The organism is Dysgonomonadaceae bacterium zrk40 (genome assembly GCA_016916535.1).
GTDB lineage: Bacteria > Bacteroidota > Bacteroidia > Bacteroidales > Dysgonomonadaceae > Proteiniphilum.
Map to the genome: position 1 here is coordinate 1,267,829 of CP070276.1, position 230,686 is coordinate 1,498,514.

At 51.8% G+C, this 230,686-nt stretch carries 191 protein-coding genes and 1 tRNA gene (1 of these 192 only partly in view); 91 read left to right on the plus strand and 101 right to left on the minus strand.

Annotated elements, in window-relative coordinates; all coding sequences use genetic code 11:
• Nucleotides 1-205: 205 nt before the first annotated feature.
• Nucleotides 206-2,284 (minus strand): polyphosphate kinase 1, encoded by a 2,079-nt coding sequence (gene ppk1, locus JS578_05385; GenBank protein QRX64665.1) that lies wholly within the window; start codon nucleotides 2,282-2,284, stop codon nucleotides 206-208.
• Between the two features lie 169 nt (nucleotides 2,285-2,453).
• On the opposite strand from ppk1, the gene JS578_05390 reads away from it, so the two are divergent.
• Both JS578_05390 and JS578_05395 read left to right on the plus strand, forming a co-directional pair.
• Nucleotides 2,454-3,386: a DUF368 domain-containing protein gene (locus JS578_05390; GenBank protein ID QRX64666.1), complete on the plus strand. Its 933-nt coding sequence runs from the start codon at nucleotides 2,454-2,456 to the stop codon at nucleotides 3,384-3,386.
• Entirely contained in the window at nucleotides 3,383-3,880 is a 498-nt protein-coding gene (locus JS578_05395; GenBank protein ID QRX64667.1) for a metallophosphoesterase family protein, read from the plus strand. Before JS578_05390 ends, JS578_05395 begins: the two co-directional genes overlap by 4 nt.
• Here the strand turns inward: JS578_05395 and JS578_05400 are convergent.
• Nucleotides 3,877-4,512, minus strand: a complete 636-nt coding sequence (locus tag JS578_05400; GenBank protein QRX64668.1) for a LysE family translocator — start codon at nucleotides 4,510-4,512, stop codon at nucleotides 3,877-3,879. The two genes, JS578_05395 and JS578_05400, sit on opposite strands and share 4 nt — an antisense overlap.
• A 186-nt stretch (nucleotides 4,513-4,698) precedes the next feature.
• Here JS578_05400 and purL point away from each other — a divergent pair, with 186 nt between their 5' ends.
• From purL to cysK, 8 genes are all read left to right on the plus strand, one after another.
• Entirely contained in the window at nucleotides 4,699-8,391 is a 3,693-nt protein-coding gene (gene purL, locus JS578_05405; protein ID QRX64669.1) for a phosphoribosylformylglycinamidine synthase, read from the plus strand.
• A gap of 18 nt (nucleotides 8,392-8,409) precedes the next feature.
• On the plus strand, nucleotides 8,410-8,817 hold the full coding sequence (locus JS578_05410; protein QRX64670.1) for an acyl-CoA thioesterase: 408 nt from the start codon (nucleotides 8,410-8,412) through the stop codon (nucleotides 8,815-8,817).
• Nucleotides 8,818-8,833: 16 nt separating this feature from the next.
• Nucleotides 8,834-9,940, plus strand: a complete 1,107-nt coding sequence (gene dprA / locus JS578_05415; protein ID QRX64671.1) for a DNA-processing protein DprA — start codon at nucleotides 8,834-8,836, stop codon at nucleotides 9,938-9,940.
• 78 nt (nucleotides 9,941-10,018) lie between these two features.
• A complete protein-coding gene (bcp, locus tag JS578_05420) occupies nucleotides 10,019-10,477 on the plus strand; it encodes a thioredoxin-dependent thiol peroxidase (protein ID QRX64672.1) in 459 nt (152 codons plus the stop codon).
• A 110-nt stretch (nucleotides 10,478-10,587) separates the two neighbouring features.
• Nucleotides 10,588-11,601, plus strand: coding sequence for a recombinase RecA (recA, locus tag JS578_05425; GenBank protein QRX64673.1), 1,014 nt, complete (start codon nucleotides 10,588-10,590; stop codon nucleotides 11,599-11,601).
• Between the two features lie 115 nt (nucleotides 11,602-11,716).
• On the plus strand, nucleotides 11,717-13,705 hold the full coding sequence (locus JS578_05430) for a DUF4954 family protein (protein QRX64674.1): 1,989 nt from the start codon (nucleotides 11,717-11,719) through the stop codon (nucleotides 13,703-13,705).
• 25 nt (nucleotides 13,706-13,730) lie between these two features.
• A complete protein-coding gene (locus JS578_05435) occupies nucleotides 13,731-14,552 on the plus strand; it encodes a serine acetyltransferase (GenBank protein QRX64675.1) in 822 nt (273 codons plus the stop codon).
• Between the two features lie 49 nt (nucleotides 14,553-14,601).
• On the plus strand, nucleotides 14,602-15,510 hold the full coding sequence (gene cysK, locus JS578_05440; GenBank protein QRX64676.1) for a cysteine synthase A: 909 nt from the start codon (nucleotides 14,602-14,604) through the stop codon (nucleotides 15,508-15,510).
• Nucleotides 15,511-15,540: 30 nt separating this feature from the next.
• On the opposite strand, the gene mfd is transcribed toward cysK, so the two are convergent.
• Nucleotides 15,541-18,885, minus strand: a complete 3,345-nt coding sequence (gene mfd, locus JS578_05445; GenBank protein QRX64677.1) for a transcription-repair coupling factor — start codon at nucleotides 18,883-18,885, stop codon at nucleotides 15,541-15,543.
• A gap of 70 nt (nucleotides 18,886-18,955) precedes the next feature.
• Between mfd and JS578_05450 the strand changes: the two genes are divergently transcribed.
• Both JS578_05450 and glgP read left to right on the plus strand, forming a co-directional pair.
• Nucleotides 18,956-20,650, plus strand: coding sequence for a glycogen/starch synthase (locus JS578_05450; protein ID QRX64678.1), 1,695 nt, complete (start codon nucleotides 18,956-18,958; stop codon nucleotides 20,648-20,650).
• 122 nt (nucleotides 20,651-20,772) lie between these two features.
• The gene (gene glgP, locus JS578_05455; GenBank protein QRX64679.1) at nucleotides 20,773-23,337 is read left to right on the plus strand and encodes an alpha-glucan family phosphorylase; all 2,565 of its coding nucleotides are present in this window, start codon (nucleotides 20,773-20,775) and stop codon (nucleotides 23,335-23,337) included.
• 136 nt (nucleotides 23,338-23,473) lie between these two features.
• Here glgP and JS578_05460 read toward each other — a convergent pair whose 3' ends face one another.
• From JS578_05460 to JS578_05495, 8 genes are all read right to left on the minus strand, one after another.
• Nucleotides 23,474-23,947 carry a helix-turn-helix transcriptional regulator gene (locus JS578_05460; GenBank protein ID QRX64680.1) on the minus strand — a complete coding sequence of 158 codons (474 nt, stop codon included), beginning with the start codon at nucleotides 23,945-23,947 and terminating at the stop codon, nucleotides 23,474-23,476.
• Between the two features lies 1 nt (nucleotide 23,948).
• Nucleotides 23,949-24,365: a hypothetical protein gene (locus tag JS578_05465; GenBank protein ID QRX64681.1), complete on the minus strand. Its 417-nt coding sequence runs from the start codon at nucleotides 24,363-24,365 to the stop codon at nucleotides 23,949-23,951.
• 206 nt (nucleotides 24,366-24,571) lie between these two features.
• Entirely contained in the window at nucleotides 24,572-26,242 is a 1,671-nt protein-coding gene (locus JS578_05470) for a hypothetical protein (protein ID QRX64682.1), read from the minus strand.
• 1,062 nt (nucleotides 26,243-27,304) lie between these two features.
• Nucleotides 27,305-28,123, minus strand: coding sequence for a hypothetical protein (locus tag JS578_05475; protein ID QRX64683.1), 819 nt, complete (start codon nucleotides 28,121-28,123; stop codon nucleotides 27,305-27,307).
• A 20-nt stretch (nucleotides 28,124-28,143) separates the two neighbouring features.
• Nucleotides 28,144-29,694: a RagB/SusD family nutrient uptake outer membrane protein gene (locus JS578_05480; GenBank protein ID QRX64684.1), complete on the minus strand. Its 1,551-nt coding sequence runs from the start codon at nucleotides 29,692-29,694 to the stop codon at nucleotides 28,144-28,146.
• Nucleotides 29,695-29,706: 12 nt separating this feature from the next.
• A complete protein-coding gene (locus tag JS578_05485; protein ID QRX64685.1) occupies nucleotides 29,707-32,844 on the minus strand; it encodes a TonB-dependent receptor in 3,138 nt (1,045 codons plus the stop codon).
• 1,002 nt (nucleotides 32,845-33,846) lie between these two features.
• On the minus strand, nucleotides 33,847-34,806 hold the full coding sequence (locus tag JS578_05490; protein QRX64930.1) for an FKBP-type peptidyl-prolyl cis-trans isomerase: 960 nt from the start codon (nucleotides 34,804-34,806) through the stop codon (nucleotides 33,847-33,849).
• Nucleotides 34,807-34,921: 115 nt separating this feature from the next.
• A complete protein-coding gene (locus tag JS578_05495; GenBank protein QRX64686.1) occupies nucleotides 34,922-35,506 on the minus strand; it encodes an FKBP-type peptidyl-prolyl cis-trans isomerase in 585 nt (194 codons plus the stop codon).
• A gap of 116 nt (nucleotides 35,507-35,622) precedes the next feature.
• On the opposite strand from JS578_05495, the gene JS578_05500 reads away from it, so the two are divergent.
• The 5 genes from JS578_05500 (at nucleotide 35,623) to JS578_05520 (ending at nucleotide 42,651) form a co-directional block, all read left to right on the plus strand.
• Nucleotides 35,623-36,312 carry an NAD-dependent deacylase gene (locus JS578_05500; protein QRX64687.1) on the plus strand — a complete coding sequence of 230 codons (690 nt, stop codon included), beginning with the start codon at nucleotides 35,623-35,625 and terminating at the stop codon, nucleotides 36,310-36,312.
• A 94-nt stretch (nucleotides 36,313-36,406) separates the two neighbouring features.
• Nucleotides 36,407-38,995 carry a DNA mismatch repair protein MutS gene (gene mutS / locus JS578_05505; protein QRX64931.1) on the plus strand — a complete coding sequence of 863 codons (2,589 nt, stop codon included), beginning with the start codon at nucleotides 36,407-36,409 and terminating at the stop codon, nucleotides 38,993-38,995.
• A gap of 69 nt (nucleotides 38,996-39,064) precedes the next feature.
• Nucleotides 39,065-39,640: a thymidine kinase gene (locus JS578_05510; GenBank protein ID QRX64688.1), complete on the plus strand. Its 576-nt coding sequence runs from the start codon at nucleotides 39,065-39,067 to the stop codon at nucleotides 39,638-39,640.
• 128 nt (nucleotides 39,641-39,768) lie between these two features.
• Nucleotides 39,769-40,239, plus strand: a complete 471-nt coding sequence (locus tag JS578_05515) for a hypothetical protein (protein QRX64689.1) — start codon at nucleotides 39,769-39,771, stop codon at nucleotides 40,237-40,239.
• Between the two features lie 90 nt (nucleotides 40,240-40,329).
• On the plus strand, nucleotides 40,330-42,651 hold the full coding sequence (locus JS578_05520) for a UvrD-helicase domain-containing protein (GenBank protein QRX64690.1): 2,322 nt from the start codon (nucleotides 40,330-40,332) through the stop codon (nucleotides 42,649-42,651).
• 66 nt (nucleotides 42,652-42,717) lie between these two features.
• Here JS578_05520 and odhB read toward each other — a convergent pair whose 3' ends face one another.
• Together odhB and JS578_05530 are read right to left on the minus strand one after the other, a co-directional pair.
• Nucleotides 42,718-44,010 (minus strand): 2-oxoglutarate dehydrogenase complex dihydrolipoyllysine-residue succinyltransferase, encoded by a 1,293-nt coding sequence (odhB, locus tag JS578_05525; protein ID QRX64691.1) that lies wholly within the window; start codon nucleotides 44,008-44,010, stop codon nucleotides 42,718-42,720.
• 52 nt (nucleotides 44,011-44,062) lie between these two features.
• Nucleotides 44,063-46,795: a 2-oxoglutarate dehydrogenase E1 component gene (locus JS578_05530; GenBank protein ID QRX64692.1), complete on the minus strand. Its 2,733-nt coding sequence runs from the start codon at nucleotides 46,793-46,795 to the stop codon at nucleotides 44,063-44,065.
• A gap of 144 nt (nucleotides 46,796-46,939) precedes the next feature.
• On the opposite strand from JS578_05530, the gene JS578_05535 reads away from it, so the two are divergent.
• On the plus strand, nucleotides 46,940-48,604 hold the full coding sequence (locus JS578_05535; GenBank protein ID QRX64693.1) for a diphosphate--fructose-6-phosphate 1-phosphotransferase: 1,665 nt from the start codon (nucleotides 46,940-46,942) through the stop codon (nucleotides 48,602-48,604).
• An 83-nt stretch (nucleotides 48,605-48,687) separates the two neighbouring features.
• Here JS578_05535 and JS578_05540 read toward each other — a convergent pair whose 3' ends face one another.
• The 10 genes from JS578_05540 to JS578_05585 form a co-directional block, all read right to left on the minus strand.
• Nucleotides 48,688-50,817: a SurA N-terminal domain-containing protein gene (locus JS578_05540; protein QRX64694.1), complete on the minus strand. Its 2,130-nt coding sequence runs from the start codon at nucleotides 50,815-50,817 to the stop codon at nucleotides 48,688-48,690.
• Between the two features lie 171 nt (nucleotides 50,818-50,988).
• The gene (locus JS578_05545; GenBank protein QRX64695.1) at nucleotides 50,989-51,900 is read right to left on the minus strand and encodes an IS982 family transposase; all 912 of its coding nucleotides are present in this window, start codon (nucleotides 51,898-51,900) and stop codon (nucleotides 50,989-50,991) included.
• A 103-nt stretch (nucleotides 51,901-52,003) separates the two neighbouring features.
• Nucleotides 52,004-53,260, minus strand: a complete 1,257-nt coding sequence (locus tag JS578_05550; protein ID QRX64696.1) for an HlyC/CorC family transporter — start codon at nucleotides 53,258-53,260, stop codon at nucleotides 52,004-52,006.
• A complete protein-coding gene (gene lptC / locus JS578_05555) occupies nucleotides 53,257-53,928 on the minus strand; it encodes an LPS export ABC transporter periplasmic protein LptC (GenBank protein QRX64697.1) in 672 nt (223 codons plus the stop codon). The genes JS578_05550 and lptC overlap by 4 nt, the downstream gene beginning before the upstream one ends.
• A 26-nt stretch (nucleotides 53,929-53,954) precedes the next feature.
• Nucleotides 53,955-55,319: a hypothetical protein gene (locus JS578_05560; protein ID QRX64698.1), complete on the minus strand. Its 1,365-nt coding sequence runs from the start codon at nucleotides 55,317-55,319 to the stop codon at nucleotides 53,955-53,957.
• Nucleotides 55,320-55,433: 114 nt separating this feature from the next.
• Nucleotides 55,434-56,774 (minus strand): hypothetical protein, encoded by a 1,341-nt coding sequence (locus JS578_05565; GenBank protein ID QRX64699.1) that lies wholly within the window; start codon nucleotides 56,772-56,774, stop codon nucleotides 55,434-55,436.
• Between the two features lie 144 nt (nucleotides 56,775-56,918).
• Complete coding sequence (locus JS578_05570; protein QRX64700.1) at nucleotides 56,919-57,503, minus strand: nitroreductase family protein; 585 nt, start codon at nucleotides 57,501-57,503, stop codon at nucleotides 56,919-56,921.
• 2 nt (nucleotides 57,504-57,505) lie between these two features.
• Nucleotides 57,506-58,111 carry a riboflavin synthase gene (locus JS578_05575; protein QRX64701.1) on the minus strand — a complete coding sequence of 202 codons (606 nt, stop codon included), beginning with the start codon at nucleotides 58,109-58,111 and terminating at the stop codon, nucleotides 57,506-57,508.
• A gap of 45 nt (nucleotides 58,112-58,156) precedes the next feature.
• The gene (locus JS578_05580; protein QRX64702.1) at nucleotides 58,157-60,190 is read right to left on the minus strand and encodes a M13 family metallopeptidase; all 2,034 of its coding nucleotides are present in this window, start codon (nucleotides 60,188-60,190) and stop codon (nucleotides 58,157-58,159) included.
• A gap of 55 nt (nucleotides 60,191-60,245) precedes the next feature.
• On the minus strand, nucleotides 60,246-61,136 hold the full coding sequence (locus tag JS578_05585) for a 4-hydroxy-tetrahydrodipicolinate synthase (GenBank protein ID QRX64703.1): 891 nt from the start codon (nucleotides 61,134-61,136) through the stop codon (nucleotides 60,246-60,248).
• A 191-nt stretch (nucleotides 61,137-61,327) separates the two neighbouring features.
• Between JS578_05585 and hydG the strand changes: the two genes are divergently transcribed.
• From hydG to hydE, 3 genes are all read left to right on the plus strand, one after another.
• The gene (gene hydG, locus JS578_05590; GenBank protein ID QRX64704.1) at nucleotides 61,328-62,749 is read left to right on the plus strand and encodes a [FeFe] hydrogenase H-cluster radical SAM maturase HydG; all 1,422 of its coding nucleotides are present in this window, start codon (nucleotides 61,328-61,330) and stop codon (nucleotides 62,747-62,749) included.
• 260 nt (nucleotides 62,750-63,009) lie between these two features.
• Nucleotides 63,010-64,290 (plus strand): [FeFe] hydrogenase H-cluster maturation GTPase HydF, encoded by a 1,281-nt coding sequence (hydF, locus tag JS578_05595; GenBank protein QRX64705.1) that lies wholly within the window; start codon nucleotides 63,010-63,012, stop codon nucleotides 64,288-64,290.
• A complete protein-coding gene (hydE, locus tag JS578_05600) occupies nucleotides 64,283-65,365 on the plus strand; it encodes a [FeFe] hydrogenase H-cluster radical SAM maturase HydE (GenBank protein ID QRX64932.1) in 1,083 nt (360 codons plus the stop codon). The genes hydF and hydE overlap by 8 nt, the downstream gene beginning before the upstream one ends.
• A 36-nt stretch (nucleotides 65,366-65,401) precedes the next feature.
• Here the strand turns inward: hydE and nuoE are convergent, their stop codons facing one another.
• The 10 genes from nuoE to JS578_05650 form a co-directional block, all read right to left on the minus strand.
• Entirely contained in the window at nucleotides 65,402-65,953 is a 552-nt protein-coding gene (gene nuoE, locus JS578_05605) for an NADH-quinone oxidoreductase subunit NuoE (GenBank protein ID QRX64706.1), read from the minus strand.
• 12 nt (nucleotides 65,954-65,965) lie between these two features.
• Nucleotides 65,966-67,738, minus strand: coding sequence for an iron hydrogenase small subunit (locus tag JS578_05610; GenBank protein ID QRX64707.1), 1,773 nt, complete (start codon nucleotides 67,736-67,738; stop codon nucleotides 65,966-65,968).
• A gap of 74 nt (nucleotides 67,739-67,812) precedes the next feature.
• Nucleotides 67,813-69,645 carry a 4Fe-4S binding protein gene (locus JS578_05615; protein QRX64708.1) on the minus strand — a complete coding sequence of 611 codons (1,833 nt, stop codon included), beginning with the start codon at nucleotides 69,643-69,645 and terminating at the stop codon, nucleotides 67,813-67,815.
• A 20-nt stretch (nucleotides 69,646-69,665) separates the two neighbouring features.
• Nucleotides 69,666-70,070, minus strand: a complete 405-nt coding sequence (locus tag JS578_05620) for a (2Fe-2S) ferredoxin domain-containing protein (GenBank protein QRX64933.1) — start codon at nucleotides 70,068-70,070, stop codon at nucleotides 69,666-69,668.
• A gap of 68 nt (nucleotides 70,071-70,138) precedes the next feature.
• Nucleotides 70,139-70,702 (minus strand): ATP-binding protein, encoded by a 564-nt coding sequence (locus JS578_05625; GenBank protein ID QRX64709.1) that lies wholly within the window; start codon nucleotides 70,700-70,702, stop codon nucleotides 70,139-70,141.
• Complete coding sequence (locus JS578_05630) at nucleotides 70,696-71,460, minus strand: PHP domain-containing protein (protein ID QRX64710.1); 765 nt, start codon at nucleotides 71,458-71,460, stop codon at nucleotides 70,696-70,698. The genes JS578_05625 and JS578_05630 overlap by 7 nt, the downstream gene beginning before the upstream one ends.
• A gap of 6 nt (nucleotides 71,461-71,466) precedes the next feature.
• Nucleotides 71,467-71,811: a serine kinase gene (locus JS578_05635; GenBank protein ID QRX64711.1), complete on the minus strand. Its 345-nt coding sequence runs from the start codon at nucleotides 71,809-71,811 to the stop codon at nucleotides 71,467-71,469.
• Nucleotides 71,795-73,171, minus strand: coding sequence for a 4Fe-4S binding protein (locus JS578_05640; protein QRX64712.1), 1,377 nt, complete (start codon nucleotides 73,169-73,171; stop codon nucleotides 71,795-71,797). Before JS578_05640 ends, JS578_05635 begins: the two co-directional genes overlap by 17 nt.
• 36 nt (nucleotides 73,172-73,207) lie before the next feature.
• The gene (locus JS578_05645; GenBank protein QRX64713.1) at nucleotides 73,208-73,618 is read right to left on the minus strand and encodes an ATP-binding protein; all 411 of its coding nucleotides are present in this window, start codon (nucleotides 73,616-73,618) and stop codon (nucleotides 73,208-73,210) included.
• Nucleotides 73,615-73,959 carry a transcriptional regulator gene (locus JS578_05650; GenBank protein QRX64714.1) on the minus strand — a complete coding sequence of 115 codons (345 nt, stop codon included), beginning with the start codon at nucleotides 73,957-73,959 and terminating at the stop codon, nucleotides 73,615-73,617. The genes JS578_05645 and JS578_05650 overlap by 4 nt, the downstream gene beginning before the upstream one ends.
• 527 nt (nucleotides 73,960-74,486) lie before the next feature.
• Here JS578_05650 and lysS point away from each other — a divergent pair.
• From lysS to JS578_05730, 16 genes are all read left to right on the plus strand, one after another.
• Nucleotides 74,487-76,220 carry a lysine--tRNA ligase gene (lysS, locus tag JS578_05655; protein ID QRX64715.1) on the plus strand — a complete coding sequence of 578 codons (1,734 nt, stop codon included), beginning with the start codon at nucleotides 74,487-74,489 and terminating at the stop codon, nucleotides 76,218-76,220.
• Nucleotides 76,221-76,247: 27 nt separating this feature from the next.
• Entirely contained in the window at nucleotides 76,248-77,243 is a 996-nt protein-coding gene (locus JS578_05660) for an NAD(P)H-dependent glycerol-3-phosphate dehydrogenase (protein ID QRX64716.1), read from the plus strand.
• A 58-nt stretch (nucleotides 77,244-77,301) separates the two neighbouring features.
• Complete coding sequence (locus JS578_05665) at nucleotides 77,302-78,651, plus strand: glucose-6-phosphate isomerase (GenBank protein ID QRX64717.1); 1,350 nt, start codon at nucleotides 77,302-77,304, stop codon at nucleotides 78,649-78,651.
• 68 nt (nucleotides 78,652-78,719) lie between these two features.
• Complete coding sequence (locus JS578_05670; GenBank protein ID QRX64718.1) at nucleotides 78,720-79,460, plus strand: HAD hydrolase-like protein; 741 nt, start codon at nucleotides 78,720-78,722, stop codon at nucleotides 79,458-79,460.
• 77 nt (nucleotides 79,461-79,537) lie between these two features.
• A complete protein-coding gene (locus tag JS578_05675) occupies nucleotides 79,538-81,475 on the plus strand; it encodes an NAD(+) synthase (protein ID QRX64719.1) in 1,938 nt (645 codons plus the stop codon).
• Nucleotides 81,476-81,517: 42 nt separating this feature from the next.
• Nucleotides 81,518-82,939: a phosphotransferase gene (locus JS578_05680; GenBank protein ID QRX64720.1), complete on the plus strand. Its 1,422-nt coding sequence runs from the start codon at nucleotides 81,518-81,520 to the stop codon at nucleotides 82,937-82,939.
• Nucleotides 82,936-83,673 carry a nucleotidyltransferase family protein gene (locus JS578_05685; GenBank protein QRX64721.1) on the plus strand — a complete coding sequence of 246 codons (738 nt, stop codon included), beginning with the start codon at nucleotides 82,936-82,938 and terminating at the stop codon, nucleotides 83,671-83,673. The genes JS578_05680 and JS578_05685 overlap by 4 nt, the downstream gene beginning before the upstream one ends.
• A gap of 205 nt (nucleotides 83,674-83,878) precedes the next feature.
• Nucleotides 83,879-85,051: an AGE family epimerase/isomerase gene (locus tag JS578_05690; protein ID QRX64722.1), complete on the plus strand. Its 1,173-nt coding sequence runs from the start codon at nucleotides 83,879-83,881 to the stop codon at nucleotides 85,049-85,051.
• A gap of 147 nt (nucleotides 85,052-85,198) precedes the next feature.
• The gene (locus JS578_05695) at nucleotides 85,199-88,453 is read left to right on the plus strand and encodes a TonB-dependent receptor (GenBank protein QRX64934.1); all 3,255 of its coding nucleotides are present in this window, start codon (nucleotides 85,199-85,201) and stop codon (nucleotides 88,451-88,453) included.
• Between the two features lie 24 nt (nucleotides 88,454-88,477).
• The gene (locus JS578_05700; GenBank protein ID QRX64723.1) at nucleotides 88,478-90,085 is read left to right on the plus strand and encodes a RagB/SusD family nutrient uptake outer membrane protein; all 1,608 of its coding nucleotides are present in this window, start codon (nucleotides 88,478-88,480) and stop codon (nucleotides 90,083-90,085) included.
• A gap of 86 nt (nucleotides 90,086-90,171) precedes the next feature.
• On the plus strand, nucleotides 90,172-90,858 hold the full coding sequence (locus JS578_05705) for a sialate O-acetylesterase (protein ID QRX64724.1): 687 nt from the start codon (nucleotides 90,172-90,174) through the stop codon (nucleotides 90,856-90,858).
• Between the two features lie 6 nt (nucleotides 90,859-90,864).
• Complete coding sequence (locus JS578_05710) at nucleotides 90,865-92,937, plus strand: sialate O-acetylesterase (GenBank protein QRX64935.1); 2,073 nt, start codon at nucleotides 90,865-90,867, stop codon at nucleotides 92,935-92,937.
• A 58-nt stretch (nucleotides 92,938-92,995) separates the two neighbouring features.
• Nucleotides 92,996-94,675 carry an exo-alpha-sialidase gene (locus tag JS578_05715; GenBank protein QRX64725.1) on the plus strand — a complete coding sequence of 560 codons (1,680 nt, stop codon included), beginning with the start codon at nucleotides 92,996-92,998 and terminating at the stop codon, nucleotides 94,673-94,675.
• A gap of 22 nt (nucleotides 94,676-94,697) precedes the next feature.
• Entirely contained in the window at nucleotides 94,698-96,650 is a 1,953-nt protein-coding gene (locus tag JS578_05720; protein QRX64726.1) for a family 20 glycosylhydrolase, read from the plus strand.
• 31 nt (nucleotides 96,651-96,681) lie between these two features.
• The gene (locus JS578_05725; GenBank protein ID QRX64727.1) at nucleotides 96,682-99,300 is read left to right on the plus strand and encodes a sodium/solute symporter; all 2,619 of its coding nucleotides are present in this window, start codon (nucleotides 96,682-96,684) and stop codon (nucleotides 99,298-99,300) included.
• A gap of 76 nt (nucleotides 99,301-99,376) precedes the next feature.
• Nucleotides 99,377-100,300, plus strand: coding sequence for a dihydrodipicolinate synthase family protein (locus JS578_05730; protein QRX64728.1), 924 nt, complete (start codon nucleotides 99,377-99,379; stop codon nucleotides 100,298-100,300).
• 129 nt (nucleotides 100,301-100,429) lie between these two features.
• Here JS578_05730 and dnaJ read toward each other — a convergent pair whose 3' ends face one another.
• From dnaJ to JS578_05765, 7 genes are all read right to left on the minus strand, one after another.
• Nucleotides 100,430-101,587, minus strand: coding sequence for a molecular chaperone DnaJ (dnaJ, locus tag JS578_05735; GenBank protein ID QRX64729.1), 1,158 nt, complete (start codon nucleotides 101,585-101,587; stop codon nucleotides 100,430-100,432).
• A gap of 1 nt (nucleotide 101,588) precedes the next feature.
• Nucleotides 101,589-102,176, minus strand: coding sequence for a nucleotide exchange factor GrpE (locus JS578_05740; GenBank protein ID QRX64730.1), 588 nt, complete (start codon nucleotides 102,174-102,176; stop codon nucleotides 101,589-101,591).
• A gap of 81 nt (nucleotides 102,177-102,257) precedes the next feature.
• A complete protein-coding gene (locus JS578_05745; GenBank protein ID QRX64731.1) occupies nucleotides 102,258-102,794 on the minus strand; it encodes an HD domain-containing protein in 537 nt (178 codons plus the stop codon).
• A 52-nt stretch (nucleotides 102,795-102,846) separates the two neighbouring features.
• Nucleotides 102,847-103,788: a hydrogen peroxide-inducible genes activator gene (locus JS578_05750; GenBank protein QRX64732.1), complete on the minus strand. Its 942-nt coding sequence runs from the start codon at nucleotides 103,786-103,788 to the stop codon at nucleotides 102,847-102,849.
• 1 nt (nucleotide 103,789) lies between these two features.
• Entirely contained in the window at nucleotides 103,790-104,767 is a 978-nt protein-coding gene (locus JS578_05755) for a dihydroorotate dehydrogenase-like protein (protein ID QRX64733.1), read from the minus strand.
• A 109-nt stretch (nucleotides 104,768-104,876) separates the two neighbouring features.
• On the minus strand, nucleotides 104,877-105,539 hold the full coding sequence (locus JS578_05760) for a YggS family pyridoxal phosphate-dependent enzyme (protein ID QRX64734.1): 663 nt from the start codon (nucleotides 105,537-105,539) through the stop codon (nucleotides 104,877-104,879).
• Nucleotides 105,536-105,988 (minus strand): DUF4494 domain-containing protein, encoded by a 453-nt coding sequence (locus tag JS578_05765; protein ID QRX64735.1) that lies wholly within the window; start codon nucleotides 105,986-105,988, stop codon nucleotides 105,536-105,538. The genes JS578_05760 and JS578_05765 overlap by 4 nt, the downstream gene beginning before the upstream one ends.
• A 189-nt stretch (nucleotides 105,989-106,177) precedes the next feature.
• On the opposite strand from JS578_05765, the gene JS578_05770 reads away from it, so the two are divergent.
• Nucleotides 106,178-106,855 carry a DUF554 domain-containing protein gene (locus JS578_05770; GenBank protein QRX64736.1) on the plus strand — a complete coding sequence of 226 codons (678 nt, stop codon included), beginning with the start codon at nucleotides 106,178-106,180 and terminating at the stop codon, nucleotides 106,853-106,855.
• Nucleotides 106,852-108,273 (plus strand): amino acid permease, encoded by a 1,422-nt coding sequence (locus JS578_05775; protein ID QRX64737.1) that lies wholly within the window; start codon nucleotides 106,852-106,854, stop codon nucleotides 108,271-108,273. Before JS578_05770 ends, JS578_05775 begins: the two co-directional genes overlap by 4 nt.
• A 9-nt stretch (nucleotides 108,274-108,282) precedes the next feature.
• On the opposite strand, the gene JS578_05780 is transcribed toward JS578_05775, so the two are convergent.
• Together JS578_05780 and JS578_05785 are read right to left on the minus strand one after the other, a co-directional pair.
• A complete protein-coding gene (locus tag JS578_05780) occupies nucleotides 108,283-110,652 on the minus strand; it encodes a TonB-dependent receptor (GenBank protein QRX64738.1) in 2,370 nt (789 codons plus the stop codon).
• 150 nt (nucleotides 110,653-110,802) lie between these two features.
• Nucleotides 110,803-110,976 (minus strand): DMT family protein, encoded by a 174-nt coding sequence (locus tag JS578_05785; protein QRX64739.1) that lies wholly within the window; start codon nucleotides 110,974-110,976, stop codon nucleotides 110,803-110,805.
• 128 nt (nucleotides 110,977-111,104) lie between these two features.
• Between JS578_05785 and JS578_05790 the strand changes: the two genes are divergently transcribed.
• From JS578_05790 to JS578_05800, 3 genes are read left to right on the plus strand one after another with little or no spacing between them, the layout of a single operon-like run.
• Nucleotides 111,105-111,671 (plus strand): isochorismatase family protein, encoded by a 567-nt coding sequence (locus JS578_05790; protein QRX64740.1) that lies wholly within the window; start codon nucleotides 111,105-111,107, stop codon nucleotides 111,669-111,671.
• A 15-nt stretch (nucleotides 111,672-111,686) separates the two neighbouring features.
• Complete coding sequence (locus tag JS578_05795) at nucleotides 111,687-112,475, plus strand: aminotransferase class I and II (protein ID QRX64741.1); 789 nt, start codon at nucleotides 111,687-111,689, stop codon at nucleotides 112,473-112,475.
• Nucleotides 112,462-112,845, plus strand: coding sequence for a DUF3037 domain-containing protein (locus JS578_05800; protein QRX64742.1), 384 nt, complete (start codon nucleotides 112,462-112,464; stop codon nucleotides 112,843-112,845). Before JS578_05795 ends, JS578_05800 begins: the two co-directional genes overlap by 14 nt.
• Nucleotides 112,846-112,859: 14 nt before the next feature.
• Here the strand turns inward: JS578_05800 and JS578_05805 are convergent, their stop codons facing one another.
• From JS578_05805 to JS578_05815, 3 genes are read right to left on the minus strand one after another with little or no spacing between them, the layout of a single operon-like run.
• On the minus strand, nucleotides 112,860-113,900 hold the full coding sequence (locus tag JS578_05805) for a dipeptide epimerase (protein ID QRX64743.1): 1,041 nt from the start codon (nucleotides 113,898-113,900) through the stop codon (nucleotides 112,860-112,862).
• A gap of 50 nt (nucleotides 113,901-113,950) precedes the next feature.
• Complete coding sequence (locus JS578_05810; GenBank protein ID QRX64744.1) at nucleotides 113,951-114,859, minus strand: C40 family peptidase; 909 nt, start codon at nucleotides 114,857-114,859, stop codon at nucleotides 113,951-113,953.
• Nucleotides 114,837-114,983 (minus strand): hypothetical protein, encoded by a 147-nt coding sequence (locus JS578_05815; protein ID QRX64745.1) that lies wholly within the window; start codon nucleotides 114,981-114,983, stop codon nucleotides 114,837-114,839. The genes JS578_05810 and JS578_05815 overlap by 23 nt, the downstream gene beginning before the upstream one ends.
• A gap of 330 nt (nucleotides 114,984-115,313) precedes the next feature.
• Here JS578_05815 and JS578_05820 point away from each other — a divergent pair, with 330 nt between their 5' ends.
• Nucleotides 115,314-115,958, plus strand: a complete 645-nt coding sequence (locus JS578_05820) for a protein-L-isoaspartate(D-aspartate) O-methyltransferase (protein ID QRX64936.1) — start codon at nucleotides 115,314-115,316, stop codon at nucleotides 115,956-115,958.
• A gap of 47 nt (nucleotides 115,959-116,005) precedes the next feature.
• On the opposite strand, the gene guaB is transcribed toward JS578_05820, so the two are convergent.
• Nucleotides 116,006-117,484: an IMP dehydrogenase gene (gene guaB, locus JS578_05825; GenBank protein ID QRX64746.1), complete on the minus strand. Its 1,479-nt coding sequence runs from the start codon at nucleotides 117,482-117,484 to the stop codon at nucleotides 116,006-116,008.
• Nucleotides 117,485-117,711: 227 nt separating this feature from the next.
• Between guaB and JS578_05830 the strand changes: the two genes are divergently transcribed.
• Complete coding sequence (locus JS578_05830; GenBank protein QRX64747.1) at nucleotides 117,712-118,344, plus strand: peroxiredoxin; 633 nt, start codon at nucleotides 117,712-117,714, stop codon at nucleotides 118,342-118,344.
• 73 nt (nucleotides 118,345-118,417) lie between these two features.
• On the opposite strand, the gene JS578_05835 is transcribed toward JS578_05830, so the two are convergent.
• Entirely contained in the window at nucleotides 118,418-118,951 is a 534-nt protein-coding gene (locus tag JS578_05835) for a cupin domain-containing protein (GenBank protein QRX64748.1), read from the minus strand.
• 213 nt (nucleotides 118,952-119,164) lie between these two features.
• Between JS578_05835 and JS578_05840 the strand changes: the two genes are divergently transcribed.
• From JS578_05840 to JS578_05855, 4 genes are read left to right on the plus strand one after another with little or no spacing between them, the layout of a single operon-like run.
• Nucleotides 119,165-121,324, plus strand: coding sequence for a TonB-dependent receptor (locus JS578_05840; protein ID QRX64749.1), 2,160 nt, complete (start codon nucleotides 119,165-119,167; stop codon nucleotides 121,322-121,324).
• Between the two features lie 42 nt (nucleotides 121,325-121,366).
• Nucleotides 121,367-122,014: a hypothetical protein gene (locus JS578_05845; GenBank protein QRX64750.1), complete on the plus strand. Its 648-nt coding sequence runs from the start codon at nucleotides 121,367-121,369 to the stop codon at nucleotides 122,012-122,014.
• 13 nt (nucleotides 122,015-122,027) lie between these two features.
• Nucleotides 122,028-122,624 carry a hypothetical protein gene (locus tag JS578_05850; protein ID QRX64751.1) on the plus strand — a complete coding sequence of 199 codons (597 nt, stop codon included), beginning with the start codon at nucleotides 122,028-122,030 and terminating at the stop codon, nucleotides 122,622-122,624.
• Nucleotides 122,617-122,904, plus strand: coding sequence for a transcriptional regulator (locus tag JS578_05855; protein ID QRX64752.1), 288 nt, complete (start codon nucleotides 122,617-122,619; stop codon nucleotides 122,902-122,904). Before JS578_05850 ends, JS578_05855 begins: the two co-directional genes overlap by 8 nt.
• A gap of 37 nt (nucleotides 122,905-122,941) precedes the next feature.
• Here the strand turns inward: JS578_05855 and JS578_05860 are convergent, their stop codons facing one another.
• The 8 genes from JS578_05860 to JS578_05895 all read right to left on the minus strand — a co-directional run bounded on the left by JS578_05860 (nucleotide 122,942) and on the right by JS578_05895 (nucleotide 127,622).
• Complete coding sequence (locus tag JS578_05860; GenBank protein ID QRX64753.1) at nucleotides 122,942-123,124, minus strand: hypothetical protein; 183 nt, start codon at nucleotides 123,122-123,124, stop codon at nucleotides 122,942-122,944.
• A 179-nt stretch (nucleotides 123,125-123,303) separates the two neighbouring features.
• A complete protein-coding gene (locus tag JS578_05865) occupies nucleotides 123,304-124,401 on the minus strand; it encodes an alanine racemase (protein QRX64754.1) in 1,098 nt (365 codons plus the stop codon).
• Nucleotides 124,401-124,847: a GNAT family N-acetyltransferase gene (locus JS578_05870; GenBank protein ID QRX64755.1), complete on the minus strand. Its 447-nt coding sequence runs from the start codon at nucleotides 124,845-124,847 to the stop codon at nucleotides 124,401-124,403. Before JS578_05870 ends, JS578_05865 begins: the two co-directional genes overlap by 1 nt.
• Nucleotides 124,848-124,983: 136 nt before the next feature.
• Nucleotides 124,984-125,442, minus strand: a complete 459-nt coding sequence (locus JS578_05875; protein ID QRX64756.1) for a MarR family transcriptional regulator — start codon at nucleotides 125,440-125,442, stop codon at nucleotides 124,984-124,986.
• Between the two features lie 40 nt (nucleotides 125,443-125,482).
• Nucleotides 125,483-125,971 carry a glutathione peroxidase gene (locus tag JS578_05880; protein ID QRX64757.1) on the minus strand — a complete coding sequence of 163 codons (489 nt, stop codon included), beginning with the start codon at nucleotides 125,969-125,971 and terminating at the stop codon, nucleotides 125,483-125,485.
• Nucleotides 125,972-126,072: 101 nt separating this feature from the next.
• Complete coding sequence (locus JS578_05885; protein QRX64758.1) at nucleotides 126,073-126,498, minus strand: VOC family protein; 426 nt, start codon at nucleotides 126,496-126,498, stop codon at nucleotides 126,073-126,075.
• 169 nt (nucleotides 126,499-126,667) lie between these two features.
• Entirely contained in the window at nucleotides 126,668-127,096 is a 429-nt protein-coding gene (locus tag JS578_05890) for a DUF1801 domain-containing protein (GenBank protein QRX64759.1), read from the minus strand.
• A gap of 13 nt (nucleotides 127,097-127,109) precedes the next feature.
• On the minus strand, nucleotides 127,110-127,622 hold the full coding sequence (locus JS578_05895; protein QRX64760.1) for a hypothetical protein: 513 nt from the start codon (nucleotides 127,620-127,622) through the stop codon (nucleotides 127,110-127,112).
• Between the two features lie 154 nt (nucleotides 127,623-127,776).
• On the opposite strand from JS578_05895, the gene JS578_05900 reads away from it, so the two are divergent.
• On the plus strand, nucleotides 127,777-128,079 hold the full coding sequence (locus JS578_05900) for a hypothetical protein (protein ID QRX64761.1): 303 nt from the start codon (nucleotides 127,777-127,779) through the stop codon (nucleotides 128,077-128,079).
• A complete protein-coding gene (locus tag JS578_05905; protein QRX64762.1) occupies nucleotides 128,079-129,209 on the plus strand; it encodes an NAD(P)/FAD-dependent oxidoreductase in 1,131 nt (376 codons plus the stop codon). The genes JS578_05900 and JS578_05905 overlap by 1 nt, the downstream gene beginning before the upstream one ends.
• 37 nt (nucleotides 129,210-129,246) lie before the next feature.
• Here JS578_05905 and JS578_05910 read toward each other — a convergent pair whose 3' ends face one another.
• From JS578_05910 to JS578_05940, 7 genes are all read right to left on the minus strand, one after another.
• Nucleotides 129,247-130,011, minus strand: coding sequence for an outer membrane lipoprotein-sorting protein (locus JS578_05910; GenBank protein ID QRX64763.1), 765 nt, complete (start codon nucleotides 130,009-130,011; stop codon nucleotides 129,247-129,249).
• A gap of 26 nt (nucleotides 130,012-130,037) precedes the next feature.
• Entirely contained in the window at nucleotides 130,038-131,300 is a 1,263-nt protein-coding gene (locus tag JS578_05915; protein QRX64937.1) for an FtsX-like permease family protein, read from the minus strand.
• 8 nt (nucleotides 131,301-131,308) lie between these two features.
• A complete protein-coding gene (locus tag JS578_05920; GenBank protein QRX64764.1) occupies nucleotides 131,309-132,484 on the minus strand; it encodes an ABC transporter permease in 1,176 nt (391 codons plus the stop codon).
• A gap of 7 nt (nucleotides 132,485-132,491) precedes the next feature.
• The gene (locus tag JS578_05925; protein ID QRX64765.1) at nucleotides 132,492-133,205 is read right to left on the minus strand and encodes an ABC transporter ATP-binding protein; all 714 of its coding nucleotides are present in this window, start codon (nucleotides 133,203-133,205) and stop codon (nucleotides 132,492-132,494) included.
• Nucleotides 133,206-133,230: 25 nt separating this feature from the next.
• Nucleotides 133,231-134,373, minus strand: a complete 1,143-nt coding sequence (locus JS578_05930; GenBank protein QRX64766.1) for a hypothetical protein — start codon at nucleotides 134,371-134,373, stop codon at nucleotides 133,231-133,233.
• A 4-nt stretch (nucleotides 134,374-134,377) separates the two neighbouring features.
• Nucleotides 134,378-134,947: a TetR/AcrR family transcriptional regulator gene (locus JS578_05935; GenBank protein ID QRX64767.1), complete on the minus strand. Its 570-nt coding sequence runs from the start codon at nucleotides 134,945-134,947 to the stop codon at nucleotides 134,378-134,380.
• 525 nt (nucleotides 134,948-135,472) lie between these two features.
• Entirely contained in the window at nucleotides 135,473-136,870 is a 1,398-nt protein-coding gene (locus tag JS578_05940) for an arylsulfatase (GenBank protein ID QRX64768.1), read from the minus strand.
• A 256-nt stretch (nucleotides 136,871-137,126) separates the two neighbouring features.
• On the opposite strand from JS578_05940, the gene JS578_05945 reads away from it, so the two are divergent.
• The 5 genes from JS578_05945 (at nucleotide 137,127) to JS578_05965 (ending at nucleotide 139,700) form a co-directional block, all read left to right on the plus strand.
• The gene (locus tag JS578_05945) at nucleotides 137,127-137,624 is read left to right on the plus strand and encodes a VOC family protein (protein QRX64769.1); all 498 of its coding nucleotides are present in this window, start codon (nucleotides 137,127-137,129) and stop codon (nucleotides 137,622-137,624) included.
• A gap of 30 nt (nucleotides 137,625-137,654) precedes the next feature.
• A complete protein-coding gene (locus JS578_05950; protein ID QRX64770.1) occupies nucleotides 137,655-138,119 on the plus strand; it encodes a hypothetical protein in 465 nt (154 codons plus the stop codon).
• Nucleotides 138,120-138,349: 230 nt separating this feature from the next.
• Nucleotides 138,350-138,691: a DUF4878 domain-containing protein gene (locus JS578_05955; protein QRX64771.1), complete on the plus strand. Its 342-nt coding sequence runs from the start codon at nucleotides 138,350-138,352 to the stop codon at nucleotides 138,689-138,691.
• Nucleotides 138,681-139,298, plus strand: a complete 618-nt coding sequence (locus tag JS578_05960; protein ID QRX64772.1) for a hypothetical protein — start codon at nucleotides 138,681-138,683, stop codon at nucleotides 139,296-139,298. The genes JS578_05955 and JS578_05960 overlap by 11 nt, the downstream gene beginning before the upstream one ends.
• Nucleotides 139,299-139,349: 51 nt before the next feature.
• Nucleotides 139,350-139,700: a hypothetical protein gene (locus JS578_05965; protein ID QRX64773.1), complete on the plus strand. Its 351-nt coding sequence runs from the start codon at nucleotides 139,350-139,352 to the stop codon at nucleotides 139,698-139,700.
• A gap of 498 nt (nucleotides 139,701-140,198) precedes the next feature.
• Here JS578_05965 and JS578_05970 read toward each other — a convergent pair whose 3' ends face one another.
• Nucleotides 140,199-142,175 (minus strand): DUF2075 domain-containing protein, encoded by a 1,977-nt coding sequence (locus tag JS578_05970; protein QRX64774.1) that lies wholly within the window; start codon nucleotides 142,173-142,175, stop codon nucleotides 140,199-140,201.
• A gap of 902 nt (nucleotides 142,176-143,077) precedes the next feature.
• On the opposite strand from JS578_05970, the gene JS578_05975 reads away from it, so the two are divergent.
• The 4 genes from JS578_05975 to JS578_05990 all read left to right on the plus strand — a co-directional run bounded on the left by JS578_05975 (nucleotide 143,078) and on the right by JS578_05990 (nucleotide 151,804).
• Nucleotides 143,078-147,124: a PAS domain S-box protein gene (locus tag JS578_05975; GenBank protein QRX64775.1), complete on the plus strand. Its 4,047-nt coding sequence runs from the start codon at nucleotides 143,078-143,080 to the stop codon at nucleotides 147,122-147,124.
• Between the two features lie 152 nt (nucleotides 147,125-147,276).
• Complete coding sequence (locus JS578_05980) at nucleotides 147,277-148,482, plus strand: hybrid sensor histidine kinase/response regulator (GenBank protein ID QRX64776.1); 1,206 nt, start codon at nucleotides 147,277-147,279, stop codon at nucleotides 148,480-148,482.
• 77 nt (nucleotides 148,483-148,559) lie between these two features.
• Nucleotides 148,560-150,575, plus strand: coding sequence for an ATP-dependent helicase (locus JS578_05985; GenBank protein ID QRX64777.1), 2,016 nt, complete (start codon nucleotides 148,560-148,562; stop codon nucleotides 150,573-150,575).
• 47 nt (nucleotides 150,576-150,622) lie between these two features.
• On the plus strand, nucleotides 150,623-151,804 hold the full coding sequence (locus JS578_05990; GenBank protein ID QRX64778.1) for an MFS transporter: 1,182 nt from the start codon (nucleotides 150,623-150,625) through the stop codon (nucleotides 151,802-151,804).
• Nucleotides 151,805-151,932: 128 nt separating this feature from the next.
• Here JS578_05990 and JS578_05995 read toward each other — a convergent pair whose 3' ends face one another.
• Nucleotides 151,933-152,466, minus strand: a complete 534-nt coding sequence (locus tag JS578_05995; protein QRX64938.1) for a lipocalin family protein — start codon at nucleotides 152,464-152,466, stop codon at nucleotides 151,933-151,935.
• A 134-nt stretch (nucleotides 152,467-152,600) separates the two neighbouring features.
• Between JS578_05995 and JS578_06000 the strand changes: the two genes are divergently transcribed.
• Nucleotides 152,601-154,322, plus strand: coding sequence for a glycoside hydrolase family 43 protein (locus JS578_06000; GenBank protein QRX64779.1), 1,722 nt, complete (start codon nucleotides 152,601-152,603; stop codon nucleotides 154,320-154,322).
• Here JS578_06000 and JS578_06005 read toward each other — a convergent pair whose 3' ends face one another.
• The 3 genes from JS578_06005 to JS578_06015 all read right to left on the minus strand — a co-directional run bounded on the left by JS578_06005 (nucleotide 154,323) and on the right by JS578_06015 (nucleotide 158,089).
• The gene (locus tag JS578_06005) at nucleotides 154,323-155,342 is read right to left on the minus strand and encodes a dihydroorotate dehydrogenase-like protein (GenBank protein ID QRX64780.1); all 1,020 of its coding nucleotides are present in this window, start codon (nucleotides 155,340-155,342) and stop codon (nucleotides 154,323-154,325) included. It lies immediately after the preceding gene.
• Between the two features lie 111 nt (nucleotides 155,343-155,453).
• A complete protein-coding gene (locus JS578_06010; protein ID QRX64781.1) occupies nucleotides 155,454-156,803 on the minus strand; it encodes a DUF389 domain-containing protein in 1,350 nt (449 codons plus the stop codon).
• 95 nt (nucleotides 156,804-156,898) lie between these two features.
• On the minus strand, nucleotides 156,899-158,089 hold the full coding sequence (locus JS578_06015) for a pyridoxal phosphate-dependent aminotransferase family protein (protein ID QRX64782.1): 1,191 nt from the start codon (nucleotides 158,087-158,089) through the stop codon (nucleotides 156,899-156,901).
• A gap of 214 nt (nucleotides 158,090-158,303) precedes the next feature.
• On the opposite strand from JS578_06015, the gene JS578_06020 reads away from it, so the two are divergent.
• From JS578_06020 to JS578_06030, 3 genes are read left to right on the plus strand one after another with little or no spacing between them, the layout of a single operon-like run.
• Nucleotides 158,304-158,819 carry a ferritin gene (locus tag JS578_06020; GenBank protein ID QRX64783.1) on the plus strand — a complete coding sequence of 172 codons (516 nt, stop codon included), beginning with the start codon at nucleotides 158,304-158,306 and terminating at the stop codon, nucleotides 158,817-158,819.
• Between the two features lie 2 nt (nucleotides 158,820-158,821).
• Entirely contained in the window at nucleotides 158,822-159,106 is a 285-nt protein-coding gene (locus JS578_06025; GenBank protein QRX64784.1) for a hypothetical protein, read from the plus strand.
• Nucleotides 159,107-159,123: 17 nt separating this feature from the next.
• Nucleotides 159,124-160,032, plus strand: a complete 909-nt coding sequence (locus JS578_06030; protein QRX64785.1) for a TraB/GumN family protein — start codon at nucleotides 159,124-159,126, stop codon at nucleotides 160,030-160,032.
• Here the strand turns inward: JS578_06030 and rlmD are convergent.
• The 4 genes from rlmD to fumC form a co-directional block, all read right to left on the minus strand.
• Complete coding sequence (gene rlmD, locus JS578_06035; GenBank protein QRX64786.1) at nucleotides 160,029-161,441, minus strand: 23S rRNA (uracil(1939)-C(5))-methyltransferase RlmD; 1,413 nt, start codon at nucleotides 161,439-161,441, stop codon at nucleotides 160,029-160,031. The genes JS578_06030 and rlmD overlap by 4 nt on opposite strands.
• Before the next feature lie 86 nt (nucleotides 161,442-161,527).
• Complete coding sequence (locus tag JS578_06040; protein ID QRX64787.1) at nucleotides 161,528-164,077, minus strand: DUF4982 domain-containing protein; 2,550 nt, start codon at nucleotides 164,075-164,077, stop codon at nucleotides 161,528-161,530.
• Nucleotides 164,078-164,118: 41 nt separating this feature from the next.
• Nucleotides 164,119-165,759, minus strand: a complete 1,641-nt coding sequence (locus JS578_06045) for a fumarate hydratase (GenBank protein ID QRX64788.1) — start codon at nucleotides 165,757-165,759, stop codon at nucleotides 164,119-164,121.
• A 178-nt stretch (nucleotides 165,760-165,937) separates the two neighbouring features.
• Complete coding sequence (gene fumC / locus JS578_06050; GenBank protein QRX64789.1) at nucleotides 165,938-167,335, minus strand: class II fumarate hydratase; 1,398 nt, start codon at nucleotides 167,333-167,335, stop codon at nucleotides 165,938-165,940.
• Between the two features lie 154 nt (nucleotides 167,336-167,489).
• Between fumC and feoB the strand changes: the two genes are divergently transcribed.
• The 3 genes from feoB to JS578_06065 all read left to right on the plus strand — a co-directional run bounded on the left by feoB (nucleotide 167,490) and on the right by JS578_06065 (nucleotide 170,793).
• Nucleotides 167,490-169,979 carry a ferrous iron transport protein B gene (gene feoB, locus JS578_06055; GenBank protein ID QRX64790.1) on the plus strand — a complete coding sequence of 830 codons (2,490 nt, stop codon included), beginning with the start codon at nucleotides 167,490-167,492 and terminating at the stop codon, nucleotides 169,977-169,979.
• 51 nt (nucleotides 169,980-170,030) lie between these two features.
• A complete protein-coding gene (locus JS578_06060) occupies nucleotides 170,031-170,192 on the plus strand; it encodes a hypothetical protein (protein QRX64791.1) in 162 nt (53 codons plus the stop codon).
• A gap of 88 nt (nucleotides 170,193-170,280) precedes the next feature.
• Nucleotides 170,281-170,793 carry a hypothetical protein gene (locus JS578_06065; GenBank protein ID QRX64792.1) on the plus strand — a complete coding sequence of 171 codons (513 nt, stop codon included), beginning with the start codon at nucleotides 170,281-170,283 and terminating at the stop codon, nucleotides 170,791-170,793.
• A gap of 410 nt (nucleotides 170,794-171,203) precedes the next feature.
• On the opposite strand, the gene JS578_06070 is transcribed toward JS578_06065, so the two are convergent.
• From JS578_06070 to JS578_06095, 6 genes are all read right to left on the minus strand, one after another.
• Entirely contained in the window at nucleotides 171,204-173,090 is a 1,887-nt protein-coding gene (locus tag JS578_06070) for an AMP-binding protein (GenBank protein ID QRX64793.1), read from the minus strand.
• A gap of 22 nt (nucleotides 173,091-173,112) precedes the next feature.
• A complete protein-coding gene (locus tag JS578_06075) occupies nucleotides 173,113-174,228 on the minus strand; it encodes an efflux RND transporter periplasmic adaptor subunit (GenBank protein ID QRX64794.1) in 1,116 nt (371 codons plus the stop codon).
• Nucleotides 174,225-178,580 (minus strand): CusA/CzcA family heavy metal efflux RND transporter, encoded by a 4,356-nt coding sequence (locus JS578_06080; GenBank protein ID QRX64795.1) that lies wholly within the window; start codon nucleotides 178,578-178,580, stop codon nucleotides 174,225-174,227. The genes JS578_06075 and JS578_06080 overlap by 4 nt, the downstream gene beginning before the upstream one ends.
• Nucleotides 178,581-178,666: 86 nt before the next feature.
• A complete protein-coding gene (locus JS578_06085; GenBank protein QRX64939.1) occupies nucleotides 178,667-180,541 on the minus strand; it encodes a gamma-glutamyltransferase in 1,875 nt (624 codons plus the stop codon).
• Nucleotides 180,542-181,273: 732 nt separating this feature from the next.
• Complete coding sequence (locus JS578_06090; GenBank protein QRX64796.1) at nucleotides 181,274-182,482, minus strand: esterase; 1,209 nt, start codon at nucleotides 182,480-182,482, stop codon at nucleotides 181,274-181,276.
• 28 nt (nucleotides 182,483-182,510) lie between these two features.
• Nucleotides 182,511-183,389, minus strand: coding sequence for an esterase family protein (locus JS578_06095; protein ID QRX64797.1), 879 nt, complete (start codon nucleotides 183,387-183,389; stop codon nucleotides 182,511-182,513).
• A gap of 207 nt (nucleotides 183,390-183,596) precedes the next feature.
• Between JS578_06095 and JS578_06100 the strand changes: the two genes are divergently transcribed.
• On the plus strand, nucleotides 183,597-184,508 hold the full coding sequence (locus JS578_06100; GenBank protein QRX64798.1) for an IS982 family transposase: 912 nt from the start codon (nucleotides 183,597-183,599) through the stop codon (nucleotides 184,506-184,508).
• 148 nt (nucleotides 184,509-184,656) lie between these two features.
• On the opposite strand, the gene JS578_06105 is transcribed toward JS578_06100, so the two are convergent.
• Nucleotides 184,657-184,738: transfer RNA gene (locus JS578_06105), tRNA-Leu, on the minus strand.
• A gap of 42 nt (nucleotides 184,739-184,780) precedes the next feature.
• Nucleotides 184,781-185,356, minus strand: a complete 576-nt coding sequence (gene purN, locus JS578_06110; GenBank protein QRX64799.1) for a phosphoribosylglycinamide formyltransferase — start codon at nucleotides 185,354-185,356, stop codon at nucleotides 184,781-184,783.
• Between the two features lie 152 nt (nucleotides 185,357-185,508).
• Between purN and JS578_06115 the strand changes: the two genes are divergently transcribed.
• Genes JS578_06115 through rnc form a run of 3 tightly spaced genes read left to right on the plus strand, consistent with a single transcriptional unit; the run spans nucleotide 185,509 to nucleotide 187,824 of the window.
• Nucleotides 185,509-185,745: an acyl carrier protein gene (locus JS578_06115; protein QRX64800.1), complete on the plus strand. Its 237-nt coding sequence runs from the start codon at nucleotides 185,509-185,511 to the stop codon at nucleotides 185,743-185,745.
• An 11-nt stretch (nucleotides 185,746-185,756) separates the two neighbouring features.
• Nucleotides 185,757-187,019, plus strand: a complete 1,263-nt coding sequence (gene fabF, locus JS578_06120) for a beta-ketoacyl-ACP synthase II (protein ID QRX64801.1) — start codon at nucleotides 185,757-185,759, stop codon at nucleotides 187,017-187,019.
• A 1-nt stretch (nucleotide 187,020) separates the two neighbouring features.
• A complete protein-coding gene (gene rnc, locus JS578_06125; GenBank protein ID QRX64802.1) occupies nucleotides 187,021-187,824 on the plus strand; it encodes a ribonuclease III in 804 nt (267 codons plus the stop codon).
• 54 nt (nucleotides 187,825-187,878) lie between these two features.
• On the opposite strand, the gene JS578_06130 is transcribed toward rnc, so the two are convergent.
• The 3 genes from JS578_06130 to surE form a co-directional block, all read right to left on the minus strand.
• Nucleotides 187,879-188,895 (minus strand): 6-phosphofructokinase, encoded by a 1,017-nt coding sequence (locus JS578_06130; GenBank protein QRX64803.1) that lies wholly within the window; start codon nucleotides 188,893-188,895, stop codon nucleotides 187,879-187,881.
• A gap of 115 nt (nucleotides 188,896-189,010) precedes the next feature.
• The gene (lpxB, locus tag JS578_06135) at nucleotides 189,011-190,147 is read right to left on the minus strand and encodes a lipid-A-disaccharide synthase (GenBank protein QRX64804.1); all 1,137 of its coding nucleotides are present in this window, start codon (nucleotides 190,145-190,147) and stop codon (nucleotides 189,011-189,013) included.
• A gap of 15 nt (nucleotides 190,148-190,162) precedes the next feature.
• Nucleotides 190,163-190,927 (minus strand): 5'/3'-nucleotidase SurE, encoded by a 765-nt coding sequence (gene surE / locus JS578_06140; protein QRX64805.1) that lies wholly within the window; start codon nucleotides 190,925-190,927, stop codon nucleotides 190,163-190,165.
• Between the two features lie 157 nt (nucleotides 190,928-191,084).
• Here surE and JS578_06145 point away from each other — a divergent pair, with 157 nt between their 5' ends.
• Nucleotides 191,085-192,713 carry an alkaline phosphatase gene (locus JS578_06145; GenBank protein ID QRX64806.1) on the plus strand — a complete coding sequence of 543 codons (1,629 nt, stop codon included), beginning with the start codon at nucleotides 191,085-191,087 and terminating at the stop codon, nucleotides 192,711-192,713.
• Between the two features lie 79 nt (nucleotides 192,714-192,792).
• Here the strand turns inward: JS578_06145 and JS578_06150 are convergent, their stop codons facing one another.
• The 3 genes from JS578_06150 to purD all read right to left on the minus strand — a co-directional run bounded on the left by JS578_06150 (nucleotide 192,793) and on the right by purD (nucleotide 195,729).
• On the minus strand, nucleotides 192,793-193,302 hold the full coding sequence (locus tag JS578_06150) for a DUF4251 domain-containing protein (GenBank protein ID QRX64807.1): 510 nt from the start codon (nucleotides 193,300-193,302) through the stop codon (nucleotides 192,793-192,795).
• Between the two features lie 109 nt (nucleotides 193,303-193,411).
• Complete coding sequence (locus JS578_06155) at nucleotides 193,412-194,431, minus strand: hypothetical protein (protein QRX64808.1); 1,020 nt, start codon at nucleotides 194,429-194,431, stop codon at nucleotides 193,412-193,414.
• Between the two features lie 26 nt (nucleotides 194,432-194,457).
• The gene (gene purD / locus JS578_06160; protein ID QRX64809.1) at nucleotides 194,458-195,729 is read right to left on the minus strand and encodes a phosphoribosylamine--glycine ligase; all 1,272 of its coding nucleotides are present in this window, start codon (nucleotides 195,727-195,729) and stop codon (nucleotides 194,458-194,460) included.
• Between the two features lie 91 nt (nucleotides 195,730-195,820).
• On the opposite strand from purD, the gene JS578_06165 reads away from it, so the two are divergent.
• From JS578_06165 to JS578_06195, 7 genes are all read left to right on the plus strand, one after another.
• Nucleotides 195,821-196,852, plus strand: a complete 1,032-nt coding sequence (locus tag JS578_06165) for a nitronate monooxygenase (protein ID QRX64810.1) — start codon at nucleotides 195,821-195,823, stop codon at nucleotides 196,850-196,852.
• A gap of 46 nt (nucleotides 196,853-196,898) precedes the next feature.
• On the plus strand, nucleotides 196,899-199,073 hold the full coding sequence (locus tag JS578_06170) for a S9 family peptidase (protein QRX64811.1): 2,175 nt from the start codon (nucleotides 196,899-196,901) through the stop codon (nucleotides 199,071-199,073).
• Between the two features lie 36 nt (nucleotides 199,074-199,109).
• Nucleotides 199,110-199,934, plus strand: coding sequence for an MBL fold metallo-hydrolase (locus JS578_06175; protein ID QRX64812.1), 825 nt, complete (start codon nucleotides 199,110-199,112; stop codon nucleotides 199,932-199,934).
• A 3-nt stretch (nucleotides 199,935-199,937) separates the two neighbouring features.
• On the plus strand, nucleotides 199,938-200,831 hold the full coding sequence (locus JS578_06180) for a glycosyltransferase (protein ID QRX64813.1): 894 nt from the start codon (nucleotides 199,938-199,940) through the stop codon (nucleotides 200,829-200,831).
• A gap of 6 nt (nucleotides 200,832-200,837) precedes the next feature.
• Nucleotides 200,838-202,067 carry a glycosyltransferase family 4 protein gene (locus JS578_06185; protein QRX64814.1) on the plus strand — a complete coding sequence of 410 codons (1,230 nt, stop codon included), beginning with the start codon at nucleotides 200,838-200,840 and terminating at the stop codon, nucleotides 202,065-202,067.
• Nucleotides 202,060-202,788: a glycosyltransferase gene (locus JS578_06190; GenBank protein QRX64815.1), complete on the plus strand. Its 729-nt coding sequence runs from the start codon at nucleotides 202,060-202,062 to the stop codon at nucleotides 202,786-202,788. The genes JS578_06185 and JS578_06190 overlap by 8 nt, the downstream gene beginning before the upstream one ends.
• 95 nt (nucleotides 202,789-202,883) lie before the next feature.
• The gene (locus JS578_06195) at nucleotides 202,884-203,420 is read left to right on the plus strand and encodes an RNA methyltransferase (GenBank protein QRX64816.1); all 537 of its coding nucleotides are present in this window, start codon (nucleotides 202,884-202,886) and stop codon (nucleotides 203,418-203,420) included.
• A 57-nt stretch (nucleotides 203,421-203,477) separates the two neighbouring features.
• Here JS578_06195 and JS578_06200 read toward each other — a convergent pair whose 3' ends face one another.
• The 5 genes from JS578_06200 to JS578_06220 form a co-directional block, all read right to left on the minus strand.
• Nucleotides 203,478-204,221, minus strand: coding sequence for a UDP-2,3-diacylglucosamine diphosphatase (locus JS578_06200; GenBank protein ID QRX64817.1), 744 nt, complete (start codon nucleotides 204,219-204,221; stop codon nucleotides 203,478-203,480).
• A gap of 25 nt (nucleotides 204,222-204,246) precedes the next feature.
• On the minus strand, nucleotides 204,247-204,564 hold the full coding sequence (locus JS578_06205; GenBank protein ID QRX64818.1) for a DUF59 domain-containing protein: 318 nt from the start codon (nucleotides 204,562-204,564) through the stop codon (nucleotides 204,247-204,249).
• A 52-nt stretch (nucleotides 204,565-204,616) separates the two neighbouring features.
• Nucleotides 204,617-205,306, minus strand: a complete 690-nt coding sequence (gene radC / locus JS578_06210) for a DNA repair protein RadC (GenBank protein QRX64819.1) — start codon at nucleotides 205,304-205,306, stop codon at nucleotides 204,617-204,619.
• A gap of 95 nt (nucleotides 205,307-205,401) precedes the next feature.
• Complete coding sequence (locus JS578_06215; protein QRX64820.1) at nucleotides 205,402-206,847, minus strand: sodium:solute symporter family protein; 1,446 nt, start codon at nucleotides 206,845-206,847, stop codon at nucleotides 205,402-205,404.
• Between the two features lie 225 nt (nucleotides 206,848-207,072).
• Nucleotides 207,073-208,284, minus strand: coding sequence for a transposase (locus JS578_06220; GenBank protein QRX64821.1), 1,212 nt, complete (start codon nucleotides 208,282-208,284; stop codon nucleotides 207,073-207,075).
• Between the two features lie 252 nt (nucleotides 208,285-208,536).
• Between JS578_06220 and JS578_06225 the strand changes: the two genes are divergently transcribed.
• The 4 genes from JS578_06225 (at nucleotide 208,537) to JS578_06240 (ending at nucleotide 210,825) form a co-directional block, all read left to right on the plus strand.
• Nucleotides 208,537-208,989: a PA2169 family four-helix-bundle protein gene (locus JS578_06225; GenBank protein ID QRX64822.1), complete on the plus strand. Its 453-nt coding sequence runs from the start codon at nucleotides 208,537-208,539 to the stop codon at nucleotides 208,987-208,989.
• Nucleotides 208,990-209,009: 20 nt separating this feature from the next.
• Nucleotides 209,010-209,552 carry a ferritin-like domain-containing protein gene (locus JS578_06230; GenBank protein QRX64823.1) on the plus strand — a complete coding sequence of 181 codons (543 nt, stop codon included), beginning with the start codon at nucleotides 209,010-209,012 and terminating at the stop codon, nucleotides 209,550-209,552.
• Between the two features lie 87 nt (nucleotides 209,553-209,639).
• Nucleotides 209,640-210,497, plus strand: a complete 858-nt coding sequence (locus JS578_06235) for a glucose 1-dehydrogenase (GenBank protein ID QRX64824.1) — start codon at nucleotides 209,640-209,642, stop codon at nucleotides 210,495-210,497.
• 130 nt (nucleotides 210,498-210,627) lie between these two features.
• Nucleotides 210,628-210,825, plus strand: a complete 198-nt coding sequence (locus JS578_06240; protein QRX64825.1) for a CsbD family protein — start codon at nucleotides 210,628-210,630, stop codon at nucleotides 210,823-210,825.
• Nucleotides 210,826-210,947: 122 nt separating this feature from the next.
• On the opposite strand, the gene efp is transcribed toward JS578_06240, so the two are convergent.
• The 3 genes from efp to JS578_06255 form a co-directional block, all read right to left on the minus strand.
• Nucleotides 210,948-211,514 (minus strand): elongation factor P, encoded by a 567-nt coding sequence (gene efp, locus JS578_06245; protein QRX64826.1) that lies wholly within the window; start codon nucleotides 211,512-211,514, stop codon nucleotides 210,948-210,950.
• 117 nt (nucleotides 211,515-211,631) lie between these two features.
• Nucleotides 211,632-212,948, minus strand: a complete 1,317-nt coding sequence (locus tag JS578_06250; protein ID QRX64827.1) for an NCS2 family permease — start codon at nucleotides 212,946-212,948, stop codon at nucleotides 211,632-211,634.
• A 19-nt stretch (nucleotides 212,949-212,967) separates the two neighbouring features.
• Nucleotides 212,968-213,693 carry a DUF5020 family protein gene (locus JS578_06255; protein ID QRX64828.1) on the minus strand — a complete coding sequence of 242 codons (726 nt, stop codon included), beginning with the start codon at nucleotides 213,691-213,693 and terminating at the stop codon, nucleotides 212,968-212,970.
• 165 nt (nucleotides 213,694-213,858) lie between these two features.
• Between JS578_06255 and JS578_06260 the strand changes: the two genes are divergently transcribed.
• From JS578_06260 to JS578_06285, 6 genes are all read left to right on the plus strand, one after another.
• On the plus strand, nucleotides 213,859-215,337 hold the full coding sequence (locus JS578_06260) for a cysteine--tRNA ligase (GenBank protein QRX64829.1): 1,479 nt from the start codon (nucleotides 213,859-213,861) through the stop codon (nucleotides 215,335-215,337).
• A gap of 18 nt (nucleotides 215,338-215,355) precedes the next feature.
• Entirely contained in the window at nucleotides 215,356-216,117 is a 762-nt protein-coding gene (locus JS578_06265) for a YaaA family protein (GenBank protein ID QRX64830.1), read from the plus strand.
• Nucleotides 216,118-216,128: 11 nt separating this feature from the next.
• On the plus strand, nucleotides 216,129-217,463 hold the full coding sequence (locus JS578_06270; protein QRX64831.1) for a sodium-dependent transporter: 1,335 nt from the start codon (nucleotides 216,129-216,131) through the stop codon (nucleotides 217,461-217,463).
• A 137-nt stretch (nucleotides 217,464-217,600) separates the two neighbouring features.
• Nucleotides 217,601-218,830, plus strand: coding sequence for a 3-phosphoshikimate 1-carboxyvinyltransferase (locus JS578_06275; protein ID QRX64832.1), 1,230 nt, complete (start codon nucleotides 217,601-217,603; stop codon nucleotides 218,828-218,830).
• A gap of 8 nt (nucleotides 218,831-218,838) precedes the next feature.
• Entirely contained in the window at nucleotides 218,839-219,276 is a 438-nt protein-coding gene (locus JS578_06280) for a phospholipase (protein QRX64833.1), read from the plus strand.
• Between the two features lie 13 nt (nucleotides 219,277-219,289).
• Nucleotides 219,290-220,099 (plus strand): metal ABC transporter permease, encoded by an 810-nt coding sequence (locus JS578_06285; GenBank protein ID QRX64940.1) that lies wholly within the window; start codon nucleotides 219,290-219,292, stop codon nucleotides 220,097-220,099.
• 123 nt (nucleotides 220,100-220,222) lie between these two features.
• On the opposite strand, the gene trxA is transcribed toward JS578_06285, so the two are convergent.
• The gene (gene trxA, locus JS578_06290) at nucleotides 220,223-220,645 is read right to left on the minus strand and encodes a thioredoxin (protein ID QRX64834.1); all 423 of its coding nucleotides are present in this window, start codon (nucleotides 220,643-220,645) and stop codon (nucleotides 220,223-220,225) included.
• A gap of 288 nt (nucleotides 220,646-220,933) precedes the next feature.
• Between trxA and JS578_06295 the strand changes: the two genes are divergently transcribed.
• The 3 genes from JS578_06295 to JS578_06305 all read left to right on the plus strand — a co-directional run bounded on the left by JS578_06295 (nucleotide 220,934) and on the right by JS578_06305 (nucleotide 224,713).
• On the plus strand, nucleotides 220,934-222,997 hold the full coding sequence (locus tag JS578_06295; GenBank protein ID QRX64835.1) for a hypothetical protein: 2,064 nt from the start codon (nucleotides 220,934-220,936) through the stop codon (nucleotides 222,995-222,997).
• Nucleotides 222,994-223,578 carry a non-canonical purine NTP diphosphatase gene (locus JS578_06300; GenBank protein QRX64836.1) on the plus strand — a complete coding sequence of 195 codons (585 nt, stop codon included), beginning with the start codon at nucleotides 222,994-222,996 and terminating at the stop codon, nucleotides 223,576-223,578. The genes JS578_06295 and JS578_06300 overlap by 4 nt, the downstream gene beginning before the upstream one ends.
• Before the next feature lie 73 nt (nucleotides 223,579-223,651).
• Nucleotides 223,652-224,713, plus strand: coding sequence for an oxidoreductase (locus JS578_06305; GenBank protein QRX64837.1), 1,062 nt, complete (start codon nucleotides 223,652-223,654; stop codon nucleotides 224,711-224,713).
• Between the two features lie 7 nt (nucleotides 224,714-224,720).
• Here the strand turns inward: JS578_06305 and JS578_06310 are convergent, their stop codons facing one another.
• The 7 genes from JS578_06310 to JS578_06340 form a co-directional block, all read right to left on the minus strand.
• Complete coding sequence (locus JS578_06310; protein ID QRX64838.1) at nucleotides 224,721-225,605, minus strand: DMT family transporter; 885 nt, start codon at nucleotides 225,603-225,605, stop codon at nucleotides 224,721-224,723.
• 74 nt (nucleotides 225,606-225,679) lie between these two features.
• Nucleotides 225,680-226,450: a tryptophan synthase subunit alpha gene (locus JS578_06315; protein ID QRX64839.1), complete on the minus strand. Its 771-nt coding sequence runs from the start codon at nucleotides 226,448-226,450 to the stop codon at nucleotides 225,680-225,682.
• Nucleotides 226,437-227,060, minus strand: coding sequence for a phosphoribosylanthranilate isomerase (locus tag JS578_06320; protein ID QRX64840.1), 624 nt, complete (start codon nucleotides 227,058-227,060; stop codon nucleotides 226,437-226,439). Before JS578_06320 ends, JS578_06315 begins: the two co-directional genes overlap by 14 nt.
• 92 nt (nucleotides 227,061-227,152) lie before the next feature.
• Complete coding sequence (gene trpC / locus JS578_06325; GenBank protein QRX64841.1) at nucleotides 227,153-227,950, minus strand: indole-3-glycerol phosphate synthase TrpC; 798 nt, start codon at nucleotides 227,948-227,950, stop codon at nucleotides 227,153-227,155.
• A 58-nt stretch (nucleotides 227,951-228,008) separates the two neighbouring features.
• Nucleotides 228,009-229,007 (minus strand): anthranilate phosphoribosyltransferase, encoded by a 999-nt coding sequence (gene trpD / locus JS578_06330; GenBank protein ID QRX64842.1) that lies wholly within the window; start codon nucleotides 229,005-229,007, stop codon nucleotides 228,009-228,011.
• A gap of 2 nt (nucleotides 229,008-229,009) precedes the next feature.
• The gene (locus JS578_06335) at nucleotides 229,010-229,606 is read right to left on the minus strand and encodes an aminodeoxychorismate/anthranilate synthase component II (GenBank protein QRX64843.1); all 597 of its coding nucleotides are present in this window, start codon (nucleotides 229,604-229,606) and stop codon (nucleotides 229,010-229,012) included.
• A 10-nt stretch (nucleotides 229,607-229,616) separates the two neighbouring features.
• On the minus strand, nucleotides 229,617-230,686 hold the 3' portion of the coding sequence (locus tag JS578_06340; protein QRX64844.1) for an anthranilate synthase component I family protein. It continues 337 nt past the right edge of the window; 1,070 of the gene's 1,407 nt are visible here — the last part of the coding sequence; its start codon lies off the right edge, out of view; its stop codon occupies nucleotides 229,617-229,619.

The window sequence follows — 230,686 nt, forward strand, 5'->3', positions numbered from 1 at the left end:
AATCGAAGGTGATAGATAGTGTTCAACTGGGTCGTATATGGCTCTAATATGGCACTAATATCGTTCGTATCTCGTTCTAATCTCGTTCTAATATGGTTCTAATATGGTTCTAATAGATTAGAACGAGATTAGAGCCAGTTACGAGTGATATAAAAAGAATATAAAGTTCAGATTAAGAGCTGGCTTATTGGAAACATTGTATCTACTATCCGGTAGATCTCTTCAGATACTCATAAATCGCATGCTGCGCGCGTACAGGAGGGGCATCGGGTGAAGCCAACTCACTTTTAAAGACATTGTTCAGTTGTTCATCTACCCAAACGGCGCTCTGGTTGTCCTCCAGCTGGATCTTCAAAATATCGATGATCTGGCGCTTTAGCGGCTCGGCATAGACCGGGAAGGCCACCTCTATTCGGCGGTGCAGGTTGCGAGTCATCCAATCGGCTGAAGTGAGGTAGATTGTCTCCTTGCCTCCGTTCAGGAAGTACCAGACACGCGCATGCTCCAGGTAGGCATCAACGATGCGTGTCACCCTGATATTTTTGCTGTAGGGCTGGTTGGGTACCAGGCAGCAGATGCCACGGATGATCAGATCAATCTTCACGCCCGCCTCGCTTGCACGATAGAGCGCATTGATCATCCCCTTGTCCTCCAGGCTGTTCATCTTCAGGATGATATATCCTTCGCCACCCTGTTTCACCTGCGTGATCTCCTGCTCAATCATCCCGTGAATGGCGGGCAGCATGTTGAACTGAGTCACCAGCAGATGTTTGAAGTCGTGCATGTATGGTTTCCCCTCCAACACGCGGAACACCTCGTCGATGTCGCGGATGATCTCCTTGTTGGAGGTGAGCAACCCCTTGTCGGAATAGATGCGGGCGGTTTTTTCGTTGAAGTTGCCGGTACCCAGGTAGGCATACCCCTTTATCGGATCATCCGGGTCGTTGCTTCTCTTGCGCACGTAGGCCAGCTTGGCATGCACCTTCAGTCCCGGCAGGCTGTAGATGATCTTCACCCCCGCCTGTTGCATCAGTTCGGAGGAGAAGTAGTTGTTCTCCTCATCGAAGCGGGCTTTCAGCTCCACGAAGACGGTCACCTTCTTGCCATTCTTGGCAGCACTGATCAGGCTGTTGATCACGGCAGAGTTCTCCGCCACACGATATTGGGTCACCTTGATCTCGAGCACCTTCGGATCGAACGCAGCCTGCATGAGGAAGCGCAACAGATAGTCGAACGACTGGTAGGGGAAGTGGAGCAGCAGATCCTGGCGACGCAGCACCCGCAGGATTGAGTTGTTGGCCTCCAACTCCGGAACCCGCAGGGGATGCGGCAAAGGTTGACGGAGGCTATCACCAACCGGGTTGGGCAGCTTCATGAGGTCTGCCAGGTTGAGGTATCGTCCCGAGGGGAGCAACTCCTCCTCCTCAATCTCGTAGGCCTCGCAGAGGTGCTTCAGGAAGTAGTCCGGCATATCCTTGTCGTACTGAAAACGGGTCACGGCACCTATCTTCCGTTTGCGCACCTTGCGCAGGATCCGCTCGGCAATATCTTTCTGATCTTCGTTTTCGAGAGAGAAATCGGCATCGCGAGAAATCTTGATGCTATAGCAATCTACGATCTGATAGCCGGGGAAGACGCTCGACATGTTCGCCTTGATCAGGTCGTCAATAAAGATGATGTAGTGGTTCCCGCCAAATGAGGGGAGCTCCACGAACCGCGGCACCTTGGTGAAGGGAATCTTCATGATGGCGTAGGTGTAGGAAGGGCGGTTGGAACCCTTCTTCTTTTTTTTGAGCAGACTCACCACCTGATAAATGCGACCATCCTGAATGAAAGAGTGGATGTCATCCTTCAGGATAATCATCGGCTGCAGGTAGGGGAACACTTCCTCGTTGAAGTACTTCTCCACGAAAGCCCGGTGGAAAGGCTCCACAGCATCGGTCTGGTAGAGGATGATGCCGTTGCGCCGGAGCTCAGGGAGAATCATCTCGTTGAAGATGGCGTAATACTCCTTCTCATGAGCCGTCACCTCGCGGTTGATCTCTATGATGGTCTGAAGCGCTTCCTCCACCGACTCATCACGCTTGATGCTCTCAAGAAGGGAGCTGTGATAGCCCGACACGCGGATTTTGTAGAACTCCTCCAGGTTTGACGAGTAGATGGAGAGGAACTTGATCCTCTCGTAGATGGGCAGCCGCTCATCCTTCGCCTCCAGGAGTACCCGGTAATTGAAAGAGAGCCAGCTGATATCGCGTTTGAAATAGGCGTAATTGTTATATTCCATTGTGTCTGTCTGTGCTGGTAAGATTAAACCTCAAAAATAGGAAGTTTGTTCGAATAAAACATCTTTTGCCTGAAAATTACCAATTCATCGCCATTTTTGCCGAAATGGTTCAAACAAAAGAACAAAAGTTGTAAGTTTGTGCATTCTTAGAAAAAAAACAGTCGGTAGAATGAAAAAAAACATACGTGATTACCTGCTCCTGACACTGAAAGGGATGGCAATGGGAGCAGCCGATGTGGTTCCGGGTGTCTCGGGCGGGACGATTGCCCTGATCACCGGGATCTATGAGGAACTCATCTTTTCCATCAAGTCGATCAACCTGACAGCCTTGAAACTTCTCTTCTCAGGGAAACCTGCCGCCTTCTGGAAAGCCATCAACGGTAATTTCCTGCTGAGCGTTTTGCTGGGTATCGCCATCAGCATCTTTTCACTGGCCAAAGGGCTGACCTTTTTGCTGCATCACTATCCCATCCTGGTATGGTCCTTCTTTTTTGGTCTCATCGTTGCATCTGCCATTTATGTGGCACGAACCATCAAAACCTGGAATGCCGGTGCAGTGATTGCGGGCATTGCAGGGATTGTGATCGCCTATTTTATCACGGTGATCTCACCCACTGAGGCCAACACCAGCTGGATCTACATCTTCTTTTCGGGTGTGATAGCGATCTGTGCCATGATCCTGCCCGGTATATCCGGCAGTTTCATCCTGGTGTTGCTCGGCATGTACCAGTTCATCCTGGGTGCCGTAGGAGATCTGAATATTCCGGTGTTACTCGTTTTTGTTGCCGGTGCGGCTATCGGGATCATCGGCTTTTCCAACATCCTCTCCTGGCTGCTGAAGAAATTTCACACCCTCACCATCGCACTGCTGTCCGGATTCATGGTCGGCTCCCTCAACAAGATCTGGCCCTGGAAGGAGGTCACCGAATCGTTTATCGACCGACATGGAGAAGTGAGACCGCTGGCTGAGAGGAATATTTTGCCCGGCACATATGAAAACCTCACGGGAAATGAATCCTTGCTATGGGGAGCCATCTTTTTCCTGGTCGTTGGTTTTGTGTTGATTTTTGTAATTGAAGGCGCAACGAAACGGAAGGGATGAAGAAAATCGGGTTGCTCTCCGACACCCACGGCTACTGGGACGACAAGTTCGAGACCTATTTCGAAACGTGCGACGAGATCTGGCACGCGGGTGACATCGGTTCGCTGGAGCTGGCCAGCCGCTTTGAAGAGATGAAGCCTTTCCGTGCCGTCTACGGCAACATCGATGACTACAAGACCCGCATCGCCTACCCACAGACGTTGCGCTTCACCCTGGAGAAGGTGGAGGTGCTGATGACCCATATCGGCGGCTACCCGGGACGCTACGATCCCTCCATCCGTGCCCAGCTCCAGACCCATCCCCCCAAGCTCTTTATCGCCGGCCATTCACACATCCTGAAGGTACTCTACGACAAGAACCTGGATTGCCTCCACATGAACCCTGGTGCAGCTGGCAAGTATGGCTTCCACCGGGTGCGAACGCTGCTCCGCTTCCTGTTGGATGAGGGGGATATCCGCGACCTGGAGGTGATTGAAATAGGCAAACAGGGTTAAAAAAGCCCCGGAAAGAGGGTCATCAGGATGCCCCCCACACCGATCACCATGAAGAGGCTGCCCACCGTGCGGTTGAGCAGGACCAGCCCTCTCCGGTTGAATCGCTTACGCAGACGGGCTATAAAGAGCGTAAGAAAGAACCACCAGCTGAAAGCGGCCAGTACAAATGCACTGATCCCGGCAACGAGTGACATGGTCCCCCCGGCGACAGGATTGAAGGAAAAGCGGGTGTAGAGCCCCATAAAGACCAGGATAATGGCTGCGTTGGAGAAAGTAAGCAGGAAGGAGGAGATGAAATCCCGGAGCAGGCGATTCTCACCGGAGGCAATTGCCGGGTTCCATCCTTTCAGGGGATTGCTGCGAAAGACAAACCAGCCGAAGAAAATCAGCACCAGTCCACCAAAAGGCTGAAGCCAGGGCTCGTAACGCTCCAGAAAGCGGGAGACAAATCCCATGGCTGTCATTGTGAGCAGTGCATAGGTGATGTCCGACAGCATGGCCCCCATACCGGTTAGGAATCCGTGACGACGTCCCCTGGCGAGTGTCCGCTGGATGGTCAACATGTTGATCGGTCCCATGGGTGATGAGACCATGAACCCAATGAGAAAACCCTTGGCAATGGTTTCAAGCATCTTGCATTACAATTCTGTAGGAGTAGGAATGTTCAGCTGTAAAGATACGGTGGTTAATGTTCAGTACAAAACCGGAGCGCCACTTTTCACCCTCCAATTACTCCTCTTTTCACCAAAGTTGTTTAACTTTGTCTTTCCGTTCAGCCCTGTGGAATCCTCCCGCTGAACCCAACAAAAACAAGAGACATGATTTCATTTTTCAGAACCCCCTCCCAGAGTGTGATTGCCGTGGAATCGGCTGAGGTCTTAACCCCTGAAACAGTAGAAAAGCTCTGCTGGCTCTTCGGCGAGGCTGAGATGCTCACAGCTGCATCGCTCGACACCCCCTTTATCGGTCCACGCCGTGAGATGATCACCCCCTGGAGCACCTGCGCCGTGGAAATCACGCAGAACATGGGCATTGGAGGAATCAGTCGCATGGAGGAGTATACCCCCCTGGCAGCAAGCAGCGCGTTCGACTTCGACCCGATGCTGCAACGCAAGTATGAGCAGCTGGACCAGACACTCTTCACCATCGGCCGCCAGCCTGAGGCGATCATCTACATCGATGACATCGCCGCCTACAACAGTGCCGAAGGGCTTGCACTGAGCGACGATGAGATCGCCTACCTGAACGAGGTGAGCTCGAAAATGGGACGGAAGCTGACCGACAGCGAGGTGTTCGGCTTCTCACAGGTCAACTCGGAGCACTGCCGCCACAAGATCTTCAACGGCCGTTTTATCATCGACGGCGAGGAAAAAGAGCTCTCGCTCTTCCAGCTGATCAAGAAGACATCGAACATCAACCCCAACAGCCTGATATCAGCCTACAAAGACAACGTAGCCTTCATTCGGGGACCCCAGATCGAACAGTTTGCCCCCGCCAGCGGCGACAAGCCCGACTTCTTCGAGACACGGGAAGTAGAGAGCGTGCTCTCGCTAAAAGCTGAAACACATAACTTCCCCACCACCGTGGAACCCTTCAACGGCGCCTCCACCGGCACCGGTGGGGAGATACGCGACCGCCTCGCCGGCGGCAAGGGTTCACTGCCCGTCGCGGGAACCGCTGTCTACATGACCTCCTACCCCCGTCTGGAGGAGGGTCGTCCCTGGGAGCAGGTGATGCCTCCCCGTCCCTGGCTCTACCAGACACCGGAGCAGATCCTGATCAAGGCCTCGAACGGAGCCTCCGACTTTGGAAACAAGTTCGGTCAACCACTCATCTGCGGCTCCCTGCTCACCTTCGAGCATGCCGAGAGCCAAAAGAAGTTCGGCTATGACAAGGTGATCATGCTCGCCGGAGGTGTGGGCTACGCCAACAGCCGCGACGCCCAAAAGGGCGATCCGAAGAGTGGTGAGAAGGTGGTGGTACTGGGAGGCGACAACTACCGCATCGGCATGGGTGGTGGTGCGGTCTCCTCGGTTAACACAGGCGAGTACTCCTCCGGCATCGAGCTCAACGCGGTACAGCGTGCCAACCCTGAGATGCAAAAACGGGTGGCCAACGTGATCCGCACACTCTCTGAATCGGAGGAGAACCCCATCGTCTCCATCCATGACCATGGCGCGGGGGGACACCTCAACTGCCTCTCCGAGTTGGTGGAACAGACCGGCGGTGTGATTGAGATCGACAAGCTTCCCGTGGGCGACAAAACCCTCTCTGCCAAGGAGATCATCGGCAATGAGAGCCAGGAACGGATGGGTCTCCTGGTGGAACAGCAGGAAATTGATCGGATCGAACGGATCGCTGCCCGTGAGCGTGCTCCGATGTATGTGGTGGGCGAGACCACCAATGACATGCGCTTCACCTTCCGCAAGCAGGGGGAAGCCAATCCCATCGACATGGAGCTGGCCGATTTCTTCGGCAAGCCACCGGTCACCGTGATGGAGGACAGCACCCTGGAGGAGACCTACGAGGCTCCCGAATACAACAAAGCGGAGCTTGGCACCTACATCGAGAACGTGCTGAAACTGGAGACCGTGGCCTGTAAGGACTGGCTCACCAACAAGGTGGACCGCTCCGTGACCGGCAAGATAGCCCGTCAGCAGTGCCAGGGAGAGATACAACTGCCACTGAGCGACTGTGGCGCCATCGCCCTCGACTACCGTGGATACGCCGGCATGGCCACCTCCATCGGACATGCGCCCCAGGCAGCGATGATTGATCCGGCTGCCGGCTCGGTACTGGCCATCTCCGAAGCACTCACCAACATGGTGTTCGCGCCCCTCAGCGAAGGCCTCCAGAGCATCTCACTGAGCGCCAACTGGATGTGGCCCTGCCGCAACCCAGGTGAAGATGCACGCCTCTACAAGGCGGTGGAAGCCTGCTCCGACTTCGCCTCAGAGCTGGGCATCAACATCCCCACCGGTAAGGACTCCCTCTCTATGACACAAAAGTATGGCGACGAAAAGGTCTACTCCCCCGGCACGGTAATCATCTCCGCAGCCGCCGAGGTGAAGAACATCCGTCGCATCGCCAGCCCGGTGCTGGCCTACATCAAAGGCACCTACCTCTACTACATCGACTTCTCGTTCGACACCTTCAAACTTGGCGGTTCCGCCTTCGCCCAAACCATGGGCAGGGTAGGCGACGAGGTGCCGACAGTGAACGACAGCGAATATTTCAAAAATGCCTTCGCCGCCGTGCAGGAACTCATCAGCCGTGGTCTCATCCTGGCGGGACATGACATCTCCGCCGGTGGACTGGTCGCCACGTTACTGGAGATGTGCTTTGCCAATCCGCAGGGGGGCGTTGAGGCACACCTCGACAAGATCCGCCATGCCGACCTGATCAAGATCCTCTTCTCCGAGAACCCGGGGGTGGTGATTCAGGTGAAGCATCACCGCCTGGTGGAGAAGATCCTGGAAGATTACGGCGTGGGATTTGCCATTGTGGCACGCCCCACCGAAGAACGCAAGCTGGTGATCGCAAAGGATGATTACCGGCAAGAGTTCGACATAGACCATCTGCGCGATGTCTGGTACAGGAGCTCCTACCTCCTCGACCGCAAGCAAAGCGGCGAGAAATGTGCCGCCGACCGCTTCGCCAACTACAAGCAACAACCGCTGCAATTCAGCTTCAACCCCTCCTTCACCGGGAAGATGGCCGACCTGGGTCTTGCTCCCAACCGGAAGGAGCGCAGCGGCCTCACCGCAGCGATCATCCGCGACAAGGGAACCAACGGCGAACGGGAGATGGCCTACGCCCTATACCTGGCAGGCTTCGACGTGAAGGATGTGCACATGACCGACCTCACCTCGGGACGGGAGACACTCGAAGAAGTTCAATTCGCCGTTTTCTGCGGCGGCTTCTCCAACTCCGACGTACTGGGCTCTGCCAAGGGGTGGGCTGGCGGCTTCCGTTACAACGAGCAGGCCAAAGCAGCGCTCACCCAATTCTACGCACGTGAGGATACACTCAGCCTGGGCATCTGCAACGGCTGCCAGCTGATGATGGAACTGGGGCTGCTCTACCCCGAGATGGGCGAAAACCATCCAAAGATGGCGCACAACCTGTCGCACAAGTTTGAGTCCGCTTTCGTGAGCGTGGAGATCCCACAGAACGAATCAGTTCTGTTCCGCTCGCTTGCAGGCACCAAGATGGGCATCTGGGTGGCTCACGGCGAAGGGCGCTTCGTGCTGCCCGGCGAAGAGTCGGCCTACAACATTGCCGCAAAGTACCTCTACAACGAGTATCCCGGCAACCCCAACGGATCCGATCATGCCACTGCCGCCGTCTGTTCAAGCGACGGCCGTCACCTGGCGATGATGCCCCACCTGGAACGCACCATCTTCCCCTGGCAGAATGCCTTCTACCCCTTCGCCTACCGCAAGCATGAAGTAACCCCTTGGATGGAAGCATTCGTCAACGCAAGAGAGTGGCTGAAAAATAGGAAGTAAGATCTTAAATGAGTGAATGTGGCACAACCGATATTTGAGCAGACGCTAAAGGTGCGTGATTATGAGTGCGATACGCAGGGACATGTGAACAATGCCAACTATCAGCACTATTTTGAGGTAACGAGACATGAGTTTCTGGAAAAGGTGGGGCTCAACTTTCATGAGCTGCACCTGCAGGGGATCGATGCAGTAGTCTCCCGTGTGGAGATACGCTACAAGGTACCCCTCATCGGGATGGATCTCTTCCGCTGCACCGTCACCCGGCTGGAGCGGATTGGTGTGAAGTACATCTTCCACCAGGAGATCATCCGCGCAAAGGATGGAGTGATCTGCGCCAAGGCGAAGATTGAGGTGGTCAACCTGGTGAACGGCAAGCTGTCGCAGCCGGAGGTGTTCGACCAGGCTTTCAGGGATTACATCAGATAAGGTTTTTCAACGTATCATGGACAACAAAACCCTCTATCAGATCGCGCTCACGCTGATGAAAGGTGTGGGGGTGATGCATGCCCGCAACCTGATGGAGATCGTGGGCGATGAGGAGGCGATCTTCCGGGAGAGCAGGCAGCGTCTCAAGGCCATCCCCCGACTCCCGGAGAAGGTGATCGATGAAATCCGCAACCCGGAAGTACTCCGGCGGGCAGAAAAGGAGCTTACCTTTGTCACGAAAAACAACCTGCAAACCCTCTTTTTTACGGATCCCTCCTACCCGCAGCGGCTTACCCAATGCATCGATGCGCCGGTACTGCTCTACAGCAGGGGAGAGTGTGACCTGAACCGCAGCAAGGTGGTCAGCGTGGTGGGTACCCGCAATGCCACCCGCCAGGGAATCGAGTTCTGTGAAACATTCATCCGAGAGCTGTCGGAAAGCAATCCCGACATTCTGGTAGTAAGCGGACTGGCCTACGGCATTGATATCTGTGCCCACCGTTCGGCATTGAAACAAGGCCTCTCAACCGTGGCGGTACTGGCTCACGGCCTCGACCGCATCTACCCCTCGCTGCATCGTCAGACTGCAGTAGAGATGCTGAAAGCAGGAGCACTGCTCACCGAGTTCCCCAGCGAGACCAACCCCGACAAGCACAACTTCGTGAAGCGCAACCGCATCGTTGCCGGCATGGCAGACGCGGTAGTGGTAATTGAATCAGGAGTGAAGGGAGGATCGCTCACCACTGCCGACATTGCTAACTCCTACTTCCGTGAGGTGTTTGCCCTGCCGGGGCGCGTGAAAGACCCTATGTCGGCAGGCTGCAACCGCCTCATCGCGGACAACCAGGCGGTGTTGTTGCACAGCAGCCAACAGTTCCTCGCCCACATGGGATGGGAGAAACAGCCGGAGGTGAAAAAAGCGACACAGAAAGAGTTGTTCGCGGAGCTGACCGCGGAGGAAGAGCAGATATGCCAACTTTTGAGCCGACAAGAGTCGATGCAAGTCAACAACCTCTCCGTCGAGATGAACATTCCCGTCACAGAACTGTTCCTTACCCTGCTGGAACTGGAAGTAAAAAAAGTGGTAAAAGCGCTGCCGGGCGGGGTTTATCGTTTGGCGTAAAAAAGCACCGTTCATCCTTTCGTTTCATCTGAACTTTTTTTTATATCTTTGAGAACGAAACTCATTTAATAAAAATCAATGGCATTACACATTGGACACAGGATACCGGAAGAACTTGGAACCGACCAGCATGGAGATCCGGTGAAAGCAAGTCATCATGCCGGCAGGAAGCTGGCCATCTACTTCTACCCGAAAGACAACACCCCCGGGTGTACTGCCCAGGCTTGTAGTCTGCGCGACGGGTACAGTGACCTGCAACAGGCGGGTTACGAGGTTTTGGGGGTCAGCGTAGACAGCGAAGCATCCCATCAGAAGTTTATCAACAAGCATACATTGCCCTTCCCGCTGATTGCCGATACCGAAAAAGAGTTGGTGCAACTGTTCGGCGTGTGGCAAGAGAAGACCATGATGGGCAAAAGATATATGGGAACGGTGCGAACCACTTTCCTGACAGATGAGCAGGGTGTGATCACCCATGTGCTGGCAGGACGTGAAGTGGATACGAAGAACCATGCTGTACAGATCCTGGGCAGCTGATAGCAATTCAAATCGGGTTTTTACTCCCCACGACATCCTCTTTGCCAAGCTGGTTTCAAAAGTGATTGCCGCCGGGGTATCATGCTAAAAAGAAACAAACCAACAACATTATGGAACAGGAAAAAGAGAACAAGAACAGTGAGAAGCTGAAAGCACTGCGGGCAGCGATGGACAAGATAGAGAAGACATACGGCAAGGGATCCATCATGATGATGGGCGATGAGAAGGTTGAGGAGGTGCCGGTCATCTCCTCCGGTTCCATCGGGCTGAACGTCGCTTTGGGCGTGGGGGGATACCCACGTGGCAGGGTGATAGAGATCTACGGACCGGAATCTTCGGGTAAGACCACCCTGGCCATTCATGCCATCGCCGAGGCGCAGAAGGCGGGAGGGGTAGCAGCCTTCATCGATGCGGAGCATGCCTTCGACCGTTTTTATGCCGAGAAGCTGGGAGTAGACACCGACGAGTTGCTCATCTCCCAGCCTAGCAGTGGCGAGGAGGCACTCGAGATCGCAGAGCAACTGATACGCTCTTCTGCGGTCGATATCATCGTGATCGACTCGGTAGCGGCGCTCACACCGAAAAAGGAGATCGAGGGAGACATGGGCGACTCCAATGTAGGCCTACAGGCACGCCTGATGTCGCAGGCACTGCGCAAGCTCACCTCAGCCATCAGCAAGACCAATACCACCTGCATCTTCATTAACCAGCTGCGCGAGAAGATCGGCGTGATGTTCGGCAATCCCGAGACCACCACCGGTGGTAACGCATTGAAGTTCTATGCCTCGGTGCGACTCGACATCCGGGGAAACGGATCCCCCATCAAGGATGGTGAGGAACAGATCGGTCGCCCCACCCGTGTCAGGGTGGTGAAGAACAAGGTGGCACCTCCCTTCCGTAAAGCTGAGTTTGACATCATGTACGGTGAGGGCATCTCCCGTACCGGTGAGATCATCGACCTGGGATCGGAGCTCAACATCATCAAGAAGAGTGGCTCCTGGTATAGCTACAACGACACCAAGCTGGGACAGGGACGCGATGCCGCCAAGCTGGCCGTCAGAGACAATCCCGAGTTGGCCGAGGAACTGGAACGTTTGGTCTTTGAAGCATTGAAAAGTAAGTAAGCATACGAACCGAAGCGAGATCCCCAAAGGGGAGTCTCGCTTTTTTCTGGAGCCAATCGGCCAACAGACAAATCATTCATCCAATCTATTCATTATCTCAATACAGAATCAAACCATGCAACCATATCGATCATTGACCGAAGCAGAGATCCGGGCACTGCGGCAGAACGGGTGTAGCAGCACCGACTGGGATTCCGTCAGGGTGAAGGAAGGATTTCTTCCCGACCATATCAGACACACTCAGTTCTCCGGGAATATTGAGCTTGGACTTTTTGACAAGGAGTTTCCGCTAGCCGGGGGATTGAAGAAACATGCCGGCATCAGCCATGCGGTGCTTCACAATTGCACTGTGGGAGACAATGTAGTGATCGAAAACGTACAGAACTACATTGCCAACTACACCATCAGCGACGATTGCTTCATTCAGAATGTAGATGTGATCATGGTAGATGGCTTCACCAATTTCGGTAACGGAGTGGAAGTCTGCGTGTTGAATGAAACTGGCGGTCGGGAGGTGCACATCAACGACAAGCTGTCTGCACATTTTGCTTATATCTACTCACTCTACCGTCACCGACCGGTGCTGATTGAGCGAATGAAAGCAATCATTGACCACTACTGCGACAAACATGCTTCCGACAGGGGCTCCATCGGTATCGGTTGCAAGATTGTCAATGTGGGCTATATCAAGAACGTGCGTATTGGTGCACACACCATGATCACAGGTGCAATGAAGTTGAAGAACGGCAGCATCAACAGCAACGAACATGATCCGGTATACATTGGGCGTAATGTGATCGCTGAAGACTTTATCATCTCCTCCGGCACCACTGTCGACGGGGGGTCTTTCATTACCCGATGCTTCATTGGCCAGGCCTGTCATATCGATCATGGTTATTCCGCTTCAGACTCTCTTTTCTTCAGCAATTGCCAGGGAGAAAACGGAGAGGCTTGTGCACTTTTTGCCGGTCCCTACACGGTGACACACCACAAGTCAACACTACTGATCGCCGGGATGTTCTCATTCATGAATGCCGGCTCAGGATCGAACCAGAGCAACCACATGTACAAGCTGGGGCCCATCCACCAGGGGATCGTGGAGAGAGGAGCCAAGACCACCAGCAACTCCTACGTGTTGTGGCCAGCCAAGGTAGGAGCATTCTCACTCATCCTGGGACGTCATTATCAACATGCTGACACCTCCAACCTGCCCTTCTCCTATCTTGTGGAAAAGGATAACAGCACCTACATCGCTCCGGCTGTCAATCTGCGGAGCGTGGGCACTATCCGCGATGCCAAGAAATGGCCCGAAAGGGACAAACGGAAGGACCCCGACAAGCTGGACTGCATCAACTTCAACCTGCTCAGTCCTTATACCATTCAAAAGGTTTTTGCCGGAATGGAAATCCTCCGCAACCTACAGGCCACCGCCGGAGAAACCTCCGAGATCTACACTTATCAGAGTTGTATCATCACCAACAGGGCACTTAAACGAGGATTGGAGCTTTACGAGATCATCATCCACAAGTTCCTCGGCAACTCCATCATCAAACGTTTGGAAGGAACGAAATTCAACAGCAATGAAGAGATACGGGAACGACTCACTCCCGGCAACACACCGGGTCTGGGAGAATGGGTGGATCTCTCCGGGCTGATCGCCCCCAAGACAGAGATTGACACACTGTTGAACCGTATTGAGTCGGGTGAGATCACAAGACTACAGGAGATTAACGAGGTGTTTGCAACGTTGCACGCTACTTACTATGTGAACGAATGGACCTGGGCATGGGACAAGATTCTATCATTCTACCACCTCACCCACGAAACCATCACCGCAGCAGATGTAATCCGCATCGTCAAGAAATGGGAGGAGAGCGTTGTCAGTCTCGATGAGATGATCTACAGCGATGCACGCAAGGAATTCTCACTCTCCTTCAAGACCGGCTTCGGTGCCGACGGCAACATACAGGAGAAAGCACTCGACTTTGAGTATGTACGTGGTGTTTTCGATAAAAATCCTTTTGTCATTGCCACACTCAAGCACATTGAAGTGAAAAAGGCACTGGGTGCAGAACTGATTGAACGGATCAGCCATATAGGATAGGGAAATTTTAAACAAGAAGTGACAAATGACCGACAAAACACTTGAACTGATCACAAAATTCAGTCCAAAGCTCATCAACATACCTGTCAACAAGTGCGAACTGGAAGAGGTGATCGACACACTGATCAACCTGATGTTCCCCATCTGTAACTGCCCCGAAGATTTGCATGTGCAGGAGGGGCTTAAAACAGCGGCAGATAAATTGCATGCCAACATCACCACGCTCCACAACCGACAGTCAGCCGATGAAAAGACAGAAGCCTTTTTCGCGCTCTACCCCGCTTTACAGGAACGGCTCTACAAAGATGCCGCCTGTTATTTGCAATATGACCCTGCGGCGAAGAGCCTGGAGGAGGTGGTGATCACCTACCCCGGCTTCTATGCGCTCTGTGCGCACCGCATCGCACATGCACTCTATCAATTGGGACTTCCACTCATCTCCCGCCTCTTCTCCGAACATGCCCATGCCAAGGTGGGCATTGACATCCACCCTGCTGCCCGTATCGGGAAGAATTTCTTCATGGATCACGGCACCGGCATCGTGATTGGTGAGACTGCGGAGATCGGCGACAACGTGAAGATTTACCAGGGAGTGACGCTGGGAGCCCTCTACGTGGAGAAGAAGCTCTCCGACGTTAAACGGCACCCCACCGTGGAGGATAACGTGGTTATCTACGCCAACGCCACCATACTCGGGGGAGAAACGGTGATCGGTCACGACTCGGTGATCGGAGGCGGAGCCTGGCTCACCCAGAGCGTAATCCCCTACTCTTTGGTCTACAACTCGGTAGATGTAAAAATCCGCACTGTGAAAGATTTCGATGAACCCCACAACTTCGTCATTTGACCCTTCAACAGATCAACATATCATTTAATCAACGAATCATCACACCAACATGAAGTACAGCAATATTCTGAAGGCCGTGGGCAATACGCCACATGTTCAACTGAAACACCTTTTCCCCAATCAGGAGGTATGGATCAAGCTTGAGAAGCAGAACCCTGCCGGCAGCATCAAGGACCGCATCGCCTTGGCGATGGTGGAGGATGCAGAGCGCAGAGGCATCATCCACCCGGGTGACACCATCATCGAACCTACCTCCGGCAATACCGGTGTCGGTCTCGCCTTTGTAGGAGCCACAAAAGGTTACCGGGTAATCATCGTGATGCCTGAGTCGATGTCGGTAGAGCGGCGCCGCCTGGTAGCGCTCTATGGTGCGGAGCTGGTGCTCACACCCCGCGAGAAGGGGATGAAGGGAGCCATCGCCAGGGCTGAAGAGCTGCAGCAAGAGATACCCGGCTCCTGGATTCCCCAACAGTTTACCAACGAAGCCAATCCGCGTATTCATGCAGAGACTACCGCACAGGAGATCCTGGCAGACTTTCCGGAGGGTTTGGATTACCTGATCACCGGCATGGGTACCGGTGGACATATCACCGGTGTGGGCAGGGAGCTGAAGAGAGCATTTCCTTCGCTGCAGGTGATTGGCGTGGAGCCTGCTGATTCACCCATCATCACCGAGGGGCGGTCGGGACCGCATGCCCTGCAAGGTATTGGAGCTGGGTTCATTCCCGACACTCTCGACATCACAATACTCGACAGCGTGATCAAGATAGAGAAAGAGGAAGCATACAGATTTGCGCAGCTGTTGGCACGTGAAGAAGGCATTCTTGGGGGTATCTCCACCGGCGCCTCACTGGCAGCAGTGGCACGTAAAATAACCGAACTGAAAGAGCTAAAACGAATTCTCACCTTTAACTATGACACGGGTGAGCGTTATCTCTCCATAGAAAAACTATTCTGAGAATCGATCCTTGGCAGTAAATCCAAGGGTTCAAGCAGTGCGGGTGAGCATCTCCTCCAGAATTGAGACAGCTGTCTCTACACTGTTCACGTTGCGGATCACCACGGAACGCTTTTTCCCTTTCTCCCGCAACTGGCATTGACGGGCGTACTGTTGCACGTAGAGCAGCAGCTTGTCGAAAGCGGCCGAACGGTAATAAGGTGAGTCGGGATCATTGATCAGGTTGAGGGTCATCTGGTTGTTCTTGAGGACCACCTTCTCCATGCCGAGCGACTTGGCCAGACGACGCAGCCGTACGATGCGAATCAGCTCTCTGCCCTGTGAAGGTATCTTACCGAAGCGGTCCTCCAGTCGCGAGGTGAAATCGAGGATCTCAGTTTCTGTTTCGATATTGTCCAGCTCGCGATAGATTGCGACCCGTTCCGCATCGTTGGGAATGTACATCACCGGGAACATCAGCTCCAGGTCACTCTCCACCAATACATCCTCCACGAACTCCTGCTCTTCTGCCTTAGCCTCCTGTTCGTCGCGGTAAAGGTCTGCAAACTCCTCTTTGCGCAGCTCCTGTACAGCCTCGGTGAGAATCTTACGGTAGGTCTCATACCCCAGGTCGGCGATGAAGCCACTCTGCTCGGCACCCAGCAGGTTACCCGCACCCCGGATATCGAGGTCCTGCATGGCGATGTGGATACCGCTGCCCAGTTCGGAGAAGTTCTCGATGGCCTGCAGGCGGCGACGCGAGTCGGCGCTCAGTGTGTAGAGCGGTGGAGCCAGCAGGTAGCAGAAAGCCTTGCGGTTGCTGCGTCCCACCCTGCCGCGCAGCTGATGGAGGTCGCTCAACCCGAAGTTCTGCGCATCGATTACGATGATGGTGTTGACGTTGGGCATGTCGATGCCCGACTCGATGATTGTGGTGGCGATCAGCAGATCCTGTTCGTGGTCCATGAAATCGGCGATCACCCCCTCCAGCTTCTTGGGGTCCATCTGACCGTGTCCCACGGCAATCCGCACATCCGGGATCTCCCGCTTGATGAGTGCCTCCAGCTCATAGATATTCTGGATGCGGTTGTTCACGATAAAAACCTGTCCGTTGCGACTCATCTCAAAGTTGATGGCATCGCGGATGATCTCAATGTCAAAGGTGTGCACCTCCGTCTGTACCGGATAGCGGTTGGGAGGAGGGGTACCGATGGTAGAGAGGTCGCGTGATCCCATCAGTGAGAACTGGAGGGTACGGGGGATGGGGGTGGCAGTCATGGTGAGCGTGTCGACATTCACCTTGAGCTGTTTCAGCTTCTCCTTCACCGAGACGCCGAACTTCTGCTCTTCGTCGATGATGAGCAGTCCCAGGTCCTTGAACTGCACATCCTTGCCCACGAGCCGGTGTGTCCCGATCAGGATGTCTATCTTACCCTCCTTCAGGTTGGCCAGGATCTCCTTCTGTTCCTTGCTGCTGCGTGCACGGCTCAGGTAATCCACCTTCACCGGGAAGCTGGCGAGGCGGTCGTGAAAGGTGTGGTAGTGCTGGGTGGCCAACACGGTGGTGGGCACCAGCACGGCTGTCTGCTTGCCGTCTGTTGCCGCCTTGAAGGCAGCGCGCACGGCGATCTCGGTCTTGCCGAAGCCCACGTCGCCGCAGATCAGCCGATCCATGGGTTGCTCGCTCTGCATATCCGCCTTCACGTCGCGTGTTGCTTTTATCTGGTCGGGGGTATCCTCATACATGAAAGAGGCCTCCAGCTCGGTCTGCAGGTAGGAGTCGCGTGAGTAGGCGTAACCCTTCTCCTCCTGACGACGGGCATAGAGCTTGATCAGGTCGCGGGCGATATCCTTGATCTTCTTCTTGGTCCGTTCCTTCACCTTCTCCCAGGCGCCTGAACCCAGCTTGTTGAGCTGTGGCGACTCCCCCTCCTTACCCTTATACTTGGAGACCTTGTGCAGCGCGTGAATGGAGACGAACACAGCATCGTTGTTGAGATAGGTGAGCTTGATCACCTCCTGCACCTTTTCTCCTATGCGCAAGCGCACCAGACCCGCGAAGCGGCCGATGCCGTGATCCATGTGCACCACGTAATCGCCCTGTTGCAACTGGTTGATCTCCTTCAGTGTGAGGGCGATCTTGCCGGTTCGTGCCTTATCCGATTTGAGGCTGTACTTGTGGAAACGGTCGAAAATCTGGTGGTCGGTGAAACAGCATATCTTCAGGTTCTCACAGGAGAAACCCTCATGCAGGGTCCTGTTGACCGGCACAAAGGGAATGGCAACATTGCGGTCCTCGAAGATATGATAGAGCCTTTTCTGCTGTTTCTCGCTGTCGCTCAGGATATAGAGTGTATACCCCTCATCGGTAAACTGATGGAGCGACTCGCTCAGCAAGTCGAAATTCTTGTGATAAAGGGGCTGCAGAGAGGTCTGAAAACGCAGCGTAGCGTCGGGTGTCTCCTGCATTCTCATATCAAAGCGTAGTTGACAGAAGGGTGCAATATGTCCAATGAACTCCTCGCGGGTAAGCATGTCAGCCTTTACAAAGGCCACATCCTTCGGGTCTATGTAAAGCTCATCCTGGTTGAGCGACTCCACACGGCTGGCTATCCAGCGCATATCCTCCACGCCAATTACTGTCTGTGCCGGCAGCGAATCAAAAAGGGAGGCATGTAAACCACCGTTACGGCTGAACTCTGGCACGATGCGCACCTCACTGAGCTTCTCTTTGGAGAGCTGAGTTTCCAAGTCGAAGCTGCGGATGGTTTCCACCTCATCTCCGAAGAAATCGATTCGGTAGGGAAGCTCGCCGGAAAAGGAGAATACATCGAGGATGCTTCCCCTCACGGCATACTGTCCCGGCTCATATACGTAATCGACGTACTGAAAGCCATAGTAGCTGTCGAGCACCTCGCTGACGAAGGAGGCGTCAACCCGCTCTCCCGCCGATAGTTTCAGTGTCTTCTCCGCCAGCTGATCACGTGAAACAGTCTTCTCTGCAAGTGCATCGGGATAGCTCACGATGATCAGCGATCCGGGGTCACCCTGCAAACGGCTAAGTGTTTCAGTGCGCAGTACCTCGTTGGCGGCATCGAGCTGCCCGTAGCGGGCCGCCCGCTTGTATGCGGAAGGGAAAAAGAGCACTTCGCTGGAACCGATCAGTTGTGTCAGGTCGTGATAGAAGTAACCGGCGGTCTCGGCATCGTTGAGAATGTAAAGATAGGTCCGGGGAGCTTTGCGGAAGAGCGAAACGGCAAAAAGCGCACGCGACGACCCCTGCAAACCTGTTACCGACAACAAGTGCACCTTGTCGAGCAATGAGCCTGCCGCAGCCATGTTGGGATGGAGATCCATCCGCTGCTGAAGTTGCGTAATGTCTATTGTTTCAACCATTCAGACGAAAGTGCAAAGGTAATTCTTTTTTTTATTACCTTTGTCCTCATTCCAACAAGAAATAGATTTTATGCAGATAGATGCCCGTCATACACCCGACTACATCTTCGAAACCAGCTGGGAGGTATGCAACAAGGTAGGTGGTATTTACACCGTACTCTCTACCCGAGCCAACTCCCTACAGAAACTTTACAAAGACCGCATATTCTTCATCGGGCCCGATCTATGGGAAGATAAGGAAAATCCATGGTTCCGTGAAGATCGGAGTCTCTATGCAGAGTGGTGCGACTTTGCAAAGAGCAACCATAACCTGGAGATTCGTGCCGGGAGATGGGATGTGCCGGGAGAGCCAATAGTCTTCCTGGTGAAGTTCGACGCATTCTTCGCGAAGCAGAACGATATCTACACCTCCATGTGGAAAGACTATGGAGTGGATTCACTGCATGCATACGGCGATTACCACGAGTCGGTGATGTTTGCCGTTGCCACCGGACTGTTGATCGAGAGCTTTTACCGGTATCACAAGCTGGAAGCGGACAACGTGGTTGCCCACTTCAACGAGTGGATGCTGGGGGCAGGTGCCCTTTACATCCGCAAGCATGTCCCCAAGATAGCCACCCTCTTCACCACCCACGCCACCTCCATCGGTCGCTCCATTGCCGGCAACAACCTGCCGCTCTACGATCACCTCAAGGAGTACAACGGCGACCAGATGGCCCGTCAGCTTAACATGACAGCCAAGCACTCCATCGAAAAGAAAGCAGCCCAGCATGTAGACTGCTTCACCACCGTAAGCGACATCACCGCCCGGGAGTGTGCACAGTTGCTGCAGCGACAGCCTGATGTGGTCACCCCCAACGGGTTCGAAAAGGATTTCATCCCGAAGGGTAAAGAGTACCGGGAGGCACGAGAACGTGCTCGCGGCATACTGCTGCAAGTAGCAGAGAAGATGCTGGGCCACACTGTCGATCCCGATGCACTGCTGATAGGAACCAGTGGCCGTTATGAGTACAGGAACAAGGGTTTGGATATCTACGTGGAAGCGATGAACCGTCTCCGCAAAATGCCCGGTGTGACGAAGGATGTGATTGCCTTCATCATGGTGCCCGGATGGATCAAAGGGCCGCGTGCCGACTTGCAGGCAGCACTGCGGGGTGAGAAGCATGCGAAGGGCTCATCAGGCAAGAGAGAGTGTCCCTTCGTGACACATGAACTGATGGAACCGGAGCATGACAACATCCTGAACCAGGTGCACCATGCCGGATTCTGCAACTCGGCAGATGAACGGGTGAAGATCATCTTCGTGCCCTCCTACCTCAACGGTGACGACGGCATCTTCAACCTGCCCTATTATGACCTGTTGATTGGACTTGATCTTTCAATCTTCCCATCCTACTACGAGCCATGGGGCTACACACCCCACGAAAGCGTGGCTTTCTCAATCCCCACCATCACCACCTCGCTGGCCGGATTTGGGGTATGGGCACAGAAACAAGGCGACAAAAAAGGAATGGACGACGGCATCGAGGTGATCCACCGCGATGACAGCAACCATGGTGAGGTAGCCGAGGAGATCGCGCTGCTGGTGCTCGACTTCTCACAGAAAAGCACCGAACAGGTGAAGCTTTTGAAGAAATGCGCTGCGTCACTGTCAGACAAAGCCGATTGGGCACACTTCGTCTCCTATTATCAGGAAGCTTACCGCAAAGCATTGCATAACTCCTTTGTCAGATTATCCCAGCCCTGCAAACTTAAAGCAGAATAAAGTGTTATATTTGTTGCATGTAAGTCTGATGCCGCTATTCCGTTAGGCGGCATTATATATTATTGTACACAGCTATAGCTTATTCATATATTACGCATAAAAAAAAATTAAATAGAACCAATATGATCATTCAATCGAGTTATTCCAATGCTCCTGTCTGGAGAGATATACATGTGCATGCAGAGCTTCCTGCCGAACTGCGTCCACTCGAAGAGATCGCACACAACCTTTGGTGGGTCTGGAACGAAGAGGCCAAGGCTATTTTTGAAACCATGGATCCTCAGGAGTGGGAAAAGAGTGGCAAAAATCCTGTGGTGCTACTACAGAACCTGCAGTCAGACACCTCTGAGCGCATCATCCAAGACAGTGTCATGATGTCACGCATCGAAGCGTTGTACAGCAAGTATCGCGATTACATGGCGGTTCCCCACAACAGCGATCGCCCCAGTGTGGCATATTTCAGCATGGAGTATGGCCTGTCTCACGTGCTGAAGATTTACTCCGGTGGTCTTGGCATCCTCGCCGGCGACTACCTGAAGGAGGCGAGCGACAGCAACGTGGACATGACTGCCGTAGGTTTTCTCTACCGCTACGGATATTTCACGCAGACCCTTTCGATGGAAGGGCAGCAGATTGCGAACTACGAGGCACAGCACTTTGGCAACCTTCCCGTCACCCAGGTGATGAATGAAGATGGTACGCCGACGATTCTGGAGGTGCCTTTTCACGACCGGATCATCTACTCGCACATATGGAAAGTGGCAGTGGGCCGCATCAATCTCTACCTGATGGATACCGACCTGGAGCTCAACAGCGAGTACGACCGTTCCATTACACACCAGCTCTATGGCGGCGACTGGGAGAACCGCATGAAGCAGGAATTCCTGCTGGGCATCGGAGGCATCCATCTGCTCAACAAGCTTGGCATCAAAAAAGAGGTTTACCACATGAATGAGGGGCACGCCGCCCTGATCAATGTGCAGCGATTACTCGATTATATCAGGCAAGAAGGACTCACTTTCCATGAAGCACTGGAGGTGGTACGTGCCTCTTCGCTCTACACCGTGCACACACCGGTACCTGCCGGACACGACTATTTCGATGAACCCCTTATTGGCAAGTACATGACACCCATCGTACAGCAGCTGGGGATCTCCTGGCAACATTTCATGGACATGGGACGTGCCAACCCGGGCTCACATGAGAAGTTCTCGATGAGTGTCTTCGCCCTCAACACGGCGCAGGAAACAAACGGCGTGAGTCAACTGCATGGCACCGTCTCGCAGAAGATGTTTCAGCCCGTATGGAAAGGTTACTTCCCCGAGGAGCTGCATGTAGGATACGTTACCAATGGTGTGCACCTGCCCAGCTGGGCCACCTCGACGGTGAAGGCCCTCTACGAGAAGCATTTTGGCGAATCGTTCTTCGCAGACCAGTCGAATCCCGAAATCTGGAGAAAGATCTGGGATGTGAACGATGAAGAGCTCTGGGACCTGCGCATGCACCTGAAAAAGAAGCTGGTCGACTATATCCAGGTGGAGTTTAAGGAGGGATGGTTGAAGAACCAGGCCGACCCGTCGCGCATCATGAACATGCTGGAGGAGGTGAATCCCAACGCACTGTTGATTGGCTTCTCCCGTCGTTTTGCCACTTACAAGCGCGCACACCTGCTCTTCACCGACCTTGAACGGTTGGCACGCATCGTGAACAACCCGAAGCATCCGGTACAATTCATCTTTGCCGGCAAGGCACACCCTGCCGACGGCGGCGGACAAGGACTGATCAAGCAGATCGTAGAGATCTCCCGCCGTCCCGAGTTCCTAGGCAAGATCATCTTCCTGGAGAACTATGACATGCGTTTGGCCAAGCGTTTGGTATCGGGTGTGGACATCTGGCTCAACACCCCCACCCGTGCACAGGAAGCCTCCGGCACCTCAGGTGAGAAGGCTGAGATGAACGGGGTACTGAACTTATCGGTGCTCGACGGATGGTGGTACGAAGGTTACCGCGAAGGTGCGGGCTGGGCAATCACCGACAAGCGCACCTACGACAATCAGTCGTTCCAGGATGAACTGGATGCCTCTACCCTCTACTCAATGCTGGAGAATGAGATTATACCACTCTACTATGCACACAACAGCCAAGGCTATTCGCCCGAGTGGATACAGTTCATCAAGAAGTCGATGGCAGAGATCGCGCCCCATTACACCACCAAGCGAATGATGGACGATTACTTCGAACGATTCTACAGCAAGCTTGCCCAACGGTCGCAGCTGCTTCATGCCGACAACTATGCCAAGGCGAAAGAGATCGTCCGCTGGAAAGAAGAGACTGCAGCCAAGTGGGATACCCTTCAGGTGGTGAAGCTGGATTTTAACCCCAACCAACAGATGGCAAAATCCAAAAACAAAAACGAAATATTCGGGAAACTGGTGATCGACCGCAAAGAGCTCACCTGTGACCTCGGCGTTGAGTGCGTAGTGGTTGATCATGATCCCACGAGCAACGAACAGCTGTTTGTTGAATCGTGTGCATTTGAACTGGTAAAGCAGGAAGGCAGCCTGCTTTACTTTGAGACACACTGCGGACTGAAAGATCCGGGGGCACACCAGTACGGACTCAGGGTCTATCCCAAGCACCCAGACCTGCCGCACCGCATGGATTTCGCCTACATGCGCTGGATCTGATGATCCTAGATAAGTTATACGCAAAAAAAAAGCGTCTCCATAACGGAAGCGCTTTTTTTATTCACCGGCATGTCAGGCAAGATTGTCCGGATATAAAATAAAGATTGTGTCCAAAATCAATGAATCAGGTTGAGAGTTAAATCGCGTTGGACAATCTGCATTTTTGCGGTGAAATTCCGTATCGTTTGCTGAAAATCGTCACAAGGTGAGAGACACTTTTGAACTCATACATCCGTGCAATCTCGGTGATGGTGAAATCGGAGGTAAGCACCATTGAGTGAATCTCCTCCATCTTCCTCTCCAGCAACCACTGGTAAGGTGTCTGTTTAAAAGATTTCTTGAAGTGGCGGGTAAAGGTACGGAGGCATTGATATCCACACAATGATGCCAGCTCATTTATCGTCCTCACTGAATTGTAGTTGGCGAGTACCTTGTCTTCAAAGCTCTTTATCTTCGATGTACGTGGGATCAGCTTTATCAGCACGATCTCATTTTCGGGAGAGGCGGTGAAGCTGCTTTTGAGACCATCGGAGAAGGTGAAGGTACAGGCCTGTACATCGGTCAGCAGATATTTCCGCTCATCAACAGGGTTATCAGTTTTCCTTTTCATCTTACTTTACTTTCATAAATTTACCTGAATAGATGGTCGCATCATCCTGTATCACACGGATGGTATATTTGCCATTTTTAAGGCCTGAGAGGTTAAGTACCTCAAAACCCATGTCAAACACCTGGAAGAAGCTCTGTCTTGAGCCGCCTTCACCTATCACCTCTATCCAAGCTCCGCCGCGGAAGTTCTGTACAGCTACTGACACCACGTCATCCATCACATAGGCATCTACGGTGGAAGGAGCAGACATCAATGTGGAACTGGTCATCATTGTAGCCGAATTGGTCGGCACGGCGCGGGTGGTGCCTCCTTGTCGGCTCAACTCAATCTTATCCTCTACCGGATCCTGAGCCTGAGCCTGGATGAAAATTCCCTGGCAGAGTAAAAAAACAAACGACGCAAAGATTAATTTTTTCATACCTCAACTATTTTTTTAATGTGTGTAAATACGAATTTTAAATGTTGTGCATTCAGAGCAATGTGATCAAAAATAACATTACAAATAGATGACACAAAAATAACTCCTGAAAGAGCAAAATACAATAGCCATTGTGAAATTTAACGGCAAAAAGGATGCTATTATGCTTATTTACTGCTTCTTAACAAACAGCAATTTAACGGTGGTTATTCATCAAAAAGAGCAGTTTCGAGTCCTTTTTCCGATATTTTTTTCTTCAGTTGCGATTTTCTGACACGAATGCTGTCAATGGAAGTATTGAGGAAAGTGGCCAACTGCCGGTTGTCGGCATCACAGGCAAGCAGCATCAACATCAGTTTCTCGTTCACGCTGAATGATTGTTCCTCATTGATCAATCCTGTGTAGGCTGTAAAAGTAGGATCGTCGGGGACCAGTGTTTTGGTGATGTCACGAAGGTCGGCATCGGTGTTTTTCAAAATCAGGTGCATCTCATTGTGCACCTTTTTGTTGACCGACACATACCGTTCTGCCAGTTTTTCAAATTCATTCTGCAGGAAAGTGAGTCGATCGGAGATGTTTCCATAGAGCTGTATCAGCCAGCGACGCTTACCGGCCTCCTCTTTCAGGATATCGGCCTGCAACTGTTGTTGTTTCACCCGGTGTTCGGTCTCCAGTAGCCTTAGTTGGGTGTTGCGTCTCATCCAGATAGCATATACGGCAATAAAAAGTAGCAACAGAATGGCAATCAGCGAGAAGATTATGATCTTTGAGATTTGCTCACGGGTTCGCAACACTTCGTTTTCAGCTTCTGCAAGGTCATAGCGCTTCTCCATCTCGGCTACCTGAACATCCAGTCGTTCACTAAGTGACAAATTGTGAAGCTCTATCGATTTTTTGAGGTATTGGTTGGAGAGATTAAAGTCACCCATTTTTTCGGCTATCTGCGCCACATTCTGGTAATAGAGGTAGTTTTGGCGATAGGTACTGTCTCCAATCATTTCGATGGCTATCTGACCATAATAGAGTGCACTATCCAACTGTTCAAGCCCAACAAAACGGTCTGAAATGACAAAGTAGAGTCTTGATAAATCAATTACTTCTTTTTGTTTCTTAACAAGTTCTAATTGCATTTTTTCCCTCTCCAGCGCCATCTCCGGTTGGCCGGTAATATCGTAATAAATAGATTGAGCATTGAGCACAAAGTAGTCTTTTCCTGGCAACAAACCATAAAATGCAGAAAGTGAATCAAGATATGCTGCACCTTTGCTGAATTGTCGTTGTTGCATCTCATTCCAATAGAGTGCCAGGTAGGCATCAAAAAGGTGAGTTGAATCACCTTCAGCCCTTGCGCACTGTAGGGTTGTCTGAAAATAATTAGTTGCTGAGGGATAATTGCGACTGTTGTAATGAATATTCCCCAGGAAATAGTGGATCATATAGCCAAGAGAGGGATCGGGAACAAGTTGCATCTCAAGGAGTTTATCCGCCTCACGGAGTGGCTCGTACACCGTGCTGTCCTTCACTCCCATGCGGGTACGCACAATGCCTTGGTAGGCCAATGCCCGGATGAAGTTAGTGTTTTCAGGCTCAGACTTGCGGTAATAGTCTGTCACCGAATTGATCAGGGAATCACTGGTAAAGTTGACATAGGTCTTGTCGTCGGAGATCACCTTCAGCAGGTCATAATAAGCCTTTCCGCTGCGAGACAAATCTTCTCTATCAAGTGATTTCAGGCTGTCAGATACACGCTGCGGATAGTGGTCGATCATGCTATCCCAGCCATTCAACCTGGTCAACATCTCCTCATCGCCCCCTTTGTTGCAGGAATTTGCGAAAAGAAGGAGGAGAAAAAAGAGAAATGTCGATATGATACGCATTGTGCGAAATTCAAAAAATAAGGACAAAGATAGTCTATTTTATATATAAAAATATGTTTAGCCTATCTTAAAAAGTTCGCAAAAGCAACGCATCAATTAGCAGAAAACAACTTCATACTAAATTCGCACCAAAGATATTAATACGTAATAAATAAATGACGGGATAGTAAAGATGGTAAAAAGATAGAAAAAGTTTAGAATAAACAAAAAAACAGGAGTAGACACACCCCGTGAGCGCTATGGCAACTTTCATACCGGGATATTGGCATTTCTTCATGACCAGTAGATTGAGAAGAAAGTAGTGTCTTGATGGTGAGCGATGAACTCACTATCCTGGATAAAAACCTTTTAGTTATTTATCCTGTGGTTCAGCTCTGGCTGTTTTTAATCAACTTAAAACGGTGCATGCTTATAAAAGTAGGTATCAAAGATAAAATGGAGTTGCAGAAGACTTACGCGAGGTCCTTCACTCCAGGTAAAAGCATTACACACGGGAGGATGCCGAGGAAAACACAATCCTGTAAATGATCTATACCACAAACTAGGTTGAACGGCTAAACAAGATAACCGCCGGGTGCTGAAGACGCGTGTTGCCACGCCCTACTAAGACTCTGTTTCGCTGCTCATAGGAAATGTGACGATGGTCAAACATGAATATAACAAGGTGTTACCCGATATAGACAAGGATGAATCGTTATTCCAGAGGGAGCTTTATATGTTTTCTCTATTTCTTGACAAAGGCCTTTAATTCCTCTAAGTTGGAGAGGGAAAAGAAAGTTACAGGCTACGCCGGTAATCATTGTTCAAGTATTGGAATTAAAAAATTGAGTATAAGGAGTAGGTGAAAAAGAAAAAAATAGCTTTGAATCAAGGCTGACAAAGAACCTAGACTTGAGAAACACTAAATGTAACAAAACCTCTATTAAACATACAAATGATGCGATGATCCACCGCTACGCTAGCTAAACGTAAAAAATAGAATCAATTAACTGTCGATAAAAAAACGGGATGACTTGAGAGCCATCCCGTTTATGATTTAGTGAATAAATCAAACTAACTTTTTTACGGAAGGTATATGATTTCTGTTCCCCCACCAAAGGATCCTGCCGCAACAGTGTAAGCACCCACATTCAGTACAACAGCATTATACTCGGGCAGATATTCACCCGTAACTGTCCCCATAGTCACAGGGCCGTATCCACCTGAACCAAAGTCATATATGATCTGGTTGGGCATAAGAATTGTATTATCCGCTTTAATCATAAATGCGAAATTGTTAAACCCAAATGGGGAAATCAATTTGTAGACATTTACACCACTTGCTTTATGAATCACCGGAGTAAGAAAATCGTCTTCCGTTTCACCACCCCACCAGCCAGACCTCGAATCAAGCACGGCTGTACCAATAGACGTAAACTCGAGCGCATTGGCAGCCAAAACATTGATTGAGTTCTTCCCAGCCTGAGATACAGCATCATCTGCAACAGTTAGTTTAAATGGATAAGCTAGGCCTACATTCACATCCATACCATCGGCTGAAATTGAAAGTGTACTCGGGTCAATAGATGCAAGATTTGAATAGGTTATCTCTACATATGTTTTACCAGAGCCATTAGAAAATTGCGCTTGTGCAGCGTTGAAAACATTTGTATAACCTGCACCGGTTGCAGTCAAATCAACTGATACAGAATAATCACCCTCTATGGAAGTTCTGCCAATAGGCACCTTGATTGGCCCCTCACCCATCACCTGGTTGGTTGAACTACCAAGAAAACCAACCTTATTAGGTTCTCCCGAATACAATGCTCCTTCGGGCTTCTCACAAGCAGCGAAAAGTAAAACACCAAGGAGTATGAATAAAAGATTTCTATATTTTTTCATATTTTCTTAATTGTTGAATTTTACATCGGATTTTGATCTGTTGTTGCATCCAAAGCAGGATTACTATCAAATTCTTTCTGCGGTATTGTCAGAATAAACTCTTTGTTATCGGGTTGAAGAGTATTGATGTTAGGAAGCTTCTGGCTATGATTACTGCCTGTAGCATTCCTATCAAATCCGGTCTTCATTCTCAAAATATCAAAAATTCGCTCAGTTTCCCCCCATAACTCAATACGACGCTGTAATACAATCATATCGAGGAGTGTTGTAACATTACCAATGGAGCCCATTGTCAATTCGTTTGACATCACCAGTCCGTCAAGAGACATCTCATAACCTGCTGGATCTCTTAGCTCCATCAATTCAACCAATGCATCTTTGGCCTGCGTGTATTGTTCGGCACGACAAAGTGCTTCAGCCTTCACCAATTGCATCTCTTCGGCACGCATAAAGATATAATCACCTAGATCAGTACTTAATTCAGAATACCTGAATTTAACCTGATTGTAGGGTTTTGTAACATTCGTACCACCATCTGTAGGCCCATTCCACCATTTCTTTCGTGTATCTGTTGTAGGAATCTTATCGTACAACCAGTTATAAATACATTTTCTGGATGAACGGGCATAACGATCGGCAGAGGCATCCATATGGGCAAAGAAAGAGGCATAAATACCAGATTGATCTGCAATAATCTCACCACCCCACATCACACCTTCCATTCCTACATTGTTAAATCCTGAATGAAGAGCCGATCCGCTAGCCAATGAAAGATTGGGTTTTGAAAGAGCTTCATCAGCATAACCTGCAGCCTCTGTCCACTTGTTTTGAACCATCATCACATTAGCCATGATCGCATTGGCAACATAATAGTCAACATGAGATTTGTGCTCCTGCCTGCTTTTATCACCTGAGAAAAGAGTAATCGCATTTTCAAGGTCAGCATTGATTTGCTGATAAACCTCTTCCACAGTTCCCCTACCTTTCCCTTCTGTTACAGCTGTAGTGGGCTCGGTGTACAATGGTACTCCCGGAGCCTGTTCATGTCCTTTATAAGTCTGCTGAAAGGACTGAATAAGGATAAAGTAAGCATAAGCCCTCATCGTATAAGCCTGTGCGATGATGTTGTCAATAACAACTTGTTCACCTGTGAGCAACTCTTGCGAACCTAGTACATAGTTCGCATTACTGATAATCTGATAATAAAAGTTCCAGGTTGCATAAGGTCTCCAGGTACTGGATGTATAACGACTTCGTACATCATAACGATAATCGAAGTAAAACCATCCGTTACCCATTGCATCCTGCAACAAATCCTCTCCCATAAGTGAAGTGTATAGCTTGGTAGATAGAATACCAAAATTCTGATGGGTGTTACCGGTGGTCCAGTCACCAGAAGTATACAGCATTCGGTAAATCCCGTTCATAGCTACCTGCGCTCCTTCGGTAGTCTTAAACAGCTCCGCACCTGATGTTCTGTCTGTGGGAGATGTTTCCAATTTATCATCACTGCACGAAAAGAAGATTATCGTGGATGAGATGAATAAAAGTGATAAAAATATTTTTTTCATATTCTGTCTGTATTAAAATTTGATATTGAGACCACCTGAAATAACTCTGTTCGGAGTATACGCGAAGTCAGTTGATCCGCTGAAGTTGTACTGAGGATTCAGGCCCTGGCGTGCAGAGAAGATTGCAAGATTATCACCCTGTCCGAAGATCCTGATAGACTCAATACCAGTATTTTTCAACTTGAAAGTATAGCCTACTGCGATATTCTTAAATGCGAAATAAGAAGCGTCTACCAAAGCACGGTCGTTAAGTGTATGGGTCATGCCTTTCTGAGTACGCGGGATATCTGTAATATCTCCCGGTTGTTTCCATGCCCTCAGCACTTCTTTTGTCCAGTTATTACCAATATAGAGCGGATTCGTGTAATTATATCCAACATAATCGTAGATTTTTCCACCTAATGAATAGGTCGCCATCATTGAAAAGTCAAATCCTTTGTAAATAAGAGACGTAGAGAGTGAACCATAAAGATCCGGAATACGGCTACCAAGAAGTACACGGCTGGAAGCCGCTTTTGATTTATCACTCGATACATAATGCTTGCTACGGTCTTGCTCATCTTCTTTGTTATCAAAGACCCAATAGAGCTGGTCTCCGGTAGCAGGATCAACACCGGCACTACGTGCCATAAAGAATGTGTTAAGCTGTTCACCAACACGGATGATGGTGCTTCCACCAATTATTTCATCCTGTTCATCAGTCAGGTGAATCACTTCGTTGTTCACCTTTGATCCCATTGCTGTAACATTCCACACGAGATCTTTTGTCTTGATAAAATCATATCCTACTGAAAGATCAAAACCCCAGTTCTTCATATCACCCACATTGTCGTTATAGCCAGTGAAACCGGAAGAGAATGGCAATGGCCTGTTAAGCAACATGTCGGCTGTTTTTCTGGTATACCAGTCAAAGCCAAGCGATAACCTGGAGTCAAACATGAGCGCATCGAAACCAGTATTAAAACTGGCATTCTTCTCCCATGACACCATCATATTTTCAACAGAAGAGGCCTTTGCTCCGTTTGAGTTGGCATTATTCCATGTCAAATCATAAAATGCCTGCCATGCGTAAAGTCCTACACGGTTGTTACCTTGTGTTCCATAACTTGCTTTTACTGTCAGGTTATCAATCCAGTCAACATCATCCATAAAAGGCTCTTCGGAAACACGCCATGATGCACCCAATGACCAGAAATCACCCCATCGGTAATCCTTATGAAATCGTGAAGATCCATCACGACGATAACTGGCCGAAAGATAATATTTATCCATATAGTTGTAGTTCAACCTGGAGAAATAAGAGTCGAGCGTTTCGTTATTCTCATAAGATGTTGCATCTGCGATTGATGAACCAGGAGCCAGTTCATATATTTCAGGGAATGGGAATCCTGTCTTACTGGCGCTCAGATGATTGAACTTGTAACTGTAAAACTCGTGTCCGAACATCAGGTCAAAGCTGTGCAGATCAAATGTACGGTCCCAGTTCAATACCTGATTGAATGTATAAGAGAAAGTTTTATTGGCTTCTTTACCAAGACGACCCGATCCGGCTGCGTTACCAAAAAGCGGATTGTAGTAAAAGGTATAACTACCGTTTACATAATCAGCCCCTAAATTCATCGTGAAGGTTAGCCCTTGGAAAGCGCCGTACTTTTCATCGTTTGTATTGAATTCAACCAATCCCCTAGCACTCACATTCTCGCTACTATTGTAATATCTGTCATCATAAAGAGTAGCAATTGAGTTAAAATTCTGCTGAGCTCCTGAAGCTCTGTTCAAACCATAATCAAAAAGAGGGTTTCCAAGATCGTTTTTCAGAATTTCACCATTGACGTCTCTCTCCCATATCGGGTAAATTGGTGCCATCTGTTCGGCAGAGTACCACACGTTGGAAGTAGCAGATCCATCAATATCGAGCATATTGGAGGTTGTTTTTGCAACATTGGCTGATAGTGAAGTTCTAAACCAGTCTGTTGCCTGAAGGTCGGTAGATACACGACCGGCAAAACGATCGAAAGAAGTGGTTTTCAGCAAACCCTCCTCATTCAGGTAGTTAAATGAAGCCAAAGTCTTCATCTTTGCATTACCACCTGAAACATCAAACTGATACTCCTGGCGCATAGGAGAAGGTGCAATTACCTCATCCATCCAGTTGTCGGACCACCTTAGCTGAGCAGAAGGATTAATCTTACCGGTAGTTAGATCAAATAACTCAGAAACAGGTACATTATAAGGGTTATACTGTTCATTAACACCGAAAATCGGGTCAACTGTACCTTTCATTCTATTAACTGCATTGATTGCAGCTTGTTGTTCATTTGCACCCAAGCCAAAAATTTCATCATTTTTGTATGATTGAAAAGCAGTTTCCAGATATTCCTGTGTGTTCATCACATCGTACCTTTTAATTGCTCTCGATGCAACACCAATCGTGGTTTTGAAGTTTACATTCACCTTTCCGTCAGTATTCTGTCCAGATTTGGTGGTAATCATTACCACACCGTTCGCAGCACGAGAACCGTAAAGTGATGAAGCTGAAGCATCTTTTAAAACGGTAAGACTCTCAATATCGTTTGGATTGATTGAATTAAGAGAACCATCATAAGGGATTCCGTCAACAACGTAGAGGGGTGACTGGGACGCGTTGATGGATCCGAAACCGCGAATCACGATTCCTGAACTTGAGCCCGGTTGGCCACTGCCTAATGTTGTCTGCACACCCGGTACGGTTCCATCCAGTGCTTTGGATACGTTGGCGATTGAGCGGTTGGTTATCTGGTCTGTATCCACGGTGGCTGCTGAGCCGGTGAATGTAGATTTTCTGGCTGTACCATATGCAACCACCATCACCTCATCCAACAATTTTGTATCAGCCTCAAGCACAACTCTCATGTTTGGACTCGCTGTTACTACTTGTGTGAGCATCCCTACATAAGAGATCTCCAGTCTGGCATTGGCAGGTACTGATAGGGTGAAATTTCCGTCAAAATCGGTAACTGTACCCTGCGTTGTACCCTGAATCTGAATCGTAGCACCGATCACAGCCTCACCTGCTTCATCCACCACGGTACCACGTACCTGAGTCTGAGCAGATATAATCCCTATTCCCAAAAAGAACAGGGATAAAAACATCATTAGTTTTCTTTTCATAAACTCTACTTTTAAATTAATCACATTATTCATTTTTTCATTAACTAATCAAAGCCTCTAGTATGACTATAAGGGAATTGTGGTTTAAATCAATTGAAAAATGACTGTTAAGGTTGTTTCAGTAATTTTTCTTTTAATAGCTTTATTCCAATATTAACATACTTATAGAATACCATCTATTACGCAAATATATGGCAATTATTTTAATTGCATAATTTTTTACACATTTTTTTTAATAAAATGTCATTATACACTGTATCTACATCATTTTTTCATATTTCTTGCTAAAGGAAAATAATATCCCAAGCTAAAAGCACCCTTCATTTTTAACAAATAATAAACCCTAGAACAATCTACCTTCTAAAAAAAACAAAGATAAATTATAAATACACATGATGCAACTTAAAGTGCCTCAAACTGCGATTTTTTAACATGACAAAAGCGGTTTTCTTTGAAAAATGATAAAATTAAGGCATGTTATGCAACTAAAAGTAACCCAGTTAATCATGGGGTCAATAGCCCATAACTTTCTCCTATGAGAAATAAAAGGGATTGGGAAAGGTTAAAAAAAAAGAGGTTGCCTCATATTATTACATGAGACGTGCTTTTATCTGTTTATACGTTGCAGTTTGAGTAGCCCTGTTTCAGGAAGAAACAGCCTACCTTCTTCGCTACAGGTTCTAATCTCGTTCTAATCTCGTTCTAATCTCGTTCTAATATGGTTCTAATATGGTTCTAATATGGTTCTAATCTATTAGAACCATATTAGAGTCAGTTACGACTGAATTGAAACGCAGTAAAAAGCCAACTAAGGCGAATCTTAGTGTGTGGGATGACAAATAGCCACCTCATTTGTGTATTGAGACAGCATCATAAGCTTAGAATACAAGGAGAGCTTCCAAAAATAGACGATAAACAATATCAGGATGAGGCACTTTGCACAAAAAAAAGACTGCCTCTAAGTTGAGACAGTCTCTTTCATATAATTTGATTCAATTCTCTTTATTTCTCGATACCGAGCAACTCCACGTCGAAGATCAGGTTGGAGAAGGGCTTGATGGTGCCACGGTCGGCAGAACCATAAGCGAGGTCATAAGGAATATAGAGTCTCCATTTCGATCCTACCGGCATCAGCTTGAGGGCTTCCGTCCAGCCTGGAATCACCTGGTTCACACCGAAGGTGGCAGGTTCGCCGCGATCAACACTGCTGTCGAACACCGTTCCATTAATAAGGGTACCGTGATAATGCACTTTCACACGGTCGGTTTCTGTAGGCATCGGTCCATTGCCGGCACGGATTATCTCATATTGCAAACCGCTGGGAAGTGTTGTCACACCTTCTTTAGCGCCATTCTCATCCATAAAGGCATCACCGGCAGCAATACTATCAGCATATTGTGTCTTGAGATCCTCTTCCTGACGCTTCTGCTGTTCAGCCTGTGCCTTCTCGGCAGCTGTCTGCACCATGCCGTTGGCATCCATCTTGCTGATGGCCAGCTCCTGGTTCTTCAGCGCGGAGATGATACCAGCTAACACCTGATCCTTATTGACGCTCTTGGTGGAGTCACTGCCAAAAAGCATGTCGTTGAACTGCGGCAACATCTGCTGCGAGAACTGTACACCGATACTCAAACCATTACCGTATGCAGAATTTTCTTCCAGACCCATCGCTTCGGTAAGCCCCTTGATAAACTGATTCAAACGTGGAGCGTTGATCTTGTTGATTGAATCAACCTTCGCGTTCATTTCCTTCTGCAACACCTCTTTCTGGGTGGAATCGGCCGATGCGATCCGCATCTGATAATCGTACTCAATACCTGAGGCGCTTTGCAGAACACCTGACTGCTCAAGGAACTGCACCAATCCCTGATCGGTCATGCTTACTCCGTATGCGTAAGATACGCTGTCAACTGAGTTCTTCAGTGAAGTCTTAGGGGTAGAGGCACCGCCACAGGAGACCATCATCAAAGCCATTACGGCTACGGCACTAAAAGTGCCAAAAATTGTTTTCTTCATTTCTGTTTACTTATTTATTCGTTAAAATTCTTTTGATTCTAATTCTTTACTGCGTTTGAGCCTATTCAATCCCGAGCAACTCAACGTCGAAGATCAGCGTTGAATTGGGTTCGATGGAGTTGCCTGCACCCTGCTCGCCATATGCCAGGTAAGAGGGGATGAAAAGACGCCACTTGGAACCGACGGACATCAGCTGCAAGGCTTCTACCCATCCTTTGATCACCTGGTTCACACCAAACAGGGCCGGTTCTCCGCGCTGTACTGAGCTGTCGAAGACGGTACCGTCGAGCAGCGTACCGTGATAGTGGCATTTCACCTTGTCGGTGGCGGCAGGCTTGGCACCGTTGCCTTCTGTCAGTACTTCATACTGCAGACCGCTGGGCAGCGTCACCACCTTTTCATTTTTTCCGTTTTCAGCCAGAAAGGCCTTTCCCTCTTCCAGGTTATGGGTCAGCATCTCATCCTGACGTTTGCTGAAAAACGCCTGAATCACCTGGTTGGCTTCCTGTGGCGACAGCGATGGGGCTGTGTTGTTGAATACACTGTTGAAAGCATCGGTAAAAGAGGCTACATCGATATTGCGCAACCCGGAATTCATCAGATTTGAGGCCATACTCATCCCGAGGGCATAACTTAATTTATCCATTCACTTTTTTCTTTTATGACATTTGGGCACAAAAGTACGATTTTATGTTGAATTATATCCCCAATCCCGCAATAAAAAACTATTTTTGCTGAATAAGAAGTGAGGAGAACCAATTGATGAAAAAGAAATTAGTGGTGCTGACAGGCGCCGGTATGAGTGCCGAAAGCGGCATCGCCACTTTCCGCGATTCAGGTGGATTGTGGGATCGCTACCCGGTGGAGCAGGTAGCCACACCCGAAGGTTTTGCCGCCGACTCGGAGCTGGTACTCGGTTTTTACAACATGCGCCGCCGTGAGCTGCTGCGTGTAAGCCCCAACGAAGGACACAAGGTGCTGGCTTCGATGGAGAAAGATTTCGAAGTGCACATCATCACCCAGAACATAGACAACCTGCACGAACAGGCCGGCAGCAGCAGGGTGCTCCACCTGCATGGCGAGCTGATGAAAGCCCGCTCTACGGGTGAAGAGACGCTTGTTTACGACCTCGACCCGAAGGATAGCGACATCCTCCCGGGCGACCTTTGTGAAAAAGGATTCCAGCTGCGGCCCCACATCGTCTGGTTCGGTGAGGCGGTTCCCATGATGGCGGAAGCGGAGCGAATCACCCGCCAGGCCGACATCTTCGTCATCATCGGTACCTCCATGAACGTTTATCCCGCTGCGGGACTGCTCGACGATGTGCGCAGGAGTGTGCCGGTTTACCTGATCGACCCCAAAGATGTAGCCACCCGCCGCTACGACATCCACCACATCCGCATGGGGGCTTCTGAAGGGGTGAAGGAGCTGCAGCGTCTGTTGACATATTGATGAATTCGCTTTGAAACTCGGCGTTTTTTTGTAATTTCGCTTCTTTAAAACAACAAAGGTAAAGCCCGTGGCAAAGAAGATAGCAGAGACACCGATGATGAAGCAGTATGTCGAGATCAAGAAGAAACATCCCGATGCCATCCTGCTGTTCCGCGTGGGCGACTTTTACGAGACCTTCTCCGACGACGCCATCATCGCCGCCGAGATCCTGGGTATCACCCTCACACGCCGTGCCAACGGCGCCGCTCAGTTCGTGGAGCTGGCCGGATTCCCCCACCACGCGCTCGACACCTACCTCCCCAAGCTGGTGCGTGCCGGGAAGAGGGTGGCGATTTGCGACCAGCTGGAAGATCCCAAACTGACCAAGAAGCTGGTGAAGAGGGGTATCACCGAACTGGTGACTCCGGGCGTCTCCATCAACGACACCATTCTGAACCACCGGGAGAACAACTTCCTCGGTTCCCTGCACATGGGTAAAAACAACCGCTACGGCATCGCCTTCCTCGATATCTCCACCGGCGAGTTCCTCACAACAGAGGGGGAAAGAGCCGAGATTGACAAGCTGCTTGCCGGCTTCTCACCAAAAGAGCTTTTGGTGGAGCGGGGCAACAGGAGAAAGGTGGAGGAGACCTTCGGCAACGCTTGGCTTCTCTCGGAGCAGGAGGACTGGATATTCACCGAGGAGGCTGCACGCGACCGCCTGCTCAACCACTTCGGAACCAAGAGTCTGAAGGGATTCGGCGTGGAACACCTTCCCCTTGGCATCATTGCATCAGGGGCGATTCTCCACTACATGGACCTCACGCAACACACCCAGATAGGACATATCAACGCACTGGGGCGGATTGAGGAGGAGCGCTACATGCGGCTCGACCGCTTCACAGTGCGCAGCCTCGAACTGGTAACCCCGATGAACGAGGGGGGTAAGACGCTGCTGAGCGTGTTGGACAAAACCCTCTCCCCCATGGGATCGCGCCTGCTGCGGCGATGGCTGCTGTTCCCACTGAAAGAGGAGAAGGAGATCAACGAGCGGCTCAACGTGGTGGAGAACTTCTTCCGGCAGCCGGAGCTGAAAGCGCTGCTCACAGAACAGATTGCGCTGATAGGCGACCTGGAGCGAATCATCTCCAAGGCGGCAGTGGGTCGCATCACTCCCCGTGAGGTGGTGCAACTCAAGGTGGCGCTCACTGCCCTGGAGCCGATCCGCGAGGCGTTCCTCACCTCTGGCAACAAGAGCCTGGAGGAGATGGGGAGGAAAATGGATCCCTGCACGACCTTGAGCGAGCGCATTGAAAAAGAGATCACCGCCGATCCCCCGGCACTGATGCACAAGGGTGGGTTCATCGGCAAAGGGGTTGACACTGAACTGGATGAACTGCGACAGATTGCCTACAGCGGCAAGGACTACCTGATGCAACTGCAGCAACGTGAAAGCGAGCGCACCGGGATTCCCTCGCTGAAAGTGGCCTTCAACAATGTCTTTGGCTACTACATCGAGGTACGCAACACCCACAGGGAGAAGGTGCCGGAGGGTTGGATCAGGAAACAGACGCTGGTGAGCGCCGAACGTTACATCACCGAAGAGTTGAAAGTGTATGAGGAAAAAATCCTGGGTGCGGAGGAAAAGATCATCGCCCTGGAGAACCGTATCTATGCCGCCCTGGTAGAAGATATCCTCAACTATATCCCGGCCATACAGGTCGACGCCGCCCTCATCGCACGGATCGACTGCCTCCTGGCATTCGCTACTGCTGCCGGTCAGTACCGTTACATCCGCCCGATGATCAACCGCTCCGATACCATCGAGATCCACAACGGTCGCCACCCGGTGATCGAGCGGGAGCTGCCCCCCGATGAACCCTATATCGCCAACGACCTCTTCCTCGACAACGACACGCAGCAGATCATCATCATCACCGGCCCCAACATGTCGGGTAAGTCGGCACTGCTGCGTCAGACTGCCCTCATCACCCTGATGGCGCAGATCGGATCCTTCGTGCCCGCGGAATCGGCCACTATCGGGCTGGTGGACAAGATCTTCACCCGTGTGGGAGCCTCCGACAACATCGCCCTGGGCGAGTCCACCTTCATGGTGGAGATGAACGAGGCGGCCAGCATCCTCAACAACCTCTCCGAGAGGAGCCTCATCCTCTTTGACGAACTGGGACGCGGCACCAGCACCTACGACGGCATCTCCATTGCCTGGGCCATCGTGGAATATATCCACGAGCACCCGCGGGCACGGGCCAAGACACTCTTCGCTACCCACTACCACGAGCTCAACGAGATGGAGAAGTCGTTCAAGCGGATCAAGAACTACAACGTGGCGGTGAAGGAGATCGACAACAGGGTGATCTTCCTCCGCAAGCTGATGCCCGGTGGCAGCGAGCATAGCTTCGGGATCCACGTGGCCCGCATGGCCGGGATGCCGCAGAGCATCACCCGCCGCGCCGACGCCATCCTGGGTGAGATGGAGTCGAACGGCAGGAAAGAGGGAATCAGCAAACCGATCAACGACTTCATCGGCAAGCGCGAAGGGTACCAGCTCAGCTTCTTCCAGCTCGACGACCCCATCCTGTGTCAGGTGCGCGATGAGATCCTCAACCTCGACGTCAACAACCTGACACCCATCGAAGCACTCAACAAACTAAACGAGATCAAGAAAATTGTAAAAGGTAAATAAAAGAGCTCCCGCATGCTGCTGAACGACGAAAGAGATGCAGCATAACAGGGAGCATCCTACCCCACAGGCATGTACAACGAAACAAACCACAACGAGACAATGCGCGCCGGCCGCATAGAGGTGATCTGCGGATCCATGTTTTCCGGCAAGACCGAGGAACTACTGCGCCGCTTGCGTCGCGCACGCATCGCCCGCCAGAAGGTGGAGATCTTCAAACCTGCACTCGACACCCGCTACTCGCAGGAAGAGGTTGTGTCGCACGACCGCAATGCCATCCTCTCCACCCCCGTGGAGCACTCCAGCAACATCCTGCTCCTCTCCTCCGGCGTGGAGGTGGTGGGCATCGACGAGGCACAGTTCTTCGACGAGGGACTGATCGACGTCTGCCAGCAACTGGCCGACCAGGGGGTGCGGGTGATCATCGCCGGCCTCGACATGGATTTCCGGCGAGTCCCCTTCGGCCCGATCCCGGGGCTCTGTGCCATTGCCGACGACGTGATCAAGGTACACGCCATCTGCGTGCGCTGCGGCAGCCTGGCGAGCTACTCCCACCGGCTGGTGAAGAACGACCGTCAGATCATGCTGGGCGAGACCGAAGAGTACCAGCCCCTATGCAGGGAATGCTACCGAAAGGCAACCACATGAGCGAAGCACAAACATACAGTTTTTTAATTCGATGTTAAACAAATAGTTTGGAGGATTGTTATTCCTTGAAGAGATTCATTTCAGGAACTGAAAGAGAATTGACAATTATTCATTAAAAACTACGACTTATGAAACTGAAAAAAATCTTTTTTGCAGTGCTTCTTATCACTGCTTTTACCACTACACTCCATGCACAAGGCTACAACTCCGCATTTGGTGTGCGCCTGGGTTATGACAATGGTCTTACCCTGAAGAAATTCTTCGCGCCGGCCAGTGCTGCCGAATTCATCCTTTCCGCCTCTCCCCGCCACTTCCAGCTCACAGGCCTTTACGAATACCAGCAGCCAGTGGCAGGTGCACCCAACCTGGACTGGTATCTCGGTATCGGTGCCCACCTGGGTGGTATCCACAAGGACAGGGACAATTATGATGGAGCCCTCCTGCTGGGTGCAGATGTGATTGCCGGTCTGGAATATATCTTTCCCAGCGCCCCCTTCACGGCCTCACTCGACTGGAAACCGTCGGTAAACTTCACCAACGACTACAACGATTACTGGTATAGCGGCTTCGCACTCAGCTTCCGTTACACCTTCAGATAATTGCTGCACAGTACATAATTACAGGACCGCTCTCAATCGAGAGCGGTTTTTTTTGCCATAGTCATCATAAAAAGTGGTATTTTTGTACCCATGCAATTGAAGAGAGAAGAAAACAAAAAAGCGTCATTCCTCGACAACCTGAACGAGGCACAGCGAGCCGCCGTAGAGTTTTGCGACGGACCCTCGCTGGTAATCGCCGGTGCAGGCTCGGGAAAAACACGCGTACTCACCTATAAGATCGCCTGGCTATTGGAGCAGGGTCTCCCACCCTATTACCTCCTGGCACTTACCTTCACCAACAAAGCAGCCAGAGAGATGAAGAGCCGTATTGCCGAGCTGGTGGGAGAGAAACAGGCGCGCCGACTCTGGATGGGAACCTTCCATTCAATTTTCTCCCGCATTCTGCGCAACGATGCAGAAGCGATCGGTTTTCAGTCCAATTTCACCATCTTCGATGCCTCCGACTCCAAGAACCTGGTCAAGCTGATTATCCGGGAGATGGAGCTTGATGACAAACAATACAAGCCTGGAGGCGTACACAACCAGATCTCCAGGGCGAAGAACAGCCTGATCACCCCCGCTATGTATGCCGCCAACAGTGAATTACTCGACTACGACCGACAGGCACGCCGTCCGGCCATCAGTGAGATTTACAGCCGCTACCAGCAACGACTACGGTCAGGCAATAGCATGGATTTCGACGACCTCCTGCTCTACACAAACATCCTCTTCCGCGACCATGCCGAAATACTGGAGCGCTACCGCAACCAATTTCAGTTCATCCTGGTGGATGAGTACCAAGATACCAATTTCGCACAGCATCTCATCGTGAAACAACTGGCAGACAAACACCACCGCGTCTGCGTGGTGGGTGACGATGCCCAGAGCATCTACTCCTTTCGTGGTGCGAACATCGACAATATCCTGAAATTCAAATCCGGATATCCAGAGACCAAGGTGTTCAAGCTGGAACAGAACTACCGCTCCACGCAGAACATCGTGAATGCCGCCAACAGCCTCATCAAGAAGAACAGCGAGCAAATCTTCAAGGAGGTTTTCTCTACCAACGATGTGGGAGAGAAGATTGAGGTGAAGAGTGCGTTCTCCGATTTCGAAGAGGGACTCATCGTCGCCAACAAGATCAGCCGGATGAGGCTCGAGAAGCATGTCGCCTGGAGCGACTTCGCCATCCTCTACCGCACCAATGCACAATCGCGCATCTTTGAGGAGTCGCTGCGCAAGAACAACATCCCCTACCGCATTTATGGTGGACTCTCTTTCTACCAGCGAAAAGAGATCAAGGATGTAATAAGCTACTTCCGGCTGATTGTGAATCCGAACGACGAGGAGGCATTCCGCCGCATCATCAACTACCCCTCCCGCGGGATTGGCGACGTGACGGTCAGCAAGATCTCCTACGCGGCAAGGCAACAACAGGTCAGTCTCTGGCAGGTAGTGGCCTCACCCTCTGTGTACTCACTGGATGTACATAGCGGTACGGCAAAAAAGATTGAAAAATTCCATGCGCTTATCAGTGGATTCATCGAACAGAACGAGAGCCTCAACGCATTTGAACTGGCACAAGAGGTGATCCGCAAGAGCGGCATCGCTGCCGAAGCCTACGAGGACATGACCCCCGAGGGGATGAGCCGCACACAGAACATACAGGAGCTGCTCAACGCCATGAGCGAGTTTGTGTCGACACGACAGGAGCAGGGAGAAGAGCAGAACAGGCTGGTGGACTTCCTCTCGGAGGTCTCGCTGCTCACCGACCAGGATACCGACCGGGAGGCGGAAAACGAGAAGGTGACCCTCATGACGGTTCACTCTGCGAAGGGACTCGAGTTCAGCCATGTCTTCGTGGTGGGGATGGAGGAGGAGCTCTTTCCCTCTGCGATGGCACGCTCAGAGATGCGGGGGCTGGAGGAGGAACGACGTCTCTTCTACGTGGCACTTACAAGAGCGAGGGAGTCCTGCACCATCACCTATGCCAAAAGCCGCTTTCGGAACGGACAGACCAACCCGGCACGGGAGAGTCGTTTCCTGAAGGATATCGACCCTTCCTATCTTGACATGGACAAGCAGACCACCTCCGGCATGGCCCGCACGGCGGAAGCAGACGATTTCTGGGGATCGATGCGGGAACAACGGATGGAAAAAGAACGGGGCTTCACCCCACCGAAAAGAGCTATTCCCCTGCAGCAGACAAACTCATCCATCCCTCTCTCGAAAGAGGCAAAAGAGCTGCAGGAAGGGGATCTCATAGAGCATGAGAGATTTGGACGAGGAGTGGTCACGACCATCGAAATGGGAGGCAGTGACCGGCGTGCTTTCGTCGATTTTGAATCGGCCGGCAAGAAACAGCTGCTGCTCAAGTTCGCTCGCTTCACCATCGTAGGCCGGTCAGAGTAAGTGTTTAACTTTCGTATAAAAAAGAGAACAGCTAAATACAAGAGCTGAGAAGTCTCGCACTGCGAATCAAAGATCCAGAAGGGCTTTCTCCCCGCTGCTGCCGGTGAACAGCAACTCCAGCGGATTCTCCAGCAACTGCTTTACCCGCACTAGGAAACCGACTGAATCTTTGCCGTCAATCACCCTGTGGTCGTACGACAACGCCACATACATCATCGGCCGGATCACCACCTCACCCTCAACGGCTACCGGTCGTTCAAGGATGTTGTGCATTCCCAGGATGGCCGACTGTGGCGGATTGATGATTGGTGTAGACATCATTGAGCCGAAGACACCACCATTGGTCACGGTGAAGGTACCACCGGTCATCTCAGGGATGGAAAGCTTGCCGTTGCGAGCCTTCTCAGCTACCTCAGCGATGGCTTTCTCTATCTCTGCCAGGGTGAGGCTCTCCACGTTACGGATCACCGGCACCATCAGTCCCTTGGGTGCACTCACCGCCACCGAGATATCAGCATAATCGTAGGTCACCAGGTTTTCACCATCCATCATGGCATTCACATTGGGATACTCACGCAAGGCAACCGCACAGGCTTTCAGGAAAAAGGACATCATCCCCAGCTTGATACCATGCTTCTCTACAAACTGGTTTTGATAACGCTTGCGCAGATCCATGATTGGTTTCATATCCACCTCGTTAAAGGTGGTGAGCATGGCAGTCTCATTCTTCACTGATACCAGCCGCTCACTCAGCTTGCGGCGCAATGAGCTCATCCGTTCGCTGCGGCTCTCCCTGTTCACAGGTTGACGCAATCCGACGGGACTGTGAAGATTACCGGCCGACATCGCAGCCTCCACATCTTCACCTCTGAGACGACGGAGTCCCTGAATCACATCCTCCACAGAGAGACCGTTCTCCTCCATCATCTTTGCAGCCAAGGGCGTCACCTTTACCTCCTCGTAAGCGGTACTCTCTGACGTGGTTGTCGGCCCCTTCTCTGCGGGTACAACCTCTTTCTCCGGCTCGGGTGTTGCAACTTTCTCTGCCTTTTCTCCCGATGGTGCGTCAACAGATGCCTCTGTCTCCGGGGCCTCTGCTGTTGCTGTCTCCTCCGGAGCTACAGATGTATCGATCACGCAGGCAACTACACCCACCTCCAGCATCTCTCCCTCAGGAGCTTTGAAAGTGATTTTTCCACTTTCGTCAGCAACCAGCATCAGGGTTGCCTTTTCTGATTCCAGTTCGGCAATCTCGCTGTTCTTCCTAACAACAGACCCGTCGGTCACCAACCAGCGCGTCAGTTCTACATGAGTGATTGATTCTCCGGGACTTGGTATTTTAATCTCTACTTGTGCCATTATTCTTTAATTGAGATAGATTGAATGAAGTTGATTCTGAGATGGGGCTGCCTCAGTGAGTTGTGGTATCAATTGCCTGTTGGATGATCGCAGCCTGATTAATCTTGTGCAGCGCCGTCAGACCTTCGGCAGTAACACCGCTGGCGGGCCTTCCTATAAGCCTTAGACGACAGTCGCCCAGCTGCTGCTTCACGAAGGTGGCAGCACCCATGTTAAGCGGCTCCTCTTGTACCCATACCCATTCAACATCTGAGGGATAGCCGGCTGTGATTTCAAGCAGCTGTTTCTCAGGGAAAGGATAGAGTTGTTCGATCCGGATGATTGCCACATCATCCTTTTCCGCTTCACGCCGTGCAGACTCCAGTTCGTAATAAATTTTCCCGCTGCAGAGAAGGATTCTCCTCACTTTCGAGCGATCATCGGTAAGATGATCCCCGATTGCCTCACGGAAGCTTCCCTCGGTGAATTCATCCAGCGAAGAGACACACTCCGGATGACGCAGCAGACTCTTTGGCGTGAAGAGGATCAGCGGTACCCTGATATCGCGATGGAGCTGCCGCCTCAACACATGGAAGAGGTTGGCAGGTGTGGTGCAGTTCACCACCTGCAGGTTGAGGTTGGCACAAAGAGTCAGAAACCGCTCCATGCGACCGCTCGAGTGCTCGGCGCCCTGCCCCTCGTAACCATGAGGCAGCAGCATCACCAGTCCCGACTTGATGCCCCACTTCTCCTGGGCGGCAGCGATGTACTGGTCCACGATCACTTGTCCCACGTTGTAAAAGTCACCAAACTGAGCTTCCCAGATGGTAAGCCCATCAGGATGAGCCAGCGCGTAGCCATATTCAAATCCCAGGATCCCGTACTCGTTCAGGGGCGAATTGTAAACACGTACGGCAGCCTGCTCCCCCCCCAGGTTTTTGAGAGGGAAATATTTTTCTTTGCCGTCTTCGGTGATGATCTCGGCATGACGGTGCGAGAAGGTGCCCCTTTCAGAGTCCTGGCCGCTCAGCCTCACCGTATGCTTCTCCCATGCCAAAGAGGCATAAGCCATCAGTTCACCCATGGCCCAGTCGTACCTATCTTCGCTGATCATGGCAGCACGCTGGGCAAACAGACGCACGGTCTTGTTGAAAAATTTCTTATCTGCCGGCAGGGTGGTAATCCGCTCTGCCAGTTGCAGGAAGAGTTCCTTCGGGATCTTCGTGTCAGTGGAACGCTCGAAATCAGTTGCCTCCGGTAAACGAATTCCCTCGTATTTGCCAGCGAAGAATGGTTGCAGGTTAAGTCGGCTGGTAGAAAGTGATGCTTCATAATCATCCTCAAGCCTCTGGTGAAAAGCTGCCACACGCTCATCGAACGCCTGCCGGGTAATCACCCCTTCTTCGATCAGTTTCTCAGCATAGATATCGCGCGGGTTCTTATGCTTCGCAATGATGTCATACAACTCTGGTTGTGTGAAACGGGGTTCATCACCCTCATTGTGACCATACTTGCGGTAAGAGAGCAGGTCGATGAAGACATCGATGTTGAACATCTGACGGAACTCCAGCGCCAGCTTCGCCACGTAGACCATCGCCTCAATGTCATCGCCGTTCACATGGAACACCGGCGACTGTGTCACCTTGGCCACGTCGGTACAGTAGGTGCTAGAGCGCCCCAGCAGGTAACTGGTGGTGAACCCCACCTGGTTGTTGATCACGATGTGAATTGTGCCGCCTGTCTTGTAACCCTGCAGCTTCGAGAACTGAATGGTTTCATAGACCACTCCCTGACCGGCTATGGCGGCATCACCATGCACCAGGATGGGCAGTACTGAATCATCGGTGAAGTCATGTTCATTCTCAAGCTTGGCACGTGCGATACCCTGTACCACAGGCCCAACCGTCTCCAGGTGAGACGGATTGGGGGCTAGGCTGATGGAGATGGTACGCCCCTCGTAGTCAATGGTATTGTTGTACCCAAGGTGGTACTTCACATCACCATACTTGATCTCCTCCTCGTAGTTCTGGGCATTGAACTCGCGAAACACCTGCGAGTAAGGTTTCTTCATGATGTTGGTCAGCACGTTGAGGCGTCCCCGGTGTGCCATCCCCAACACCATCTCGTTCACGTCGTAAGGACCCGCATGGGCAATCATCGCTGCCAGAGCGGGGATGATTGACTCGGAACCCTCAAGCGAGAAACGCTTCTGACCGACAAATTTCTTGTGCAGGTAATCCTCGAAACCAGAGGCTTCGATCAGTCGGTCGAGGATCTGCAGCTTCGCCTCCTTTGTAAAGGTCTCTCTGTTCCGGCTGCTCTCCATCCTTACCTGCAACCACTGCACGATTTCCGGCTTGGTCATGTAACGATATTCTACACCTATCGATTTGCAGTAAGTGGCTTCCAGATGTTCAATGATGCTGCGCAGGGTTGTCCTCCCCAGACCGACCTCTTTTCCCGCCTCAAATAAGGTGTCAAGATCGCTCTCCGAGAGATCAAAATTTTCAATGTCGAGCGTGGGGGAGTAACTGCGGCGGGTGCGCACGGGATTTGTTTTGGTGAAGAGATGACCACGCCGCCTGTAACCGTTAATCAACCGCATCACAGCGATCTCCTTGGGTGAGTGTCCGTTCAACTCTTTCGACGCAACAGGTTTTGTGGGGAAATTGGCAACAGCCAAATCAAATCCCTGAAAGAAAAAGCGAAAACTTTCATCTACCGCCTCGGGTGATTCCTTATATTTCTGATACAAAGCCTCAAGGGCTTCAATGTCCATGTTACCTAGTTCGTTTTTGGCATTCATCGGTCAATACTGCTGTGAGAATAATGATATAAATGGTAAAGATGGCGAAATTGTTCGTTTAAACCAACAAAAATTGCTATTTTTGATGCTTCAAATTATTCTCCACAAAAAAGATAGGATATCAACATCATAAAATTCATTCCAATGACAAAAAGCGCTTTACAAATTGCGAGGGCCGCTTATGAGCCCAAGATGCCCGAAGGATTGAAGGGTAACGTGAATATTCAGGAGGGAGCAGCCACACAATCGGTGCGGGACCAGGAGGAGATAGCCAAGCTGTTTCCAAACACTTATGGGAAGCCGATTGTCACCTTCTCGGGGAGTGCCGGCAAACAAGGCACCGTCACACCATACAACGTGGGAGTAATACTCTCCGGCGGACAGGCGCCCGGCGGACACAACGTGATTGCCGGCATCTTCGACGGTATCAAAAGATTGCATCAGGAGAGTAAACTCTACGGGTTCATCCTGGGACCGGGCGGACTGGTAGACCACAAATACAAAGAGTTGAGCGCAGAAATCATCGACGAGTACCGTAACACCGGAGGTTTCGACATCATTGGCTCCGGACGCACCAAGCTGGAAACCAAGGAACAGTTCGACAAGGGGCTGGAGATCCTGAAGGAGCTGGACATCAAAGCACTGGTGATCATCGGTGGTGATGACTCCAATACCAACGCCTGCGTGCTGGCCGAATACTACGCATCCATAAACTCCGGTGTACAGGTCATCGGATGCCCCAAGACAATAGACGGTGACCTCAAGAATGAGCAGATAGAGACCTCCTTCGGTTTTGACACCGCCTGTAAAGTCTACTCGGAGCTGATTGGCAACATCCAGCGCGACTGCAACTCGGCACGCAAGTACTGGCATTTTATCAAGGTGATGGGACGCTCAGCCTCCCACATCGCACTCGAATGTGCGCTGCAAACACATCCCAACATCTGCATCGTCTCAGAGGAGGTAGAAGCAAAGGGATGGTCGCTCGACCAGATTATTGACGACATCGCAACGGTGATCGCCAAACGTGCAGAAAGTGGACTGAACTTCGGAACGGTGATCATCCCCGAGGGACTGATCGAGTTCATCCCCGCCATGAAGAAGCTGATCAGTGAATTGAACGACTTCCTGGCGCACAACCAGGAGGAGTTCGACCTGGTACGTCGCTCCGGTAAACGCGATTACATCATCAGCAAATTGTCACACGAAAACGCTGAAATCTATGCCAGTCTGCCCGAAACGGTGGCTCGCCAGCTCACCCTCGACCGTGACCCACACGGCAACGTGCAGGTGTCGCTTATCGAGACGGAGAAGCTCCTGGCAGAGATGGTAAAGAACAGGCTGAGTGAGTGGAAGAAAGAGGGCAAATACAAAGGTAAGTTTGCCACCATCACCCACTTCTTCGGCTACGAAGGTCGCTGTGCCGCCCCCTCCAACTATGATGCGGACTATTGTTACTCTCTTGGATACACCGCTTCGATGCTGGTTGCTGCCGGTAAGACAGGTTACATGTCATCGGTACGCAACACAACCGCCGCCGCTGCTGAGTGGATTGCCGGCGGGATACCCATCACCATGATGATGAATATGGAAAGACGTCACGGCGAAATGAAACCGGTCATACAGAAAGCTCTGGTAGAGCTCGAGGGTGAACCGTTCAACTACTTCGTAAGCCAGCGCGACAAGTGGGCCATTGAGACTGACTACGTATATCCCGGTCCGATACAATACTTTGGACCCACCGAGGTATGTGACCAACCCAGCAAAACCCTGCAGCTGGAACAAAAGGGATGTATCGTGGTGCAGTAACATCACTACACCTGCGATACAGACGAAAAAAGGGCTGGCCAGATGGCCAGCCCTTTTACTGTTTGATTGTCTGAAAGAAGAGATCAAAAGAAACGGAACCGGTTGTCTTCAACACCCAATTTCTCTTTCAGTATCTCCACCGACTGCATTTGCAGACGATAAGCCTTCTCGTTCATCATGCTGTTCTTTTCTGCATCGGCATCGTAGCTCTCAGTACCCTGAGTGCGATTGGTTACTTGTGTCACATAGACACCCATGTTCCCCTTGATAGGACCCTGCACGCTGTTGAGCGGTGCAAAGGCAGAGAGGGCATTCATCACAGGTTCATATCCCAGCCCTGTGATGTTCTGTGTATTGAAGTTGACAAACCGAACTGTGTCGGTACGACTGTTCATCGCTTCGGCATAAGCATCAATTGTGGTGAGATTTTGAGCTTTCAAGTCAGCAATCATCTTCTCTGCCTTCTTCTCATTCAGCAATTGCGATCTGATGCCTGATGCAACCTCTGAGAGAGGTGCTGTCCCTGCAGGGATCACCTGATCCACGCGAGCTATCACGCGCTGATTGGTCAAGTCGAACTTCTTCACGCTACCGGGCTTCTTCTCTCTGGCAGCCCAGGTGATCACCTGTCGTGAACCGGGTATCTGCGCCAATGTGAATTCATTCGCCGAAACTGTGATATTGGGCATCACCATGTATCCCTTTTCGGAGGCCAGTTCGTTGAATTTGCTTCCCACCTCGGGTGTGGAAACAAACTGATTCAGTTCATTGTCAATGTTATTGGAAGTCTTCTCACTGGCAATCACCGGCATGTCGATGATAGCTACCTTGTACTTGTTCACCGGACGGGTTCTCTCCTCTATCTGAATAATAACCTGTTGACCCGGCAGCGACAACTTCACCAACTCACCTACTGGGCTGTTGAATACTGTTTCCACCATCTCGGAACCAAACGATGCCAGATCGATCTCCCTGGCCCATCCCACATCACCACCGTTAGAACTGGGATTGAGACTGTTGGCTACATCGGCAAACGACTGCCCTTCACGTATCACATTGTAAAGACTATCCGTAAAACGGGTTACAATTGAGTCCTGACCAACCATGGAACCGCTGGGAATTGACATCATCCTGAAATGTACCGAATCAGGGGCGATCTTTTTGTCAATCAGCTTCACAATCTGGTATGAGTCGCCTTCACGCTCGGGACCATACAGCTCGTTGATGGCTGCCGAACGTACGAACTCAATCTGATCGGGTGTCAACATTTGCTCACTCATGAATACATCACGATAAGGTACCTGAGAATAGTCGGCAACCACGGTAGCCGGATTCTGGCTGTTCTGTAACTCGGTGAATGCCACACGCGACTCAGCCTCTACCTCTGCATAATCCTCATCACTGGGTAAAATCTGCTTCGAGAAGTAAGAAAGTTTCACAAGAGGAGCTTCCAGACGATAATCATCTTTGTGCTTGTCATAATAGGCCTTTATCTCCTTTTCTGTTACCGTCACAACCGTATCGGGAATGGTGAAATAGTTCTGGACCACATATGCCATATCGGCATTCTGTTGTGTCAGCTCAAAATTGCTTTTCGCTTCTGCATCGTTGGTGATCACGGCGCTGGAAAGCAGTGAGGTATATTTCTCTTCCAGACGCTGTGTCCTGACCATCTCTTCAATAAAGAGCCAGAGAGATTTGTATTGATTCACGATCGACTGCTCTTCCGGATTGGGACTCGGCATGTTGATGGTGTTGAGGAAATCGACCAGTGCGGTACGGCTAAACATCCCTGTTTGCGGATCGACGAAAAAGGGAAGTTGCTGCAGAACGGGTGAAATAAACTCACCATGTACCAAGTCGTTGATCTCCTCCTTGCTTACACTCAATCCCAGTTTGTCTGTCTGATTCTCCAGCAGCCGCTGACGCACCATTTGTTGGTAAACCGCTTCACGAATCTGTGCGGAGGTGTTCTCGTCAAGTGAACTCTGACCGCTCACCATCTTCTGGAACTCCTCAAACTCAGTAATCTTGTCGGCATAGTCCTTGGTGGATATCACTTCGCCGTTTACCACAAACGCTTTATCCTGTGCCTTCCCGAAAAGAGTGGTACCGGAAGTGAGCAAGTCTCCTAAAACAAAAGCAAGCAATGCCACCCCAATAACGATGACCAACAACGTGCCTTTATCCCTAATCTTTTGTAAAGTAGCCATTTAACTAATCTTTAGTGCTGTTTAAAAGGTAAAATGTAATTTGATTCAAATAAGGGTGCGAAGTTAGTAAAAATAAAGTAGATATACCGGTTTTTTCATGGAAAAGTATGCAATGGTGAGGTGAAATAAACGCATTCAGTCACACTATTAACGTGAGTTCGGGATAACATATTATCCCCAAATGGTTAATTGACTTGACTTTTCCACTTCAAATTTGATTGAAGGCTTTTTGGGAAAGAAACAATATGCCACCAATGCAGCAATTATGTTCATGATGAAATTATGTGTGGAACGATGCCTTGAATGTTCTATCTGGCAGATATTCTTCAGTTCATCATTGATGGACTCAATTACAGATCTTTTGCGTAAGAGAATCTTGTCGCGGAATGACATCAGGGAATTTTTCATATTTGAGCGTATACCGGTCACTAAATGAACACCCTGGTCAAACAGCATCTCGAAGAGCTTTGTGCTGATGTAACCCTTGTCTGCATATAGTTTACCGAAAAGATCTTTGGTAAGAACATTGATTACGTCAGGGTTTCTATCGTCGACATTGCCTTTTGTGAGAGAGAAATTCAGCAATTCACCCTTTTCGTTACAGACCAGATGAAGCTTGAATCCAAAAAACCAGCCCATCGTACTTTTCCCTCTTTGTGCCAGATCCCTGAATACTTTATTCGAGTGTATACGCTTGTTATGACATACTTTAATGGGAGTGCTATCCACATATGTAATGCCTGTGCATTCACCAAATCCAAAGAGTTTGAGCAAGAGCATGAAAGGTACAATCACCCTGGGTTGCAACTCGACAAAACGGTTGTAGGAAACGGCATTTGGAAAATAGCTCTTCATGTGTTTGCAAATATAAAACAGGTAATAATTCTTGAAATTATGGAAGGTTCCGCAGTGGAAACAGACCATCACGGCAATAATCTCGCTCTGGGACATTTGCGTTTTCCTGTTTCTCCTTTTAGTTGTACCCCCGGCTTGAAGTTGATGATTCTGAATTTCATTCTCATATTCTGCACAAAAATCGTCGGCAATACAAAATATTTCAATAACTTTGTCTGTTGTGATCATAGGGCTGATGTTTGTTATTTGTTTGATTATCAGCTATAAATATACAAATAATCTCCCTATATCACAACTTTTTTTATGCTTTTCTTATCCCGAACTCACGTTATTAACTCATCTGCAAACGCACCACTTCAATTTTGCGAGCTGTAACTTTCAGTATCTTAAAGGTATATTTACCAATGATCACCGTCTCATAGGTCTTGGGAAATCGTTGTGTGTGGTGGAGCAGGTAACCGGCAACGGTTGAATAGTCGTCCGACTCTGGAAGTCCGAGGTGGTACAATTCGTTCAGCTGGTCTATTTCCATGCGTCCGGAGAGCACATAAGCATCCTCTCCCTCCTTCTTGATGAAGTTCGACTTCACATCATACTCATCTTCAATATCACCAAAAATTTCTTCAACCAGGTCCTCCATGGTCACGATACCGGAGGTGCCTCCAAATTCATCGACCACCACGGCAATGCTCTTGCGTTGCTGCATCAGATCACTCATCAACTGTCTGGCCGACATGCTCTCCGGCACAAACGAGATAGATGCCACACAACCTGTCCAATCGGCTGGTTGGCTGAAGATCTCCCAGATATGAATGTACCCCAGTATGTTGTCAATGTCCTCTTTGTAGACCAGTATCCGTGAGAGACCTGTTTCAATAAATTTCTCTTTTAGTGTTTCCACTTCTGTGTCAACACTCACTGCTACAATTTCAGCTCGTGGGACCATGCAATCCTTGATTTTCAGGCCGGAGAAGTCGAGGGCATTCCGGAAGATCTTCACCTCTGAATCCAAATCCTCTTCGTTTGTCAGCTCGTTGATGCTCTTCTTCACGAAAGCGTTCAACTCTTGTTGTTCATATTCTTCTGTCTTTGGATCAACAATAGGAACACCAAACAGCTTCAGTATGAATTTAGAAAAAAAAATGAAAAAGCGGGTCAGCGGATAGAAAAGTACATAAAAGAGGAAAGCGGGCAAAACAAGCAACCTCATCCAGAAGTTCGCACTGTGTTGAAACAACAGCCGCGGCAGCAACTGATAAATGATTGGTATGATCAGCAGTAGTGAAAGGATAAAGATCAGCAGCTGAGAAAGGGGGATAGCAGCTCCGGCTGTCTGTAGCTGCAGCAATATCAGCGAAAAGGCAACCAGAAACACAAGTGCCATGGTTTTACCCACGGCCAGAGTGGCTAAAAATTGTCTCGGATGACCGAATAAAGTGTTATACAGATAATTCATATAACCCGCCTTCTTGCTTCGGATGGCGAATTTAAACTTATCGCAGGAAAGGAATGCAGCCTCAGTACCCGAGAAAAAAAGGGCGAATATCAAACTGACGATCAACCAGCTGATGGATTGAGATAGTGTCATGGTTGCTGTTCTTTGATGACCTGCTCCGGCTGCTGTTTCTTTTGAAGAGCCAATGTTGTATCGGCATTCTGTTGCAATGAGTCTTCTACCGGATTCTCGGTAAAGGGGAGCTTCCCATCATGTGGGCGAAATATGCGGTAGTCTGTCATAGACTGATTTGACTCAAAGCCATATCCCTTAATCTCAGTCACACCTCGTTTAATCACAATATAACTTTCGGAGTAAACCTTTTCGTTCTTCTGATCCCAGAACAGCTCCTCACTGTCGAAGACCTCACCCCTCATGTTTTCCACATGCACATTTTTCTTCAACTGCCAGAGATCCTTCTTGCTGAAATACCAGGCAGTGTCAGCCATAACTGTTGCCTCGATACTAAAGTCTGGTGTAAACCGCTCAAGATATATCCCTTGTGGGAAAAACCAGTAAGGTTCGGTGGCCTTGTCAAACACACGCCACTCATCAGCAACCAACTTATAACGTGTTATTCCCGAATCGGAAATCAACGTGGTAACTGAATCGGTGACCATGGTAGGCACCTGTTCAGGATCGTAGCTGAAGGGCACTAGATTCTCGTCTTTCTCTTTGCAGGAAACAAAAAAAAGCGACATAACAACCATTGCTACAATGGTTGTTATGCGCCATATAAATATATTGTGTTGTTTCTTCAACACCTATTCAATTTGAATTCTGTTTCTTAACGTAAACGCACCGTGGTGGATTCTCCAATCCAGCCGGGAATGTGTACTGTTTCACCCGCTTTAATGCCCATCATAAAGGCGGTCTCAGTATCCATATAAGCTGCTGAGTAGCGATTGATCAAGCTGTTGGCTTTACCGGCCACACTAGGATCTACTGAACGTGCTTTTTGCAGTTTATCAACCGCAGCACAATAGACCAGCCCTGCCTTCTCAGGCTCAGAGAAGATGCTGTTGGCCGAGCTGGCGTAGAGCTGGGCTATCAGGACATAGGCCTCTCCGTTATTGGCATTGTACTCCAATGCATCGTAAGCAGCCGAACGGGCACGGGCAAAGTTACGCTGGTTGGAAAAGATGCCGGCAAGTTGCATCATGTAGTTCGATGACTTGCTCTTGTCAGTTTCCAGCTGAGCGGCCTCGCTGTAATACTTCACCGCTGTGTCATAATCCTTGTCACGCAAGCTCTTGTTGGCCAGACCCAGTGCAGCACTGGCAGAAGGCTCCAGAATGTGCAGATACTCCGATGCAGTGAAGTAAAGATCTGAATCGGTACATCCTACCGATGCAAGGGCATCGAGCACCTCGTTCAGGAACTCCTTGTTCTGCTTGTTGGGCTCCACCTTGTCGGCATAATATTCGTTGAGCGTCTTGCAGTCGCCGGCACCGCTGGCAACAAATCCTTTCACGATTCCCTCTTTCACCATTCCCAGGTAATCGGCGTTGGCCTGGTCACTACTCGACTTGTAATTGGCGATGGCCTGATCCACATATCCTACTACATTAAAATAGTCGCTGATATATTGATCCTTGTTTGAGTTGTCAACGAGGTACTGGGTCAGTGAGGCAACCATGAAGTAGGAGTAGGCATCCAGCGGATACATCTCACCCTTCATTTCATTTACCGCTTCACCCAACCAGTCGTAAACCACCTTTTGATCGGTCTTGTCACCCTTCAACTCCATATAGTCATAGGTCTTGTATGCAAGGATGGTACCCTTGGCATCATCTGAGCCAAAATACTTCAACCGTGTGTCATAGATCTCCATCACCTTGTCAAGGTATTCCTGTTTCTTCGCTTCGTCGGTTGCGGAAGCATGAAGTGCCTTGAAAATGCGAGGTCCATAAATATAGATGTTTTTGCTCGAAGCGGGACAATTAACATAAGCCTCTGTCCAAGGTCCCAGTGCACTTTCGTAAGCTTCAGCCTTTGCTGCGGTTTGCATAAGACTTAGGTTCTCCCGGCAGCTGATACTATCCTCCCCATGTCCGTAAGGAGAGTTGACCGGATCATAGTCTGCTTTCTGGGCGCTGGCTCCTGCCACCAGCAGGAATGCCATGAAACCTGATACTAAAATTTTTTTCATATTCTCTGTTTGTTTAAAGTTGTTTCTACTTCCAATGGTTGAGATTTGGACGAAATGTTAAAAGGAAAGTTTAATCTGTCCCCTCACATCTACACAAATTGAGATAACGATTCATCAGTTAAATTGCCGTTTAAAGAACCAAAACTCGTTAATGTTCATGTTCAGTGAAATCTTAAACATATCCTGACTGATCATGTAGTTCGCATCCGGCTGCTGCCTTGAATAGCCGAAGCCGATGTTGAGCATGGAGACATGACCGCTCATGTAATCACGAAAAGGCAAACCGAGACCCAGACTCACCCCATATTCACGGTAACTGCCCATACCCACGCTCAATCCACTCTCCGGATTTACAACAGAGAAGTTGCTGTATGCATTTGAATATGAAAGCCCTCCCCTGAAACGAATGCGCTGAAAAAAGTTCTGGCTCACCGGATCAATCACATATTCCATACCGGTGTTGATGCGAATCACGTTGTTATACCGATTGTCTGCAGTGAGGCCATCCAGCAAGTCAGGATACTCAACTCCCTTCCACTTCTGGTAAGTGCCATCCAGACCAAGCAGCAGACGGCCGGTGGTGTAGGTAAATCCCAGCCCGAAGGTCTCCGGCAGTTGAAACGATGCTCCCTGTATGGTATCGTTGAGTTTCTCCTGTGCAGGAGTTAGCCACGGATTCTCATAAGGATCGTCGCTGAAGAGTAAAACAGAGTGATTCACATCTGCTTTTGGCCGGATAGAAGGGGTGTAAACAGCTCCTACTGTTATGGATCGGTTCTTTTCAAGTTCATAACGATATTGCCACCCGAAATCATACTTCAAATCACGAAGGGTATAAGAGTGCTTATCCTCAGTGACCAGGGCGGCGGTAGAGATCGGCATCACCACACTGCTGCGGGAGAAACTGCCAAAGAGGTAAGAGATGTTGACTCCGGCAGAGAAGTTCTTCACCGGCTCCCACGCAACCCCGGCATAGACCTGGGTCAAACCGCCCGTACCACGATAAGTTTCTAAATATTGCAGGTCGGAGAGTGATCGTACTCCTCCAAAGTTGTAACCTGTTTTGGAATAGGGCAACAGACCAATACTTCCTCCCACATTGCGGAGGAGCGGGAACTGCATGGCCACGTAATCGAGGTTCCCATTGTAAAAGTCTCGCTTGTTGATGCCGTCGTTCATGTGAGCCAGGTGACCTGAAACACCCATGTCGAAGATGAAGGTGAGTGAGTCCAGCTCCGAGTAGGAAGCCGGGTTGCCGGGGTTGACCTGCTGGCTGCGGCGCAACCCGTAACTGATCCCTCCCATCGCTTCTGAGGCGCCAAGTGAAGGGTTGGAAAGCAACCCGTACCCATACCTGCTGTAGGGTGAATTGGAGCCCACTTGTTGTGCAAATATTACAACGGATATTGATAGAAAAGCGATCAGCGAAAAGATCCTTTTTTTCCTGCTATTCATTTGTTTTCGGTAGTTGAACCAGCTCGAGGCAGCTTGTTTAAAAAACTGTTTTAGAGTGCAAAGATGACATATTTTTGCGATGCCACCAACAAAACCTCTGGCTCTTGTTGTTAAAAAGATTAAAGTTTAATGTTTATAAACGATTCATTCCGCCTCATTTGGAGTGGTTGTCTCCTCGTTAATGATCCTGTAACCGTTGAATGTAACCACCTCTTTGAGTCGCTTTCGTTTCTTGGGACGCAACGGTTGCAGGCTGTAGCCGATAACGATATCGAGCCATACCCTTTTGTTGCGGGGGATGGAAAGCAACTCGCGCATCTTCGGTTCATTGAACCATCCCAGGATACAGGATCCCAATCCTTCTGCGTGCGCTGCCAGGGTGATGTGGGCCGCCAGGATTCCCAGATCCATCTGGGCGTAATCCTTCTGCTTCACCCATCCGCCGATGCCTGAAGTGAGGTTCACCCGCTCCTCCACCAGCAGGATATGCACCGGCGCCTGTTTGGTGAAGTGGTTCATTCCCAGCGCACGGGCAGAGGTGGCATCAGCCACTTTATTCTTCAGTTCAGGGTCTTCCACCACAATCATGTGCCAGGGCTGTGCATTGCAGGCAGAGGGTGCCAGTCGTGCGGCCTCGAGGATACGTTCAATTTTCTCTTTTTCCACCGGCCGTTCCTGATCAAAAGAGCGGTCACTCTGCCGGGTGGAGACAAATTCCTGAAAATCCATTATTATCCGTTCAATGCCACGATGCGACTGATATACTTACCGATGATGTCGAACTCCAGGTTGACCACCGATCCATCTTTGACCTGGTGAAAGTTGGTATACTCGTAGGTATAGGGGATGATGGCCACCTTGAAGCTGTTCTCAGTAGGCTCCACCACCGTAAGGCTCACCCCGTTCACGGTGACGGAACCCTTGTCAACGGTCAGGTAACCTTTTTTCGCCATCTCCCTGTCGAATAAATATTCAAAGGTGAAGTACCAGCTGCCATCAGCCTCCGTTACCGAGCGACAGACAGCGGTCTGATCCACATGCCCCTGCACGATGTGCCCATCGAGACGACCGTTCATCAGCATGCTGCGCTCCAGGTTTACCTTGCTGCCCACCTCGAGCAATCCGAGGTTGGAACGCTCCAGCGTCTCACGGATGGCGGTCACGGTGTATGTGTCCCCCTCAATAGAGACCACCGTAAGGCATACTCCGTTGTGAGAGATGCTCTGGTCTACTTTCAGCTCATTGGTGAAGGAGCATTGCAGTGTGAGGTGCAGGTTCCCTTTCTCCCGGTTCAATGCGACCACCGTGGCCGCTTCTTCTACAATTCCTGAAAACATATCTGTTGATGTGATGATTCGTTGTTGTGATGATGTCGTGATATTTTACCAGATGGATGCACGCTTCTCTTCCGGCAGCCATAGCGGGTCGGACGAGGTGACGTTGAATGCGTCGTACCATGCATCCACATGCGGCACTGCTCCGTCTACACGCCACCTGCCCAGTGAATGGGGATCGATCTTCGTCAGGCGCAGAATCTCGGCATCACGCACGTTGCCCGCCCAGAGAGCTGCATAGCTCAGGAAGAAACGCTGAGCCGGTGTGTAACCGTCGATGGCCTCGCCTGCGGCAGCCTGAGCTGTCTTCATGAATGCATGATAGGAAACTTGCAATCCACCCTGGTCGGCAATGTTTTCGCCCAGCGTGAAGGTGCCGTTGGCACGTACGGTGTCCAACACCGTGATCGCATCGAAGTGATCTACCAACACTCTGGCACGCTCATCAAAACGGGCGGCATCATCGGCTGACCACCACTCTGCAAGGTTGCCTTCCTTGTCGAACTTGCGTCCCTGGTCATCAAAGCCGTGGGTCATCTCGTGACCGATCACCACGCCGATACCGCCGTAGTTAATTGCATCATCGCCATCCATGTAGAAGAAGGGAGGTTGCAGGATGCCTGCGGGGAAGCAGATCTCGTTGGAGGAGGGGTTGTAGTAGGCGTTCACCGTCTGGGGCGACATGAACCACTTGCTCTTGTCTACCGGCTGCCCCAGCTCACTGATCATCTCAGCGTATTCAAATTCGGAGGCACGGACCATGTTCTGCCAGTAGGAGCCGTCGCCTACTTCCAATGTAGTATAGTCTTTCCACTTGTCGGGATAACCAATCTTCACCGTGAAGGTAGCCAGCTTCTCATGGGCCTTGGCTTTTGTCTCGTCGCTCATCCACTCCAGCTGGCTGATGCGTTCACCCAAAGCAATTGAGAGATTGTCCACCAGGGTGAGCATCCTCTCTTTTGCCTGCGGCGGGAAGTATTGCTCCACGTAAAGTTGTCCCACCGCTTCACCGAGGGCTCCGTTCACCGCATCGATGGTCCTGCGCCAGCGGGGACGCAGCTCCTTGCTGCCGCTGAGCGTCTTGCCATAGAACTCAAAGTTGGCCTCCACGAAGGCATCGCTGAGATAACCGGCAGCTGAGTTGATCACCTTCCAGCTGAGGTAGTCCTGCAGTGACTCCAGCGGCTCCTGTTCAATAATCGTGATGGCTGCCTTCACCGGTTCGGGATGTGATACGTTGAGACTATCCAAACCGGGAGCACCCACCTCGGTGAAGTAGAGATCCCATTGAAAGGGAGCGACCGCAGCCGGCAACTCTTCAACCTTCATCTTGTGGTAGTTAAGCTCAGGGATACGGCGCATCTCACGGGTGATGTGTGCCTTTGCAAGTGCTGTCTCTATCCGCATCACGTTTGCGGCGGCCTGTACGGCTTTGGCCTCATCATAACCGGCATTGCGAAACTGTGTTTCCATCAGGCTGACGTATGCTTCCCGCAGCGATTTTGAATGATCATCCTCCAGCAGGTAGTAGTCGCGATCACCCATACCAATGCCCGACTGATAGAGGTGGACGATGTTCATCGAGCTGTTCTTGTCGTCCGGTCCCACGGCAAAACCAAAGAAAGGGTTACCGGCAAAGCGGGCCACCTGGGCGGTAAGGCGTATCACATCCTCTTTATCCTTTGCGGCAGCAATAGCCGCCAGTTGTGGGAGGATGGGTTCAGCACCCTGCTCATTAAGCCGGATACTGTCTGTTCCCATTCGATAAAGATCCCCCACTTTTTGAGCGTTCGACCCTGCGGGATGTTCCTCGCTGCCAAGGGCTTCTATCAGCGACTGGATCTGTTGCTGGTTCTCCTCACGCAGCTTGTCGAACGAGCCATAGCGGGCATACTCATCGGGAATGGGGTTGGCTTGCTGCCATCCGCCCGTGGCATATTGATAGAAACTTTCTCCGGGAGATGCTGTGGTATCCATAAATGATAGATCCAGCCCCTCCGGTTGTTGCGCGCTTTTTTGCTGTGTACAGCTGATCATTGTCATTGCAGAAACGATTGTGAGTAGGTAAAATATCGGTTTCATAATAGTCCGGTATAAAGTTTGGTTACAAAGTTACGAAAAAAAAGGCAACGGGAAATCACACTTTCAACCGCTTCAGCTCCTCGCCGATCAGTCGTTCTGTATGCTCGCTCACCGGCACCAGCGGCAATCGCACCACGTTCTGGACCATTCCCCGCTGATGAAGCAAGCTCTTCACGCCGCTGGGGTTCCCATCTACGAACATAAGGTGAAACAAGTTGTTGAAATCATCCTCCATCTGTTTGCGGGCGTTCAGGGCGTCACCGTTGAGGGCATGTTTTACCAGCCATGCCATCTTATCGGGAAAGGCATTGCCAAAGACAGAGATGACACCCACACCACCCATTGAGATCACGTCGGTTGTGACCGCATCATCACCCGAGATCACCTGAAACCCTTCCGGTGCCTCGTCGATGATTGCTTTTATCTGATTCAGATCCCCCGAGGCCTCTTTGGTGGCAACAATATTCTTGCAATCACGCGCCAGGCGCAGTGTTGTATCGGCGCACATGTTAACGCCCGTACGTCCCGGCACATTGTAGAGTATGATCGGCAGGGGGGATGCCTGCGACAAAGTGTAAAAATGACGGTAGAGACCCTCCTGAGTCGGTTTATTGTAATAGGGTGTTACGGAAAGGAATGCACTGATGCCGGAGATGTCACAGCTCCGCATCTCTTCTGCCACCTCCGCGGTGTTGTTGCCCCCGACCCCTTTCACCACCGGGATACGGCCGTTCACCTTCTCCACGATGAAACGGGCTACCTCTCTCTTCTCCTGTTTAGAGAGAGTGGGAGTCTCGGCAGTGGTCCCCAGCGCCACGATATAATTGGTGCCGTTTGAGACCTGGTATTCAATTATGTTGGAGAGTGCCCCCCAATCAATGGATCCATCATCGTTGAAAGGAGTGATCAGGGCCACTCCCAAACCCCTGAAATTGACTTTTGTCATGAAATAATTCTTTTTTCCGGCAAAATAACCCCTCAAAGAGGCTTTTTTTGAATAAAATGATTTTTCAATGCAAAGGTACACAATTTTCAAAAAGCACCACAGTGAACGGCTTAAAAAATAGATTGATTGCCATCCCAGGAGAGAGAAAATTATTCCCTACCTTTGTTACAGAATCACGAAAAAAAAGCATTGTGAAATTCAGACCTGAATCATACCGCATACCGGATGAACCGATGAAACCTTTCATCGACCCGGAAGAGATATGGGAGCTGCTCAACCGTCCGGCTTCCAGCGACAGGGAAGTGGAGCAGGTGATAGCCCGCTCACTCGACAAACATCGCCTCACCCTTGCAGAAGTGGCTACCCTTCTGAATGCTGAAACACAACAGCAGACAGAGCTCATCAAAGAGGGTGCCCGTGAGCTGAAACGCAAAATCTACGGCAACCGCGTGGTGCTCTTTGCACCTCTCTACGTAGGCAACAAATGCTCAAACGATTGTACCTATTGCGGCTTTCGCGCTTCCAACAAGGCGCAGGTGCGAAAGACACTGACCGGCAAGGAACTGGTGAAAGAGATCGAGGCCCTCGAAGATAACGGTCAGAAGAGACTGATCCTGGTTTACGGTGAGCACGCCGAGTATGATCCGGACTATATCGCGGAGACTGTTCGTACCGCCTACCGGGTGAAGAAGGGAAACGGCGAGATACGGCGGGTGAACATCAATGCCGCACCCCTCACCATCGAAGGGTTCCGCACCGTGAAGGAGGCGGGCATCGGCACCTACCAGATCTTCCAGGAGACCTACCACCCGGAGGCTTACAAACTATACCACCTGCGGGGAAAGAAAGCGGACTACGAGAACCGCCTCACCTCACTCGATAGGGCCCAGGAGGCGGGATTGGATGATGTGGGTATTGGGGCACTCTTCGGTCTCTACGACTGGCGTTTTGAGGTGATGGCGCTGGTGCGTCACACCAATCATCTGGAGGCCTGCTACAACGTGGGACCCCATACCATCTCCTTCCCGCGCATCAAGGATGCCTCCATGCTGCACCTGGGCGACCGCTACTTCGTGTCGGATGCAGATTTCTCGCGACTGGTGGCCATCCTCCGACTGGCAGTACCCTATACCGGCATGATCCTCACCGCACGTGAACCCGCAGCACTGCGCGACGAGCTCCTGCAGTTTGGCGTTTCACAGATTGACGGTGGCACCCGCATCGAGCTGGGGAGTTATACCGAGAAGGAACAGCCCCACGACCTCAACAAGGGGCAGTTCATGATTCACGACGACCGCTCCCTGAATGAAATCATCGAGGAACTGCTGGCGCAGGATATGCTGCCCTCCTTCTGTACCGCCTGTTACCGCCTGGGACGCACCGGTGAACATTTCATGGAGTTCTCGGTACCGGGCTTCATCAAACGGTTCTGTACCCCCAACGCGATGCTCACGCTGGCCGAGTACCTGGTAGATTATGCCACCGAAAAAACTGCCCGGAAGGGATGGGAGGTGATTGAACAAAACATGCATCAACTGAATGAAAAGGTGGCAGGTGAAGTACGCGAAAGAATTGAAAAGATCAAACAGGGGGAGAGGGATTTGTATTTTTAGCATCATGTTGCAAGCAGTAAGCAATAGAAGTCGCTATACATAACACCAATTTTCATCCTATTTGACTCGTAACTGACTCTTTTCTGGTTCGAATCTATTAGAACCATATTAGAACGAGATTAGAACCATATTAGAACGAGATTAGAACGAGATTAGAACGAGATTAGAACGTGAACCGAAGAAGACCCTGTCGAGATGAACCTCGAACATCATATTTCTCAAGCTGTTCAATTCAAACACGTAAAGATATAACCGCAAGAATGATTGTAAACACGCTCCATATAGGTATCTTCGGCCGGAGGAACACCGGCAAAAGCACCCTGATCAACTGGCTCACCGGACAGGAAGTATCACTCGTTTCACCGATGCCCGGCACCACCACCGATCCGGTGAAGAAATCGCTTGAGATACCGGGCATCGGCGCGGTGGTGCTGATTGACACCGCCGGTATTGATGATCTTGGGGAGCTCGGGGCACAACGCATCCGCCGGTCACGGGAAGTGATCAGCAGGGTGGACTGTGCCCTCCTGCTGATTGCGGGGAACCAGTTCGGTGAGTATGAGGTGCAGCTGATCGGTCAGTTCAATGAGTTGAATCTCCCCTATCTGATCCTGCACAACAAGAATGACATCAACAAGATCGCCACCATCACGGAAACAGTGATCCGGCATCACTCATCGGCGGAGATCATCGACCTGCATACCGGCGATGAGTCTCACAGGAGGGAGGTTGTGGAAGCGATGAAGCGCATCATCCCTGAAACGACACCAGGGAATAACTCGTTGATGGGCGACCTGGTGAAGCCCGGGGAGGTGGTGCTGATGATCACCCCCATTGACAGCGAGGCACCGGAAGGACGTCTCATCCTGCCTCAAAACCAGGCGATTCGTGATGCCCTGGACCATGACTGCATCACCGTGGTGTTGAAGGAAACCGAGCTGCCAGCCTTCATGGACAAAGGCATCAAGCCTGCCCTTGCAATCACCGACAGCCAGGTCTTCGGTGAGGTTGCACAGCGGTTACCGGAGGAGGTCCCGCTCACCAGCTTCAGTATCCTTTTTGCCCGACAGAAAGGTGATTTCGAGTCCTTTCTGAGGGGGACACCGCACATCTCCAAGCTACAGGAGGGAGATCATGTACTTTTACTGGAAAGTTGCACCCACCAAAGTAGCTGCGACGACATCGGCAGGGTGAAAATCCCGCGACTGATGCAGGCATTCACCGGGCTCTCGCTGCACTTCACCGTGGTCTCAGGCCTCTCACCTCTACCCTCCGACATAAGGAGATATGCGCTGGTGATTCAGTGCGGGGGATGCATGGTGACCCGCAGGCAGCTGATCAACCGACTACGTCCGTTCATCGATGCCGGGATCCCGGTGACCAACTATGGCATGACACTGGCTTATATGAATGGGATCTTCGAACGGGCAACAGCGATGTTGAGAAACAGAAAGGAAAAGAGCAAAATAAAGCCACAGAAGGAGCAACAGAGATCGATCTTCAATGACTGCAACGACATCAATGAATGGAGGGATGAGTGAAGTGAGGGGGCATGGTGAGCTGTCGTTCGAACAGATTGTATCTTTCCTCAAAGCAGAGGGTGAGCAAGAAAAGGAGCTGTTCCTTCACGCAGCAGCAGTGAAACAGATAAACGTGGGCATCAATGTCTACCTGCGGGGATTGATCGAACTCTCCAACATCTGTGAAAAAGATTGCTACTACTGCGGCATCCGCTGCTCCAATAGGGAGGTACACCGCTATACCCTTACCCATGAAGAGGCAATCAATTCCATCCGCTTCGCACATGAAAAGGGATTCGGCTCAGTAGCCATCCAGTCGGGTGAGATTGCCTCACCCGCTTTCACGGAAAAGATCGACCGGATTGTTCGCGACGCACAAAAAGTTACCGGTGGCGAGATCGGCATCACCCTCTCCTGTGGTGAACAAACTGAAGAGACCTACCGCCGATGGTTTGAGAGCGGTGCCGAGCGCTACCTGCTCCGCATCGAGACATCGAGCGAAAAACTATACCGGCAGCTGCACCCGGATGATGGGAAACACAGCTACACCGATCGCATCCGGGCACTGGAGGCGCTCAAAAAAACAGGCTACCAGACCGGGACAGGCGTCATGATCGGGCTCCCCTTCCAGACAGTGGAGGATCTTGCGGACGACCTGCTCTTTATGCAACAGATGGATATCGACATGTGCGGCATGGGGCCCTACATAGAGCATGCAGCGACCCCTCTCTGGGAGGAACGCCACCGGTTACCACCTCTCGGCAAACGCCTACGACTCTCGCTGCGGATGATCGCCCTGCTGCGCATCCTGATGCCCGACATCAACATCGCCGCCACCACGGCCCTGCAGGCCATTGACAAGGGAGGACGGGAAGAGGCGATAAGTGTCGGTGCCAACGTGCTGATGCCCAACATCACACCGGCACGCTACCGGGATGATTACTTCCTCTATGAAAACAAGCCCCTCTCCGCCAGGAACGACGAAGAGGAGCTTGATTATCTGGATGAAAGGCTACAGGCCATCGGCCACCGGATTGGTTACCACCACAAAGGCAACTCCCCCCGTTACGGAAAGAGAGCGAACGCTTTGCAATAGCACGCCGAAGGCGATTAAATTGTCTGCTTCTACCCTTTACTTGTTGTACTCAGCCAGGATTGCCTTCACCCCGTCGGGTGAGACACGGCCATATACCTTCTCCCCTACCAACACCACCGGAGCCAGTCCGCAGGCCCCCACGCAGCGCAGGCAGTTGATTGAAAAGCGCCCGTCGGGCGTGGTCTCACCCACCTTAATGTTGAGTTCCTTCTTGAACTCCTCCAGCACTTTCTCCGCACCCCGCACGTAACAGGCGGTGCCGGTGCAGACCGAGATGGGGTGCTCCCCCCTGGGGATCATCGTGAAGTAGGAGTAGAAGGTGACCACACCATAGATGTGTGCCACCGAAACATGGAGGTTGTGGGCAATCACATCCTGTACCTCCGCAGGCAGGTAACCGAACAGGTGCTGCGTCTCGTGCAGCACGTTGATCAGCTCCTGGGGATCATTGTCGAACGAGTTGCAGATCTCATTGATCTGTTCAACCTTCTCTTTCGGGAGGTTGACAACCACCTCCACACCATCGCTTCCGTTTAACTTCTCCATGTAGGCCAGCACCTCGGGAGCTAAATTTATTTTCTGGTTCATACGATTTCTTTTTTAACTCTGCATATTGATGGTCACCTCGTTGGTCTTCGGGAAATACTCCGTGTGCAGCAGGCTATGCGCCTTGTGGTTGCCCGGTTCACCCAGGAACTCCCGATAGAGTCGAATGATGGATGGGTTCTCGTGCGACTTGCGGATGGTCTTGCACTCATCCTCGCTGTAGATGGCTGCCGCGCGGCGTGCCAGTATCTCACTCTTGCCATGGTGGTAAGGCTGTCCCCCACCGCCGATACAGCCACCGGGGCAGGCCATGATCTCAATGGCATGGTATTGTGAATGACCCTCGCGTACCTCATCGAGCAGTTTGCGGGCGTTGCCCAGTCCGTGGGCAATGCCGATATGCAGGGGCAAGCCGTCGAAATCGACCGTGGCGGAACGAATCCCTTCCATGCCGCGCAGCACTTCAAACTCCACCTTCTTGAGCGTCTTGCCGGTGTGCAGCTCATATGCGGTGCGGCAGGCAGCTTCGATCACCCCTCCCGTGTTGCCGAAGATGACACCGGCTCCGGAGGATTCACCCAGCGGATCGTCGAAATCATCTTCCGGCAGGTTCAGGAAGTCGATATTGGCCTGCTTGATGAAGGCGGCCAGCTCACGCGTGGAGATAGAGTAGTCCACATCGGGGTTGCCATCCACGCTAAACTCATCGCGCTGACACTCATACTTCTTCGCCAGACAGGGCATGATGGAGACCACAACCAGATCCTTGCGGTTCACCCCTATCCTGTCGGCAAACCAACTCTTGGCAATGGCGCCGAACATCTGCTGCGGCGACTTGGCGGTGGAGGGAACATCGAGCAGGTCAGGGAAGTTGTGCTCAAAGAAATTGACCCATCCGGGGCAGCAGGAGGTGAGAATCGGCAGCCGCACATTGGGGTCGCCCGCCAGATGGCCGCGAAGTCGCTGTAGCAGCTCCGTGCCCTCCTCCATAATGGTGAGGTCGGCACTGAAATCGGTGTCGAACACATGGTCGAAACCCAGCTCGCGCAACGCCGAGACCATTTTGCCGGTGACGAGAGTGCCCGGCTCCAGGCCGAAGAGCTCACCCAGGGCGGCACGCACCGCCGGAGCGGTCTGCACCACTACCGTCTTTTTCGGGTCACTCAGGGCACGGATGATGTCGTTGGTGTGGTCCACCTCGGTGAGCGCACCAGTGGGACACACTGATACACACTGGCCGCAGTAGGTGCAGGGAGAGTCCTCCAGGTTCATCTCAAAGGCGGGAGCTACTACCGACATGAAGCCCCGATTCACCGCCGAGAGGGCTCCCACCGTCTGGACCTCGTTGCACATCATCTCACAGCGTCGGCACATGATGCACTTATCCACATCGCGGATGATGGAGGGGGAGGTGTCTTTGCGGTAGTGCGATTGTTCCCCGCCGTAGGGCACGGTGCGGATGCCAAACTGACGGGCCAGATCCTGCAGTTCGCAGTCACCCGACTTGGCGCAGACCAGGCAGTCGAACGGATGATCGGAGATAATCAGTTTCAACACAGTGGTCCGTGCGTTGAGTACCCGTATGTTATGCGTGTTGATAACCATTCCCTCCTGTGCCTCGGTCATGCAGGAGGGCGCCAGGTTGCGGCGTCCCTCGACCTCCACCACGCAGATGCGGCATCCGCCCGGCTTGTTCTCGATGCCCATGTCGCACAGTTCGAAATGGCAGAGTGTTGGAATCTCCACGCCCACCTTTCGGGCTGCTTTCAGGATGGTCGTTCCCGGTTCCACCTCAACCGTTTTCTTATCTATTGTCAATCGTATCATATGTTTTCCTTTTGTTGCTTTTAGCTGTCAGCTATCGGTTTGCTGTTCTTTATTTTTAATTTGACTGATCCCTCCTATGCGTCTGCCATCACCGGTGCTTCCCTGGGATAATCGTTCACCAGGCTGATGGCGTCAAACTGGCACTTCTCCATACAGGCACCGCACTTGATGCATTTATCCTGATGAATATAGTGAGTCTGTTTCTTTGCACCGGTAATAGCGTTGACGGGACAAACCCGCACACAGGCCATGCAGCCGACACAGTCTTCATCATCAATGACGTAATAGAGCAGGTTCTGACATTTGCCTGAGCGGCATTTCTTGTCGTGCACATGCTCCATGTATTCATGCATGAAATTGTCGAGCGTGGAGAGCACCGGATTGGGTGAAGTCTGCCCCAGTCCGCAAAGGGAGGTATCCTTGATGACCTGGCTCAGGTTGCGCAGCTTTTCGATATCCTCCTGTTTCCCTTTACCCTGGGTGATCTTGTCCAGCGTTTCATAGAGACGTTTGTTGCCGATGCGGCAGGGGGCACAGCGCCCGCAGGACTCCTCTACGATGAAGTCGAGGTAGAACTTGGCCACAGAGACCATGCAGTCATCCTCGTCGAGCACGATCATGCCGCCGGAGCCCATCATGGAGCCGGCCGCGGTGAGGCTCTCATAGTCGATGGGGGTATCGAGATGCTTCTCTGTGAGACATCCGCCGGAGGGTCCGCCGGTCTGAACAGCCTTGAACTTCTTGTTGTTCTTGATGCCGCCGCCAATCTCGTAGATGATCTCACGCAGGGTGATACCCATAGGTACTTCGATGAGTCCTACGTTGTTGATCTTGCCCGCCAGGGCAAACACCTTGGTGCCCTTCGACTTCTCCGTGCCGATGGCGGAAAACCATTCGGCACCCTTCAGGATGATCACCGGTATATTGGCCAGTGTCTCCACGTTGTTGACGTTGGTGGGCTTGCCCAGGTAGCCGCTTTGTGCGGGGAATGGGGGTTTATTGGCCGGTTCACCCCGCTTACCTTCCATGGAGTGAATCAGGGCGGTCTCCTCACCGCAGACAAAGGCACCGGCACCATACTTGAGGCTGATATCGAAGCTGAAGGGTGTGCCGAAAATCTGGTCACCCAACAAGCCATATTCGCGCGCCTGTGCGATGGCCACCTTCAGACGCCGGATGGCCAACGGGTATTCGGCACGAATGTAGATCAACCCCTTGGTGGCACCAATGCAATAGCCACAAATCGCCATCGCCTCCAGCACTGAGTGAGGATCGCCTTCCAGGATGGAGCGGTCCATGAATGCACCGGGGTCCCCCTCATCGGCGTTGCAGACCACATACTTTTGGTCGGCAGTGTTGCGGCTGGCAATCTCCCACTTCAGGCCGGTGGGAAAGCCGGCACCACCCCGTCCGCGTAGTCCGGAGCGCTTGATCAAGTCGACTGTCTCCTGCGGGGTCTGTTCGGTAATCACCTTACCCAGCGCCTGATAAGCGTTGCGGGCAATCGATTCGTCGATGTTCTCCGGGTCGATGGTACCGCAGTTGCGAAGCGCGATGCGCAACTGTTTCTTGTAGAAACCCATGTGCTTCGAATCCAGCACATGCTCATCGGTCTCGGGATCGAGGTAGAGCAACCGCTCCACGCGACGCCCCTTGATCAGGTGCTCGTCAATGATCTCCCTCGCATCGGAGGGCTTCACCTGAGTATAGAACGTATTGTCGGGCAGTACCTTCACGATGGGTCCCTTCTCACAGAAACCGAAACAGCCGGTGCGGATGATCTGCACCTCTCCCTCCAGCCGTTTCCGCAGCACCTCATCGCGCAACATCTCATACACAAGGTCACTCTGAGAGGAGTGGCAGCCGGTGCCGGCACAAACCAGTAAATGCATTTTAAATTGACTCATAACAGTATCATTCAAATGATTTAAGATTCAATCGTGTTGTAGTTCTGGGGGATGATGCCATCTACCAGCTCACCGTTCTTGATGTAACGTTCGATGATCTCATCCGCTCTCTTCGGGTTCACATCGCCGAAGACCATGGGCTCCCTTCCGGGGAGTGTGATTTCCACGGTTGGCTCCGCAAAGCAGTAGCCCATGCAGCCCGTTTGGGTCACCACCGCATCGATGCCCCGCTTATCGAGTTCCAGGACGAAGTACTCCATCACCTCCTTGGCTCCTGAAGCGATTCCGCAGGTAGCCATCGCCACCTTCACCTGTACCAGTGACTCGGGATTTTCAGCCTTGTCACGCAGGCTGATGCGTCTGCTCACCTCCTCCTGTATTCGTTTCAGGTCGGCAAGTGTTTTAATTCCGGTTCTTTTTTCCATCATAATTAGCATTAAGATTCAATCAATATATGTTGTGTTGTTCATCATTTTCATTTTTTCCCGAAGGTTCAGCACAGGTAGCTGGCCGGGTCACGATACCGCCAGAGCTCCTTCAGATTCTCCCTTATATAATCTTTCACCGGTGCCATCATCTGCGGGTGCTGCAGATTAATCCCCTGCTCCCGCAGTTCACCGCTGTCGAAGGAGAACGCCTCCTCCCCCACCCGGTAGATGAAGCGAAAGCGAATGGTGGGATTGGCCATCACCAATAGCACCAACGACCCCTCCAGGTCACCCAGGGGCAGACAGTCAGGATTATCGGTGCGATAAAGTGCTTCAACCGTTGTCCCCTCTCCCTCTGCCGACGAGACGCGGAGAGTGCCACCCGTCTGCTCACAAGTCATCTTCAGGAAGGGGATTCCCAGTCCCACCCTCCGCGTGGTACGGGTGGTAAAAAAAGAGTCAGTGACACGCTCCAGGGTCTCCGGACCCATGCCGCTGCCGTTATCTTCCACCCTGAACAGAAGCAACGACTCATCATCCCGTTCATCCAGCGTGATCGTGATCATATGTGCCTGCGCCCTTATGGCATTCTGCACGATATCGATCATATGCATTGCCAGTGTTACCATCCACCATCTTTTTTAACTGGTGGCACATTCATCGCTTCAAAGCGTTGCTCCAAGAGCGCTTTTCTAAAGTAATCCCACCCGGCTTGCTCCATCTGAAAACGGGTGTGCAGAGACCCAATATCCTCCGGACGGTGCGCATCGGAACTCTGCAGAAAACCTCTTCCCTCCAACTCCGGATGACTTCTGATAAACGCGACGGGGGTGATCCTTCGCGACAGTTCTAGTGCATCACATGCCAGCTCTTGCGGGATGAAACCAAGTTGGCTAAGGAGACCATATACCTGCCGGTCTATGTGCGCCGGCACAAACACCCCCCCGAGGTCGTGCACCACCTTTTCCAGTGCCTCAATCCCGTCACGGATACCGGTGAAGAGCGAACGGGACTCTTCAAACACAATCTGCTCATCGGCATTGACTGCCACCTGGTATCCAAAGCGTCCCGCATCGTGGGGGATGTCGAAGATCTGCCGGTCGAGGTATTCCTGGAACTGCTCCAGCGCCTCCAGGTGAGGAAAGTAGCAAAGACAGTGCACCTCCTCCTGCGTGTTGACCTCACAACCGGGGATCACCATGATGTCGGCGGCAGCACCGCACTCCATACATACCTGCACGTTGCGGGTGCTGTTATGATCGGTGATGGCAATCACCTGCAATCCACGCTCGCAAGCACGGGCAATAATGCGGCGGGGACTCATCTCCAGGCTGCCGCAGGGCGACAGACAGGTGTGGATGTGCAGATCGGCGTTGTACCAGGGCATTATTTTTCAATTATCATTTATCAAGTTAAATGCCAAACCTGCCGTCTCGAAAGCGGGCAACCCCGAAGAGAGTATCACCACCTCTTCCTCTTCGGCATGTGCAAGCACCACCGGATCCACCGGGCGTTCATTTACCACGATGATGGCACTCAATTCCTTGAGGGAGGAGACCGCCACGATGTTACGATGCACTTGCGAGGTGATCCATATCATCCCAGCGTTTGCCTTCCCCATCACGTCGCTTAACAGGTCGGAGACGTATGCCCCTTCAATTGTCCGGTCGAGGAAAGCATCTCCTGCCAGGCAAGTCAGACCGAGCTCCTTGGCGAGCAGCCTAAGATTCGTTTTCATTGGCATCATTGTATTTATTGAGCCTGCCCCTTCCCCAAATCTTCTCTATCACCACGAAGGCCTGATCAGGACTCAATTTGTAATTCTTCTCCATCACCCGCTGCACGAAAACGCAGTGGGAGATGCTGGCCTTTCCCTGCACGATATCCTCGGCCAGGCTCCTACAGGAGGGAGCACCACAAGCACCGCAATCAAAACCCGGGAAGTAGCTCATCAACCTCCTGATACGCTGCAGCTTCACCAGCGCCTTCTCCATATCCTCATCCAGAAGTAGCCCGTCGCGGGGATGTACCGGTTCCACCCCTGAGAGGGGATGCAACATCTCACTGTATTCCAGAAGTCTGTTTTCTACACGTCCTTCCTGCTGATCTTTGAGCTGTTGGAGTCTTTTCTGTCGTTGTTCCAGTCTTTCTACTGTCAGAAATCGGTTTCCGGGACAGAGGATTCCCCCGGCGCACCCCTGGTCGCACGCCCTCATCTCAAGGAAATCGATGTCTGATACATGGCCCGATTCCAGCTTCTCCAGAAAATCGATCACATTCTCCATGCCGTCGATGGCCAGGCTTCTACCCGGGAAATAGTGTTTTTCGGTACCAGAGAGTGACCAGCAGACTGAATCAGGACTCATATCGGCCACATGCTTTCGACCACCCTTCTCTTTTCGGGCCAACAAGGTGGCGAGCGTTTTGTTGTAGATCTCCTTCATATTCACCGTACCATCAATAAGTGAAGCACTCTCCCCAACAGGAGCACGTGCTGCCACTGTCTTGGCGGCACATGGGGTTATATAATAGAGCGAAAGCTTGCGGGAATCAAATTCTTCTCGCTCTCTGTAAAGGCGCAAGTAAAGTGCGGAAATATCGTGGGGAGCCTTCAACAACATGATGTGCGATGTCAGCGATGGATAAAGCACCTGTATCAACCGCACCACAGCGGGACAGTAGGAGCTGATCTGTGGCCGGGGAAGCTGCTTGCCGGCTCTTATCCGGTAAGCCTCTTTCATGAAGTCCACCGCCTGCTCCACTTCACGTACCTCATCAAAGCCACAGTTCTTCACTGCCTCCAGCACCTCTGTGGCAGAGTAATCGGACGGAAACTGGCCGAGAAAGACGGAGGGAACCAGCGCCACCCGATAGTGGTCAGCAGCGAGAGAAGCAAGTCCATCATCCATGGCATAGATGGCATGCTGGGGACATACGCGGTAACATTCTCCACAATCCACACAGCGCTCAGGCTGTATCACGGCACAACCCTCTATGATGCGTATCGCCTGTGTGGTGCAGACACGCATGCAGTGGGAGCAACCGATACACTTATCCCGGTCAATCTGAATGGAGTGTGTGTAGTTTTTCTCTCTCATTGTTTGTCACATCCTTGTCATGTTTCAATAGAAGGATTAAAATCTGATTGTCAATGCAAGCCTCGTACCGATGCCGGGGGTGGAGGTAAGCTTCATTTCATCGCTGTTTTTCCGGATGTTAGGCAACCCCATACCGGCACCAAAACCCATCTGTCGCACCTCCTCCGTAGCTGTAGAGAACCCCTCCTCCATCGCCCGTTCGATGTCTTCAATGCCGGGGCCTTCATCTTCGATCACCACATTGAGATGATCGATATTGATATCCACGCACATACTACCCCTCCATGCGTGAGCCACCACATTCATCTCCGCCTCATAGAGGGCTACTGCAATTCTTCTAAGCACCTGAGGTGCGATGTTGAACTGCTTCAGCGTCTTCTTCACCTGTGAGCTGGCACTGCCACCGGCACTGAAGTCACCTCCCTTTATCTCATAACAGAATTTCATCGGTACACCGGTTCCAATCCACCCTGATAGAGTCGCCCCGATATTTCGAAGAGGGTCAGCGCAGATTCGATCAGGGTGATGTGATGCTCCTCCGCAAGTGCTAACATGTCAGGGGTGACCCGTTTGCCACGAGCAAAGATGATGCAGGTAATATTGGACATCTCGGCTGTCCGCAGCACCTGTATGGTGCAAAGACCAGTTACCAGCACGGTCTGCTCCATTTGAAAACGGAGCACATCGCTCATAAGGTCTGAGGCGAACGCTTTTGTGTAGCGTGTTGAAACATTCCCTTCCAGGAGAATCGTTCCTTGAATCAATTGGTTCAGTTGTTGTGCATTCATCTGTTTCAATCAAACTGTTTTCATGTTTCAGACGTCTCAACAGATTCTACGTTGACAGGCGGTGTGCAGAAGATGATGAGATCTATCTCACTCAACGATTTCATCGAGGTGGTCACCGAAGACCAAAACATCGGTTTGTGTTTTCATAAAAGTACAATTAATCAACAAACAACGCATCAGGTAATAGCATGTATCCGATCTGCAGGCTTATTGCATTGCCATACCTTCCTTATTCTTCAAGATATTCTGTACGTTACATAGGACAAATGTAAGCATTCCGGCAATATTGAGGAAATTTTTCCATAATTATTTTGTAAACCTTCCTCAAGTACCTTTGAAGGGGAGGAATCAACAGGAAAATATGCTTCTTAGCGAAATATTTTGTACTTTTGCACAGATTTTTGCTTCGCCGTTGCGTATGCATTTTTCCACATTGGTCTTTTGCCCACGATGGCGTATACGGGCTTCCTGCTGAATACCTCTACCCAGTCGAAGGCAAACCCACCAAAACTATTGAACAAATTCGTATGAACAATTTAGAACTTAGCGAACAGGAGATCATTCGCCGCCAAAGCCTTGACGAACTGCGAAAAATGGGAATAGAACCTTATCCCGCAGCACTCTATGAGGTGAATGCCTGGTCCACAGAGATAAAAGATGCTTTCAGAGACGAGGCTGAACGCCGTCAGGTAAGCATTGCCGGTCGCATCATGGGACGCCGTATCATGGGCAAAGCCTCTTTCGTGGAGCTGATGGATGCCCAGGGACGCATCCAGGTCTACATCACCCGCGACGACATCTGCACCGGAGAGGATAAAGAACTCTACAACACCGTTTTCAAGAAACTCACCGATATCGGAGACTTCATCGGTATTACAGGTTACGTTTTCCGCACCAAGACCGGTGAGATCTCTGTACACGCAGAATCGATGACCATCCTCTCCAAGTCACTCAAACCACTACCGGTTGTGAAAGTGAAAGATGGGGTAACTTTCGACAAATTTTCGGATCCCGAGATGCGCTACCGTCAGCGATATGTTGATCTACTGGTGAATGACGGGGTGAAAGATATCTTTTTGAAGCGCACCCGCCTCTTCGATGCGATGCGTAATTTCTTCAACGAAAGGGGGTATCTCGAGGTAGATACACCTGTGCTGCAGAACATCCCGGGTGGTGCAGCCGCTCGCCCGTTCATCACCCATATGAATGCACTCGACATCGACCTCTACCTTCGAATTGCCAATGAGCTCTACCTGAAACGGCTGATTGTGGCAGGCTTTGAGGGGGTCTACGAGTTCTCACGGAACTTTCGCAACGAGGGGATGGACCGCACCCACAACCCTGAGTTCACGGTGATGGAGATCTATGTGGCTTATAAGGACTACAAGTGGATGATGGCATTCACAGAGCAGATGCTTGAACAGGTGGCCCTGCAGGTGCTGGGTACCACGAAGGTGCAGGTGGGAGATCATGAAATCGACTTTAAGGCTCCATACCGACGTGTCACCATGATCGATGCGATCAGGGAGCATACCGGCATCGATATCAGCGGGATGGATGAAAAGCAATTGCGGGATGTGTGCCGTGAGCTGGGCGTGGAAGAGGATGAGACCATGGGCAAGGGGAAGCTTATTGATGAGATCTTCGGTGAAAAGGCTGAAGGCAACTATATCCAACCCACCTTTATCATCGACTACCCCATCGAGATGTCACCCCTCTGCAAGCGGCATCGCAACAATCCCGAGCTGACCGAACGGTTCGAGTTGATGGTCAACGGCAAAGAGCTTGCCAACGCTTACTCGGAGCTGAACGACCCGATCGACCAACGGCAACGGTTTGAAGAGCAGCTGCGCCTCTCCGAGAAGGGGGATGACGAGGCGATGTTCATCGACCAGGATTTCCTACGTGCCCTGGAGTATGGAATGCCTCCCACCTCCGGCATGGGTATCGGCATGGACCGACTCGCAATGCTGCTCACAGGTCAGACCTCCATCCAGGAGGTGTTGCTCTTCCCGATGATGCGTCCGGAGAAAACAGTGAAGAGAGATCCCCTCACTCGCTACACTGAAGCAGGCATCCCCGAAGAGTGGGCAACCCTGTTACAGAAAGCTGGTTACCTGCAGCTAGAGAACCTCAGAGAACTCAATCCCAATAAGCTGCACCAGGAGATCTGTGGGATGAACAAAAAGTTCAAGTTGGGACTGAACAATCCCACCCCCGAGGAGGTTAAAACATGGACAGAGCATGCCGCATCAATTTAACGGCCTGAAAATCTGAAACAAGACAACATGGATTCAATCGGCAAAATCTGTATCCTGGGTGGCGGCACCTGGGGAACGGCACTCGCCAAGATGGTACTGATGAACCAGAAGCACATGAACTGGTTCATCCGCCGCGACGATCAGATCGAGGGGTTCTACAAGCTGGGGCACAACCCCTCCTACCTCACCAATGTCAAATTCAACCTGGCACAAATCACCTTCTACTCCAACATAGAGAAGGCGATAAAGGACTCCGACACCATCATCGTGGCCATCCCCTCCCCGTATGTGAAGCAATACTTCCGCCGTATCTGGAACAGCTCCTTCCGAGGCAAATTCGTGGTTTCCGCCCTCAAGGGAATCATTCCCAACGACAACGTGGTGATGAGCGAGTTCCTGGCAGCCAACTACAAGATTCCTTTCGAGAACATCGGTGTGCTCTCAGGCCCCTGCCATGCAGAGGAGGTAGCTCTCGAGCGCCTCTCCTTCCTCACGGTGGCCAGCAAAGACCAAAACAAGGCTGTTCTTCTCTCCGAGGCAATCAACTCCCGGATTCTCAAGACTCGCATCTCTGACGACGTGGTGGGCATTGAGCTCGCCGCAGTACTAAAAAATATTTACGCCATCGCGGCCGGCATCTGCCAGGGACTGCTCTACGGCGACAACTTTCAGGCGGTGCTGATGAGCAACTGCGCCAAGGAAATGTCGAGCTTTCTCAACGGAGTGCTACCCATGGAGCGCTGTATCGCAGAACAGCACTATCTGGGCGACATGCTGGTCACCGGTTACTCGCAGTTCAGCCGCAACCGCACCCTGGGGGCCATGATCGGCAAGGGCTACTCGGTGAAGAGCGCACAGCTGGAGATGGAGATGATCGCCGAGGGCTACTATGGAGCCAAATGTATCCACGAGTTAAACAACCGCTTCAAGGTGGATATGCCCATCGCACATACGGTTTACCAGATCCTCTACGAGAAGCTGTCACCACAGGAGGCAATCCGCAATCTGATCAATTTCTTCTAGGAGATCACAATCTAATTCATTCTGAATAGAATCAATTCACCAACAAAATAAAAAAACAATGGATCATATTCAACTACAAATCAAGGATGTGGCAAAGTTTCTTCCCGAGGAAGAGATCCTGAAACAGGCAGCACAGGCAATAGCCTGCAATCAGGCACTGCACGATGGTAGCCGTGCCGGGAACGATTTCCTGGGATGGGTGAATCTTCCCTCCTCCATCACCGACGAGGAGATGCGGGAGATAGAAGATGTGGCTACCATACTGCGCACCCGTTGCGAAGCAGTGGTGGTGGTGGGCATCGGTGGCAGCTATCTGGGTGCCCGGGCAGTGATCGATGCACTCAGTGACTCATTCGACTGGTTGCAAGAGCCCGCAAAACGTAAGAATCCGGTGATCCTCTATGCAGGAAACAACATCAGCGAGGATTATCTCTATGAGCTGATGAGTTACCTCGACAACAAGCAGTTCGGGCTAATCAACATCTCCAAATCGGGGACCACCACCGAACCGGCTCTCGCTTTCCGTCTGCTGAAAGACCTGCTGGTGAGCAAAGTGGGTAAGGAGGAGGCCCGCCAACGAATCGTGGCGGTTACCGACGCTGCCCGCGGTGCCCTGCGCACTCTGGCAGGAACGGAAGGCTATAAAACCTTCGTGATCCCCGACAACGTGGGCGGCCGCTACTCGGTACTCACACCTGTGGGTCTTCTCCCCATTGCCGTGGCAGGCATCAACATCCGCAAGCTGGTGGAAGGTGCCCTCGAAATTGAAAAAGCATCAGCGGCCTCTACAGCGTTTGACTATAACCTACCGGCCATCTACGCAGTGATCCGCAACGAGCTCTACAAAAGAGGCAAGAAAATAGAGATTTTGGTCAACTACCACCCTAAGCTCCATTTCCTGGCAGAATGGTGGAAACAGCTCTTCGGGGAAAGTGAAGGCAAGGAGAACCTGGGGATCTTCCCCGCCGCGGTTGACTTCACCACCGACCTCCACTCCATGGGACAGTGGATTCAGGAGGGGGAACGCACCATCTTTGAAACAGTTCTTTCCATCCGCAAACCCAACCAGAAGGTGGAGATTCCACACGATGACAGGGATCTGGATGGCCTCAACTACCTGGAAGGAAAACGGGTGGATGAGGTAAATAAGATGGCGGAACTGGGCACCCGCATCGCCCACGTGGACGGCGATGTACCCAACCTACTGATAGAGCTGCCGGAGCTGAACGAGAAGTACATCGGCCAGCTGATCTACTTCTTCGAAAAAGCCTGCGGCATCAGCGGATACCTGCTGGGTATCAACCCATTCGACCAACCCGGCGTAGAGGCTTACAAGAAGAACATGTTCGCCTTGCTCGAGAAACCGGGCTTCGAGGAAGCCACACGTGTGATCAAGGCAAGACTTTAATAATTATGTAAAACAAGGAAACCGCCTGGCTGCTTCACAGCAGTCGTGCGGTTTTTTTATAGAAAAGAATGAAAGAAATACTGACTGACTATTTGCAGCGGAACCGGCTTCAACGGTTCGACTTGAAAGCGGTGATCTTCGACATGGATGGTGTGCTCTACGACTCCATGCCTGCACATGATCGCTCCTGGCAGCAGACCATGGATGAGTTGGGGCTCACCCATGAGCCCAATGAGTTTTATCTGCATGAAGGAAGAATCGGAAAGGCAACCATCGACATAATTTTTCAACGCAACCTGAAACGGGATGCTGCGGAAGAAGAGGAAAAGCGGATCTATGCCCGTAAATCGGAACTGTTTCAGGAATACAACAGCGGGGCCACAATACCCGGAGCAAAGGAGGTCCTAACATTTGTACGGGAAGAGGGCCTGATTCCGGTGCTGGTTACCGGCTCAGGACAACCATCACTATTGGAGCGCCTCGACCACCACTTCGCCGGATGCTTCACCCCAAAAACAATGGTCACTGCGTTCGATGTGGTGAACGGCAAACCCGACCCGGAGCCATTTGTAAAAGGGTTGCAGAAAGGGGGAGGGTTGCAGCCACATCAAGCCATCGTGATCGAGAATGCTCCACTGGGTATTGAGGCTGCGGTGGGTGCCGGCATCTTCACCATCGCAGTAAATACGGGCCCCCTTCCCGACATCATTCTGCGCGAGGCGGGTGCCTCCCTGGTGTTCGACTCAATGCACCAGCTGGCTGAGGTACTCCCTGAAATCATCCGGCTGGCAGGTGAGGTTACGGCATAGCAGATTAATGGTTGGCCGCCGCAATATTTTTACCAATTTATCACTACCTTTGCCTGAAAGGCTGTAAAATATAGCATATGTATATCAACAGGCAGGGTTTTATACGCGTAGCGGCCACCTCACCCCGGCTGAGGGTTGCCGATTGCGACTACAACAGGGCAGAGATCCAAACAATCATTGGTCAGGCCGTGGAGGAACAGATACAAATCATCTGCTTCCCGGAGCTGGCACTCACCGGCTACAGCTGCGGTGATCTCTTCTTTCAGGAGACGTTGCAGAGAGAAGCACTCTCTTCATTGCAGCAGCTGGCACTATTCATGCGCGACAAGCCTTCTATTATCGCCATCGTGGGATTGCCGATGCGCATTGGCAGCAAACTGTTCAACATGGCCGCGGTAATCTCTGCCGAAGGTATCCTGGGAGTGGTACCCAAGAGCAATTTACCAAACGATCGGGAGTACTATGAGAAAAGGTGGTTTGCCGCGGCAGCCGACCTCGTTGCATCCTCAATACAGATAGGAGAGTATGAGGTACCGACAGCACCTGACGGTATGATTTTCCGGACTCCCTACGCCACCTTCGGGGTGGAGATCTGTGAGGATCTCTGGATGCCCATTCCCCCCTCATCCCGACTGGCAATGGAGGGAGCCGAACTGTTGTTCAACCTGTCGGCCAGTAACGAGCTGGTGGGCAAACATCGCTATCGAAAATCGCTGGTTTTACAACAGTCGGGGCGATGCAACGCAGCCTATATCTATGCCTCTGCCGGCACCGGTGAATCGTCTACCGACATGGTCTTCTCCGGCGCTTGCCTCATCGCCGAGAACGGCACCCTTCTGGCAGAATCGAAACGATTCTCACCCGACAACGTACTGATTGCAACCGATATAGACCTCGATGCGCTGCGGCACGACAGGCTGAAGAACAGCAACTACAAAAACAGTACGCATCACCCCGCTACTGTTGTGGGCTGCTCCCTTACAGAAGTTGCAACCAACACCTTTCTTCACCCGGTGCCGGAACATCCCTTCATCCCATCAACAGAATATGAAGACGAATCCCTCGCGGAAGTGTTCAGTATTCAGACGGAGGGATTGGCCAAACGACTTCGCCACACCGGCATTGAAAAGGCTACCATTGGTATCTCCGGAGGACTCGATTCCACGCTGGCGCTCCTGGTCACCATCGCCACCTTCGACCGGCTGCAGTTGCCACGCGAGAATATCGTGGGAATCACCATGCCGGGATTTGGGACCACCAACAGAACCTACCGTAACGCCATTGACCTGATGCACGCCTCCGGCATCACTGTCAGGGAGATCCCCATTGAAGAGGCGGTAAAACAACATTTCAAAGATATCGGCCACGACATCGACGACCACAGTGTCACTTACGAGAACAGCCAGGCACGTGAGCGTACACAGATCCTGATGGATGTTGCCAATAAAATCGGGGCATTGGTAGTGGGAACCGGCAACCTGTCGGAACTTGCATTGGGTTGGGCAACCTATAACGGCGACCAAATGTCGATGTATGGCGTCAATGCCAGCGTACCAAAGACACTGGTGGCCACTCTGGTTCGCTGGATCGCCGACAACCGGATGGAAGCAAACGCCCGCACCATCCTCCATGACATTCTCGACACCCCCTTCAGTCCGGAACTACTGCCGGCTGCTGCCGACGGCCAGATCGCACAAAAAACAGAACATTTTGTGGGACCCTATGAGCTGCACGACTTCTTCCTGCACCGGATGCTGCGCTTTGGTGACGGCCCGGCACGCATCCTCTTTCTGGCCCGGTTAGCTTTTGCCGGGCGGTTTGCTGACGAGGAACTGACCAAATGGCTCAGAGTCTTTTACAAACGATTCTTTTCACAGCAATTCAAACGCTCATGCATGCCCGATGGTCCCAAGGTTGGCTCCGTGAACCTTTCACCCCGGGGCGACTGGCGTATGCCGAGCGACGCAATGGCCAACCTTTGGCTCAAAGAGCTGGAAGAGGAATCAAATGAGTAAAAACCTGACACTGAAACTTTGAAGAAAAACAACAATTCATAGATGCAATCCCTTACCAACCTTTTCACCTCCTTTACAGGGAAGCCACACGAAACACTTGAAGCACTGCCTACCTCCGGCTCCAATCGCACATACTACCGCATCAGCGCCGGTAATACATCACTTATAGGTGTACATGGTGATTCGCGCGAGGAGAACCGTGCATTTATCGCGCTCTCCGACCACTTTCACAAACAAGGCCTGAATGTACCTCAGGTGCTGGCGGTCTCCGGTGACGAAAGTTGCTACCTGCAGGAGGATCTGGGAGACTCAGTGTTGTTCGACCGAATCAGGGCAGGTCGGAATACCGGTGTGTTCAGCCATGGTGAAAAGGAATTGCTACACAAGACCATTGCCCTGCTCGCGGATATTCAACACCTTGGGGCACGCGATCTCGACTTCAACGTCTGCTACCCCTTGCCATCCTTCAACCTCCGATCGGTGATGTGGGATCTCAACTATTTCAAGTACAACTTCCTGAAGACAACCGGCATGGAGTTCCTGGAGGGCCAACTGGAAAACGACTTCGATAAAATGGCAGAAATATTGCTGCAAGACGAGACCCACACCTTCATGTACCGTGACTTCCAGTCGCGCAACGTGATGCTGGTGGAAGATGAACCCTACTTTATCGATTTCCAGGGCGGCAGGAAAGGACCGGTATACTACGATCTTGCCTCCTTTCTCTGGCAGGCAAAAGCCAACTTACCGGCTGAATTGCGTGAGGAGCTCATCGAAACCTATATCACCTCACACCGAAAATACCAGCCGGTGGAGGAAACCACCTTCCGTGAACAACTGCGTCACTTCGTGCTCTTCCGCACACTCCAGGTGCTGGGAGCTTACGGTTTCAGGGGGTATTTTGAAAAGAAGCCTCATTTCATCCAGAGCATCCCCTTTGCACTGAACAACTTGCGGGAATTGCTGGAAGAGGGGTTTGAAGAATACCCCTACCTCTGCATGATTCTGCGTAAGATGTGCGAACTAAAACAATTTGCCGACAGCCGTAAGCGAGAGCTGGAGGTACGTATCTACAGTTTTGCCTATAAGAAAGGTATCCCGGATGATAGCTCCGGTAACGGTGGGGGTTATGTCTTCGATTGCCGTGCCATCAACAACCCGGGAAAATTTGAACGGTATAACAATGCAACAGGCCTCGACGAATCGGTAATCCGTTTTCTGGAAGAGGATGGTGAGATCGTCTCATTTCTTCATAACATCTACCCGCTTATCGACCAGCATGTGAAGCGTTACATGGAACGTAACTTCACCAACCTGATGATCTCATTTGGATGCACCGGCGGACAACATCGATCTGTCTATGCAGCACAGCATGTGGCGGAACATATCTCACAAATGTTCGGTGTGAAAGTATCACTGGTGCACCGTGAGCAGAATCTTGAGCAGGAGTTCAGAAAAAGATGAAAGCAATGATTTTCGCAGCCGGTCTAGGCACCCGCCTCAGCCCCCTCACCGACACGCTACCGAAAGCACTGGTAAGGGTAGGAGGCAAGCCGCTGCTCCAGCATACCATTGAAAAGCTGACTGTAGCCGGCTTTGATGAAATCATCATCAACATCCACCACTTCGGACAGCAAATCATCGATTTTGTGGAAGCAAACAATTGTTTCGGCATCCGTATTGAATTTTCTGATGAGAGGGAACAGTTGCTCGATACCGGCGGTGGCATCAAGAAAGCAGCTTGGTTCTTCGATGACAATCGTCCTTTTTTGGTACACAATGTGGATATCCTCTCCACGGTCGACCTGCGGGAAGTGATGAATCACCATCTGAACAATGAAGTTCCGGCAACACTTGTTTGCAGTGAACGGGAAACCAACCGTTATCTGCTTTTCAACGACCAGAACCATCTCCGCGGGTGGATTAACAAAAAAACGGGTGAAGTGAAATCACCTGTTGCCAAGTTTCAACCCGCCGGTTTCACCCATCTGGCATTCTCAGGCATACAGGTGCTTCATCCTTCTCTGCTCCATGAGATGGACTCCTTTCCCGATCGTTTCTCCATCATCGATTTTTACATCTCTCTCTGTAACACCCATCCCATCACCGCCTACCTGCCCGACAAAGGGAATATCCTCGACGTGGGCAAACTGGAAGCGATTCAACAGGCTGACCTATTCCTGCTGGAAAAGAGCTGAACGATTTCTCTTTTTTTAACCCATTTTCTCAAAAAAAACAAACTGGGAAGAGTTCAACAATGTTAAATATTAACCCCTAATTAAATATTTTAATTATAAAGCTTGCATATTTAAAATATTAAACGTTTATTTGTGCAGTTTTTTGAAAATATCGACCCGGGAACGCATCACAGGTAGAAATGAAAGAGTATAACCGAACAAGCTCATGACATATTTTAACAATCTTGCAACTCAGTACAGGGCAGAACTGCTCGACAAGGTGGTCCCCTTCTGGCTGAACCGCTCACAGGACCTGGAGCATGGAGGCTACTTCACCTGTCTCGATCGGCAGGGGAACGTATACGATACAGATAAGTTCATCTGGCTTCAGGCAAGAGAGGTGTGGCTTTTCTCAATGCTTTACAACAAAGTTGAAAAACGTCAGGAGTGGCTTGAATGTGCTGTTCACGGAGCCGAATTTTTGAAAAAACATGGCCATGACGGCAACTACAACTGGTACTTTTCTCTCACCCGTGAGGGAAAGCCCCTTGTAGAGCCATACAACATCTTCTCCTACACCTTCGCAGCCATGGCCTTCGGTCAGCTGAGCCTCGCCACCGGGGAGAATGAGCATGCCGATATCGCAAAAAAGACATTCGACATCATCCTCTCCAAACAGGAGAATCCCAAGGGACAGTGGAACAAGGCGCATAACGGAAGCCGCCCGCTCAGGGACCTGGCATTCCCTATGATCCTCTGCAACCTCTCGATGGAGATCGAACACCTGCTGGAGAAGGAGTACCTGATGGAAACCATGGAGCATTGCGTCACCGAGGTGATGGGCAAGTTTCGCCACCCTGAACTGGGGGGACTTTTGGTGGAACACCTCACCCCAGACGGGGAGCTCTCCGACAGCTTTGAGGGACGACTGATCAACCCGGGGCACGGCATCGAAGCGATGTGGTTCGTGATGGACCTGGGAGTACGGCTCAATCGGCCCCAACTGATTGAGAAGGCGGTGGAAACCACCCTAAAGACGGTGGAGTACGGCTGGGACAAGGAGTATGGCGGCATCTTTTATTTCCTGGACCGCAAGGGATATCCACCCCAGCAGCTGGAGTGGGATCAGAAGCTCTGGTGGGTTCACCTGGAGGCAATGATCGCACTGATCAAGGGTTATCAACTGACCGGCTCTAAGAAAAGCCTGGAGTGGTTCGAAAAAGTGCAGGAATACACTTGGAGCCATTTCAGAGATCCCGAACACCCAGAGTGGTGGGGTTATCTCAATCGGCGTGGTGAGGTGCTGCTCGATCTTAAGGGGGGCAAGTGGAAAGGTTGCTTCCATGTACCCAGGGCGCTCTACCAGATCTGGAAAACACTGGAAAAAACCGGTCAGTAAATAGTTTAAAACCTCTCTGAAATTTGACAATCGGGGAAGGTCATAGGTGTATCAACGGCACATATTAAATATCTATATTATAAAATTTGACTATTTTAAATTACCTAAACAACCAGCGGAAAGATGAAAAAGAATCTTCAACAAATGATGCGTAAAGGCATCCCGGGATTGTTCCTGTGGATATTGTCTTTAACCCTCGCGGCCCAGAACGTTACAATTAACGTGTCAGGCAATGTGACCGACGCGGCCTTCAAAGAGCCGGTGATTGGGGCGACGGTTGTCCTTCAGGATGACCCGACCAAAGGAACCGTCACTGACATTGACGGTAATTTCACCCTCAGGGATGTACCGACCAACGCCACGCTGGTAATCTCCTATGTGGGTTATGCACAACAGGTGATACCGGTCAACGGGCAAACGACCTTCAACGTGGTGCTCTCCGAGGATAGCGAACTGCTTCAGGAGGTGGTTGTGACCGGTTACGGTGGCACACAGCTTCGCAGCAAGGTGACCAACTCTATAGCCAAGGTGTCGGAAGAGACGCTCACGGTAGGTGTTTTCTCCAATCCTGCACAAGCACTCTCCGGTGCTGTCTCAGGTCTCCGTGTTATCCAGACCTCCGGTAATCCGGGTGCGGCACCGCAGATCGTTCTGCGTGGCGGTACCAACCTCAACGGAACCGGAACCCCCCTGGTGATGGTCGATGGACAGTTGCGCGACGGGCTAAACGACATCAACCCCGAAGACATCGAGTCGATGGAGGTGCTGAAGGATGCAGGTGCTACTGCCCTCTATGGTGCTAGGGCCAGCAACGGTGTTATCCTGGTCACCACCAAGAGTGGCAAGGCCGGACAACGTTCCATCAGCCTGAAAGCCAAACTAGGTTTCAACTACGTGAACAATCCATACACTTTCCTTGGAACAGAGGACTATATCACCTACATGAGGGAAGCGTATGTGAACACCCCCTGGGCCCCGAAAAACAACATCAACGGAGCTGCTCCTATGGGAACAGGTAATGTGTATGGTGAAAACATGCTCTGGAACCTGATGAAATACTCAGAGGAAAACAAGTTCCTCCTGGAGAAAGGGTGGAAAACAATGCCTGACCCGGTCAACCCCACGGATATGCTGATTTACCGAGAGACAGACATCGCCAAGTACAGCTTTGTGAACCCCTCAATGACACAGGATTACAACCTGAACATGTCGGGCGGCAACGAACGGGGCAGCTACTATGCCGGTCTGGGATACAACCACTCGGAAGGATTGCCAATAACCTCCTTCTACAAAAGGTACAGTTTCATCCTGAACGGAAGCTACAAGGTGACCGACTGGCTGAAAACCACCTCCAACTTCAACTACAACCGAGCCAACTGGCAATCAATGCCGCCCACGCAGAGCAGTGAAGAAAACTACTTCGGCCGTATTCAATCTGTCCCACCCACCGCACGCTACGAGGATGAGGAGGGCAACATGCTGCTGGGAGCAAATGCCGGGGATGGGAACCAATCCTACCAGGCTGACCGGTTTATCCGCGACAACCAAACCGACAAGTTCACCATGATCCAGTCGTTCGACGCTCAGCTACTCAAGAACCTCTCACTCAGGGGATCGGCACAATGGTACTACAGCGAAGGTCTCTACGAGTCCTTCAACAGGGACTACGAAACCAACATAGGTAGGTTCAACCGCAGCAGGTCCACATCTGCCAGCTTCGACCGCGACTTTTCACAGACCTACAACACCACGTTGAACTACAACACCGCTTTCGCAGGCAACCACAACCTGGATGCACTGCTGGGGATGGAATATTTCGACAGGGCAAGCAGGGGTTTCAGTGCTTCCGGATCAGGGGCACCCACCGACGACTTTCAGGACCTCGAGCTGACCGACACAGATGAGAACATGCGCAGCATCGACTCCTGGCACTCGCAATACCGTATTCTCTCATACTTCGGCCGCGCCAACTACGACTACATGGGAAAATACTTACTTTCAGGGGTGTTCCGATATGACGGTTATTCATCGCTGCTGGGCGATAACCGCTGGGGCTTCTTCCCAGGTGTATCTGCCGGCTGGATCTTTGGATATGAGGATTTCGTAAAAGAGAACCTGCCCGCGCTCTCCTTCGGTAAGTTGCGCACCAGCTTCGGTATCAACGGAAATGCCAGCGGCATCGGGGCCTATACGCTCCAGGGATCCTACAACCCACAGACCTACAACGGCCGCACCGGTTTCCTGATCGGCGGACTGCCCAACCCCGCATTGCGCTGGGAAAAGACACGCACCTTTGAAGTGGGTATGGATGTCAGCTTCTTCGAGAACAGGCTGAACACGAACCTCACCTACTACAGCCGTCTGACGATGGACAAATATGCCGCTTTTGTCCTCCCCACAACCACCGGCTTCTCCTCCATCACCAACAACAACGGTGAATTCAGAAACAGGGGATTGGAACTGGAACTCTCCGGCAGGATCATCCGCACCGAAGATTTCAGCTGGGAGATAAAGGGAAACATCACCTACAACAAGAACAAGATCATCTCACTCCCGGACAACGGACTGGAGAGAAACCGACAGGGAGGACAGGAGATCTATACCGGCAACGGAGACGAAAAGATCTTCGTGGGCGGCTATCAGGAAGGACAGGAACCGGGCATGCTTGTTGCATACCGTTTCGACGGAATATACAAGTCTGCAGACGAAATCCCGGGCGACTTGGTAGTGAAAACGGGCAACGCACAAGGTAAATATCTCTATGGGCCGGCAGCTTACAACGCACTGTCAGACGCCGAAAAATCAAGGGCCCTCCAGATTGAGCCGGGAGATGCCAGCTGGGGAGACATCAACGGCGACGGCATCATCGACAACTTCGACCAGGTGGTGATCGGCAATACCACACCCCGATGGACCGGAGGCTTCAACACCAACTTCAGGTACAAGAACTTCTCGCTTTACGGACGCTTCGACCTCGGCCTGGACTTCTGGACCTACGACAACACCACTCCCTGGTTCCTGGGTAACATGCAGGGTACCTACAACACAACCACCGACGTGTTCGACACCTGGACACCGGAGAACCCGAACGCCAAATACCCCCGCTATGTGTGGGCTGACCAATTGGGCACGGCCAACCTCTATCGCGCCTCCACCCTTTTCGCCTACAAGGGGAACTACCTTGCGTTCCGCGAATTATCACTGGCCTACAGCCTCCCGAAGAACCTGGCCAACAAGTTCTACATGCAAAGACTTGACCTCTCAGTGACCGGTCAAAACCTGGGGTACCTCACCGCAGCCCCCATCGCCAGTCCTGAGCGTGCCATCGGTACAGGAATCGCCAGCGGTACCGGCTACGGCCTCCCCCGCACCCTCCTGTTTGGTATTAACTTGACATTTTAAAACATCTGTAGAAAATTGCATATTATGAAGATCTCAAAATTTACATTCATATCCGGAGTGCTGACGCTGTTGCTCGGAGTCTCATACACCTCCTGCAGCGACTCACTCGACTTGGCTCCCGTGGACTACTACGGCAGTGAATCTTACTGGAAAACGGAAGCACATGCGGCAGGATACATCGATGGTATCCACAAGCACCTGAGAGATGCTGCATGGCAACATACCATAGTTTTTGGAGAACTGAGGGGAGGCCACTTCATCTCTGGCACGAGCGGTGATGGCTCATCGGTGTTCAGCGGCTCAATCATTGAGCAAAACTTCGATGCCAACAATACCGGAGTGTCAGGATTCGGCAACCTCTACGGCAGAATCACCAACTGCAACCTCTTTATCGCCCGTGTGAAGGATGCCGACTACATCGAAGAAGCAAAGAAAAATTATTTCATGGGAATGGTGCACGGCATTCGCGCCTTCTACTACTTCGAGCTCTACCGGATTTATGGCGGGGTACCCCTGAGACTGGGAGTTGAAGTGATTGACGGTGAACTGGACCCTACCAAACTCTACATGCCCAGGGCAAATCCCTCGGAGGTGATGGCTCAAATCAAGGATGACCTGCAGAAATCACTCGATTACTTCGGCACTGTAAATGGATTCAACCCCTATGGGATGGGTAGCAAGGTATACTGGAACAAGGCAGCCACCGAGGCGCTGACCGGTGAGGTCTACCTCTGGAACGCCAAGGTAACCACCGGTGACAACAGCGCCAATCAGGCTGACCTGGCTGTAGCCAAACAACACCTTGAGAATGTGGCAAACAACTACGGCTTAAAGATGCTGACCGATTTCTCAAAGGTGTTCGATGCTACGAACAAGGCCAATGACGAAATCATCTTCGCCATCCGCTACGCCGAGGGTGAGGCATCAAACGAGGCCAGTTACTTTGTATACAACGTGGGTACCGGCCAGACCAACAGGAACTCCTACCTGGAAGATGGCACACTCTTTGACGATCCGCTGCAACTGGCAACCACCTCTTCGATGCAACGCTATGAATACAAAAAAGAGTTCTTCGAACGCTTTGATATGTTGGACAGCCGCCGCAACGCCACCTTTTTACCCGCATACAACAAAGACGAAGAGGGGCAACTGGTGCTGAGGGGGACCCATGTGAAGAAAAACATCGGTTACATCAACTCCAACGGTATCCGCCAATGGGTGGGCGATTATATCTACTACCGCTTGCCCTGGGTCTACCTATCGCTGGCTGAAATTGCTAACATGGAAGGTGACAACCCCAAGGTGGAGGAGTACATCAACAAGGTACGCCAGCGTGCATACGGAGACAACTGGAGCAGTGAAGTTGCTTTTACTGCCGGTGATTTCACCACCAACGAACTGGCGATCCTGCATGAGAAGGACAAAGAGTTCGTACAGGAGGGTCAACGCTGGTGGGACCTGCGACGCATGACCCTCACCAAGGGAGGCAAACACCTGGTATTCACACCGGAGGGGAGCATCGACGGCAATCCGATCCTGAACGAAGCCACTGAAGCACACAAGGTACTCTGGCCGCTCAACAAGGGACTCCTCGACAACGATGATGCCTTGGAGCAAACTCCGGGATACTAACCCCTATCCCTGAACAGTGATAATCCAAAGATGGCATTGAACCCAATTAATGCTATCTTTGGATTTGTTTCAAAATAAAAGAACAGATGCGATCAATCTTCCTTCACACAGCCCTTATCCTTTCACTGCTGAGTAGCCATGCACAGCCGGGAAGTTCGGGAGAACAACCTGCCAGGAAATATTCAACCTTCTATCACCAGCGGGCTTCACTCTTTGAAAGACTGCCGATAACGGGAACGGATATCCTTTTTGTGGGCAACAGCATCACCAATGGCGGTGAGTGGGCAGAGCTTTTTGACAATCCCCGCATAAAAAACCGTGGCATCAGCGGAGATATCTGCGAAGGTGTTTACGACAGGCTGGAGCCGCTACTGGAGGGAAAACCGGATAAAATATTCCTGCTAATCGGCATCAACGACCTTGCACGGGGTAATTCACCCGACTCGATCATTGTCCAAACCGGCAGGATAACAGATAGGATCAGACGTAAGTCACCTGGGACAAAGATCTACCTGCAGAGCATTCTACCTGTGAACGAATGTTACGGGATGTTTGAGGGACATACCAGACATCGTCAGATAATTGCACCACTGAATAAGCGATTGAAGGAGATGGCCGAAACAAAATCAATCACATTTATCGACCTTTACAGCCATTTCGTGAACCCCGGGAGCGATAGGCTGGATACCCTCTACAGCAATGACGGTCTCCATCTTATGGGTGAGGGATACCTAAAGTGGGCGGAGATCGTGAAACCTTATCTGGAAGAATAAGCAATGATGAAAAAGAATATTCTCTCTATCCTGCTACTTTTTCCGCTGTTGCTATCCGCACAACAGGTGAAGGTGGCCTGCGTGGGCAACTCGGTCACCTATGGTTACAAGCTGGCGGACCGTTCGTCGCACGCCTATCCTGTACAACTGCAGCAGCTGCTGGGAGATGACTACAGGGTGGAGAACTTCGGCCACAGCGGCGCCACACTGCTGGAAAAGGGTCACAACCCCTACCGGGAGCTGCCTGCATTTGAAAATGCGGTTACCTTCGAGCCCGATATCGTGGTGATCCACCTGGGACTGAACGACACCGACCCGCGTAACTGGCCCAGATTCCGGGACGAGTTCACCAAAGACTACATAGACCTGATCCGCACCTTCCGGCAGTTAAAGCCTGACACCAAAGTATGGATCTGCCGCCTGACACCCATTTTCAGCTGGCACCCCCGCTTCAAGTCGAGCACCCGTGTATGGTACGACCAGGTGCAACGAGAGATCGAACGGGTAGCAGCAGTGACCGGCGTACCGCTGATCGACCTGAACAGTCCCCTCTACAACCGCCCCGACCTCTTCCCCGATGCACTCCACCCTACGACCGAGGGAGCGGGTATCATCGCAAAAACGGTATACGGTGCTCTCACGGGCGATTTTGGCGGACTGCATCTGCCGGAGATATTCAGCAACCATATGGTGATGCAGCGCCACAACCCTGTGAAATTCTGGGGTACCGCCAATGCGGCGACCGAGGTGACCATCCGTTTCGCTGGGAAGACAGGCAAGACGCGAACAGGCGACAACGGGAGATGGGAGATCACATTTCCACCGATGAAGGCAGGTGGTCCTTACAAGGCCACCATCACAAATGAAGAGAGCACCATCCACCTCACCGACATCCTGATGGGTGAGGTGTGGATCTGCTCCGGCCAGTCCAACATTGCATTCCGGCTGCAGGATGCCGCCACAGCAAAGGAAGATATCCCTCTCTCCGCGAACAGTCAGATCCGCTTCTTCGATATGAAGGAAATCGCACCAACCAATGCCATGGAGTGGGATGAGGGCGTGCTGTCAAGGGTGAACCGGCTCGAATATTACCACCCCACATCCTGGACCCTATCAGACACACTCACGGCAAAACAGTTCTCCGCCGTGGGTTACCATTTCGGCAGAATGCTGCAGGAGCAGCTGGGTGTGCCCGTGGGACTGATCCACAATGCTATCGGCGGCTCACCCACCGAGGCGTGGATCGACCGAAAAAGCATGGAGCATGACCCGCTGATGGTCGACTTCTTCACCAATTGGCACAACAACGACTTCATCGATGGATGGGTGCGTGAGAGGGGCATGCAGAACATCGTCCGTGCAAAAGAGAACCCCTTTCAACAACATCCTTACAAGCCCTCCTACCTCTTTGAGAGCGGTATGGCCCCGATTACCCGCTATCCCGTAGCCGGTGCCATTTGGTACCAGGGTGAGTCGAACGCCAATAATGTGGAGCTGCATGAGCAGTTGCTCCCCGCCATGGTGGATAGCTGGCGCAACGCCTGGGAGCAAGATTTCCCCTTCTACTACGTGCAGCTCTCCAGCATGGAGACAGGACGCGAGTCGTGGGGACACTTCCGCGACAGCCAGCGCAGGCTGACGGAACAGATTCCCCGCTCCGGAATGGTGGTCACCTCTGATCTGGGGCACCGGACCGATGTCCACCCACGTAGGAAGAAAGAGGTGGGTGAGCGGCTGGCCCGGCTGGCACTGGCTTACACCTACGGAAAGAAAATCTCCAAAAGCGGACCACTCTATCGCAGGGTGCAGTTTGAGGGAGAAAGAGCCATCGTATCCTTCAGTGAGGCAAAGAGATTGCGTTCCTCTGACAACAAGCCGGTGCGCGATGCCGAGCTGGCGGGAGCTGACAAAATATTCTACCCGGCAGAGGCAGTGATCCGGGGCAACCAACTGGTGGTGACGAGCGATAAGGCACCCCATCCCGTGTTCGTGCGCTATGGTTGGAGCTCCTACACTGAAGGCAACTTGGTCAATGAAGCGGGACTACCCGCCTCCACCTTCTCATCAGAGAATCCATAATATAACAGAGGGTTTAGCCGATGAATAACATCGGGGCTCCCCCCAGAAATTTGACAACATGCATCAACTCACGCTAACCTCACTCCTGTTGCTCTTCACCGCCGCGGTTGCTCCGGCAGCTGAGGCAGTAGCAGCTGCTCCCGACAGCACGATATGGGCACCGCAAGTGGTTGGAACACCTCCCAGTGATGCCTACATCGGCCTCTCACTCCTGGAGGATGGTGAGATCCGCCACTACAACTATGGAGAGCAGGCGGAACCGGGTTCCTTCTACCTCTCCAGCCACGACAAGGGATCCACATGGAAGAAGGTAAACATCCCGAAGGAGATCCCCTTCGCCGACAGCCGCAGCCCCCTCAGCGGCGAATACATCCGGCTGACAGCTGCACCGGGGATGGGCACCTATGCCATCCGTACCATGGGTGGTCTGGAGGGTGGACGTGAGTTGCTTAAAGTATCTGACACCATGGCGATCATGCTAAAACCACCCCTCTTCACAAGACAGGGCAAACGGATGATCGTCGCCGGACACTACGGCCTGCAGAAAGGACTTCCCAGGGCATGCTTCACCTTTTACTCCGACGACGACGGCCGCAACTGGCAGCGTTCATCGCTGATCACAACTCCCGATCACCAGGGAGGCGGTTTCCACGACGGCATTCGCTGGAACCACGGCGCCGCAGAGCCGACAGTGGTGGAGCTGAGCGACGGTCGTCTCTGGATGCTGATACGCACCTCGCAGGATCATCACTACCAATCCTTCTCGGAAGACGGGGGAGTTACCTGGAGCGAAGCCGCTCCCTCACCATTCTACGGCACCATCACCATGCCTACCATCGGCCGCCTGCAGGATGGACGGATCCTCTTCCTATGGTCCAACACCACCCCGCTGCCGGAGGTGAACCAGACTACGGGCGTCTGGGACGATGTCTTCACAAATCGAAACGCCATCCACGCGGCAATCTCCTCCGACGAGGGGAGGACATGGCAGGGTTTCCGCGAGCTCTACCTCGACCCGCGACGCGATGCTGCGGACTTCGGCCAGACGCCGGGAATCGACAAAAGTGTTCACCAAAGCCAGTTCGTGGAGATGGCACCGGGAGAACTGCTGGTCTCGCTTGGGCAGCACCCGCTGCACCGCGTGATGGTGCGGTTTCATGCCGACTGGCTCTACGAACAGGAGCGCTACTGCGACTTCACCGACGGGCTGGCACAATGGAGCCTCTTCAGCTACTTAAAGGGAATTGTCGGGCACTGCGGCTACAACCGCACCGCGGGATGCAGCCTCGAGGAGGGAAAGCTGAAGATACAGTATATCGAGAACGACTCACTGCTCACCCCGGTAAGGGGTGCCGTCTGGAACTTCCCCGCCTTCCGCAGGGGACACATCACCGCCTCCATCCAATTTAACAGCAGCGATACAAAAGGGAAGCTACTGCTCAACGACCGCTGGTTCAACCCCACCGACACAGTAGCTCGTCACTTCGCACCCTTCACGGTGCCGCTCAACCCTGTACTGCTGAGAATCAAGGACAATAAACCACACCTGCTGGAGGTGAAGTGGGACCTCGATGCGGTCAGGCCACACGTCCTGGTCACGGTCGACGGTAAGCAACGAATGCGGATCCCACTGGCCAACGAGTCGCTCCACGGCCTCTCCTACCTCCACCTCCTGAGCGACACCAATCCCGGCGACAAGGGATACCTGGTTGAATGGGTAAAAGCAGAAGCACTTTAACTGAATAACAAAGAGAACAGATATGAAGATCACAACATTCCTACTAACCTCACTACTGCTCCTCTCCTGCAGGAGTGGAGAGAAAGAGCAATCACTGCAGCTGTTGCCGCAGCCGCAGATGCTCACCCTGGCCCCCTCCGGACAGCACCGTCTCCATCAGGGAGCACCCGATCCATCGCTCATTACCATAAGGCAGGTGGATGCGATCCCCGCAGCAGAGGTGAACCCCGACGAGGCCTATCGCCTGGAAATCACACCTGACTCTATCCTGATGGAGGCCACCACGGAGAAAGGAATCTACTGGGCCCGGCAGACGCTGAACCAGCTCGTCGCCTCCTCAGACGGTAACAGCCTCCCCGCGCTCGAGATCACCGACTGGCCCGCCTTCCGTGTGCGCGGATTCATGCACGACGTGGGTCGAAGCTTCATCTCAGTGGAAGAACTGAAGAAACAGATTACACTCCTCTCACAATTCAAGGTCAACCTATTTCACTGGCATCTCTCCGAGAACCAGGGGTGGCGCCTGGAGAGCAAACGCTATCCGCAACTCAACGACAGCAGCAGCTTCACACGGCTGGCGGGAGAGTACTACACCATTGCAGATGCCCATGAGATCGCCGCCCACTGCCGGGCCCACAACATGCTGCTGATACCGGAGATAGACATGCCGGGCCACAGCGCCGCCTTCGTGCGGGCCACCGGGCACGATATGCAATCGCCCGAAGGGATGAAGATATTAAAGGATCTGATGGAGGAGATCTGCACCGAGGTGTTCCCCGATGCCCCCTGGATCCATATCGGCACCGATGAGGTGCAGTTCACCAACCCCTCCTTCGTGCCGGAAATGGTGTCACACATCAGGGGACTGGGCAAGAAGGTGATATCCTGGAACCCGGGATGGAAATACCAGTCGGGTGAGATCGATGCCACGCAGCTATGGAGTTACCGCGGCAAGGCACAGCCAGGCATCCCCGCCATCGATTCCCGCTTTCACTACATCAATCACTTCGATGCCTTCGGTGATATCGTAGCCCTCTATAACAGCAGAATCTATGACACCGACAAGGGGAGCGACGACATCGCTGGTGCCATCCTCGCCATCTGGAACGACCGTCTCCTGGAGAAAGAGGAGCAGATCATGCTGCAGAACCACTTCTACCCCAATATGCTCGCGCTGGCCGAAAGGGCCTGGCGCGGAGGCGGATCGGAATACTTCAACAAGAAGGGTGTCATCCTGCCGGTTGATGAGAAAGATGAATCCTTCCAATCCTTTGCCGACTTTGAACGACGCATGCTCTGGCACAGCGAGCACACCTTTGCCGGCTTACCCTTCCCCTATGTGAAACAGACCGATATACGGTGGCGTATCAGCGACCCCTTCCCAAACGAGGGCGACCTCTCAGCAGTATTCCCGCCGGAGGAAGCGCTGAGCGACAGCTACCAACACAACGGCGCGACCTACGGATCACACCCCGCGGTGGGCGCCGGCATCTACCTGCGCCACGTCTGGGGCAGCAATACCGTCCCGGCCTTCTACGATGAACCGCAGGAGAACCATACCGCCTACGCATGGACCTTTGTATGGTCGCCCACAGAGCAGACAGTAGGACTCTGGGCCACAACGCAGGACTACAGCCGCTCCGAGAGCGACCTGCCACCGCCACAGGGGGAGTGGGACTTCCGGCAAAGCCGCATCTTCCTCAACGATGAAGCCATTGCCCCACCACGCTGGGAGAACAATCACAATGAAAAAAGTAATGAGGTCACGTTGAAGAATGAGAATTTCACCGCCCGTCCTCCGCTACCGGTAACCCTGCAGAAAGGATGGAACAAGGTGCTGATCAAACTGCCCATTGCTAAATTCAGCACACCGGAGGTGCGATTGCAGAAATGGATGTTTTCCTTTGTGTTCGTCACCCCCGACGGAAGCGAACGAGTAGAGGGACTGGTCTACAGCCCCGAAAAAAAGAGATAAAAAGGTTAGAACAGTAAAGATTGAAGAGCAGATGAAAAAAAGAGTATCCCTGTTGATTTTGCTGGTCTCGGTGCTGACACAAGCGCCGGCGAACGATTACACCAAGAACAGCTTCCACCAGACCAATCTCTTCTCAATGGAGACACTGGCCGACACAACCCTGCACGAAGGACTTGCCGGCAGCTTCTTCGGCAAGCAGGGAGGCTGGTTCATCATGGCCGGCGGTTCCTTCTTCCCGGAAAGCAAACCCTGGGAGAATGGCTCCAAACAGCTCTCCGACAAGATATTAATCTTCTCCCAACAGACTGATGCTACCTTCAGCATGATCTATGAGGGGAACGACCTGCCACTGCCCCTGGCAGAGGGAGCATATGCCTCCCTACCCGGGGGGCTCCTCTGCATGGGTGGCCAGACACCGGAGGGCATCACAGCGGAGTGCCGGCTTCTCACCTTCGACGGCAGCAGGGTCACCGTCACCCCATTTCCACCGCTTCCCTTGCCGGTGAAGAATGCCACCGCTACCCTGGTCGGCAGCCGCGTCTACCTGCTTGGGGGGGAGCAGACGGACGGCACTTCATCCGATCAGTTCCTGGCACTCGACACCAATAACCCTCAAGCCGGATGGCAGCCACTCCCCCATTTTCCGCTGCCTGTTTCCGGATCGACCATCACCGCACAACAGGATGGTGAGGAGATTTCGCTCTATGTCTTTGGGGGGCGTGCAAAGGCAAACAATGAGACAACCACCTTCTATCCCACTGTTTACCATTACCGCCCTTCACTGGGTAGCTGGTCTCAAAGACGGGACATCCAGCTGAAGAATGAGGAGCCTCTTCCGCTGGCGATGGCCACCGCCTCTTCGGTAGGTGGCTCTCATATACTCCTCTACGGTGGTGACAACGGCGATGTGTTCAATCGGGTGGAGGCAGCCATCCACAGCGGGGAGCTGCAAGTCAGGGACTCTCTCTGGATGAACCACCCCGGCTTCAACCGGCGCATACTGGTCTACAACACCATCACCGACAGCTGGTTTCAGGCGGGTGAGACTACCAACCCTCCCGTGGCAGTCACCGCCGATGTCTCTGACGGCAGCAACGTTTATATCGCCGGCGGCGAGATACGCCCGGGCATCCGCTCTCCCTTCATCACCCGACTATACTACACCTCGCAACCCTCCTTCGGTTGGATCAACTACCTGGTACTGGCCCTCTACTTCGGGGGGATGCTGCTGCTGGGGTTCTTCTTCATGCAGCGCAACAAGAACACCGACGACTTTTTTAAGGCGAGCGGACGCATACCCTGGTGGGCAGCCGGCATCAGCATCTTCGCCACCACGCTCAGCGCCATCACCTTCCTCTCCATACCGGCAAAAACATACGCTACCGACTGGCGCATGCTCATCTTCAACATCACCATCATCCTGATCGTGCCGGTGGTGATCCGCTACTTCCTTCCCTTCTTCCGCCGCTTCAGCCTCGACACCGCCTACGCCTACCTGGAAGAACGATTCAGTCGTGCCGTGCGATGGCTCGCCTCGGCACTGTTCGTCCTCTTCATGGTGAGCCGCATCGCCATCGTCCTCTTCCTCCCCTCACTGGCACTCAACGCCGTCACGGGATTCAACATCTACCTATCTATCCTCATCATGGGCATCGTCACCATCATCTACAGCACCAGCGGCGGCATGGAGGCGGTGGTGTGGGGCGACGTGATCCAGGGTTTCATATTGGTCTTCGGTGCCATCGCCGCCTTCATCTTCATGATCATGGGCATCGAGGGGGGGCTGGGTGAGTTCTGGAGCACCTCGGTCGACTTCCACAAGTTCCGCACCTTCGACTTCAGGTTCGACTTCACACAGCCGGTCTTCTGGGTGGTGCTCATCGGCGGCGTGGCTAACTCGCTGATCACTTACACCAGCGACCAGTCCATCGTGCAGCGATACATGAGCACCAAAGATGAGAAGGCCACCGCCCGCAGCATCTGGCTCAACGGCATCCTGAGCGTGCCGGTCACCATCCTCTTCTTCCTGATCGGTACCGGCCTCTTCGCCTTCTACCACGACAATCCCTCGCTGATGATGGTGAGCAATCCCAACATCGACTCGGTCTTCCCGCAGTTCATCGTTTCTGAGATGCCGGTAGGATTCGCGGGACTGCTCATCGCCGCCATCTTCGCCGCGGCAATGTCGACGCTCTCCTCCAACATCAACTCCTCCTCGGCGGTGATCACCTCCGACTTCTTCAAGACCCTCTTCCCGGGGCGCTCCTTCACCTCGCAGATGAAGGTGGCACGCTGGTCCGGCATCATCTGCGGACTCCTGGGACTGGGCATGGCGCTGGTGCTGGCCACATGGAACATCGCCTCGCTATGGGATCAGTTCAACACCTTCCTGGGGCTGCTCACCAGCGGACTGGGGGCCCTCTTCATCCTGGGCATCTTCTTCCCCCGCGTGGGATCGGGAGCAGCCCTCAGCGGTGTGATTGCCGGGTTGATCATACTCCTTTGGATCAGGGCTCACAGCCCCATCTCCTTCCTGCTCTACGGCTTCCTGGGCATGACATCCGGAATCCTGATCGCCGTGGCGGTGAGCTACCTGCTGCCCAACAAAAAGGAGGTTAGACGCTACACCTGGCGGGGAATGAAGAAATAAAGTGGATAAGTTGGTTTGTTTATTGTTCATGGCTAATAAGAAAATGCTGAATACTGAATGCTAAAAATGTAAACATATGCAATTCGAAAAAATCAAAGGTTTAATTGTGGCTCCCTTCACCCCTTTCGACAAAAAGGGTGAACTGGACCTGGCTCCGGTGGCTGACTATGCCGCCATGTTGCAGAAAAATGGACTGAAAGGAGTGTTCATCAACGGCTCCTCGGGTGAGGGTTATATGCTCACGGTGGATGAAAGGCTGAAGCTGGCAGAGAAATGGATTTCTGTAGCCCCGGAGGGATTCAAGGTAATTGTACACGTGGGAGCCACCTGCATCAAGGATAGCTACCACATGGCACAACATGCCCAGGAAATCGGTGCCTTCGGCATCGGCGCCATGGCATCACCCTTCCCCAAGGCAGGACGAGTGGAGGAGCTGGTGAAGTATTGCGAGGAGATCGCGTGCGGTGCACCCAACCTCCCCTTCTACTTCTACCACATCCCGGCATTGAACGGAGTCTTCCTACCCATGTTACCTTTCCTTCAGGAGGCTGAAGGCCTCATTCCCAATCTGGCTGGTATCAAGTTCACCTATGAGAGCCTCTACGAGTACAACCAATGCATGCGCTACAAGGAGGGCAAGTTCGACATGCTGCACGGACAGGATGAGACCATCCTCTCCGCGCTGGTGATGGGAGGTGCACAGGGCGGCATCAGCGGCACCGGCAGCTACATCGGCCGTTCGCTGGTGGGCGTGATCGACGCATACAACAGCGGCAACATTGAAGAGGCGGTCGCCCACCAGAACTATGCACAGGAGGTGATCAACGTCATCGCCCGCTACAGGGGCAATATTGTGGCCGGCAAACGAATCATGAAGCTGATCGGACTGGATCTGGGCATCAACCGCACTCCCTTCCGCAACATCAGCGATCAGGAAGAGGCAGCAATCAAAAATGAGCTGGAAGCAATCGGTTTCTTTGACCGGTGCAACAGATTCTGAAAAGTGTCGTGCAGCAAAACTGCACCAAAATAGAGATAAGGGAGGGCAGAAAAAAAAAGAGACCGTCTCATGTTGTATGATGAGACGGCCTCACAGCCTGCTTGTAAAGCAGGGTCAATAGGCTTTTTGTCAGTCGAACATCTTCCTGAACTTGTTAAAGACGCTTTTGCGTGCGGAGGCTGAAGGAACAAAGCTCTCCGATTTGTTCATATCCTCCAACTGTTTGCGTTCCTTGTCAGTGAGGTTCTCCGGTACGTAGACATTCACGTTGATCAACTCGTCGCCCCTACCGTAGCCGTTCACGGATGGCAGCCCCTTGTTGCGCAGGCGGAGCACCTTGCCCGGTTGTGTACCCGGGTCGATCTTCACCTTCGCAATTCCGTCGATGGTGGGCACCTCCACGGTCCCCCCCAGCGCGGCCGTCGGAAAGCTAAGGAAGAGGTTGAAAATCACATCATTCTCGTCGCGAATCAGGTTGGGGTCCTGCTCCTCCTCGATTACGATGAGCAGATCACCGTTCACGCCACCTCTGCGAGCGGCATTGCCCTTGCCTGACATGGAGAGCTGCATCCCTTCGGCCACGCCGGCAGGAATACGAATGGAGATCACCTCCTCCTCACGCACGATGCCCTCACCGTTACAGTGGGCACACTTCTTGGAGATTGTCTTGCCCTCACCGTTACAGGTGGGGCAGGTGGATGAGGTCTGCATCTGTCCCAGAATGGTGTTGGCCACGCGTGTGACCACGCCGGAACCGTTGCAGGTAGCGCAGGTAGACTGTGAAGTACCATGCTCCGAGCCATTGCCTTCACAATGTGAGCAGGATACATATTTCTTCACCTTGATCTTCTTCTCCACACCGTTGAGAATCTCCTTGAGCGTGAGCTTCACCTTTACCCTCAGGTCAGATCCACGGTTCACTCGCCGGCCGCGTTGGCTGCCGCCAAAGCCACCGAAGCCGCCAAAACCGCCAAAATGGCCACCGAAGATGTCGCCAAATTGCGAGAAGATGTCATCCATCGACATGCCACCTCCAAATCCACCGCCGGAGGCAGCACCACCCACTCCGGCATGGCCGAACTGGTCGTAACGGGCACGTTTGTTCTCGTCGCTCAACACCTCATAAGCTTCTGCAGCTTCTTTAAACTTCTCCTCAGCCTCCTTATCACCCGGGTTTTTGTCGGGGTGGAACTGAATCGCTTTCTTCCTGTAGGCTTTCTTGATCTCCTCGGCAGAAGCGCTCTTGGGTATCTCAAGTATCTCGTAAAAATCTCTCTTTGTTGCCATCTTATTCCCCCACGATCACTTTTGGGAACCGTATGATCTTCTCATTCAGTTCATATCCTTTCTGTATGCAGTCGATCACCATCCCTTTCTGCGCCTCTTCCTGAGCCGGGATGGTTGTCACCGCCTCAAACCGGTCGGCATCAAACGGTTGTCCGATTGATTCGATCTCCTTCACGCCATGCTGACCAAGGAAGGTGATGAACTTGCCGTAGATCAGGTCCATTCCTTCCAGCATCGCATCCTTGTCTTCAGCTGCGTGCAGTGCGGTGAGTGCCCTTTCAAAATCGTCCACCAGCCCGATGATATCGACCAATACCCGCTCACCGCCGTTTTTAATCAAATCGGCTTTCTCTTTCAATGTCCGTTTCCGGAAGTTGTCAAACTCGGCATGCAGTCGCAGGTAACTGTTGTTCAGCTCATCATATTTATCCTGCAGTTGGGGTAGCTCATCCGTCAACGGATGCTCATCTTCTGCCATGTTGTCCTCATTTGCTGCACCCACAGGTTCATCCTGTAGAAATGCAGCCTCCTCAATGATTTCTTCCTCCCTCTCAATGGGATCCTTTTGCGTATGTTTATTTTTTGTCATATCGATTGTTATTCTTTTACTACGGATGATCACTGCAAATAGTTTGCCAAAAAAATGGAGCCAAGAGACCAAATGGCTTTTCTAGAGGAACAGTTCACACCACTCGTCGAAGATTTCCACCTGGTGCCAGCCGTGACGGCTCAACGACTGCCGGATCTTTTTCACCGGCTTCTCTCTGCCCAGTTGCGATTTGGAAAAAAATTTGTCTGCAAAGCAGATGATCTGCTCCTCCAGGCTTACCGGCCGCATATCCCGGTGCGGGATGGGCAGCTTCCGGTTGATGATGGTCTCCAAACTAAGGCCCGTGCCTGTATGACGTTCGCACACCAGTCCATGCTTCGGGTACCCCTCATCTGTCAGCAACTCACGACCCAGGAAGCCGTGACAGATGTAGGGATGGGTTCCCTCGCAGGCAATGTGGGGTGCTTTGGTGAGATAGATGCCGATGTCATGGAGCATTCCCGCCTCTTCGATGAAACGCACATCGACCGCCAACTCCGGATGCCTTGCGGCAATGGAAAGTGCCTTGTTGGTCACATCGGAGGTGTGAGACAGATAGATGTCGTACAGTTTCGTACCCTTGCGGTAATATTTCTCAATAATCGTTTCGGGATTCATAAATCGCGATTTTCCATCAGCCCACAAAATTACGATAAAAATTTGGAACTGTTCAGAGCGGCACCACGTACTTCTTCATCGCCTCATCCTGAAGTGAACGGGGCACCGCTGCCTTTACCTCATCGATGATAATATTGAGCAGGCGTTCACGGAAGAACTCCTTGCGGGTGATCAGGCTCACCTCCCTGACAGGTGTATTTTTCCTGAAGGGGCGTACATTCTTGCGTTGCGTCTCGCTCAGATTGGCTAGCGCCATCTCCGGGATCACTGTCAAACCTTCGTTCTGATCAACAATGTTGATCAGTGTATCAATGCTGCCTGCCTCATAGGAGAAAATCGACTGATTGTTGCGTCGTTTTTTGAGGTTGCAGAGGTGGAGGATTTGTGTCCGAAAGCAATGCACTTCGTCAAGCAGCCACAGCTTTGCAGTTGTGAGGTCGCTCTCCTCGAGCGATGTCTTGGCATAGAGCGCCTTCTCCTGGGGTGAGACATAAGCCAAGAACTGTTCGTAGTAGATGGGGTGCTCGGTGATGCCTGCCTCTTTGAGTGGTGTGGCCAGTATACCACCATCAATGGTGTCATTGGCCAGTCCCCTGAGAATCTGGTCTGTGGTCAGCTCCGAGATCACGATACGGATGTCGTAGTGGCTGTCGCGGTGCACCTGCATCAGTTTGGGCAGGAGATAAGTCGAGATGGTGGGGATGATGGCCAGGCGGAACATTCCTTTTACGATTCCTTTCTCCTCCTGGATGATCTCCTTGATCTGGTTCACCTGTGCCAACGCTTGTCGCGCCTGGTTGATCACCTTGGTCCCGATCTCGGTAGGTTGTACCGGCAACTGTGATCGATCGAAGATCTTAACTCCCAGCTCATCCTCCAGCTTCTGGATCATCATGCTCAGGGTGGGTTGGGTCACGAACGATGCTTCTGCCGCCTTTGAGAAATGGCGGTAGTTGTCCACCGCGATAATGTATTCAAGTTGCTGTATGTTCATCCTACTGTTTGTAATCCGAGAAATATTTCATGAACTGCACACGCTCATAGAGCGAAGGGTTTTTGATGTTGGAATAGTGCAGCTTTCCCCTGAAAGCATCAATCGTTTCATAGTTATTCTGCGCCATCCATTCCTCCATGCAGGTGAGCATTTCTGTTACTGCTCCTGGTCCCTGATCGTAGAGCATGCTGCAGAGCTGGATGCCTCCCGCACCTGCAAGAATTCCCTTCACGGCATCTTCCCAGCCATGCACCCCGTAGGAGCAGGCAATATCGAAGTTGGGGACGCGACCCGCTACAATGGCGGTCCAGCGAAGCGTGTCACTAAAATCGGCAGGATTGCTGAAGACCGGTCCGGAGACAATCTCCATGTTGGTGATATCAATGTCTAGCTGGTAGAAACGGTTGAAAAGGACCACTCCGTTTGCACCCAGTGCCTTGAGTTTGGCTACAAGACCAGGCAGGTTGCTGATGTTCTTCGCCATCTTGATCACCAGGGGGATGGAGAGCTGCTTCTTTAGCTCCCGAACGATGTTGACATATGACTCCTCCAGCCAGGTATCACCATACTCTCCGGCGTTGAGCAGGAAGATGTTCAGCTCCAGTGCATCGGCACCGGCCTCCTGCACGTTGCGGGCGAACTCAATCCAGCGGCTCTGCTTGTAACAGTTGATGCTGGCCACGATGGGCACCTCACATTCGGCCTTGGCAGAGCGAATCAGATCGAGGTACTTTTCAGTGTGGTTCATCTCCACGTAAGCATTGATGTAATCGGCCGCCTCAGGGTAGTCAGTGAGTTGTGCGAGTTTCCCGGAGTGACTTTCAATCTGCTCCTCAAAAAGTGATTTCAATACTACCGCGCCGATACCGGCATCCTCAAGCTCCCTGATTTTAGTCATAGAGTTGGTCAGTCCGCTGCTGGCGGCTATGAGGGGATTCTTCAGCTTCAATCCCGCAAAGGTTGTTTCCAATGTAACCATGTCGGTGACAAATGTTTTTCAAATGATTGTTTGTACAAATATAGATATTTTTTATCGATCATTCCGGTAATTGATCAAAAAAAAGAACGCCAAGAGATGCTTTCAGGACTTAACGTTCACCGAAGATCAGCGTCCCCACACGGATCAGCGTACTCCCCTCCTCCAGGGCGATGGGATAGTCGCCCGACATCCCCATTGAGAGTTCCCTGAAAGCAGGATCGTTGGCGAAGTGCTTCGCCTTGCACTCTTCAAAAAGGTTTCTCAGCTGCCGAAACTCTCGTCTCACCTGCTCACTTTCTTCGGTGTAGGTGGCCATACCCATCATCCCTGCGATCTGCAGGTGGGAGCACTCCCTCCAGCTGCCCTCCTCCAGGAAGCGACGACACTCGTCGGGGGAGAAACCGGACTTGGTCTCCTCTTCGGCAATGTGGACCTGCAGGAGACAGGCAATCACCCTTCCGCAGGCCGCTCCCTGCTTCTCGATCTCACGCATCAGTCGTTCGCTGTCGAGGCTGTGGATGAGCGATATAAAGGGGGCGATCAGCTTCACCTTGTTGCGCTGCAGAGAACCGATGAAGTGCCACTCGATGTCTTCCGGCAGCTCCTGCTGCTTGCTCACCAGCTCCTGCACGCGGCTTTCGCCGAAAACCCTCTGGCCGGCATCGTACGCCTCGCGAATCTGCTCCGCGGGGTGGAACTTTGATACTGCTACCACTTTCACTTGTGGCGGCACAGATCCTCTCAGATTTTGTATGTGTGCTGCAATGTTCATTCTTCTTCCTTCGATGCCTTTTCTCCCGTGTAAGGGAAAACATCCATGATTGCCGTCTCCGTCACCGAGGCGAACGCGTAGTCGATCATGGTCTTCTTCATCTCCGTTTCCACTATTTCCACCGCCTCTTTCAGCTCGGAGGCCTGCACCAGCATGTTAACCGCGGTCTTCTTCTCGGCACCGCTCTTTTCGTCGAGGGTGATGAAGTGGAGCCGTGCCTTGTAGTACCGATCTCCGGTCTCGTTGAAGAAGGAGTCGCTATACTTCACCCGTTTGATGTCGGAGACGGAGAACTCACCCGAAATGAAGGGTTTGATCTCTTCGATGATGCGTGCCTCCGCCTCTGTAAAAGAGAGGGCATCTACCAGGTAGGGTTCGGTCACTGTTTTTTGCATGCCGGTCTCCAGCATCTTGTCATATTTAATTTTACACTCAAACCAGTTGTACATAGTTGTTTCTTTATAATCTTAGTGGTTTTTTACGAAAACACAAAGATAAAAAATATAAACCGTTTTAGGTCACATTCAGGGTTGCAGATCACAGGAACTTGAGAGGGCTTTGATGCGATGAAAAGAAGCTTAATCCACCATTGCTGACGATTTTTTTAATACTTTTGCCCTTTGTAAATTAAACTGACGATGATAGGAACCCTGGTAAATACAGCAGCCGTGATTGGCGGCGGCGTGATCGGGCTGCTGCTCAAGAAGCGGATGCCGGAACGGATCACCACCATCTACTTTCAGGCCATAGGGCTCTTCACGCTCGCCATCGGCGCTTCCATGGCTGTGGAGATGGAGCACATCCTGATTGTGGTGAGCAGTCTTGCCATCGGTTCGTTACTGGGCGAATGGATTGACATCGAGCAGGCGGCTGAGCGGTTGAGCAACCGCATCAAACATCGCTTCCGTATTGGCAGCGAAAAGTTTTCCGAGGGACTGGTCACCGCGTTTCTGCTCTTCTGTGTGGGGTCACTCACCATCCTGGGTACCATCCAGGAGGGAACCGGCGGCTCCCCCGACCTGCTTTACACCAAGTCGCTGATGGACTTCTTCTCGGCCATCCTGCTGGCCTCTGCCTTTGGCGTGGGTGTCGCCCTCTCGGCAGTGCCTCTGTTCCTCTTCCAGGCGTCACTCACCCTGCTGGCCGGTTATGCGGGCAGTTTCTTCACGGGGGAGATCATCCTGGGGTTGACCAGCGTGGGGGGCATCATGCTGATCGGGTTGGGGATCAACATCCTGGGCATTCAGAAGATACGCGTCATGAACATGCTACCCTCCCTCGTGGTGGTGGCACTGCTGCTATGGTTGTTCGGATGAAAGCAAAGGATGACAAGCTGGGATTGTGGCTGCTGATCTTCGTTGCCCTGGGGTCGATGATCGGATCGGGCATCTTCAACTCGCCCAGGGATCTGATCAGTGTGGCCAATCCACAAGGCACCCTGATCACCTGGGTGATTGGTGGGTTTGGTGCACTGATGCTCGCCCTGGTCTTTGTCTATCTCGCCGGAAGGAAGCCGGAGCTGAAAAGTGGAGTCTATGCCTATGCGCGCGACGGCTTCGGCGATTATATGGGCTTCAATTCCGCCTGGGGCTATTGGTCGGTAGGGTGGCTCGGCAACGTCAGTTACCTGGCGCTCTTCTTCAAGACGCTGAACGATCTGCTGGGTGAGCGTGCACTCTCACCGCTCACCGCTTTCCTGATTGGGTCGGCCCTGCTCTGGTCCTTCCATGCCATCCTGATGGCTGGTATCCGTGAAGGTGCCATCCTCAATTTCATTGTCACGGCCGCCAAGCTGATCCCCATCCTGCTGATCATCCTGCTGGGATTCGCACTGGTGCGGAGTGACCTTTTTATGGTGGAGAACTGGCAGCGACAGCTGGCCTCCACCGGCGGTGACACCACACCACTCATGCAGGTGAAGGAGGCGATGGCGGTGGTGCTCTGGTGCTTCGTCGGCATCGAGGCAGCGTCGGTCCTCTCCGGCAGGGCCAAGAGCCAGCGCACGGTGCGCCTATCCATCATCATCTCGCTGTTGGTGGTGCTCTCCATCTACATGATGCTCACCTTCATCGCCATGTCGTCGGTGCCTGCCCGTGAGCTGGCCGCTTCCGAGACACCACTGGCGCTGGTGCTGGAACGTACAGCAGTAGGTGCCGCGGGTGGTCTTGTAATCCGGCTGGGGATCATGATCTCGGTACTGGGAGCGAGCATCTCATGGATCCTGCTCTCTGTGGAGACGCTCTATACTGCTGCGCGCGATGGCGTGCTGCCCCGTGTTTTTCAGAAGACCAACCGAAAGGGGACACCGGTGAACGCGCTGCTGATGACGCAGTGCTTCACGCAGCTCTTTTTGCTCTCCATCCTCTCGCCACGACTCAATGAGACCTACCTGGCAGCCATCACCATCGCCACTACGCTGGTGCTGATTCCCTACCTGCTCTCGTCGCTTTACGCGGTGAAAACCGCCTTCTCCCTCCGCAAACAGGAATCGTCCCGGCACCTTGTCATCGCACTTCTGGGCACGCTCTACTCCCTCTACGTGATCTATGCAGTGGGAATCCGCTACCTGATCCTCTCGGTGCTCTTCTACGGCATCGGCTCGCTCCTCTTCCTACGGGCTAAGCGGGAACAAAAAAAACAGCCCAAACCGTGGGAGTGGGCTGTTATCATCCTTTTGCTGGGCACTTCTGCCCTGATTGCCGGATTGTTGCTTACCGGCAGGATCACACTATAAATCTTATGCTTATCTGCTGATGGTGTAGCGCAGGGTGGCACCCGCCAGGGTGGGATTCCCGCGTTGCACGAAGGGATTCACGTTTCCGTTCATGTCCGATGCCTCGAAATAGAAGGCATGGTACTTCCGGTTGAAAAGGTTTTTAGCCCAAAGTTCCAGGCTGAAGGCACCCTTCTCAGCAGTCACACTTGCATTCACCACTCCGTAGAATGGTTGATAGAGCTCATTGCCTTCATAATCGGTGTTCGATTCCGTCCAGTAGATCCTGCCCGCACCGGCATATTGTAAGTTCCCCGAGAGCCTCTCAACAAATGATCCGTAAGGGAGGCGGTGCACATAACCGGCACCCAGGCTCAGCGTGTTTTGTGGTGCGAAGGGAATATGGTTCCCGGAATAATCCTGCTCTTCCGAGATGTCGTAGTTGCGGAAGCGGGCGTCGGCGAAGCCATAGTCGGCAAAGAGGGAGAGACCGCTCACAGGCATATACTTCAGACTCAGCTCAAAGCCCTTGCTGTCAGACTCACCCGCATTGGTCACCACGCGGCCTGCCGTACCCTGGTCCACCAGCTTGATAATTTGTATGTTGTTCACACGGGTGTAGAAGATTGCGTAGTTCAGAGAGAGCCGGTTGTCCAACATCTGGTACCGTCCGCCCAGCTCATAGGTCCAGCTCCTTTCGGGGTCGTATGAGAGCTGCTCCTCGAGGGTGGGCTCCTCAGCAGATGAACCGCCGGGAGCACCGCCACCACCCGGCATTCCTGCCATTGCATTGCGCATAATGGATGCTGCCAGTGCATTTTGCAATAGTTTGGAGAAGGCCTGTTCGTTGTAACCCCCTGTCTTGTATCCCTTGGAGGCCGAAAGGTAGATATGGGCAGTGGGAGTGAACTGGTATTGCAGGGCGAACTTGGGCAGTATCTCCCAGAAATCCTTGCTGTAGCTCCCCTCCATAAGGGTATCACCCTCCACGAACATGGGCGGCATGGGCCTACCGGGGATGTTGAACACAAGGTTCACATCGCCTCCTTCACTCTCGGTGGTGTAGTCGATGCCGGTATGTTCATAGTCGAAGCGAATGCCGGCGGTGGCTGAGAGCCCCTGCACACTGAAAAGATTTTGCAGGGTGGACTGGTGAAAAAGTGCCGCGCCGCGTGATGGTTTGGTGTATACACCCGGCAGGTCGATCCGGTCGTTGGCATAGACGATGCGGAGGGGTGCTCCCATACGTTCCATGGCGGCATCAAGGTGTCCCTGCATGCTCACCATCCCATCCTCCTTGATTGCTACGGGTGTGTCGATCACCCGGTGGTCGTAAAAGCCGAAGGCTCCCACCACCCATCTGTAGGGGCGGCTGTTGTCCGACTTCACGGTGATCTCCTGGCTCAGGGAGTGCTGTTTTTGTTTCTGGTTGATCGAGAAAACAGAACGAGGCGTGTAATCCTGGTCCATCTTCATATCATCTTTCAGGAATTGGTACCCGGTGGTGGAATGCACGCTGTAGCCATCACCGCGGAAGTCGAGCGACAGCCCGTTGTTGAAGAGGTGCCGGTCGTAGGAGGAGGGTTCATTGTAGTTGACCTCCGAAGAGTCACGGTGCATGTAAGGGAAAGCCCCGCCAGACACATAATCGTAGTTGCCAAAGAGCAGAGCCTTGAAGGAGGGGGTCACCTCCCACTCCATCTTGAGCCGTCCCCCGGCATTCTCAGTGGCATCTGCATTCTCGCCGGTATAGTTGTTTCTGAAAAAACCGTCGTCTTTCTTGTAATAGGCTGCCACCGAGACACCAAACTTGTCGCTCAGCCGGCTGTAGTTAGATCCTTTCACCGAGAACTGCCCATGGTTGCCACCGCCCAGCATCACCGTGCTGCCCTGGAAGGTGAGCGGCGAGAGGGTGTATAGGTTGACGATTCCCCCGATGGCGTTCCTGCCGTAGAGTGTCCCCTGTGCGCCACGCAGCACCTCAATACGCTGGATATCCTGGAACTCGAAATCGAATGCCGAGGGGTTAAAGCTGGGCATATTATCCACATAGAGGCTCACCGTCTGTGATCCCAGGCGGGCACCGATGCCGCGGATGTAGATGGGTGTGGATACCTTTGAGCCGTAGGAGGGGATGAAGAAGTTTGGCACGTAGGAGCTCATCTCCGGGAGTGACTCAATCTGGCTATCCTTCAGCTGCTTGGGCGACACCACCGAGACAGCGGTGGGCATGTTGCGCAAGTCGTTGGTTTCCTTTACAGAAGAGGTAACCACCACCTCATCGAGGTAGTAGACCTTCACGGTGTCTTGCGGGTTCGTTTCTTTCACCGTTTCCGGCTCTACGGGATAGAGAAAGAGGATATTGCATAAAAGTGATAACGTCAAAAACAAATATTTCATATGATTAGCTGTTGAATGATTTTTAAAAATACAAAGTAACAGCATTCCAGTACACCCGTCAATCACTACAATTAGTGATTTTTTTCTTTATTTTTTCCGGGAACGATGCCCACGACCGTTGAGAGCGGATACAACAAAAATTGTCTGGGTTCAGTTCTTGAAGATAAAATAGACGGCCAGCACCAGCAGCACAAAGCCAATCAGGTGGTTCATCCGCAGTTGTGTCTGAAAAGCGAGGGAAGAGAAGATCACGAAGACGGTGAGGGTGATCACCTCCTGAATCACCTTGAGCTGCAGCAAGGAGATCGTAAGAAGATAATTCATATGGATATCAAAAAAATCGGATGCAAAAGTAGCACAATAAAAGTTAGATTGTTCTACTGCGTGAGCAATTTATTTGCATCCCCGCCATACTGTTGAACTTGAAACCCGCTCCGTTGTTATATTGCCGTATGGAAACAAAAAAGAAAACGCCAAAAAGAGCATTGCTCATCGTCGATGTGCAAAACGACTTCTGCCCCGGGGGTGCCCTCGGCGTAAAAGACGGTGATAAGGTTGTCCCGGTGATAAACGGGTTCATCGACAAATTCGATATTGTGATCTCGTCGCAAGACTGGCACCCGTCTGAATCGGTGCATTTTGAGAAGTGGCCGGTTCATTGTGTGGCCGGCACACATGGCGCCGATTTTCATGCGGAGCTGGACAGCGAAAAAATAGCCCTGAAGCTATACAAAGGAACCGACAACAGGGACGACGGCTACTCCGCCTTCGAAGCAACCAACGTTTCCCTCAGCGCGTTCCTGAAGGAACATGATATTCAGGCGCTGTATGTGTGCGGACTTACCACCGACTACTGTGTGAAGGCCACAGCCCTGGATGCGCTGCGGGAGGGGTTTCATACCTGCGTGGTCACCGATGCAATCGCGGCCGTGAACCTGCAGCCGGGGGATGACAGGAAGGCACTGAACGAGCTCTACGCCGCCGGATGTATGTTGCTCGAATCAGACGAAATTGGATAGGATGTAGTATCTTTGATGCCGATGAAACAAGATCTCTCACTGCGCACCGTCGAGGTGACGCGCTACATTGTCCCCCTGCGGGAAGGTGGCTCACTCCCGGCACTGGCAGATGCTGACGACGGCTTCAGCTATGTGCTGAAGTTCCGCGGTGCAGGCCACGGCACCAAGATGCTGGTCTCCGAGCTGCTGGGGGGAGCCATCGCCAAACTGCTGGGACTGCAGATCCCCGAGCTGGTGTTTGCCCGCCTGGGTGAAGAGTTCGGTCGCACCGAAGGAGATGAGGAAATACAGGACCTGCTCAAGGCGAGCGAGGGTCTCAACCTGGGAATGCACTTCCTTTCGGGAGCCCTCGCCTACGACCCCACCATGCAGGTGGACCCGCTTCTGGCATCAAAGATTGTATGGCTCGACGCCTTCACCACCAATATCGACCGCACCGCCAATAACACCAACCTGTTGTGGTGGCACCGCGAGCTCTGGGTGATCGACAACGGTGCATCCTTTTACTTCCACCACAGCTGGAGCGACTTTGAGCGACATGCCCTGAACCCATTCCCGCATATCAAGGATCACGTGTTGCTCTCACAGGCGACCATGCTGGAGGAGGCCAACCGCCTTGCCCGGGAGATCCTCACGGAAGAACGGTTGAGGGAAGTGACCGACCTGATCCCTGATGAGTGGCTGAAATGGCGTCACACCGAGGAAACACCGGCAGAGATCCGGGAGGTCTACTTCCGTTTCCTGCTGTCCCGTTTGCACAACAGTGAGCAATTTCTAAATAGTGCCCGCGATGCAAGAGGATAAGCTATACCACTACGCCGCTATCCGGCTGGTGCCGAAGGTGGAACGGGAGGAGTTCTTCAACGTGGGATTGGTCCTCTTCTCGAAGGAGGAGAAGTATATCCGGCTGGCTTTCCATCTCTGTCCCGAGAAGTTTCGTCTGATGCAGCCGGAGGCATCCTATGAGGAGGTGATCGAAAACCTGGAGACACTGCGCTGCATTGCTGATGGTGAGGCGCGGTGCGGACCCATAGCCGCACTCCCCATACCGGAGCGGTTTCGCTGGCTCACCGCCACACGCAGCAGCATCATCCAGACCTCTCCCACCCATCCGGGCAAATGCAGTGATCTTGAAAAGACGTTTCAACGGTTGTTCGAAGGGCTGGTGCTGTGACAGACACTAACCTCTCATTCTCTGCCAAAGGGCAACGCACCGAGCGGCATCACGCCGATCCCCGGGAGATCTGAAGCAATAATTTTCCCGTTTTCAAGTTTTGCACCGTCGAAGCAATCGTTGCCGATCAGCAGCGCCCCGTCGAGATCGGCAAAATCCATGCCCGCGTAAAGCTGTGCCGCAGCAGAGATGGCGCAGGAGGTCTCGGTCATGCAGCCCATCATCACCTTCATCCCCAGCTCCTCTGCCCGTATGCGCATCTTTCGGGCTTCGTGCATGCCGGTGCACTTCATCAGCTTGATGTTGATCCCTGAGAAGACTCCCTTCAACCGCTCCACATCGGTGAGCCGCTGCACTGACTCATCGGCAAAGATGGGGAGGGGACTCGCTTCCGTCAGCCGGGCAATCGTCTCTAAATCGGACTTGGGCATGGGCTGCTCCACCATCACCACCCCCTGTTCTCTCATCCAGTAGATCATATCCAGCGCCTCATTGCGCTCTTTCCAACCCTGATTGGCGTCTACCGCCAGGGGTAGATCGGTCACGGAACGAATCGCGGCAATCATCCGCTTATCATCCGCTCCTCCCACCTTCACCTTCAGGATATTGAAACGGTCCAGAGCTTCACGGCTCTTTTCCCGCACCACCTCATCGCTGTCGATGCCGATGGTGAAGGTGGTGTCGGGCACCCCATGCCTGTCCAACCCAAGCATCCTGTGCCAGGGCTTGCCAGCCATCTTGCCTGCCAGGTCGTGCAGTGCGATATCGACCGCCGCCTTGGCCGCTGTATTCCCTGGTGCAATCGCATCAAGGGAAGCCATAATCTCTTCTATCTGCTGCGGATCACGAAACAATGAGAGATCAACCCGCTTTAAAAACGCGATCACCGATGCCTGCGTCTCCCCCAGGTAGGGGGGCAGCGATGCCTCGCCATAACCGGTGAGCCCCTCATATTCGATGCGGGTGAGCACCACGGGAGTGCTCTTGCGGGAGAAGCCTGAGATGGTGAATGTGTGGTTCAGCATCAGGTCATAGGGTGTCCAGGTAAGTTTCATCTTTATTGATCGTTCTTTTTCTGTCCGGGTGACCGGCGGAAGTTTGCAAGTCAGCGGTAGAAAGCGTTACTGAACATCTCCTCAATCCCTTCGCCCATAACCTCCCCGATGATCCGCTTCGTGCGGAGATAACGGTTGGCATTGAAAGCGTCGTACAACGGGTCGGAAGGGTCGAAGCTGTTGATGCGGACATAGTCGGAAGCATGGATAAATCTTCTTTTGCCAAGATAGATACCCACGTGCACCACCTTCTCACCCCTCTCTTCACTTGTTTTGGCACCAAAGAAAAGCAGATCGCCCGGAAAGGCATCGGCGAAATTGCCTGTGTCGTCAACCAACCTGCCGTAACGCACCTGCTGTGAGGCGTCCCTGGCCAGGATGATGCCGTGCATGAAGAAGACCTGCTTGATGAAACCGCTGCAGTCGAGACCTTTCACCGAGGTGCCACCCCAGAGATAGGGTATACCGAGCAGTTTCTTGGCACTCTCTACGATGCTTTCACCGGTGGGCCTGATCTCTCTCAGCCAGTCGGGTAGCTCCTTCGCATCCGATTTCATCACGTAAGCCCTACGGCCGTCGGGATAGCGCACCCTATAATATGCTCCGTCATCCGTGATAAGCTCCAGCATGTTGCCGGCTACCAGGTCGGTAACGGGCTGGGATATCTGATACGGCAGCGAATAGGAACGCGCGCACAACGTTGTGATGATCACCTTCGGCTGTTGCAGGTAATTCCTTCTCTGCCTGTCGGTCATCAGCTGCACTGATCCGCTGATCCAGCCCACATACCCATCAGGTGTCTCAATCATGCACCACTCCCCTTTCTGCTCGTAAATCTTCACCGGCATGCCGAGCAGTACCTGGGTGACCATCTCGGCAGCGTGCGTCGGTTCCGCGCGGAGCGACCCCACCGAATTGTAGACCACGCCCCATGTTTCATGTTCTGTTAATTGACTCATCAGCTCTGTCGTTTATATGAACCATAAATAAAAGATAAAAGTAGCTTTTCTCTCCCTTTCTACCGAATTTTTTCGCATGTTTCATCCCAGTTGCGCCAATCGCATCCGAAGAGATTGCTGCCATCTCTTTCGGTACTGGTTCTAATCTCGTTCTAATATCGTTCTAATCTCGCTCTAATCTCGCTCTAATAGATTCGAATGAGATTAGAGTCAGTAACGTCTGAAATAGGATGAAAATCAGAATCATCACAAGCGATGGATAAGGAAATTGATATTTAACTATATATCTGGATAATATTTCTCTTTTTGTGTTATGTTTGTGACTACAAACCAATGAATCTGAACAATGAGAAGTAGAAGAGCGATGCTGTGGATGCTGGCTCTCATCTGCAGCCTTCCCGTTACCAGCAGAGCACAAGCGGAGAGGACAGAACCCGAAAACAGTAAGTTCCCTATGACCCAATCACCCATATACAACCTGGAAAAAGCAGAGAAGCTGGCCCGCGAGCTGCGGGGCAAGGGTATACGGGACAATGCGGTGCTCGCCGCCATTGCCCGCATACCCCGTGAGGCTTTTGTGGATGAGGCATTGGCAGAGATGGCCTATCTCGACCGGCCGCTGCCCATAGAAGCTGGACAGACCATCTCACAGCCCTACACCGTGGCCAGGCAGACGGAGTTGCTGCAACTGGAGCCTGGCGACAGGGTACTGGAGATCGGCACCGGGAGCGGTTACCAGGCAGCGGTGCTTTGCGAGATGGGGGTGGAGCTCTACAGCATTGAAAGGGTTGAGGACCTCTATCAGACAGCCAGGGAGACGCTCAATTGTCTGGGCTACTTCCCGAAATTGTACCACGGCGATGGCTATGAAGGTCTGCCCCGGGAGGCTCCCTTCGACAAGATCCTGATCACCGCGGCACCTGAGACGATTCCGCCAAAACTGAAGGAGCAGCTTCGCGTGGGGGGGCTGATGGTGCTCCCCCTGGGGGGACGGGAGCGGCAGCAGATGACAGTGGTGAAACGGCTGAGCGAGAATCGCTTCAGCACCACCACCCACGGCGATTACATCTTTGTCCCCATGAAAAAAGGGACTGAATAACAGTCCCCTTCCTTATCAAATTGAGTAGCTAAACAGCTGTTTTCCAATTATTCGGTACCCTTGCTGTAGTTGGGTGCCTCCCGGGTGATCATGACACCGTGGGGATGACTCTCCGTGTATCCGGCAGAGGTGATGCGGGTGAACTTGGCCTGGTGCAGCTGCTCGATGCTCTCCGCACCACAGTAACCCATCCCTGCACGCAGTCCGCCCACCATCTGGTAGACCACCTCCTGCAGGGTACCCTTGAACGGCACGCGCGCCTCAATTCCTTCCGGCACCAGTTTCTTGATGTCATCCTCCACATCCTGGAAGTAACGGTCTTTCGATCCTTGTTGCATGGCCGAGAGGGAGCCCATGCCACGGTAGGACTTGAACTTGCGGCCGTTGAAGATGATGGTCTCACCCGGCGACTCCTCGGTGCCGGCCAGCAGTGACCCCATCATCACCGAAGTACCTCCGGCGGCCAGTGCCTTGACGATGTCGCCCGAGTAGCGAAGGCCTCCGTCGGCGATAAGCGGTACACCGGTCCCCTCGAGCGCCTTTGCCACCTCGTAGATGGCAGTGATCTGGGGAACTCCCACACCTGCGATGACGCGGGTGGTACAGATCGATCCCGGTCCAATGCCCACCTTCACTGCATCGGCACCTGCATCTGCCAGGAAGCGGGCCGCCTCTGCCGTGGCGATATTGCCCACCACCACATCGATCTGCGGGAATGTCTGCTTGATCAGCTTCAGCATCTCAGCCACCCCTTTCGAATGGCCATGGGCAGTATCAATCACGATGGCATCCACACCGGCTTCCACCAGGGCTGTTGCTCTCTCGAGTGAGTCGGCGGTGACACCAATGCCGGCAGCCACACGCAGGCGACCCTGCTCATCCTTGCATGCAAAGGGTTTGTCCTTCGCCTTGGTGATATCCTTGTATGTGATCAATCCTACCAAGCGGTTCTCACCATCCACCACCGGCAGCTTCTCGATCTTGTACTGCTGAAGGATCTCAGCGGCATCCTCCAGGTTGGCCGACTGGCGTGTGGTGATGAGGTTCTCACTGGTCATCACCTCTTCAATCCGCTTGTTCATCGACTTCTCGAAGCGCAGATCGCGGTTGGTGACGATGCCGACCAGCCTGTTTCCGTCGGTCACCACCGGGATGCCGCCAATCTTGTATTCCGCCATCATGGCGAGCGCTTCCGACACCGATTTGTCGGGGGTGATGCTGATGGGATTGAGGATCATGCCGTTCTCGGCACGTTTCACGGCACGCACCTGACGTGCCTGTTCCTCAATGGGCATGTTCTTGTGGATCACGCCGATTCCGCCCTCGCGTGCGATGGCGATGGCCATCGTGATCTCGGTGACGGTATCCATGGCCGCAGAGACCATGGGGATGTTGAGCGTGATGTTGCGTGAGAAACGGGTGGTGAGATCCACGTTGCGGGGCAATACCTGAGAGAAGGCGGGAACCAGGAGAAGATCGTCAAATGTGAGACCTTCGAAGGCGATTCTATCTGCAATAAATGACATAAGTGTAACCCTTTAGTTTTTTATTGCATGCAAAAGTACTCATTATTTTGCGAACATAGCGTGAAGAGTCTGTTAATTTTCCACTATTTGTCTCCTTGCACCGATTCAAGGTGTGGTCACAACACTTATAAAAACTTTCAATCATTCATACAACCCGCCATTGCTTCGTCGTGACCGTCAAAAGCCGTACCTTTGCACCGGTTACAAACGTTTAACAGAGTAAGAATATGTCAGTATTAGTAGGAAAAAAAGCCCCGGCATTCCGGGCTCAGGCCGTGATCAACGGTTCTGAAATCGTAGAAAACTTCTCCCTGGAGGATTATATCAATAACAAGTATGTGGTCTTCTTCTTTTACCCGGCCGACTTCACATTCGTCTGCCCCACAGAGTTGATTGCCTTCCAACAGAAAATGAAAGCGTTCGAAGAGCGTAACACTGTGGTGGTAGCTGCCTCCACCGACTCAGCCGTCTCCCACTGGAAGTGGCTCAACACACCGAAGAACGATGGCGGCATCCAGGGTGTCACCTACCCCATCGTGGCCGACCCCTCACTTACCATCTCGATGGCCTATGATGTGCTTGCCGGCAAGTTCGTCACTGACGAGAACGGCAATCCTGAATTCAAGGGATCAGCTGAGGCCTACCGCGGTCTCTTCCTGATTGACAAGGGAGGCATCGTTCGCCATCAGGTAATAAACGACATGCCGCTGGGCAGAAGCGTGGACGAAGTGCTTCGTGTGATCGACGCGCTGCAGTTCACCGAAGAGTATGGCGAGGTATGCCCGGCCGACTGGCACAAGGGCGACAAGGCGCTCTCAGCCACCCAGGAGGGGATTGCCGAGTACCTGTCGGAGAAGTAAACAGTAAACCCAAACCGGCAACACCGGTTCTGATTGAGAAGGGCTGAAGCGAATGCTTCAGCCCTTTATTTTATCAATGGTCGTGGTCATGTTCGATTCCCTCTTCACGGGTCTCATGCACAGTGCCATGCGGATGCTCCACCGGCGTGTAGATGGAATAAAGTTTCAGCGGCTCGTCAGAATCGTTGAGCAGGTTGTGCCACTTGCCGGCCGGGATGAAGATGGCAAAATCATCCTCCACCCGCTCCTGGAAATCGAGGTTCTCCTCACTGTCACCCATCATCACGATGCCGCTCCCCTGCTCCACGCGGAGGAACTGATCGGTTTTCGTGTGGAGTTCCAGGCCAATATCCTCTCCCGGCTGTAGGGTCATTACAGTCATCTGCATCAGGCTGCCGGTCCACACGGCGGTACGGAAGTTCTCGTTCTGCAGTGTGTACTGCTCAATGTCAATCACCAACGGATCGGGGCCGAAATCTTTGAACTCGACCGTCTCCACGCTCTCAACTGGCTCCTCTGCCGGCTGACGCTCCTCACTTTGGGGCTGTACACACGATACCGACATCAGCATCGCCGCCAAACCCAAAAATATCAATTTTCTTTTCATGACTTTTTAATTGAAGGTTGAAAAACTATTTTGTTGATAAACAAAGATATAAAACTTCTTCACAACCCACAAACAGATCAACAGAAAAAAAATCAACAATAATCTATAAAACAATTTGGTTTATTTTTTAAACTGGTTTATATTTGCAGAGTCAATCTTTAGATATGACGATCAATGCGTGAATTTTGGAATCATGAACGATGTAATAAATGAATGATGAAGACAAAACAGATACTATTTATCGGGTTAATCTTCTGGCAGTTGCAGTCATTCGCACAGACTCGAGAGGTATCAGGCAGAGTGATCGACGAACAGGGCAGTCCGGTAGCCTATGCCAATATCTGGTTGGAAAACAGTGTCGAGGGCACGAGCAGCGACAACGAAGGGTTCTTTCGCTTCAACAGCCATGCGACCGGTGAGGTCTGCCTGATTGTTTCGATGATCGGCTATCATGAGGTTCGTCTACAAGCTCCAATTAAAGAGATGCACGATCTGCAGATCCTCATCAGGGAGATTCCGTTGAATCTTGACGAGGTAGTGGTGCAAGCCGGCAGTTTTATCCTCAAGGGCACCAGCACTGTCGACCGGAAGAGCACGGTCGATGTGGCCACCACCGCCGGCTCGGAGGGAGACCTGTTCAAAGCAATCACCTTGCTTCCTGGGGCACAGGCAACCGGCACCGACGGGCGGCTGCTGATAAGGGGTGGCGACAGCTCCGAGTCGCAGACCTACATCGACGACATGCATGTGCTCTCGCCATACGGTGCCACCTTCCCCTACCAGCAGGCGCGCTCCCGCTACTCACCATTCTTCTTCTCGGGAGTGAACTTTTCCATGGGTGGCTTCTCGTCTGAGTATTCCCAGAGTCTCTCCAGTGTCCTGCCTCTATATACCCGTGATGAGGCGAAGGATTCGAAAACAGGAGTGAGCTTGAAGAATGTCTCCCTGGGCGGTGGAGGCACAAAGGCATGGGAGAAGGCATCACTTTCTTTCAACGGCGATTATACCAATATGGATAGCTATACTCGCCTCTTCTACCCGGAGCAGGCAAAGCAGTGGAACAGACCCTTCCACTCACTGGCCCTTCAGAAACAGTTTCGCTATAGTCCGAAAGAGCAAACCCATTTCAAAACCTTCTTCACCTTCAACCGCAGCGCGTTCAACCGTTTGGAGCGGCCCGCATTTGGTGAAAGCCGGGAGATGGATTTCAATGAGGACAACCTCTACCTCAACAGCACCTACCGCACCCGTAGCAAATCGGGAATGAACTGGTTCGTCGGGGCGGCCTTCGGCTGGAACAGGAGGCGAATCGCCGGGGCAGAGATCGCCGGAGACAAGCTGAGCGAAAGTGAATCGGAGCTGCACCTGAAGGTGAAAACGGGCAAAAGGATCTCACGACTATTCAAGATGGATGCGGGCGCGGAGAGCTTCCTGAAACAATATGAGATGGACTATACCATCTTCGCACCTCCCCTTTCACCACGTCTGAACCACCATATCTCCGGCATTTATTTCTCCGGTGATTTCAACCTTCTGGACAACTTGTTGCTAAACACATCTGTGAGAGAGGAGTACACATCTCTCAACGATGATATCGCACTGCTGCCCCGCCTGGCATTGAGTTACAAGCTGAACGAATTCATCTTTTCAGGAGTGGCCGGCCGCTATCAGCAGATGACCGGTAAAGAGTATCTGATCCGTAACGGTGCGCTCTCCAACGAACGCAACCTGCAATACTTGTTGGGTATCTATTATCAGAAGGATGAGAAGATCTTCAGGGCTGAAGCTTACCACAAGGATTATGAGCGACTGCCCCTCCAGCAACAGCAGCTGGGATACACCTCCGAAGGGGAGGGCTACAGCCGCGGTGTCGACCTCTTTTACAACGACCGGATGTTCCTGAAACATTGGGACTATATGGTCGCATACACCTTCAACGACAGCCGGCGCAGATACCTGCACTACCCTGTTCCGGTGCAGCCGCATTATGTCACCCGACACAACGCCTCCGTCAGCGTCCGCTACACCAATTTCGACCGACTGCGGAGCATGATCAGCATCACCCAGCGCTATGCCAGCGGGCGTCCGTACGACGACCCCAACGATATGGATTTCATGAGCGCCCGCACCCCACAGCTCCACACCACCGATGTGAGCTGGACCATCCTGGCACACAAGAAGCTGATCATCTACCTCTCAGCTTCCAACATCTTCGGCAGGAAGAACATCTACGGCTATCACTACAACAGTAAGCCCAACAACGCCGGGATCTATGAAAGAAAGCCCATCTTGCTGGAACAACCACAAAACTTCTATGTCGGTTTCTTCCTCACGCTGGGGAAGAACGTCGCCTACGAAGCCACCCATTTTTAATGTGAGATTCCAACATATTATTCATTTAAAAAATTAATTCCTATGAAAACATTATCTTTACTGGTTGTATCGCTGATCCTCATGCTGGGGATGGAGCTCAACGCACAAAATGAAGAAGCCTGTCAGAAGGCGATGGAAACAGCGATCGATCAGTTCGATCAGGTGAAGGATGCAGCTGACCTGCAGGTATGCAAGAACAGTTTTGAACGGATTGCCGCGAGCTACCCCGAGCGGTGGTTACCGGTATATTATGCAGCATACCTCAACACTGAGCTGGTATACTGGGAGATGAAGTCGGAGCAGAACACCCAACGCCTGGAAGCGGCAGAAAAATATCTGAAGCAGCTGGAGGGACTGGAGGAGGCGGACCAATCGGAGGTTGCAACCCTATGGGGTTACTTCACCATGTGTCGCATCAGTCAAAACCCTCAAACCCTGGGACAGGAGCTCTACCAGCCCACCGTCAGCAAATTTGAGGAGGCAATGCGGCTCAATCCCGCCAATCCACGCCCGGTGATCCTGCTGGCTTTCTTCGAACAAAACCTGCCCCCGTTCCTGCAGTCGTCACGCAACAGGGAAGAGGAGATGAAAAAAGCGGAAGAGCTGTTTAACCGGGAGCAGAAGAGTTACAGTGCTCCCTACTGGGGGAAATATTTCCTGCAGATGATTACAGTTTCAGAAAATCACTAAAATCACCAACCATATGGAAAAAGAATTTAACGAGAAAGAGAGCCTGCAGTTGATCACCGGAATGATCGCCGCGGCAAAGGGAAACATCAAAAAAGGGGCCGGAAAGCATTTCCTGCTTTGGGGCTATCTGATCTTTGCTGCCTCGATCGCACATTTCATCATGATCAATTTCATCCCATCGACAGAAAAACAGAATGGGATCCTCTGGATGAGCGTCACCATCACCGGCTTTCTCATCAGCATGATCATGGGATTCAGGGACAATGGCAGGCGGGAGGTGACCACCTATGTAGGCTCCATCTCACTCCATATATGGTCCGGCTTCATGGTTTGCCTGCTCACCATCATCATCCTGATTCCCGGGGAAACAGGGTGGTATTCCTACCCGTTGATCACATTATTGTATACCTTTGCACTCTATATCTCCACAGCTGTACTAAGGTTGCGATGGATCTATCTGTCAGTAGCGGTCTGCGTGATCTGCCTGCTGCTCTACCGGGTGTTGTCCTTCAACTATTACCCCCTGTTAATGGCCGTAGTAATGCTGGCTGGGAACATTGTGCCCGGTCATTATCTGAATCACAAAGCGAATAGAGAGAACAATGTTTAAAGAACTGGATCCGCTGCTTCACTCACAACTGCGACTGGCGGTGATGTCCCTGCTCCTGTCGGTGGAGGAGGCCGACTTCGTCTTCCTCCGCGAGAAGACAGGCGCCACCGCCGGCAACCTGAGCGTACAGCTCGAGAAGCTGCAGGAAGCCGGATATATCCATGTGAGGAAATATATCCACGCCAAACGCTCCCGCACGGTTTGCAAGATTACCAAAAAAGGGATTGAGGCCTTTGAGAGCTATGTCAAGGCCCTCCAGAGCTATATCAAAAAGGAGTGAATCCTGCTATCGAAAAACAGCAATAAAAGAATCACCCTCAGTTGCATTGCACTGAGCGAAACCAGCCGGCGATTGTCTTCATCTCCTCCTCCGGCAGATCTTTCAGGAAGGCAAGCTTCTCTATCATTATCCTGAAGGAATGCATGTTGATCTCCGGCGTGAGCGGCAGGAATCCCTCTACTCCCGAAGCAAGGAGCAGAAGAAAAAGTTTTGTTTTCATTGTATATCGATTTATTGATAAGAAACTCTTTTGTAGACACATTGAATCGATTGCACCCTGTAAATATAGTTTGATTACAATAAAAAAAACAGGGTCTCCCCTGTTTTTTAATATATGCTAAACAAATTATGTGACATTGAACCCGCGTTCTCTGCCTCGAGGCAAATGCAAGCAGCAGATCAGATAAATCGTTTGTCGATGAATTTTGAGTTGAGCAGTCGCGCCACTGCCATGTAGTTGGTTTTAAAACGGATGCGATCACCCACACGGTAACGCTTTCCACCTTCAGCATTGCGGTTCTTACCGATATCGACCACCATCATGTCGGAGGTGATGCCTACAAAACGGACCTCCTTGTCGAGTGCTTCAATGTCATCCTTGTCCACATCGAGGATCCCCACGTCGAGGATCGCCTTCACGGTGGTCTCGCTGGTGTCGTGATCATTGAAATCGGCGGTATGGCCGATGTTGGCATCGCTCAGCACCCCCTCCGGCACAATCTTCTTCTCCTCCAGCTCGATGATGTTGGCCTCAAAGGCGAAGGTGTCGGTGTGCAGATTCAGGAACTGCTCGTTGTAGAGGGGACTCACCCCGAAGAAAGCAGCTTCCCCCACCCTGAAGTGATTGATATCCTTCGGTATGGCACCCTTTTCGATCAGCGGCAGCGTAATAGAGGAACCACCGGAGATATACTTTAACTTCTTGTTGAATTTCACCGAGATCAACTCCTTGTAGATGGAGAGCTGCAGCAGCTTGTCGTAGGTTGGTTCGATGCCGTACATGCAGCCCAGGTTGGAACCCAGGCCGATTACTTCAATGTGGGGCAGGTTGAATACCTTCTCATAGAACGACATCACATCGTCGCGGTTCACCCCCTCGCGCATCTCTCCCAACTCCACCATGATGATAATCTGGTGAATCTTACCTGCTTTGCCCGCTGCCTCGTTCAGCGCCTTGATGGTGCTGAACGAGCTGTTGAGCGAGATGTCTGCAAACTGCACCACATCATCGGCATAGATGGCAGCCGGTGGTTTGATGTAGATGGTACGCATGGCAGGGTTCACCGCCCGCAAGTTCTTGAGGCTGGTAAGCCTCGAGTCGCCCACCGAGTTGATCTTGTCAATTACCTCCAAAGTGAGGATGTTCTCCAGAAAATCCTGGTCACCCGAAAAGACCTTGGTAATCAGGCTCCAGTCGATCCCCTGTTTTTCAAAATAGTCGCTCAGGGTCCGGATGTTCTCCCTGATCTTCTCTGCTTCAATGATCAGCTCAGCCATCAATTCGCTTTTTTCAGTCTCATTTCCAGATAAGGATTGGTGAATCCCAGCTTCTCATACAGCCGCTTGGCCGGATTGTTCGCCTCCACGTGGAGGGCAATATCCCCCTCAGCATGAGCGATGGCTTGCGTCATCAGCTTCCTGCCCAGTCCTTCACCACGGCTGTTACGATCCACCGCAATGTACACCAATATGTTCTCGGGGATGTATCCATCCATGCCGGTACGGTTGATCACCACCGCAGCCCGGATCTGTTCATGCTGCTTCAGCAACATCACGAAACCACCAAAGGAGTCGAACTCTTTCAGGGAGTAGTCGATGGCTCTCTCAATTTGGTTTTTTGGGTCTCCGTACTGTTCCAGCTGGTCATACAGAAAGTCGACCAGCTCCTGTTTTTCCTGTTTGTCAGGTTTGTTCTGTTCATCAAAGATGATTGTGTGCACCATTATATATTAATTTATCAGCAAACACCCATGATGGCATCTGCAATTTCAGTTTGCTTCTATTAAAAAGACAACTCAACACCCATTTTGTTCAAATTATTTTTTTAACGATGCCACAACACCCCCTGTTTCAGTCCGTTCAAACAGTGAAATCACCACTCCCTTTCAGGTGCTCCACCAATCGGTCAAGGCTTTGTTTCAACCCCACCAGTTCATCCGCCGTGATGCCAACTTGCTGCAGTTCCTCCACAAGTCGCTCAGGGATGGATGCAGCTTCCTCCCGCATCTTTCGCCCTTGCGGAGTGAGGGTGATCAGCACCTTGCGCTCATCCAGGGTTGAGCGCTTGCGGCTGACGAATCCCATCACCTCCATCCGCTTAAGCAGGGGTGTCACCGTGTTGGTATTGAGGATCAACTTCTCGGCGATGTCGTTCACCGTGATGCCATCCTGCTCCCAGAGCACCATCATCACCAGGTACTGGGGATAGGTGATTCCCAACTTCTCAAGGTGCGGCTGATACCCGCGGGTGATAAGCCTCGATGCCGCGTATATCGGGAAACATATCTGGTTCTTCAGTTTCAGCTGTTCATATTCCATATTGATATCGTTTGGATCCTGTCTACTTAGGGCAGGAAGATCAATTATTCATCTTTTTCGCGAGGTATTTGTCAATCTCCTCCGGTTTGGTGAAAGGAGAAAAACGCTTCACAGGCTTACCGTTGCTGTCGACCAGGAACTTGGTGAAGTTCCACTTGATCTTGCCTCCGAAGAAACCGCCCAGCTCCTTTTTCAGGTATTTGAAAATAGGGTGTGCATTTTCTCCGTTCACATCCACCTTGGCAAACATGGGGAAGGTGACACCGTAATTGATGAGGCATCCCTCAGAAATCGACTGCTCATCTCCCGGTTCCTGGTTGCCAAACTGGTTGCAGGGGAAGCCAAGTATTACCAGACCTTTGTCCTTGTACTTCTTGTAGAGTGCCTCCAACCCTTCGTACTGGGGTGTCAGCCCACACTTGCTGGCGGTGTTTACCACCAGTACCGTTTTCCCCTTGTAGGCATCCATTTTGAGTTCCTCCCCTTTCAGGCTCTTAGCACTGAATCCGTAAAATTTTGCTTCTTTCATCGTTTTTCTTTATTTCGCTTGTGATTATATCGTTTACGATACAAATATAGGGAGAATATTTATATCGCGCACGACACAAGAAGTATTTAACAACAATTTAACTACTTGGTGGTTTTGAGTCCCATCTCGGTAAAGGCAGAGTCGATCGGTTCCCAAAGCTCGATCTTGTTTCCTTCCGCATCCATGATGTGGACGAACTTTCCATACTCGTATTTCTCCACCTCATCGAGGATAGTGACGCCGTTCTGCCTCAGCTTCACCAGCAACTCCTCCAAGTGTTCCACCCGGTAGTTGATCATGAACTCCTTGCGCGATGGAGCGAAATAGTCACTCCCTTTCTCAAAGGGGCTCCACTGCAGGTAATTGATCTCCTCCGGCTGGCGTGCATTGCGGAATTCAATGCTGGAACCCCACTCGTTCACCTCCATTCCGAGGTTGTCGCGATACCACTCCTTGATCTTTTCAGGGTCTTCGCTAAAGAAGAAAATACCGCCGATACCGGTCACCCTCGGTTTGTTGTCATCCATACTGTTTTTTATTTATATTTATCATACAATCCTTTGCCTTTCAGAATCTGAGGAATTGCTTTCTGCAGGCGTGTGAGCGCGGTTGCCTCCCGCTTTGCGGAGCCGATATGCTCTGCATACTCCTACCACTGAAGCGTGTAGTCCCATCCCTTTTCCATGTTGTCAGATCTTATTCTTTGCCGTATGTTTCCTCCAGCCAAGTAAGGGTAGAAAGGATGATTTTCTTTAGGACTTCCCTGTCAATATCAGCAAGACGCTTCACGTAGATGCAGCCCTTCCCCATTTTATACTTCCCAAGGATGGGAAGCAGCTGTTCCTGTTCCGGGGTAGCGGAATAGACATAGAGCGAGAGGGCCGCCTTGCGGGGTGAGAAGCCCACCCTCATCCAGTCCCCCTCCTGACGGCTGCGTGCCGACTTGTAGTGGTACTGCCCGAAGCCGATCATCGTGTCGCCCCACATCTTTGGTTCCTGACCGGTGGTCTCCCGCATCAGCTCCAGCAGTGCGAAGCTGTCGGCCTGTTTTTGTTCGCTGTCGGCATAGCTGCGGATGAACTCCTCCACGTTGCCGTCATGCTGTTTTGTTTTCAGTTCTCCCATTGCAATATAGTATTCAGGGTTGTTCCTTCCATATCCTGTTTGCCTCCTCCAGATAGAGCGGCAGAGCGGCGGAGCCGTACCAGCTGTAAAGGTCCGCCGCCAGCAACCCCTCCCGTACTGCGGGATCTGTCTCCAGCAATGCGGCGGCCTCCTCAGTTGTGGCCACATCGAGGATAAAAATGCCGCGATACTGTTGATCGTTCTTCGCCAGCGGTCCCGCCACCACCAGCCTCCCCTCCTTCTCGAGGCGGTTGATGTTGTCGAGGTGGCCGCGGAAGCAGCGTGCGACGAAAGCATCGTCATTTGAAACGACAGGCCCTGTCTTCAGCATCACCAGCACATAACTCTTCATCCCGTAGGCATCGGCACCCAGCTTCTCCGCCAGGGCAGCATCGTAAGCGGGATTCGCGAGCGTTGAATCTGTCTTTGCAGCAATTTCTCCGTCACGCACGGTTTGACCGTATGAGGAATATGCTGGAATGACAAACAGGAAAACAAAAAGGGAAAAGGACAAAAAAATCTTCATTTGGGTTGATTATTGAGTAAAAAAAGACACTTCACCTGTGCAGCATTTTAACAAGCAAAAAGATAATTTGTTGATAAAGATATTAATCTTTATTTTTGACATGTTCTTTGAATCACCCGGATTTACATTTCACCTTCATACAAAAAAGTCGACTATGAAAACCTGTCCTCATTGCAATGCTGAAGTAGAAGATAACTTTGAGTTGTGCTGGAACTGCAATTACAGCTTCGCCGATAAGCAGGTTGTTGAGATCAACGATTTGCCGCACGAATACAAAGAGATTAACTGCTTACGATGTGGTGTAAAAATGCGCTATTCCGGAGAACACAAGTTCCATGAAGGAACAAGAACCGGTGTGTTCGGCAATCTGTTTGAGCTCTTTATAAACAGGGAGAAGTTCGAGTTGTATATTTGTCCCAAATGCGGCAAGGTGGAATTTTTCACAACGGGTAACTGATGAAACATTACGACGTCATCATCATCGGCGGCGGTCCTGCGGGATCCATGGCCGGTATCGCCCTGCAAAAGAAAGGTTACAAGACCTGCATCATCGATAAGTCCGCCTTTCCGCGCAACAAGTTGTGCGGGGGACTACTCACTGTAAAGACCTTGCAACTTTTGCGGAAAGAGTGTCCCGAAATTAATTCCGATCGCTTCATCGTAAAACAAACAAACCGGGTTCACTTTTACCTTGAAGGCGAGAAGGTAACCACATTCCAGATGAAAGAGCCCTGCTACCTTACTGAACGAACGCTGTTCGATTACGCTCTTATCGGTGAATATCTGCACTATGGTGGAGAGGTGCTCGAGAACAGAAGAGTGAAGCCGGCAGATATCCATTTCACATCGCAGACCCTTCAGGCAGGGCAGGAGAGACTCGGGTACAGCTATCTGGTGGGTGCGGATGGCTGCAGCAGCGTGCTGTTGAAGAAGAGTGGCAGGAAGAACTACAATTACTTCTGCATTGAAGGAGCAATCCCATCCGATCCCGGGATTCAGGATGAGATGAAGATCTTCTTCGGCGTTTCAGGTCATGGTTACGGATGGCAGTTCCCAAAAGAGGGATATGACTGTTTGGGGGTTGGAGGAGCACACAAAGAGGGCAACATCCTGCAACAAGCAGATAATTTCTTCGGACAGCTGGGTATAAAGCCGGTAAACCGGAAAGGGGCCCCTATCCCATCGGGCAAACTTCCCAATCTTAGGGGATTGCCAAACAACGTGCTGCTGGTAGGCGACGCAGCCGGTTTCGCCGACCCCGTCACCGGCGAGGGGATCTATCTCGCCTTGTTGAGCGGGTTGCGTGCAGGTAAGGCAATCGATGCTGCGGACAACGACGGCCGTAAGAGTGCGACCGGCCATTATGGAGCACTAGTGAAGCCGTTGCGGAAAAACATCGCCGCTGCCTTTCGGTTACAGAAAATCCTCTATCGACCTTTTATCCTGAAGCGGTTCATGCATCACCTCACGAAACGTCCAGCTTTCGGCCTGTTCTATCTGGAAAAGGTGATCGCCACGAATGAGTATGACTACCGCAGTTTTATCCCTCACTATTTCCTGAAACACAGGAAAATGAACGTTGGATAATGGGTGTTGTTTCCTGTTACCCCTACAGGAAATTGTTCTACTGTTTCAGTGCAGCCTTGGAGAAAATGTAATCCGGTATCTCCTGGTTAAACCGGATATCGGTAATCCGGAACTCGGTACCCTCACTCCCCTGCTTCAGCATATCGCGGTAGAAAACGGTGCGGGGGAACCAGCGCCCCTCGATCTGCTCCACGTCGCTCATCTCAGAGCGTTTCAGCAGCTTACCGCTCTTGGCGAAGAGCTCCTCCTTCAGGGGGACATAGCGCTCCCTGTCCACCCAGAGGCGGCGTGAGGCGTAGGCCAGGTCATCCACCTTGCCGGAGAGCTGCAGTATCCAGCAGTCGCGCCCCCCGATCTCTTCGGTCCCCACCACCTCAGCGTTATAGGTCTCCGTCAGCTTACGGTCGTCCATCATATCCTCGTAGGAGAGATCCGATCCCATCACCGACTGGCGCAGCATGTGCCCCGATATCTGTATGGTACGGTCGGTAGAGGGAGAGTAAATCCAGAGCTGCTCCTCCAGCTTCAGCATCTTGGTCCCCTCCTCGCGGGGAGGTGAGAGGTATTCGGTGAAGGAGCGCTTGTCGCCCACCGCATAGGTCTTAGAGGTGATGGTGCGACTGCTCCGCCGTCCATGGATGGTCATAGACGACTCAAAAACCCGGTTCTCTGACGACAGATTCCGGTCGATCCGCTCCAGGATCTGGTCCGCCGTCGGCTGCGCCTGCAGAGGGAGTGCCGCAACTGCAAACAACAATGTGATGGCACGTTTGATTTTTATTTCTAAACCTTTATTTTTCATATCATTGTTTTTTAGCGATAAGCCCCCTATGCTTCCAGCTCCTTGAACAGTTGTGATGTCTTCCTTTTGTAGATCCCTATGCCGGCGAGCATCGCCCCCACCACGGTAGATAAGAGACCCGGGATAAAACCAATGTAGTAGTCCACCGGCGTGATGCGTGTCCTTATTGCCGAGGGATACATCATGGCAGAGCCCTCCATCATTCCCGAGATGTTGATGCCATATTTCTGTATCAGCGCGGCGAAAAAGAGCCCTATCGCCGTACCGATGATGGCTCCCGCGATCCCGATAAAAACAGACTCATAGATCAGGGTACGATAGAGATGGCTTTTCTCTTCACCCATGGCGAGGCGCACACCAAACTCACCATAGCGCCGCAGTCCTCCCAGCAGGCCGGCGTTCCAGAGCACCAGAGCCATCGCAATGATAAACACGGCAATGATATAGAAGCTCCAGACATCCAGCATCTTTATCAGCTGACCCATGCTCCTTTGCTGTGCCAGGGTTTTCATCACGGGTGCGTAGTCATCGTCATCCCCCTCATAAGCGCTTTTGAACGCCTGTGCGACCTCCAGTGCACGTTCATCATCGTAGTATCCTGTGTCAAACAGGCCCACCAGCTCACCCGCAGCATCCTTCATGTCGAGTGCATGACGTGCATCCTCAATGTCCACGATGATGCTGCCACGGTCCAGCGCCTCTGCACCGAAGGAGACCGTTCCGGCCACGATGAAGTTGTATATAGACATGCTTCCGTACATTGTGGACCCTATCAGGGTCACCTCATCGCCGGGGTCCACCCCCAGCTTCTGTGAGAACTGCTCGGCCAGCAGGGCCTCCCCCGGGTTCTGCACCATCCTTCCCCGCACAATCGATCCGGTGATATTGAGTCTTTCCGCCTCCCTGCTCTCCGGCGATAGGAGGTCGACACCCATGCCGGCAGCAGGACCCTGCGACCGTGTCTCACCCTTCTCATCCGGCACATCCACCAGCCCCCCGAACTGTATAGGTGCGGCCCAGTCCAGCTCCGGGAAGCGGCCGGCAAGCTCCTCCTTCAGTGCAGTCACCTCCGTCATCGCCAGATCATTCGGCACCTGCCTCTCGTTCTCCGCGTAAGCCCTTGTCATCACCTTCAGGTGGCCGTGCGTAAAGCGAGCGTTCATCTCGATGGTATCACCCATAAAGCCGGTGATGTAGGCATTCATGAAGACGGTGAGCATCACCCCTATAGCCACCACGATGATGGGCAGCCGGCTGCGGCTCTTGTCGCGGAACAGTCCGTTGATCAGGAATCGTATCATTGTATTCTCCCTCTTAATGCTTCTGTTGGGTTCATTTTTGCTATTTTTCTCGATGGCCAGTAGCTCACGATCGTGGTGATCAGCACCACGATCAGCACCGTGGTGATCACCAGACCGGCGCTGTAGATGGGGTAGAGTGTCTGTGCCATGGCCATGCCGAAATCACCGGCATCCATGGGGATGGTCCATCCCACCCTGGCCTGCCACGCCAGGAAGGGGATGCCGTAGAGCGCCCCCACCAGTGCCGCGAGGATGGAGTGCATGGCGCCCTCCACGGTGAAGAGACCCACCACCTCCCGCCGTGTATACCCCAGCGCGATATAGGTCCCTATCTCTTTTTGTCTCCTGAAGATGGAGAGCACCTGTGTGTCGAAGATAGCCAGCATGGCCAGCAGCAGCAGGATGGTATAGAACACCGATTGTCCCACTGTCTTGGTCTTGATGATCCTGTCCACCGGGGCGGTCAGCACCTCTTTCGGCTTGTGCACCCACCCCTGCACTGCAGCTCTCTCCGCTTCGGCATCACGGAAGGTGAGGAGGGTCGCCTGTCCCTCCATCATGGTCATCTCACGGAGGGTCTCCAGCGGGATATAGAGCTGTGCAGCCTCTATCGACGGCACATTGCTGGAGAAGATGGCGGTGATCACAACATCAGTAGCGTCGAAAGTGCCTCCGGCATCGCGCCAGCGCATGGTGAGGTAATCACCCTCCGCCAACTGCAGGCTCCGGGCCATGGCTGCACCGATGATCGCGGGGACAGCATCGGTCACCGTATCCAGTCGCTGTGTCGGCAGCAGAAGGAGATCCTGGTCAGGGTCAATCCCCTTAATCACTACCGACTGCATCCGTCCCTGCGGGTAGAGAGTACCCTGCACCATCAGCAGCGGCACCATATCACCCCGTGCTATCTCATCGCTGAACTGCTGCGGGATGGGGGCATGGCTCTCTGCCAGCGTGAAGGGATCGTAGGGATCATACTGCTCATGCCAGTACTGTCCGCCCCCTATCTCCCAGTTGGTCATGTCGCTCTTCGCCTGGTAGTCCCACCCCACCATTATCCCTTTCAGCCATATGATCACGACAAAGGAGAATGACAAGACGATCACGTTGAGCCATGTGCGCAGCCCGGCACCCACGAGGTTGCGGTATGCAAGTTTAAGTGCTGTTTTCATCAGATGCTCATTTTGCTGTTTGGTCTGCCATCACCCATTCATCCTTTGCTACCTTCCCGTCGAGGAGAAATATTTTTCTCCTGAGATAGCCTATCATCTTCTCGTCGTGGGTGGCGAAGAGAAAGGTCGTCTTCAGCTCTTCATTCAGCTTCACCATGGTCTTCAGTATGTGGTGCGAGTTGGCTGCATCAAGGTTGGCGGTAGGCTCATCGGCCAGCACCAGTGAGGGTCGCTTCACCATGGCCCGTGCTATGGCCACGCGCTGGCACTCTCCTCCCGACAGCTGGGGTGGCTTCGACCGCACCTTGTCGGTCAGTCCCACCCACTCCAGGGCATCCATCACCATCTTTTTTCGCTCTGCCGCGCCAATCTTCAACAGCAGCAGCGGGAACTCCACATTCTCAAAGACGGTGTGCACCGCCAGCAGGTTATAGCTCTGAAAGATAAAGCCCAGGCTCTCCTTGCGTAGCTGTGCCGCCTCCCGGGCTGTCAGCCTTCCCACCGATTGGTTCAGCACCCATGCCTCTCCCGATGTGGGGGTATCAAGTGAGCCGACGATATTGAGCAGTGTTGTCTTTCCTGAGCCGCTGGGACCTATCAGGCCGGTGAACTCACCCTTGCCCAGCGACAGGTTGATATCGCGCAGGGCGGTGAACGCGCTCTTGCCCATGGGGAAACTCTTTGTCAGCTCACTGATCTGAATGATTGCATTGTTATCCATTGTCATCTGTTCTAGCGTCTCTTTTTTAGTGATTGTATATCAGCATCAGTTGCAGGCCTGTGCCGGCGAACATATTACCGCCACCCTGCTGCGTGGGTATATTGTAATTCTTCGGGTTGATGTACCCCATCAGGTGGAGTGTCAGCCTGTTGAACTGTCGCTGCCAGTTGATGAAGTTATAGGACGACCTGTTGCGCCAGTCGAAATAGGAGATCAGGCTCACCTCGTCGAACAGCCCCACCGGGTAGCGGGCGCTGAGCAGTGAGAAGGTGAACGGCTCCTGAAAGCGGAACGGCTGTTCATCATAGGCTGCCAGCAGCTGCTCCCAGGTCAGTGTCAGCCCGTTGCCCCACCCGAAGGTGTAGTCCACACCGAGGTTCAGAATCTGCTGGTTGGTCATGATTCCCACATTCCTCTTCATATGTGTCCAGGAAGCCTCCACCCAGTAGCCCACCACCAGGTCGAATTTGGCATCGAACCCCAGGCGGTGCTCCGGGATGCGTTCAGCCGGGAGAAGCTCCTCCGCAAGCGCACTGCCATCCGCAACACGGTAGTGGTAAGTGAGGGCTGCCTCGCCGCTACCGGCAGGGTATTGCAGTCGTCCCCCCACCTCGGGCAGTGAGCGGTGGGTGCCGAGTTGTTCCCATCCTTTCGGATCATGGTTGCCATGCAGCATCCAGAGCCATAGGTTGGCATTGTTCAGGAAGTAGTAACGTCCAAGGAGTCCCCATACCCCGTCGGTCAGCTGCAGCGGGTCTCGCGGGTCCATCTGGTCGAACCACATCAGCGGACGCAGAATGGAGGCCGACCCGAAGTTGATCTTCTGCAGTCCCGCGCGCAGTTCAAACTGACTGCCGGAGTAACGCGCCCAGAGGCGGTAGGGCTTGATCCTCCCATTCCAGTTATAATTGGTGAGATCGCTCATCCCGATGTTCCCATAGAGGTTTGCCGACGCTTCAAAGTCGATCAGCCTGTTGTTTACGGTGGGGATATTCACATTCAGCTGTGGGATGTAACGCACGCCGTTCCACCAGGGGTATTCATTGTCCAGGTTGAGATGGGTGTATGCCGAGAGCTGGCCCTTAAAGCACAGCAGCTCCTGTGCTCCGGCAAAGGTAGAGGCGATAAGCAACAGCCATGACAGCAGGATATACCGTAAAAGCTTCACATTGTTATCTTTTAGATATTCCGTAAGCGATGAAACGGGTAAACTCAAAGATGAACTCCTGGGTGGAGTCATACATCGCAGCCAGCTCCTCATCCTTGAGCAGCTCCTGTATTTTCATCGCCACGCTGAAGAGGAACTCAGGCTTGAAGTCTTTTCTGAAGACGCCTTTCTCCTGTGCCTTCCTCCATCCGTTTATCAGCCTGGTCCAGGCCTCCTTCGATTTCTCCTCCACGAAGATCTTCAGCTCCGGCTCGTTGTCCAGGTAGAAGTCCTCCATAAACTCGTGACTGATATCATTCGTACCCTCCGCCTTGAGCCGGATCATCTCTTTCAGCATCTCCTCGCCGCTGATATTCTCCTCCAACAGCTGAGAGAATCTTTTCATACCCTTCTCCACCTCATAGGCAAAGACGGTCTTCGCAAGTTCTATCTTGTTAGGGAAATATTTGTAGAAGGTCATCTTGCTCACTCCTGCCTTCTCACATATCTCCTGTATGGTGACCCTTCTGAAGCCATGTTTCCAGAACAATTCACGGGCGGCGGTGAGGGTGTCCCGATACTTTTTGCTTTTCATAGTTGCGCTCATAACGTACTTATACCAATTAATTGTACAAATAAAGTCATTTATTACGTTTTGCGCAAACTTTTACCCCTTTCGTATAGTTAAAATTTAAATTACTGATTCTGTGTGGCTATATCTTCAGTTCGTTTTTTACGGCAACTATTACCCTCATCACTCCGCTCAACGGTGCGCCAGGGTACAGGGCCGACTCGCTCACCTACAAGTACGAATCCACACGGAGAGAGCTTCCCTGAAGGTAGCAGGAGCGAGAAATGCCATGAACAATAGACTGATCATGTCCATGACTGGGGTGTAGTTTTGTGAGTAACTCAGGATTTTCTTTCCCCGTAGGTTCACCTTCAAAATTTTGTTTGTAGCTTACCTGAATCGGATCATTCGGATCCAGATTTACCACTCTTTGATTTTCCATAAATACGCATGGAACCCTGTCGGCTGTTGCTGCCATGATGTAGGAGTAATCGAATCCAATCTCTGACGGACCGGGTGACACAACTCCATTCCAATCCTGTTCATGTTTTAACGCAAAGGCCAGTCGGGGTGGTCTGTTCTTGCATTCTTCATTATCATTTTCAGCTCTTTGGTCTTTTCCGGGAACCTGTCTATGATGTTATGATTCTCAGATGGGTCTGAAGCAATGTTGTAAAGCTCATACACACCACCGCTTCTGATGTCCAGGTGAACTAATTTCCAGTCGCCCTTAATCACAGCTTGCCTGCCACCCAGCTCCTCAAACTCAAAATAAAAGTAATCCCTCTCTTTTTGACCTTCATCACCCAGCAGTGTAGACAAAATGCTGACTCCGTCTGTTTCGACGGGAACAGCAACATTTAATATCTCAGCAAACGTCGGAAGATAATCCCAAAAGGCAAATGCGAAGTTGTTTTCTGTCCCTGAAGCTATTTTACCTTCCCATGAAATGATTGTAGGAACCCGAATTCCTCCTTCATACAAATCTCTTTTATAACCTCTGTAAATTCCATTGCTGTTGAAAAAGTCAGGATCACCTCCGCCCTCTTTATGCGGTCCGTTGTCACTGGTGAAAATGATGAGGGTGTTGTCATAGACACCTTCATCTTTTAATTTCTGCACTATTTCTGCCACATACAAATCAATTCTTTTTACCATCGCAGCATGCGTAGCCCTGGGAAACGCTTGTGACCTGTACCCCCCGACAGAGGTATCTCCCGGTTCTTTTCCCTTGTAGGGAGTTTCGGGGAATGCTCCTTTAAAGTTCAGAAAAACACTATCTTCAGGAACAATCAACTCGGCGTGAGGGAGCATGAATGGAACGTACAAAAAGAACGGGCCCTCTTTATGACTTTCGATGAACTCCAATGTCTTTTCCTGTATAAGATCTTGTGAGTAGGTACCCAAACCACCGTTCAGGTTTTCAGGGAACTCCACCTTTTTGTTGTTGCTCCACAAATGGGTTGGATAATAGTTATGCGCCATCCGCTGGCAGATAAATCCAAAAAACTGTTCTACTCCCTGATTCATCGGGTCTCCTTCTGAACCGGGATATCCGAGTCCCCATTTCCCAAACACACCGGTGTGATAACCGGCCTCTTTAAACAAACTGAATATCGTATAGCTATCTGCAGGCAGTGGTGCTTGTCCTTCAGGCTGAATTTCCCTGTTTCCCCTTATGGGTGCGTGTCCGGTATGCAGTCCGGTCAACAGACTTGCACGTGAAGGGGCACTAACAGTTGCACCTGAATAGCTTCTTGTGTATCGTGTTCCATTTAAAGCAAGCTTGTCTATGTTTGGGGTTGAAAATTTTTCTTGCCCATAGCTGCTAATATCCCCATAGCCCAAATCATCTGCAAGGATGAAAACAACATTTGGTTTCTGCTGTGCATGCAAAGAGGTGATCGCACCTATTCCCAGCATTGCACTAAATATTTTCCTGGTCATTATTGTTTTGTTTTGATACTTTTTTAATGGCGTTATAGCGATCACAACCTTGAACTACTCAGACTGGCTGTGTACTTTTTTTTCATTGTTGTTCCTATACCAAGCAAAGTTAATAATTTTGTCTGAAACGGAACAGTCTTGTAAATAGCGAAGGATACAAAAAGGGATAACTTACAATTTAGTCCCATTAAAATTGAAACTGATTTAAACAGGGTAAGATGGAAAACATTCAGCACGAAATAACTGTTTTGACTGTATGAATCAATATGCAATACCTCCCCAGGTGCGCATAGGTCACATTCACCTGAAGGTGTCCGACCTGGAGCGCGCCCTCTCTTTCTACCACGACCTGCTCGGCTTCGAGGTCACCATGATGTACGGCAAGCAGGCCGCCTTCCTCTCTGCCGGCGGCTACCACCACCACATCGGCCTGAACACCTGGCACAGCGAGGGAATGCCCGAGGCACCGCTTGAGGGGGTGGGTCTCTACCACACCGCCATCGCCTACCCCACCCGGCGCGACCTGGCACTGATCCTGAAACGGCTGCTGGAAGCCGGCTACCCGGTCACCGGAGCCAGCGACCATGGGGTGTCGGAAGCGATTTACATGAACGACCCCGACGGCAACGGCGTGGAGCTCTACTGGGACAAGCCGAAGGATGAGTGGCCGGTGGAGGCCGACGGCTCGCTCAACATGTTCACCAAAGCCCTCAACGTGCGGGATCTCCTCAGCGAGGCGGAGAACCAACAGTAGAGGAACAACAACAAATCACATCGAAAGAAAATGGAAATCAATGAACTAAAAAAGAGAAAGGGTATCGGTGGAAATAAACAGTTAATCGATTCCTATGTGCAATTTGAGAGGTTATTATCGGAATTGAGAAAAAGGGAACTCCCCGATAAGGTAGTTCAGTCCATCAATACCAACATCGACCTGATAGACCCTGCAATGGAACCTGAAAAAGCATACTTCAAACAGTTCCGCAAGACGCAGACTGACATCCTGAGATTGATCGAGAAAGAGCTGAAGCTGGTGCCGAAAAATCACTATCGCAACGTCTGGCTGGCCCTGGGAATAGCTGCCTTTGGAGTACCTCTTGGCGTTGTCTTCGGAGCCAGCCTAGGCAACATGGGATATTTAGCCATTGGTATTCCTTTCGGATTATCCATCGGGTTGGCGATAGGTACCGGCCTGGATAAGAAAGCAGCGGATGAAGGAAGGCAGTTGGATGTGGAGATCAACTTCTGAGGAAAATAAACGGGATAAAAGTTACTTTAGAATATCCTTCAGGCAACAGGCATACAAAAAAAATAGTTGAAAACATCATTTTTTCTAAATATTTGTTACATTTGCAAACTGAGTCATTGGTAATGAATGGGAAATAACAGAACATACAGCTTCTTTTGGATTAAATATCGATTTACCATAAACACTATTTTTCTATTCTAATTTTTATAACCAATTTATATCAAAGAGTCATGAAAAAGAATTTTCTATTGATCCTGGCACTGGGTTTATTGTTCTCGTGTTCCTCATCCGGCCCGAAGAATGCCGCCAATTCATTCCTGGACAATCTCTCAAAGGGAAAAGTGGACGAAGCGAAGAAGTATGCCACCGAGACTACCGGCCAGATGCTTGACATGGCAAGCGCTTTCGGTGGGATAGAGGTGAATCCCGATTATGAATTTACCTTCCTCAGGGATTCGGTGGTCGATAACAGTGCCTGGGTCTATTTCGAAGATCAGGATGGCAAGGAAGATGTAATTGAACTGGTGAAGGTCGATGGGAAGTGGCTGGTTCATATGGAGAGTGAGAAATAGAGAACCCTTAGCCTGTTGCCTGATTCTATTCATCCTGTCGGTCACCGGCTGCACGGGAAAGATTCATATGCCTGAGCAGCTGGTGCTCCCCATTGAACTGAATGACAGCGCCTACCTGATCGTCCGGCTGGGGGATGGTTACTTTTCAAATATCTTCCGAAAAGTATCCTCAGAAGAGAAACGTTATTCCCATTCAGGTATCATCCATCATGTCGAGGAGGGCTACAAGGTCTACCACATCGAGGCGAACGAGCTCACGGGCAAAGGCATTGTGCGGGATGAGCCCCTGGAATCATTCATTAGCCACTCCAGGGAGTGGGCGCTCTATGCGATCGACGCGCCCGACTCTGTGAAAAAGGGGATCGTGGAACAAGCAGGTATCTTCTATGAAAGCGAGATCCCTTTCGACCTCGATTTCGATCTGACAAGCGATGACAAGCTCTACTGCTCCGAGCTGGTGGCAAAATCGATCAACAACACCTTTGGCGAAGAGCTGATCACACCCGGCCTGCAAATTGCCGGTCGACTCTTCTACGGACTCGACGACATCTACCTGCACGAGCTGTTTCACTGCCTCTATAACAGCAATGATTTAATCAGTGATTGAAATATCTGCAATCATATCCATTAATGTGCATAATTCATCAGTGCGCACATCATGAAAAGACTCGTCAACATATTAATGGTTTTGATTTTTTCGATTGCTCTCTTTGCAACCGGACAGGAAGGAGATATTTTGATATGGGATGGCGACACCCTCGTTATTTTGTCAAATCCACTGGAACTTCGTGTCGACGTTGACTCATTGAGACCAAATCTTTTCGGGGACCAAGATGCCGGATTAACGACTGCCTGTTGGCGCGGATACATTGCAGAATGGACACTGATCGACAATGAAATATTTCTGACCAATATTTTCAGTTGTACCTATTACGATGACAGCATCAAGTCCGATTTAAAAACCATATTTGGTCCCGAATGTGTGAATGGCAGGGTTAAAGCCACCTGATTTACCGGTAAAGTCATCATCCCAAAAGGCAAACTCATTCATTACATCCATGATGGATACAATTACTTTTTTGAAACCGAGCAGGTACTGACATTTGAGAATGGATTATTAACCGCACAAAAAACGTATGACAATTCAAGATCCTATAAATCCATATTCTCCATAAAGCCGGATAGTCTTCCGAAGTTTATCAGCAGAAATATTGATTGGGACAAGATTCCGGATCTGAAAGAAGAGAGGGTGAGAGTGATTGTTTCTATTCGGTCAGGTGAAACACGCAAGCCGGATAGTATTTACATCATAAGAGGTTCAGACAATGAGATATTGAATCAGGAAGCGTTGAGAGTTGTGAATCTGATCCCTGAATGGGATGTTTACTACAGATTTGGAGAAGCACGCAGAATGATCTGGTCTATCCCCGTAATCTTCGATGAAGAAAGAAGAAGAAAGAATAAATGACTAAAAGATCAGGCAGTGAGGAGAAATAGATGCTAAATTCTATATTACTGGTATCCCTAAGCTCTGTAGATAACCAAGTGTTGTGTCATAATATTCCGGCTTTCTGGTCAAATCTTCTCTATTTCCTTCTGGAACAACGATGATCATGCCTTGCCTTGCTCTTGTGAGTAAGACCCGATAAGCATTAATTAAATATTGTTTTCGCTCATCTTTATTGATATTTTGCCATTTACTCCCTCTGAATTCGTATGTTTTCCATCCTTCATCAGAATACCTTAAATCTCCATCCCAGGTAACGCAGGCCCAATCCAACTCTAAACCTTGTACATGAAATTCTGTAGCTACATCTTCCAAAAAGTAAGAGGACCGTATGTCATCTTTTCCATTCAAAAACCAGTGAACTGGATTCATTGGTGATTTCACATCAATTGCGTATGGCTTAAGCCTCTGAGCTTGTGATGATACAACAATTCCATATCGTTCACTTCCTCTTGCCTTATCGATTAACCACTCTTTGGCTTTATGCAAATTCCTTGTCAACACAATTGGATACTTCTCTTTGATTTGATTGAATGATTCAATCGATTTATCATTCTGAAGATCCAAAAGATTCTTCACAAACAGGGAAAGATCTTCTGCTCTAAATGAACGCATTGAAACTGATAAATGCAAATCAGGATTCAATTGAACCTTAGTAATATCTACTAGTGCAGCAATTGAATCTGTTGCTGCATATTCTGAATCAGTTAAATTGGGTGAGATGTAAACTGCCCAATGAGAGAAACTATTCTTTATTGCAGCCAACCATTCTGAAATACCGGCTTCTCCCGTATTGATTTCTTGGCCTCCGCCTACCAAACAAACAATCACAGCCCAATCTTCATGTCGATCCAAACAGGAGATTAAAAACTCTGGTTCGGAATGGTCAAAATCATGAATGTTCTTTTTTCGTTTCATGAAAGAGACTGTTTGTTCCTTATTCCACGCTCTCTGTGCTTCATCAAAAATTGCAACATGATCGTAAGGAGCAGTAAGATCAACAAGATAACTATCTCGATAATGATGAATATTTTGTATAAATGTTTTTATACTTGATTTTGCATTGCCTTTTGTTAAAGTAATACCTTTCTCTTTTTCATTACTGATCTTATCACGAGCCAAAGCCTCTTGTAGTATTGAAACCAATGGTCCATTTCCAGAAAGATACACGCTCGCTTCACCATCTTCTTCATCCAAGTGTGTTGTCGCCACTTTTAAACCAACAAGTGTTTTCCCAGCACCTGGTACTCCTGTTACAAAGCAGATTATCTTTTGGTGATTCTCCCTTGCATGAGTGATAATCTTAGAAATGGTTTCTGTTGTTTTTGTGAGATTTTTAGCACCGGCATCACTACGTGTAATTTCTTCAACAGTGTGATTCTTGTACAAAGAAATTGCAGCCTCAATAATGGTTGGTGTTGGAGAGTATCTACCAGTAGCATAGCCAATCTGGTCAATAACTTGTTTCTCTTGGTAGAATTCTAACACATCATGAATGATATTTTTCAAATTCCGTCCATTGGTTTTTATTGGAAGAATCAGATTGTCGTTATGAGAAGTGGTAACAATTTCACTGAAGATTGTTTTCGCTTCTGTCGCAACCAGTACAGGTACCAAGAGTGCCTCATGGCTTGGCTCATGAAAATTTTTTAAATCAAGCGCATAATCCCATACTTGTTCCACGCTGGCTTGGTTATATCGGTGCTCCCCCACTTTGAATTCAATCACGAAGATAACACCTTCAATTATAACCAATGTATCAACTCTTTTACCCATACGGGGAATTGAAAACTCAAAGAAAATTGTTCCCTCTAACTCTTGAAGTGCCTCTTGAAGGAAGTGTATCTCAGCCTCCCACGAATGGTTTTGATTCAAATTTGAGTCAAACTGGTTTGATAAGGTGATTTCCCCAATAATCTGATCAATCCCCTTTGTTAAAAACGAGCGAATTGTGTCTGCAAAGTAATAATTCAGCATGGGCTATGTTTATTTATCGATAGGTAGTCGGAAGGTTCAATTTTTGAATATATTGAAAAACAATGAAAGATTATATCTTGGATTACATATTTGGTTAAAATGCAAATATACGAACAACACACATTTATATGAAATTTAAAATGACACTTTCTCTAATTTCTTTAATAATGAATGAGATAATTTCAATTTGACATTTCAAAAAACTACATTTGCATATCGAGTATATAAAAGACATGAAAAAGAGCATTCTCATTCTTCTGTTTGTAGTTTGGTTAGCAGCTCTGGCTGTACTGATTGTCGCATTAACGAATTTGGTTCCTGACAATCCTTTTGTTGAATACCGCTTAATAGTTGGTATCGGTTTCATCGTGTTAACGGGATTCATCAGAATGTTGTACAAAAGATTGTACATTAGAAAGTAAGCAATAGCCTTCTTATCATTATTCCCTCCCCGTCACACTGAAAGACTTAGAGAGCCTCTGTATCCGCAGCTGCTGGATACCTGAAGCTTTATCGTTCCCTTATTCTAACTTAATATCCACTCCGATATTTTTTGGAGTGGATATAAGGGTGCTATAAGGGTGCAATAAGGCTAGAGGCACCGAGAACACGTGAAAGACCCTGTATCGCATTACTTTTTGATTGTTTCTTACTGAAAAAGCTTCAAACAAAATACCAACAAAAATAAGGACAATACACCCTTCAGGAATCAGCCAACATAGGAAGCCGAAGATGAAAAAAAAACAAACAGTTGATTGGAAACAGGAGAAATAAATTTTTAAGCAATGAAGGATGCTTTAGATAATTTTTTTTATATTTACAGCACCATTTGTAAACAACAAGCCAATGCTTCGTTGCAGGGGTTTCTTCTTCTTTTCCTAAACGCATAGCCTCGCCAGATTATGGACACTCAAACCAACACCCATCTTGAATTTCTCTTAACCACCCTCGACAACCTGAACGACACCATACTGGTTGTGGACCATGCAGGAACAGTGTTGTACACCAACCAGGGATTCGACCGCCTCTTCAAACCCCTGGTGGGCGACATCGTGGATTGGACATTCGACAAGATGAGCAGTGATTTCAATGCCTACACCCTGAACGGGCAGCTTCTCTCCCACGAACAGTGGCCCTTCGCCAGGATACTGAAAGGTGAGAAAGTCTTCCAGGAACAATTGAAGATCAAACACAACACGGACAAAAACATCACGCTTTTCATCCAAGTGAGCGGGGGACCGGTCAAATATGCCGGTGCGAAGCAGAGCTACGCGATCATCTCGGTCAGCGACATCACAGCGCAGCAGAAAAGCTTACGGCGACTGCGGGAAAGCGAAGAGAAACTGAGCCTCTTCATCGAGCACGCTCCGGCAGCACTGGCCATGTTCGACCGCGAGATGAGATACATCGCCGCCAGCAAACGGTGGTTGGAGGAGAATAAAGTCTCACTGAAAGAGATTATCGGAGCTGTGCACTATGATGTTGTACCTGATATACCGGAAGCATGGAAGAAGATTCACCGCAGGGGATTGAACGGTGAGTCTCTCAAGAATGATGATGACAAGTTTGTAAGACAGGACGGATCGATACAATACCTGAAATGGGAAGTCATACCATGGTTCAATGCAGAAAAGGAAATTGGTGGAGTCATCCTTATTACTGAAGATATCACTGCAAGGAAACAGAATGAAGAAGAGGTCCGGATTGCTTTTACAAAATACAAGACACTCTTCGACAGTATCCCGGTAGGGATATCGATTTCAGACAGCAAAGGAAAAATCATCGAAACCAATTCTATCGCGGAAGAGTTATTGGGAATATCGGAAGAGGAACATAAGAAACGAAAAATAAATGACAGGAACTGGCAAATATTTCGCGCCGACGGTACCATCATGCCGGCAAAGGAGTATGCCAGTGTCAGGGCCATCAACTCAGGCAAAAAGGTGAAGAATGTGGAGATGGGCATCCTTAAACCAGATCACAACATCACATGGGTCAATGTAACTTCAGCACCGTTCACGCTTGATGATCACGGTGTTATAGTAGCTTTTAACGACATAACCGCACGGAAAGAGACAGAGAAAAAGCTAATTGAGAGTGAGAAACGATTCGCCACCATCTTCCATAACAGCCCCATCCCCATCGCGATCATCAGGCTGAAAGATGGAGAAATTATTCTTACCAATCCCTCCGTGACCAATCTCCTTGGATATACCCATGAGGAACTGATCGGAAACACCACTCTAACAATGGGAATCTGGGCAAACACAGATGATCGCCGTGAATTTATTGAAAAGATCCAATCGCATTCCAGAGTCTACCATATGGAGGCTGTTTTATGCATGAAGTCAGGCGAAAAACGGCACGCACTGATGTGGGGAGAGCTGATTGAGTACTATGGAGAGGAGTGCATCCTGCTTGAAATCATCGATATCCATGAGAAGAAAATCCAGGAAGAGAAAATCAGGCTGCAGAACGAAAAGCTAAATGCCATCTTGTATTCACTCCCCGATAAGCTTTTCATCCATGATGAAGAAGGTACCTTCCTTGAGGCATACACAACCAACCCTGATGGGTACATGGCACCCAAAGAATCATTTTTAGGGAAAAAGATAAGTGATATTTTCCCAAAAGAGATTGCGGAGTTAAACCTTAGCTACCTGAGAAAGTGCCTTCACAAGAGAGAGCCGGTGTCTCATGAGTTCTCTACCGATTACAAAGGGACCTACTCCACATTTGAGGTCAGCATTGTCCCGTTTATGGAAAAACTGGCCATTCGTTTTGTGAGAGACATCACAAAAAGCAAAGAAAATGAAAGGGAGATCTCTAAACTGAACAAAGCGATTGACAAGAGTCCCATTGCCATTGTCATCACCGATCCAAAAGGAACAATAAGCTATGCCAGTAGAGCATTTGAGACAATTACAGGTTATTCAAATGACGAAGTGCTGGGTGAAAACATGCGAATCCTGAAATCAGGTGAGAATTCGAAGCAGTTGTACACTAAAATGTGGAAATCTATTGAATCGGGTAAGAAATGGGAAGGTGAGCTGATCAACAGAAAGAGAGACGGAAAGAAATACTGGGAATCAATTTCAATTACCCCCCTGTATGAAAAAGAAGGCCAGATTACCGGTTATCTGGCAGTACAACAGGATATCACCGAGAAGAAAAAGAGTGAACAGAAGATCCTGGAACTGAACAGCAGCCTTGAACGCAGGATCGCAGAACGCACAGCCGAACTGCAGGAGAACCAGGACAAGCTGATGCTAAGCCAGAAAATTTCTCAGATGGGCATCTGGGAATTCAATACAAAGACTGACGAGGTGAAGTGGTCAGAAGAAACATACAAGATTTTTGAACGTTCCCCTGATAAAAAACCTCATTCATTCAAGGAGTTCCTTGACAGTATATATCCCGAAGACAGGGAGCGATTTGTAAACAGTGCCTACTCAATGTCGATGGGTGAAAATATCATTACGCACACCCTCCGTCACTACACCGATAAGGGGAATCTTATATGGGTGAAATATTATATCAAAGGGGATTTAAAGAAAGGAGAAGCACACCAGTTCCTGGGAACCCTACTGGATATCACTGCAGAGAAGAAGATACAGTTACAACTGCAGGAGGCGGTGCACGAGGCGGAAGAGGCCAACAAGGCGAAAAGCATCTTCCTGGCCAACATGAGCCACGAGATCCGAACCCCGCTGAACGCGATCAACGGATTCTCGGAGATCCTCTACAACACGATAGAGGATGAGAAAAGGCGTTCGCAGGTTGCTTCCATCCGCAACAGCGGACGCAACCTGCTGAGAATCATCAACGACATCCTGGATCTCTCGAAAGTGGAAGCGGGGAAGATCGTGATCGAACGGAAACCGATCAATCTGATGCAGGTGGTTGGGGATGTGTGCGGCATGTTCGAGACCACTGTCGCGGAGAAAAAACTGCTCCTGACAATTGCGTCTGACATCGACTCAACCCTACCACTGCTGATGGATGAAATACGCTTGCGCCAGATCCTCTTCAACCTGGTGGGGAATGCCATCAAGTTCACGGCTGAAGGCGGTGTGACTGTTGATATCACGCACGAACAGAAAGAGGAAAACCTGGTGGATTTGAAGATTTGCATCTCTGACACCGGGATGGGCATATCGGAAGACCAGCTGGAGGCGATCTTTGAACCTTTTGTCCAACAAGAGGGACAGGCTCATAAGTACTATGGCGGAACCGGGCTGGGGTTTACCATCAGCCGGAGGATGGCTGAGGCCATGAACGGGAAGATCACCGTGCAGAGCACGCTGAACGAAGGGTCCGAGTTCACCCTCATTTTCAGGGATATCGCAAAAGCAACTTACATACCGGAGAAGAGTGAAAAGAGTTTCCATGATTACATGGAGACCCGGTTCGAAGAGAGCACCATCCTGATTGTGGATGACATTGAAGACAACAGAAAACTGCTGCTCGATGCACTGGAACATACCGGAGCCCGCCTGCTGGAGGCCCAAAATGGCTTGCAGGCGGTTGAGACAGCTACAAAGGAGAAGCCCGACCTGATCCTGATGGACAAACGCATGCCGGTGATGAATGGCAAGAAGGCTTGTAAAATGTTGAAAGAAAACCCCGCAACGGCAAACATCATTTGCATCGGGGTGTCGGCAACCATAAGGATCGGCAATGACGAGAGCGCTTCCCACCAGCTGTTCGATGAGAACATCCTGAAACCGATCTCTTACGAGAAGCTTTTTGAGATTCTAATCAAATATCTGAAGAACACCCAGCAGACAACACGACCGGCACCTGAGAAGCGTGAAGCGTTGACGGCGGCAGAGCAGGAGTGGTCGGATGCATTGAAGCAGCATGCCCGGGAAGAGTTGCTTCCCCTCTACCGGCAGGTGATGAGCACACAGCTGATGGACGAGATGGAAGATTTTGGCAGGGGCTGACGGAGGCGGGCCGCCGGTTTGACAACAAAATACTGATCGACTCCGGCAACAGGATCGTGGATTACGCCGATCAGTTTGAAGTGAAGAAGTTAACCAAGCTACTGAAAGAATTGGAGCTTATGCTAAACCATGAACTTTAAAGGAGAAGAGCAATGACAACAACACAGGAGAAAAAGAAAAGGATTCTGGTTGTGGACGACAACACTGAAAACATCCGGGTGATCGGCAGCATCCTGCGGCAACAGGGTTACAACGCCGGATTTGCCATGGATGGACAACAGGCTCTGGAGATCCTGAAAGGCAGCATTGAGGAGTTTGACCTGATGCTGCTCGATGTGAACATGCCGGGGATGAATGGCTTCGATGTGTGCCGTGAAATTCGTCTCATGGAACGGTTCGACGAGCTCCCGGTGATATTTCTCACCGCTAACACGGAGACGGCCCAAATCGTGGAGGGATTCAGCAGCGGGGGGCAGGACTACGTGACAAAGCCCTTTCAGGCGGACGAGTTGCTGGCGAGAATCAGTACCCACCTTGAGCTCAGGGAAAAGAGGGCGCTGCTAAAGCAGATGAACGAGCTGCTGAATGAGAAGGTGAGGGAGCGCACGCGGGAACTGGAGGAGTCGAACCAAAAGCTGGTGAGGGCTTATCGTGAGCTCCGGAAACTGGATGAATCGAAAGCGGTCTTCCTCCGCCTGATCAGCCACGAGATCAACACCCCCTTGAACGGGGTGATTGGCTTCGCCGATTTTTTAAAGGAACAGCTGGTGTCCACCGAATATTTCACGATGATCGAGAAACTGAGCGAGTCGGCACACCGGCTGAACGATTTTGCGCAGTCGAGCCTGATCATCACACGGATGCGCACGACACCCGATGAGTACGGCAAGACGATGATCGATCTTAAGGACGTGGTGGATGACATTCTGATCAGCAACCGTGAGCTGGTCGACAAGAAAAACATACGGGTAGATCTGTTCTGGAATGCAACCGATGCAACGATTCCCGCCAACCATGAGCTGATGACCCTCTGCCTCAACCACCTCTTCAGGAACGCCCTGCAGCACACGCCCGACAATGGATCCATTGCCATCGCATGTCGCACAGGGGACAGCCGGCAGATCCTCTCCTTCGAGGACAGCGGACCGGGCTTCTCTGAAAGATCATTCGAAAACATGTTCAAGCCCTTGTCTACAGCAGATGAACTAATTGACAACCACAAAGGCCTGGGGCTCTCCATCGTGAAGCTCATCGCCGATTTCCATGAGGCCGGCATCCAGATATCCAACAGACCGGAAGGGGGTGCAAGGGTTGAATTGCGATTTCCAAAATACGAAGGCTCCGGCATTGTGAGTTGATGCAACCACAATATTCAGGAGCGCTCAATTTTCGGTGAGAGGGTCTGAAATTATCGGGGAAAGATGTACTTTTGTAGATGATCCAGCTCAACGAACAGCAACGCAAAGCGGCCGAATTTGAGGGAAAGCACCTGCTGGTGCTGGCAGGCGCCGGCACGGGCAAGACAGGCACCATCATCGCCCGGGCAGACTATCTCCTCCGCAAGGGAGTGCAGCCCAACCGCATCGCCATCCTCTCCTTCACCCGCAAGTCGGCCAGGGAGATCGCTGAGCGACTCAAGTTGTCAGCGCCGGGCGGCATCAACAAGAAAGAGATCACCGGCAGGACCTTCCACTCATGGTGCAACGAGATCATGCACCTCTACCCCGACCACTTCCCGCACCACGGCTACACACCCCTCGACGAGGATGACCGGCTCAGTGCGATGGCGCTGGCACTGGGGAAGAACTTCCGCGACAGCAAGAAGGAGAAGGTGAAGAAGGAGGTGGTGACCGCCATCTACTCCTACGCCGTCAACACGCTCTGCAGCCTGTCGGAGGCCATCCTCCACGTCCGCTACGGCAACCTGGAGAAGGAGGACGAGCAGGTGATGCAATATGTGGAAGAGGACCGGAAGCTGATTGCTCTGGTAATCAAAAAATATATCGACTATAAAAAGGAGCGGCGCTACATCGACTACGACGACATGCTGAGCGTGGTGGCCACACAGCTGGAGCGCGATGAAGCGCTACGCGACGCGGTGACGAAGCGATACCGGCATGTGCTGGTAGATGAGATGCAGGACACCAATCCCCTGCAATACAAGCTGCTGAAATCGTTCGTCGAGGGATCGCACCTCTTCTGCGTGGGCGACGACGCGCAGAGCATCTACGCTTTTCGGGGTGCCGACTTCCGCACCATACACTCCTTCACAGAGATCATCCCCCGCTCAGAGAAGCTGAAGCTGCTGCGCAACTACCGCTCCACGCAGGAGATCCTGGATCTCTCTAACTGGGTACTGGAACAATCGCCACTCCGCTATGACAAGAAGCTGGAGGCCCACAGGGGCAAGGGGGAGATGCCCTCGCTGATTCACGTGGAGGACGACTGGGAGGAGGCGGACCTGATCACTGACGGGATCCTGGACCATGTGGCGGAGGGTGGCCGCTACACTGATACCATGGTGCTGGGCCGCTCGGTATGGTCGCTCTCGAAGGTGGAAGGGGCCTGCCTCAGCAAGAAGATTCCTTATGTGAAATATGGCGGCACCTCGCTGATGCAGAGCGCCCACGTGCGTGACGTCGCCTCCGCCATGCGGATTGTAGCCAACAGCTATGATGAGATTGCCTGGATACGTTTCCTGCAACTCTGGGACGGCATCGGTGAGATCAAGGCCAGCCGCATCATCTCACGGGTGATCACCCTTGCAACCTTCGGCGAGATGATCGCCTGCCTGCAGCAGTTCGAGGGGATGGAGATCAACGCCGCCATCCCGGCCACGCTGGCTGCCGTGAGGGAGTATAACGACCGGCCGGCACAGGCCATGGAGGCTGCCGTGGAGGCGATGCAGCCGATGCTGGAAAAGAAGTACCGCGAGGAGTGGACTTCCCGTGCCTCCGACTTTGAGGTGCTCCGTGAGGTGGCCCGCTCATCGGGCAGTATCACCGAGTTCATCACCGAGTACGTGCTGGACCCCAAGGCGGAGACTACCTTTAAGATTGGCGCGAAGGAGACAGACGATGCGGTGGTGCTCTCCACCATCCACTCGGCAAAGGGATTGGAGGCGGAGATCGTGCACATCCTCAACCTCAATCCGGCCAGCTTCCCCTCGTCGCGCACCATCCTCCAGGGTGAGGGGGCCATCGAGGAGGAGCGGCGCTGCCTCTACGTGGCGCTGACACGCGCCAAGAACAGCCTGAACCTCTACCGCAACGTGCGTTCGCTGCACACCCAGTACAGCGATGCAAACCGCCACGAGCAACTTTACTTCCTTAACAACCTCCCCCCGCACCTGGTGAAGATCCTGGTCAACGGGCAGGAGAAAAAAGATTTTCCTGCACCCTTCAACCCCACGCAGGGTGAGGCCGACTTCCCCGACTTCGATTTTGGCTAACAGGCTCCACCGGAGGTGCTCTGTAACAATAAATTTGACTCAGACCTATGGCAACCGTTTTACTTCTGATCATCATATACCTTTCGTTTATCGGTCTCGGTCTGCCTGACTCCCTGCTGGGTGCCGCCTGGCCAGTGATGTACAGAGACCTTTCCGCACCCATTCACTATGCAGGGATCATATCAATGATCACGGCTGCGGGATCCGTGGTCTCGAGCCTGATGAGCGCCAAGGTCACACGTTTAGCCGGTACGGGTGTCGTGACCTTGGTCAGTGTCTTCCTGACTGCCGCGGCTTTGATTGGGTTCTCCTACTCCGACAACGTTGCCTTCCTGTTCATCCTATCCATCCCACTGGGGCTGGGGGCCGGCTCAGTGGATGCTGTGCTCAACAATTACGTGGCACTGCACTTCAAGGCAAGACACATGAACTGGCTGCACTGCTTCTGGGGTATCGGCGCTTCCATTGGCCCGATGATCATGTCCGCACATTTAAAAAACAGCGGATCGTGGTCCATGGGATACAGGACGGTCGGCATCATTCAACTTGGCATCGTGATCGTGCTGCTCGCTTCATTGCCGGTGTGGAAGAAAATCAGGGGTGAGGAGCCGGAGAAGCATACCGACAACGCTATCGATTTGTCCTACAGAAATATAGCCCGCATCCACGGCTTAAAACAGATGCTTTTGGGATTCTTTTGTTACTGCACCATTGAGGTGGTGGCAGGGATCTGGGGAGCGAGCTTTCTGGTAACCGTGAGGAATTTACCGGCTGAGAGTGCGGCCCGTCTGATTGCGTTATATTACATCGGAATCACCGTGGGGCGTTTTATATCGGGTTTCTTCACACTGAAGATCAACAACCTCCAGCTGGTGCGACTGGGACAGATTGTGATTTTCCTTGGTGTACTCCTGCTATTCCTGCCTGATAATTACTCCCTGGCTGCAGGGTTTCTAACGATAGGTCTGGGTTGTGCACCAATCTTCCCAAGCATGTTGCATGAAACACCCCGGAGCTTCGGAAGGGAAAATTCACAATCAATCATCGGGATGCAGATGGCCAGTGCATCATTGGCATCAACCATCATGCCGATGATATTCGGTAGCCTGGCTTCGGCATTTGATTTCTCAATATTCCCCTTATTCCTTGGTGCGCTTCTGCTGATCAGCATACTGTTGATCGAAGCGGCAAAAAGAAAGTTCCACCGAGAATCACCCAGCCAGCAGTGACAGGATCAGCACACCTGTCGTAAAGAAACGTTTTGTCCTTACAGGCAACACACAATGTTGTTTGTTCATGATGGTACGCGCTTAAAAAAAACATCCTTAATAAGCAGACGATGCAAATATAATAAAAATCAGCGGTCGTGCTCCACCCAGATCAGCTCCGAGGTGTCATAGCCGATCTCCTCAGCGATGCGCAGGTAACGCTCCTTCACCTCATCGGGGATGGTGGTCTCGCGCGCCAGGATCCAGAGGTACTTGAGGTTCTTCCCGGCCACCAGCGCGTAGCGGTACTCCTCGTCGAGGGCGATCACGTTGTAGCCCGAGTAGAAGGGTCCGAAGAAGGAGACTTTCAGCATCGCCACATTTTCATCACCCACAAATTTGGCTTTCCCAACTGCCTCTTTCCATTCATCATCGGCAAAGGCGTAACCGCGATTCACCACACGGATGGTGCCATCGTCATTCAGGCTATACTGCGCAGTGGTGTTGTTCAGTCCCCTTTCGAACTTGAAGTCGAGCCGGGCAATCTCGTACCACTTGCCCAGGTATTTCTCCTTGTGGAAGGGGGTTACGGCGGTGGCTCCCTTGGGGATGGAGGCACAGGAGGCGGAGCCAAGACCGATGGCGGCCAGCAAAACGATCCAGAGTGACTTTGTTGATTTCATCATATCAGATATAACAAGATAGCTACGAAGAGGTTCTGCAAATCAGGAGTTTTTTTTTGCCGTTCGGGAGAAACGAGTTATTTTTGGGGAACGGTTGAGATGGTCACTCGCCACAGCACCTAACGACTCAGATCATGAAAGAACAAAAACAGATTGCAGCCCTCCTGATGGCTACCCTCCTGCTCCTCACTGCCTGCACGGCAAAAAAAGAAAACCGCTTCGTGACACGCACCATCCACAACCCGGTGCTGGCAGGCTTCTACCCCGACCCGAGCGTCACCCGTGGTGCCGACGGCTACTACATGGTGAACTCCACCTTCGGCTACTTCCCCGGCATACCCATCTTCTACAGCCCCGACCTGACCGGCTGGAAACAGATAGGACATGTACTGCACCGCCCGGAGCAGGTGCAGTTCGATGAGCGTAAGCTCTCCAACCAGGCGACTTACGCGCCCGCCATCGAGTACCACGACGGCACATACTACGTGGCCTGCACCGAGGTGGTAGGACGGGGCAACTACATCGTGAAAGCCACCGATCCGGCAGGACCCTGGTCGGAGCCTTTCCTGCTGCCTGAAGTACAGGGCATCGACCCCTCACTCTTCTTCGATGAGGATGGACGTGCCTGGCTGGTCTACAACAGCGGTGCACCGGACAACAATCCCCTGTGGGACGGGCACTGCACCATCCGGCTGGTAGAGATGGACATGGAGACGATGCAGGTGATCAGTGAGCCGGTGATCCTGGTGAACGGGGGTGTCAACATAGACGAACAGCCGGTATGGATTGAGGGACCGCACATCTACAAGGTGGAGGGACGCTACTACCTCTCCGCCGCCGAGGGGGGCACCGAAATCAACCACAGTCAGGTGATCTTCCGCAGCGACACCATTACGGGACCTTACCTGCCATGGGAGCAGAACCCAATTCTCACGCAGCGGGACCTCGACCCGGAAAGGGAGAACCCAATCACCAGCACCGGGCATGCCGACATGATTCAGGACCTGGCGGGCAACTGGTGGGCCTTCTTCCTCGGCTGCCGCCCCTACGAGGGGAACCATTTCAACACCGGGCGCGAGACCTTCATGGCTCCGGTGAAATGGGTGGAGGGATGGCCCAAGATCAATCCTGATCACCGTGAAATTCAGCAGAGCTATCCCTTCACCGCTGCACTGCCGCGTCTGGAGGAACCCCAGCCGATGCAGGGCAGCTTCTTACGCCGCGAGCAGTTCGACACCCCGCAGCTCAGTCACCACTGGGTGAGAATCCGGGCCGACAGGGGGGAATGGTTCGAGGTTGACACTACAGACAGCACCCTCCGGATAGAGCTGCTCCCCGCAGGCCGGATGCAGGGAGGCGTTCCCTCCTACCTGGCACAGCGGCAGCAACACCTCACCGGCCATGCTGCCACGGCGCTTTCCTTCTCACCCGCGAGTGAGAATCAGAAGGCAGGCATCGGCGTGCTGCAGAACGAGGAGCGTTTCTACTACCTCTGCAAGTCGCTGGAACAGGGAGCTCCCGTGGTGCAGCTTTACCAATCAGGGAAGGAGGATGACCCGCAGGGAATGACGCTGCTGGCATCGGCACCGCTGGGGCATGACCGGCCTTTGCGCCTCCGCATAGGGGCGGAAAAGACCCGCTACCGCTTCTTCTTCTCGGAAGAACTGGAGGGTGACAACTGGCAGCAGCTGGGCGAGGAGCAGGATGCCCGCTACCTCAGCACTCAGAATGCGGGGGGTTTTGTGGGATGTACCTACGGACTTTGGGCCCTCACCCTGAAAGATGAGAGCCCAAAGGAAGTTGCACGCTACCACTGGTATGAGGTGGGCGGCAACGATGCGTTCAGCGGGGAGTAATCACCACTCCAGATCTTCCATCAGCCTGTCGGAGTGAAGCAGCGTATCGATATACTGTGCCCGCTTGTAGATGAGCAGGTTGTCGTTCTTGTTGAGCACGCTGTCAGAGAGCTTGCCCCTGAACTGATCGATGTGCTGGTATTGTTTGGTCTCCATCCATTCGGCAATCTCACGGTTGATCTTGCCAATCTGTTCCATGCCGTTGCGGTAGACGGCACTCACCACCTGCACGGCAGCAGCACCGCTGAGGAGCAGCTTGATGGCATCTTCTCCTGTATAGATGCCGCGGCTGCTGCATACATCGGCGTTGATGCGTCCATAGAGCATGCCGGCATAGCGGAGTGATTTCTTGTACTCTCCCCTGTGGGTGAGGTTGAAGGCACGGCGGTGTTCCTCCCGGCGGATGTCCACATCGGGCTGGAAGAAGGCGTTGAACAGCACCAACCCCTTTACACCGGACTCATCGAGACGCTTCGCGAAATGGAGGATATTGGTGTAGTCGGAGCTTAGCTTCACGCTCACCGGAATGGAGAGCTGCTGACAAATGGCCGAGACCAGGTTGATCTGTTGCTGTTCAATGGTCGCCGCGTCAATATCGAATCGCACCGGGATCTGGTAGAGGTTGAGTTCGATGCCGTCCACACCGGTCTCCTCGATCAGCTTAGCATAGCGGAGCCAGGTTGATTCGTTCACACAGTTGAGGCTGGCGATCACCGGCACGGTGAGCTTCTCCTTGGCCCGACGCAACTTCTCAAGGTAGTACTCCACCTCCGAATGTTCCACGCTGGGGTGGTGTGTCACCGACTCGGCATGAATCTCATCATACTGGCTGATCTTCTCGTCCAGACGGAAGCTCTCCATCTGGATCTGTTCTTCAAAAAGGGTTTTGAACACCACGGCGCCCACGCCCTCTTCTTCTGCCCGCAGCAGCTTGTCACTGTCGGTGGATAGTTCTGATGCGCCCAGGATGACGGGACTCTTGAGCCTGATGCCCATGTAAGTTGTTTCCATGTTCTTCATATATTTGTTGATTTGATGATTCGTAGATTAGCGGATGGAATAATTGGCTTATTATGCAACAGTCTTAGATAATAACACTCCTTTGATGGGAATAGTTTACTGCCGGTGCGGTTAATTGCGCACCTCCTCGAAGACCGTCTTGACCTGTTCATTGCCCAGTCGGTTTTTAAGCCACTCCTCGATGCGTGAACGGTCGGCCTGCCGCAACCCGTTGCGGGGAAGGGTGAAGACCACCATCGGCACCATGCCCGTGCGCTGGGTGGAGTCGTTCACGGAGGAGAAGAGATAGGTCTCGGCGTATGAACAACCGGCAATCTGCGGGAAAAGGGGCTTGATCTCGGAGAGGATCTTTTCACCGAAGAGGGGTATGTTGCGGATACTGTCCACCCTGCCTTCCGTCTGCCGCAGGGTGAAGGTGGTGGCGGCCAGCTGTGCTGCCAGTCGCTCCGATTCAGACTGGTATTTCCGTACGTTCTCCTGCACCATGCTGGCATCATATCCCTGGCGAATCACCAGCCTGGCGGTATCGAGACGGTGGATCAGCGCCTTATCGATGATCTCTCCCCTGATGGAATCGTTCAGTCCGTAGCCGGAGTAAAGAAGCTCTACCGTGCGGGTAGCGGGGTGCACCTGCCGGTTCTGAAGGTAGTTGCCACCCAGCAGGGTCACCTCTCCGATGAAGGTTTCCGCCCGCTGTGCAAACTCTTCATTTTTCACCAGGTTGACACCAAAGATGATGCTGGGGCCCAGCGTGAGGAGGATGACGGCGGAGATGACACGGTTCACATGTTTCTTCCTGGCGGGATCGACGATGGAGCGGATGGGGAACTTGAGGAACTGACAGACGATCAGCGCGGCGAAGGCGATGAACACGGTGTTGATTGTGAAGAGGTAGAGTGCCCCGAAGAAGAAGTCGAACTGCAGCGTGGCCAGGCCGTAACCTGCCGTACAGATGGGGGGCATCAGGGCGGTTGCGATCGCCACACCGGGGATCACGTTGCCCTTCAGACGGCTGCTCATCGCCACGATGCCGGCAAGGCCGCCGAAGAGTGCTATGATGACGTCGTAGATGGTGGGACTGGTACGCGCCAGCAGCTCAGAGTGAGCCTCATTGAGAGGGGAGAGCAGAAAGTAGACTGCCGAGGTGAGGAGGCTCACCCCCACGGCAAAGGAGAAGTTCTTCAGCGAACGACGCAACAAGAGGAAGTCGTAGGTGGCAAGGCTGTATCCCATCCCGTTGATGGGACCCATCAGCGGGGAGATGAGCATGGCACCGATGATCACCGCCGTGGAATTCATGTTGAGTCCCACAGAGGCCACCACGATGGCAAACATCAACACCCATAGGTTGGTACCCCGAAAGACGATTCCCTTTTCAATGTTCTCATGAATGACATCATAACCCTCCATCTCACTGCGCAGGTCGAACCACTGCAGCAGCTTCTCTATCCTCTTCTCCATGGCGTTTCATCTTTTCGCAAATCTACGAAAAAAAAGATTCCCCGCACGCGGGCGGGGAACAATTTATGGGGAGCATCAACAAAAAATGGAGGGTGTCAGAGCACGCCTGTTTTTCTGAAGATGTCAGTGATGCATTCAATGGAACGGTCTACCTGTTCAAAGGTGTGGGTCGCCATGAGCGAGTAACGGATCAGCGTGTCGTTGGGAGCCACGGCTGGGGGCACCACCGGGTTAACGAAGATGCCCTCCTCGAAGAGCAGTTTGGTGATCAGGAAGGTCTTGTCGTTGTCGCGCACGTAGAGCGGCAGGATGGGTGTGGAAGTGGGACCCAGTTCAAATCCCCGGTCACGGAACTGGTTGATGGCGTAGTCGGTTAACTCCCAGAGGCGTTTCACCCGTTCCGGCTCCGCCTTCAGGATGTCAAGCGCGGCCGAGGCGGCAGCGGTCGCTGCCGGCGTGATGCTGGCACTGAAGATATTGGTGCGGGAGTTGTGGCGCAGGTAGTTGATTACCGGATAGTCGCCCGCCACGAAACCACCGATGGAGGCAAGCGACTTGCTGAAGGTGCCCATCACAAGGTCCACATCGTCCAGCAGGCCGAAATGGTCGCAAGCACCGCGACCATTGTAGCGCTTGCCCATCACTCCGAGACCATGCGCCTCATCCACCATGATGTTGGCCTTGTACTTCTTTGCCAGCTTGACGATCTCCGGCAGGTTGGCCAGGTCGCCCTCCATGCTGAAGACACCATCCACGACGATCAGCTTCACCTTGCGCGGGTCGCATCGTTTCAACTGCTTCTCGAGTGAGACCATGTCGTTGTGGCGGAACTTGTACTTGGTGGAGAAAGAGGTGCGCAATCCTTCGATGATGGAGGCATGGTCCCGTTCATCCCAGATGATGTAATCGTCGCGGCCGGTGAGACAGCCCAACACACCCTCGTTGACGGTGAAACCGGTAGAGAAGACAATCGCCTCCTCCTTGTGCATGAAGTTGGCCAGCTTGCGTTCCAGCTCCAGGTGTATGTCGAGGGTACCGTTTAGGAAACGTGAGCCGGCCATGCCGGTACCATACTTTTTGGTGGCAGCGATGGCAGCCTCCTTCACCCTGGGGTGATTGGTCAGTCCCAGGTAAGCATTGGAACCGAACATCAGCACTTTCTTTCCGTTGATGACCACCTCTGTATCCTGATCGCTCTCAATGGCCCGGAAGTAGGGGTAGATGCCGGCAGCCTTTGCGCGCTGCGGGGCATCATATTTCATCATTTTTTCCTTTAAAAGATTCATCTGAAGAAAATTAATCAAAAAACAGAGCTCAGCATGCAACGCCCACTAAAGCAATTGTTTTCTTGGAAACCAACGTACAAAGATAGCAATTAATTTATATTCTGCCTGCAGTGCACTTTTTTTTGCATCTGGCGGTGATAGGAAGGGTTTCTGAAAGAACATTTTTTGCCATTGAGCGTTTTATTTACAAGTAACAAAAAAAAAGAACATATTTATGGTAAGCAAAGAACTTGAAACAGCTATCAACAAACAGATTAACGCCGAATTCTGGTCGGCCTATCTCTATCTCTCCATGTCGGCCCATTTCGCGAACAAGGGATTGCCCGGCTTCGCAAACTGGTTCAACGTACAGTTCCGTGAGGAGCAAGATCATGCCCTCAAGCTGATGAACTACCTCATCTCAAAGGGCAACAGGGTGGAGCTGACACCCATCGAAAAGGTTGACACCGAATGGAACTCCGTGCTGCATGCCTTTGAAGATACGCTAGAACATGAAAAGGTGGTCACCTCACTGATCAACAATCTGGTATCACTATCCCGCAAGGAGAACGATTATGCCACTGAGAACATGCTGCAGTGGTTCGTGAGCGAGCAGGTGGAGGAAGAGGAGACTGCACAGGGAATGATCGATAGCCTCAAACTGATCGGCGACAACGGCTTCGGCCTCTACACCATGGACAAGGAGCTGGCACAGAGGAGTTACACACCGCTGGCCACAGCACAGGCATGACGATGGACCCAAAATACAAAAAACTGATCAAATGCCTGCTGCTTGACGCGGTGGGCATGGCATCTGCCGCCATTCCCCTGATCGACGTGGTCTGGGCGCCGGTGGCTGCATCCATCAGTTACAAGATGTTTGGTGAACGGCGGGGTAAGTACACCTCGCTGATCACCTTCGTGGAGGAGCTCCTGCCGATAACCGACGTGGTGCCCTCCTTCACCATCTTCTGGTTTATCTTCGACTTCCTGGGTATCGGCAAGGAGAAAATAATTTTCACCAACCAAAGCCAATAACTGATAACTGAAATTCAATGAATCTGAAAAAAAACTTCAGCACCCTGGTGGTGCTTTTGCTGCTTTTATCCTGCAGCACCAAGATCAACGGCAACGACAACACACTTCTCTGGAAAGTATCGGGCAACGGACTTGAAAATGCATCCTGGATATTCGGGACCCACCACCTGGTACCGCTCACCTTCCTCGACAGTATCCCGGGTATTCAAGAGGCGTTCGACAAGAGCGAGCAGACAGTGGGTGAGCTCGACATGGGCAACATGATGCAGATGCAGATGGAGATCATGGGCAGGGCGATGATGCCTCAGGAAACAACCTACGAGTCGCTGATGAGTGACGCTGACCGGGCAAAACTGGACAGTACCCTCACCGACCTGATGGGTGTCGGTCTCGACCAGTTCGGGAGACTCCGTCCGGCGATGCTGCAGAACCTGATCTCGGTGACACTCTACCAACAATACTACCCCACCCTGAGCGACGGCGTGGGTCTCGACCAGTACTTCCAGGAGGAGGCGCTGAAACAGAATCGCACGGTTGTGGGGCTTGAGAACACCGACGACCAGATTCACGTGCTTCTGGAGATGCAACCACTGGAGCGGCAGGCGGAACTGCTTGCCTGCATGGTCAACCACCCGGAATTGCTGAAGGAGCAGATGGACAAGTTGCAGCAGGCTTATCACGCGCAGGACCTGGAGGCGCTCTGGGCACTCTACACGGAAGAGGACCCGGCAGATCCCTGTCCCTCCACAGAGGAGGAGAAATATGCGCTGAACGGTGCCCGCAACGAGAAATGGCTGGAAAAGCTCCCGGCGATCATGGCTGATAAATCCTCTTTCATTGCCGTGGGGTGTCTACACCTCCCGGGCGAAGAGGGGCTGATTGAGGGATTAAGGAAGCTGGGCTACAAGGTGGAACCGGTGCACTAAAACCTCTTCTCCAGCAACACCACATTCTCCACGTGGTGGGTGTGGGGGAACATGTCGACCGGCTGCACACGTGTCACCCGATAGGCTGCTTCGAGCAGGTTGAGGTCGCGTGCCTGTGTGGCAGGATTACAGCTCACATAGACGATTCGCTGCGGTGCCGCCAGCAGGATCGCTTGTACCACGTCGTCGTGCATCCCCGCGCGAGGCGGGTCTGTGATCACCACGTCGGGACGGCCCTGCTCAGCAATGAATTCGGCAGTGAGCACGTTCTTCATGTCTCCCGCATAGAAACGCGCATTCCCGATGCCATTGATCTGCGCGTTGATCTGCGCATCGGCGATCGCCTCTTCCACATATTCGATTCCAATCACCTCTTTTGCATTCCGCGCCACGAAGTTGGCGATGGTGCCGGTGCCGGTGTAGAGGTCGTAGACCCGCTCCTCACCGGTTAGCTGTGCGAAGCTGCGCGCCACCTCGTAGAGATGGTGCGCCTGTTCGCTGTTGGTTTGGTAGAACGACTTGGGACCGATGCGGAACTGCAAGCCCCCCATTTCCTCGATGATATAGTCACGTCCCTTCCAGACCAGCACCTCCTGGTCGGTGATGGTGTCGTTTGCCTTGCTGTTGATGATGTAAAGCAGCGAGTTGATCTGCGGAAATTCGTTGGCAAGATAGCCCATCGGCCCCTCTATCTTCTCCCGGTCATCTTCGTAAAAGACTACGATCACCATCCACTCGCCAATGGAGCTGTTGCGGATGAGCAGCGTACGCATCAGCCCTGCCTGGTTGCGCAGGTCGAAGAAGCTGTAGCCATGTTCCAGGCAGTAGCTGCGAACGCTGTTGCGAATTCGGTTGGCAAGGTCGTCCTGCAGCCAGCACTTTTCGATGTCGAGCACCTTGTCGTACATGCCGGGGATGTGGAAGCCGAGGGCGTTCATCTGCCCGAACTCCTGACCGGAGCGCACCTCCTCGTTGGTGAGCCACCGCTTGTCGGAGAAAGTGTATTCCATCTTGTTGCGGTAGAAGGTGGTTTGCGGTGCTCCCAGGATGGGGGTGATCTCCGGCAGCTCCACCTTGCCGATGCGGATAAGGCTGTCCTCCACTTGCTGCTGCTTGTGCCGCAGCTGTTCTTCGTAGGGGAGGTGCTGCCACTTGCAGCCACCGCAGACACCAAAGTGCTGACAGAAAGGCTCGCTCCGTAGGGATGAGAGTTGCTGAAACCGCACCACGCGCCCCTCAGCGAAGCTGCTCTTCTTGCGGGTGATCTGAATATCCGCCACGTCGCCCGGTGCTGCAAAGGGCACGAACAGCGCCATGCCATCAACCTTCGCCATCGCCTTTCCTTCGGCTGCCACGCCGGTAATCGTTACCCCCTCCAGCAGCGGTAGCTCTTTTCTCTTTCTTGCCATTGTCGTTGTTATTAGGAGTGCAAAGATAGACAAAACGCCCCACCTTTCGATGGAGCGTTTCGCCAATTTATTGTAAAGGATATGGTTTACCTTGTGCGGATATCGATCGATGCCTTGCGCAATCCTTTCGCTTTCGCCTCGAAGGTGAGTTTGCCCGGTTGCCGAGAGGACTCCACGATGGCTACCAGCTTACCGTTGAAGAGATGCATCTGCGACAGGTGGAACAGATCGAGACTGGTGGGATCACCATTGGCAGCAGCACGGTAGCTGCCGGCACCCTTCACGCTGAAGGAGACCAGTTCATTGATGTTGGGACAAGGGTTGCCCTGGCGGTCGACCACCGAGACAGTGATGAAGGAGAGATCCTTGCCGTCGGCGGTGATTTCAGTGCGATCAGCCTCAAGCACCAGTCGGTGGGCCTTGCCGGCGGTGTGCATCTCTTTCGTCGCTGCCACGTTGCCCTCAGCATCATAAGCCACGACCTTCACGGTACCCGGTTCATACTTCGTATCCATCCACATCAGGCGGTAGCGCTTCTGCCGCTCAAGCGACTGCTGCGCCTCTTTGCTATAGCTCCCCTCCAGCGGGATGGAGAGGTCTTTCGTCCGCACACCCTGGCTCTTGCCGTTGATGAAGAGCTCAGCGGAGGGATGATTGGTGTAGACAAAGATGGGGGTCACCTCTCCTTCACGTCCTTCCCAGTTCCAGTGGGGCAGGATGTGAAGGGTTTCCGCCTCCTTGTTCCAGTGGCTGCGGTAGAGGTAAAAACGATCCTTGGGGATACCGGCCAGGTCGACGGCCCCGAAGAGGGAGCTGTGGCTGGGCCAGTTGCTGTAGTAGGGGGTGGGTTCACCCAGGTAGTCGAACCCGGTCCAGATGAACTCGCCGATGGTGTATGGCAAATCCTCGTGCTGGATGAAATCATCTTCCGGCAAGTTCGACCAGCTGGCATGCTCCAGATCATAGGAGGAGGCCTGGTGGTCGTCGTACATCGCCATCGCCTTCCGCTCCACGGTGAACTTGTAGACACCGCGCGAACTGAGAGCAGAAGTGGTTTCACTCCCCAGCACAATCTGCTGCGGTAGTTTATCGTATGCCTCCCGGTAGCGGAAGGAACGGTAGTTGAAGCCGGGCACATCCAGGATGGCTGCCATATGGTTGGAGAAGACATGATCGACACGATCCATGCCGTTGGTGACGGGACGGGTGGGATCTTCACGGTGGCAGATATCCTGCAGGAAGCGGGCTATTTTGGCTCCTTGCGGGTTGCTCTGCTCTTCCACCTCGTTGCCGATGCACCACATCACCACGCTGGGGTTGTTACGGTAGTGGTGCAGCACGTTGGTGACATCCTTCTCCGCCCACTCTTTGAAATAGCGGTTGTAACCGTTGCGCACCTTGGGGATGGCCCACTCGTCGAAGGTCTCCACCATCAGCATCATCCCCATCTCGTCGGCAATGCGGACATACTCGGGTGCCGGCATGTTGTGCGAGGTGCGGATGGCATTGACGCCCATCTCCTGCATGATGCGAATCTGGCGGCGGATGGCTGCCTCATTCACGGCACCCCCCAGCGGTCCCAGGTCATGGTGCATGCAGGCGCCTTGAAACTTGATCTTCCTACCGTTGAGGTAGAAGCCGTCGTCGGGGCGGATCTCAATGGTACGGATGCCGAAGGGGGTACTGTAGCTGTCGACGGAGTAACTCATCTCAGTCGTCCTGGTTGTACTCCCATCAGTGGATTCGCTTCTCTCTCCCTTGTAGAGTACCGACTGTACAGTATAGAGATTGGGCTGCAGCACATCCCACAGTTGTGGATCCTCCACGATCAGCGTCTGTTCCAGTTCATCGCCGTCGAAGCGGGTGAACTCATCTTCCGTCTCGGCCACCACCTTTCCGGAGGGGTCGACGACAGAGCTCTTCAGCCTGAGATAGTGCTTGTCGGTGAATCCTTCTCCACGATGCACTTTGGTCCGCACCTTCACACGGGCAAAATCATTATTCACCTCGGGTGTGGTCACATAGGTACCCCACTGAGGGATATGCGTTTCGTTGGTGGTGATCAGGTGTACGTTGCGATAGAGGCCTGCACCGGGGTACCAGCGCGACTGCTCATCGAAATTCTCGAGGCGTACCGCCAGGCTGTTCGCTTTCCCATCAACATGCACCAGATCGGTGATATCGAAATAAAAGCTGTTATAACCGTTGGGCCAGAAGCCCGCCTCTTTGCCGTTCACATAGACACGGGCATTGCTCATGGCCCCGTCGAATTGAATGGTGACCCGCTTGCCGGCAGTGTAATCCGGCAGTGTGAAGCGGTTGCGGTACCATCCCACCCCGGTGAAGGGGAGCCCGCCGGTACGACCGTAATGCTCGATGGCGGTGCTCTGTCCGTCCTGCACGATGGCCATGCGGTGGATGTCGTTCTCCTTGTCGAAAGGACCGTAGATGGCCCAGTCGTGAGGCACGCGGACCGACTGCCAGTCGCTATCGTCGTACGTCGCTTCCGCTGCACGGGAATCATCCTCGCGGGTGAACTTCCATCCCTCTTCCAGGGTGACTTCTGTCCTGTTCTGCCCCCATGAAAGCGTGAGCCCGGCCATCAGGGCGATGCAAACCAATATCGATTTCTTCATGATTCTATCTATTATTCAAACTTACTGATAATTGACAGCTTTCAACTGAACGAGCAGTTGGGCTGCGTCACCACCTGAAAGAAGTCGTTCCCCTTGTCATCGACCAGGATGAACGCGGGGAAATCTTCCACCTCGATTTTCCAGATTGCCTCCATGCCCAGCTCGGGATATTCCACGCACTCCAGGCTCTTGATGCTCTCCTGCGCAAGGATGGCTGCCGGACCGCCTATGCTGCCCAGGTAGAAACCGCCATGCTTCTTACAGGCATCGGTTACCTGCTGGCTGCGGTTACCCTTGGCCAGCATGATCATGCTGCCGCCGTGCGACTGAAACAGATCCACGTAAGAGTCCATGCGTCCCGCAGTGGTGGGGCCCATCGATCCGGAGGCGTATCCCTCGGGGGTCTTGGCCGGTCCCGCGTAATAGATGGGGTGGTCCTTGACGTACTGGGGCAGTCCCTCGCCACGGTCGATACGCTCCTTTAGTTTGGCATGTGCGATGTCGCGTCCCACAATGATGGTACCACTCAGCGAGAGGCGCGTAGAGACGGGGTATTTGGATAGTTCTGCAAGTATCTCTTCCATAGGGCGGTTCAGGTCGATCTTCACACCACCCCCTTCGCCTGCCTGGCGATACTCCTCAGGGATCAGCCGTGCCGGATTGTCCTCCAACTTCTCGATCCAGATTCCATCGCGGTTGATCTTCGCCTTGATGTTGCGGTCGGCAGAGCAGGAGACACCCATCCCCACGGGACAGGAGGCGCCGTGACGCGGCAGACGGATCACTCGCACGTCGTGGGCGAAGTACTTGCCGCCGAACTGGGCACCCAGTCCGAGCTCTTCGGAGGCTTTCTTCAGTCGCTCTTCCAGCTCAATGTCGCGGAAGGCTTGTCCCAGCTCGTTCCCCTCGGTGGGGAGGTTGTCGTAGTACTTGGCCGAAGCCAGCTTCACCGTCTTGAGATTAGCTTCGGCGGAGGTGCCGCCGATGACGAACGCCAGGTGATAGGGGGGACATGCAGCCGTACCGAGCGATTTCATCTTCTCAATGAGGTACTCCTCCAAACGGCCCGGGGTGAGCAGTGCCTTGGTCTCCTGGTAAAGGTAGGTCTTGTTGGCCGAGCCGCCTCCCTTGGCGATGCATAGGAACTTATACTCTTCGCCCTCGGTTGCGTATAGATCTATCTGTGCCGGCAGGTTGGTACCGGTGTTCACCTCGTCATACATGTTGAGGGCTGCGTTCTGCGAGTAGCGCAGGTTCTCGTTCACATAGGTGTTGTAGACACCGCGCGAGAGCGCCTCCTCGTCGTTGTCGTCGGTCCAGACACGCTGTCCCTTCTTGCCCATGATGATGGCGGTGCCGGTATCCTGGCAGAAGGGGAGGATTCCCTTGGCCGATATCTCGGCGTTGCGCAGGAAGGTGAGCGCCACATACTTATCGTTCTCGCTTGCTTCCGGGTCGGAGAGGATCTGTGCCACCTGCTCCTGGTGGTCGGGGCGCAGCAGGAACTGCACGTCGCGGAAGGCAGCTTGTGCCATTAGTGTCAGTCCCTCGGGCGACACTTTGAGTATCTCTTTGTCTTCAAATTGCGAAACCGATACATGTTCGCTCGTGAGGTGGTAATACTCCGTTTTCTCTTCCGACATGGGGAAAGAGGCCTGATACCTGAATGGTTTTGTTGCCATAGATGAATTGCTTCTGTTTTATCTGATTATAATTTGGTTTTTACATAAAGAGACAAAAATACAAAGAAAAAACGGCTCCCGAAAACGGGAGATTGGCAAACATTGTCAACAATTTATAAATTCAGGGCAGCGGTTCTTGTCACGGGATCTTTTTGTTTCCGCTATCTGTCTCTCTATCCTACTCCCGGGGATGGGTCATCTCGTCCGGCCGTACCCAGCGGTCGAACTCCTCAGCGGTCACATAACCCAGTCGCACCGCCTCCTCCTTCAGCGTGGTGCCGTTGCGGTGTGCCGCATTGGCTATCTCGGCCGCCTTGTAGTAACCGATGTGGGGATTGAGCGCCGTGACCAGCATCAGCGAGTTGTTCAGCAGTTCCTGAATACGCGGGTGATTGGGCTCGATACCGGAGGCGCAATGCTGCTCGAATGAGAGGGCAGCATCGCCCAGCAGGCGGGCGCTCTCCAGAAAGGCAGCAGCCATCACAGGCTTGAAGACATTCAGCTCAAAGTGACCCTGCATGCCGCCCACGGTGATGGCTGCATCGTTGCCGATCACCCGTGCGCAAACCATGGTGAGCGCTTCTGCCTGCGTGGGGTTTACCTTCCCCGGCATGATGGAGGAGCCCGGCTCATTGGCGGGAATGATCAGTTCGCCGATGCCGCTGCGGGGACCGGAAGCCAGCAGGCGGATGTCGTTGGCAATCTTGTTGAGTGCTACCGCCAGCTGCTTCAGTGCTCCGTGTGACTCCACCAGTGCATCGTGTGCGGCAAGCGCCTCAAACTTGTTGGGTGCTGTAACGAAGGGCAGTCCGGTGAAGGCGGCAATGTAGCGGGCAACCGCCTCATCGTAACCACGAGGAGTGTTGAGCCCAGTGCCCACAGCGGTGCCACCCAGTGCCAGTTCGGCGAGGTGCGGCAGTGTGTGCTCTACGGCTCGGATGCCATAGTCGAGCTGTGCGGCATAACCGCTGAACTCCTGCCCCAAAGTGAGTGGGGTGGCATCCATCAGGTGGGTGCGGCCAATCTTCACCACCTCGGCCATCTCCTCCGCCTTGGCAGACAGCGTTTGCTGCAGGCGGCGCAACCCCGGAAGGGTCACCTCGGTGATCATTTTGTACCCGGCGATGTGCATGGCTGTGGGGAAGGTGTCGTTGGAAGATTGCGACCGGTTCACATCATCGTTGGGCTGCAGAGTCTTCTCTCCCTCTCCCACCCGCTTGCCCGCCAGCTGGTGGGCACGGTTGGCAATCACCTCGTTCACGTTCATGTTACTCTGGGTGCCCGATCCGGTCTGCCATATCACCAGCGGGAACTGATCGTCGTGCTGCTCCTCCAGGATCTCATCACACACCTTTGCGATCAGGTCACGCTTCTCCCTGGAGAGCACCCCCAGCTCATTGTTGGCATAGGCAGCTCCCTTCTTCAGGTAAGCGAAGCCACGGATGATTTCTCGTGGCATGGATGCCGGCGCACCGATGCGGAAGTTGTTGCGCGATCGTTCTGTCTGTGGCCCCCAGAGCTTGTCAGCCGGTACCTTCACCTCGCCCAGGGTGTCTTTTTCAATTCTGTAGTTCATATTTGCTCAATATTAAGTAACAGTTCTGTTACTGATTGTTGCGATTTCCTCAAAGATAAAAAGAATATACGAAATGTTATTATTTATAACTGATATAAATAATTCCTCCGGAAATGGCTATATTTGCGGTTCGAAAAAAGAACTGAACAAAAAGATGCGTCTCTCAGAACTTAAAACCGGACAAAAAGCCTATATCACCAGGGTGAATGGCAGCGGCGCTTTCCGCAAGCGGATCCTCGAGATGGGATTCGTTAGGGGGGAGGAGGTACGTTCCATCCTGAATGCCCCGCTGAAGGATCCCATCAAATATGAGATCATGGAGTATGAGGTCTCCCTGCGCCGCAGCGAAGCGGTGATGGTGGAGGTATCGGTACTGGCCTCGGACGCACTTGCAAGAACAGATGATGATGGAATGCTCACAGAAGTGGAGCAATCGCAGAACGGATATCATCCGGCATATTCACACAACGGAAACAACAACGGCAGTCTCGAAACAGAGAAGAACATCCGGGTAGCCATGATAGGCAACCCCAATGCGGGGAAAACCTCCATCTTCAACCTCGCTTCCGGGGCACACGAGCATGTGGGCAACTACAGCGGTGTCACCGTCAACTCGAAGGAGGGAACGCTGACTCACCAAGGATACACCTTCACACTGACCGACCTGCCAGGCACCTACTCCCTTTCGGCCTACACCCCCGAAGAACTCTTCGTGCGCAAGCATATCCTGGAAGAGAAACCGGACGTGATCATCAACGTGGTCTCCGCCTCAGCGCTGGAGCGCAACCTCTACCTCACCACCGAGCTGATCGACCTGGAGGTGCCGGTAGTGATCGCCCTCAACATGTACGATGAGCTGGAACAGAGCGGTCGCACTTTCGACCATAAGACCTTCTCCGAACTGATCAACACACCGATGGTGCCTACGGTCGGTAAAAGAGGTGAAGGGATCCCACAACTGCTGGAGGAGGTGATTGCGGTGTACCGGCAAAAAGAGTACAAGTATGTGCAGATACCCTATGGACGGGTGCCGGAGAAATCGATCGCCATCATGGAGCGGGAGCTGTCGGTTACAGAAGCAACGCGTTGGAAAGTACCGCTTCGCTACCTCAGCATCAAGTTGCTGGAGGGGGACAAGGATGTGGAGCGACAGGTGAGACAACTGCGTGAGCAGGAGAAGATCCTGGCACGGCGCGACAAGGAGCGGGCATATATGGAGAAGCTGCTGCGGGAAGATCCGGAGTCGGCTTTTACCAACGCCCGTTACGGCTTCATCGCCGGGGGATTGAAAGAGACCCTGAGCGAGAAGACCCAGTTCGCCGACAGTACCAAACTGATAGACACCCTGGTGACGCACAAGTACCTGGGCTTCCCCCTCTTCTTCGTATTTCTTTGGTTGATGTTCGAGGCCACCTTCCGGCTGGGGGGCTATCCCATGGCAGCCATCGAATGGTTGGTGGAGCAACTGGGCAACCTGGTAAGAGGAAACATGGCAGAGGGACCACTCAAAGACCTGATCGTGGACGGCGTTATCGGCGGCGTGGGAGGCGTGATCGTCTTCCTTCCCAACATCGTGATCCTCTACCTCTTCATCGCCTTCATGGAGGACTCGGGCTACATGGCCCGGGCCGCCTTCATCATGGACAAGGTGATGCACCGCATAGGCCTCCACGGCAAGTCGTTCATACCCCTCATCATGGGTTTCGGCTGCAACGTGCCGGCCATCATGGCCACCCGCACCATCGAGAGCCGCAGCAGCCGTATGATCACCATGTTCATCGTCCCCTTCATGTCCTGCAGCGCCCGCCTGCCGGTATACATCCTCTTTGTGAGTGCCTTCTTCCCTTCGAGCGGGAGCCTCATCCTGTTGGGACTATACGCCTTCGGCATACTGATTGCGGCTCTCACGGCGCGGCTCTTCCGTGACACCCTTTTCAAGGAGGAGGAGACCCCCTTCGTGATGGAGCTGCCCCCCTACCGCATGCCCACGCTCAAGTCGGTCACTACCCACATGTGGGACCGCTCGCGGCAGTACCTGCAGAAGATGGGGGGTCCCATCCTGATCGGCTCCATCATCATCTGGTTCCTGGGCTACTTCCCCCACAACAAGGAACGCGAAGCTGCTTTCGACGGGCAGATCGCACAGGCAGAAATGCAGCACGCTGCGGGCAGCATCAACGAGGAAGAGCTCGAAGTGAAGATCAGCGAGATTGAACACAACCGCAACACAGAACACCAGGTAAACTCCTACATCGGACAGATCGGTCATTTCATGGAGCCGGTGATGCGGCCGCTCGGGTTCGACTGGAAGATATCAGTGAGCCTCCTTTCGGGGATGGCCGCCAAGGAGATCGTGATCAGCACCATGGGGGTGCTCTACACCGGTGACAGCGAAGACCAGCAGTCGCTGAAGGAGCGGCTGCAATCGGAGAGTTACGCCGACGGAACACCTGTCTTCACCCCGTTGGTGATCGCCGGGTTCCTGCTCTTCGTGCTGATCTATTTCCCCTGCATCGCCACCATCGTCGCCATCAAGGAGGAGTCACACTCCTGGGGATGGGCACTCTTCAGCGTCTTCTACTCCACCGGCCTGGCCTGGCTTGTCGCCTTCCTGGTCTTCCAGGTGGGGAGCCTGTTCGTGTAGGATTAACGAAAGGTTATCGAACCAATTAAAGAATACAATTGTTTAGAAGATATGGATCTGCAGCTATTTATCGTTATCATCATCGGCATCGTCGTGGGAATCATCCTCCTGCGACAGATCTACCACTTCTTTTTCATACAGAAAGACCACACACGCTGCGGAGGCTGCAACATGTGTGATCTGCCGAAGAAAGAGTCCTCCACAGGAGCATAGTCCTGTTTCTCTATTCATCACCATAGGATACCACAGCTGTGTGATAACATGTGCAGCGATATCTGTTTAACCTCTAAAAAAAGTGATTATGAAACCCATTCGATGGATCATTCTGCTGTCATTTCTGGGATTGTTCTGCATGACCTCCTGCGAAAAAGAGGTTAAAGAATGGACCGAATTGCCCCCAGAAACACAGAAAGGAGCAAATACCATTGGCTGCCTGGTAAACGGAGAGTTGTGGGCGACAAGTAAGCTACCAGGTATATATAAATTCCCTCCAATGAAGGCGGAGTATAGAGACTACGGTAACTATATACATTTAGATTTCTATGCGGGAGGGAAAGAGGGTAGAATGGGATTTTTTATAAAAAATCCAAAGCTCGGTTCCAATAGTGGAAGGGTATCTTGTGGATTTGATCTTTACCCAGAATGTACCGTACTGGTATATGATTTTGCAGGTATTTACATCACTAAGATGGATTTAGAGAATAAAATTTTAAGCGGTCGTTTTGCGTTCGAAGTACCCTGTACAGAGGATGCAAACAATGTATTGCATATTACCGAAGGCCGTTTTGATTTGTATATGAGTGTACTCAGGTAATACAATCTTAAAAAATGTCATGAAAAAAATATTACTTTTTTTATTATTGCTTCATCTATGTTTGGCAATTCATGCGCAAAGAGGCTGTCTCAATATACAAATGAGATGGCTTTTTTTCATCCCAGACACTAAGATTCGCCTTATATGGCTTTTTACTGCGTATCAATTCAGTCGTAACTGACTCTAATATGGTTCGAATCTATTAGAACCATATTAGTACGAGATTAGAACTTGTAACGAAGAAGGTAGGTTGTCTCTTCCTGAAATAGGGCTACTCAAACTGTAACCTATAAACAGAAAAAGGCCATCTCATACGATGAGACAGCCTCTTTGCAAGATTTCCAGTCATTGGAGATATCCTATCCCCCGTAACCTCTTATATCCTCCGAGTGCTACAATAACCCCTTCTCTTATCCCAACAACCGCTTCAATACGTTGAGGTTATTATCTGAGTCGGGCTTCTTCCCTTCTGCCGTATGCAGTTCTGCAATCCGGTCGGCATAGTTCTCATACACCTTGTGCTTCACGATCTTCATGGTGGAGTTGACCATCCCGTTTTTCTCGCTAAACGGCTCCTCGATCACCGCGAAGGCGGAGGGAATCCAGCGGTAGGGGAAAAGGCCATCGTGCTTTCCACCCTTCATATAGGCCGCGATCTCACCGGCGATGATGCGTGCCGCCTCTGTCGGATCGGAGGTGCGCCGTTTCAGCGCCTCCCGGTTGAGGGTCAGCAGCGCCGTGGTGTAGGGGCTCTGGTTGTTGTGCAGCACGCACTGGTCGATGTACTCCGACTGGGCCATGATCGACTCCTCTATCCCCTCGGGTGAGAACTTCTCGCCATCGTTGCTGATCAACAGCGACTTGGTGCGTCCCAGCACATAGAGGTAGTCGTCGCTGTCGAGGTAACCCATGTCACCGGTGCGGAGCCAGCCGTCGACGATGGTTTCTGCCGTCGCCTCAGGATTCTTCCAGTAGCCCTTCATCACGTTGCCTCCCCTGATCAGGATCTCACCCTTCTCACCCACCGGCAGCGGGTTCATCGCCTCGTCGCCGATGCGAATCTTCATGCGCGGCATGGTTTTGCCCGAGGAGCCCAGCTTATGGGCCTGCGCAGAGTTGGCGGAGATGATGGGCGATGCCTCCGAGAGGCCGTAGCCCTGGTACATGGGTATGCCGATGGCATAGAAGAAACGTTGTAGCTCGATGTCGAGCAGGGCACCACCTCCGATGAAGTACTCCAGGTTGCTGGCGAAACTCTGTCGGATCTTCGAGAAGATCATCCTGTCGTAGAAGGCGACCAGCGGTTTCAGCAGTGCCCGCTTGCCACGACCGCGGTTGTACCCATCGCCGTTGTAGGCATAGGCCACCTTCAGTCCCTGGCGGAATAGACGCCAGGCGGTTTTGCCCTGCTTCTCGATCCCCGCCTCGATGTTCTTCCGGAAGTTGGAGGCCAGCGCCGGCACGCTCATCAGCAGGTGGGGGTTGATCGCCTTCATGCTCTTGGGCACGTTGCGCAGTATCTCCATGGCACTCTTGCCGGCTGCCACCGAGGCGATGGCGGCACCGCATTTCATGAAGGCATAGATGCCGGCTGTATGTCCGAAGGAGTGATCCCACGGCAGGATCAGTAACGTACGGAAATAAGAAGGGATGCCGTTGAGGTGGTCCACCGCCTGCTCCACATTGCAGACATAATTGTCGTGCGACAGCATGATCCCCTTGGGGTTGGCCGTGGTGCCGGAGGTGTAGGAGATGTTGGCGAGGCTGTCGGGCTCTACCGCGGCCATCCTTTCCTCCACCTGTTTCCTGTCGGCGGTGAGCAGGGCATCGCCCAATTCCAGTACCTTGTCGAAATAGATCTCATCGTCCGCAACCTCATCGACCGGATCGAGCAGGATGTAGCGTTTCACCGTGGTGAACAGCTCCTTCATGGGCCGCAGCTTCGCGATCTGCTGGTCGGAAGCCAGCACCATCACCGAGTCGGAGTGGTTGACACGGAAAGTGATGTCCTGCACCGTCTCCAGCTTCACCGAGAGCGGCACGCAGACAGCCCCGGCGTGGAGCACACCCAGTTCACCCAGCACCCAGTTGTTCTTCCCCTCCGAGATGAGCGACACCCGCTCACCTGCACCGAGGCCCAATGCCATCAGGCCCGCCGCGAAGCGGATCGATTGTTCCTGTACTTCCCTGAAGGTAAGTGATGTGTAATCTGTCCCGTTGCGCGCTTCATAAAGGAAAGAGCGCTCTCCATATTTCTCCACTGTCTCCTGCAGCAGTGCGATGATTGTTTTTCCCATACTATTGCCTATTTTTATATTTTTATTCCAGATGAATGTTGTATGCTCCCTTTGTGAGAATCTGCCGATGGGTGAGGCCCGAGAGAATCTCCGTGAATCCACCCTGTCGCCTCCCGACCGATACCTCCACCGGTTGAAACAGATAGCGGCCCTCCTCCTGTTTCTCCAGTGCCAGCACCACGTAACCGGCCTCGGTCTGAAGGAGCGCCTCGTCGGGCAGTGCGGCAACCGTCTCACTCGCAGCAATCACTTCGGCTTGCACAAACTCGTTGGCCACCGGATTCACCGGTGTGGGTTCGGTAAGCGAGGCATAACAGGAAACAGCTTTTGTCTCTGCATCAACGGCAACCCCGATGGCGTGAATCACCGCCCCGTACACCTCATCAGAATGAGCGGTTCGATAACGAACGACCTGACCGCGCTGCAGTGAGGCAACAGTGGAAGCAAATAGTGAGAGCTTCAACTGCAGCCTACCCGGATCAACTATTTCGAGCAGCTCGCTCTGTGGCTCCATGTAGCTGCCAAGGTGAACCCCCATCGAAGAAATGTTTCCGGTGACGGGGGAGACGATCTGGTAGGATTCATACAATGTGCCACCTTCAATCTTATCGGCCTGGAGCCCCATCGCCTCCATCTTCATTTTCAATCCACGATATTGCACCTGTGACCGCTTAAACTCACTGTCAGCCAGCATGAACTCCTTTTCGGAGGTGACCTGCTCCTCATAAAGCGACTGAAGTCGCTGATGTTCGATCTGCAACCGTCTGTATTGAGCAGCAGCCTCGGCAAACTGTGTCTGGATATCGATCACTTCATTCCCCCCGATCTCCAGCAACGGTTGACCTTTTTTCACCGACTGACCGCTCCTGCAGGAGATACGTTGAATGATTCCTCCCACCGGAGCACTTATTACTGCCATCCCTTCAGGCAAAGGTACCACTTCTCCATTGCATTTGACAATCTTTTCGAACAGGATTGTATCAGCCTGCCCGAGTTGCATCCGGTCACTGGCAAACTGCTGGTCGGTGATTACCACCCTCCCCGGGTCCTCTCTGTCCGGCTCCTTCTGCGTGACACAGGCAGTGAGCAGAATAAGCCCTATGCAAAAAAGAGATAAAAAAGATGTCGTTGTTTTCATTGTTCAGACAGATAATTCAACATTAGTGTTACACGGTTGTAATCCTGCAGGTTGTCCAGGTATTCCAGTTTGATCTGCAGCGCAGTCTCCATGCTTGCAGTAAACCGGAAGAAATCGATCTCGCCGGCATCAAAACTGAGGCGGGCAGTGCGTGTTATTTCATCGTAGAGGCGACTTCCCTCCTCGTTGTAGTAGTCAAGCCGATCACGGAATTTCAGATGGGCATTCATCAATTCCTTTTGTTTATCCCTCATCCGCCTGATCTCATATTCCGTGAAATTGCGTGTTGCATCGGCTGTGATCCGGGAAGCTTTGATCTTGGACCTCTGTGGGCCGAAAAAGAGAGGGATGGAGATGCCGGCTTCAAATCCGTGGTAATAACGGGAGTGGTCGTGAAAATTGGTTCCCAGGAAATAGTTTAGTGAGATATCGGGCAACAGCTTCTTCTGCTCCACACCCACATTGGCCCTGCTGAGCGCTTCCCTGTTGAGTAACCAGCGATAGAAAGGGGTTGATTCCACCTCCCTGTGGGTGAGAGGCAGCTCCTGTATCTCCGGGGAGACCACGAACAGGGTGTCGGTCCCCATCAGCCGCCTGAGTTGCTGCAGGGCATCATCAAGCTGGTAATCCAGCCCCCGCAGCTGTTGATCGAGTTGCTGTTGTCTGGCGCTGATGTTAAGCAAATCCAGGTTGCTGATCATACCGGAACGGTTTTTGAGGGTTGCACCCCGGAAAATCTCCCTGTAGAGACTGTCGATGCCGGCATAGATCCTCTTCTTCTCCTGCAGCACCTGCAAACCGAGGTATCCCATGGAAACCTCCCTGATCAGCTCCTCCTGCCGGATAGAGAGCTCATCAACTGAGAGATTCCGTTCCACCCGTTTCACCTCCCGTTCGGCCCTGTAGAGGGAAGGAAAAAGGAAGTTCTGCGACACCCCCACCACATGAAGGGGATAGTTGTTCAGGGCGATGTTGTTCTGGTCGGTACCGTAGGTCAGGGTTGTCTTGTCGAAAGCCTCTACCGATCCGGTCAGCACCTCCAGCGCTTCAGACTGCAGCGCATAGGCTTTCACTGATTTGTTGTGACGGAGGGCAATGGCAATCGCCTCATCGAGGGTAATCTCATTCTCCCCTCCACTCTCCTGCGCGGTGATGCCTGCAAGAGGGAGCAACAGCAACAGCAGCAGGGTAATTGTTTTTTTGCGGATCAGGCGGAACGGGAAGAACTTCACCCCACTGACATTGGAGAAGATCTCGAACATCAGCGGCAAGGCGATCAGCGTCAGCATGGTGGAGGTGAAAAGCCCTCCGATGACAACGGTCGCAAGCGGCCGTTGTACCTCAGCCCCGGCACCCGTGGAGAGGGCCATCGGCAAGAAGCCCATCGCAGCCGCCCCGGCAGTTAACATGACCGGGCGCAACCGGTCTTTGGTGCCACGGATTACCAGCTCGCGCAACGACATACCCCCCTCCTCTCTCAGCTCTTTCAGATGTTCAATCAGCACGATCCCGTTCAACACGGCAATTCCGAACAGGGCGATGAAGCCGATTCCTGCCGACACGCTGAAAGGCATCCCGCGCAACCAGAGCAGAAACACCCCACCCACCGTTGCAAGGGGTATGGCGGTGAAGATCATCACGGCATCTTTCAGCGATTTAAAGGCAAAGTGCAGGAAGATAAAGATCAGCAGCAGGGCCACCGGGACAGCCACCATCAATCGTCTTGTTGCATTCTGGAGATTCTCAAACTGGCCTCCGTAAGTGATGTAGACGCCCGGCCGCAGGGTTACCTGCTCTTCAATCACCGTCTGTATATCATTCACCACCGACTGTAGGTCTCTGTTTCGCACGTTGACGCTGACCACCACCCTTCGGTGCGTGTTCTCTCTCGAGATTCTGGCAGGCCCCTCCGCATACTGAATATCGGCCAACTCTGACAGAGGGATTTGCTGACCATTCGGGAGGGGCACATTCAACCGAACGATGTCATCGATATCCCTGCGGTGGAGCGTGTCGAAACGGACCACAAGGTCGAACCGCCTCTCCCCCTCGAAGACCACGCCCGCCGCTTCGCCGCCAAAGGCAGCAGCGAGGTAGCTGTTCAGCGTGCGGATATCCACCCCGTAATAGGCGATTTTAGCACGGTCATAGTCTATTTTTATCTGAGGCAGACCGGCGGTCTTCTCCAGGATCACATCACCTGCACCGGGGATCTCTTCGATCAGTGTCTTGATCTCATTTGCCTTGCGGTCTATATAGTCCAGGTCGTCACCAAATATCTTTACCGCGATATCGGAACGGACACCGGTAATCAGTTCGTTGAAGCGCATTTCGATGGGCTGCGTGAACTCATACTCGATGCCCGGGATGACGCTGAGCGCTTCTTTGAACCTGTCGGCCAGCTCCTCCTTGCTGCTGGCACTGGTCCAGCTCTTACGTGGTTTCAGCTTGATGATCATATCGATCTCCTCCATCGACATCGGGTCGGTGGGCACCTCGGCGGCACCAATGCGGCTAACAATTTTATCCACCTCGGGGAACTCACGGGTCAGGATCTGCTCCATCCGGGTGGTCAGTTCAATGGTTTTGGAGAGAGAGGTACCTGTCTTCAACACAGGCTGTATCACAAAGTCACCCTCGTCGAGCGTGGGCACAAACTCGCCCCCTATGCGGGTGAAGAGGAAGAGGGTGAGCAGCAGTGAGAGCAGTGCCGCCCCAAGCACCGTTCTCTTGTGGTTGGTGGCCCAGCTTATCACCGGCGTGTAGGCGCGGTGGGCTAGTTCCATAAACCTGTCGGAGAGATTACGCCTGCCGGGGCGTACCGGTCGCAAAAAGAGAGAGGAAGCCACCGGGAGCCAGGTGAGTCCCATGATCATTGCCCCGATGATGGCAAAACAGAAGGAGAGTGCCATCGGCTTGAACATCTTACCCTCCACACCACTCAGGGAGAGCACCGGGATGAAGACAATGAGGATGATGACCTGACCGAAGATTGCCGACTTCATCATCTTCGCGGCACCGGCGTAAGCGATAGAATCCATGACACCCCTGCGCTCATCACCGCTACTGCCTTCCAGTTCAACACGGCGTACCGAGATCTGCAGCACGATGTATTCTGCAATGATGACCGCCCCGTCGATGATGATCCCGAAGTCGAGGGCGCCCAGGCTCATCAGGTTGGCATCGATACCGAAGATATACATCATGGAGATGGTAAAGAGTAAAGCCAGCGGGATGATGGAAGTGATGACCAGCGCTGAGCGGATGTTGCCCAGCAGGAGCAGTACGGTAAGCATGACGATAAAGGCACCCAGCAGCAGGTTCTCCACCACGGTCAGGGAGGTCTTCGCCACCAGTTCGCTTCTGTCGACAATGGGGTTGATCGTGATCCCCTCAGGCAGGTTGTGGCCTATCTCCTCCACACGCTTCCTCACTTCGTTGATCACCTTTTTCGAGTCCGCATCCTTGAGCATCATCACCTGCCCCAGAATGGTCTCTCCCTCCCCGTTGGCCGTGATGGCACCATACCGGTTGGCATGCCCGAAGCGCACCGAAGCTATCTGCCCAATCAGGATGGGGACACTGCCCTCGTTCTTCACCACGATTTGCTCAATATCCTCTATCGAGCGCACCTGCCCATCACCCCTGATGAAGTAACTCTGGTTGGTTTTCTCAATATAGGATCCGCCCGATATGCTGTTGTTCGCCTCCAGGGCGTTGAAGAGCTCCATCAGCGTGACACCTGTGGCTATCAGTCTTGTGGGATCGACCGACACCTCGTATTGTTTCAGGTAACCGCCCCAGCTGTTGATTTCCACCACCCCGGGGATGCCGGAGAGTCGTCGTCTCACCACCCAGTCCTGAATGGTGCGCAGATCGGTAGCACTGTAATGATCCTCAAACCCCTCTTCCACATCGAGCGTGTACTGATAGATCTCACCCAGTCCTGTAGTGATTGGCCCCATTTCGGGTGTACCAAATCCCTCGGGGATATTGGCAGCGGCACTCTTTATCTTCTCGGCAATCAGCTGCCGCGGCAGGTAGGCCCCCATGGACTCATCGAAGACGATGGTCACCAGCGAGATGCCGAACTTGGAAACGGATCGTATCTCCTGCACGCCCGGCAGGTTGGCCATCTCCATCTCCACCGGTGTAGTGATATACTGCTCGATCTCCTGCGTGGAGAGATTGCCGGAGGTGGTGATCACCTGCACCTGGTTGTTGGTGATGTCGGGCACCGCTCCCACGGGGATGTTGAGCACTGCATAGATCCCGAAAGCAGCCACAGTGAGGGTAAAGAGAATAACGATCAATTTACTCCGGATGCTGAATTCAATAATTTTTTCAAGCATGGCCGTCTTGTTTTGTGAAAGTGAGGTTCAGGGTATTTTGATATCTCTACAAAATTAAAAAAAAAATCAATCCCGCCACATTGGTGTTACCATCCAATGCCGTAGTCTTCCCCATAGTTGCTGCTGCCGCCCCAGAAGGTGCCCTGATCGCGGTCGAACCAGATGGCATTGAGGGGTCCGCTGGTGCGGTCGGAGAAATGAAGGGTGTAGCCCATGCCGGTCAGTTTCTGTCGCACGCTGTCGGGCGTGCTGGCATTCAACAGCAGCTCTCCGGGCCGCGGTGCACGCTCCCCTGTTTTTGTTCCGCCCAGCGAGAGCCAAAGCTGGTTGGTGTTGATGTTGGCCGCCTCGCTCGCTTGCTGCACGTTCATACCGAACTCCACCATATTCAGGAAGAGCTGCAGTTGGTTTTGTTCCTGTGTGTCGCCTCCCTGCACCGCGAAAGAGAGGAACGGCTCCCCCTCCTTCAGTGCCAGCGAGGGGGTGAGCGTCACCCTGGGTCTCTTTCCCGGCTCCACCACGTTGAAGGGGTTGAGCGCTTCATCCAGCACGAAGCTCTGCAGCCGCTGACTCATTCCCACGCCGGTGTTGCCGGCGATGCAGGCGGGGATCCATCCGCCAGAGGGGGTGACTGAGACCACCCATCCCTCGGCGTCGGCTGCCTGAATGGTGGTGGTTCCGCGCCAGAGACGGTCCATATAAAGGGAGTCGACAGCTTCTTCAGGTGAAAATTTGAATCCGCTTGCAACACCCATCCCGGCAGCATCACCTGCAAGATCATCCCTCCTCAAATCTCTTTCAACAGAGGTAATCGCATCGTGTAGCGGCACGAAATCGCGTTTACCATCAGGATCGATGTCGAAACCGCGTTCTTTCAACTGTTTCAGGTAGGGGTTTTTCTTTCCCTCAAAAGGATAGGGATCGCCGGGGCCCACCGAAGGGTTGTTCCTGTCCGGCAGTATCTCCGATGCCCGCTGACGGGCATATCCCTTATCCAGTAGCCCCTTGATGGGGATGTCAGGATGAAAGGCGGGGTCACCGTAGTAAAAGTCGCGGTCGGCAAAAGCCATGTTCATCGCCTGGTAAAGGGTATGGATGTATTGCGGTGAGTTGTATCCCAACGCTTTCAGGTCGAAATGTTCCAGGATGTTGAGGCTCTGCAGCAGTGCCGGTCCCTGCGACCAGGGCTGCAGCTTGTAGAGGTCTATTCCCTTGTAATTCACATGCAGCGGCTCTTCCTCCTGAGGTTGCCACCCTGCCAGGTCGCCCATCGTGATCAGGCCTCCCTGTTCCTGTACACCACGGACAAACTCAACGGCGATATCACCCTTGTAAAATCGGTCGTAGGCTGCCCAAATCGCCTGCTCGCGACTCTTGCCGGCCTGCAACGCCATTTGTTCCGCCTCCACCAGCTTCTGCAGTGTCGCCAGCAACTCCTCCTGCACGAAGAGTTCCCCCGCCACCGGGGTCTCCTGCTCCTCACCGGGACGGGTGACGAAGAGATCGCGGCTGTAGGGCCATTGCTTCAGCATCTCCTTGTTGCGTGCCAGGCTGCTGGCCAGGGGAATGTCGACCGGGAAGCCCGCAGCCAGCTCCAGCGAGGGTGCCAGCACCTGCTCCAGGCTCATGGTGCCGTAACGTGCCAGCATCAGGCATAACCCACCGACCGTGCCGGGGGTAACCGCCGCCAGGGGACCATATTCGGGTGGAAAATCATATCCGAGGCTTTTGAAATATTCCGCCGTGGCTCCCGTTGGAGCAACTCCCAGTGCATTGATGGCGATCACCTTTTTCGTGTGGGGGTTGTAGATCAGCGCCTGTGTTTCACCACCCCAGCTCAGCACGTCCCACAGGGTACAGGTGGCCCCCAGCATGGCACAGGCGGCATCCACCGCATTGCCTCCCTGTTGGAAGATCATGGCTCCCGCCTGAGCACCCTGCGGTTTACCGGTGATGGCCATCCAGTGCTTCCCATGCAGCACCGGCTTTTGTGTGCGTTGAGAGAAAAGAGGTACAGAGAGCAGTGAAAACATCAACAGTACTGTTATGTTCTTCATATTCGATTTGTTACATTGTTGAAGAAGTGTTTTTCTCACGCTTTCCAAAGATTTGCATCAGGTATTGTTGTCTCGCACCATCATATATTGATATGATGATGCAATGACAAATATAGTCCAAACATATGCTTTTATCAAAATATTTATGATTGAAAACAAAGAATATCTTGATTATCCCTTCATTGAGACTGTCTCAAAACAGAGGCAGTCTCTTTTTTTTGTGCAATGTGTCACATCCTGAAAATGCGATTCGCCTGTTTTTGAAGGCTCTTCTTATATTCTAAGTTAATAGTATCCTTATATCCACTCCCATAATTATCGTAGTGGATATAAGGGTGCAATAAGGGTGCAATAAGGCTAGAGGCACTGAGAACCCTGTCTCGTCCTTCTCAATTCCTAAAAAAGAATCACACTAAAAGCAATGTAAAAACAAAAAAATGGTCGTCTCATGTGGTGTTATGAGACGATCTCAATGAAAGGTTACAAACCGATGTCTTGCCAGTCCATTAATAGGTTTACACTAAAAGTAAAAAGATCACGACAATACGCTGTTCATAACCATAAGGAGAGAAGATTTCATTCCGGAAGGCATCGAAATAGCGATCGCCTAGATAAATATCCTCTTACAACATGATCCTATTTGAACAACATGGGTGCAAACTCTGAGAGATAGATGCGCCAGTTCTTCCAGATATGACCTTCACCGCTCTCACGATAGGTGTAGTTGAAACCGATCTCATCCATCTTCTTCATGCTGTCGATCACACTTTGATAGAGGAAGTCGGTGTCTCCGCAGGCAATCCAGTAAAGCTTGAAGCCGTTCATCTGCTGATCCTTCAGTTTTTCAACGAACTCTTCAGTAGCTTTAGCAGCATCAACGTTGTCACGTGCCATCAGCGCAGCAATGGGAGGTGCAGAGAAAACACCCACGTAATCGAAAGTATTGGGATACCGGGCAGAGATGGCAGCAGAATGCATGCCTCCCATCGATAAGCCGGCGACAGCACGATTGGTTTTCCCTTTCTTCACCCGGTAGTTGCTCTCAACGAACTTCATGATGTCACCAAAGCTCTCCTCCATGCCGGCTACAGCCTTGCGGGGACCACCTCCCATAGCGGGAATATAATCGCGGCTGGATTCTCCCGGTGCCGCTGCATTCTGCGTATGGCCATTGGGCATCACAACGATCATTGGGTTGGCTTTCCCCTGTGCGATCAGGTTGTCAAGGATCTGGGCGGTGCGTCCCAGCGCGATCCACGCCTCTTCGTCGCCACCCGATCCGTGCAACAGATAAAAAACAGGATAGGACTGCTTTCCGCTCTCATAGCCGGGTGGAGTGTAGATGGTGATGCGTCGTTGCTCCTTCAGCGTGGGGCTGTGGTACCATCGACGTGCAACCGTTCCGTGAGGTACATCGTTCACGCTGTAGAGATCACCTGGATGGCCGGGGATGATGAACAGATTTGTGATCGAGGCGACATCGCGAACCATGGCTACATTGGAGGGGTCATTCATGCGTTGGCCATCCACTACAAATGAATAGTTGTAAAGTTCAGACGCCAGTGGTTCAGGAGTGGTGTACTCCCACACGCCGCCTTCGCCCTCTTTGAGCTGGGCAGTTCCCGGGGCATCGAATTTACCGTAAGGGGTTTCCAACTGTTGGGGTGCCAGGAAATCACCGGTCACCTCCACCTTCACCGCCTTGGGTGCTCTTAGGCGGAACGTTACGGTGTGATCATCATGTATCTCGGGGGACACAATTTGTGAGCCACCCCATAGTGCTTGCTGTGCGAAAGTAATCGCAGTAACAAACAAGGCCAATGCCAGAATCGTCAATCGTTTCATTTGAACAGACTTTTATTATTGTTATTATTTACTTCCTGAAATTGCGGGAGAGGTATCGCAGACAGTTGTACAAGGCAGAATGCCAGTACTCCCAGGTATGTCCACCGTCACGTACCCGGAACTCATGCCTGATCTGTTTTTGGCGCATGGCCTGAGTGAGCTCTATGTTGCGGTCGAGCAGAAAATCATCGTCCCCACAATCTACAAACCAGTTCACCGAACGCAGTGTTTTGATGCGTTCTTCATCAGCCTCAGTCACAAAGCGTACGGCACTGTTCTCCTGAACCGATTTCGTGAGGATTGCCATCTTGTCATCGGGGCGCTGTGAAGGAGCTGCATCACGCTGAGGGATATCCATCAGGGCACTCATCGCATATACCGCGTTGAACAGTTCAGGATGCTTCTGCCCATATACCGTGGCACCACCGCCACCCATCGACAACCCGGCTACCGCGCGGTTTTCTTTGTTTCCGATGACCCTGTAAGTAGATTCAATATAGGGCAGGAATTCAGTGAAAAAGAAAGTTTCGTATGCCCAACTCGGCATGTCGAAGTAGCCGTTCCATGCCCCCTCGTAGATGTTACCACCTGCGTTTGGGGTCACGATGATCATCTCAACCGCCTCTCCGGAGGCGATGAGTTGGTCTGCCACATCTTTGACGTGTCCACGCTCATACCACCCCTTGTTGGTATCGTTCATCCCGTGAAGAAGGTAAAGAATGGGATATTTTTTGTCCGGATCCTGACCGTAGGTGAGGGGGAGGTAAATGGTATACTCACGTTCGGCGTTCAGCACCTTGCTCTGAATGGTTTTCGTTTCAACCTTACTCTGCGGCATCCTTGGGGGTTGTGCAAAGCAAAAGATCGTCAAGAAAATCAACCATAAAGTAAAAAATGTACGCTTCATATTTTCATGTTTTTTTTAGAGCTTATTGGTATAAATTGATCCTGGCATGGATGTTTTTCAGAATATTAAAGAATTTGATTCCGCAAGTTAGTGATTTTACCTTATAACGTGAGTTCGGGATAAGAAAAGCATAAAAAAAGTTGTGATATAGGGAGATTATTTGTATATTTATAGCTGATAATCAAACAAATAACAAACATCAGCCCTATGATCACAACAGACAAAGTTATTGAAATATTTTGTATTGCCGACGATTTTTGTGCAGAATATGAGAATGAAATTCAGAATCATCAACTTCAAGCCGGGGGTACAACTAAAAGGAGAAACAGGAAAACGCAAATGTCCCAGAGCGAGATTATTGCCGTGATGGTCTGTTTCCACTGCGGAACCTTCCATAATTTCAAGAATTATTACCTGTTTTATATTTGCAAACACATGAAGAGCTATTTTCCAAATGCCGTTTCCTACAACCGTTTTGTCGAGTTGCAACCCAGGGTGATTGTACCTTTCATGCTCTTGCTCAAACTCTTTGGATTTGGTGAATGCACAGGCATTACATATGTGGATAGCACTCCCATTAAAGTATGTCATAACAAGCGTATACACTCGAATAAAGTATTCAGGGATCTGGCACAAAGAGGGAAAAGTACGATGGGCTGGTTTTTTGGATTCAAGCTTCATCTGGTCTGTAACGAAAAGGGTGAATTGCTGAATTTCTCTCTCACAAAAGGCAATGTCGACGATAGAAACCCTGACGTAATCAATGTTCTTACCAAAGATCTTTTCGGTAAACTATATGCAGACAAGGGTTACATCAGCACAAAGCTCTTCGAGATGCTGTTTGACCAGGGTGTTCATTTAGTGACCGGTATACGCTCAAATATGAAAAATTCCCTGATGTCATTCCGCGACAAGATTCTCTTACGCAAAAGATCTGTAATTGAGTCCATCAATGATGAACTGAAGAATATCTGCCAGATAGAACATTCAAGGCATCGTTCCACACATAATTTCATCATGAACATAATTGCTGCATTGGTGGCATATTGTTTCTTTCCCAAAAAGCCTTCAATCAAATTTGAAGTGGAAAAGTCAAGTCAATTAACCATTTGGGGATAATATGTTATCCCGAACTCACGTTTATACAAAGAACCTGATTGTTCCATTTTATAGTAATAAAAGTGTAGAAGCTTCAATCACAAAGGAAAAACTGAAGATGATAAACGAAAAAAACTCCCTTCAGTTTTTCCTGAAAGGAGTTTCACTGTGCGGCCGAAGGGACTCGAACCCCCACGCCTCTCGGCACCAGATCCTAAGTCTGGCGCGGCTACCAATTACGCCACGGCCGCGAATGGAACTGCAAAGATACAATTATTTATGATATGGCTGATTCAGTTGTTCAATTTTTTCACCAGCGAATCGATCACCTCCGGGAAATGGGCATATTCCAGCGCATGCACCTTACGGGCCACCTCTTCGGGTGTGTCACCCGGCAACAGTTCACAGCGCGCCTGGAAGATGATATCCCCCTCATCATAGTGCTCATTCACATAATGGATGGTGATTCCCGACTCGCTGTCACCGGCCTCTACCACCGCACGGTGTACCCGGTCGCCATACATTCCCTTGCCACCATAGAGGGGCAGCAACGCCGGGTGGATGTTGACGATGCGCCGGGGATAGGCATCCAGCAAGGGCTGCGACACCTTCAGCAGAAACCCAGCCAGTACGATGAAATCAACATGATGTTGCCTGAGCAGATCGAGCACCTCATTTCCATTGTCAAATGCCTTTTTGCTGCATGTTACAGAGGGGATTCCCAACCTACGTGCACGTGCATGCACAGGGGCATCTGCCTTGTTGGAGAGAATCAGTGCGATTTTCACGTCGTCACGCTGGTGAAAGTAGCGGGCAATCTGCTCGGCATTGCTGCCGCTACCCGAAGCAAAAAGGGCCAGTAAAACCATAAAAAGAGGTAAATTATTGCACAAACATGGCTATTTTGTGCATTTTTATTGAATTTAATCGACAATTGTTTGCACAATTAGAGAAAAAATGCGTTACTTTGCAAGCGCAAATGTAAGAATAATATTTTATTTATTAATTAATATCGAAAGTTATGTCTGAAGTAGCACAAAGAGTGAAATCGATCATTGTTGACAAACTGGGTGTAGAAGAATCTGAAGTAACAGAAACCGCCAGCTTCACCAATGACCTGGGCGCTGATTCTCTTGACACGGTAGAGCTGATTATGGAATTCGAGAAGGAATTCAACATCTCTATCCCGGATGATCAGGCTGAAAAGATCTCTTCAGTGGGAGATGCTGTTGCCTACGTAGAACAACACGCAAAATAATCCGTCCCTACATGGAGTTAAAGAGAGTTGTAGTAACAGGCCTGGGAGCGATTACACCGCTGGGGAAAGACGTTCAGACCACTTGGGAGAACGCCCTGGCAGGTAAGAGCGGTGCCGGGCCTATTACTCATTTCGATGCATCCCTTTTCAAGACGCAGTTCGCCTGCGAAGTGAAGGATTTCAACCCGGCTGATCACTTTGACCGCAAAGAGATCAGAAAGTACGACCGTTATTCACAGCTGGCCATCAAGGCTGCCAAGGATGCAATGGGCGATTCCGGACTGGACCTGGAGAAGGAGAACCTGGACCGCATCGGAGTGATTTTTTCTGCCGGGATCGGCGGCATCAAGACGTTTGAAGATGAGGTGGGTGAATATTTCACCAACAAGGAGAGAGGGCCCAAGTTCAATCCCTTTTTCATTCCGAAAATGATAGCGGATATCGCTGCAGGGCATATCTCTATGATTTATGGACTGAGAGGACCCAACTACGCGACCGTTTCGGCTTGTGCCTCTTCCACCAACGCCATCGTAGACGCGTTCAACCTGATACGCCTCGGGAAAGCAAACGCCATCGTCACCGGTGGTGCCGAAGCGACCATCAGCCCCTCAGCTGTGGGTGGTTTCAACGCGATGCATGCCATCTCCACACGCAATGACGATCCCCTCACCGCTTCACGCCCCTTCAGCGCCAGCCGCGACGGGTTTGTTATGGGTGAAGGGGGAACGGCACTCATCCTGGAGGAGTTGGAACACGCCATCGCACGGGGTGCCACCATCTACGCAGAGGTAGCTGGCGGTGGCATGTCGGCCGATGCCTATCACCTCACCGCCTCCCATCCCGACGGGCTGGGTGCGAAACTGGTGATGCGCAACGCGCTGGAGGATGCCGGGATGACTCCCGACCAGATCGACTACATCAATGTACATGGAACAGCCACGCCGGTGGGTGATATATCAGAATCTAAAGCGATTCTCGATGTTTTTGGTGAGCACAGCTATAAGCTGAACATCAGCTCTACGAAGTCGATGACCGGCCACCTTCTCGGTGGAGCGGGAGCCTTGGAGGCGATGCTCTCCATCCTGGCCATCCGCGATCAGGTAGTCCCCCCCACCATCAACTTCACCGAGGGGGATGAGGACCCGGAGATTGATTACCGGTTAAATTTCACATTCAACAAAGCTCAAAAAAGAGAGATAAGAGCTGCGTTATCGAACACTTTTGGCTTTGGAGGACACAACGCAAGTGTAATTCTCAAGCAATACAACCAGTAGTGTGTTAAGAAGATTTGTCAAAAGAGTAAAGGCTCTCCCGCACAAGGGTAAGGAGCCTTATCTTTCGTTTTACAAGGTACTGGGATTCTATCCCGACTGGATTGATCTCTACCGGGAAGCCATGACACACCGCTCCTCATCCGTCCGTTCAAAAAAAGGGAAGTGGGTGAACAACGAGCGGCTCGAGTTCCTGGGCGATGCCATCCTCGATGCCATCGTGGCCGATATCCTTTACAAGCAGTTCGACCACAAGAAAGAGGGATTTCTCACCAGTACCCGTTCACGCATCGTGCAGCGTGAAACCCTCAACAAGATTGCCATCGAGCTGGGTCTCGACAAGCTGATTGTCTCCTCCACCCGCAACCTTGCCCACAACACGAATATCTACGGTGACGCACTGGAAGCACTCATCGGTGCCATCTACCTGGATCAGGGCTATCGCGTGGCAAAGCATTTTGTTTATGAGACGTTGATCAAGCAGCACATCAACATGGATAAAGTGCTCAAGAGCGAGGTGGACTTTAAGTCGCGGCTCATTGAGTGGGGACAGAAGAACAAGGTGGAGGTGTCGTTCGAGGTGACAGAATCATCGTACGATGGGCAGAACAACCCGGTATTCTTTTCCTGTGCCCGGGTAGCAGGGGTTGAGGTCGGCTCCGGAAAAGGTTATTCGAAGAAGGAGTCACACCAGATGGCTGCCAAGATCGCCATCAAAAAACTGCGGGAGAGCAACGAACTGCAGGAAGTGCTGCTGAAGGAAACTGAACCTGAATCTTCCGGTGGCTCAGGCAACCAGGAAGAATAGAGAATCACAGCACAATGATAAAAGAAAAGGCACCTTCCGGTGCCTTTTCTTTTGTTACCATATCCCGAAGGAGATCCCCATCCGTTTGCCCTGTACCACCAGATCGGTGTCGGGCGTTACCAGGCTCAGTTTCCCCGCCACCTCCTCAAGCGGCACATCGGAGATCCGGTTGCCCAGCTTGGCCACCATCCGTCCAAAGCGTCCCTCATGAATGAGCTGTGCGGCATGCCCCCCCAGCAGGGTGCCCAGGTTGCGATCGTAAGGTGATGGTGAACCACCACGCTGGATATAACCCAATACGGTTTCTCTTGTTTCAAATCCAGTCTGTTCCTGTATCTCCCGGGCAAAGTAAAAACCGGGCTTCTCGTTGGAAGGCACCTCAATGCCTTCGGCTACAGCCACGATGGAGTATGCTTTCCCCATCTCCATACGTTTCTTGATCTTGTCGATCACCACCTTCATGTTGAACCCCAGCTCGGGCAGCAGGATGATATCGGCCCCCCCTGCCATCCCGGCGTAGAGGGTGATCCATCCCGCATGGTGACCCATCAGCTCGATCACCATCACACGGCGGTGTGAACTGGCGGTGGAGTGAAGCCGGTCAATTGCATCGGTGGCGATGTTGACCGCGGTATCGAAGCCGAAGGTGACATCGGTTCCGTAAATATCATTGTCGATGGTCTTTGGCACCCCCACCACGTTCAGGCCCAGTTCGGAAAGCATCCAGGTGGTTCGCTGCGTGCCGTTACCGCCGATGCATACCAGGCAGTCGAGTTCCAGCTCATGGTAGGCATTCTTGATCTGTTCACGGTCCTTCTCGTCGGGTGAATTGATCATCTTCCGGAACACTTTCTCGCGGGCAGTACCCAGGATGGTGCCACCAAGGTTAAGGATCCCGGAGAGAGACTGATCGGTGAGTTCAACGATATCCTTGTAGAGCAACCCGGAAAAACCATTCTGGATACCGATCACTTGCATGTCATAATTGTTGATCGCTGTTTTACCGACGCCCCGGATGGTGGCGTTGATGCCGGGGGCATCGCCGCCCGAAGTGAGAATACCTACCTTCATATGTTCTGATTTAAGAGAGATACAAAGAAAAGGAAAAAAGCGAAAGAATGAACACTTCACTTCCTTTATTTCAAAAAAAGATGGAATCGGCGAAGAAAAAGCAAGGACAACGCTCTCAGGAATGGAGACGTTGGTGGATCACCAAGGCAGCACTCATGGAGGCTCCCGGCTCTCCCAACCTCTCCTGTAGCTCCCTGTAGCTCAAAAGTATGTTGTTACGATAGCTCTGCACATGGAGGAGCTGATGAAGCTCCCTGCGGATATTTTCCACGGTGAAGAACTTGGCGAATAGCTCCTTCACCACCTCACGTCCACAAATCAGGTTGACCAACGAGATATAAGGTGTATGCAGCAGATGTTTAAAGCCCCAGTAAGTGAGGTGCGGCAAAGAGGTCTTGTAGCAGACCACCTGCGGTACATTGAGCAGCGCTGTCTCGAGGGTTGCAGTGCCGGAGGTGACCAACGCAACCTCCGACTGTGCCAGGATGCGATAGGTTTGTCCGAAGAGCACCTTCACCTGCGGGAAACCTGTCTCGTAGGCTTTATAGAATGAGGGGTCGATACCTGGAGCACCCGCCACGATGAACTGGTAGCCGTCAGCAAACCCTTTCACCGCTTCCAGCATAGAGGGAAGGTTGATGCGAATCTCCTGCTGACGACTGCCGGCAAGCAGCGCGATCACAGGTTTCTCTTCCAGTCCGTTTTCTTCCGCAAACTGACGGAATGTCTCCTCCTGATGGTCACGCTGTGCAATTGCATCGACTGTGGGGTTGCCCACATAATGCACCGGGTAGTGATGTTTCCTAAAGAAATCGACCTCGAAAGGGAGTATGCTGAGCATCTCATCCACATATTTCTTAAACGCATTCACCCGGTATTCCTTCCAGGCCCACACTTTGGGGGATATATAATAAAAGACCGGGATCTTAAGCTCAAGTTTCACATACTTCGCTATCTTCAGATTAAAACCGGGATAGTCCACCAGGACCACCGCATCGGGACGATAGGAGGCGATATCGCTCTTGCAGAAGGATAGGTTGCGCAGGATGGTGCCTGCATGCAGCACCACAGGGATCAGCCCCATATAGGCCATCTCGCGGTAATGCTTCACCAGCGTTCCCCCGGCTTGTTCCATCAGGTCACCACCGAAGAAACGGAATTCCGCTTCCACGTCAAGTTCCCGAAGCGATCGCATCAGGTTCGATGCATGCAGATCGCCAGATGCTTCTCCTGCTATGATGTAGTATTTCATATTATTCGCTGTAAGCTAAACGTTCCAAGTTTTGAGTTCAGGCAGGAAGTCATAGGCCGTCATGTCAATTTTTACCGGTACCACGGCTGCATACCCCCTGGCCAGAGCCCACTCATCGTTGTCCTCGTTGTCAGCCTGCCAGTTCTCGAAGTTACCGGTCATCCAGTATACATCTCTTCCAGCACCATCCTTCGATCGCTGGTATTCGTTCACCCACTTACCCTCGGTTTGGGTAGTCATCCTAACTCCCTTTATTTCACCCGCCGGTACGTTGACATTGAGGCAGACACCCCGGGGCAGTCGCTTATCCAGCACCTCTGTCGCCAACCGACGGGCTACTGCTGCAGTCACCGAGAAATCGGCATCAGGTGAGAAGTCACAGAGCGAGAAGCCGATGGAGGGCACCTCAAAGATACAACCCTCGATGGCGGCTCCCATGGTGCCTGAGTAGATGACACTGATCCCGGCGTTGGAACCGTGGTTGATACCAGAGACCAACAGGTCAGGCTTGCGCGGTACAAACTCATTCAGTGCCAGTTTCACACAGTCTACCGGCGTTCCGTTACAGTGGTATGCGGTCAGCCCCTCTTCACGGTGGTATACCCTGGCCCTTAGCGGCTGGGAGGTGGAGATGGCGCTCGACATTCCAGACCGATGTGAGTCGGGTGCAAAAACGATGATATCACCCAGCCCCTTCATCGCTTCAATCAGCGATTTAATCCCTTTTGCCTGATAACCATCGTCATTGGTGACCAGGATCAGCGGTTTCTCATTACTCATAAACAAATCTTCCATTCACGCAAAGATAATGAAATAATGCCATTCATTGGTTGTCTCATATGTTACGAAACTATTAAAAATCACCACTCCATGATTCATCCGTCAACTATTTCGTATCTTTGGTTGTTTTTTATTCAGTATATAATCAAATTCAGATATGCGAAATTTAACAATCCTTTTCTACCTGCTGATTGCTTCGGCAGCTCTGTCTGCTTCGGAGGTGAAGCCGGTAAAGAATCTTATCGTGATGATTCCCGATGGAACAACCCTCAGTGTCTACTCTGCTGCTCGCTGGTTCAAGCATTACAACGGCATGGGTGATCGACTCAACGTTGATCCATACATCACCGGCACCGTCACCACCTTCTCTTCGAACGCACCCATCGGTGACTCAGCTCCCACCGGCTCAACCTACGCTACCGGCGTGCTACAGCAGTCGGGCAACGTGGCCATCCACCCCGAGGTGTCGGACAATGATATCTTCCCGGTATCTGCCGACCGTAGTTTACAACCGGCAGCAACCATCCTGGAAGCTTCCAGGATCATGAAACAGAAAGCTGTGGGTCTGGTGGTCACCTGCGAGTTTCCCCACGCCACGCCGGCGGACTTCTCGGCACATCACTATAAAAGGAGCAACTATAAAGCTTTGGCACCACAAATCGCCTACCAGAACCTGGATGTGTTGTTCGGAGGGGGCAACGGCATCCTCACCGACGATATCAAGAAGCACTTCGCCAACAACGGTACCACATTGATCAGCGACGACAGACAGGCACTCCTCAACTACAACGGAACAGAAAAGGTGTGGGCCCTCTTCGGTGAGAAAGCTCTCCCCTACAACATCGACCGCAACCCTGACAGGGTGCCCTCCCTCGCTGAGATGACCGGCAAGGCACTGGAACTGCTCTCGAAAAAGGAGAACGGCTTTTTCCTGATGGTGGAAGGGAGTCAGGTAGACTGGGCAGCGCACGCCAACGATGCCGCCACCATGATTGATGAGTACCTCGCCTTCGATGAAGCGGTGGGCAAGGCGATAGAGTTTGCCAAGGCTGACGGCAACACTGCCGTGGTGATCGTCTCCGATCACGGTAACAGCGGCTTCTCGATTGGCAGCAGACGTTGCGGTGGCTACGACCGCCTCTCGCTGGAGCAGGTCTTCGGCACCGTATCGGGTTACAAACTGAGCAGCAATGCCCTGGAGTCGATTCTCATTGAAACGCCTTCAGATCAGTTCAAAAGTGTCTTCATGGAGTATACCGGCATCGATCTCACAGATGACGAACTGGCGCTCCTCCTGACTTCGAAGAATTACAAGGAGACGGATTACACCAAGGTCGGCACCAGTAACAACCTGGCACACAACATCGGAAATATCCTAAACGAACGCACCTGCTTTGGCTTCACCACCGGTGGCCATACCGGTGAAGAAGTGTTGTTGGCAGCCTACCACCCCGAGGGTGATGTGCCACGCGGCAACATGCGCAACACGGAGTTAAACCGCTACCTGCAAAAGGTGAGCGGACTTGAGTGCACTCTTGAGCAACTTTCGGATCGTATTTTTGTGAAACATACGGAGGTGTTCGAAGGAATGAGTTACTCCATCATCCGTGACAACCCCGACTTCCCGGTACTTATGGTGAAGAAAGGCAGAACAACTCTGGAGATCCCCGCCTTCTCATCGGTGGCAAAAAAGAACGGGAAGCCGTTTGACATAGGCTCTGTGGTGGTGTACATTGACAAGAATGATACATTCTATCTCCCTTCTAACCTGAAAGAGATGTTCTGAGAGATTAATGATCAACAAACAAAAAAAACTCCGCTCTTAACAGGCGGAGTTTTTTGTTACCGGATGAAATTTCAAACTGCTACTGTTTCTCCTCATCCGAGATACTAATATCACCTTGGAATGAGATCGACTGCCTGTTGAAGTCGTTCACCAAAAGACGGGAAGTACCATTTCCCCAGATGTCGAAGCTAAAGGTCACCGGCCGGTCAAGATCCAGGATTGTGATCTTAGCCATCCAACTGCCTCGCTTCTTTCCGGGAGCATAGCGATAGGTGAAATCAGTACTGGTAAACTGAAACCCTCCCTCACGAGGATCCATCGGTGCACGGTAGGCACGGCCATAGTATGGCAGATAGGCTTTCACCGTGTCGGGAGACACTGTCACATCATAATATGGCGACAAGTAAACCGGTTGGTAGCCGGTGGGATAAGCATAAGTCGCCTCAAAACGAAAAGATGACTGCTCCACTGCCTCCTGCACCTCCATAGCCAGTCTCTCCTTTTCTGCCACTGTCAGGGAACTGCCACATCCCCAGAATGTGAGCAATAGCAAGATGAGACTGAATCGGTAAGATAACATTTTTTTCATCGTTTTCTCCTCCATCATTTAGACATCACATGATTCATCGACAGATTACACCATATAATCCAACGTAAATGACATTCATCTATTTAACAACGTGAGAGCTAAAAAAGTTTCAGACAATGAACTGACGGAAAGGGTAAAAATGGAAGAGATAGAAAAGCAACATTACAACAATATTGATGTAAGCCATCCAGAGACCTCCCTTTGTATGTAAACGGGTGAAATAATAGGCATTCAGGTAGGAGATCAATGGTAGAGCAAGAGTGAAAAAGAAGAGTGTACTATGCCAGTAGATTACCTGCAAAATCAACAAGAATAAAATCAGAAAGACAACAAACTGCAACAACGTAAGGGTAAGCACCTTGTCGCGAAAGAATATACGGGTACTGAGAATCATGTTGGAAAGAAAGAAAAGCACAACCAACAACAGGGCAGCCCACTCCACAGCGGTGAAGTCGGGAAGACCGGGCAGTGAGATATCGGTATAGAAATGGAAGGGATAGAGGAAGCCGGGTAAATCGTCCAACAGGTAGGCCAGCGAGAAGAGTGAGAACGCCACCAGAAGGATACCGAAGAAATAGGAGAGTCGTGCCCTCAATTGTGGCCCTCGCATGGAGCGTTCTCCTCTCCACCATAGGGGTACAAGCGCCAATGCACCAATGTGAAAAAGAGAAGCCACAGCAATCAGGACGCCAGATCGGAAAGAGTAAAGATAAGCATCCTGCTTTTGATAAGATTGCAATAAAGGGAAAAATGCCAGCAACACGGGAATTACGGCCGCCAGGGCAGGTGACATCACCAAAAAACGGGGATGAAGACTCAGCAGAAACAGAGGGATAATAAAAGGCAGGTTGGAGCGGGTGCGAATGAGTGCAAAACGGTTGTTCATCGAATGGATCAACCAGGCGATGAGTAGCACGGCAAGCGAGGATACAACCAACGAGATTACTGGATCTGTAAACAGAGGAGCAGAAAATTTCCACAAATAACCGGCACCGGATGAGAAATCCAAATCGTTCTCACTGTTGAGAAAGAGCAGCAATCGCATCCCCAGGATCACCAACATGGAAGGAAATGTCACGAAACGACCTTCAACAAATGTCCTTCGAAAGGTGAGTAGAGATGTGGCCATATCAGAAAAGCTGAATGTTGTAGTGGCTATCGCAGGTCAAATCCAATATCTTTTCGAAAGGTGCACTTCTCAAAACAGATCTTTGAGATCGATTGGTAGGATCGCAAGAGCGCTTCATCCATGCTCTTTCCGTAGGAGGTGACAGCCAACACACGACCGCCGGCGGTGACCACATGGTGATCTTCCATCCTTGTGCCGGCATGGAACAGAATACTGTCGGTCACCTCTTCCAGGCCCAGAATCTCTTTACCCTTCTCATAAGACCCGGGATACCCCCCCGAGACCATCATCACCGTCACAGCCGTTCGGTCGTCAATCTCCAGCTTCTTTCGGTCGAGAGTCTCAGTCGTGACCCCAATAAAGAGATCAAGAAGGTCAGACTTGATGAGCGGCATCACCACTTCTGTTTCCGGATCGCCCATGCGTACATTGTACTCAATCACCTTTGGCTCTCCCTCTACCTTGATCAGGCCCAGGAAAATGAAACCCTTGTATTCTATCTTTTCTTTGTTGAGGCCCAAAATGGTAGGCTCAACGATACGGGTACGAACTTTCTCCATAAATGCCTCATCGGCAAAGGGTACAGGTGACACTGCACCCATGCCGCCGGTATTGAGTCCTGTGTCACCCTCGCCAATCCGCTTGTAGTCCTTGGCTACAGGCAGAATCTTATAGGAGCTGCCATCGGTCAATACAAACACTGAGCACTCTATACCTGAAAGAAACTCCTCAATGACCACCTTGCTGCCTGCCTTTCCGAACTTGCCATCCAATATCTCCCGAAGCATCTGTTTCGATTCATGCAAATCATCCAGAATCAGCACCCCCTTGCCGGAAGCCAGCCCATCGGCTTTCAACACATAGGGTGAGGAAAGAGAATCAAGAAATGTATCCCCCTCAGCAATGTTCTCAGGAGTCACAGTAAGATAACGCGCCGTAGGGATCTGGTGTCGCATCATGAAGTTCTTGGCAAAATCCTTACTCCCCTCCAGTTGGGCTCCTTTCTTGGAGGGACCGATTACGGCGATGTGACAAATATCCTCATCGTCACGGAAAAAATCAAAGACACCTTCCACCAACGGGTCCTCCGGACCTACAACAATCATGTCGATGTCATGCTCCAGAGCAAATCGCTTCATCTCAACAAAGTCTGTCACTGCAAAGGGCACATTGGTCCCCAACTGGGCCGTCCCTGCGTTGCCGGGAGCAATGTAGAGATTGTTCAGGTAACTGCTTTTACGTATTTTCCACGCCATGGCGTGTTCACGGCCTCCGGAGCCTAGAAGAAGAACATTCATAACCTCAGTGAATCCTTTATGAAATTAATAACCACTGCCCTTGCAGCAATAAGCGGGCAACAATGCACAAAGCTACTAAAAAAATTCAAAAATGCATCCAGCAGCTTTGAAAAAAGAACCACCATTCACCCTAAAACCGCTATCTTTGCATTTCAAAAAAAACTCAATGATGGTTCAAAATAGAATTTGTACTCTTTTAGGCATCCGTTACCCAATCATACAGGGGGGCATGGTGTGGTGCAGCGGCTGGAAACTTGCCGCGGCGGTGAGCAATGCAGGAGGTCTGGGGCTGATCGGTTCAGGCTCTATGCACCCTGACATGTTGCGTGAACACATTACCAAATGCAGAATGGCCACCAAGAATCCCTTTGGTGTAAATATACCCCTGATGTATCCGCAGATTGAGGAGATCATGCAGATTGTCATCGATGAAAAGGTGCCGGTGGTCTTCACCTCCGCGGGTAATCCGAAGAGTTGGACTGCCACCCTTAAAAAACAAGGGATCACGGTGGTACACGTGGTTTCAAGCTCCCGATTCGCAAGCAAGGCTGCAGAGGCCGGCGTCGATGCCATCGTCGCAGAAGGCTTTGAAGCAGGGGGCCACAACGGACGCGAGGAGACCACCACCCTCACCCTAATACCACAGGTACGTGCTGCAACAGGACTCCCCTTGATTGCTGCCGGCGGTATTGCCACCGGTGCAGGGATGGCGGCAGCCTTCGCCCTCGGATCCGAAGGGGTGCAGGTGGGTACCCGTTTCGCTCTCACTGTTGAAAGCTCCGCCAGCGATGCCTTCAAGCAGCGTTGCATCGAACTGAACGAAGGGGATACCCTTCTCTCACTGAAGAAGGTGAGTCCCACACGACTGGTTAAAAATGAATTCTTCCAACAGGTGCAAGAACTGGAGGAGAGGGGAGCCTCGGCTGATGAGCTTCGTGAATTGCTGGGACGTGGACGTGCAAAAAAAGGCATCTTCGAAGGTGATCTGACAGAAGGCGAGCTTGAGATAGGGCAGATAGCCTCTCATATCCGTGAGATTCTCCCCGCCGGCGAGGTAGTACGCAGCATGATGGAGGAGTACCACCAGACACTGAAACATTTGTCGGCACAAACATTCGCCTGACAAGGGATCAAGAGATAAAACCTAAACCAAAACTCGGTACCGTAATATGACATTGTTCAGAAGGTCTCTCATATTATTGTTCTTCGCATTGACATCGTTCCACTCAGAGTCAGTTGCACAGCAAACAAAGAATTTCTCACTGGAAGAGCTGATACCAGGAGGGAATGATTATAATCGCTTTACCGCACGCATTCCCGGTTCATACCATTGGCATGGCAACCGCCTGATGGTAACGGAAAGGGACACTGTATGGGAAGTGATCAACCCAACCGGAAGAATCAGCAAAAAGATGTGGCTCACCTTCGATGAGTTATCTTCCGACGCGAGGCTTGGGGAGGAACAGGTGACAAGGATCTCCTTTCAGGAAGAGGAAGGCGATGCTGCCATCCTAACCACCGGCAACGGGATCGCTACCCTAAATCCAAAGCAAAAAAAAATAGAGACCGTATTCAGCTTCCCGGAAAAGAGTGCCAACCATACCCTCTCTCCCTCGGGCCATCACCTTGCCTTCACGAAGTCCAACAATCTCTACCTGCTCGACAGCGCGGGCAAGGTCTCAACAGTCACAAACGACTGTGACAAAGGGATCGTAAACGGTCAGTCGGTTCACCGCAACGAGTTTGGTATCAACAGCGGTATCTTCTGGTCGCCCGATGGCAGCATGTTGGCTTTCTACCGGATGGACGAACGAATGGTGAGCGACTACCCACTGGTGGACGCCTCATCCAGGGTGGCAGAGGCGAAGCCGGAGAAATACCCCATGGCAGGTATGAGCAGCCACGAGGTCACCATAGGCATTTACAACATCCTTGAGAATAAGACCATATGGCTCAAAACAGGTGAGCCGTCTGACCATTATCTCACCAATATCGCCTGGAGTCCGCGTGGGGAAGCACTTTATGTTGCACATCTCAACCGCGGTCAGGACACCATGCAGCTGAAGCGATACAACAGCACGACGGGAGAGAATGAACTCACCCTTTTCGAAGAAACAGATCCCAGATATGTGGAGCCGGAGAATCCGGTACTCTTCGTGCGAGGCAGAGATGACCTTTTCATCTGGCAAAGTGAGCGTAGCGGATACAATCATCTTTATCTTTACGACACTGATGGCAACATGTTGAAGCAACTCACCGACGGTAACTGGGAGGTGACAGAAATCACAGGTTTTGACGAGAATGGTGAAAACCTCTTTTTCATCTCTACCCTACCCTCTCCCATCGACCGCCACATCTGCAGCGTCAACCTCACAAGCGGAAAGATCACACAGCACACCACACTCCCCGGAACACATAGTGCAAAGCTCAGCAGCTCCGGGCGCTACCTGATTGACCGCCACACGGCTCACGGCAACCCAGGCCGAACAGACCTCCTCGACAACCGCACCGGTAAGATTACACCACTGAATGCCGCCGTTGACCCCTTCGCCGGCTATTGCATGCCCACTGTTGAAGCAGGCACCCTAAAAGCGGCCGACGGGGTGAGTGACCTCTGGTATCGCATGGTGAAACCGGCCAACTTTGACAGCACAAAGAGATACCCGGTTGTTGTATATGTCTACGGGGGGCCCCACTCACAGCTGGTGAGCAACCGCTGGCGCTACGGCTCCGGTGGATGGGAAACCTACATGGCACAAAAGGGCTTTATCATCTTCGTAATGGACAACCGCGGCACATCATACAGGGGAAAGGCGTTCGAACAGGTCACCCACCGTCGCTTGGGAGTCGTGGAAAGCGAAGACCAGCTGAAAGGGGTGGAATACCTACGTTCGCTGCCTTACGTGGATAGTGACAGAATGGGCATCCACGGATGGAGTTATGGCGGCTTTATGACCATCAACATGCTGTTGCGTTACCCCGGACTTTTCAGGGTGGGAGTGGCCGGTGGTCCTGTGATCGACTGGAAATATTACGAGGTGATGTATGGAGAGCGTTACATGGACACACCGCAGGAAAATCCGGAAGGATACAGGGAGAGCAGCCTGCTCAACAGAGCCGGTGATTTGCAATCACGCCTGCTGATGATCCACGGCGATGAAGACCCTACGGTGGTGATGCAGCACACCCTTCAGTTCCTGAAAGAAAGCATTCAGGCAGGCACCCACCCCGACCTCTTCCTCTACCCGGGACATGGACACAACATGATCGGCCACGACAGGGTACACCTCCATGAACATATCACCCGTTATATTGAGGATTTTATCGACAGGACCAAGCCGTAGCAATTCCTGAAAAAGTTGCTATCTTTGCATTCAGCTATGCAATACAAATTATTTCCACCGGAGCGTTTTTCCTTCTTCAGCCTGAGCAGCGGCAGCTGCGGCAACTGCTACTACCTGGGCAACAACCGCTACGGCATATTGATTGATGCGGGATTGGGGCCGCGAGTCATCAAAAAGCGACTGGCACAGCATGGCGTGGAGCTATCTTCCATCATGGCGATACTGATCACACACGACCATTATGACCACATCAAGTCGGCAGGCTACCTGGGAGAGAAGATGTACATACCGGTTTACGCCACCCGTGAGGTACACCGCGGCATTGACGCCTGCCCCATGATCAGCAACCGATTGAACGGCTCCGCCAGATATATCGAGAAGGGAACACCCTTTCAGATCGAAGATCTCCGCATCACCGCTTTCGATGTGCCACACGACAGCAACGACAATGCCGGATACCTCATTGAGTTTGCAGGCCAGAAGCTGATTATCGCCACCGACGTCGGTACAATCACCGATGAAGTGACACGTTATGCAGCACAGGCAAACCACCTTGTGATTGAAAGCAACTACGACGAGGATCTGCTCATGAACGGCCGCTATCCGGTCTACCTGAAAAAGCGAATCTCCTCAGGCGCAGGCCACCTGAGCAACCGCCAGGCCGCTGAATTTCTGGCAGATCTTTTCCATGAGGAGTTGCGCAACATCTGGCTCTGCCACCTCAGCGGCGACAACAACAACCCACAGCTGGCCTACAGCACCATCAAAGATCATCTCACCCGCAATGGCATTGAGGTGGGGCAAAAGCTGGCACTCCGGGTGTTTGAGAGAAACATATTGTCCGATAAAATCGAACTCTGAACAATGTCCCTATCCCCGATACTCCTCTTTACATACAACCGTCCCGAGCACACAAGGTTGACACTTGAGGCACTGAGGAAAAACCACCTCAGCGACAGGAGCAGGTTGTATATCTTTTCCGATGGTTACAGGAATGAAACAGACAGGGAGGAGGTGATGAAAGTACGTGAACTGATCCGTTCAGTGGAGGGTTTTGCTTCGATTCACATTGAAGAACGAACAGAAAACGTGGGCCTTGCCCGCAACATCATTGAAGGTGTCACGGGTGTCGTAAACGAGCATGGAAAGGTGATCGTCCTGGAAGATGACCTGATCACATCTCCCTACTTCCTCACCTTCATGAACGACGTCCTGGAGCGATATGAGCAGGAGGAGAAGATTGCCCATGTTCAGGGCTTTTGTTTCCCGCTGCTTGATTTGCCCGATGCCTTCCTGATCAAATGGACCGGCAGCTGGGGGTGGGCTACCTGGAAGCGGGCATGGGATATCTTCAACCCCGATGGGGAGGCACTCCTGTCGGAGATAATGAAGAAAAAACTGAACAGGGAGTTTGACTTCAACGACAACTATCCCTTCACCCGCATGCTCCGCAGGCAGGTAAACGGAGAGAACGACTCGTGGGCCATCCGTTGGAATGCATCCCTCTTTCTGAAGAACAAGCTCTCGGTGAACGCCGGCAAGTCGCTGGTACAGAACATCGGATTCGATGGGAGCGGGCGCCACAGTGGACGTGACGTGATCTACACAACCCCGCTCCACATGTCAGCGCTGAGCAGCGAGATCCCAAGGATAGAGGAGAACAAGGCTGTAAGAAAGTCATTCGAGAAATATTACATGCGCACAAACTCTCTCCTGGCAAAAGGGGTCAGAAGAATTAAAAGGATATTAAGAGTCTGAGACCATATGAAAATCCTGCTCATCAACACATCCGACATCAGAGGAGGTGCCGCCATCGCCGCCTTCCGGCTGATGAACGCTCTCAACGCCAATGGTCAGCATGCGAAGTTGATGGTGCGGGAAAAGCTGTCAGACAATGACAATGTGGTTCAGGTGGGAGGTAACCTGGCAAACCGTTGGAACTTTATAGCAGAGAGAACCCGTATCTTTGCTCACAACCGCTTCTCACGCAAAAACCTGTTTGATGTGTCAATTGCCGACAGAGGGCTCTCCATTGTGAATCACCCTCTTTTCAGGGATGCCGATGTGATTCACCTGCACTGGATCAACCAGGGGATGCTCTCGCTAAAAGAGATTGGCAGGATCCTAGCCTCAGGGAAGAAGGTGGTCTGGACCATGCATGACATGTGGCCCTTCACCGGCATCTGTCATCATGCGGCCGGTTGCGACCACTATGAGAGCAGCTGCGGGAGGTGTCCCTACCTGGCGGCACCGTCACAAAAGGATCTCTCCCATGAGCGTTTCCGAATCAAACAAAACACCTATGCCCATGGGAAAATCACCTTCGTCGCCTGCAGCCATTGGTTGAAAGAGTTGGCCGAAAAAAGTCCCCTTACCCGGGGGCACCAACTCCTATCGATTCCCAATCCAATTGACACAACGCGCTACCGACCAATGGACAAAAAGGAAATGCGAGACAGGTTGGGACTTCCGCAGGAAAAGAAACTCCTGCTCTTTGCTGCGGCGAAAGCTTCCGATTCACGCAAGGGCACCCGCTACCTTGCCGAAGCCAGCCAGATACTGGCAGCGCAGAGAAACGATATCCACATGCTCATCGCGGGCAACCAGGCTGAAGAGATGCTTCAGCAGCTGGCCCTGCCTGCAACCGCTTTGGGCTATGTGAACCCAGATGATATGCCTGCCCTCTACAACGCTGCCGACCTCTATGTAACACCCTCACTGCTCGAGAACCTGCCCAACACCATCATGGAAGCGATGGCCTGTGGCACCCCCTGCGTGGGATTCAACACGGGGGGCATCCCGGAGATGATTGATCACCGGGTGAATGGATATGTAGCTCGTTACAGGGATGCAGCCGATCTGGCTGAGGGGATTGTATGGTCATTGGGGGAATCTGTTTGGTCGGATCTTTCCCAAAGCGCATCTGCTAAAACCACCCTGCACTACGACGCATCTGTCGTTGTATATCAATACATTGACACATATCATGCATAAGCTATCCGTCATTACCGTTACCTTCAATGCGGCCACCACGCTGGAGCGAACCCTGCGTAGCGTGGGCGAGCAGTCCTGGCCCCATCTCGAGCACATGGTGATCGACGGGGGGTCGGACGACGGTACCCTGGAGCTGATCAACGGGCAGCAGCATGAGCGGCTGCATTGGGTAAGTGAACCGGACAAGGGGCTCTACGACGCGATGAACAAAGGGGCTGCCATGGCGACGGGCGATTACCTATGCTTCCTGAACGCCGGTGACACCTTCTTTGCGGCCGACAGCGTGGAACAGATAATGAGCACCTTTGATGAGGCATCGGCACCCGATATCATCTACGGTGAGACCGCCATCGTGGACGATGCCGGAACCTTCCTCCATATGCGGCGGCTGAAAGCACCGGATAATCTTGGATGGAAGAGCTTCCGACAAGGTATGGTGGTCTGTCACCAGGCCTTTATCGTGAAACGAGAGCTGTTCGAACCCTATGACCTGGCCTATCACTACTCATCCGATTTCGACTGGAGCATCCGGATGATGAAAAAGGCGAAAACAATCCACAACAGCCGGCTGACACTGATCAACTACCTCAACGAGGGGATGACCACCCGCAACCGAAAGGCATCGCTGAAAGAGCGCTACCGCATCATGGCACTCCATTACGGTCGGCTCTCCACCTTCGCCCATCACCTCTGGTTCATTGTCAGGGCACTGGTGAAATAGTTCAATGTTTAATTGTTTGTATGCTTGTAAGTTTGATGTTCTGTTAATAACTGAATGCTGACAGCTGACAACTGACAACTAATAGCTAAAAAAATATGTCCCGACGAAAACTGAAACTGGAAGAGCTCAACCGCATCAGCGTGGAGGAGTTCCATGAAGCTGAGAAGATACCACTGACGGTGGTGTTGGACAACGTGCGAAGCCAGCACAACATCGGCTCGGTGTTTCGTACCGGTGATGCTTTCCGGGTGGAGGAGATCCTGTTGTGCGGCATCACCGCCACTCCCCCCAATGCAGAAATTCACAAGACCGCCCTTGGTGCGGAAGATTCGGTGCAATGGCGCTATATAGATGAGACGCTCACCGCCGTGCGGCTGTTGCAGGAGAGTGGGTATATTGTCTACGCGGTGGAGCAGGCAGAGAAAAGCCTCTCACTGGCGCAAGTGAAGTTACAAACGGACAAAAAATATGCCGTGGTCCTCGGTCACGAGGTACACGGCGTGCAGCAGGCGGTGGTCGATGCCTGCGACGGCTGCATCGAGATCCCACAATATGGCACCAAGCATTCGCTCAACGTCTCGGTTGCAACCGGAATCGTGATATGGGATTTCTTCCGGCAGCTGAGTCGCTGAAAGCGCTTCAGCACCTCATCCTAAGAAAACCTCACCCAGCTAAGCGATGCAACGCAATCACTCCTCCCACCGTTTGAGGGTGAGGCGCTCCCCGTCAAATTCCGCATAGGAGAAATAGGTGATCCAGTCGCCCAGGATGACAACCTGCGACTTGTCTGCAATGGGCAGATCCAGCAGGATATGACGATGTCCGAATATGAAGTAGTTGATGCCGGGGTTCTCCTTCAATTTCTCTTTGGAAAAGAGGACCAGATGCTCCCTCTCCTCCCCCAGATACTCCTGCACACCGCCATAGAGACGGCTGCTGTTGGACCAGGCATGGGCTAGTGGGATGGTCAACCCGGGATGGACTGCCGAAAAGCAGCGTCGAAGAAAGCGACTGTGGAATATCTTGCGCAGCAGGTGAAAGGATCGGGAATCATCTCCCAGTCCGTCGCCGTGGGCAAGAAAAAAACGCTTGCCATCGATATCGGTGACCAGCGGTTCAAAGTGAAGGATCAGGCCGCACTCCACCGAGAGGTAATCCGTGAGCCAGATATCGTGATTGCCGATGAAGAAGTGAATCTCCACTCCCGAATCGGTCAGCTCCGCAAGCTTCCCCAGCAGGCGGGTGTATCCCTTTGGCACCACGTAACGGTACTCGAACCAGTAATCGAAGATATCACCCAGCAAGTAGATCGCCCGTGCATCTTTCCGCACGCTCTTCAACCAGCGGCAGAGGCGGCGTTCGGTCTCCCGGCTGTCGGGGTGCGACTTCGATCCCAGATGGGCATCCGATAGAAAATAGATTTTGTTCTTCACCTGACTCAGTTTCCCTATTTCCCGGTCACATCATCCCCAGTTCAAACAGTGCTTCCTCGCTCATCATCGAGCGGTCCCACGGCGGATCGAAGGTGAGGTTGATGTCCACCTTGTTCACCTCCTCGATCGACTCCACTTTCATCTGAACATCCATCAGAATGAAATCGGCCGCCGGGCAGGCGGGAGAAGTGAAGGTCATCTCGATGGTAACGTTGTTGTAGTCATCTACATCCACATCGTAGATCATGCCCAGGTCATATATGTTTACGGGGATCTCAGGGTCATAAACTGTCTTGAGCATCACCACAATCTTATCCTGTAGTTCTTGTAATTCTTCGTTCATATGCATTCACATTTCTGATTAAACCGTTTAACCGGCATATTGTTTAGCTGCCTCAGATGATTCCCTCATCGGCAAAGCTGTAATAGCTGTCACCGCAGACGATGATGTGATCCAGCAGCGTGATGTCCATCCACTGGGCAGCCTCTTTCAGCTTCCGGGTGATCTGCGTGTCCTGGGGACTGGCGGTGCAGTTGCCCGAAGGATGGTTGTGACCCAGTAGGATGCCGGAGGCGTAATGCCCCAGCGCCTCACGGAGGATCAGGCGGATGTCGACCACCGTGCCCGAGATACCGCCGCGACTCACCTGGAGGGTGTTGAGCACCTTGTTGGAGCGGTCGGTGAGCAGCGCCCATGTCTCCTCGTGATTCAGGTCACAGAGGATCGGGTAGAAGTGCTCATAGGCATCGCGCGAAGAGGTGATCTTCTGCCGCTCAACCGCCTCAGCCGATCGTCTGCGACGCCCAAGCTCCAGGGCGGCAATCACGGAAACAGCCTTCGCCTCGCCGATGCCGCGGTATTGCTTTACCAGGTCGTTGACACCCATCCGGCCCAGCCGGTTGAGGTCGTTACCGGTATCCAGCAGGATTCGCCTGCCCAGTTCAACGGCACTCTCCTGGTCATTCCCCGAACCGATCAGTATGGCGATCAGCTCCGAGTCGGAGAGTGCGGCAACACCCTTGAGCAGCAGTTTCTCCCGCGGCCGGTCTTCTTCTGCCCACTGCTTGATGCTTAACTTGCTCATAATAGATTCTTTTGAGAAGTCAGACAGGACAAAAATACAAAGAAAATTCAGGAAACAGCTACAAATCAGCTGATAAAAATTGATTCAACAGCAAATTAATCGATCACATTCCTTCTTCCCGGGAAGAGCTTCGAAAGGAGGAGGAAGCAGATGGCAGCAGCCGTGATGCCGAAGATGTTGGGATCAAGTCCGTAGGGCAGCTTCACCGACAGCAGGGTGAGGGTTAGCGTGGTGGCCCCACCGGTGATCATGGACCAGAAAGCACCGGTGGCACTGCCCCTTTTGGTGAAGAAAGCACCCAGCACCGGTACAAAGAGACCGCTCACCATGAAGGCGTAGGAGTGAAGCATCAACTCCAGCACGTTCTCCATCCGCAGGGCGATGAGCAATCCCAGCAGTCCGATCCCCAGGGTGATCAGCTGCGACTGGATCAGACGGGCCCGTTTGCTCTTGGGCAGTGGTCTGATCTTCTTCAGGATATCGCTTTCGATGTTGCCGGAAGCTGCCATTATACAGCTGTCGGCAGTGGACATCACCGCGGAGAAGTAGGCCGCCATCATCAATCCCATCAGCCCCACCGGCAGGATGGTGCGCAACAACAGTGGCAACCCCATCTCGGCATCCATCATCTCACCGGGTGCAAAGCCCATGTAGGCGAACATGCCATTCTCGAACGCCACCCGGGCAAACAGCCCCAGGATCACACCCATGAAGGCCATGATGGGCCACTCAAAAGCGCCGGCGATGTACCACGCTTTCTGTGCTTCTTTGGGTGTGCGGGTGGCATAGATCCGCTGGTAGAGGGTCATCCCCACGAACCAGATGGGGATGATGGTCACCGCCCAGTTGAGGATGGTGGGCCAGCCGATGTTGTTGAGTTTCAGGAACTCCTCCGGCAGTGTAGCGCGGATTGCCTCCATCCCGCCGATGGCATGGTAGCCCAGTGGGATGCCGATCAGGATCAATCCCGCCAGCAGGATGATCCACTGCACCACATCGGTATAGATCACCGCCTTTAGCCCACCCATGGCGGTGTAGGCGACGGCGATCACCCCCATGAAGATGAGCGCGGTGGTCATGTCGAGCCCCTCAAAGGTGGCGGATGCCAGCTTGGCACCGGCCAACAGCTGGGAGCTGGTAAAACCGATGTAGCCCACCGCGGAGATGATGCCGGCCAGCAATGCCACGCGGGGGCTGTAGAAGAACTCGAACAGCTGCGGGAAGGTGTAGAGCTTCAATCTTTTCGACAGCTTGCCCGCCTTGGGGATCAGGAAGACTGCACTCAGCCAGGCACCGAGCAGTCCCGTGAAAAGCATCCAGGAGCCGGAGAGGCCCATCAGGAAGCCCAGCCCCCCCAGGCCAATGGAGAAGCCGCCCCCCACGTCGGTAGCTACCACCGAGAGGCCGATCACAGAGCTGCCCATCGATCGGCCCCCCACGTAATAGTCGTCGGCGTTCTTGTTCTTTCTCAAAAAATAGATTCCAATGCCCAGCACGAAGAGCATATAGACAATGAAAATCAGGATGTCGATTGTATGCATAACAGTTTGGTTAGCTGCGATGAGAACAATGTGGAAAACAGAGGCAGCAAGGGTTAAAAAAAGAGGTTATTCCTTATTCAGCAATATATTACTGAGAGATATCTGTCTGCAAATCTATACAAAAATGGAGAGAATGGCAAATAGTGATTCCCGATGTGGCTTGTCGAGTCAGACATATTTACACATTCTATATCAACAATAGTTCGTTAAAAATATAGTTTCGAGTCACGCAGCAATTGCTGCAAACTCAATGAGTTCTTTGACAAGTTTATCATTTAATCTTCTGTTCGGTTTAATGCCAGACACGCAAATAAATCGTTCAAGCAGATAAGCGTTGTGTATCATCGTTTTACATGATGCCATCGAAAAGGGGATGCCTCTCTCCTTTGCCAACACCTTTGCCAGGTTGACTGAGGTAAGAGATGCATTAAAGTTGAACGATAGCTTTGCTACATCCCTTGCCTGCGATTGCATCAGTCCGGTGAAGCCTTTTGCATCCCTGAAGCAAAACTCGATCTGAAAACGGGTGCGGTAAAATTCTATAACATCTTTTCCACTCATCTTAGGATTGGTAGAGAAGAACAGTTTTGGCTTTTTCCCATCTTTGGAATACCAGACGACAAGCCTGACCATCTGTTTAAGTGATTTGGAATAGGCTACCAAGGTGTAGAGATCACCGTTATCAACATTGATCTTTTGCACTCTGGTTGTATCCAGGTTGGCCATATCAATCTTTCCGTCGTAGAGTTTAGGCCTGCCTTTCTTGCCCGTTGGTTTCTGCAGTGTTGGATAATAAAGTGCGGCATCATCCCTGAAACGGCTGACCAGATCAAATTTCATCTCTTGCAGACCCGTAACAAAGTTGTTCTTTGCGAAGTAGGCATCGGCAACCACGTAACGGCTTGTCCGATGGAGTTTATCCCGCATCGATTTAATGACCAGCAGGTACCAGTCAATCAGGTTGGCATCACGACTCTCCAGGGTTTGACGGTCCGGAGTCTGAACGGCCTGTAGACTGATACAATCCTTGTTGTCGACGTCTATAAGGCCCACTCCCAGGATTTCCAAACCTCTTTTCGCCTGACCGGCTGCACCCGACCAGAAGTAACCAATCCAAGGGGTATTCTTTCCTGATTTGGTTATATAACTGGGATCAATGGCAATTGCCTTGCGATCTCCGGTTAATACCCTATCAGACAAAGACAAGTTAAACTCCAGCCAATCAAAATCCTTCGAGAAGTTCTGGCGAAATCGCTGTTCACACGACTTGCCATATCTCCCCAATTGTAGGAAATTAATCCTGCCGGGAATGACCAGATACAAAATTAGCGTCTCCATAAGGAATGATTTGAAACTTTTGTTTAACTTCGCAGTTAGTTCACCAAGAACATCACTACAGATACCTCTATATTGGTTAAGTATGCTGGTTTTATCCATCTTTATTAGGCTTTCATCAGCTATAAAGATACTGATAATCAGCTGCTTAACCATCTTTTTTATGTTAAACTATGTTGCGTAAATCATTGAATTTTAATTAGTTAATTGAATATTTACCGAAGTATTGATATCAAGCCACTCTGTAATATATGATTTTAATATTTTTTAAGAGACGAAACATGAACAAAGGAAGAAATAATGCTGTTAAAATCTCAGTTGGATCCGTACTATTACAATTTTAATGAATCAATTATGGAAAAATTTGAAAAACAGAAAGAGATTATCAGTGATCTGATATTGATCAACAATGACCGCATTGAAGGTTATCAAAAAGCCAAAGAAGAGCTAAGTGAATCTGACAAGGATTTGTCCATTCTTTTTAACGAACGGATAGACCAGAGTATCCTGTTTCGTTCAGAACTCATTTCACTGATCACCTTGATCGGTGGCAGGGCCCCTGAAGGGACTAAGTTATCGGGGAAAATTTATCGTGCTTGGATGGATGTCAAAGCATTCTTCTCCGGCAGTGATCGAAAGGTGATCCTCGACAACTGTGAAGATGGTGAGGATGCCGCCCTCATTGCGTATGAAGAGGCTCTTTCCTATGAACATCTCACACCCGAACAAAAAGCGACCATCTTCTCTCAGAAGGCTGAAATTAAAATCTCGCACGACAAGATAAAAATGATGCGGGATGCGCTGTAATCAATTAAAAAATCAATGCTATGACAACAAAAAAGACATCAGAAAAGAAAGTGGAACTCAAAGAAGAGGATAAGGGTAAACTGCAGGAATTTCTTGTAGACTCACTGAAAGACATCTACTACGCTGAACATGAGATTTTGAAAGGACTTGCAAAGATGGAAGAGGGAGCCACTTCAAAAGAACTGAAAGAAGGTATCAAAAAACACGCCAAACAGACTGAGGAACAAATAAAGAAACTCAAGGAAGCTTTCAGCCTGTTGGGTGAAAAACCGGCAAAGAAAAAATGCGAAGCCATAGACGGTATTTTGGAAGAGGGTGAGAGTATCCTGGAAGAAACCGATGAGGGTACAATGGTACGTGATGTGGCAATCATCATTGCCTCACAGAAAGTTGAACATTATGAGATTGCAACCTACGGCAGCCTCTCGGAGCTGGCGAAGACACTGGGAATCTTTGATCTCTCGCAGCTGCTGGAAAGCATTCTGCTTGAAGAAAAAACGACCGACCTATCCCTCACGGATCTGGCAGTATCATTCATTAACACGAAAGCGAAAGCTGAATAATAACTATACTATCTTATTATTGTGAGAGGGTGGATCGCTTTGCGCTTTCACCCTCTTTATATTTGTGTATATCAACACTTTTGTAATATGAAAAAAAATGAAACAAAAAAGATTAGACCCGGACAACAGCAAGAAAGGCCAGGCAAAGAGAGCAAGATGAAACCCCAGCCCAAAACAGAGCCAAAGGAAAACACCGGGAAGCTGTGGGACAAGATCGCACTGATCACCGGGGCTGACAGTGGCATTGGCAAAGCAACGGCCTTGTTGTTTGCCTCGCAGGGTGCCCATATTGCTATCGCTTATCTCAGCGAAACGAATGATGCGAGAGAGACAGCCAAAGAGATCAGGAAATTGGGACGTGAATGTCTGCTGATTAAGGGTGACCTGGCAAAAGAGGCAAACTGTAAGAAGGCGGTTGAGAGAACCCTCCGTCAATTCAACAGAATCGATATCCTGGTGAACAACGCAGCCCTACATTGGGAAACAGAGAGTCTGGAGGAGATTACCACCGATCAACTAACCCGAACGTTTTATACCAATGTATTTTCCTACTTCTGGGTCACCCGCTATGCATTGCCTCATATGAAAAAAGGAAGTAACATCGTCAACACCGCTTCAGTCACTGCTTACAGAGGAAGCAGCAAATTAATAGACTATGCCGCCACCAAGGGAGCGATCATAGGGTTCACCCGTAGCCTGGCACAAAACCTTGCAAACAAGGGTATTCGGGTAAACGCCGTTGCACCGGGACCCATCTGGACACCGCTGATTGCCTCCTCTTTCGATAAGAAAAAAGTGTCTGAATTTGGCAGCGACACACCCATGGGGAGGGCGGGTGAGCCCAATGAAGTAGCCACATGTTTCCTTTTCCTGGCATCGGATGATTCCAGCTACATCACCGGTCAGTGTCTTCATCCTAACGGAGGTGAGATCATCAACGGATAGACATAGGTCTCAAATACTATTTATCAATCGTTAAGTGTTTTTACAAGCCTTATAGTGAACAGTATACAAAGGAATCACGTTTCATCTTCAGGGTTTCAACAAAGAAACACCTGACAAAAAAGAAATCATTATGGATAATTTAAGAATCAAAGGTAAATGGAATGAACTAAAAGGCCGACTGAAACAGGAGTGGGCTGATCTAAATGACGATGATCTTCTTTATGTAGAAGGAAAAGAAGATGAATTGTATGGCAAATTACAACAGAAGACCGGCAAAACAAATGATGAATTGAATGACTGGTTCAACAAACAACTGGAAGATTTGTAACAGATATCTTAACTCTACGAAACCAGGACGGATATCGTCGAGGTTAAGTCAGTATTGAATCGACAAAAACAGGGAGTATCATACAATGATATTCCCTGTTTTCTGTTTTATCAACTGACTGATCAGTCTCGCACCCGTTCTACATAAGAGCCGTCGCGGGTATCGATTTTCACCCTTTCACCGGTGTTGATGAAGAGCGGTACACGCACCTCGGCACCTGTCTCTACCGTTGCCGGTTTCAAGGTGTTGGTGGCGGTGTCACCCTTGATACCCGGCTCCGTATAGGTGATCTCCAGCACCACGTGGGTCGGCATCTGGGCGGTAAGGATGGTTCCGCTCTCGGCATGAATCTGCACCTCAACCACATCACCCTCTTTCAGGAAGCGTACACCTTCAATCTGCTCCTCAGGAATGGGGATTTGCTCAAAGGTTTCGGTGTTCATGAAGTTATACCCCATGTCGTCGCGATAGAGGTACTGGAAAGAGCGGCGTTCAATGCGCACCTCGTCCACCTTCACACCAGAGTTGAAGGTCTTGTCGAGGACACGGCCGGTGGTCACGTTCTTCAGCTTGGTACGGACGAATGCAGCACCTTTGCCCGGTTTCACGTGAAGGAACTCCACGATGAAGTAATACTGACCTTCGAGGTCGATGCACATGCCGTTTCTGAAATCAGCGGTTGTTGCCATAAATTGTATTTGTCTGAGTTGTATTTAAATTAGGCCGCAAAAGTAATGATTTTATCCCAGAACGGCAAATAAATTAACGGGTTGGCTCATCATCAGCGCTTCAAAGCAATTGATTCATCAATGTACGAATGCATTTGAGGCATCGAGAATGATCTTGATCAGGAAAAACAGCGCCAGCACATACATGGTGATGCTCACTTCTTTTACTTTACCCGACAATAGCTTGACGATGGTGAAGCTCAACATACCGAAAATGATTCCGTTGGCAATGCTGTAGGTGAACGGCATAAAGATGATGGTGATAAATGCCGGGAGTCCTTCGCTAATTTCACTGAAGTCGATGTCAGCCACCGAACTCATCATGAACAATCCGATGATGATGAGCGCCGGGGCAGTTGCAGCAGCCGGCACCATCAGAAATATCGGGGCAAAGAAAAGGGCCAGCACAAACATCATGGTGGTACTCACGCTGCTGAGTCCTGTTCTGCCGCCGGCAGCCACTCCTGAGGCACTTTCCACGTAAGAAGTATTCGGGCTGGTACCCAACAGAGCTCCTACAAATGTTCCCAGTGCATCGGCAAACAATGCTTTCTGCAATTGGGGGAAGTTCCCGTCTTTATCCGATTTTCCAATTTTGGATACGACGCCAATCAAGGTCCCCATCGCATCAAAAATATTGACCATCAGGAATGTAAAGACAACGATCAACATGTCGAACGTTAAAATACTACTCCATTCAAACTTGAAGAAGATAGGTTCGAGGCTGGGTGGAAGGGTAACCCAGCTTCCCTGGGGCAACTGAATCAGTCCTAGAAATCCGGCAAACAGAGTGGAAACAATGATGCCGATCAGGATGGCGCCATGTACTTTTTTGACCAACAGCACAGCAATGACCACCAACCCGAGCACAGCAATCCAGACATTGGGGTCTGCCATGTTACCGAGTTGCACAAGCGTGAACTCGTTGGGCGTCACGATTCCGGCACTTTTCAACCCGATGAGCGTGATAAAGAGACCGATGCCGATGGGAATCGCATTTTTCAACGTCACGGGAATGTTGTCCACGATTAATTTCCGGATGTTGAATATCGTGAGCAACATAAAACAGAGACCCGAGAGCAAAACACCTGTCAGGGCAAACTGCCAGGTGTGTCCCATGGCAATGACCACGCTGAAGGCAAAAAAATTGTTCAGCCCCATTCCCGGGGCCTGAGCGATGGGCACATTGGCAATGAGTGCCATGAAAAGAGTTCCTGCAATGGCTGCAAGGGCAGTTGTGGTGAACAATGCACCTTTGTCCATACCCGTTTCACCCAGGATCTGAGGGTTCACCGCCAGAATATAGGACATGGTGAGGAAGGTGATGATCCCCGCCACGATCTCGGTGCGCAGGGTTGTATTGTTCTGTTTTAACTTGAAAAATTTTTCCAGCATGATATTGAATCATTAAGTGTTAAAAATTCCATTTGGTAGCCAGTGTGGGAATGGCGTAGAATTTGCTCTCTACGAACTTGTTCACGAAGTTGTAACTCAGCTCCACTTCTGTACCCAGCGCGAAGTTAGGGGTTACGTTGTACCATAACTGCGGCTCACTGAGGAAAACAACTTTTTTCCCCGTGGCACCACTTCCCTCGGTGAACGATTTGTCCTCGGTCCAGAGATCCATAAAACCACCCAGTGATAGCTTGCCCCCGGCAAGTGTAGCGTTCCAGGTGACAGTCCACTGTGCATCGTTGCTCACCTCCTCGAAGGCGTTCAGCTTGTATGCCAGGTAGGTGCTCATGAAGAAGTTGCCCAGTTGGAAGGGATAGCCAAAGCCCGCCATGTAGGAGGAGGGGATGGAAAAGCCAAAGTCAGTACCCTTCACCAGTCCAAGTCCACCGTTGTATTCCAGGTGCGGCAAGAGCGGGAAATCTCCGATCTTAAACTCCCTGGCAATCTCTCCGTACACCAATCCGATGTTCTTCTTGTTGAAGTTCAGGTCTGCATCGACAAACATAAAGGTATTACCCCACTGGTCGGGCTTGAACATCTCGAAGGTACCGGTCAGGTAATTGGATGAAGAGACTGCATCACCGTAAAGCGAATTACGGGGATCGAAATGCAACTGTAGGTTCTGAGACTGTACTGCTGCTGTTGTACAAAGAACTGCAAGGAACAAAAGAATTTTTCGAAACATAGTGATTAAATTTTAACATTAGAAACCCGAAAGAAACGACAAAAGTATTAAAATTATGCAAAAGACAAAGACAATTGTTGGGCTATTTTTTTCAATATCGATACAATCTGCTGATAATACCGCTTAAATTTGTAATTTTGTCTCTTTGAAAAATCAACAACCCAAATGAACGAAGAAAAGGCGAAAAATCTGACAATCTACAACACGCTGAACAGAAAGAAAGAACCGTTCGAACCGTTGCACCCGCCACTGGTAGGGATGTATGTATGCGGACCCACCGTCTACAGCGACATTCACCTGGGCAACTGCCGCACCTTCATCTCCTTCGACCTGATCTATCGTTATCTCTTGCACCTGGGATACAAGGTGCGCTACGTGCGCAACATCACCGATGCGGGACACCTGGAGGGTGACCGCGATGAGGGGGATGATAAGTTCGCCAAGAAAGCGAAGCTGGAACAACTGGAACCGATGGAAATCGTACAGAAATACACCCTTGGCTTCCATGAGGTGCTGAAGCAGTTCAACACGCTGCCGCCGAGCATTGAGCCCTCTGCCACCGGTCATATTCTGGAGCAGACAGAGATGATCAAGGAGATCCTTGCTGCCGGCTATGCCTACGAGGTGAACGGGTCAGTCTATTTCGACGTGGAGAAATACAGCCGGGAGCATGACTACGGCGCGCTGACCAACCGGAAGCTGGAAGACCTGCTGGAAGGGACCCGCGAGCTGGACGGACAGGATGAGAAGCGGGGACGGCTCGACTTCGCCCTATGGATAAAAGCCAAACCGGAGACACTGATGCAGTGGCCCTCACCCTGGGGATGGGGCTTCCCCGGCTGGCACGTCGAATGTTCTGCCATGAGCAGCAAATACCTGGGCAAGACCTTCGACATTCATGGCGGGGGGATGGACCTGCAGGCCACCCACCACACCAATGAGATTGCCCAGTCGCAAGCCTGCAACCACACTGCCCCGGCAAAATACTGGGTGCACACCAACATGCTCACCGTGAACGGTGCACGCATGTCGAAGAGCGCAGGCAACGGCTTCCTGCCCCGGGAACTGTTCACCGGCGATCACCCACTTTTGGAGAAGGGTTACTCCCCCATGTCCGTTCGCTTTTTCATGGCTCAGTCGCACTACCGCAGCACGCTCGACTTCTCAAACGAGGCACTGCAAGCCGCCGAGAAGGGATACCGCAAGCTGATGGAGAGCCTCAGCACACTTGAGAAGATAGAACCTTCTGACCGCTCCACATTCGATGTCGCCGAACTGGAGACACGCTGCTACAATGCGATGAACGACGACTTCAACAGCCCGGTGCTGATAGCCCACCTCTTCGATGCGGTGCGCATCATCAACTCCGCAAGAGATCGGAAGGAGAGCCTCACCGCCACCGATCTGGAACAGCTCAAGAAGGTGATGCACACCTTCATCTTCGAGGTGTTGGGACTGCTCGATGAGACACGCCAGGGTGCCGGCAGCGAGGTGATTGAAGGATTGATGGAACTGATCCTGGATATTCGCAAGCAGGCACGCGACAACAAGGACTGGAGCACTTCCGACCAGATCAGAGACCGGCTGAAAGCTGCCGGCATCGAGATAAAGGACACCAAGGAGGGAATTGAATGGAGCATGTAACCGTGAGATAAAAATAGCATGCAGATACTTCTTTCACCGGCCAAGCGGATGGATTTCACACATGGAGAGAATGAGATCACTCCTACAAAGGCGCTCTTCCCGAAAAAAAGAGATCAGTTGATTGCTGTTTGCAACAAACTGACAGTGGAGGAGATCGCCGGGATGATGAAAATCAACCCGGCCATGGCCCACGAGGTGCAGGAGCAGTTCAACTCCTTCGGCATGCGCAGCACACCTGTACGAGCCGCCGCCCTTGCCTACAACGGCATCGCTTACCTGGGACTCAACGCGCAGGACTTTTCTGCAGATGATTTCGCTTTTGCCCAACAGCACCTCAACATCCTCTCCGGTCTCTACGGCCTCTTGCGACCGATGGACGGCATCAAGCCCTACCGCCTGGAGATGCAGCAGCTGATCATGCCGGAGGGCTATCGCTCCCTCTACGACTACTGGCAGGAGAGTGTGAACGGGCATCTTACCAAACGATTGCGTAAAGACTCACGTACGGTGGTCAACATTGCGTCGAACGAATATTCGAAAGTGGTACAAAAAAGACTCCTTCCGGGCGGCACACGGTTTCTCAGCCTCAAGTTCCTGGAACAGGAGGAGAAAGGAGTTCGCCAGGTGGTGGTACATACCAAGAAGGCGCGGGGGATGATTGCCCGCTTCATCATCAAAAACCGGCTCACCGACCCGGAGGATCTGAAAGCTTTCGACAGTGAGGGCTATTTCTTCCATCCTGCCCTCTCAACTGACGATGAGTGGGTCTTCACAAGATAAGCAAGAGAGCAATGGCAGAGAAAAGAGTAACTTTCGCATCGAAGATAGGAATTGTGGCGGCAGCAGCCGGCTCAGCAGTGGGTCTGGGGAATATCTGGCGCTTCCCGAGCCAGACTGCTGACAGCGGTGGTGCTCTCTTCATACTGTTATACATCGGCTGCATCCTCTTCTTCGGCATCCCTCTTATGATGAGCGAGTTCATCATCGGACGCGGATCACGTGCCAACTCGGCCGGGGCCTTTCACAAGCTGGCTCCCGGTACTCCATGGAAATGGGTGGGCCGGCTGGGGGTGCTCACCGGATTCGTGATCATGGGCTTCTACATGGTGGTCTGTGGCTGGACCCTCGACTACGTGTTTCAGGCGCTCACCGGTAGCCTACACACCGTGACCGATTTCTCCGCCAACTTCAACAACCTGCTCAGCAGCCCATTGCGACAAACCGGATGGATGATTCTCTTCACCCTGATGACCGCTTTCTTCATCCTCTCCGGCGTAAAGAAGGGAATAGAGCAATCCTCCAAGATCATGATGCCGATCCTCTTCCTGCTACTGATCATCCTGGCACTACGCTCTGTCTTCCTGGAGGGTTCATCAGCGGGCCTTGCTTTTCTCTTCCATCCCGATGCCGCACACCTCAACCCGACCCTCTTCCTGGACGCCATGGGACAGGCATTCTTCTCGCTCTCCATCGGTATGGGCTGCATGATCACCTACGGCTCCTACTTCAACAACGACACCAACTTCACACAAACAGCGGTACAGGTCTCAATTCTCGATTCCCTGGTAGCCATCCTTGCTGGGATCATCATCTTCCCTTCCGCCTTCGCACTTACCAGCAACCCCGATACCATCACCGACGAACTGGTGGCGGGAGGACCGGGACTCCTGTTCATCACCCTGCCTGAACTCTTCAACCAGATGCCACTCTCCTTTATCTGGGGATCGCTCTTCTTCTGCTTGCTTGCGCTGGCCGCCCTCACCTCCACCATCTCACTGATGGAAGTGGTAACACTCTACATCCACGAAGAGTATCGTTTCACCCGCAGGAAAAGCACCCTGCTGGTTACCGCCGGGGTAATCCTGCTGGGTATCGGCTCCTCCTTCTCACCCTGGCTTTTCAACCTGATGGATGTCGCCTCTGCCAAGGTGATGCTCCCCCTGGGGGGACTTTTCATATCGCTCTTCGTGGGATGGTACCTCGATAAAAGAATGGTGGCTGCACAAATCACGAACAACGGAACAATCAAACTGGGGGTGGGTTTCTTGAAGATTTATGTTTTCCTGCTGCGTTACATTGCTCCCCTGGCAATCCTGGCAATCTTCATCTACGGGCTTGTAGGTTAAGACAATCCGGGCTTCATAATAAGCGATCTGACGGATGACAAACGGAAAAAAAGCTAAATGAGTTTAAACAAGCTAAAAGCCATCAGAAACAGCGGATCCTTCACTTTAAATGATTAATTTTGTACAAAAATAAGGTAATGCAACAGCAATACAGAATCAGCCCTCCGGAACAAGTGCATACCACGGTACATCTGCCTGCATCGAAGAGCATCAGCAACAGGGCGCTTATCCTGAATGCATTAAGCCTCAGCAACACTCCCATTCACAACCTGTCGGACTGTGAAGATACCAGGGTAATTATTGAATCATTCAATTCAAATTCTAACCAGTTCGATGTAAAGGGCGCCGGCACAGCCATGCGCTTCCTTACTGCTTTTCTGGCAGGAATGGAGGGTGAGTGGGTCATCAGGGGCAGCAAGCGAATGCATGAACGCCCGATTCATCCGTTGGTGGAGACGCTGAATGTGCTGGGAGCAGAGATCGATTATCTGGAAAAAGAGGGCTACCCACCCCTCCGAATCAGGGGACGCAGACTCAAGGGAGGAGAGGTTTACGTAGCCGGCAACATCAGCTCACAGTTCATCTCCGCACTCCTTATGGTTGCCCCCATGATGGAGAAAGGGTTGGTGATGAACATTGAGAAACAGGTGATCTCCAAACCTTATATAGACCTCACCATCGGCATGATGAAAGATTACGGGGTACATACCAAATGGGATGAGAACAGGATCACCGTAAAACCACAGAAGTATAAGGCGGTGGAGTACACCGTTGAGCAGGACTGGTCGGCAGCATCCTACTGGTATGAGATAGTCGCCCTGCTGCCAGATGCAGAAGTAAAGCTGCCGGGCTTGAGGAAAGTAAGCCTGCAGGGTGATGCCAACGTAGCCAACCTCTTCTCCGACCTGGGGGTGGAGACAGAGTATCTGGAGGATGGCATCATTATCCGCCACATGAAAAGGAAGGCCAAAAAGTTCTTTCACGATTTCATCCGGGAACCGGACCTGGCTCAGACCTTTGCCTCCACCTGTTGTTTCAAGGGTATACCCTTCCTCTTCTCAGGAACCGAGAGTCTGAAGATCAAGGAGACCGACCGCATCGCGGCACTCATCAGCGAACTCGGGAAAATGGGGTTTGTGCTTCGCGATCGAGGCTCCGGTATGCTGGAGTGGGATGGCGAACGATGTTTCCCTGCGGAAGTACCGGCCATTGACACCTATGACGACCACCGCATGGGCATGTCGATGGCACCGGGATCGATTCTATTACATCCGCTGCTTATCAATGACCCGATGGTGGTGACCAAATCATATCCCTCCTTCTGGGATGACCTTAAACAAGCGGGATTCACAATTCAACCAAAGTAAAACAGATTATGGAAAGTTTATATCTCTTCATCGCCATCATTGCCTTCTTTGTCATTGCACTTTCACTCTCCAACCTCCTGCAACGCAGAAAAGGAAACACTACAGAGCGTGAGACACCGGCACCTCCCATCGACCTGAGCGGCAACGACGGAGGTTGCTGCGGGGCGCATGAGATTTGTGACAAGGACAGCCTGATCGCAGCCTTCGCTGAACCGGCCGAATATTTTGAAGACGAAGAACTGGACAAATATCGCTATCGCGAATCGGATCGTTACAACGAGCAGGAGGCGGATGAGTTCCGTGAGGTCTTCTACTCAGTGCTGGATCAGGAAAAACCACGCTGGATCAGAAGTCTCCAGATGAGGGAGATTGCCCTTCCCGATCAGCTGAAAGATGAGGTGCTGATGATTGTAAACGATCTGAGAACCCACAAAATGCACGCCTGACGACTAATAGATGATGAATCTTCCGGAACTGTTTCAGTATGATTTTTTCCGCAACGCCCTCCTGGGAGCACTGTTGGCGAGCATCGCCTGCGGTATGATCGGGACTTATGTGGTTTCACGGCGACTTGTATTCATCAGCGGGGGCATCACTCACGCCTCTTTCGGGGGACTGGGTGCCGGTTTTTTCTTCGGCTTACCTCCCATCCTCTCGGCGATGGTTTTCTCCATCCTCTCCGCCTTCGGCATCCAGTGGCTGTCGCATAAACAGGGTGTACGTGAAGACTCAGCCATCGCTGTCTTCTGGTCGTTCGGCATGGCACTGGGCATCCTTCTCACCTTTCTCACACCAGGCTATGCACCCAACCTGTCGGAATATCTCTTCGGCAACATCCTCACCATCACACAAACTGACCTTGTAGCATTGCTCGCCCTTACCTCTTCGCTACTGATCTTCTTTCTCCTCTTTTATCACGCCATCGTATCGGTTTCCTTCGACAGTGAGTTTGCCAGCACGCGGCGTCTGCCCACCCAGTTCATTGAGTATGCCATGATGTTCTTCATCGCGGTCACCATTGTGATGAGCATTCGCCTGGTGGGGATCGTATTGTTGATGTCGCTGATTACAGTGCCACAAATGACAGCCAACCTCTTCACGGTGAACTATGGCAAAATGATCGGACTTTCCATCCTCTTCAGTTTTGTGGGTAGCATCACCGGACTGTTTCTCTCATACTACCTCAACGTACCCTCAGGCGCACTCATCATCTTCGTGCTAATCGTGATTTTCTTCTTAGCCAGGGGCATCAAGACACTCACAAAGTAAAAGGTCAGATCTCTTCCGTCTCCACCACCTTTGCCAGAATATCACCGTAAGGGAGGATCATCTGTTGGTTCACTGCCTACAGCCCGGTTGATGAAATCTGTTTGTGAATCAACTTGTAAGAACTTAACTGGATGCTTTTTGAATCTGCTTCAGTAAAAAATCCTTCTGCTTAATCCCCACAAATCGATCAATCTCCTTGCCGTTCTTGAACAGTACCATGGTAGGGATGCTGCGGATGTTGTGCTTTTGCGCAAGCGCCTGGTGCTGCTCTATATTCACCTTTCCAACGTAGGCTTCACCCGAGAGCTCAGCGGCGACGCTGTTGAGCACCGGTGCCATCATGCGACAGGGTCCACACCATTCAGCCCAGAAATCGACCAGCACCACCCTGTTGCGTGTCTGTTGTCCAAAATTATTGCCGGAGAGGGTGAGAATCTTCTCATGGTCAGACACCAGCGGCATCTTCTTCATCTTCCTGTGCATGACGATGAGGTACGCAACAAAAGCTACAACCGTGAACCCTACGATCAATAAAAATATCTTCATAATTTCCTGTATCTATATTTGAGGTGCAAAATTAGTGTTTGCTGAACATAAGAACAAGCACTTCACATTCTATCCTGTCAATGCCCGGAATGAGATTTGACAACTATTTTGCTGAAAAAAATCATCTTTGTTCGAACGCCTTGTTCAGGTAGTACAACGCGATGCCGCTGGCCATAAACCCTCAGGAAGGGGCCTGGTGCATGATGGTTGCATCTGTCTGACAAAGGAAGACAATAAAAACTGAATTCCTCAGTTATATAGAGGAAAACAACAACCGAAAAGAGCAGGGTGAAACCAGGGATCATCAGCTACCGGGGCATACCATCTGCCCTGATCGTGTTGTTCTTTCTCTGCACGGGATGCAGCACGGGGAAGAACACTGCCCTGACGCGTGCCTACCACGAGCTGACCACACGCTACAACGTGTACCACAACGCAGAGCAGGCTTATCAGGAAATACTGGAGGAGCAGTCGCGTAACTTTACAGATCGTTACGAGAGCCTTCTGCCCATCTACCCCCGGTTCATACCGGATGAGAAGCAGTTGCCGGGGGGACCATTTGACGGTGTGGTGGAGAAAGCATCAAAGGCGATCAGGGAACACTCTGTCACTGCTAAGCCTCGGCGCGACCCCACAAAAAGAGTCACAGTCGAAAAACGTCAGTGGCTGCAACAGGATGAGTTTAACCCCTTCCTGCACAATGCATGGATGCTCCTTGGAAAGGCACACCTGCAGAATGGAGACCTGGAGGAGGCATTGGCTGCCTTTACCCACATCAGTCGCATCTACCGTCATGATGAGATTGTCGTGCAGGAAGCAGCCATCCTGATGATGCGTTGTTATACGGAACAGAACCGACTCTATCAGGCAGAACAAAGTGCACGGGTGTTATTGTCCACAAATCTGCCGGGCAATTTGCAATCGCTCTTCGATGAGACCTACACTGGTTACCTGCTTAAAAAGGGGGATTACAATGCAGCCATACCGTGGCTTAAACGTGTGATCTCCAACGAAAAAGTGCAATCACAAAAGAAAAGACTCCGCTACCTGTTGGGACAGCTGCTGCAACTCACCGGCGAACGGGAAGCAGCTTATCAGGCGTTCGGGGCGGTAAAAGGATTGTCAACACCTTTCGGTTTACAACTTCAGGCAACGATGAGTCAGCTTTCGCTTGCCCCACAAGCCAAACAGCATAAACTAAAAAAGGCTCTGGAAAAGATGAAAACCGGGGCCAATGAAGCTCAGTTGGCACGCATAGAAAAGAGTCTGGAGGGTATGGATCAAAGTACTATTGGAGCCTCATCACCGCTGGTAGAAACATCACAAACTGCTTTCGAGGTTGATGACTCACTGCTCATTGTCGCCACGTTGCATGATTCTCTATACCAGAAGATTTATCATGCATTCATGAATGGAGATACTGCAAAGGTTAAAGCCGAGGCTACCCGGTTTATTGGTCAATTCCCTGAATCGGCATGGCTCCCGCAAATGAAACAGATGCTAGCGTTTGTATTGAGTGACAGGATGCCAGCGGAATCACCTCCCGGTGCGGCCTGGGAGAGTCTTTCAGAAAGGAAGAGCTCACAAGGAACGCAATATGAACCGCTCTACATTGCGGACCCATTGGCTGCACACCAGTTCCTGCTGGTCTATGAAAAGCCGAGCGCCGACCGAAACAGGCTGCTCTTTGCCACTGCTGCTTTTAACTTCTCCCGTTTCAGGTTGCGTACATACGAACTCACCTTTCTTCCACTTGGGGCCAGAGAAGCATTGGTTGTTTCCACTTTTCGTTCTTATGAGGATGCATATCGGTATGGACAGATGTTGTTGGCAGACAGCCTTTTCACGGCAACCATCCATTCCAATGTGATACCGTTGGTGATTTCGGAAGAGAACAGCGACAGGTTGCGTAGAAAAGGACTACTCGACGAATACCTCGCTTTTGAAAAAAGCTATCAGACGAGTAATCACTTCCCGCCTCTTTCGCTAAAGGAAGAAGAAAATTTTATCAGTAGGGAAGAGCAGCAGAAAAAGATTGTACCTTTGGAAAGAGATCAATCGGTCTTTGGACAAACGGAAGATGCAACAGTAGCAGCACCGGCAGAGCGAACAGAACGGCTTGCTCCCGCTGAACTGCAACAGAAGCTGGAACAAAACGCACGTGAAGCAATGAAGCGATCGCAGGGACAGAACGACTCAAAAAGCAGGAAAGAGGAGCTCAAAGAGCGGAAGAAGTTGCGAGATAAACGCATTCGATTACGTGAGAAGGAGCTGAAGGAGCGTGCCCGCAGGCGAGAAGAGCTGCTGAGGAAGCGTGAAAAAGAAAGAGAACAGAAAATTAGAATGAGATGAAGAAAATTGTTTTTGCCACCAACAACCAACATAAACTGGATGAGATACGTAAGATCACACAGGGAACACTCTCAATTCTGAGCCTCTCCGACATCGGATGCAACGAGGAGATCGAAGAGACAGGAAGCACCCTCGATGAGAACGCCATGATCAAGGCTGCCTACGTGCAGGAACGGTATGGTTACGACTGTTTTGCCGATGACACCGGACTGGAGGTGGAAGCACTCAGGGGAGCACCCGGTGTCTATTCTGCACGCTATGCCGGGGAAAAATGCAGGCCAGACGACAACATGGCGAGATTGCTTGAAGAGATGAAGGAGATGGAGAACCGACAAGCACAATTTCGTACTGTTATTGCACTACGCTGTAATGGTAAAAACCACCTCTTTGAAGGTGTGATACGCGGGAGCATCATCCGTGAGAAGAGAGGCAGCGAAGGATTCGGGTACGACCCGATATTCATGCCTGAAGGGTACGACAAAACCTTCGCTGAGCTGGGCAATGAAGTGAAAAACAAGATCAGTCACCGGGCAGTTGCAACCGGCAAACTGATGCATTTTCTAAGGGAGCGTTATCAGTGAGACAAGTCTGTTGAAGAGAAACAGGATCACAAAAAAAAGAGTATCTTTGAATCTGAACGCAAAATAAAAGACTATGTCAACAAACATTCGCACGGGCATCATCGGCTACGGACTCTCCGGACGTGTATTCCATGCCCCTTTTATCGATGTTGTGGAGGGATACGATCTGACCAAGATCAGCACCTCCCGCCCCGAAAGCATCGCCATGATCGAAGAGCGATACCCGCTTACCGCTGTCGTTCCCGACGGAAAGAGCATCATCGACGATCCGGAGATTGACCTCGTGATCGTCACCTCACCCAACACTGAGCATTTCCGCTGGTCGCGCGAAGCGTTGCTCGCCGGTAAGCATGTGGTTGTAGAGAAGCCCTTCACTGTGACTGTGGAAGAAGCAGATGAATTGATTGAGATTGCCCACAGACAACATAAGATTCTGACGGTCTACCATAACCGCCGCTTCACAAGTGACACCCGCACCGTGAAAAAGCTCTTAGAGAGTGGACTGCTGGGTGAGATCGTCGATTATGAGTCACACTTCGACCGCTACCGCACCAATCCTCGCCCCAACGGTGCCTGGCGTGAACAACCGTTGCCCGGATCCGGAATCTTCTACGACCTGGGATCACACCTGATTGACCAGGCTCTCTGGTTCTTCGGCATGCCTCAGGCTGTAACAGCTGAGATAAACAACCAGCGCTCCTGGGCACTTACCGACGACCATTTCGATCTGCGACTCCACTACCCCACCTTCACCGCCACCCTCAAATCCGGTATGATCTGCCGCATACCCGGCCCAACCTACATGCTACACGGTACGAATGGTTCGTTTGTCAAGTACGGACTGGATGTCCAGGAGGCAGCCCTCGACAGGGGTGCCATTCCGCAAGGAAATGACTGGGGAAGCGAGCCAGAGGGCATCTGGGGAACAATCAACGCCGAATACAAAGGAGTGAAAATACAGGGCAAGCTGGAGAGTGAGCAGGGTGATTACCGCGACTACTTCATCAACTTGCGCGATGCCATCAACGGAAAGACTATGCTGGCGGTGAAACCGGAGGAAGCACGCAATGTGATGCGAATCATCGAACTGGCTTTCCAAAGCAGCAGGGAAAAGAGAACCTTCGTCCTCTCCTGACAGAGGCCTAAAGGAAGAAGATGGTCGCACCGGCGATACTGATCACCGCCCCAATCACCTGTCGGGCAGTAATCTTTTCCTTGAACATGATGGCCGTGGGGAGGATGATAAAGATGGGTACCAGGGCCATCAATGCCGAAGCGATCCCCGTCTCGGTGTGCTGCACCGCGTAAAGCGAGAGGGAGACACCAATAAAGGGGCCGAAGATGGTACCGATCGTAATCGCCTTCATCCCCGTTTTATCTCCCAGGGCCATGAAGACCCGCCTCCAGCGACCGACAAAGGTGACCAACAAGGCAAATGCGATGAAGCCGAAGATGGCCCTGATCTGGGTGGCTGCCACCGGGTCATAATCACCCATCCCCTTCTTGCTAAGAATAAGGCCCACCGCCTGTCCCAGTGCACCACCCAATGCATAGAGAAAGCCACGCAGGGGTACGTTCAGTTTTAGCTTCCTACCGGCCACGGCAATCATGATGCCGGCAACACTTACCACGATACCCGCGATGCTCTTCAGCGAGAGGATCTCCTGCAGAAAGAACCAGCCGATGACGGCAGTAATCATCGGTGCAAGGCTCATCACCAACTGCGATGTACGGGAACCGATCAGGGTGTAGGACTTGAAGAGGAAGAGATCACCCAGGAAGAAACCAACGATACCCGAGAGACCTAACCAAATCCAGTTGTAGGCGGTGGCATCCATCGGGAAGAACATCCCGCGGGTGAAGAGAGTGGTGATCCCCAGGAAGATGATCCCCAGAAAGATACGAATGATGTTTACCGTGAGGGAGCCGGTACGGCGTCCCGCCTTCTCGAAGAAGATGGCGCTGAGTGTCCAGCAGACGGCTGTGAAAAGTGAGGCTATCTCACCGATATGCGATTGAAACGGCATGCAAATGATCCCTTAATGCTATAACCAGAAATAAAGTGGCAGCAAATGTACGGGATTTTTTTGAATATGAAGGGTCAGCGAATCGCTTCCCTTAGTTTTTTTGCTGCCGCCTCCACAGAAGGTTCACTCTCCAGCAGAGAGATAAAGCGGCTGCCAATGATAGCACCGGCTGCCTCCCCGCAAGCTGCTTCGAATGTCTCCCTGTTGGAGATCCCGAAACCAATCAGTCGCGGGTTCTTCAGTCCCATCGCGTTCACGCGCCGGAAGTACGCCAGGTTCTGCTCTCCGAAACTCTTCCTTGCACCGGTGACAGACGCAGAGGAAACCATATAGATAAACCCGGATGTATGTTCATCGATCATCCGGATCCGTTCTTCCGACGTCTCGGGGGTAATCAGCATGATCATATGGAGCCCATGGCGATCGGCTATCTGTTTATAATTCTCCAGGTATTCGACAAAAGGGAGATCAGGGATGATCAACCCGTCTATGCCGCAGGAAGCCGCTCTCCGGCAGTATTCTTCGAACCCGAACTGAAGGATGGGATTCAAATAACCCATCAGTACCAGAGGGATAGATACCATGCCCCGCACATCTTCCATCTGATTGAAGAGCGTTTTCACGCTCATGCCATTGCGTAATGCCTGTGTGCCGGAAGCCTGGATCACCGGCCCATCCGCCATCGGGTCGCTGAAGGGGACACCGATCTCCAGCATCTCCACTCCTTCCTTTTCCAACGCCTGCATCACCCGTACTGTATCATCCAGCTGAGGGTAGCCGGTAGTAAAATAGACCGATAAAATATTCGCTTTCTTCTGTTGAAACAATTGGTCAATCCTGTTCATATCTGATTTTTTTGATAAAATTCTGTAATCTTGTGTACTCCTTAATTGCGGGAGCAGTCTCAAAGCCACTGTTAAGGTCTATCCCGATAAACTGCGGATGTGAAAATTCCCTGATGGCTGCAGCATCATCCGGACCGATCCCCCCGCTCAGCAGGAAGGGTGTCTCTCCCCTGTAGGATGAAAGCAGTTCCCAGCGAAACTTCTTCCCGGAACCACCATGTTGTACTGTCCGGGTATCGAAGATGAAGTAGTCGCAACTCCCTCTATATTGTTCCACCAAAGGGGCAGGAAACGGTTTATCACTCTCCATCCCGAATGCCTTCACCACCGTGAAACCGGCATCCTGAATGAAACGGCAGGTTTCGGGTGATTCACTGCCGTGTAACTGAATAATCTGCAACCGATTCTTTGATGCGATCTCCAGTACCCTCTCTTGTAATTCATTCACAAAAACCCCCACCCGTTTCACCTTCTCCGGGGCATAACTTAGCTTTTCTCCCACATACCGTGACGAGCCAGGATAGAAGATAAATCCCATCCAGTCTACACCCAGCTGTTCCACAGCCCGGATGTTCTCTGCATCACGCATTCCACATATCTTGATGAGCATACTTTTATTGCTTTCAGCTTTTTATTCCTTGTTTCTGGTTATTGGTTTATCATGCCAACATATTAACATTGAACATCGAACCTACAAACAAACTAACCTGCAGACCTTTTTATTTCTCCCAGGAATGCCCTCAGCGACTCTCCCGGTTCATCACATTTCATGAAGTTTTCACCAATCAGGAAGCCCCTGTAGCCTGCATCACGCAGTTCACGCACCACCTGCGGGTCGGAGATGCCACTCTCTGAGATCAGCAACGCCTCCCTCGGGAGCAGGTCGATCATCCGGAACGACTTCTGCACGTCGGTAACGAAGCTGCCCAGGTTGCGGTTGTTGATACCGATCAACCGGTTGTGCGGTGTGATGTATTCCGTCTCCCGCTCATCGTGCAGCTCCAGCAAAACCTCCAACTGCAGCTCTCCTGCCAGCTCGGTAAACCGTTTTGACTCCTCCTTGGTGATGGCGGCAGCAATCAGCAGAATCGCACTCGCCCCCGAGAGCTTCGCATCGTAGATCTGGTACTCATCCACGATGAATTCCTTGCGCATCACCGGAATGGAAACGCTTTTGGTCGCTGTCCGAAGGTCGTCCAACGTCCCGCCGAAGTAGGGTTCATCGGTCAGCACCGAAAGGGCCGCAGCACCGGCAGCCTCATAGGCTTGAACCACCGTTGTCGCCTCCGCCGATCGGTTAATCCATCCTTTACTGGGGGAGCGCCGCTTGAACTCGGCGATGATTCCGGTGGATGATTCTTCCAATGCAGTTTTCAGTGAATAAAAAGGAATCCTCTCGGCAGATAGTTTTTGCTCCAACATTGATAAAGGGTGCTCCTTCATCTGTCGTGCCACCTCTCTTTTTTTGTGTGCGACGATCTCGCTCAGTACATCTTGCATGTTATTTAGCTTTTTAGCAACAAATCATAGCTATTAGCGATAGCTTATGACTTACAGCTTATTCCTGATTTACCTCAATGAATTTCTCCAAGGTGCGTAGAGCCTTCTTCCCGTAGAGAGCATTCTTGGCCATCTCCAGGCATTCACCGACCGGTTTGGACTGTTCAACGGTCTGTATTCCGAAGGCAGCGTTGGCCAACACCGCGTTCATCTGGGCCTCCGTACCTTCGGCGGCCAGCACCCTTCGGAAGATCTGAGAGGCCTCTGCAGGTGTATCACCACCATAGAGTGCTTCCTGCGGTATGGCATCAAACCCGAGATCGGACGGAGAGAAGAGCTGCTCTCCACGATTGGAGACCACCTTGAATCGATCGGTGAGGGAGATTTCATCATATCCGTCGAGACTGTGTACAATGCTGAAACGTTTGTTTTCCGCCTGATAGATGTAGCTGTAGAGCCTCGACATGGCGAGGTTGTAAACGCCCAGTATCTGGTAACGTGGCTGCACCGGGTTCACCAACGGTCCCAGCACATTGAAGAAGTTTCGCACCCCCAGGCTTCTACGCACCGGTGCTACCGCCTTAAGTGCGGGACTAAAGAGCGGGGCATGGAGGTATGCCAGTCCACAGGCATCAAGGCTGCGGCGTAGTTTGTCCTGGTCGGTGGTGAACCGCACGCCAAGACTTTCAATCACGTTGCTCGCACCGCTGATAGAGGTGGCGCCGTAGTTGCCGTGCTTCACCACCGGATAACCTGCACCGGCCACCACGAAGCAGGCAGTGGTGGAAATGTTGAAGGTGTTCTTGCCATCGCCACCGGTACCCACGATATCGAGCGGGTCATAATCGGAGAGGTCCACCTGCACCCGCATCTCAAGGAGAGCGTCACGGAAGCCGAGGATCTCATCGACCGAGATGCTGCGCATCAGGAAGGAGGTGATCAGTGAGGCGATTTGTGTTTCGGGTACATCACCCTTCACAATAGTGAACAACACTTCACGTGCTTGCTCGCGGGAGAGGTACTGATAGTCGAAAAGTTGGTATAAAATCTCTTTCATGCTCATTCACTTATAGATTTCGACAAAACAGGATGCTCGAGGAAGTTGCGGATGATAACTGTCCCTTCCGGGGTGAGGATTGATTCCGGATGAAACTGCACCCCGTGCAGGTCGAGCGTGCGGTGTCGCATCGCCATAATGGCTCCTGCGTTATCCAGGGCTGTGACTTCCAGCTCAGCGGGAAAATTCTCACGGGCTACAATCCAGGAGTGGTACCTTCCCACCGCTATCTCCTCCGGAAGGCCGGTGAAGAGATAATCCTCCGCAACAATTTGCGCCGGGGTCTGCACCCCATGGAACACGAAGGGGATGTTCTCCAGCTTTGCACCGAACACCTGTCCAATCGCTTGGTGGCCGAGGCAGACGCCCAAGATGCTCTTGCTGGTTGCGTATCGCTCGATAAGGGGCAGCAGCAATCCCGCCTCTTCCGGGAGACCGGGGCCGGGTGAAAGGATGATCTTGTCGTACCGTTCCACCTCTTCCAACGTCATCCTGTTGTTGCGAATCACATCCACATTGGTGTAGCCGAGAGACTGTACCGTGTGCAGCAGGTTGTAGGTGAAGGAATCGTAATTGTCGAATATCAAAATCTTTTTCATCTGCTTGTCTTTAACTGTTGTAAAGGGTGGATGCCTTGTCAATGGCACGCTTCAGGGCTCCCAGCTTACTGTTCACCTCACGCAGTTCATACTCATCACTGCTCTGGGAGACGACACCGGCACCGGCCTGGTACCATAGCTCGTTGTTGCGACTCACGAAGGTGCGGATAGTGATCGCCTGGTTGATATCACCATTGAGTCCGATGAAACCGATGCAGCCACCGTAGGCACCGCGGTTGTGCGACTCTATCTCGGAGATCAGCTGCATGGCCCTCACCTTTGGGGCACCCGAGAGGGTCCCGGCCGGGAAGGTGTCGATGAAAGCTTTGAGAGGATCGGCCGTGACGTTGAGGGTGCCGGTGACACGTGACACCAAATGGATTACGTGCGAATAGAACTGTGGCTCCTTGAAAAAGGCCACCTCCACATCGTGCGCATTACGGCTCAAGTCGTTTCGTGCCAGGTCGACAAGCATCACATGTTCCGCGTTCTCCTTCGGGTCGTTCAGCAGGAACTCCACCGCTTTCATATCCTCCTGGTTGTCACCGGACCGTTTCGTTGTTCCCGCGATAGGGTCGATGCTGATCTGCCGGCCGCTGATTTTACAGTGGGTCTCGGGCGAGGAACCGAAGATACGGAATCCTCCGAAGTCGAAATAGAAGAGGTAGGGCGACGGGTTGATGGAGCGCAGTGCACGGTAGACTTTGAAGTCATCTCCCGTGAAGGGCTGTATGAAGCGGCGGGAAAGCACGATCTGGAAGACATCACCCCGCAGGCAGTGCTGCACCCCACGGCGTACATACTCCTTGTACTCTTCATCGGTGATGGTGCTTCTCTCCTCTCCCTCGGGGAAGAAGTTGTAGGTTGCAAAGTTGCGCTGGTTGATGAGTGATTCCACCTTCACCATGTTGCTCACCTCCTGCTCGCCCTGCAATTCCAGCAGATGGATCTCATCGGTGAAGTGGTTGAACACCAGGAGGTACTTGAAGAGAATGTAGAGCATGTCGGGGGCATCGTTGCGCTCCTCCCTGCTTTCACGGATGGCGATCTGCTCGGTGTACTTCACACAGTTGAAGGTGG

Excerpts from the sequence above, each read along its gene's own strand:
- ppk1 (QRX64665.1), bottom strand. The coding sequence starts at position 2,284 with ATGGAATATAACAATTACGCCTATTTCAAACGCGATATCAGCTGGCTC.
- JS578_05390 (QRX64666.1), top strand. The coding sequence starts at position 2,454 with ATGAAAAAAAACATACGTGATTACCTGCTCCTGACACTGAAAGGGATG.
- JS578_05395 (QRX64667.1), top strand. The coding sequence starts at position 3,383 with ATGAAGAAAATCGGGTTGCTCTCCGACACCCACGGCTACTGGGACGAC.
- JS578_05400 (QRX64668.1), bottom strand. The coding sequence starts at position 4,512 with ATGCTTGAAACCATTGCCAAGGGTTTTCTCATTGGGTTCATGGTCTCA.
- purL (QRX64669.1), top strand. The coding sequence starts at position 4,699 with ATGATTTCATTTTTCAGAACCCCCTCCCAGAGTGTGATTGCCGTGGAA.
- dprA (QRX64671.1), top strand. The coding sequence starts at position 8,834 with ATGGACAACAAAACCCTCTATCAGATCGCGCTCACGCTGATGAAAGGT.
- bcp (QRX64672.1), top strand. The coding sequence starts at position 10,019 with ATGGCATTACACATTGGACACAGGATACCGGAAGAACTTGGAACCGAC.
- recA (QRX64673.1), top strand. The coding sequence starts at position 10,588 with ATGGAACAGGAAAAAGAGAACAAGAACAGTGAGAAGCTGAAAGCACTG.
- JS578_05430 (QRX64674.1), top strand. The coding sequence starts at position 11,717 with ATGCAACCATATCGATCATTGACCGAAGCAGAGATCCGGGCACTGCGG.
- JS578_05435 (QRX64675.1), top strand. The coding sequence starts at position 13,731 with ATGACCGACAAAACACTTGAACTGATCACAAAATTCAGTCCAAAGCTC.
- cysK (QRX64676.1), top strand. The coding sequence starts at position 14,602 with ATGAAGTACAGCAATATTCTGAAGGCCGTGGGCAATACGCCACATGTT.
- mfd (QRX64677.1), bottom strand. The coding sequence starts at position 18,885 with ATGGTTGAAACAATAGACATTACGCAACTTCAGCAGCGGATGGATCTC.
- JS578_05450 (QRX64678.1), top strand. The coding sequence starts at position 18,956 with ATGCAGATAGATGCCCGTCATACACCCGACTACATCTTCGAAACCAGC.
- glgP (QRX64679.1), top strand. The coding sequence starts at position 20,773 with ATGATCATTCAATCGAGTTATTCCAATGCTCCTGTCTGGAGAGATATA.
- JS578_05460 (QRX64680.1), bottom strand. The coding sequence starts at position 23,947 with ATGAAAAGGAAAACTGATAACCCTGTTGATGAGCGGAAATATCTGCTG.
- JS578_05465 (QRX64681.1), bottom strand. The coding sequence starts at position 24,365 with ATGAAAAAATTAATCTTTGCGTCGTTTGTTTTTTTACTCTGCCAGGGA.
- JS578_05470 (QRX64682.1), bottom strand. The coding sequence starts at position 26,242 with ATGCGTATCATATCGACATTTCTCTTTTTTCTCCTCCTTCTTTTCGCA.
- JS578_05475 (QRX64683.1), bottom strand. The coding sequence starts at position 28,123 with ATGAAAAAATATAGAAATCTTTTATTCATACTCCTTGGTGTTTTACTT.
- JS578_05480 (QRX64684.1), bottom strand. The coding sequence starts at position 29,694 with ATGAAAAAAATATTTTTATCACTTTTATTCATCTCATCCACGATAATC.
- JS578_05485 (QRX64685.1), bottom strand. The coding sequence starts at position 32,844 with ATGAAAAGAAAACTAATGATGTTTTTATCCCTGTTCTTTTTGGGAATA.
- JS578_05490 (QRX64930.1), bottom strand. The coding sequence starts at position 34,806 with ATGGTCTCCTGTGGCGGTGCCTCTACCCCTAAGACTTCACTGAAGAAC.
- JS578_05495 (QRX64686.1), bottom strand. The coding sequence starts at position 35,506 with ATGGATAAATTAAGTTATGCCCTCGGGATGAGTATGGCCTCAAATCTG.
- JS578_05500 (QRX64687.1), top strand. The coding sequence starts at position 35,623 with ATGAAAAAGAAATTAGTGGTGCTGACAGGCGCCGGTATGAGTGCCGAA.
- mutS (QRX64931.1), top strand. The coding sequence starts at position 36,407 with ATGATGAAGCAGTATGTCGAGATCAAGAAGAAACATCCCGATGCCATC.
- JS578_05510 (QRX64688.1), top strand. The coding sequence starts at position 39,065 with ATGTACAACGAAACAAACCACAACGAGACAATGCGCGCCGGCCGCATA.
- JS578_05515 (QRX64689.1), top strand. The coding sequence starts at position 39,769 with ATGAAACTGAAAAAAATCTTTTTTGCAGTGCTTCTTATCACTGCTTTT.
- JS578_05520 (QRX64690.1), top strand. The coding sequence starts at position 40,330 with ATGCAATTGAAGAGAGAAGAAAACAAAAAAGCGTCATTCCTCGACAAC.
- odhB (QRX64691.1), bottom strand. The coding sequence starts at position 44,010 with ATGGCACAAGTAGAGATTAAAATACCAAGTCCCGGAGAATCAATCACT.
- JS578_05530 (QRX64692.1), bottom strand. The coding sequence starts at position 46,795 with ATGAATGCCAAAAACGAACTAGGTAACATGGACATTGAAGCCCTTGAG.
- JS578_05535 (QRX64693.1), top strand. The coding sequence starts at position 46,940 with ATGACAAAAAGCGCTTTACAAATTGCGAGGGCCGCTTATGAGCCCAAG.
- JS578_05540 (QRX64694.1), bottom strand. The coding sequence starts at position 50,817 with ATGGCTACTTTACAAAAGATTAGGGATAAAGGCACGTTGTTGGTCATC.
- JS578_05545 (QRX64695.1), bottom strand. The coding sequence starts at position 51,900 with ATGATCACAACAGACAAAGTTATTGAAATATTTTGTATTGCCGACGAT.
- JS578_05550 (QRX64696.1), bottom strand. The coding sequence starts at position 53,260 with ATGACACTATCTCAATCCATCAGCTGGTTGATCGTCAGTTTGATATTC.
- JS578_05560 (QRX64698.1), bottom strand. The coding sequence starts at position 55,319 with ATGAAAAAAATTTTAGTATCAGGTTTCATGGCATTCCTGCTGGTGGCA.
- JS578_05565 (QRX64699.1), bottom strand. The coding sequence starts at position 56,774 with ATGAATAGCAGGAAAAAAAGGATCTTTTCGCTGATCGCTTTTCTATCA.
- JS578_05570 (QRX64700.1), bottom strand. The coding sequence starts at position 57,503 with ATGGATTTTCAGGAATTTGTCTCCACCCGGCAGAGTGACCGCTCTTTT.
- JS578_05575 (QRX64701.1), bottom strand. The coding sequence starts at position 58,111 with ATGTTTTCAGGAATTGTAGAAGAAGCGGCCACGGTGGTCGCATTGAAC.
- JS578_05580 (QRX64702.1), bottom strand. The coding sequence starts at position 60,190 with ATGAAACCGATATTTTACCTACTCACAATCGTTTCTGCAATGACAATG.
- JS578_05585 (QRX64703.1), bottom strand. The coding sequence starts at position 61,136 with ATGACAAAAGTCAATTTCAGGGGTTTGGGAGTGGCCCTGATCACTCCT.
- hydF (QRX64705.1), top strand. The coding sequence starts at position 63,010 with ATGATTGTAAACACGCTCCATATAGGTATCTTCGGCCGGAGGAACACC.
- hydE (QRX64932.1), top strand. The coding sequence starts at position 64,283 with ATGAGTGAAGTGAGGGGGCATGGTGAGCTGTCGTTCGAACAGATTGTA.
- nuoE (QRX64706.1), bottom strand. The coding sequence starts at position 65,953 with ATGAACCAGAAAATAAATTTAGCTCCCGAGGTGCTGGCCTACATGGAG.
- JS578_05610 (QRX64707.1), bottom strand. The coding sequence starts at position 67,738 with ATGATACGATTGACAATAGATAAGAAAACGGTTGAGGTGGAACCGGGA.
- JS578_05615 (QRX64708.1), bottom strand. The coding sequence starts at position 69,645 with ATGAGTCAATTTAAAATGCATTTACTGGTTTGTGCCGGCACCGGCTGC.
- JS578_05620 (QRX64933.1), bottom strand. The coding sequence starts at position 70,070 with ATGGAAAAAAGAACCGGAATTAAAACACTTGCCGACCTGAAACGAATA.
- JS578_05625 (QRX64709.1), bottom strand. The coding sequence starts at position 70,702 with ATGGTAACACTGGCAATGCATATGATCGATATCGTGCAGAATGCCATA.
- JS578_05630 (QRX64710.1), bottom strand. The coding sequence starts at position 71,460 with ATGCCCTGGTACAACGCCGATCTGCACATCCACACCTGTCTGTCGCCC.
- JS578_05635 (QRX64711.1), bottom strand. The coding sequence starts at position 71,811 with ATGAAAACGAATCTTAGGCTGCTCGCCAAGGAGCTCGGTCTGACTTGC.
- JS578_05640 (QRX64712.1), bottom strand. The coding sequence starts at position 73,171 with ATGAGAGAGAAAAACTACACACACTCCATTCAGATTGACCGGGATAAG.
- JS578_05645 (QRX64713.1), bottom strand. The coding sequence starts at position 73,618 with ATGAAATTCTGTTATGAGATAAAGGGAGGTGACTTCAGTGCCGGTGGC.
- JS578_05650 (QRX64714.1), bottom strand. The coding sequence starts at position 73,959 with ATGAATGCACAACAACTGAACCAATTGATTCAAGGAACGATTCTCCTG.
- lysS (QRX64715.1), top strand. The coding sequence starts at position 74,487 with ATGAACAATTTAGAACTTAGCGAACAGGAGATCATTCGCCGCCAAAGC.
- JS578_05660 (QRX64716.1), top strand. The coding sequence starts at position 76,248 with ATGGATTCAATCGGCAAAATCTGTATCCTGGGTGGCGGCACCTGGGGA.
- JS578_05665 (QRX64717.1), top strand. The coding sequence starts at position 77,302 with ATGGATCATATTCAACTACAAATCAAGGATGTGGCAAAGTTTCTTCCC.
- JS578_05670 (QRX64718.1), top strand. The coding sequence starts at position 78,720 with ATGAAAGAAATACTGACTGACTATTTGCAGCGGAACCGGCTTCAACGG.
- JS578_05675 (QRX64719.1), top strand. The coding sequence starts at position 79,538 with ATGTATATCAACAGGCAGGGTTTTATACGCGTAGCGGCCACCTCACCC.
- JS578_05680 (QRX64720.1), top strand. The coding sequence starts at position 81,518 with ATGCAATCCCTTACCAACCTTTTCACCTCCTTTACAGGGAAGCCACAC.
- JS578_05685 (QRX64721.1), top strand. The coding sequence starts at position 82,936 with ATGAAAGCAATGATTTTCGCAGCCGGTCTAGGCACCCGCCTCAGCCCC.
- JS578_05690 (QRX64722.1), top strand. The coding sequence starts at position 83,879 with ATGACATATTTTAACAATCTTGCAACTCAGTACAGGGCAGAACTGCTC.
- JS578_05695 (QRX64934.1), top strand. The coding sequence starts at position 85,199 with ATGCGTAAAGGCATCCCGGGATTGTTCCTGTGGATATTGTCTTTAACC.
- JS578_05700 (QRX64723.1), top strand. The coding sequence starts at position 88,478 with ATGAAGATCTCAAAATTTACATTCATATCCGGAGTGCTGACGCTGTTG.
- JS578_05705 (QRX64724.1), top strand. The coding sequence starts at position 90,172 with ATGCGATCAATCTTCCTTCACACAGCCCTTATCCTTTCACTGCTGAGT.
- JS578_05710 (QRX64935.1), top strand. The coding sequence starts at position 90,865 with ATGAAAAAGAATATTCTCTCTATCCTGCTACTTTTTCCGCTGTTGCTA.
- JS578_05715 (QRX64725.1), top strand. The coding sequence starts at position 92,996 with ATGCATCAACTCACGCTAACCTCACTCCTGTTGCTCTTCACCGCCGCG.
- JS578_05720 (QRX64726.1), top strand. The coding sequence starts at position 94,698 with ATGAAGATCACAACATTCCTACTAACCTCACTACTGCTCCTCTCCTGC.
- JS578_05725 (QRX64727.1), top strand. The coding sequence starts at position 96,682 with ATGAAAAAAAGAGTATCCCTGTTGATTTTGCTGGTCTCGGTGCTGACA.
- JS578_05730 (QRX64728.1), top strand. The coding sequence starts at position 99,377 with ATGCAATTCGAAAAAATCAAAGGTTTAATTGTGGCTCCCTTCACCCCT.
- dnaJ (QRX64729.1), bottom strand. The coding sequence starts at position 101,587 with ATGGCAACAAAGAGAGATTTTTACGAGATACTTGAGATACCCAAGAGC.
- JS578_05740 (QRX64730.1), bottom strand. The coding sequence starts at position 102,176 with ATGACAAAAAATAAACATACGCAAAAGGATCCCATTGAGAGGGAGGAA.
- JS578_05745 (QRX64731.1), bottom strand. The coding sequence starts at position 102,794 with ATGAATCCCGAAACGATTATTGAGAAATATTACCGCAAGGGTACGAAA.
- JS578_05750 (QRX64732.1), bottom strand. The coding sequence starts at position 103,788 with ATGAACATACAGCAACTTGAATACATTATCGCGGTGGACAACTACCGC.
- JS578_05755 (QRX64733.1), bottom strand. The coding sequence starts at position 104,767 with ATGGTTACATTGGAAACAACCTTTGCGGGATTGAAGCTGAAGAATCCC.
- JS578_05760 (QRX64734.1), bottom strand. The coding sequence starts at position 105,539 with ATGAACATTGCAGCACACATACAAAATCTGAGAGGATCTGTGCCGCCA.
- JS578_05765 (QRX64735.1), bottom strand. The coding sequence starts at position 105,988 with ATGTACAACTGGTTTGAGTGTAAAATTAAATATGACAAGATGCTGGAG.
- JS578_05770 (QRX64736.1), top strand. The coding sequence starts at position 106,178 with ATGATAGGAACCCTGGTAAATACAGCAGCCGTGATTGGCGGCGGCGTG.
- JS578_05775 (QRX64737.1), top strand. The coding sequence starts at position 106,852 with ATGAAAGCAAAGGATGACAAGCTGGGATTGTGGCTGCTGATCTTCGTT.
- JS578_05780 (QRX64738.1), bottom strand. The coding sequence starts at position 110,652 with ATGAAATATTTGTTTTTGACGTTATCACTTTTATGCAATATCCTCTTT.
- JS578_05785 (QRX64739.1), bottom strand. The coding sequence starts at position 110,976 with ATGAATTATCTTCTTACGATCTCCTTGCTGCAGCTCAAGGTGATTCAG.
- JS578_05790 (QRX64740.1), top strand. The coding sequence starts at position 111,105 with ATGGAAACAAAAAAGAAAACGCCAAAAAGAGCATTGCTCATCGTCGAT.
- JS578_05795 (QRX64741.1), top strand. The coding sequence starts at position 111,687 with ATGCCGATGAAACAAGATCTCTCACTGCGCACCGTCGAGGTGACGCGC.
- JS578_05800 (QRX64742.1), top strand. The coding sequence starts at position 112,462 with ATGCAAGAGGATAAGCTATACCACTACGCCGCTATCCGGCTGGTGCCG.
- JS578_05805 (QRX64743.1), bottom strand. The coding sequence starts at position 113,900 with ATGAAACTTACCTGGACACCCTATGACCTGATGCTGAACCACACATTC.
- JS578_05810 (QRX64744.1), bottom strand. The coding sequence starts at position 114,859 with ATGAGTCAATTAACAGAACATGAAACATGGGGCGTGGTCTACAATTCG.
- JS578_05815 (QRX64745.1), bottom strand. The coding sequence starts at position 114,983 with ATGGCAGCAATCTCTTCGGATGCGATTGGCGCAACTGGGATGAAACAT.
- JS578_05820 (QRX64936.1), top strand. The coding sequence starts at position 115,314 with ATGACCCAATCACCCATATACAACCTGGAAAAAGCAGAGAAGCTGGCC.
- guaB (QRX64746.1), bottom strand. The coding sequence starts at position 117,484 with ATGTCATTTATTGCAGATAGAATCGCCTTCGAAGGTCTCACATTTGAC.
- JS578_05830 (QRX64747.1), top strand. The coding sequence starts at position 117,712 with ATGTCAGTATTAGTAGGAAAAAAAGCCCCGGCATTCCGGGCTCAGGCC.
- JS578_05835 (QRX64748.1), bottom strand. The coding sequence starts at position 118,951 with ATGAAAAGAAAATTGATATTTTTGGGTTTGGCGGCGATGCTGATGTCG.
- JS578_05840 (QRX64749.1), top strand. The coding sequence starts at position 119,165 with ATGATGAAGACAAAACAGATACTATTTATCGGGTTAATCTTCTGGCAG.
- JS578_05845 (QRX64750.1), top strand. The coding sequence starts at position 121,367 with ATGAAAACATTATCTTTACTGGTTGTATCGCTGATCCTCATGCTGGGG.
- JS578_05850 (QRX64751.1), top strand. The coding sequence starts at position 122,028 with ATGGAAAAAGAATTTAACGAGAAAGAGAGCCTGCAGTTGATCACCGGA.
- JS578_05855 (QRX64752.1), top strand. The coding sequence starts at position 122,617 with ATGTTTAAAGAACTGGATCCGCTGCTTCACTCACAACTGCGACTGGCG.
- JS578_05860 (QRX64753.1), bottom strand. The coding sequence starts at position 123,124 with ATGAAAACAAAACTTTTTCTTCTGCTCCTTGCTTCGGGAGTAGAGGGA.
- JS578_05865 (QRX64754.1), bottom strand. The coding sequence starts at position 124,401 with ATGGCTGAGCTGATCATTGAAGCAGAGAAGATCAGGGAGAACATCCGG.
- JS578_05870 (QRX64755.1), bottom strand. The coding sequence starts at position 124,847 with ATGGTGCACACAATCATCTTTGATGAACAGAACAAACCTGACAAACAG.
- JS578_05875 (QRX64756.1), bottom strand. The coding sequence starts at position 125,442 with ATGGAATATGAACAGCTGAAACTGAAGAACCAGATATGTTTCCCGATA.
- JS578_05880 (QRX64757.1), bottom strand. The coding sequence starts at position 125,971 with ATGAAAGAAGCAAAATTTTACGGATTCAGTGCTAAGAGCCTGAAAGGG.
- JS578_05885 (QRX64758.1), bottom strand. The coding sequence starts at position 126,498 with ATGGATGACAACAAACCGAGGGTGACCGGTATCGGCGGTATTTTCTTC.
- JS578_05890 (QRX64759.1), bottom strand. The coding sequence starts at position 127,096 with ATGGGAGAACTGAAAACAAAACAGCATGACGGCAACGTGGAGGAGTTC.
- JS578_05895 (QRX64760.1), bottom strand. The coding sequence starts at position 127,622 with ATGAAGATTTTTTTGTCCTTTTCCCTTTTTGTTTTCCTGTTTGTCATT.
- JS578_05900 (QRX64761.1), top strand. The coding sequence starts at position 127,777 with ATGAAAACCTGTCCTCATTGCAATGCTGAAGTAGAAGATAACTTTGAG.
- JS578_05905 (QRX64762.1), top strand. The coding sequence starts at position 128,079 with ATGAAACATTACGACGTCATCATCATCGGCGGCGGTCCTGCGGGATCC.
- JS578_05910 (QRX64763.1), bottom strand. The coding sequence starts at position 130,011 with ATGAAAAATAAAGGTTTAGAAATAAAAATCAAACGTGCCATCACATTG.
- JS578_05920 (QRX64764.1), bottom strand. The coding sequence starts at position 132,484 with ATGAAAACAGCACTTAAACTTGCATACCGCAACCTCGTGGGTGCCGGG.
- JS578_05925 (QRX64765.1), bottom strand. The coding sequence starts at position 133,205 with ATGGATAACAATGCAATCATTCAGATCAGTGAGCTGACAAAGAGTTTC.
- JS578_05935 (QRX64767.1), bottom strand. The coding sequence starts at position 134,947 with ATGAAAAGCAAAAAGTATCGGGACACCCTCACCGCCGCCCGTGAATTG.
- JS578_05940 (QRX64768.1), bottom strand. The coding sequence starts at position 136,870 with ATGACCAGGAAAATATTTAGTGCAATGCTGGGAATAGGTGCGATCACC.
- JS578_05945 (QRX64769.1), top strand. The coding sequence starts at position 137,127 with ATGAATCAATATGCAATACCTCCCCAGGTGCGCATAGGTCACATTCAC.
- JS578_05950 (QRX64770.1), top strand. The coding sequence starts at position 137,655 with ATGGAAATCAATGAACTAAAAAAGAGAAAGGGTATCGGTGGAAATAAA.
- JS578_05955 (QRX64771.1), top strand. The coding sequence starts at position 138,350 with ATGAAAAAGAATTTTCTATTGATCCTGGCACTGGGTTTATTGTTCTCG.
- JS578_05965 (QRX64773.1), top strand. The coding sequence starts at position 139,350 with ATGAAAAGACTCGTCAACATATTAATGGTTTTGATTTTTTCGATTGCT.
- JS578_05970 (QRX64774.1), bottom strand. The coding sequence starts at position 142,175 with ATGCTGAATTATTACTTTGCAGACACAATTCGCTCGTTTTTAACAAAG.
- JS578_05975 (QRX64775.1), top strand. The coding sequence starts at position 143,078 with ATGGACACTCAAACCAACACCCATCTTGAATTTCTCTTAACCACCCTC.
- JS578_05980 (QRX64776.1), top strand. The coding sequence starts at position 147,277 with ATGACAACAACACAGGAGAAAAAGAAAAGGATTCTGGTTGTGGACGAC.
- JS578_05985 (QRX64777.1), top strand. The coding sequence starts at position 148,560 with ATGATCCAGCTCAACGAACAGCAACGCAAAGCGGCCGAATTTGAGGGA.
- JS578_05990 (QRX64778.1), top strand. The coding sequence starts at position 150,623 with ATGGCAACCGTTTTACTTCTGATCATCATATACCTTTCGTTTATCGGT.
- JS578_05995 (QRX64938.1), bottom strand. The coding sequence starts at position 152,466 with ATGAAATCAACAAAGTCACTCTGGATCGTTTTGCTGGCCGCCATCGGT.
- JS578_06000 (QRX64779.1), top strand. The coding sequence starts at position 152,601 with ATGAAAGAACAAAAACAGATTGCAGCCCTCCTGATGGCTACCCTCCTG.
- JS578_06005 (QRX64780.1), bottom strand. The coding sequence starts at position 155,342 with ATGAAGAACATGGAAACAACTTACATGGGCATCAGGCTCAAGAGTCCC.
- JS578_06010 (QRX64781.1), bottom strand. The coding sequence starts at position 156,803 with ATGGAGAAGAGGATAGAGAAGCTGCTGCAGTGGTTCGACCTGCGCAGT.
- JS578_06015 (QRX64782.1), bottom strand. The coding sequence starts at position 158,089 with ATGAATCTTTTAAAGGAAAAAATGATGAAATATGATGCCCCGCAGCGC.
- JS578_06020 (QRX64783.1), top strand. The coding sequence starts at position 158,304 with ATGGTAAGCAAAGAACTTGAAACAGCTATCAACAAACAGATTAACGCC.
- JS578_06025 (QRX64784.1), top strand. The coding sequence starts at position 158,822 with ATGGACCCAAAATACAAAAAACTGATCAAATGCCTGCTGCTTGACGCG.
- JS578_06030 (QRX64785.1), top strand. The coding sequence starts at position 159,124 with ATGAATCTGAAAAAAAACTTCAGCACCCTGGTGGTGCTTTTGCTGCTT.
- rlmD (QRX64786.1), bottom strand. The coding sequence starts at position 161,441 with ATGGCAAGAAAGAGAAAAGAGCTACCGCTGCTGGAGGGGGTAACGATT.
- JS578_06040 (QRX64787.1), bottom strand. The coding sequence starts at position 164,077 with ATGAAGAAATCGATATTGGTTTGCATCGCCCTGATGGCCGGGCTCACG.
- JS578_06045 (QRX64788.1), bottom strand. The coding sequence starts at position 165,759 with ATGGCAACAAAACCATTCAGGTATCAGGCCTCTTTCCCCATGTCGGAA.
- fumC (QRX64789.1), bottom strand. The coding sequence starts at position 167,335 with ATGAACTACAGAATTGAAAAAGACACCCTGGGCGAGGTGAAGGTACCG.
- feoB (QRX64790.1), top strand. The coding sequence starts at position 167,490 with ATGCGTCTCTCAGAACTTAAAACCGGACAAAAAGCCTATATCACCAGG.
- JS578_06060 (QRX64791.1), top strand. The coding sequence starts at position 170,031 with ATGGATCTGCAGCTATTTATCGTTATCATCATCGGCATCGTCGTGGGA.
- JS578_06065 (QRX64792.1), top strand. The coding sequence starts at position 170,281 with ATGAAACCCATTCGATGGATCATTCTGCTGTCATTTCTGGGATTGTTC.
- JS578_06070 (QRX64793.1), bottom strand. The coding sequence starts at position 173,090 with ATGGGAAAAACAATCATCGCACTGCTGCAGGAGACAGTGGAGAAATAT.
- JS578_06075 (QRX64794.1), bottom strand. The coding sequence starts at position 174,228 with ATGAAAACAACGACATCTTTTTTATCTCTTTTTTGCATAGGGCTTATT.
- JS578_06080 (QRX64795.1), bottom strand. The coding sequence starts at position 178,580 with ATGCTTGAAAAAATTATTGAATTCAGCATCCGGAGTAAATTGATCGTT.
- JS578_06085 (QRX64939.1), bottom strand. The coding sequence starts at position 180,541 with ATGGCCATCACCGGTAAACCGCAGGGTGCTCAGGCGGGAGCCATGATC.
- JS578_06090 (QRX64796.1), bottom strand. The coding sequence starts at position 182,482 with ATGAAACGATTGACGATTCTGGCATTGGCCTTGTTTGTTACTGCGATT.
- JS578_06095 (QRX64797.1), bottom strand. The coding sequence starts at position 183,389 with ATGAAGCGTACATTTTTTACTTTATGGTTGATTTTCTTGACGATCTTT.
- JS578_06100 (QRX64798.1), top strand. The coding sequence starts at position 183,597 with ATGATCACAACAGACAAAGTTATTGAAATATTTTGTATTGCCGACGAT.
- purN (QRX64799.1), bottom strand. The coding sequence starts at position 185,356 with ATGGTTTTACTGGCCCTTTTTGCTTCGGGTAGCGGCAGCAATGCCGAG.
- JS578_06115 (QRX64800.1), top strand. The coding sequence starts at position 185,509 with ATGTCTGAAGTAGCACAAAGAGTGAAATCGATCATTGTTGACAAACTG.
- fabF (QRX64801.1), top strand. The coding sequence starts at position 185,757 with ATGGAGTTAAAGAGAGTTGTAGTAACAGGCCTGGGAGCGATTACACCG.
- JS578_06130 (QRX64803.1), bottom strand. The coding sequence starts at position 188,895 with ATGAAGGTAGGTATTCTCACTTCGGGCGGCGATGCCCCCGGCATCAAC.
- lpxB (QRX64804.1), bottom strand. The coding sequence starts at position 190,147 with ATGAAATACTACATCATAGCAGGAGAAGCATCTGGCGATCTGCATGCA.
- surE (QRX64805.1), bottom strand. The coding sequence starts at position 190,927 with ATGAGTAATGAGAAACCGCTGATCCTGGTCACCAATGACGATGGTTAT.
- JS578_06145 (QRX64806.1), top strand. The coding sequence starts at position 191,085 with ATGCGAAATTTAACAATCCTTTTCTACCTGCTGATTGCTTCGGCAGCT.
- JS578_06150 (QRX64807.1), bottom strand. The coding sequence starts at position 193,302 with ATGAAAAAAATGTTATCTTACCGATTCAGTCTCATCTTGCTATTGCTC.
- JS578_06155 (QRX64808.1), bottom strand. The coding sequence starts at position 194,431 with ATGGCCACATCTCTACTCACCTTTCGAAGGACATTTGTTGAAGGTCGT.
- purD (QRX64809.1), bottom strand. The coding sequence starts at position 195,729 with ATGAATGTTCTTCTTCTAGGCTCCGGAGGCCGTGAACACGCCATGGCG.
- JS578_06165 (QRX64810.1), top strand. The coding sequence starts at position 195,821 with ATGCATCCAGCAGCTTTGAAAAAAGAACCACCATTCACCCTAAAACCG.
- JS578_06170 (QRX64811.1), top strand. The coding sequence starts at position 196,899 with ATGACATTGTTCAGAAGGTCTCTCATATTATTGTTCTTCGCATTGACA.
- JS578_06175 (QRX64812.1), top strand. The coding sequence starts at position 199,110 with ATGCAATACAAATTATTTCCACCGGAGCGTTTTTCCTTCTTCAGCCTG.
- JS578_06180 (QRX64813.1), top strand. The coding sequence starts at position 199,938 with ATGTCCCTATCCCCGATACTCCTCTTTACATACAACCGTCCCGAGCAC.
- JS578_06185 (QRX64814.1), top strand. The coding sequence starts at position 200,838 with ATGAAAATCCTGCTCATCAACACATCCGACATCAGAGGAGGTGCCGCC.
- JS578_06190 (QRX64815.1), top strand. The coding sequence starts at position 202,060 with ATGCATAAGCTATCCGTCATTACCGTTACCTTCAATGCGGCCACCACG.
- JS578_06195 (QRX64816.1), top strand. The coding sequence starts at position 202,884 with ATGTCCCGACGAAAACTGAAACTGGAAGAGCTCAACCGCATCAGCGTG.
- JS578_06205 (QRX64818.1), bottom strand. The coding sequence starts at position 204,564 with ATGAACGAAGAATTACAAGAACTACAGGATAAGATTGTGGTGATGCTC.
- radC (QRX64819.1), bottom strand. The coding sequence starts at position 205,306 with ATGAGCAAGTTAAGCATCAAGCAGTGGGCAGAAGAAGACCGGCCGCGG.
- JS578_06215 (QRX64820.1), bottom strand. The coding sequence starts at position 206,847 with ATGCATACAATCGACATCCTGATTTTCATTGTCTATATGCTCTTCGTG.
- JS578_06220 (QRX64821.1), bottom strand. The coding sequence starts at position 208,284 with ATGGATAAAACCAGCATACTTAACCAATATAGAGGTATCTGTAGTGAT.
- JS578_06225 (QRX64822.1), top strand. The coding sequence starts at position 208,537 with ATGGAAAAATTTGAAAAACAGAAAGAGATTATCAGTGATCTGATATTG.
- JS578_06230 (QRX64823.1), top strand. The coding sequence starts at position 209,010 with ATGACAACAAAAAAGACATCAGAAAAGAAAGTGGAACTCAAAGAAGAG.
- JS578_06235 (QRX64824.1), top strand. The coding sequence starts at position 209,640 with ATGAAAAAAAATGAAACAAAAAAGATTAGACCCGGACAACAGCAAGAA.
- JS578_06240 (QRX64825.1), top strand. The coding sequence starts at position 210,628 with ATGGATAATTTAAGAATCAAAGGTAAATGGAATGAACTAAAAGGCCGA.
- efp (QRX64826.1), bottom strand. The coding sequence starts at position 211,514 with ATGGCAACAACCGCTGATTTCAGAAACGGCATGTGCATCGACCTCGAA.
- JS578_06250 (QRX64827.1), bottom strand. The coding sequence starts at position 212,948 with ATGCTGGAAAAATTTTTCAAGTTAAAACAGAACAATACAACCCTGCGC.
- JS578_06255 (QRX64828.1), bottom strand. The coding sequence starts at position 213,693 with ATGTTTCGAAAAATTCTTTTGTTCCTTGCAGTTCTTTGTACAACAGCA.
- JS578_06260 (QRX64829.1), top strand. The coding sequence starts at position 213,859 with ATGAACGAAGAAAAGGCGAAAAATCTGACAATCTACAACACGCTGAAC.
- JS578_06265 (QRX64830.1), top strand. The coding sequence starts at position 215,356 with ATGCAGATACTTCTTTCACCGGCCAAGCGGATGGATTTCACACATGGA.
- JS578_06270 (QRX64831.1), top strand. The coding sequence starts at position 216,129 with ATGGCAGAGAAAAGAGTAACTTTCGCATCGAAGATAGGAATTGTGGCG.
- JS578_06275 (QRX64832.1), top strand. The coding sequence starts at position 217,601 with ATGCAACAGCAATACAGAATCAGCCCTCCGGAACAAGTGCATACCACG.
- JS578_06280 (QRX64833.1), top strand. The coding sequence starts at position 218,839 with ATGGAAAGTTTATATCTCTTCATCGCCATCATTGCCTTCTTTGTCATT.
- JS578_06285 (QRX64940.1), top strand. The coding sequence starts at position 219,290 with ATGAATCTTCCGGAACTGTTTCAGTATGATTTTTTCCGCAACGCCCTC.
- trxA (QRX64834.1), bottom strand. The coding sequence starts at position 220,645 with ATGAAGATATTTTTATTGATCGTAGGGTTCACGGTTGTAGCTTTTGTT.
- JS578_06300 (QRX64836.1), top strand. The coding sequence starts at position 222,994 with ATGAAGAAAATTGTTTTTGCCACCAACAACCAACATAAACTGGATGAG.
- JS578_06305 (QRX64837.1), top strand. The coding sequence starts at position 223,652 with ATGTCAACAAACATTCGCACGGGCATCATCGGCTACGGACTCTCCGGA.
- JS578_06310 (QRX64838.1), bottom strand. The coding sequence starts at position 225,605 with ATGCCGTTTCAATCGCATATCGGTGAGATAGCCTCACTTTTCACAGCC.
- JS578_06315 (QRX64839.1), bottom strand. The coding sequence starts at position 226,450 with ATGAACAGGATTGACCAATTGTTTCAACAGAAGAAAGCGAATATTTTA.
- JS578_06320 (QRX64840.1), bottom strand. The coding sequence starts at position 227,060 with ATGCTCATCAAGATATGTGGAATGCGTGATGCAGAGAACATCCGGGCT.
- trpC (QRX64841.1), bottom strand. The coding sequence starts at position 227,950 with ATGCAAGATGTACTGAGCGAGATCGTCGCACACAAAAAAAGAGAGGTG.
- trpD (QRX64842.1), bottom strand. The coding sequence starts at position 229,007 with ATGAAAGAGATTTTATACCAACTTTTCGACTATCAGTACCTCTCCCGC.
- JS578_06335 (QRX64843.1), bottom strand. The coding sequence starts at position 229,606 with ATGAAAAAGATTTTGATATTCGACAATTACGATTCCTTCACCTACAAC.